156 protein-coding genes and 2 riboswitches (1 of these 158 only partly in view) are annotated in these 179,551 nt (G+C 51.3%); of the genes, 78 read left to right on the forward strand and 78 right to left on the reverse strand.

The genetic code is table 11. From position 1 onward, the window contains the following. The 6 genes in view from JOD20_RS04935 to JOD20_RS04960 are tightly spaced (at most 55 nt apart) and all read left to right on the forward strand, a layout consistent with a single transcriptional unit that may run on beyond the window. Nucleotides 1–1,371, forward strand: the 3' portion of a protein-coding gene (locus JOD20_RS04935; protein WP_204754197.1) for a helicase-associated domain-containing protein. Its footprint begins 441 nt before the window's first position; 1,371 of the gene's 1,812 nt are visible here — the last part of the coding sequence; the start codon falls outside the window, past its left edge; it ends in the stop codon at nucleotides 1,369–1,371. A gap of 11 nt (nucleotides 1,372–1,382) precedes the next feature. After that, entirely contained in the window at nucleotides 1,383–2,144 is a 762-nt protein-coding gene (gene recO / locus JOD20_RS04940; protein ID WP_204754198.1) for a DNA repair protein RecO, read from the forward strand. A gap of 55 nt (nucleotides 2,145–2,199) precedes the next feature. Further along, nucleotides 2,200–2,883, forward strand: a complete 684-nt coding sequence (locus JOD20_RS04945) for a PH domain-containing protein (protein ID WP_204754199.1) — start codon at nucleotides 2,200–2,202, stop codon at nucleotides 2,881–2,883. Between the two features lie 48 nt (nucleotides 2,884–2,931). Further along, entirely contained in the window at nucleotides 2,932–3,777 is an 846-nt protein-coding gene (locus tag JOD20_RS04950) for a purine-nucleoside phosphorylase (RefSeq protein ID WP_204754200.1), read from the forward strand. Next, nucleotides 3,767–4,459 carry a CAP domain-containing protein gene (locus tag JOD20_RS04955; RefSeq protein WP_204754201.1) on the forward strand — a complete coding sequence of 231 codons (693 nt, stop codon included), beginning with the start codon at nucleotides 3,767–3,769 and terminating at the stop codon, nucleotides 4,457–4,459. Before JOD20_RS04950 ends, JOD20_RS04955 begins: the two co-directional genes overlap by 11 nt. Before the next feature lie 9 nt (nucleotides 4,460–4,468). Next, nucleotides 4,469–5,992, forward strand: a complete 1,524-nt coding sequence (locus JOD20_RS04960; RefSeq protein WP_204754202.1) for a mechanosensitive ion channel family protein — start codon at nucleotides 4,469–4,471, stop codon at nucleotides 5,990–5,992. Here the strand turns inward: JOD20_RS04960 and JOD20_RS04965 are convergent, their stop codons facing one another. The 3 genes from JOD20_RS04965 to JOD20_RS04975 all read right to left on the reverse strand — a co-directional run bounded on the left by JOD20_RS04965 (nucleotide 5,993) and on the right by JOD20_RS04975 (nucleotide 9,521). After that, on the reverse strand, nucleotides 5,993–6,481 hold the full coding sequence (locus JOD20_RS04965; protein WP_204754203.1) for an HIT family protein: 489 nt from the start codon (nucleotides 6,479–6,481) through the stop codon (nucleotides 5,993–5,995). Between the two features lie 108 nt (nucleotides 6,482–6,589). Beyond that, complete coding sequence (locus JOD20_RS04970) at nucleotides 6,590–8,068, reverse strand: hypothetical protein (protein WP_204754204.1); 1,479 nt, start codon at nucleotides 8,066–8,068, stop codon at nucleotides 6,590–6,592. Between the two features lie 205 nt (nucleotides 8,069–8,273). Continuing rightward, complete coding sequence (locus JOD20_RS04975) at nucleotides 8,274–9,521, reverse strand: hypothetical protein (protein ID WP_204754205.1); 1,248 nt, start codon at nucleotides 9,519–9,521, stop codon at nucleotides 8,274–8,276. A 197-nt stretch (nucleotides 9,522–9,718) separates the two neighbouring features. On the opposite strand from JOD20_RS04975, the gene JOD20_RS04980 reads away from it, so the two are divergent. From JOD20_RS04980 to JOD20_RS05035, 12 genes are all read left to right on the forward strand, one after another. Then, nucleotides 9,719–10,366, forward strand: coding sequence for an ABC transporter ATP-binding protein (locus JOD20_RS04980; RefSeq protein WP_204754206.1), 648 nt, complete (start codon nucleotides 9,719–9,721; stop codon nucleotides 10,364–10,366). Then, nucleotides 10,359–11,051, forward strand: coding sequence for a heme exporter protein CcmB (locus JOD20_RS04985; protein WP_204754207.1), 693 nt, complete (start codon nucleotides 10,359–10,361; stop codon nucleotides 11,049–11,051). The genes JOD20_RS04980 and JOD20_RS04985 overlap by 8 nt, the downstream gene beginning before the upstream one ends. A 27-nt stretch (nucleotides 11,052–11,078) precedes the next feature. Then, nucleotides 11,079–12,041: a cytochrome c biogenesis protein gene (locus JOD20_RS04990; RefSeq protein WP_204754208.1), complete on the forward strand. Its 963-nt coding sequence runs from the start codon at nucleotides 11,079–11,081 to the stop codon at nucleotides 12,039–12,041. Continuing rightward, nucleotides 12,038–12,262, forward strand: a complete 225-nt coding sequence (locus tag JOD20_RS04995; protein WP_204754209.1) for a CcmD family protein — start codon at nucleotides 12,038–12,040, stop codon at nucleotides 12,260–12,262. Before JOD20_RS04990 ends, JOD20_RS04995 begins: the two co-directional genes overlap by 4 nt. Next, entirely contained in the window at nucleotides 12,255–12,659 is a 405-nt protein-coding gene (locus JOD20_RS05000) for a cytochrome c maturation protein CcmE domain-containing protein (RefSeq protein ID WP_204754210.1), read from the forward strand. The genes JOD20_RS04995 and JOD20_RS05000 overlap by 8 nt, the downstream gene beginning before the upstream one ends. Nucleotides 12,660–12,717: 58 nt before the next feature. Then, nucleotides 12,718–15,063 (forward strand): heme lyase CcmF/NrfE family subunit, encoded by a 2,346-nt coding sequence (locus JOD20_RS05005; protein ID WP_204754211.1) that lies wholly within the window; start codon nucleotides 12,718–12,720, stop codon nucleotides 15,061–15,063. A gap of 308 nt (nucleotides 15,064–15,371) precedes the next feature. Further along, complete coding sequence (locus JOD20_RS05010; protein WP_204754212.1) at nucleotides 15,372–16,142, forward strand: tetratricopeptide repeat protein; 771 nt, start codon at nucleotides 15,372–15,374, stop codon at nucleotides 16,140–16,142. Between the two features lie 8 nt (nucleotides 16,143–16,150). Beyond that, entirely contained in the window at nucleotides 16,151–16,720 is a 570-nt protein-coding gene (locus tag JOD20_RS05015; RefSeq protein ID WP_204754213.1) for a TlpA family protein disulfide reductase, read from the forward strand. A 40-nt stretch (nucleotides 16,721–16,760) separates the two neighbouring features. Then, on the forward strand, nucleotides 16,761–17,441 hold the full coding sequence (locus tag JOD20_RS05020; protein ID WP_054534225.1) for a response regulator transcription factor: 681 nt from the start codon (nucleotides 16,761–16,763) through the stop codon (nucleotides 17,439–17,441). Nucleotides 17,442–17,616: 175 nt separating this feature from the next. Next, nucleotides 17,617–19,566 carry a ribosomal protection-like ABC-F family protein gene (gene abc-f / locus JOD20_RS05025; RefSeq protein ID WP_204754214.1) on the forward strand — a complete coding sequence of 650 codons (1,950 nt, stop codon included), beginning with the start codon at nucleotides 17,617–17,619 and terminating at the stop codon, nucleotides 19,564–19,566. A 180-nt stretch (nucleotides 19,567–19,746) separates the two neighbouring features. Next, nucleotides 19,747–20,355 carry a dephospho-CoA kinase gene (gene coaE / locus JOD20_RS05030; protein ID WP_204754215.1) on the forward strand — a complete coding sequence of 203 codons (609 nt, stop codon included), beginning with the start codon at nucleotides 19,747–19,749 and terminating at the stop codon, nucleotides 20,353–20,355. A 19-nt stretch (nucleotides 20,356–20,374) separates the two neighbouring features. Next, entirely contained in the window at nucleotides 20,375–22,372 is a 1,998-nt protein-coding gene (locus tag JOD20_RS05035) for a sensor histidine kinase (protein WP_204754216.1), read from the forward strand. Nucleotides 22,373–22,558: 186 nt separating this feature from the next. On the opposite strand, the gene sugE is transcribed toward JOD20_RS05035, so the two are convergent. After that, the gene (gene sugE / locus JOD20_RS05040; RefSeq protein WP_204754217.1) at nucleotides 22,559–22,885 is read right to left on the reverse strand and encodes a quaternary ammonium compound efflux SMR transporter SugE; all 327 of its coding nucleotides are present in this window, start codon (nucleotides 22,883–22,885) and stop codon (nucleotides 22,559–22,561) included. 181 nt (nucleotides 22,886–23,066) lie between these two features. Here sugE and JOD20_RS05045 point away from each other — a divergent pair, with 181 nt between their 5' ends. From JOD20_RS05045 to JOD20_RS05100, 12 genes are all read left to right on the forward strand, one after another. Continuing rightward, complete coding sequence (locus JOD20_RS05045) at nucleotides 23,067–23,540, forward strand: Lrp/AsnC family transcriptional regulator (RefSeq protein ID WP_054534220.1); 474 nt, start codon at nucleotides 23,067–23,069, stop codon at nucleotides 23,538–23,540. A gap of 66 nt (nucleotides 23,541–23,606) precedes the next feature. Continuing rightward, nucleotides 23,607–25,049 (forward strand): VanW family protein, encoded by a 1,443-nt coding sequence (locus JOD20_RS05050; RefSeq protein ID WP_204754218.1) that lies wholly within the window; start codon nucleotides 23,607–23,609, stop codon nucleotides 25,047–25,049. Between the two features lie 77 nt (nucleotides 25,050–25,126). Then, complete coding sequence (locus JOD20_RS05055) at nucleotides 25,127–25,768, forward strand: hypothetical protein (protein WP_204754219.1); 642 nt, start codon at nucleotides 25,127–25,129, stop codon at nucleotides 25,766–25,768. Between the two features lie 95 nt (nucleotides 25,769–25,863). Continuing rightward, nucleotides 25,864–26,799 (forward strand): hypothetical protein, encoded by a 936-nt coding sequence (locus JOD20_RS05060; RefSeq protein WP_204754220.1) that lies wholly within the window; start codon nucleotides 25,864–25,866, stop codon nucleotides 26,797–26,799. A 109-nt stretch (nucleotides 26,800–26,908) separates the two neighbouring features. Beyond that, the gene (locus JOD20_RS05065; protein ID WP_204754221.1) at nucleotides 26,909–27,535 is read left to right on the forward strand and encodes a hypothetical protein; all 627 of its coding nucleotides are present in this window, start codon (nucleotides 26,909–26,911) and stop codon (nucleotides 27,533–27,535) included. A gap of 98 nt (nucleotides 27,536–27,633) precedes the next feature. Beyond that, nucleotides 27,634–28,257 carry a hypothetical protein gene (locus JOD20_RS05070; protein WP_204754222.1) on the forward strand — a complete coding sequence of 208 codons (624 nt, stop codon included), beginning with the start codon at nucleotides 27,634–27,636 and terminating at the stop codon, nucleotides 28,255–28,257. Between the two features lie 15 nt (nucleotides 28,258–28,272). Next, complete coding sequence (locus JOD20_RS05075; protein WP_204754223.1) at nucleotides 28,273–28,878, forward strand: hypothetical protein; 606 nt, start codon at nucleotides 28,273–28,275, stop codon at nucleotides 28,876–28,878. 20 nt (nucleotides 28,879–28,898) lie between these two features. After that, nucleotides 28,899–29,177, forward strand: coding sequence for a hypothetical protein (locus JOD20_RS05080; protein ID WP_204754224.1), 279 nt, complete (start codon nucleotides 28,899–28,901; stop codon nucleotides 29,175–29,177). 168 nt (nucleotides 29,178–29,345) lie between these two features. Then, the gene (locus JOD20_RS05085; protein ID WP_204754225.1) at nucleotides 29,346–29,846 is read left to right on the forward strand and encodes a hypothetical protein; all 501 of its coding nucleotides are present in this window, start codon (nucleotides 29,346–29,348) and stop codon (nucleotides 29,844–29,846) included. Nucleotides 29,847–29,903: 57 nt separating this feature from the next. Continuing rightward, complete coding sequence (locus JOD20_RS05090) at nucleotides 29,904–30,608, forward strand: hypothetical protein (protein WP_204754226.1); 705 nt, start codon at nucleotides 29,904–29,906, stop codon at nucleotides 30,606–30,608. A gap of 72 nt (nucleotides 30,609–30,680) precedes the next feature. After that, complete coding sequence (locus JOD20_RS05095; RefSeq protein WP_204754227.1) at nucleotides 30,681–31,316, forward strand: hypothetical protein; 636 nt, start codon at nucleotides 30,681–30,683, stop codon at nucleotides 31,314–31,316. Nucleotides 31,317–31,326: 10 nt separating this feature from the next. Next, nucleotides 31,327–31,998: a hypothetical protein gene (locus JOD20_RS05100; RefSeq protein ID WP_204754228.1), complete on the forward strand. Its 672-nt coding sequence runs from the start codon at nucleotides 31,327–31,329 to the stop codon at nucleotides 31,996–31,998. Here JOD20_RS05100 and JOD20_RS05105 read toward each other — a convergent pair. The 8 genes from JOD20_RS05105 to JOD20_RS05140 all read right to left on the reverse strand — a co-directional run bounded on the left by JOD20_RS05105 (nucleotide 31,995) and on the right by JOD20_RS05140 (nucleotide 38,727). Continuing rightward, the gene (locus tag JOD20_RS05105; protein ID WP_204754229.1) at nucleotides 31,995–32,918 is read right to left on the reverse strand and encodes a GAF domain-containing protein; all 924 of its coding nucleotides are present in this window, start codon (nucleotides 32,916–32,918) and stop codon (nucleotides 31,995–31,997) included. The genes JOD20_RS05100 and JOD20_RS05105 overlap by 4 nt on opposite strands. An 11-nt stretch (nucleotides 32,919–32,929) precedes the next feature. Further along, nucleotides 32,930–33,838, reverse strand: coding sequence for a GAF domain-containing protein (locus JOD20_RS05110; protein WP_204754230.1), 909 nt, complete (start codon nucleotides 33,836–33,838; stop codon nucleotides 32,930–32,932). Nucleotides 33,839–33,863: 25 nt separating this feature from the next. Beyond that, the gene (locus tag JOD20_RS05115; protein ID WP_204754231.1) at nucleotides 33,864–34,244 is read right to left on the reverse strand and encodes an ACT domain-containing protein; all 381 of its coding nucleotides are present in this window, start codon (nucleotides 34,242–34,244) and stop codon (nucleotides 33,864–33,866) included. 1 nt (nucleotide 34,245) lies between these two features. Further along, the gene (locus tag JOD20_RS05120) at nucleotides 34,246–34,836 is read right to left on the reverse strand and encodes a B-box zinc finger protein (RefSeq protein ID WP_204754232.1); all 591 of its coding nucleotides are present in this window, start codon (nucleotides 34,834–34,836) and stop codon (nucleotides 34,246–34,248) included. Nucleotides 34,837–34,840: 4 nt separating this feature from the next. Beyond that, nucleotides 34,841–35,608 (reverse strand): WecB/TagA/CpsF family glycosyltransferase, encoded by a 768-nt coding sequence (locus JOD20_RS05125; protein ID WP_204754233.1) that lies wholly within the window; start codon nucleotides 35,606–35,608, stop codon nucleotides 34,841–34,843. A 2-nt stretch (nucleotides 35,609–35,610) separates the two neighbouring features. Beyond that, a complete protein-coding gene (gene hisIE / locus JOD20_RS05130) occupies nucleotides 35,611–36,249 on the reverse strand; it encodes a bifunctional phosphoribosyl-AMP cyclohydrolase/phosphoribosyl-ATP diphosphatase HisIE (RefSeq protein ID WP_204754234.1) in 639 nt (212 codons plus the stop codon). A 72-nt stretch (nucleotides 36,250–36,321) separates the two neighbouring features. Next, entirely contained in the window at nucleotides 36,322–37,842 is a 1,521-nt protein-coding gene (purH, locus tag JOD20_RS05135; RefSeq protein WP_204754235.1) for a bifunctional phosphoribosylaminoimidazolecarboxamide formyltransferase/IMP cyclohydrolase, read from the reverse strand. A gap of 38 nt (nucleotides 37,843–37,880) precedes the next feature. After that, nucleotides 37,881–37,966: riboswitch (ZMP/ZTP riboswitch) on the reverse strand. 125 nt (nucleotides 37,967–38,091) lie between these two features. Continuing rightward, nucleotides 38,092–38,727: a TetR/AcrR family transcriptional regulator C-terminal domain-containing protein gene (locus tag JOD20_RS05140; RefSeq protein ID WP_204754236.1), complete on the reverse strand. Its 636-nt coding sequence runs from the start codon at nucleotides 38,725–38,727 to the stop codon at nucleotides 38,092–38,094. Between the two features lie 190 nt (nucleotides 38,728–38,917). On the opposite strand from JOD20_RS05140, the gene JOD20_RS05145 reads away from it, so the two are divergent. Next, nucleotides 38,918–40,063 carry an FAD-dependent oxidoreductase gene (locus tag JOD20_RS05145; protein ID WP_204754237.1) on the forward strand — a complete coding sequence of 382 codons (1,146 nt, stop codon included), beginning with the start codon at nucleotides 38,918–38,920 and terminating at the stop codon, nucleotides 40,061–40,063. Between the two features lie 100 nt (nucleotides 40,064–40,163). Here JOD20_RS05145 and gcvPB read toward each other — a convergent pair whose 3' ends face one another. The 18 genes from gcvPB to JOD20_RS05230 form a co-directional block, all read right to left on the reverse strand. Further along, nucleotides 40,164–41,633 (reverse strand): aminomethyl-transferring glycine dehydrogenase subunit GcvPB, encoded by a 1,470-nt coding sequence (gcvPB, locus tag JOD20_RS05150; protein WP_204754238.1) that lies wholly within the window; start codon nucleotides 41,631–41,633, stop codon nucleotides 40,164–40,166. 4 nt (nucleotides 41,634–41,637) lie between these two features. Continuing rightward, complete coding sequence (gene gcvPA / locus JOD20_RS05155; RefSeq protein ID WP_204754239.1) at nucleotides 41,638–42,969, reverse strand: aminomethyl-transferring glycine dehydrogenase subunit GcvPA; 1,332 nt, start codon at nucleotides 42,967–42,969, stop codon at nucleotides 41,638–41,640. Nucleotides 42,970–43,152: 183 nt separating this feature from the next. Further along, a complete protein-coding gene (gene gcvH / locus JOD20_RS05160; protein WP_204754240.1) occupies nucleotides 43,153–43,542 on the reverse strand; it encodes a glycine cleavage system protein GcvH in 390 nt (129 codons plus the stop codon). A 95-nt stretch (nucleotides 43,543–43,637) separates the two neighbouring features. Beyond that, the gene (gcvT, locus tag JOD20_RS05165; protein WP_204754241.1) at nucleotides 43,638–44,723 is read right to left on the reverse strand and encodes a glycine cleavage system aminomethyltransferase GcvT; all 1,086 of its coding nucleotides are present in this window, start codon (nucleotides 44,721–44,723) and stop codon (nucleotides 43,638–43,640) included. 20 nt (nucleotides 44,724–44,743) lie between these two features. Next, nucleotides 44,744–45,529, reverse strand: coding sequence for a lipoate--protein ligase family protein (locus JOD20_RS05170; RefSeq protein WP_204754242.1), 786 nt, complete (start codon nucleotides 45,527–45,529; stop codon nucleotides 44,744–44,746). Nucleotides 45,530–45,572: 43 nt separating this feature from the next. Next, nucleotides 45,573–45,664, reverse strand: a riboswitch (glycine riboswitch). 160 nt (nucleotides 45,665–45,824) lie between these two features. Continuing rightward, the gene (locus JOD20_RS26680; RefSeq protein WP_269083552.1) at nucleotides 45,825–45,953 is read right to left on the reverse strand and encodes a hypothetical protein; all 129 of its coding nucleotides are present in this window, start codon (nucleotides 45,951–45,953) and stop codon (nucleotides 45,825–45,827) included. A 300-nt stretch (nucleotides 45,954–46,253) separates the two neighbouring features. After that, nucleotides 46,254–46,820 carry an AMMECR1 domain-containing protein gene (locus JOD20_RS05175; protein ID WP_204754243.1) on the reverse strand — a complete coding sequence of 189 codons (567 nt, stop codon included), beginning with the start codon at nucleotides 46,818–46,820 and terminating at the stop codon, nucleotides 46,254–46,256. A 20-nt stretch (nucleotides 46,821–46,840) separates the two neighbouring features. Further along, complete coding sequence (locus tag JOD20_RS05180) at nucleotides 46,841–47,836, reverse strand: radical SAM protein (protein WP_204754244.1); 996 nt, start codon at nucleotides 47,834–47,836, stop codon at nucleotides 46,841–46,843. Between the two features lie 174 nt (nucleotides 47,837–48,010). Beyond that, nucleotides 48,011–49,102, reverse strand: a complete 1,092-nt coding sequence (locus JOD20_RS05185; RefSeq protein ID WP_204754245.1) for a sulfite oxidase — start codon at nucleotides 49,100–49,102, stop codon at nucleotides 48,011–48,013. Between the two features lie 295 nt (nucleotides 49,103–49,397). Continuing rightward, the gene (locus JOD20_RS05190) at nucleotides 49,398–50,657 is read right to left on the reverse strand and encodes a GAF domain-containing sensor histidine kinase (protein WP_204754246.1); all 1,260 of its coding nucleotides are present in this window, start codon (nucleotides 50,655–50,657) and stop codon (nucleotides 49,398–49,400) included. A 63-nt stretch (nucleotides 50,658–50,720) separates the two neighbouring features. Next, nucleotides 50,721–51,128, reverse strand: a complete 408-nt coding sequence (gene speD, locus JOD20_RS05195) for an adenosylmethionine decarboxylase (protein WP_204754247.1) — start codon at nucleotides 51,126–51,128, stop codon at nucleotides 50,721–50,723. Continuing rightward, nucleotides 51,125–51,967 (reverse strand): hypothetical protein, encoded by an 843-nt coding sequence (locus JOD20_RS05200; protein WP_204754248.1) that lies wholly within the window; start codon nucleotides 51,965–51,967, stop codon nucleotides 51,125–51,127. The genes speD and JOD20_RS05200 overlap by 4 nt, the downstream gene beginning before the upstream one ends. A gap of 1 nt (nucleotide 51,968) precedes the next feature. Beyond that, entirely contained in the window at nucleotides 51,969–52,193 is a 225-nt protein-coding gene (locus tag JOD20_RS05205) for a DUF350 domain-containing protein (protein ID WP_201783484.1), read from the reverse strand. A gap of 44 nt (nucleotides 52,194–52,237) precedes the next feature. After that, a complete protein-coding gene (locus JOD20_RS05210) occupies nucleotides 52,238–52,612 on the reverse strand; it encodes a hypothetical protein (RefSeq protein ID WP_054534191.1) in 375 nt (124 codons plus the stop codon). A 44-nt stretch (nucleotides 52,613–52,656) separates the two neighbouring features. Next, nucleotides 52,657–53,682: a lipid II:glycine glycyltransferase FemX gene (locus tag JOD20_RS05215; RefSeq protein WP_204754249.1), complete on the reverse strand. Its 1,026-nt coding sequence runs from the start codon at nucleotides 53,680–53,682 to the stop codon at nucleotides 52,657–52,659. Further along, nucleotides 53,682–56,135, reverse strand: coding sequence for a spermine/spermidine synthase domain-containing protein (locus JOD20_RS05220; protein ID WP_204754250.1), 2,454 nt, complete (start codon nucleotides 56,133–56,135; stop codon nucleotides 53,682–53,684). Before JOD20_RS05220 ends, JOD20_RS05215 begins: the two co-directional genes overlap by 1 nt. A gap of 126 nt (nucleotides 56,136–56,261) precedes the next feature. After that, nucleotides 56,262–57,866 carry a sensor histidine kinase gene (locus tag JOD20_RS05225; protein ID WP_204754251.1) on the reverse strand — a complete coding sequence of 535 codons (1,605 nt, stop codon included), beginning with the start codon at nucleotides 57,864–57,866 and terminating at the stop codon, nucleotides 56,262–56,264. Further along, complete coding sequence (locus JOD20_RS05230; RefSeq protein WP_204754252.1) at nucleotides 57,863–58,579, reverse strand: response regulator transcription factor; 717 nt, start codon at nucleotides 58,577–58,579, stop codon at nucleotides 57,863–57,865. The genes JOD20_RS05225 and JOD20_RS05230 overlap by 4 nt, the downstream gene beginning before the upstream one ends. Nucleotides 58,580–58,609: 30 nt before the next feature. Here JOD20_RS05230 and JOD20_RS05235 point away from each other — a divergent pair, with 30 nt between their 5' ends. From JOD20_RS05235 to JOD20_RS05245, 4 genes are all read left to right on the forward strand, one after another. Beyond that, complete coding sequence (locus tag JOD20_RS05235) at nucleotides 58,610–58,852, forward strand: PaaI family thioesterase (RefSeq protein ID WP_204754253.1); 243 nt, start codon at nucleotides 58,610–58,612, stop codon at nucleotides 58,850–58,852. Between the two features lie 3 nt (nucleotides 58,853–58,855). Further along, nucleotides 58,856–59,029, forward strand: a complete 174-nt coding sequence (locus tag JOD20_RS26960) for a PaaI family thioesterase (protein ID WP_420828940.1) — start codon at nucleotides 58,856–58,858, stop codon at nucleotides 59,027–59,029. 120 nt (nucleotides 59,030–59,149) lie between these two features. Further along, nucleotides 59,150–59,854, forward strand: coding sequence for an N-acyl homoserine lactonase family protein (locus tag JOD20_RS05240; RefSeq protein WP_204754254.1), 705 nt, complete (start codon nucleotides 59,150–59,152; stop codon nucleotides 59,852–59,854). A gap of 323 nt (nucleotides 59,855–60,177) precedes the next feature. Further along, complete coding sequence (locus JOD20_RS05245) at nucleotides 60,178–61,047, forward strand: MmyB family transcriptional regulator (RefSeq protein ID WP_204754255.1); 870 nt, start codon at nucleotides 60,178–60,180, stop codon at nucleotides 61,045–61,047. A gap of 43 nt (nucleotides 61,048–61,090) precedes the next feature. Here the strand turns inward: JOD20_RS05245 and JOD20_RS05250 are convergent, their stop codons facing one another. The 4 genes from JOD20_RS05250 to JOD20_RS05265 all read right to left on the reverse strand — a co-directional run bounded on the left by JOD20_RS05250 (nucleotide 61,091) and on the right by JOD20_RS05265 (nucleotide 66,654). Further along, on the reverse strand, nucleotides 61,091–61,786 hold the full coding sequence (locus tag JOD20_RS05250; protein ID WP_204754256.1) for a haloacid dehalogenase type II: 696 nt from the start codon (nucleotides 61,784–61,786) through the stop codon (nucleotides 61,091–61,093). A 67-nt stretch (nucleotides 61,787–61,853) separates the two neighbouring features. Further along, complete coding sequence (locus tag JOD20_RS05255) at nucleotides 61,854–63,569, reverse strand: FHA domain-containing protein (protein WP_204754257.1); 1,716 nt, start codon at nucleotides 63,567–63,569, stop codon at nucleotides 61,854–61,856. A gap of 48 nt (nucleotides 63,570–63,617) precedes the next feature. Next, on the reverse strand, nucleotides 63,618–65,168 hold the full coding sequence (locus JOD20_RS05260; protein ID WP_204754258.1) for a serine/threonine protein kinase: 1,551 nt from the start codon (nucleotides 65,166–65,168) through the stop codon (nucleotides 63,618–63,620). Nucleotides 65,169–65,328: 160 nt separating this feature from the next. Further along, nucleotides 65,329–66,654 carry a Stp1/IreP family PP2C-type Ser/Thr phosphatase gene (locus JOD20_RS05265; protein ID WP_054534181.1) on the reverse strand — a complete coding sequence of 442 codons (1,326 nt, stop codon included), beginning with the start codon at nucleotides 66,652–66,654 and terminating at the stop codon, nucleotides 65,329–65,331. Nucleotides 66,655–66,814: 160 nt separating this feature from the next. Between JOD20_RS05265 and JOD20_RS05270 the strand changes: the two genes are divergently transcribed. From JOD20_RS05270 to purE, 4 genes are all read left to right on the forward strand, one after another. Next, a complete protein-coding gene (locus tag JOD20_RS05270) occupies nucleotides 66,815–69,451 on the forward strand; it encodes an FHA domain-containing protein (RefSeq protein ID WP_239583728.1) in 2,637 nt (878 codons plus the stop codon). 2 nt (nucleotides 69,452–69,453) lie between these two features. Continuing rightward, the gene (locus JOD20_RS05275; RefSeq protein ID WP_204754259.1) at nucleotides 69,454–71,103 is read left to right on the forward strand and encodes an AAA family ATPase; all 1,650 of its coding nucleotides are present in this window, start codon (nucleotides 69,454–69,456) and stop codon (nucleotides 71,101–71,103) included. Between the two features lie 267 nt (nucleotides 71,104–71,370). Next, the gene (locus tag JOD20_RS05280; protein ID WP_204754260.1) at nucleotides 71,371–72,516 is read left to right on the forward strand and encodes a 5-(carboxyamino)imidazole ribonucleotide synthase; all 1,146 of its coding nucleotides are present in this window, start codon (nucleotides 71,371–71,373) and stop codon (nucleotides 72,514–72,516) included. A 98-nt stretch (nucleotides 72,517–72,614) separates the two neighbouring features. Further along, a complete protein-coding gene (gene purE, locus JOD20_RS05285; RefSeq protein ID WP_204754261.1) occupies nucleotides 72,615–73,121 on the forward strand; it encodes a 5-(carboxyamino)imidazole ribonucleotide mutase in 507 nt (168 codons plus the stop codon). A 370-nt stretch (nucleotides 73,122–73,491) separates the two neighbouring features. Here purE and lipA read toward each other — a convergent pair whose 3' ends face one another. Next, a complete protein-coding gene (lipA, locus tag JOD20_RS05290; protein WP_110519919.1) occupies nucleotides 73,492–74,388 on the reverse strand; it encodes a lipoyl synthase in 897 nt (298 codons plus the stop codon). A 416-nt stretch (nucleotides 74,389–74,804) separates the two neighbouring features. Between lipA and JOD20_RS05295 the strand changes: the two genes are divergently transcribed. From JOD20_RS05295 to JOD20_RS05335, 9 genes are all read left to right on the forward strand, one after another. Beyond that, the gene (locus JOD20_RS05295; protein ID WP_204754262.1) at nucleotides 74,805–75,845 is read left to right on the forward strand and encodes a LacI family DNA-binding transcriptional regulator; all 1,041 of its coding nucleotides are present in this window, start codon (nucleotides 74,805–74,807) and stop codon (nucleotides 75,843–75,845) included. Nucleotides 75,846–75,868: 23 nt separating this feature from the next. Continuing rightward, entirely contained in the window at nucleotides 75,869–76,867 is a 999-nt protein-coding gene (locus tag JOD20_RS05300) for a glycoside hydrolase family 130 protein (protein WP_239583729.1), read from the forward strand. A 227-nt stretch (nucleotides 76,868–77,094) separates the two neighbouring features. Beyond that, the gene (locus JOD20_RS05305; protein WP_204754263.1) at nucleotides 77,095–78,447 is read left to right on the forward strand and encodes a sugar ABC transporter substrate-binding protein; all 1,353 of its coding nucleotides are present in this window, start codon (nucleotides 77,095–77,097) and stop codon (nucleotides 78,445–78,447) included. Between the two features lie 44 nt (nucleotides 78,448–78,491). Continuing rightward, nucleotides 78,492–80,267: a DUF5060 domain-containing protein gene (locus JOD20_RS05310; protein WP_204754264.1), complete on the forward strand. Its 1,776-nt coding sequence runs from the start codon at nucleotides 78,492–78,494 to the stop codon at nucleotides 80,265–80,267. A gap of 141 nt (nucleotides 80,268–80,408) precedes the next feature. Beyond that, the gene (locus JOD20_RS05315; RefSeq protein ID WP_204754265.1) at nucleotides 80,409–81,422 is read left to right on the forward strand and encodes a glycoside hydrolase family 5 protein; all 1,014 of its coding nucleotides are present in this window, start codon (nucleotides 80,409–80,411) and stop codon (nucleotides 81,420–81,422) included. Next, on the forward strand, nucleotides 81,422–82,672 hold the full coding sequence (locus JOD20_RS05320) for an AGE family epimerase/isomerase (protein ID WP_204754266.1): 1,251 nt from the start codon (nucleotides 81,422–81,424) through the stop codon (nucleotides 82,670–82,672). The genes JOD20_RS05315 and JOD20_RS05320 overlap by 1 nt, the downstream gene beginning before the upstream one ends. Before the next feature lies 1 nt (nucleotide 82,673). After that, nucleotides 82,674–83,660: an acetylxylan esterase gene (locus tag JOD20_RS05325; protein ID WP_204754267.1), complete on the forward strand. Its 987-nt coding sequence runs from the start codon at nucleotides 82,674–82,676 to the stop codon at nucleotides 83,658–83,660. Further along, complete coding sequence (locus JOD20_RS05330) at nucleotides 83,657–84,637, forward strand: type I phosphomannose isomerase catalytic subunit (RefSeq protein ID WP_204754268.1); 981 nt, start codon at nucleotides 83,657–83,659, stop codon at nucleotides 84,635–84,637. The genes JOD20_RS05325 and JOD20_RS05330 overlap by 4 nt, the downstream gene beginning before the upstream one ends. A 271-nt stretch (nucleotides 84,638–84,908) precedes the next feature. Next, a complete protein-coding gene (locus tag JOD20_RS05335; protein WP_204754269.1) occupies nucleotides 84,909–87,389 on the forward strand; it encodes a beta-mannosidase in 2,481 nt (826 codons plus the stop codon). A 202-nt stretch (nucleotides 87,390–87,591) separates the two neighbouring features. Here JOD20_RS05335 and JOD20_RS05340 read toward each other — a convergent pair whose 3' ends face one another. The 5 genes from JOD20_RS05340 to JOD20_RS05360 form a co-directional block, all read right to left on the reverse strand. Next, entirely contained in the window at nucleotides 87,592–88,113 is a 522-nt protein-coding gene (locus JOD20_RS05340; RefSeq protein ID WP_204754270.1) for a cysteine hydrolase family protein, read from the reverse strand. Then, on the reverse strand, nucleotides 88,113–89,978 hold the full coding sequence (locus JOD20_RS05345) for an SUMF1/EgtB/PvdO family nonheme iron enzyme (protein ID WP_204754271.1): 1,866 nt from the start codon (nucleotides 89,976–89,978) through the stop codon (nucleotides 88,113–88,115). The genes JOD20_RS05340 and JOD20_RS05345 overlap by 1 nt, the downstream gene beginning before the upstream one ends. 134 nt (nucleotides 89,979–90,112) lie before the next feature. Further along, a complete protein-coding gene (locus tag JOD20_RS05350) occupies nucleotides 90,113–90,709 on the reverse strand; it encodes a LysE family translocator (protein WP_204754272.1) in 597 nt (198 codons plus the stop codon). A 15-nt stretch (nucleotides 90,710–90,724) separates the two neighbouring features. Continuing rightward, a complete protein-coding gene (locus JOD20_RS05355; protein WP_204754273.1) occupies nucleotides 90,725–91,228 on the reverse strand; it encodes a hypothetical protein in 504 nt (167 codons plus the stop codon). Nucleotides 91,229–91,236: 8 nt separating this feature from the next. Continuing rightward, nucleotides 91,237–91,950 carry a site-2 protease family protein gene (locus JOD20_RS05360; protein ID WP_204754274.1) on the reverse strand — a complete coding sequence of 238 codons (714 nt, stop codon included), beginning with the start codon at nucleotides 91,948–91,950 and terminating at the stop codon, nucleotides 91,237–91,239. A gap of 193 nt (nucleotides 91,951–92,143) precedes the next feature. On the opposite strand from JOD20_RS05360, the gene JOD20_RS05365 reads away from it, so the two are divergent. Then, nucleotides 92,144–92,923 carry an HAD-IIA family hydrolase gene (locus tag JOD20_RS05365; protein WP_204754275.1) on the forward strand — a complete coding sequence of 260 codons (780 nt, stop codon included), beginning with the start codon at nucleotides 92,144–92,146 and terminating at the stop codon, nucleotides 92,921–92,923. 372 nt (nucleotides 92,924–93,295) lie between these two features. Here the strand turns inward: JOD20_RS05365 and JOD20_RS05370 are convergent, their stop codons facing one another. From JOD20_RS05370 to JOD20_RS05395, 6 genes are all read right to left on the reverse strand, one after another. Next, complete coding sequence (locus tag JOD20_RS05370; RefSeq protein WP_110513430.1) at nucleotides 93,296–93,712, reverse strand: hotdog fold thioesterase; 417 nt, start codon at nucleotides 93,710–93,712, stop codon at nucleotides 93,296–93,298. Then, nucleotides 93,709–95,088: an ATP-binding protein gene (locus JOD20_RS05375; protein ID WP_204754276.1), complete on the reverse strand. Its 1,380-nt coding sequence runs from the start codon at nucleotides 95,086–95,088 to the stop codon at nucleotides 93,709–93,711. Before JOD20_RS05375 ends, JOD20_RS05370 begins: the two co-directional genes overlap by 4 nt. Before the next feature lie 3 nt (nucleotides 95,089–95,091). Beyond that, nucleotides 95,092–95,775 carry a response regulator transcription factor gene (locus tag JOD20_RS05380; RefSeq protein ID WP_204754277.1) on the reverse strand — a complete coding sequence of 228 codons (684 nt, stop codon included), beginning with the start codon at nucleotides 95,773–95,775 and terminating at the stop codon, nucleotides 95,092–95,094. 63 nt (nucleotides 95,776–95,838) lie between these two features. Then, nucleotides 95,839–96,261 (reverse strand): hypothetical protein, encoded by a 423-nt coding sequence (locus tag JOD20_RS05385; protein WP_204754278.1) that lies wholly within the window; start codon nucleotides 96,259–96,261, stop codon nucleotides 95,839–95,841. A 254-nt stretch (nucleotides 96,262–96,515) separates the two neighbouring features. Then, nucleotides 96,516–97,805 (reverse strand): DUF1501 domain-containing protein, encoded by a 1,290-nt coding sequence (locus JOD20_RS05390; RefSeq protein ID WP_204754279.1) that lies wholly within the window; start codon nucleotides 97,803–97,805, stop codon nucleotides 96,516–96,518. 9 nt (nucleotides 97,806–97,814) lie between these two features. After that, nucleotides 97,815–99,482 (reverse strand): DUF1800 domain-containing protein, encoded by a 1,668-nt coding sequence (locus JOD20_RS05395; protein ID WP_204754280.1) that lies wholly within the window; start codon nucleotides 99,480–99,482, stop codon nucleotides 97,815–97,817. A 242-nt stretch (nucleotides 99,483–99,724) separates the two neighbouring features. Between JOD20_RS05395 and JOD20_RS05400 the strand changes: the two genes are divergently transcribed. The 4 genes from JOD20_RS05400 to JOD20_RS05415 all read left to right on the forward strand — a co-directional run bounded on the left by JOD20_RS05400 (nucleotide 99,725) and on the right by JOD20_RS05415 (nucleotide 106,230). Next, nucleotides 99,725–100,375 carry a thiopurine S-methyltransferase gene (locus JOD20_RS05400; RefSeq protein ID WP_204754281.1) on the forward strand — a complete coding sequence of 217 codons (651 nt, stop codon included), beginning with the start codon at nucleotides 99,725–99,727 and terminating at the stop codon, nucleotides 100,373–100,375. 647 nt (nucleotides 100,376–101,022) lie between these two features. Beyond that, entirely contained in the window at nucleotides 101,023–102,837 is a 1,815-nt protein-coding gene (locus tag JOD20_RS05405; RefSeq protein ID WP_204754282.1) for an ABC transporter ATP-binding protein, read from the forward strand. Between the two features lie 474 nt (nucleotides 102,838–103,311). Beyond that, the gene (locus JOD20_RS05410; RefSeq protein ID WP_204754283.1) at nucleotides 103,312–104,682 is read left to right on the forward strand and encodes a cytochrome P450; all 1,371 of its coding nucleotides are present in this window, start codon (nucleotides 103,312–103,314) and stop codon (nucleotides 104,680–104,682) included. A 114-nt stretch (nucleotides 104,683–104,796) separates the two neighbouring features. Further along, nucleotides 104,797–106,230, forward strand: a complete 1,434-nt coding sequence (locus tag JOD20_RS05415) for a glycoside hydrolase family 13 protein (protein WP_204754284.1) — start codon at nucleotides 104,797–104,799, stop codon at nucleotides 106,228–106,230. Nucleotides 106,231–106,279: 49 nt separating this feature from the next. Here the strand turns inward: JOD20_RS05415 and JOD20_RS05420 are convergent, their stop codons facing one another. Together JOD20_RS05420 and JOD20_RS05425 are read right to left on the reverse strand one after the other, a co-directional pair. Beyond that, nucleotides 106,280–107,953, reverse strand: coding sequence for a ribonuclease H-like domain-containing protein (locus tag JOD20_RS05420; protein WP_204754285.1), 1,674 nt, complete (start codon nucleotides 107,951–107,953; stop codon nucleotides 106,280–106,282). A 290-nt stretch (nucleotides 107,954–108,243) separates the two neighbouring features. Then, nucleotides 108,244–110,547 carry a lytic transglycosylase domain-containing protein gene (locus JOD20_RS05425; RefSeq protein WP_204754286.1) on the reverse strand — a complete coding sequence of 768 codons (2,304 nt, stop codon included), beginning with the start codon at nucleotides 110,545–110,547 and terminating at the stop codon, nucleotides 108,244–108,246. Nucleotides 110,548–110,771: 224 nt separating this feature from the next. Between JOD20_RS05425 and JOD20_RS05430 the strand changes: the two genes are divergently transcribed. After that, complete coding sequence (locus JOD20_RS05430; protein ID WP_204754287.1) at nucleotides 110,772–111,152, forward strand: DUF4180 domain-containing protein; 381 nt, start codon at nucleotides 110,772–110,774, stop codon at nucleotides 111,150–111,152. Here the strand turns inward: JOD20_RS05430 and JOD20_RS05435 are convergent. After that, nucleotides 111,131–112,036 (reverse strand): ATP-grasp domain-containing protein, encoded by a 906-nt coding sequence (locus tag JOD20_RS05435; RefSeq protein WP_204754288.1) that lies wholly within the window; start codon nucleotides 112,034–112,036, stop codon nucleotides 111,131–111,133. The genes JOD20_RS05430 and JOD20_RS05435 overlap by 22 nt on opposite strands. A 671-nt stretch (nucleotides 112,037–112,707) precedes the next feature. Here JOD20_RS05435 and JOD20_RS05440 point away from each other — a divergent pair. From JOD20_RS05440 to JOD20_RS05485, 10 genes are all read left to right on the forward strand, one after another. Continuing rightward, nucleotides 112,708–113,064: an NADH-quinone oxidoreductase subunit A gene (locus JOD20_RS05440; protein ID WP_239583730.1), complete on the forward strand. Its 357-nt coding sequence runs from the start codon at nucleotides 112,708–112,710 to the stop codon at nucleotides 113,062–113,064. Next, the gene (locus JOD20_RS05445; protein ID WP_110513445.1) at nucleotides 113,055–113,594 is read left to right on the forward strand and encodes an NADH-quinone oxidoreductase subunit B; all 540 of its coding nucleotides are present in this window, start codon (nucleotides 113,055–113,057) and stop codon (nucleotides 113,592–113,594) included. Before JOD20_RS05440 ends, JOD20_RS05445 begins: the two co-directional genes overlap by 10 nt. 146 nt (nucleotides 113,595–113,740) lie before the next feature. After that, nucleotides 113,741–114,256: an NADH-quinone oxidoreductase subunit C gene (locus JOD20_RS05450; protein WP_110513446.1), complete on the forward strand. Its 516-nt coding sequence runs from the start codon at nucleotides 113,741–113,743 to the stop codon at nucleotides 114,254–114,256. Between the two features lie 6 nt (nucleotides 114,257–114,262). Continuing rightward, the gene (gene nuoD / locus JOD20_RS05455; protein ID WP_204754290.1) at nucleotides 114,263–115,531 is read left to right on the forward strand and encodes an NADH dehydrogenase (quinone) subunit D; all 1,269 of its coding nucleotides are present in this window, start codon (nucleotides 114,263–114,265) and stop codon (nucleotides 115,529–115,531) included. 14 nt (nucleotides 115,532–115,545) lie between these two features. Beyond that, the gene (locus tag JOD20_RS05460; protein ID WP_152976594.1) at nucleotides 115,546–116,070 is read left to right on the forward strand and encodes a complex I 24 kDa subunit family protein; all 525 of its coding nucleotides are present in this window, start codon (nucleotides 115,546–115,548) and stop codon (nucleotides 116,068–116,070) included. A gap of 91 nt (nucleotides 116,071–116,161) precedes the next feature. Then, nucleotides 116,162–117,430, forward strand: a complete 1,269-nt coding sequence (gene nuoF / locus JOD20_RS05465; protein ID WP_054534142.1) for an NADH-quinone oxidoreductase subunit NuoF — start codon at nucleotides 116,162–116,164, stop codon at nucleotides 117,428–117,430. A gap of 119 nt (nucleotides 117,431–117,549) precedes the next feature. Beyond that, nucleotides 117,550–117,936, forward strand: a complete 387-nt coding sequence (locus JOD20_RS05470; RefSeq protein ID WP_204754291.1) for a GxxExxY protein — start codon at nucleotides 117,550–117,552, stop codon at nucleotides 117,934–117,936. Between the two features lie 124 nt (nucleotides 117,937–118,060). Beyond that, nucleotides 118,061–120,802, forward strand: a complete 2,742-nt coding sequence (nuoG, locus tag JOD20_RS05475) for an NADH-quinone oxidoreductase subunit NuoG (RefSeq protein ID WP_204754292.1) — start codon at nucleotides 118,061–118,063, stop codon at nucleotides 120,800–120,802. A 3-nt stretch (nucleotides 120,803–120,805) separates the two neighbouring features. After that, nucleotides 120,806–121,879, forward strand: coding sequence for an NADH-quinone oxidoreductase subunit NuoH (nuoH, locus tag JOD20_RS05480; RefSeq protein WP_110513452.1), 1,074 nt, complete (start codon nucleotides 120,806–120,808; stop codon nucleotides 121,877–121,879). Nucleotides 121,880–121,998: 119 nt separating this feature from the next. Further along, nucleotides 121,999–122,547: a GNAT family N-acetyltransferase gene (locus JOD20_RS05485; protein ID WP_204754293.1), complete on the forward strand. Its 549-nt coding sequence runs from the start codon at nucleotides 121,999–122,001 to the stop codon at nucleotides 122,545–122,547. A gap of 278 nt (nucleotides 122,548–122,825) precedes the next feature. On the opposite strand, the gene JOD20_RS05490 is transcribed toward JOD20_RS05485, so the two are convergent. The 9 genes from JOD20_RS05490 to JOD20_RS05530 all read right to left on the reverse strand — a co-directional run bounded on the left by JOD20_RS05490 (nucleotide 122,826) and on the right by JOD20_RS05530 (nucleotide 131,342). Continuing rightward, nucleotides 122,826–123,716 carry an SDR family oxidoreductase gene (locus tag JOD20_RS05490; RefSeq protein WP_204754335.1) on the reverse strand — a complete coding sequence of 297 codons (891 nt, stop codon included), beginning with the start codon at nucleotides 123,714–123,716 and terminating at the stop codon, nucleotides 122,826–122,828. A gap of 96 nt (nucleotides 123,717–123,812) precedes the next feature. Further along, nucleotides 123,813–124,958: an NAD(P)/FAD-dependent oxidoreductase gene (locus tag JOD20_RS05495; protein ID WP_204754294.1), complete on the reverse strand. Its 1,146-nt coding sequence runs from the start codon at nucleotides 124,956–124,958 to the stop codon at nucleotides 123,813–123,815. Continuing rightward, on the reverse strand, nucleotides 124,955–125,341 hold the full coding sequence (locus tag JOD20_RS05500) for a response regulator (RefSeq protein ID WP_054534135.1): 387 nt from the start codon (nucleotides 125,339–125,341) through the stop codon (nucleotides 124,955–124,957). Before JOD20_RS05500 ends, JOD20_RS05495 begins: the two co-directional genes overlap by 4 nt. 125 nt (nucleotides 125,342–125,466) lie before the next feature. Next, nucleotides 125,467–125,835 carry a response regulator gene (locus JOD20_RS05505; RefSeq protein ID WP_204754295.1) on the reverse strand — a complete coding sequence of 123 codons (369 nt, stop codon included), beginning with the start codon at nucleotides 125,833–125,835 and terminating at the stop codon, nucleotides 125,467–125,469. 12 nt (nucleotides 125,836–125,847) lie between these two features. Further along, nucleotides 125,848–126,246 carry a hypothetical protein gene (locus JOD20_RS05510; protein WP_204754296.1) on the reverse strand — a complete coding sequence of 133 codons (399 nt, stop codon included), beginning with the start codon at nucleotides 126,244–126,246 and terminating at the stop codon, nucleotides 125,848–125,850. Between the two features lie 138 nt (nucleotides 126,247–126,384). Beyond that, nucleotides 126,385–127,926: a S1 RNA-binding domain-containing protein gene (locus tag JOD20_RS05515; RefSeq protein ID WP_204754297.1), complete on the reverse strand. Its 1,542-nt coding sequence runs from the start codon at nucleotides 127,924–127,926 to the stop codon at nucleotides 126,385–126,387. A 204-nt stretch (nucleotides 127,927–128,130) separates the two neighbouring features. Beyond that, nucleotides 128,131–128,928, reverse strand: coding sequence for a vWA domain-containing protein (locus tag JOD20_RS05520; RefSeq protein ID WP_204754298.1), 798 nt, complete (start codon nucleotides 128,926–128,928; stop codon nucleotides 128,131–128,133). 176 nt (nucleotides 128,929–129,104) lie between these two features. After that, the gene (locus tag JOD20_RS05525) at nucleotides 129,105–130,199 is read right to left on the reverse strand and encodes a magnesium chelatase ATPase subunit I (RefSeq protein WP_204754299.1); all 1,095 of its coding nucleotides are present in this window, start codon (nucleotides 130,197–130,199) and stop codon (nucleotides 129,105–129,107) included. A gap of 285 nt (nucleotides 130,200–130,484) precedes the next feature. Continuing rightward, nucleotides 130,485–131,342, reverse strand: coding sequence for a DUF1028 domain-containing protein (locus JOD20_RS05530; RefSeq protein ID WP_204754300.1), 858 nt, complete (start codon nucleotides 131,340–131,342; stop codon nucleotides 130,485–130,487). A gap of 118 nt (nucleotides 131,343–131,460) precedes the next feature. Between JOD20_RS05530 and JOD20_RS05535 the strand changes: the two genes are divergently transcribed. Next, a complete protein-coding gene (locus tag JOD20_RS05535; protein WP_204754301.1) occupies nucleotides 131,461–132,555 on the forward strand; it encodes a methyltransferase in 1,095 nt (364 codons plus the stop codon). A gap of 216 nt (nucleotides 132,556–132,771) precedes the next feature. After that, on the forward strand, nucleotides 132,772–133,728 hold the full coding sequence (locus JOD20_RS05540; protein ID WP_204754302.1) for a prohibitin family protein: 957 nt from the start codon (nucleotides 132,772–132,774) through the stop codon (nucleotides 133,726–133,728). Here the strand turns inward: JOD20_RS05540 and JOD20_RS05545 are convergent. Beyond that, nucleotides 133,725–134,867: a glycosyltransferase family protein gene (locus JOD20_RS05545; RefSeq protein WP_204754303.1), complete on the reverse strand. Its 1,143-nt coding sequence runs from the start codon at nucleotides 134,865–134,867 to the stop codon at nucleotides 133,725–133,727. The two genes, JOD20_RS05540 and JOD20_RS05545, sit on opposite strands and share 4 nt — an antisense overlap. Nucleotides 134,868–134,951: 84 nt before the next feature. Then, nucleotides 134,952–135,557, reverse strand: coding sequence for a sulfite oxidase-like oxidoreductase (locus tag JOD20_RS05550; protein ID WP_204754304.1), 606 nt, complete (start codon nucleotides 135,555–135,557; stop codon nucleotides 134,952–134,954). Between the two features lie 329 nt (nucleotides 135,558–135,886). On the opposite strand from JOD20_RS05550, the gene JOD20_RS05555 reads away from it, so the two are divergent. Further along, nucleotides 135,887–139,516: a GAF domain-containing protein gene (locus JOD20_RS05555; RefSeq protein WP_204754305.1), complete on the forward strand. Its 3,630-nt coding sequence runs from the start codon at nucleotides 135,887–135,889 to the stop codon at nucleotides 139,514–139,516. A gap of 314 nt (nucleotides 139,517–139,830) precedes the next feature. Here the strand turns inward: JOD20_RS05555 and secF are convergent, their stop codons facing one another. From secF to JOD20_RS05575, 4 genes are all read right to left on the reverse strand, one after another. Continuing rightward, nucleotides 139,831–140,796: a protein translocase subunit SecF gene (gene secF / locus JOD20_RS05560; RefSeq protein ID WP_204754306.1), complete on the reverse strand. Its 966-nt coding sequence runs from the start codon at nucleotides 140,794–140,796 to the stop codon at nucleotides 139,831–139,833. A gap of 44 nt (nucleotides 140,797–140,840) precedes the next feature. Then, a complete protein-coding gene (gene secD, locus JOD20_RS05565; RefSeq protein ID WP_204754307.1) occupies nucleotides 140,841–142,361 on the reverse strand; it encodes a protein translocase subunit SecD in 1,521 nt (506 codons plus the stop codon). 384 nt (nucleotides 142,362–142,745) lie between these two features. After that, nucleotides 142,746–144,635: a M14 family metallopeptidase gene (locus tag JOD20_RS05570; protein ID WP_204754308.1), complete on the reverse strand. Its 1,890-nt coding sequence runs from the start codon at nucleotides 144,633–144,635 to the stop codon at nucleotides 142,746–142,748. Nucleotides 144,636–144,826: 191 nt separating this feature from the next. Next, nucleotides 144,827–145,414, reverse strand: a complete 588-nt coding sequence (locus JOD20_RS05575) for a TetR/AcrR family transcriptional regulator (protein ID WP_204754309.1) — start codon at nucleotides 145,412–145,414, stop codon at nucleotides 144,827–144,829. 106 nt (nucleotides 145,415–145,520) lie between these two features. Between JOD20_RS05575 and JOD20_RS05580 the strand changes: the two genes are divergently transcribed. Continuing rightward, complete coding sequence (locus tag JOD20_RS05580) at nucleotides 145,521–145,943, forward strand: VOC family protein (RefSeq protein ID WP_204754310.1); 423 nt, start codon at nucleotides 145,521–145,523, stop codon at nucleotides 145,941–145,943. Between the two features lie 248 nt (nucleotides 145,944–146,191). On the opposite strand, the gene JOD20_RS05585 is transcribed toward JOD20_RS05580, so the two are convergent. Continuing rightward, nucleotides 146,192–147,238, reverse strand: coding sequence for a hypothetical protein (locus JOD20_RS05585; RefSeq protein WP_204754311.1), 1,047 nt, complete (start codon nucleotides 147,236–147,238; stop codon nucleotides 146,192–146,194). Further along, the gene (locus JOD20_RS05590; protein ID WP_204754312.1) at nucleotides 147,235–149,562 is read right to left on the reverse strand and encodes a hypothetical protein; all 2,328 of its coding nucleotides are present in this window, start codon (nucleotides 149,560–149,562) and stop codon (nucleotides 147,235–147,237) included. Before JOD20_RS05590 ends, JOD20_RS05585 begins: the two co-directional genes overlap by 4 nt. Before the next feature lie 442 nt (nucleotides 149,563–150,004). Between JOD20_RS05590 and trmD the strand changes: the two genes are divergently transcribed. Further along, nucleotides 150,005–150,754 (forward strand): tRNA (guanosine(37)-N1)-methyltransferase TrmD, encoded by a 750-nt coding sequence (trmD, locus tag JOD20_RS05595; protein WP_204754313.1) that lies wholly within the window; start codon nucleotides 150,005–150,007, stop codon nucleotides 150,752–150,754. Nucleotides 150,755–150,991: 237 nt separating this feature from the next. Here trmD and JOD20_RS05600 read toward each other — a convergent pair whose 3' ends face one another. The 7 genes from JOD20_RS05600 to pabB form a co-directional block, all read right to left on the reverse strand. Continuing rightward, nucleotides 150,992–152,062 carry a hypothetical protein gene (locus JOD20_RS05600; protein ID WP_204754314.1) on the reverse strand — a complete coding sequence of 357 codons (1,071 nt, stop codon included), beginning with the start codon at nucleotides 152,060–152,062 and terminating at the stop codon, nucleotides 150,992–150,994. Then, nucleotides 152,019–152,870, reverse strand: coding sequence for a hypothetical protein (locus JOD20_RS05605; RefSeq protein WP_204754315.1), 852 nt, complete (start codon nucleotides 152,868–152,870; stop codon nucleotides 152,019–152,021). Before JOD20_RS05605 ends, JOD20_RS05600 begins: the two co-directional genes overlap by 44 nt. A gap of 116 nt (nucleotides 152,871–152,986) precedes the next feature. Continuing rightward, nucleotides 152,987–155,551: a polynucleotide kinase-phosphatase gene (locus JOD20_RS05610; RefSeq protein WP_204754316.1), complete on the reverse strand. Its 2,565-nt coding sequence runs from the start codon at nucleotides 155,549–155,551 to the stop codon at nucleotides 152,987–152,989. Between the two features lie 12 nt (nucleotides 155,552–155,563). Beyond that, the gene (locus JOD20_RS05615; RefSeq protein WP_204754317.1) at nucleotides 155,564–156,460 is read right to left on the reverse strand and encodes a nucleotidyltransferase domain-containing protein; all 897 of its coding nucleotides are present in this window, start codon (nucleotides 156,458–156,460) and stop codon (nucleotides 155,564–155,566) included. Beyond that, nucleotides 156,450–157,844 carry a 3' terminal RNA ribose 2'-O-methyltransferase Hen1 gene (locus JOD20_RS05620; RefSeq protein WP_204754318.1) on the reverse strand — a complete coding sequence of 465 codons (1,395 nt, stop codon included), beginning with the start codon at nucleotides 157,842–157,844 and terminating at the stop codon, nucleotides 156,450–156,452. Before JOD20_RS05620 ends, JOD20_RS05615 begins: the two co-directional genes overlap by 11 nt. 226 nt (nucleotides 157,845–158,070) lie before the next feature. Further along, nucleotides 158,071–159,087 carry a terpene synthase family protein gene (locus JOD20_RS05625; protein ID WP_204754319.1) on the reverse strand — a complete coding sequence of 339 codons (1,017 nt, stop codon included), beginning with the start codon at nucleotides 159,085–159,087 and terminating at the stop codon, nucleotides 158,071–158,073. Nucleotides 159,088–159,751: 664 nt separating this feature from the next. Beyond that, complete coding sequence (gene pabB / locus JOD20_RS05630; protein WP_204754320.1) at nucleotides 159,752–161,503, reverse strand: aminodeoxychorismate synthase component I; 1,752 nt, start codon at nucleotides 161,501–161,503, stop codon at nucleotides 159,752–159,754. A gap of 99 nt (nucleotides 161,504–161,602) precedes the next feature. On the opposite strand from pabB, the gene trpC reads away from it, so the two are divergent. From trpC to JOD20_RS05645, 3 genes are all read left to right on the forward strand, one after another. Beyond that, nucleotides 161,603–162,421, forward strand: a complete 819-nt coding sequence (gene trpC / locus JOD20_RS05635) for an indole-3-glycerol phosphate synthase TrpC (RefSeq protein WP_204754321.1) — start codon at nucleotides 161,603–161,605, stop codon at nucleotides 162,419–162,421. 265 nt (nucleotides 162,422–162,686) lie between these two features. After that, nucleotides 162,687–164,366, forward strand: a complete 1,680-nt coding sequence (ettA, locus tag JOD20_RS05640; RefSeq protein WP_204754322.1) for an energy-dependent translational throttle protein EttA — start codon at nucleotides 162,687–162,689, stop codon at nucleotides 164,364–164,366. Between the two features lie 532 nt (nucleotides 164,367–164,898). Further along, on the forward strand, nucleotides 164,899–165,366 hold the full coding sequence (locus tag JOD20_RS05645) for a hypothetical protein (RefSeq protein ID WP_204754323.1): 468 nt from the start codon (nucleotides 164,899–164,901) through the stop codon (nucleotides 165,364–165,366). Nucleotides 165,367–165,418: 52 nt separating this feature from the next. On the opposite strand, the gene JOD20_RS05650 is transcribed toward JOD20_RS05645, so the two are convergent. From JOD20_RS05650 to JOD20_RS05660, 3 genes are all read right to left on the reverse strand, one after another. Beyond that, complete coding sequence (locus tag JOD20_RS05650) at nucleotides 165,419–166,483, reverse strand: saccharopine dehydrogenase family protein (protein ID WP_204754324.1); 1,065 nt, start codon at nucleotides 166,481–166,483, stop codon at nucleotides 165,419–165,421. A 66-nt stretch (nucleotides 166,484–166,549) separates the two neighbouring features. After that, complete coding sequence (locus tag JOD20_RS05655; protein WP_204754325.1) at nucleotides 166,550–166,846, reverse strand: ArsR/SmtB family transcription factor; 297 nt, start codon at nucleotides 166,844–166,846, stop codon at nucleotides 166,550–166,552. Nucleotides 166,847–167,034: 188 nt separating this feature from the next. Next, nucleotides 167,035–167,796: a DUF2249 domain-containing protein gene (locus JOD20_RS05660; RefSeq protein WP_204754326.1), complete on the reverse strand. Its 762-nt coding sequence runs from the start codon at nucleotides 167,794–167,796 to the stop codon at nucleotides 167,035–167,037. A gap of 269 nt (nucleotides 167,797–168,065) precedes the next feature. On the opposite strand from JOD20_RS05660, the gene lon reads away from it, so the two are divergent. The 4 genes from lon (at nucleotide 168,066) to mutL (ending at nucleotide 174,529) form a co-directional block, all read left to right on the forward strand. Continuing rightward, nucleotides 168,066–170,513 carry an endopeptidase La gene (gene lon / locus JOD20_RS05665; protein ID WP_204754327.1) on the forward strand — a complete coding sequence of 816 codons (2,448 nt, stop codon included), beginning with the start codon at nucleotides 168,066–168,068 and terminating at the stop codon, nucleotides 170,511–170,513. Nucleotides 170,514–170,707: 194 nt separating this feature from the next. Continuing rightward, complete coding sequence (locus JOD20_RS05670; RefSeq protein WP_110513487.1) at nucleotides 170,708–171,079, forward strand: response regulator; 372 nt, start codon at nucleotides 170,708–170,710, stop codon at nucleotides 171,077–171,079. Nucleotides 171,080–171,091: 12 nt separating this feature from the next. Further along, nucleotides 171,092–172,285, forward strand: a complete 1,194-nt coding sequence (locus tag JOD20_RS05675) for a class I SAM-dependent methyltransferase (RefSeq protein WP_204754328.1) — start codon at nucleotides 171,092–171,094, stop codon at nucleotides 172,283–172,285. A 342-nt stretch (nucleotides 172,286–172,627) separates the two neighbouring features. After that, nucleotides 172,628–174,529 (forward strand): DNA mismatch repair endonuclease MutL, encoded by a 1,902-nt coding sequence (gene mutL, locus JOD20_RS05680; protein WP_204754329.1) that lies wholly within the window; start codon nucleotides 172,628–172,630, stop codon nucleotides 174,527–174,529. 175 nt (nucleotides 174,530–174,704) lie between these two features. Here the strand turns inward: mutL and JOD20_RS05685 are convergent, their stop codons facing one another. Both JOD20_RS05685 and JOD20_RS05690 read right to left on the reverse strand, forming a co-directional pair. Beyond that, a complete protein-coding gene (locus tag JOD20_RS05685) occupies nucleotides 174,705–175,802 on the reverse strand; it encodes a hypothetical protein (RefSeq protein WP_204754330.1) in 1,098 nt (365 codons plus the stop codon). A 251-nt stretch (nucleotides 175,803–176,053) separates the two neighbouring features. Next, entirely contained in the window at nucleotides 176,054–177,139 is a 1,086-nt protein-coding gene (locus JOD20_RS05690) for a hypothetical protein (RefSeq protein ID WP_204754331.1), read from the reverse strand. 710 nt (nucleotides 177,140–177,849) lie between these two features. Here JOD20_RS05690 and JOD20_RS05695 point away from each other — a divergent pair. Together JOD20_RS05695 and JOD20_RS05700 are read left to right on the forward strand one after the other, a co-directional pair. Then, nucleotides 177,850–178,761: a pseudouridine-5'-phosphate glycosidase gene (locus JOD20_RS05695; RefSeq protein WP_338034173.1), complete on the forward strand. Its 912-nt coding sequence runs from the start codon at nucleotides 177,850–177,852 to the stop codon at nucleotides 178,759–178,761. Nucleotides 178,762–178,783: 22 nt separating this feature from the next. After that, nucleotides 178,784–179,398: a DUF3105 domain-containing protein gene (locus JOD20_RS05700; RefSeq protein ID WP_204754332.1), complete on the forward strand. Its 615-nt coding sequence runs from the start codon at nucleotides 178,784–178,786 to the stop codon at nucleotides 179,396–179,398. Nucleotides 179,399–179,551 lie beyond the last annotated feature (153 nt).

Genomic DNA, 179,551 nt, shown 5'->3' on the forward strand with positions numbered 1-179,551 from the left:
AGCACGTGGGTCGAGGCTGATCGCAGCCAAACTGAAAGCGTGCTGACTACAGTTTTGGCTGTGTGTTATCAGCAAGCGCTGAAACTGACGCGCCAATTACAGCTTGAACGGGAAGGCTTACGGCTAATCTGTCAACGCATAGCAGTTTCTACGCCAACAAGTGAACGTCAATTTGGCCAATTAGCTTGGATTCGCAGCTGTGCGCTTGAAGCTGGCTTGTTGCAAATCAATAATCAACAATTGCAACTCGCCGGAAATCCGTTGCATTGGCTTGAAGCCAGCCCCAAACAACGGCTTGAGCAGCTATTCAATGGCTGGCTTGGCAGCGATTTTGATGAATTCAGCCTCACTGAACTGCAAATCCAAGCCCAATTCGATCTGCAAAACGCTCGCCAACAGCTTTGGCAATGCTTACAAACTGCGCCAAGCGATCAATGGTTAGGCTTTGATGATTTGCTGGCACAGATGCAGGCAAGCTATCCAGAACTTTTGCGCAGCGATTTTGAGCAACCGAACATTGAAAATCAGCATGGCGAGCAGTTGAATGGTTGGCAACATTGGCACGAAGTCGAAGGCGCATGGATTACCGCCGCCTGCCAAGGGCCATTGTTCTGGCTGGGCTTGCTTGACATCGATCAAATGAAGCATCCGCAGGCCTTGCGGCTGACCCAATGGGCGAGTCATTTGCTGCATGCTGGGCATGAGCCAAGCCAATTTGCAGGCCAACTTCAGCTTGCCAGCGATGGCTTAATTCGGGTTCCGCCAAGCGTCGAGCCATTGCCACGCTTTCAAATTCAACGGATTACCGAGTGGCAATCGACTGATACGCATGGCACAATGATTGTTCGATTAACCGCCCATTCGTATAGCCAAGCCTTGCAACGTGGCATTCAGGCCAGTCAAATGCAGGCATTTTTGCAGCGCTGGTGCGATCGGCCTGTGCCGCACGATTTGCAAACGCTGTTTGAGCAATGGCAAAGCGACCGCAGCCAATTATTAGCCCGCCCAGCCTTGTTACTTGAGGCCAGCGAACCAAGTTTGCTCAGCGAGATTGCCAATTTGCCAAATTTACCGCCCTATGCTGAGCTTAATGAGCAACTCTGGGAGTTTGAATTAGCTGATGCGGCGGCGATGACGCTCACATTGCACGAGGCTGGCTATGCGCTCAATCAAGTTAGCGAGTTTGATCAACGGATTAGTGACCACGATCTTAAGCAGCTGCTCACCGCCGTTATGACGGTGCAGCGCTTGGCCCCAAGTTTGGTCAGCGAAGCCTTGATCGAGCGCGTGCTCCGGGCCTTGCCCAGCAGCGAACGCCAGCAGCTAAAAACCAACGTTAAACAATGGCTACAGATCATTAACCGAAGCTAGAAGGAGCCAGCATGCGCGACCGATTATATACCACCGAGGCGCTGATTATTCGCCGCTCCGATGTTGGCGAGGCCGATCGAATTTTGACGATCTACACGCCGCAATATGGCAAGCTCAGCGTCACCGCGCGCGGCGTGCGCAAAATGACCAGCAAGCTGGCTGGCCATTTAGAGCTATTTATTCATACCCGCTTGCAATTAGCCAAAGGCCGATCGTTCGATGTTGTGACCGAAAGTCGGGTTGTGCAGCCGTTTCGCAGCCTGCGCGAAGATCTTTCGCGCATCAGCCAAGGCTATTATGTGGCCGAATTGCTCGACCAAATGACCGCCGACGAGAGCGATAATCCGGCGCTGTTTCGGCTCACATGCGAAACCCTGGCGGCGCTTGATGTGTTGGATGAAGTTGTGCGCCGCGATGTCATTTTGCGGTATTATGAATTACACACGCTGATTCTTTCGGGCTACCGCCCACACCTATTTCACTGTGCCAACTGTGAGCGCGAGCTTAGCCCAGAGGCCGATCGCTATAGCCCAATCACTGGAGGTGTTTTATGTCAACAATGTTCCAGCAGCGAGCCACGAACATTGCCGATCAATCTCAATACCTTCAAATTCTTACGCTACTTGGCGCGCATGCCTTTAGAGACCGTCGCCAGCCTTGCGCCAGCACCAGCAACCGTGCATGAAGCGCGAGCAGTATTGAAAGCTTCATTGAACCAAGTTTTAGAGCGTGAGCTAAAATCGACCCAATTTCTCAATTTAGTGCGTGGTTGACAAGCCTATAGCTTACCACTACACTAGCCGCGATTCCCCTAAAGGAGCACAACCAATGAGCTATGTTGAGCAACTCTTAGCTGAAAACGAAGATATTAAATATGAAGCCCATCAGCATCCGTTCGTTTTCTTGGGACGCATTGGCTTTGAAGTCGTTGTGATGGCAATTATGGTTGCCGCGATTTTTTTTATTACTAGGCTTGAGAGCGACAAATGGCAAGCGATTCAACCATATGTGCAAGTGATTTTAATTGCAATTATTTTGCTCATTTTGGCGAGTGCTGTCATTGATTTTCTGCGTTGGCGCAATGAGAAGTTTTTATTAACCGATCGGCGGGTGATTCATCTCCGAGGCATTATTAATAAAGCGAGCCTCGACTCATCGCTCGATAAAATTAACGATGTGCAAATGCGCCAAACATTTATGGGTCGGATGTTTAATTATGGCGATCTTGAAGTTCAAACTGCCAATGAAAACAGTGATAACTTCTTCGCATTTATTCGTGCGCCACTTGAATTTAAACGCGCCATGTTGAATGCAAAAGAAGAACACGACCGCGAACCAGCGATGTATATGCAATCGGTCAATGCCTATAAAAATTTTGTGCCACCGTATCAACGCCCGAACGATAATGATGTTGAAGAATTGTTGCTGCGCTTAAACGATCTGCGGCAGAAAAATTTAATTACTGATGCAGATTTTGAAGCCAAAAAACGCGAAATTCTCAGTCGGATATAATGCCTGCGGCCATAGCAATGTGGCTATTGTTGCAAAGGATTTCAATTCATGACCACCAATCGCACCCAAGCAATCGATGGCGCGGTCGCTGCCATTCGTCGTTATACCGATCGTGTGCCCCAAGTGGGAATTATCCTTGGCTCTGGCTTGAGCCAACTGGTTGACCATATTCAAAATCCGGTTGTCGTCTCCTACAGCGATATTCCAGGCTTTGCGCCTTCGGCAGTGCCCGGCCATCGCGGCGAACTGGTGTTGGGCGAGCTGGGCGGGGTTTCAGTGCTGGCTATGCGCGGGCGCTTTCACTTCTACGAAGGCTATGGCATGGATGAAGTGACCTTGCCAGTGCATGTGATGCGCGCCTTGGGAGCCGATACGCTGATTGTGACCAACGCTGCTGGTGGCTTGAATGCCAATTGGCAGGTTGGCGATTTAATGCGGATTGCTGATCATATCTTTTTACCAGGCATGGCTGGTTTTCACCCGTTGCGCGGCCACAACGACGATACGCTTGGCCCACGCTTCCCAGCAATGCTCAATGCCTATGATGCAGAATTAGGTGCGATGGCCAAAGTTGCCGCCGAACGGGCTGGGGCAACCTTGCGCGAAGGCGTATATGCAATGTTGGCAGGGCCTTCGTTTGAAACTGGCGCTGAAATGAACTATCTGCGCGGAATTGGCGTTGATGCAGTTGGGATGTCGACCGCGCCGGAAGCAATTGTGGCCCGCTATCGTGGCATGCGCGTCTTGGGCATTTCGCTAATCACCAACATTGCCCACCCCGACGCGCCACCAGCCAACCACGAGGAAGTGTTGGAAGCAGGCGAAACCGCCAAGCCCATGTTTAGCGCATTAATTAGCGATGTGCTGAGCCAAATTGCGGCCTATGGCAAATAGTCTACGTGGCCTTGGCTTAGTGCTGTTTGGCCTCGTGCTTGGCGTGATCATTGGGGTGTGGTGGGTTGCACCACGCCTCAATGGAACGGTGATTCGCTTTGAGAGCGCTACCAACCCAACTGCCAGCCCGAGTGTATTACCAACTCTCGCCAGCATTACACCCGCTTCAACCGCAACCACAACCAGCTCAGAAACCACAACCCCAAGCGTCGCAGCCAGTGCCACCAGCCAAGCCAGCCCAACTACCGCGCCCACCATCCAAGTGACCGCTAGCCTTACCAGTTCTGGTGATCTCAAACTCGATGTCTTGCTGGCAGTTAATCGCGAACGCCAAAAAACCGATTGTGTGGCCTTGGTGTTTGAGCCACGCTTGCAAAGTATCGCCCAAGCCCATGCCGACGACATGGCCCAACATCAAAAGATCGATCACGTCAGCAGCGATGGCCGCACCTATAGCGAGCGGCTTGAGCAAGCAGGCTACCAATTTATTCGGCGCGGCGAAAATATTTCTGCATGGTTTGCAACGCCAGCAGAAGTAGTGGCCCAATGGATGGATGAGCCAGTGGATGGCCCGCATCGCGCTAATATTACCAATTGTGCCTATCGCCATGTTGGCATTGGCCTTGCCTACGCTGAAGATCGCCCATATTGGGTGCTTGACATGGCCGAACCAAAACCTTAAGCTATTTTTATGTTAAGTGTATTTGAGCATATTATTCAGCCAATGCTCTGGGGCGTTGGCAGCTATGCAGGGTTGCGGCTGTTAATTCGACTTGGGCGGCGGTTTGGGTTGATCAGCGGCTTGAACATGCTTGGTCAATTTTTGGCGCTCAGCGCTGCTGGCCTCGTTGGTTTATGGTCGGATCAACAGCTTGAACACTGGCCGCTGCTCACCAAAATTCTGCAAACAATCGTTACCGTTTCAATTATTGCTGTAATTTTGCATATTGGCGACCAACTGCTCGTGCGGCGTTTGGCTGCCAATGGTCGGCCCAATGCTATTCCACGCTTGATGCGCGACATTGCGCGCGGCTTTGTGCTGCTCATGACGTTGCTGATTTGTATTGGTCACTTCTTCCAAGTGCAAATTGGCACCGTGCTACTCAGCTCAACCGTTTTTACTGCCGTGGTTGGGCTAGCGCTGCAAGATTTGCTCAAAAATGTGATTGCGGGCATCGCACTGCAAATGGAACGGCCTTTTATACCTGGCGATTGGATTTTTATCGATGCTCAAACTGGTTATGGCCGCGTTTTGGAAATGAGCTGGCGGGCGATTCGGGTCAAGCCGCGTGATGGTCAAGTGGTCGTCATCCCCAACACGATTATTGCCCAACAACAAATTATCAATATGAGCGCAACTGGTTTGCCAGTCGCCATGCGGGTTGCGGTTACTGTCGATTGTATGCACCCGCCGATGATGGTGCGCGAACTGTTGAAAGAGGCAGTGCTTTCGAGCCGTGGCGTTGTTGCCCAACCAGAGCCGTTTGTGTTTGTGCGCAACTACACCGCCTTTTCGACAACTTACGAAGTTAAATGTTGGATCAGCAACTATGATGATTTTCCGCAGTTGCAAGGCGATGCGCTCAGCCGGATTTGGTATGTTTTTCAGCGTCAAGGCATTCATTTTGCCTCAAATGAAATGGTGCTGACCCGCCCAGAACAGGCTAGTCGCCAACGGCGGCTTGATTACACGCCTGAACAAATTTTCGATCGCCTGCGCCGCATCAAGCTGCTTGATGGAATGCACGAACAAGAATTACGCTTTTTAGCCGAGCATGTGGAAATTCGCTTATTTGAGCGAGGCGAAATTTTGGCCCATCAAGGCCGCCATGAACATATTTTGTATGCGATTACGCGCGGCAAAGTGCGTGTCGAAGTTGCCCACGATGATCAGCCGCCACTTGTGGTTTCGCATTTAGGGGCTGGTGATGTGTTTGGCGAACGTGGCATGTTAATGGATGAGCCACGTTCGGCCAGCGTCATTGCCGAAGAAGATACGCGCACGATTGTGATTGAACGCCACGATTTAGCGCCGTTGTATGCCAAAAATCCATCGTTAGCCGAACGCTTGGGCGTGATGGTTGCCGAGCGCCAACAAGCAACCCACAATTATCTTGAGCAGCAGCGCTCGGTTAACCAAAGCGCTACGCCCTCACCAGCCGCTCGCTCAATCACCGAGCGCATTCGCGATGTGCTCATCGATTTGAGTAAATAGTTATAACGCTTGAAAATGGCCAACTAAGGCGGCGTAGGTATCATCCATGGCTTCGGGAATCAGCTTCACGCCGCCAATTAATGGCATAAAGTTGGTATCGCCGTTCCAGCGTGGCACGATATGCATATGCAAATGTTCGTCGATGCCTGCGCCTGCTGGGCGGCCCAAATTCATGCCCAAATTGTAGCCATGTGGATTCATCACCGTGCTCAAAATTGCCGCTGAGCGCTGCGTCAAATGCATAATTTCGGCGGCAGTTGTAGCTGGTAGATTGGCAAAATCATTGGTATGGGCATAGGGCACAATCATCAAATGGCCTGGATTATAGGGATACAAATTCATCAGCACATAGCTAAATTGGCCCCGATAGAGCACATGATTTGCAGGATCATTTGATTCTTCGTGCTTGACGCACAAGACACAGCCTGCATCCTTGGGCGTTTCGCCTTTGACAAACTGCCCGCGCCATGGTGTCCATTTGATCTCCATTGCAACCTCCAAAAGCAAAGAACTGCTGCCATTGTAGCCGAGAATTGCTGCTTAAACACCAACCGATCGTCGTTATGACGATCGGTTGGGCATGCTTGAAGCAATGTTCTATTGAGTTTTGACGATCGGGATAAAGGTTTTATGGTCGAGAACCAGCACTCGTACTGTGATCGGATTGCGAGCTTGAGCGCTGCCCCATGCCCAACCGCCGCCAGCAATTGGCACTTCGCCGGTTGCCCCAGCATCAATTTCGATCGTGCCAGGAGCGATGGCGCGTAAACCAATTTTGCGGCAGTGGGTTGGATGTTCATTAAATTTACATGGCATCGTCAACGGCGGGTCGAATTGTACAGTTCCGGTTGGGCTAAGCGTGATGCCAGTATAGGGCACGCCAATATTGACATACTGAATCGTCAGACTGAAGGCCTCGCCAACATTAACCAAGTTGGGAGCACTCAAAATCAGTTCTTTAACAATCGGCGTAACCGTCGGGCTGCCACTCGCTGGTGTGTTCGTTGGCGTACCAATACATGGACTAGCACGAAGTGCCAAATTGGTTGGACATGGTGTCGCTTCTAGATCTGGCGTTCCGGTCGGCGTGAACGTCGGCGTAGGCGTACACGGCGCTTGCGTCACTTGGGGCGCGTGTTGCATTGGCAACGTTGTTGGCGTATAGCACGGATAACTTGGAAACGTTGGCGTTGCTGTGCGTGTGCCGGTTGGCGTTGGGGTTGGCGTACACGGCGCTTGCGTCACTTGGGGTGCTTGTTGCATTGGCAACGTTGTTGGCGTATAGCACGGATAACTTGGCAACGTTGGTGTTGCCGTGCGTGTGCCAGTTGGCGTTGGCGTAAACGTTGGCGTAACGCATGGGTTGCTTGGTGTTTGGGTCAACTGTGGCGCTTGGCGTTGCCCAAGATTTGGTGTTGGCGTGCTGGTTGGCGTAATACATGGATTACTTGGCGTAAAGGTTGGCGTTGCGTTCGGATCGCTAATTGTGACCACGAGCGGCGCGCGAGCCGAACCCCAGCCCCAATACCAGCCATGATTATACGATTCGCCGGTTGCTGTCGCATTAATCACTAACGTTCCAACATTCGTAGCGCGAATGGTAATGCTGCTACAGCCGGTTGGATGCTCGTTATACTTACAGGGCATGGTCAAGGCTGGATCAAACTGGGACAACGAGGAATTGTTGAATCCAATGCTGGCATAGGGCATGCCAAGATTGATATACTGGATTGATAGTGTAAAGACTTGGCCAACCACCACTTGGCTTGGGCCACTCAAAATCAGTTCAGGTTGCACAAAACAGGGATCTGCGGTTGCGGTAATCGTTGGCGTGCCACTTGGTGGCAGCGTCGGAGTTAAATTGGGAACCCGCGCTTGGCTATTCTCACCCCGTGGAAAACAGCTAGGAGTAGCTGTCGCCGTAGGAGTAACCGTCATTGACGGTACTATAGTACTACCTGATGGGGTTTGAGTTAATAAGACCTTGGCGCTTGTTAGTGCAGGTTGTTTGGCTATAGCAAAGCCAAATAATACTGCACACAAACTCATTAACAGGGCCAGCCGCCTGTTGTTCATAGGAGTCCTCCTCTATTCGGATAGTAGGTCTAGGCTTTTAGTATTGCCGATGAGAACTACACCCGCTATAGGACAAATGGCCCAAAAACTAACCTATCTAGCAATATAGATATTAAAAACGTATTAATAACACCCGAAATATAGCTTGTTAAATGCCAACCGATCGCCATAACGACGATCGATTGGCCATGCCTGAATCAACGAACTATTGGGTTTTGACCATCGGAACAAAGAGTTTATGGTCGAGAACCAGCACTCGTACTGTGATAGGATTGCGGGCGCGAGCACTACCCCATGCCCAGCCACCGCCAGCAACAGGTACTTCGCCCGTCGCCCCAGCATCAATCTCAATTGTGCCAGGCGCAACGGCGCGTAAGCCAATCGTGCGGCAGTGGGTGGGATGCTCATTGAATTTACACGGCATGATCATTGGTGGGTCAAATTGCACGGTTCCGGTTGGGCTAAGTGTGATGCCGGTATAGGGCACGCCAATATTGACATACTGGATGGTCAAGCTGAAGGCCTCGCCAACATTAACCAAGTTGGGAGCACTCAAAATCAGTTCTTTGACAATCGGCGTAACGGTTGGACTAGCACTGACTGGCGTTGGCACAGGCGTACATGGTGGTTGGGTTATTTGGGGTACGCGGCCTTGTTGATTGTCGCCTGGAGTGCTATCGCAAATATAGCCATCCACCGTTGGGGTTGGCGTGAACGTTGGGGTTGCAACACATGGCGTTGGGGTTTGGGTCAACTGTGGTGCTTGGCGACCAGCAGGTGTTGGTGTTGCAGTATAGACTGTGGGTACTGCTGTAGTTACGACACACGTTGCGGTTGGTATTGGCGTAGCATTTGGATCGACAATATTAATTGTCAAGGGAGTTTTGGCACTTGCCCCACTCCAAAACCAACCATTATTAAACGATTCGCCTCTTGCTTGCGCCTCGATTACCAAAACACCAGCACTGGTAGCACGCAGCGTAATGCTCTGACAGCGGGTTGGATGCTGATCATATTTACATGGCATGGCTAATGGTGGATCAAAGCGCGCTAAATAATCATCGTTTAATCGAATCGTTGTATGTTGCATGCCAATATTTTCATAGGCAATCGATAAGGTAAACAATTCCCCAACTTGAACTTGGCTAGGCCCACTCAGAACCAGAGCCGGATGCACATAACAAGGATAGTAATTTGGGGTTGGAACCGTCGTGCGGGTTGGGCCTAATGTCTGTGTGCTATTCGGTGCTTGTGCTTGATTAAGCGGATAGTAGCTTGGACATGGAGTAGCCGTTAAACTGGGAGTAGCCGTTTCGGATGGTACTATAGTACTATCTGATGGGGTTTGAGTTAATAGGACTTTAGCGCTTGTTAGTACAGGTTGTTTGGCCACAGCAAAGCCAAATAACACTGCACACAAACTCATTAACAGGGCCAGCCGCCTGTTGTTCATAGGGGTCCTCCTCAATTGGCTAGTAGGTCTAGGCTTTTAGTATTGCCGATGAGAACTAGACCTGCTATAGGACAAATGGCCCAAAAAACAATCTATCTAACCAGCTAGATATCAAAATTCCCTTAAAGAACCCAACCTGAAATCCTAAGCTGGAGAGCATCAAAGCGCCAATTGGCTATGATACAATAGACTCTGTGATGAATCGAACAGATGCGGCGCTACAACTGAGCTGGCAAGCCCTTGCCAAAACCTACAGCACCCGCCCGGTCTACGACCAGTTGGCGGGCGAATTGCATTGGGGCGAAGTTTTGGCGGTGCGTGGCCCAAATGGCGCAGGCAAATCGACCTTTTTGCGCCTGTTATGTGGTCTCGAACGCCCAAGTGCTGGCAAAATTGCCTATCAATGGCAAGGCCAAACCTATAGCCCAAACACCATGCGGCCATGGATTGGCTTTGTTGGGCCGGATGTGGCCTTGTATCGCGAATTGAGTGCGCTGGAACATTTGCAATTTCTCGCCAAAGCCCGTGGTTTGGCCGCCGAGCAAGCCTATTGGTGCGAGCTATTGGCACAGGTTGGGTTGGCTACGCGCGAGCATGAGCGGGTGGCACATTTTTCATCGGGCATGGCGCTACGTTTGAAATATGCAATTGCCCTGTTAGCCAAACCACCAGTGTTGCTGCTCGATGAGCCAACTGCCATGTTCGATGAGCATGGTCGCCAATTTGTGGCCCAACTGGTTGAACAACAGCGCCAGCATGGCCTAACCGTTTTGGCAACCAACGATGATCGCGATGCAACTTGGGCAGATCTTGTTTTGACTGTAGGAGCCGCTGCCCGTGGCTAAACCAGCATTTTGGCAGGCTGCATGGGCCGTTGCCTATAAAGATTTACAAATCGAGCTACGTACTCGCTATGCCTTGAATGCAATGGCATTGTTTGCAGTCACAACTGCGGTGATGGTGAGTTTTCGCTTAGGGCCGTTGGGCCTAAGTCGCGACCCGCGCTCGGCAGCAACCTTGGCAGTGCTCTTGTGGATTGCAATCTTTTTTGCGGCGATGAATGGCTTATCACGGACGTTTGTACGTGAGGAAGAGGCCCACACCGCAACCTTATTGCGCTTGAATGTACCAGCGTTGGCAGTCTATTTGGGCAAATTAGTGGTCAATTTATTGATTTTGGCCTTGCTCGAAACGCTGGTCACGTTGCTCTTTATTGGCTTATTGAATGTCACAATTGCCAAAGTTGGCTTGTTTCTGGCCACGCTCAGTTTGGGCGGTTTGGCCCTCGCTGGGGCAACGACAATTTTGGCAACCTTGGTAGCCAAAGCTGATGGCAAAGGCTCATTGTTTACGATTTTGGCTTTTCCGTTGGTACTACCATTATTGATTATCGCGGTTGAAACAACCGAATTAGCACTTAGCGGCGGCACATGGGCCTCTGCTGGCAGCGGCTTGCAATTGCTTGCGGCCTATACCATTGCTGAACATGTGGCCGCACTTTGGCTTTTTGAACGAGTTTGGGAAGCATAAACGCTCTCATGGTGGGAACAATTAAGCATGCTTGCGACAACCTTTAAGTGGTTTACTGGAATTTGGCTGGGACTGGTCGCCGTGGCCATGTTTTTGTGGGTGCCGGCTCACGAGGGCTTGGGCAACGTTGGACGAATTGTGATTATGCACGTGCCAACGGGCTGGCTGACCAGCGTCGCCTTTTTGTTTTCGGCAATTTATAGCTGGCGCTACTTGCGCCATGGCCGCGCTCGCGACGATGCCTTGGCCTTGGCTGCGGCAGAATTGGGCTTAATTTTCAGCGTTTTAGCAACCGTCACTGGGGCGATTTTTGCCAAAGTTGTGTGGGGAACCTACTGGAATTGGGACCCACGCGAAACCGCAATTGCCGCCTTGATGCTGATTTACGCTGCCTATTTTGCCTTGCGAACCTCGATTGAAGATCGCCAACGCCAACGCTATCTTGGTTCGATCTATGCCCTGCTGGCTTTTGTAGCCGTTCCATTTTTGATCTTTGTGATTCCACGGGTCACCGATGATACCTTGCACCCGAATTGTGCGATTTTGAATACGCCCAACTGCCAAGGCATTGAATTGACTGAAAATGGGCGGATTATCGGCACCGTCGAAGATTTCAAAGTTGAATTATTGGGCATCGAGCAACAAGCTGATCTGACGGTTGCCACGGTCAGCATTTTATCGAATGGCACAAATTACACCTTAAAACCGTCTTTTAATCGGGCCAGCAACAAGCCCGAAACGATTGAGCGTTTGCCCGAAACCTTGCGCGATGTCCAAATCAAACGCTTAGTGGGCGAGCCAGGCAATCAAACGGTTGAAATTGCAATCGCCAACACTGGCAATATTGGCCTGTTGACCGAGCAACGCACCTTACTGACCTTCTTTGCCAGCCTCTTTGGCTTTACGCTGCTGTTTTTCTGGCTCTGGTGGTTGCGTGCCGATGTGCTCGACATCAATGAACAATTAGTACAACAAGGAATTACGATATGAACGGATTAACCGATCCAGGCCTCGCCATGTATGTGGCGGCGGCGGTAACTTTAGTGGTTTGGCTGGGCATTTTTGCCTATTTGCTGAAAATTGACCGCCAAGCCAAAGCCCTGCGCCAAGCCTTGCAAGAACGCCAAGCCAACCCAAGCACCGAAGCAACCAACGCGCCAATTCGGCCAGAACGGGTCAACCCCGAACGAAAGGAAACCAGCAATGTCTGAAGCAACAACTCCCCGTTTTCGGCTTAAACCGTTGCACATGGTCGGAATCGCGCTGCTGGTCTTGGCTGGCTGGTTGGGCTTTACCTCGATGGGCGATTCGCTTACGCCCTATGTCAACGTGAGCGAAGCCAAAGCCAGCGGACGCAACGTCCAAGTGATGGGCTACCCCCAAAACCAAGGCACGGTTGAATCGGGTGCATTCCGCTTTACCATGCGTGATGAAATGGGCCAGCCGATTGAAGTGCTCTATCGCCAGCCCAAGCCAGGCAACTTTGATCAAGCGATTAGTGTGGTGGCGATTGGCGCATTCGATGAGAGCCAAGGCATTTTTGTCGCCGACGATTTGTTGGTCAAATGCCCATCGAAGTATCAAGAAGATACCCAAGCAGCCAAGTAGGTCGGATGGCTTGGGCCTGCTTGGTTCAAGCCAGCAAACCAAACCCTGAGGATTGTCGATGAATTTGTTTATGTTTGGCACATTGTTGCTAGTTGTCGCCTTAGTCGCCACCTTTACCGCAACTACATCCTATATTTTGCTGATTGCAGGCCAGCGCACCGCCTTGAGTTGGGGGCGTTGGGGCGTGCGGATCGCCGCAGTTGCGATCGTTGGGGCAGCGCTGTTGCTTTTGGCTTTGTTCTATTTTGGGCGCTATGAGTTTGATTATGTCTACAACTACTCATCGAACGATTTAGAGCTGCGCTACAAACTTTCGGCGCTGTGGGCTGGGCAACAAGGCTCATTTATGATTTGGGCTTTGGTTGGCTTATTGGCAGCGCCGTTGCTGCTGCGGCGTTCGCGCGAGTTCGAGCCGTTTGTGCTGATGCCCTTGATGGCGGTGCAGGTGGCGATTATCAGCTTTATGCTGATCAACAATCCATTTGCCTTGCGCTTCGATGTTGCCAAACAAATCATCTATGCAGAAGATGGGCGCGGATTGAATGAGCTGCTGCACAATCCATGGATGGTGATTCACCCGCCAATTTTGTTCTTGGGCTATGGCTTGTTGGCAATTCCTTTTGCCTATGCCATCGCTGGGCTGTGGCGGCGCGATTACGATGCCTGGGTCAAGGCTGCTTTGCCATGGACAATTACGGCGTGGGTTGTGCTGACCACGGCATTAACCCTTGGCGGCTATTGGGCCTACGAAACCCTTGGTTGGGGTGGTTATTGGGCTTGGGACCCAGTGGAAAACTCATCGCTCTTGCCATGGCTGACTGTAACGGCCTTGCTGCACGGCATGTTGGTACAACGCGCCCATGGTGGTTTGCGCCGCGCCAACATCAGCCTTGCGATTGCAACCTACGGCTTGGTGATGTATGCCTCATTCCTGACCCGTTCGGGAATTTTGGGCGATTTCTCAGTCCACTCATTTACCGAGGATGGCCTTGGCACGACCATGGCAGTGGTGTTGATTCTTGGCTTAGTAGCTTCGCTCGCCATTTTCATCAAGCGCTGGCGCGACATTCCGGTCAACAAACTTTCAGAGAACCTGTTTTCACGTGATAGTTTCTTTGTGCTAGGCATGTTTTGTTTGGTGATTGTCACGCTGATTGTGGGCATTGGCACCTCGATGCCGCTGTTTTCACAAACCCCAGTGTTGCGCGATGGCCTACGCACGACCTTTGCCAAAGCCTTTGATATTGCTGCTAGCCAAGATGGCCGCTTTAGCCTGCAACCAAGCTTCTTCCGCACCGTCACGCCGCCGTTTGGTTTGGTCGTGATTGGCTTGATGACGTTGGCTCCGTTGCTTGGCTGGCGCGGTGGCAACACGCGCAAGTTTATCTATGCCCTGCGCATGCCTGCCATTCTGGCTGTGGTTGCGACGGTGGTTGGCTTGCTGCTTGGCGTGCGCAAACCGCTTTCGCTGGCCTATCTTGGATTTGGCAGTTTAGGGCTTGGGGTCAATTTGTTGATGATCGTGCGCACAGTGCGCGGCGGCTGGATGCGCATCGGCGGCTATGCGGCGCATATTGGCGCAGCCCTGTTGGTGATTGGCTTTGTCGGCTCGTCGGCCTACAGCTCGCCCGACATCAACATGACGATTCCTTTGAACACCACCCAAACTGCCTTTGGCCACAAAATTACGTTCGAAGGCTATGCCACCCGTACCAACAACCAAGGAGCCGAAAAAGGCGTAATCGATTTGGCGGTGCAACGCGAGAATGGTGCAGTGCAGGATGCAGCGCCACAGCTGTATCTCAACCCACGCGATGGTCAATGGATCAGCAATCCAGCGATTATTCGCGAATGGTGGGGCGATTTGTATATCTCGCCAGGGAAATATTTGGCCGAGAGCAACCCCAATTTGCTAACCTTGGCCCAAGGCCAAAAAGGCAGCGTTGGCCCCTATAGCTTTGTGTTTCAAAACTTCGATTATAGCCTGCCCGAAGGCCATACTGGGGCTGAAACCAACACCGATGAAATTACGATCAAAGCGCGTTTGACCTTCTACGACGAAGCTGGCAACGCCACGACAATCGAGCCAGGCTTACGGGCAATTGCCGAGGTTGGCAACCAACCAGAGCCATATACCTTGGCCGATGGCAATCAAGTGTTGATTTCGGCGCTGAGCTTGGAAAATCGTCAAGTGCAATTGCAAATCGTTGGCTTGGATTTGCCAATCTTGCCAGAACGGGCTGATATTTTTGTTAGCACCAAACCGGCAGTTGGCTTGGTTTGGGTTGGCACTGTTGTGATGACACTTGGTGGCTCGTTGGCAGCTACGCGCCGCTTTATCGAACATGCCACCAAAAAGCGCGCCCAAGCCAGCGTGCCTGAGGCCGCAACCCAAGCCGCTTAATCGTAATGGTTTATTCAAGGATATTAAGGCTTCAAAACCAACAATTTAGTGGTTCATCAATGCATGCATGATCACCATTAATTGTCCTTGAGGGGGTGCAGGGGGATTAAAGCCCCCTGCGTTTCCCGCCTTGAGGCGGGACGGAAGGGTGGTGATCACGAATGCTGATTAACAACATATGCTTGAAAGAAGAAGCATCATGGGTGAGGGAACATAATGGTTCATTCAAAAACCATTACAACCTAATCCATAATAACCGCTACGGATGCAAGCAGCGTTTACATCCGTAGCTAGCGAGTTTAAACAGAATGTCGGAACAACCCGATGAATTAGATTATCGTCCGCTGCCACCTCGGCGCGGCAATGTACCGATTAAACCAATCGATGTTGAGCGTGCAGTCCGTTGGCGCTGGCTGAATGGTTGGCTGGTCTTGGTTGTCACAACCGCGCTGGTACTTACAGGAACTGGCGGCCTGATTTGGATTAATACCCGCCCGCCCGCCGAGAGAACCCCGCAAGAAATGCCGCTGTTTGCCTCGGCAATTCTGAGCGAAATTAGCGATCCCAATGTGCGCGACCAGCTCTTGGCGCTTGATGCCAGCACATCGCAGGCCCAAAGCGTGATCAACCAAAACCCACGTGATCCGAATGGCTGGATTATGCTTGGCCATGCCCATTATGATTTTATTCAGATGATTTATGAGCATGCACCTAACGGCCAAGCCTATGTGCAAAACCTCAGCCGTTGGATTCAAGCCAGCGATGCTTATTCGCAAGCCTTGGCCTTGGATAACTTCCAGCCCTTGATTCGTTCGGATCGGGCGGTGGCGTTGGCGCGCTATGGCATCGGCTTTGGTAATCCATTTTATAGCGAACAAGCGCTTGCCGAGGCTGAAACTGCGTTGGCCCAAGATGATCAGACCTTGCTGGTGTTGCTGAATGTCGGGCGCGTGTATGCCCTGCTGCCAGAGCCACGCATGGACGATGCCAAGCGTTTATGGCGCAAAGTGATTGAGCTTAGCCCCGACAGCATCCAGGCCCAACTAGCCCAGAGCCTGCTTGATGGAGCCAAGCCCTAGGAGCAATTATGACCAGCGAACTAGAAACAACCGTCAAGCAAGGCCTTTCGCGCAAAGAATGGCTTTGGCTGGGCGCAGGAATTGTTGTCGCAATTATCGTTATTGCGACGGTGGCAATCTTAACGAGTGGCAATAGTAATAAACCGCAAACCGTGGTTGGGATTGACCGCCCAGTGCCTGCCATGGTGCTGAAAACGGTTGATGGCGGCAGCTTTAACCCAACCGAATACCGTGGCAAGCCCTTAATTATTAATTTTTGGGCCTCGTGGTGCGAGCCATGCAAGGAAGAAATGCCAGCCTTAGTGCGCACAGCCGAGCGCTATGGTGATAAAATCGCCGTCGTGGGCATCAACCTGACCGACCAAGATAAGGATCAGGAAATTCGGCGCTTTATTCAGCGCTACGCCGTAACCTACCCGATTGCGCTTGATAATGAGCGGGTTGCCCAACAAGCATTTGGGATTTTTAATATTCCAGTGACTTTTTTTATTGATTCTGAAGGGATTATTCGGTATACTCGGATTAATGCGATTACCGAGACTGAGATGGATCATGTATTATCAGAATTATTGCCCTAAAAAATCGGGTTAGTGTTTTTTTGGAGAGGATCTCTCACGTATGGAACAACCATTAATTTTAGTTGTAGATGATGAACCCGATGTAGCCCAGTTGCTGTCGTTGCAACTCACCATGGAAAAATATCGGGTTCAAATTGCCTACGACGGGCCAACTGCCATCGAGTATGTCCGCTCGCTCACACCCGATTTAATCATTTTGGATGTGATGTTACCAGCCATGGATGGCTACGAAACCTGCCGGCGGATTCGTGAGTTCAGCAATGTGCCAATTCTGATGCTCACTGCCAACATTCAAGACCAACAAATCGTTTCGGGCTTGGATAGCGGTGCCGATGATTATATGACCAAGCCGTATAGCCCAAGCCAATTGCTGGCCCGCGTGCGTGCCTTGTTGCGGCGGATTCCACCGCAACGACCAATTATCACCGCAGGCGAAGGCTTGATGGTGCTCGATCGCCAACGCCGCGAGTTGAAAGTCAAAGATAAAGTGATTGATCTCACACCAACCGAATATCAGTTGTTGATTTTGCTGGCTGATAGCGTTGGTCAAGTTGTGCCCCACGAAAAATTGCTTGGCTCGATTTGGGGCAGTGGCAAAGAATCAGATCACGATTCGCTGAAAGTCTATATCTGGCATTTACGGCGCAAATTAGAAGACAACCCCCGTCAGCCGAAAATTCTGCTGACCGAATGGGGTGTTGGCTACCGCCTCGCCGAATAAACCAGGTTTGCTTGTAGCTTGAGGAATAAGCGGCACGATCAACGTCGATCGCGCCGCTTTGGCATTTTAGCGGCTTCTGCTCAACCGAACGCAGCAAGCAGGCGTGCGCCTCAAGACTGATAGCCAAAACTTAAAGCAATGGTATGATGAATAAAACCTTGAGGAGCATCCGCTAATGTCTGTCTTAATTGCAAATGATCTCGGCAAATGGTTTGGAGCCGATCAAATATTTGAAGCTATTTCGTTCCAAGTGGCCCGTGGCGATAAAATTGCCTTAGTTGGGGTTAACGGAGCTGGTAAATCGACGTTGATGAAAATTATTGCTGGCATCGATAGCGCCAGCGAAGGTGCGCTGCATCGCTCACGCGGTTTGCGCGTCACCTATCAAGCCCAAGAAGCAACCTTTGCCCCCGATTCGACCTTGGAGCGCGAAGCGCATGCCGCTTTTGCCGCGCTCAGCGCCATCGAAGATGAAATGCGCCAGCTCGAAGTAACCATCGCCAATCCCGATGATCCGCAGTGGGAGCAGGCAATGGAGCGCTATGGCGAGTTGCAACATCGCTATGAGCACGCTGGTGGCTACGAAAAAGAACATCGCATTACCCGCACCATCCAAGGGCTTGGCTTTACTGATGCCCAGTGGACTCAGCCAATCGCCCAGTTTAGCGGTGGTCAACGCACCCGCGCTGCGCTCGCAGTGGCACTGCTCGGCGATCCCGATATTCTCTTGCTCGACGAACCAACCAACCACCTTGATATGGCGGCCTTGGAATGGCTCGAAGGCTTTTTGCGCGAATGGGATGGCACATTAATCGTTATTTCCCACGACCGCTACTTCCTCGACCGCGTTTCAAACCGCACATGGGAAATGGAATGGGGACGCTTGCAAGATTACGCCGCCTCATATTCAAAATATCAAACAATTAAAGCTGAACGCATGGAACGTTTAGCCAAAGAGTTTGAAGCTCAACAGCAGATGATCGCCAAAACCGAAGAGTTTATTCGGCGCTTCAAGGCTGGCGTGCGTGCTCGCGAAGCCAAAGGCCGTGAACGCCGCCTCAACCGCTTCAAAGAAGGCTGGAATAGCATTCACGGCCATGTGAAGGCAATTGAAGGCCCGCAACGCCGCAAAGAACTGAAATTTGCGTTGCAGACCAATCTTCGTTCTGGCGATGTGGTGTTGGCCTTAGAGCAACTTGGCGTTGGCTACACCGAGAACGGCCAAAACACGACCTTGCTACAATTTGATGAATTGTATGTGATGCGTGGCGAACGGGTGGCCTTGCTTGGGCCAAATGGCAGCGGCAAATCAACCCTGCTCAAAACCGTGGTTGACCAACTTAAGCCGCTGGCAGGCAGCTTTGAGGTTGGAGCCAACGTGCAGCTTGGCTACTATGCCCAAGGCCACGAAGGGCTTGATTTCAACAACACGATTTTAGATGAAGTGTTGCGCCATAACCCGCAAATGGGCGAAACCCGCGCCCGTACAATGCTCGGCAACTTCTTGTTTACCAGCGATGATGTGTTTAAGCAAATTCGCGATCTTTCGGGGGGCGAGCGTTCGCGCGTCGCGTTATCGCAGTTGATGCTCAACGGCGGCAACTTTTTGATGCTCGACGAACCAACCAACCACTTGGATATTCAGGCCCGCGAAGCGCTTGAGGGTGTACTTAATGATTTTAATGGTACATTACTCTTTGTCTCGCACGACCGCTATTTTATCGATGCGGTGGCTGATACCTTGTGGTTGGTGAATGATGATGGCAGCATTACCCGCTTCCCGGGCAATTATTCGGCCTTAGCGGCGCAACGTGAAAACGAACGCCGTGCCGCTGAAGCAGCCGCCATCGAAGCCAAACGCGCCGCCGAGCGCCAAACCAAGGCCAACAAAGCCAATCCCACGCCAGTGCCAGCCAGCGCCAAACGCCAACTCCAAAATCTTGAGCGCGAAATTGCCACGTTGGAGCAACGCAAAGCTGCGCTTGATGCAGAAATTATGCAGGCCTCAACCAAGCAAGATACCCGCAAAATTGGCGAACTTGGCAGCCAATACGCTGCGCTCGAAAACCAACTCAGCGATTTTTATGCCCGCTGGGAGCAATTGGCCGAAGAAGTCGGAGCGTAACGAAATTATGAATTATGAATTATGAGGGATGAACGTAACCGTTAAGAGTGCGAAGGACGCTAAAAAGTTCAGATTTTGGCATTAAACATTGTTAATAGCAGTCTTAGTGCTCTTCGTGTCCTTCGTGGTTAAAAACTTCATCCTTCATAATTCATAATTCATCCTTGTATAAGGGCTTGTATGTATCGAATTGGATTAACTGGCAATATTGCATGTGGCAAAAGCACGGTTGTGGCGATGCTGCAAGAATTGGGCGCAGCGGTGTGTGATGCTGATGCAGTGGTGCATCAGGTACAAGCGCCTGACGGCAGCGCCTATCAGCCAATCGTTGAAGCCTTTGGGCTAGCGATTGTGCAAGACCAAACGTTGGGCCAGCCAATTAATCGCCAAGCCCTTGGCCAAATCGTATTTGCCGATCAAGCCCAATTGCGGCGCTTGGAAGCCTTGGTGCATCCAGCAGTGCGCCAACATATTCTGGCTTGGCTGGAAACCCAACAACAATTGCAAACTAAGGTCGTCGTGATCGATGCAATTAAACTGATCGAAAGTGGCTATCCGGCCATGTGTGATGCAGTTTGGGTGGTGAGCGCCGACCCAGCCATCCAATTGGCTCGTTTGATCGAACACCGTGGAATGAGCGAAGCCGAAGCATTGCTGCGGATTAATGCTCAAAATAGTCAGGCCGATAAAATCGCCCATGCTGATGTTGTAATTGATAATAGCGGTTCGCTCGCGGATACCCGCCGCCAAGTTGAACAAGCATTTTTGGCGATTCAACGCCATGATTAACCATAGTAAGGAGCCAGTTATGCGTGTTCTTGATGCCCCAACCAATCAAGCACGACCAACCCCACAACCCCGATTAACCCCAGCCATGAGCTTTGGCTTGGCAACGCTTGGCGTATTTATTGGGGTTGGCTGGCTCTGGATTGCCCCACACTGGCTGGCATTATTGATTACGCTTGGCTCGTTGAGCCTGTTGCTTGGCCAAGCATGGACGAGCATTCAACGCACCGAACGCGAACGCACGGTGCTGGCGCAAGCGCATAGCGCCCTCGATAGCGAATATAACAGCATCCAAACTGATTATGCCACGCTCGAACGGGCCTACGAAGATTTGCAACAATCGCATCAACGCTTGCAACGCCGCATCGACGAACGCACCGCTGAACGCGATCAATCGACCAATCAATTGCAAACCTTGCTCGACGATACTCGTTCATATGTAGCTCAACTAACGGCCTTGAACGAAGTTTCAGTTGCCTTGAATGCCACGCTTGATCGCGATGAAGTGTTGGCTTGTATCTTGCGCCAACTTGAACGGGTGGTTACCTTCGATAGCGCTTCGGTGCAGCAACTCGAAGATGATGAGTTACAAGTAATAGCTGCCCGTGGCATGAACAACGAAGTCTATGATTTGCGGATTTCGGTGCCCGAAAATGAGCTAGCGCGGCGGGTGGTTGGCTCGCCTGGGCCGGTGGTTTTGGGCGATGTGCGCAAAGATCCATCGTTTGTGATGCAGCCTGGGCCAATTCGTTCATGGATTGGGGTTGCATTGCGCGTCGGCGAACGCACAGTTGGAATTCTGACGATTGATAGCCATCGCGAAAATGCCTATACCGCCGATGATGGCCACTTAGTTGCCAATTTTGCCAATCAAGCAGCTTTGGCCTTGCACAATTCACATTTATTTGCAGCAGCAGAACGGCGCGCCACTGAAATGGCCTTGCTTTTGGAAATGACGCGCACGGTTGGCTCGACCTTGCACTTGCCCGAAGTGTTGCTGCGCGCCGCCGCCGCGATTGGCGAAGCCTTGCATGCAGAAGATGTCTTGGTTCTGTTGCTTGATGAACAGGGCGAGCGCTTGACTCCCCAAGCGGGCGCAATGGGCGACCACAATTATTTGCGCATGCGCTGGGCCAACCCAACCTCGCTGAGCAACGAGCCAACCTTGGCCAAAGTGATCAAGCAAGGCTGCGCGCGCGTGATTCACGCGGTTTCGCCTACAATTCCCTACCAAACCTTGTTGGCTTTGCCATTGAGCATCAAGGATCAAGTTTTAGGGGTTGTCTTGGTGGCAACGCCTGATCGCGATGCTCCATTTGGGCCACAGCAATTGGTTTTGGCCGAAGGCTTGGCGACCTCGGCGGCAATCGCGATTGAGCAAGCCCGCTTGTATGATCAAGCTCGGCGGGCGGCCCAAGCAGAAGAGCGTTCGCGTTTGGCGCGTGAATTGCATGATTCTGTCACCCAAACCCTGTTTAGCATGACCTTGACGGCGGAAGCAGCCCGTGCCCAAGTGGAGCGCAACCCAGTGCGGGCTGCCACCCAAATCGATCGCTTGAAGGCTGCGGCACATCAATCGCTTGGGGAAATGCGCGAGCTGCTGCTGCAATTGCGGCCAACGCCGTTGCAAGAACATGGCATCATCAAATCGCTGCATGAACATATTGCTAGCTTGAATGCCCAAGATGTGGCCATTAATTTGGAATGCGAAGGCGAAGATTCGGTGCTCAGCCCAGCCCATGCCGCTGGCTTATATCGAATTGCCCAAGAAGCGATTTCAAATGCGCTGCGTCATGCCCAAGCAACCAACGTGCGGGTCAGCTTTAGTTTTGCCAGCAAATCGACGACCTTGATGGTAAAAGATAATGGTTGTGGCTTTGACCCAGATTTATTGGAGCGCAGCGGGCGACATTTGGGGCTAACCAGTATGTCGGAACGCGCCGGAGAACTTGGTGGCACGCTCGATGTCGCTAGTGTGGTTGGCGAAGGGACGTGCCTAACTGTGCATTTGCATGGGTAAGTGCCGATATGTTATAGATGGTTTTGGTAAGTCTATGGATCGCCACCCTTCCGTCCCTCCCCTGGAGGGAAACGCAGGGGGTTTTCATCCCCCTGCACCCCCTAAAGGATAATTGGTGGCAATCCAGCATATTGATGATCGATTGAAATCTTGTTGTTGAGGAACATCGATAACGCTTAATTGCAATTAGGCAGGCTTGCCACCCAACAATTTAAGCCCGATAATGCCTGCAACGATCATCACCAAACATGCCAAGCGCAAAGGCTGGGCCGATTCACCAAACAGCCAAATGCCCAAAATTGCCGTGCCCGCCGTGCCAATACCCGTCCAAATTGCATAGGCTGTACCTAAGGGCAAATCGCGCAAGGCCATTGCCAACAAGGCCATACTACCAATCAACATCACACCAGTCGCAATGCTTGGGCCAAGTTTGGTCAGCCCTTCACTATATTTCAAGCCAAGCGCCCAACCAATTTCCAACATGCCTGCCACGACTAAATAAAACCAAGCCATTGTAAAACTCCTAAACATGGGTGTTAATCAAGCTCATGCAGCGTCGCATAGCCTGAATTAATCATTACATCAGTGGTATGTAATGATCCTAACAAATTTGGGAACAAAATGCTGACGAAAAACGTCATTGTGCCAAACCCCGAAGAGTGTGTTTCGTCAGTCCACATTGGAGGAATACGTTATGACAATGGACGAGCTTGATCATGCCATTTTAGAAGTCTTGCAAACCGATGCCCGCCTCCCCAATCGGGCGATTGCCAGCAAAGTTGGCAGCAGCGAGCCAACCGTGCGCCGCCGCATTGAGCGCTTGGTCGAAGACGGTTTGATTAAGATAGTGGCAGTTGCTTCGCCCTATGCTTTAGGCTATCAAGTGGTGGCAATCATCGGCATGCAAATCGATCGCGCGTATCAGCGCCAGATTGAGCAAGCCTTATGCAATTTACCAAATGTGCATTTTGTGGGCCTGACCTTGGGCAGCTATGATGTTGTTTTAGAAGCGTGGTTGCGCTCCACCGATGAGTTATTAGACCTGTTGGCCGACCATATTGCACCCTTGCCAGGAGTGCAACGGGTTGAGCCATGGCAGGTTTTGAAGCTCAGCAAATACAATTACGATTGGGGCAACCAGCCATCAATTAGCAATTCTCACCATTGACGCAAGCTTAACTGACGCGTACAATGGCCTAATACTGAATTACTAAGCAATTGGGAGAATAGAACTATGCCAGGTCAACGTTGGCGGATTGTACCGTCACTGGTCTTGGGATTGGCACTGTTTGGGCTTGCCCCAGCAGTACCAACAGCTCCAGTTAGCGCTGCCGTGCAGGCCCAACAAACGACTGCATGGGAGCCATATCGCTATTTTCCGGCAACTGGCCACAACATCTCGTTTGATGTAAAACGTTTCTACGAGCGCCAAGGCGATCTTGAAGTGTTTGGCTTGCCATTAACCGAAGTGATTTGGGAGAATGGGTTTCAGGTACAATATTTTGAGCGCGCACGCTTGGAAATTCACCCTGAAAACAAGAATACCGATTATTATATTTTGGCCACCCGCTTAGGCGCGGTTGCCGCCGAAGGTCGCGAAGCTGAAGAGCCATTTGTGTGGCGCACCGGCCCAAGCTACGAAGGCGCGACTTTCTATCCTGAGTCGGGGCACTCATTAGGCGGCGGCTTCCGCGATTATTGGACCAACCATGGTGGCTTGTACACCTTTGGCTACCCAATTAGCGAAGAGTTTTCCGAAGTTAACGCCGAAGATGGCCAAACCTATACGGTGCAATATTTTGAACGTGCCCGCATGGAATGGCATCCAGAGCACGCTGGCACCAAGTGGGAAATTCAACAAGGGTTGTTGGGCAAGCAATACATCACCCGCATGGGCATTGATCAAAATGTGCTGAAGCCAGCCCGCGAAGTGCAAAAACTCGGCGGGGCAACGACCTACTATCGCGGCTCGAACGCCGAACGGATTAACAACATCAAACGCTCGGCTGATCGCTTCAAAGGCATTACAGTCAAAGCTGGCCAGGTCTTTTCGTTCAACCAAAATGTTGGCGATGTTTCCGAAGAAGCTGGCTTTACCGATGGCTATGCCATTGTCAATGGAAAGCTCGAAAAAGTGGTTGGTGGCGGTTTATGTCAAGTTTCAACCACGATGTATCGGGCGGTCTTCAACAGCGGCTTGCCAATTGTCGAGCGCTACGGCCATAGCTACATCGTCTACTACTATGAAAATATTTTGGGCTTCGATGCAACCGTGTTCGTACCAGAGGTCGATTTCCGCTGGAAGAACGATTTAGGCACCGATATTTTCATGTGGACTGATACCGACACCAGCGCCGGACGGGTAACCTTCACGTTGTGGGGCTATGGCGATGGCCGGCGCGCCAGCATGGAAGGTCCAACCTATTCCAACGAGCAACAACCAGGCAAACCGGTTTGGCAATACGACAAAACCATGCGCCGTGGGGCAGTTGAGCAACTCGTCCATGGGCGGGCAGGCATGGATGTGACGATGTATCGCGTCATTACCAATGCCAATGGCGCAACCAATCGCGAACGTTTCTTTACTCGCTACTACCCATGGGAAGATTTCTATTTGTATGGGCCTGGAGTCAAGCCACCAGCAGGCGTGACAATTGCACAACCCCGCTATCCATAGGCACAAATCCACGTTAAGCGAACAAACCAACGAGCGTCCTGAGGGCGCTCGTTGGCATATGCAGAGGAGCTAGAGCGATGGCAGATCAGCCACTAAGCAGCCAATTAAATGCTACACATAACCCCCAACAGCTTGATAATCAAACCCCAAGCTATCAGGTTGCAAGCCAAAACGTCAATCAGCCTAAACGCTTGCGGCGCTGGTTTGGCTATAACGTACTGGCCTTCATGTTCGCTTTTGCAGTGTTCTATGGATTCGTGATTTGCATACTCATGGTCGCCGTGTATGAGCCTTTCAACCTTGACTGGATCGATAACCCAAGGCTGAACCCAATGCTTTCAATTGGGATACCAGGGGTACTGATTGGCTTGAGTGCAATGGTCGGCACTACCGCCCAACGCGATGGATTGAACAAACGAGTTTCATTCTGGCCATGGATCTTAAAAACTGGTTTGATCACAACCATCATAAGCTCGGCAAACGTAGCGATCTTTATCTTTATGCTTCAACCACAGTCATTATTTAACAAAAACACTCGTTTAATCAGTATGCTGTATTTCATTGCCTGCATTGGGCTGATTACGTTGGCAACCGCAATGGCCCAACTGTCCGAAGTTAAAAAAATTGCCCAACGACCTAATGATTGGGTAAAAATCACAGTGTTAACCTGGACAGGCATTGCCTGCATACTCGGTGGCTGCATCTATATAATCTGGTAGGTACGCTTAATTGCAATAGTGCTACAATTCCTAGGCCTTTTATTCCCAATTTAAGCTTGCGCAGCACGCTGATTGATCTATCAGGAGATGTGTTTATGTCTGATCGGATTCCCCCAACCACACCGATACATCCAGCCAATTTAGACCAACCAATTCCAACCCAAGCCCTTCAGCCTCAAGTAACGCGGGCATTTGATGGGTCAAGCCAAGAATTGCCAGCGAATCCAGCACCGTATGGTTATGGTCAGCAACAAGGCTACCAACCACAGGGCTATCAACAACCACAAGCGCCGTATGGCCAACAAAACTACGGCCAACCGCAAGCGCCCTATGGCCAACCACAGGGCTATCAACAACAAGGCTATGGCCAGCCGCAAGCGCCCTACGGCTATCAACAGCCAGTCGTCTATGGCAACCCTGGGTATATGGGGCCGCCACAATTTATTGCAGATATTAATGCACCTGATCGCGGGACGCGTTGGGTTGGCATGAATGTGCTCGGCTTTTTTATCTCATCGATGATCTTTCTGAGCCTTTTTGTTATCCTAGGTATGATCATTGCCGCCGATTACATCGATTCAAATCCAAACTTTCAAAACTTTAATGATTTAGACAATAGAGGTTTGATTGGCTACGTGCTTTATAGTTTATCGGGCGCGATTACTGCCGCAGTTGTGGCCTTAATTCAACGTGGGGCTTTGCATAGTAAAGTTTCGTTGTGGCCATGGGTTGGCAAAACAGCGCTCGCGGTTGGCATTTTACTGCCGCTAAGCACCTTTCTCAGTGTAGAGCTACTTCAGATATTGCCAATTAGCGAAGGCAATTTTTTGATTTATATGCTCATGGTAACCTTTATTTTTGCTGTGACCGCGTTTGGTACAGCCTTTGTCCAATATTTTGAAGTCCAAGAGGTTGCCAATCGGCCAATGCAATGGCTGATCACGACTGGGCTAACATGGACAATCCTTGGTGGTTTGGTAGTTGGTGGCATGGTTGGCTTCTTTGCGATGGCAATTGCAGGCGAAATCTAACCAGCCGCCAAATCTCGAACGCGATCGTTGCTGGGTTTCCTCAGCTACAGAGAGGAAACCCAGCACACCTGATTAATCAGCAACCAATAAGGAGAGAAGAGAGGTTTTTATGCTTGAACCATCGATGAATCCTCAGCAGCTAGCACATGCCGATTCGCCCCAAGGTTATCGTGTGCCAACTGCGCCGCTAACCAACCTCAATCAGCCAAATCGTTGGAAACGCTGGGTTGCAGTTAATGGCGTGGCTTGCTTTGGCGCAATCATACTCTTTCCAATTATTGTGATCATTGCTACTTTCATCCAAAACATGCACCCGTTGATATTTGACCAGCTAGACAGCGACAATCACTTATTTTTTATGCTCGGTTTGGGAATTATGGCAACATTAACTGCTATTCCCGTCGCCATGATTCAACATACAGCCTTTGGCGCTGCGATCCCACGTAGGCCTTGGGTCGCCAAATCGGCCTTGACAGCTGGGCTGCTGCTACCAACAAGTATGTTTTTGGCCCAGTTTAGCCTCCAAAGCCTCAACCAGCATTACGGTTTCATCCTGATTATTTTTTTATTGATCGTTTTTGGGATGACCGCGTTTGGTACAGCATTAATTCAAGGACTTGAAATTCAAGCTGTTGTCGAATATCCACGCGATTGGGTTTGGATCAGTAGTTTAACCTGGAGCAGCATGAGCATCCTACTTGGCAGCCTGCTCCTTGCCTTGGTGGTGCTCCTATGATGGAGCAAAACACGCTGACCAAGATGACCAAGCACACGCTTGCCTAAGCGGAATCAGGCAAGCCGCAGGAAGCGCTGGATTCGTAAGGAGTTGAGCAAATGAGTGAAGAACCGCAAGTGCCACTTAACCAAACAACACCGCTATATCACGTGCCATCGGCCCAGCTTGCAGCCCATAAGCAACCACGCCACTGGCTCGCTTGGCTGGGCATAAATTGCTTAGCATTTTTCATCAGCAGCATCATCTATCCAGTGCTCAACCTTGCGCTCATCTTCAGCATTGGAGCGACCAATGTGCAACTGCCACTGATCAACGGCCAGCGCGCGCTGCAACCCAACCTATGGGTCATCCTCATAATTCCTGTGTTTATCACGATCTTGATTGCAAGTTTGCTGCAAAGTCTGGCGATTAATCATCGTTTCAAGCGGCTATTTTGGAGCCTGAATAGTGCAACGCTGGGAACATTGAGCTTTGTTGGGATTACGTATTTCATTCTGTCCAAGCACGAGCCAACAACCCTCGCTGGCTATATCTGGGCTATTTTCTTTATTTTTGGGTTTACTTCAAGCGCAATTAGTTGGCTTCAATGGCGCGGAATCCGCCAGTTGGTTGATAATGCTTGGCAATGGGCATTAATCACCACGCTTAGCTGGACAACTCTAGGCAGCTTGATTTGGGGGGCTGGCTTGGGCTTTTGGCTCCGCAATTTAATGCGCCACTAGCCGAAGGAGTAGCCGATGAGCGAAGAACCAGAACCAATTACATCAAATAAACCTAATTATCATGTGCCAACGGCTCAGCCAGCGGATACTGTTCAACCAAATCATTGGATGCAGTGGATTGCGATCAATTGTTTTGGCTTTGGGCTAAGCTGCATCCTATTTCCAAGCTTGGTTGCTGGTTGTATGCTCATTTTTGGAACACTCAAAGATTCGGGTGCTGCTGGCCAAGCACCCATGTCGGATGGGTTAATCTTTATCATTGTCGTGGGTATTCCTACATTTATAACCATCTATCTCGTCACGCTACTTCAGTGGGCAACAATGGAAGAAGGGATTAAACGTAGTACTTGGGTTAACTACAGCACAATTATTGGCACACTTGCCTTGCTTGCTTGGCTCCATGATCAGCTGCCAATAAAATTTCCAGCGCTTGACAATTATGTCGGCTTTATGTTTCAGGGTTTTGTGCTTGCTTCCAGTATCATTAGCTGGGTACAATGGCTTGAACTACGCAAAATAGTCGATCATGCATGGCAATGGGTAGTCGTCAGCATCACCATCTGGACAGGCATCGGCACGTTCGTTCTGGGAATAGGAATTGGCTCTATAGTAGGCCGCTAGGAGCAAGCGATGAGCAAGCGATGAGCGAAGATCCAACAGCAAGCCCAACCAGCGATCAAGCGCCGCCAAATTATCGCGAGTATGGTCGCCATCCATATCCCTATAATCAGCGACCCAAACCCAACAACGATCCGCAACTCGGTTATTTTGTGCCCGCAATCCCTAATCAGCGAGGCCAGCACGTTAAACGCTGGGGCTGTGGGCTTGGCTATTTCATTTTAGCAATTATGGCCAGCTGTATCATCGTGCCAATTCTCTGTATCTTCATCCACACCCTGAGAGCATTATTCGAAGGCTAGCCGCAGGAGCATCAGATGTCTGAACCACTACCGAACCAATATGATTACACACAGCAGCAAACGCAACCAAGCTATCGTGTGCCAATCGCCGTTGATAACACGATCAATGCACCCAAGCGGTGGCGACGTTGGGTTGGCTACAACGTTTTAGCGTTTAGCATAGGTTGCATGAGTATGCTCTTAGGCACGTTTGTAATGGCGCTTATTTCAGATACAGTACGCAACGGATTACAGCAATTTGTCGAGAAGCTCTCGTTTAATGTGGCAGGCGTGCAAGCGATTGCTATATTGCTCGGTTTCCCGCTCTTTCTGAGCATCGGCGTTGCCAGTATCATTCAATGGGCAGCCTTGTATCAGCAAGTAGCGGTTAAATCATGGGTTGCAGAGAGTGCAGTAAGTGGGCTTGGCGCAGCATTTTTGGTAGTATCCGTGATTATCATATCGATTATGCAACGCTCAGACACACCTCCATCGATAAATTATCTATGGATCGTTTTTACCATGTTCCTGATAATTTCAACGGGCATTAGTTACTTTCAATGGAGGCAACTACGCACCATCCTCATCCATGCGTGGCACTGGCCACTAATCGCAATCGCAACCTGGACTGGCATGGGTACGCTCATTGTCGGGCTTGGAATGGGCATAATTATCAATAACCTTCGCTAATTAGCGAATGCCCAACATCGCCAAGCCCATGGATTTGTTGCTAGATTGGAGAATTCAATGATCATTTCCGCAGATGCATTCTGTCATGCGATTTTGTTCCAAGATTATGCAACAATTCGCTCGGCAATTGGCGCAGGATTTGACGTTAACGGCCTTCGCAGCAACGGGCGCACTTCGTTTGTGCAAGCTGCCCAACCAGCGAAAGATATGGTAGTTTTACGCATGCTTTATGAGGCTGGTGCAGTGGCAGACACTCCTTGGTTAGAAGAGCTTTTTAATGATTTTGCCAATGGCATCGAGCGCACCAAAGCTCCAAGTCCCTGCCTCGACGCGGGAACTCCCGATTTTACCGACGAATTTACAGTTACCCGCTTTGAATATCAAGCGGGAATTTTGTATTTTTCCGAGGCAAGCAGCGATATTGAAATCGAGATTAAACCATTTATTCTAAATGGTGAGTGTGTTCAAACTTCAATTCGGGCTGATGGAATCGCCCTGTCACCAACACTTGATGATCTGCCAGATCGAACATTCAACTTCCCATTTAATCCCGATGATGGGTATATCGACGCATCGATCTATCTTTGTTATGGGCATAATTCCGTCAATATTAGTTCAATTAGCTTCAAAAACCTCACACCCAATAAGCAACAGATCGATGCAGTTATTGAAATGCTTTTCGTGTTTGATGAGATAATTCCTGGCTATCCAACCGAAGCCCAAACCCTCGAAATATCCTTGGCAATTCAAACGATCGATTGATCGTCGCTTATCAACACAGGGAATTAAGGTCTAGGTTGAATTGATAAGCGAGACTATTTGAAGGGGCAGCAGATGTATGAAGAAGGTCAATCGCCAATTGGAGCAATTAAGCCCACAACAACAGAACCCAATCTACCGCAAGCCTATCAGATTCCAACCATGCGGATAGCAGCCTACAATCGGCCAGGCCGCTGGCGAGGCTGGGTTGGCATTCAATGCTTGGCATTTTGCCTTGGCTGCATGCTCTGTTTGGGATTAATGGTTGTTGGTATATTTTTATTTGGCTATCTCACTGATTCAATCATCAATAGTCCCAACCTTCAGCTATTAAATTCGGGATTGATCGGGATACTTTGTGGCGCAGTTTTTGTAACGATCTATAACATAAGCAGCGTACAAGCAGTGTTCATCAAGCATGCAGTCAAGCGGGTAACTTGGAGTTTCCATAGCGCAATTGTTGGCACGCTTACATTTACCCTTACCGCGATAAGTAGCCTTTTCTTGGGTGCAAATGATATTCTGCTCACAGGTTTGGTTTTTGGTGCAACTTCAAGTGCTATTGGCATCATTCAAGCAATGAAACTCCGTTCAAGCCTTGATAATGCATGGCATTGGGCGCTTGTCACAGTGCTTACGTGGACAACTTTAGGCACATTGATCATCGGTGTATGGCTCATGCGATGGTTACAACCATTGAACGGCTCTTAAGGAACAGCAGATGCATGAAGAACCACCAAACCTAGCCGATGAGCAGCAGCAAATGCAACCACGCTACGACGCTCAACCAAGCTATCATGTGCCAAGCGCCGTTGATAACACGATCAATGCGCCGGAGCGTTGGCGGCGTTGGGTTGGCTACAACGCGTTAGCGTTTGGCCTCAGCTGCGGCATTATGCCCTTGGGCTGTTGCCTTATGTCGATCATAGCGACGGTGCTCCGCCATGGATTGCAGGACTTCGTTAATACTCGTACCTTAGACATGGCTGAAGCAGGCGCAATCTTTCTCTTGCTTAGTTTTCCGCTCTTTTTAACCATAAGTATCGCCAGCATGATCCAACGTTCAGTATTGTATCACCAAGTGCCAGCCAGCCGCTGGATATTTGGCAGTGCCCTGAGCGGAATTGTTGCTATGTTTGGCGCAATGCTCTTAATTGGCTTGATTGCCTCGCTGCTGAACCTCGACTTCACGCTGTCTACCTATTTCTTGAGTATCGTTGGCATCTTTGCTGGCACATCAGCAGGCATTGGATTTTTTCAGTGGAGACAATTGCGCAACATTATGGTCAATGCTTGGCACTGGCCGCTCATCTCAGGCGCAACCTGGACTGGGCTTGGAACCTTGGTGCTTGGGCTGGGCTTGGGCTATATCTATGTTCGCTTAAAAGTTTAGCGAATGCCCAACATTGCCAAGCCCATGGGTAAATCGCGGGCGGTGCGAATATTTTTGAGATGAATGCCAGCCCGAATCAGACCTTCGATCAAGCTTGGGCGCAAGCCAATCAGCATGCTTTTGGCCCCAATCAGTTCAATCGCTTTGACAATCGTACTAATCGCTTGAATCGCATCGGGATCGAAGGTCAGCAGGCCGCTGCCATCAAGCAACACATGCTCACAACCACGCTCGCGCAAGGTTTCGAGAATTGTCTGGGTCAGATGTTCCCAACGCAAGCGATCAAGCACGCCAATTAACGGCACGATCAACACATCATCGGAAAGCGGGATGCGTGGAATATCAAGCTCGCTCACTTCAAGCTCTAGCTCAGCCAACACTTGGGCGTTATCGAGAGCCAATGCCACCGAGCTAGCAACCGTGGTCAGCAAAGCTTCTTCAAACTCGCCATACAAGGCCGCTTGGTAACTTTGAATATTCAAAACCCCAATAAAATCGTCGCCAATTAGCAATGGCACGCTCATCCAGGCCCGCGAGCGTTTTTCTGCTTGGCCAAAACTGCGGGTGTTTTCGATGCTGAATCGTTTGCTCAAATCTTCATGCAAATCATCAAAACGGATCAATTGGCGATTGGCAATAATCCAAGCCACCACTTTGGAGCGCCGATAATCCCAGGTATACGGCTCGGTTTTCTCAATGTCCCCATCAATCGAGTAGATCGTTTGCATGGTATCGGTTTTGGGCTGATAGTGCTCGATAAAACCAGCATCGAATTGCAAGACGTTATGCAATTGCTGAAAAATGGTGCGACAGACATCAGCCAAATCGCGCGGCAGCAAAATTGCCCGAATCAATTCGTGAATCGCCACAATCGTTTGGGCAACCGGCTGATGATGACGGCTCCCTTCATACACACTCATACACACCTCACTCAAATTTGGCGCTTGAGATAGCGCAAACTTTGCTGCACATCGCGCACAACCACCACGTTATGCTGGCTGAGAATCGGGCTAAGCACTGCGCTATTTTCAGCTTGCACCCCGCTAATAATGCAGGTTGCACCCAATAAGCGCAAAGCGCCAATCAATTTGTTGAACAGGCCCGTTGCTTGCGGGTCGAATGAGCGCATGCCAGTTAAATCGAGTACGACATAGCGAATGCGCTGGCGTTCGACATGGCCCAAAAGAATCGTTTGCAGAATGCTGAGGCGCTGCTGATCAACCCGCCCAATCACGGGCACAATCCATAAATGTTGATCAACTGGAATCGTCGGGGCGCTCAGGGCTAAACGCAAAACTTCCAATTCTTCGATGCGCTGAATTTGATTAATTGTGGTAGCAAGCATTAAACTGAGGGTTTGCAAGAGCTGCAATTCACGCTCGCCATAGGCCGCCAATTCGTGATGTTGAATCGTGACTAAGCCCAAAACTTGGCTGCCAAGGGTAATTGGTAAGCCCAGCCAACTACAACTGGCATGATGGAAATCAGCTCCCAAGGCATGCTCAAGGTTGATGTCGCTATGGCTGGCGTTATAAATATCGTCAAAGAGCAGCGGTTTTTTATGGCGCAAAATCCAAGCGCTCGGCGTATGCGGCTTGATCGTAACTGGCTCATCAGCAAAACTGCCGCGCCGATGGGCAATTACATACACATGGCGCAAGGCTTGTTGCTGATCAAAAAAGCTGATCGTACCATGATCAATTGGCACAACCTGCTCCAGCAAATGATAAAACGCTTCGTAAATTACAAAGCGATCGCGGGTGCGATGAATAACTTGGCCAAACTCTTGAATACATTCCAACTCAGCGCGTGCCCGTACCAACGCCTCAGTCGTCGGCATAGCTCAAATCCTTCAGCTCCACGGTTCAGCTAATCGTATGTCCAGCCGCCGTCAAGACTGCCACAGCTTCGCCAAATTCGTGCTCGCGAAGCAAAAGATAATCGGTATCGTAGGTTGATAGCACAAAAATACTGATCTGGGCTTGAGCTAGCGGCGTTGCTAAACTGGCCAAAATCCCGACTTGACTAAAATCTAAGCTGCCTGCCACTCGCAAACCACGCCAATTGCGCTCGGCCTGCACGGCTGCGGGCACAAACTGGCGTTCACAAACGATCGAAAGCTCGTCGCTGGTGCGGCTTATACTTACAAATGGGCTTTGCATCGCCCATTCAGGCCATGGCTCGCCAACATCCAAACGGGCGACTGCCAAGACTTCAGGATAGGTGATTAATGATAATTGATGCATGTTACTCGCGGACTCGTTGAGCAGCAAAGAGCGCTCCCAACATCACAAAAAAGCCATTCGGCAAGGTTATGCCAAGGTAACGCCGCGAAATTGATTCGCCAAGATAGAGCGTCCATTGGCTTGGGTTAATTTCGTTGCTCACGCCCAACGTCCAAAGCAGCGCGACGATTGCCGCCAGCACCACACCTGCGCCTGCAATCCACATCAGTTGCGGATTGCGCCGCTCGTTGGAGAGGCGGCCAACGACTTCGCCGCTTACAAGGCTAATTGCAAACACAAACCAAAAACTCCAATCACCCCAACCACCAACCAAGCGAAATTGGCCCCAGGCAATCCCACCAAGAATCGCCACGCCAAGCATCGCAGCAATCGTTTTCAAATATTGTTGCTTGGTAACTTGGCTGAGCAAGGTTGGCACATAATAGCCAGTGCGGCCAGCGACCGCACCAGTGCAATCGGGGCAGCGCCAACCAACGGGTGTACGCACCGCGCAACGGCCACAAATTGGGTTCAAACATTTCGAGCAACGTAAGAGCGTCGCCTCTTTGGGGTGATTAACACAAAATAACTCTTCTTCTACGGTTGTTTGCATAGATTTAGCCTCGTTTGATGCGTTGAGCTTCGCGCCAAGCCGCCCAACCAAAAAGCACCACAGCAGTAAAGATTCGCCGCCAACGCTGTGGATGCCGAATTAATCGCCATAACCATTCTAGCCCAAATTTACGCATCCATTGCGGCGCGCGCGGACGCAAGCCAGCCAGATCATCAAACGTGCCGCCAACTCCAATTCCCAATTTAATGCCCAGTGGCGCACCATAGCGCCGAATCCACAAATCTTGGGCTGGCGCGCCATAGGCCACCAACACAATCTCTGGCTGAGTGCGCCGAATTTCAGCAGCAATCGCTGCTTGATCTGGTTCGCGCGGCGAGCCAGCCCAGGTGCCGACAATTTGGCACTTGGGATAGCGTGCTTGCAACACCGCCGCTGCTTTGGAGGCAACGCCATCGGCAGCACCCAGCAAAAAGATTTTCCAGCCGCGCTCGGCGCTTTCGGCAGCCAAGCGCTCAGTCAAATCGATGCCAGTTACTTTGGCGCGCAGCTGTTTGCCTTGCCAGCGCGCCGCATGCAACAACCCTGTGCCATCGGGAACCGACAGGCTGGTTGCCGCCAAGGTCGCCCGAAAGGCCACATTGCTTTGAGCCGCCATCACAAACTCAGGGTTAACCGTGGCAATTTGATGCACGCCACCAGCAGCCAGCATTGCTGCAATCAAATCGATCGTTTCATCCATGGTTACGTCATCGACGCGCACCCCAAGAATGTCGACCGAAGCTAAATCTGCTGGACGTTGAAAACTAGGCATAGTTATTGTTTTTCCTCACGTTGGCGGCCATGACGTTCGCGCAAGGTAAACCACACATCTTCTGGCGAAACACCTTGGTTGAGCAAGAGCACAAACAAGTGATAGATCAAATCGCTCGCTTCGTTGCGCAGTTCATCTGGATTGCCATTTTTGGCCGCAATAATGACTTCGGCTGATTCCTCGCCGATTTTCTTGCCAATTTTATCAACGCCTTTTTCCAGCAAGTAGGTGGTGTATGAGCCAATCGGCCTCGTTTGCTCACGTTCACGCAAAAATTCAAACAATTGGCTGACGAAGGCCAACGGCACAGCACTACTTTCGCGTTTGGTGCCATCAAGCGTGGTATGAAAGCACGAGCGTTCGCCAGTGTGGCATGTTGGGCCGCTTGGCTCAGCCAAAATCAATAAAGCATCGTTATCGCAATCGGTACGGGCCGCGATAAATTTTAATACATTGCCGCTGGTTTCGCCCTTGGTCCATAATTCTTGACGCGAACGGCTCCAAAAGGTCACGAAGCCGCTGGTTTGGGTTTTGGCCAGCGCTTCAGCGTTCATATAGCCAACCATCAAGACCTCACCGCTACGGGCGTGTTGCACTACCGCCGGAATCAGGCCTTGGCTATCGTAGGTTAGTTCCACCATAACATCACTTTCTTTCAGCTAAAAAGAGGCCAGCGAGGCCGCAAACCGACCAGCGCTGGCCTGTCGTTAATTTTAGTGCTTGAAGTGGCGCGTCGCTGTGAAGATCATCGCAATGCCTGCGGCGTTGGCAGCAGCAATTACTTCATCATCACCTTGCGAGCCGCCAGGCTGCACAATCGCGCTCACGCCAGCCTCAATCGCTGCCTGAATGCCATCGGCTTTGGGGAAGAAGGCATCGGAAGCCAGCACGCTGCCCTTAGCGCGCTCGCCAGCTTTGCGAATCGCGGTCAACACCGAATCGACCCGCGATGGCTGACCAGCGCCCATGCCAACCAATTCTTCGCCTTGCACCAACACAATTGCATTCGATTTAACGCTGGCACAAGCCTTCCAAGCGAATTGCAAGGCGGCCAGTTGGTCGGCGCTGGGCACAGTTTCAGTGACAACTCGCCAAGCATCCCAATCGTCATTGCCAACGCGATCAACGTGCTGGGCCAAAATACCGCCGCCAATGCTGCGATATTCCCAATCGTTGCTGGCCGAACGGCTGGTATCGACGCTCAACAAGCGCAAATTGGGCTTTTCGGCCAAAATTGCCAAGGCTTCAGGGCTGAAGGCTGGGGCAATAATCACTTCGTAAAAATATTTTTTCAGCACATTCGCCAAAGCCTGATCAACCGGACGATTGACCCCGACAATGCCGCCAAAGGCCGAAATCGGATCGCCCGCCCGCGCTGCTTTATGCGCCGCCACCAAATCCTCTGCCGAAGCAAGGCCACATGGATTCGTATGCTTGATGATCGCCACGGTTGGCTGATCGAAATTCTGAATCACTTGCAACGTTGCGTCTGCATCAAGCAAATTGTTGTACGAAAGCTCTTTGCCCTGATGTTGCACCGATTGGGCCAAGGTGTTGGCGGCAGCATTCGGCGCGCGATAAAAAGCCGCTGCTTGATGCGGATTCTCGCCGTAACGCAGCGATTGAGCCAATTCCCACGCCAAAGGCAATTGTTGCGGGAAAGTTTCAGCGGTCAAGTAGGCCGCAATCGCGCTATCGTAGGCCGCTGTGTGGGCAAAAGCTTTGGCAGCCAATTGGCGACGCAGTTCGGGGGTAATTTGTTGGTTGCGCAAGGCCTCCAAGACGCGTGGATAATCAGCAGGATCGATCACGATCAGCACATGGGCATGATTTTTGGCCGAAGCGCGCACCATGGTTGGGCCGCCAATGTCAATTTGCTCGACCGCTTCTTCCAAACTCACATCTGGCTTGGCAATGGTTTGGGCAAACGGATAGAGGTTGACGACCACCAAATCGATCAGGCCGATATGGTGCTCGCCTAATTGGGCAACGTGTGATGGTTTATCGCGGCGCGCCAAAATTCCAGCGTGCACGCCAGGATGCAAGGTTTTGACCCGACCTTCCAAAATTTCGGGAAAGCCAGTCAAATCGCTGACGCTGCGCACTGGCACGCCAGCACTTACCAAGGCCGATTTTGTGCCGCCAGTTGAAAATAATTCGATGCCCAAATCGCTCAAGCCCTGAGCAAAATCCGCCAACCCCGACTTGTCTGAAACACTGACAATAGCTCGCATGAACCAAAGCTCCATTCGCGGTGTACATAGGGCGAAAAACCCTTTGCCCAGGCGAGCGGCATCTGCGCAAATCGGCTCCCCCGTGGTTACCCACGTTTGTGTGTCGCCAGTCACCGATTCAAGCGCCATTATAGCCGCGCCCCGCTTGGAGTGCAAAGCCAACCAATAAGATCCACAAAGGACACGAAGGGTACGAAGTAGGGTAATCAAAAAGCCTTTTCGTGTTTCTTCGTGTCCTTCATGGATCAGCTACACAACTGGTTTTTCTAAGCCAACGCCATTGATGATCATGCGAACGCCAGCAGAAAAATGGCTATCATTATCGCGATTCAGCCACTCGCTGAAAGCTTGGGCAAAAAGTGACGAATGTTGGCTAAGCGTCGAGAGGTCGTTGGCAGGTGCATGTGGATTTTGGGCGCTTGGCGGCGAGGTTTGTTCTTCAATCACCCAGCCAAAGGTAAAGTTAATCAGGGTCAAGGTAATATCGATGGTTTGACTTAGGGCAAAGCCTGCATTAACCAAAACCCGCACACTTAAATCCCACAGCAACACCAAGGTAGCAGCAGCATCAGGATGCGCCCCAGCAACCACCCGCGCACCTTCGCGATAAGCTAACAAACTGCGGCGTAATTGCTGCGCCAACAGATCGAGCCACTCCGCCCAGTCACGCTGATCATTCGTAAAATCCCAATCAGCAAAGCCTTGAGCGAGAATTTGGCCCGCCATTGCATCGAGCAGATGTTCTTTACTCGGAATATGGTGGTAAATCGAGGCTGCCTTTACATTCAGTTGGGTGGCAAGTCGCCGCAACGTTACGCCCTCTAGCCCAGCCTGATTAAGCATTTCGAGCGCAATAGCAACAATGTGGCTTTTTGAAATTGGCATAGGAATCGTGATTAACCTCTTGACAAACCAACACTTAACCAGTAACCTAACAGTGTTAGTCTAACACTGTTAGGTTGAGAATGTTTGTACTGACGAGTGCACTATCAATGCTTGATACCTCGGCCTTATTGTAAACCAAGCCTGCTTGGTTTGGTATTGATTGCATGCTTTGCTTGCTCAAGGAGTTGGGATGTTGCTTGCTGAAAAAACAGTAGCAATTGTTGGTGGCGGCCCAGGCGGTTTAACTTTAGCGCGTTTATTACAATTACAAGGTGTAAAGGTTCAGGTCTACGAACGTGATACCAGCAGCGCTAGTCGGGTTCAAGGCGCAACCCTCGATTTGCACGCAGAATCTGGTTTGGCGGCCTTACGCCAAGCTGGCTTGATTGAGGCTTTTTATGCTCATCATCGGCCAGAAGCAGGCAAATTACGCATCGTTGATCCACAATTGGCAATTAGCTACGATTGGGATAGTGGCTATGAGCATGAAGTACGGCCAGAAATCGATCGCGGGCCGCTCCGTACAATCTTGCTCGATTCACTGGAACCGAATACGGTGGTGTGGGATTCGCAGTTTGCAGCGCTGGAACCTGCTGGTAAAGGCTGGTTGCTTCGATTTAAAAACGGCACCACAGCTCGCGCCGATGTAGTGATTGGCGCTGATGGCGCTCGTTCGCAGATTCGACCATATCTCAGCTCAATCAAACCATGTTATTCAGGCATCACGATTGTTGAGGGCAATCTGTATGCTGCAGCGAAACATGCGCCTGCGCTTGATCAATTGGTTGGTGGCGGCAAAGTCTTTGCGCTTGGTAAGCAGCAATCGTTAATTCTCAGTGCCAAAGGCGATGGCAGTTTAGCCTTTTATACTGGCTGCAAAGTAGCCGAATCATGGGTTCAGAGCTGCGGAATCGACTTTAGCAATAAAAATTCAGTTTTAGCGTGGTTCAAACAAGCCTTTGCAGAATGGGATGCTGACTGGCAAGCGCTCTTTGCTGGTGATGAAATGACATTTGTGCCCCGCCCGCAATACTATTACCCACTTGATCAAGCATGGTCAGCCCAACCAAACCTGACGATCATCGGCGATGCCGCCCATGTGATGCCGCCCTATGCAGGCGAAGGGGTTAATATGGCCTTGCAAGATGCGCTTGAGTTAGCAGAATGCCTAACCAGTTCGCAACATCCCTCAATTCATGCAGCAATTGCCGCCTTTGAGCAAACAATGTGCAGGCGAGCTGCCGAAGTAACCCAATTGACCCTCAGCTCAACCGACATGCTGCATAGCGAGACAGCGATTGAAGAATTAGTTGCAATGTTTAACGAGGTAGCATAACGAACCGAGAAGATAGAACATAGTGGCCATGGCTCTAGGCTATCGGAACAATTTGGAGATAATCAAACAATTCCGATAGCCTAGAGCCAAATTTTGGGGTTTATTTGCTGAGCAACGCCGCGATTGCCGCTTGATCGTATTTCAGGATTGGGCGGCGGGCAGCGGTTGCTTCATCGAGCCGACGGACTGGTGCGGTCGTTGGCGCTGCGTGCAATAGCTCGGGGTTTTCGACCGCCTCAAGCGCAATTTGCTTCATTGCATCAATAAAGGCATCCAAGTTGCGCTTTGATTCGGTTTCGGTTGGCTCGATCATAATCGATTCGGCCACGCTGATTGGGAAATAGACTGTTGGTGGGTGAAAACCAAAGTCGATCAAGCGCTTGGCAATATCCAAGGTGTGCACGCTTGGCGCGCCCTTGATTTTGCCTTGCAACACTACTTCGTGCATACAAGTGCGATCGTAGGCCACCGGATAAATTTTATCCAAATTGACCCGCAGATAGTTGGCGTTCAACACGGCGTGCTCGCTGACCGAGCGCAAGCCAGCAGCGCCGAGCATGCGAATGTATGTGTAGGCGCGCACGAACATGCCGAAGTTGCCCTTGAAGGCTTTCAGGCGGCCAATGCTCTTGGCTGGCGTGTGGCGGGTATATTGACCATCTTTGAGCGCCACGATTGGGCCTGGCAGATAATCGGCCAAGAATTCTTTACAACCAACAGCACCACAGCCAGGGCCGCCGCCGCCGTGAGGCGTGGTGAAGGTTTTATGCAAGTTGTAGTGCATAAAGTCGAAGCCAACATCGCCTGGCTTGACGATACCCAAAATCGCGTTGAAATTCGCGCCGTCGCCATACATCAAGCCGCCAGCTTCATGCACAATTTTGGCAACTTCATGCACGTTTTCATCAAACAAGCCCAAGGTATTGGGGTTGGTCAACATCAAGCCAGCGGTGCGTGGGCCAACTTTGGCCCGCAGATCAGCCAAATCAACATTGCCCCGACTATCGGTAGCAATTTCGACCACTTTGAAGCCAACCATCGCGGCGGTCGCTGGATTGGTGCCGTGGGCCGAATTGGGGCACAACACTTCATCACGCTGATCGTCGCCACGGTCAAGGTGATAAGCGCGGAAGACCAAAATGCCCGCAAATTCGCCTTGCGCGCCAGCTGCTGGCTGCAAACAAACTTGATCAAAGCCCGAAATTTCGGCCAAAATATCTTGCAATTCATAGGTCAATTGCAACGCACCTTGGACGGTTTCTTCTGCTTGCAAGGGGTGAATGAAGGCAAAGCCCGGCAAGCGAGCTGCCTCTTCGTGAATTTTAGGATTGTACTTCATCGTACACGAGCCAAGCGGATACATGCCCGTGTCGATGCAGAAGTTGCGCTGTGAGATGCGAGTGAAGTGGCGCACCACCTCGGTTTCGCTAATCTCGGGCAAGCCTGCTAAATCGTCGTCGCGCAGCAAATGGGCTGGTAACTCGGTTTCGGGCACGCCAGCATCGGGCAGGGCTGCGCCAATTTTACCGGGGCTGCTCAATTCAAAAATTGGTGGTTCGTAGGTATGCATTGGCTTAACCTCCCAACACTGCGACGAGGTGGTCGATATCGTTTTTCGTATTTTGCTCGGTGACACAGATCAGCATTGCATTATCCAAGTGTGGATAATCCTTGCTTACATCGTAGCCGCCGATAATGCCTTGGGCGTGTAAGGCTTGGGTAATTTCCGCCACAGACCGAGGACAGCGCACCACAAATTCATGGAAGAATGGCCCTTGCTCAAGCACTTCGTAGCCATCAAGTTGGCCAATTGCTTTGGCGGCGTAATGAGCGCGTTGATAGCAAAGCTCAGCAACTTTGCGCAAGCCAGTTTTGCCCATCAACGAGGTGTAAATCGTGGCTGCCAGCGCCATCAAGCCTTGGTTGGTACAAATATTTGAGGTCGCTTTTTCGCGGCGAATATGTTGCTCGCGGGTTTGCAACGTTAGCACGTAGCCTAATTGGCCGTTGAGGTCGGTGGTTACGCCAACCAAACGCCCAGCCATGCGCCGCAAAAGCTTTTCGGTGCAGCTAAATACGCCAACGTATGGCCCGCCAAAGCTGAGCGGAATCCCCAACGGCTGGCCTTCCATCACCGCAATGTCTGCGCCAACCATCCCTGGAGTTTGAAACAAGCCCAAAGCAATTGGGTTGGTAACCATCAACAAGAGTGCGCCAGCAGCGTGAATTTGCTCGGCAACCGGCTTCAAATCGTGCAGCACGCCCAAGAAATCAGGCGATTGCACAATAAACACCGCAGTTTCGTTATCGACCAAGGCCGCAGCATCAGCCACGCTCGCAGCTGGATTTTCGTCGCCAGTGATCGTTACATCCAAGCCTTGGGTATAGCTGCGCAACACGCCGCGATATTGCGGATGCACCGACGGAGCCACCACAATTTTGCGTCGATTGCGAGTTGCATTAATCGCCATAATTGCGCCTTCAGCCATGGCCGTTGCTCCATCGTAGTGCGAAGCATTGGCGGCATCCATTTGCAACAAGCCACACATCAGCGATTGATATTCAAAAATCGCTTGCAAGGTGCCTTGCGAAATTTCGGGCTGGTAGGGCGTGTAGGCGGTGTAGAACTCCGAGCGACGCAACAACGAATCGACTGCGGCTGGAATAAAGTGGTTGTAGGCTCCTGCACCCAAGAAACAGCTATAGTTCAGCACATCGCTGTTTTTGCTGCTCAAGCGGCGTAATTCGCGGGCCATTTCACCTTCGGCAAGCGCGGCGGGCAGATCGAGCGTTGGAAACCGAAGATCAGCAGGAACGTCGACAAAGAGATCAGCGACATCGGCAACGCCAATCGCCTTCAGCATCTCTGCGCGTTCGCTCTCGGTAATCGAAATGTAGTGACTCATATAACCTCTGACAAGGATGAAGGATGAAGGATGAAGGATGAAACCTAAACCTTTAGCCTTGCAATCCATGGTTTACGAATTTGTTGCTATTTGGCGTGGGGTACCCCGCGCCTTGTGGGTAGGAAAAAGGGTTTGGGGGTGAGGAAGGTCAATCCCCGACCCCCGACCCCTGATCCCTAACCCCTACTTATCTGCTTCTTCTTTGATAAATTGTTCGTATTCGGCGGCGCTCAGCAGACCGCTTGGCTCGCTGGTAAATTCAAATTTAGCCAACCAGCCATCGCCATACGGATCGTCGTTGACCAACTCTGGCGCGTCGATCACGGCGTTGTTAATTTCAGCCACGCTGCCGCTAAGCGGTGCGTAAATTTCTGAAACCGCCTTGACTGATTCAACCGTGCCAAACGATTCACCGATTTCAAACGTCTTGCCAACATCGGGCAATTCCACAAATACCACATCACCAAGTTGGCTTTGGGCAAAATGGCTGATGCCAACGGTTGCTGTGTTGCCATCGATCCGCACCCATTCGTGTTCTTTGGTATACAGCAAGTCACTTGGTACATTGGACATGTGGTGGTCCTCCTTCAATAACGCCAAAACAGCACAATCAGCATAGATTGTTGGGCGCTACTATCAACCAAAGCGGCTATTTATGCAAGAGCAAGCTATTTTTTGTAGCGTGCTTTGTAGAATGGCGTTTTGACGACGCTGGCGCGCACTGGCTTATCGCGAATCAGGACATCAACTTCAGCGCCAACTTTAACGCTGCCAGCTTTGACCAAGGCATAGGCCAGATTTTTGCCTAAGCTTGGGCTGGGCATGCCCGTCGTTACCACGCCCAATTCGCTGCCATCAAGCGCCACAACTGGGTAGCCTTGGCGGGCAATCCCGCGTCCAGTCATTTCCAAGCCAATCAACGTCCGAGCAGCACCATTGGCCTTAATATCTTGCAAGGCTTCCGAGCCGATAAATGGGCCTTTATCGAGTTTTACCACCCAGCCCAATTTGGCTTCATAGGGATTAATATCGCGATCGATCTCATGGCCATACAGCGCCAAACCCGGCTCAAAACGGAGGCTATCGCGTGCGCCCAAGCCAATTGGCGTAGCGCCAGCTTCCGATAACCGATCCCAGATCCGTTCGATCTCGCTAGCAGGCAAGAACAACTCGAAGCCATCTTCGCCAGTGTAGCCAGTGCGCGAAATATAGCCAGCAACGCCATCCACTGTGGCCTTAGTGATGCCGTGGAAAGCTAAATTGATTACATCGGCATCAGTCAAACCCGCTAGCAGGCTTTCGGATTTTGGCCCTTGCAAAGCGATCATCGCCAATTCTTGTGAGCGATCAGTCAGCACCACATCGTAGCCAGCAGTATGTTGATTGAGCCAAGCCCAATCTTTTTCGGCGTTGCCAGCGTTAGCCACCACCATCCATTCGTCGGGGCCAAGGTGGTAGGTAAAAATATCGTCGACAATCCCGCCATCTTCGTAGCACATAATCCCATAATCGGATTGACCGATGGCAGTTTTGCTAATATCAAAGGTATCGATCAGTTGGATGAAGCGTTCGCTATCGGGGCCAGTAACCCAAAAGCGCGCCATATGGCTAATATCAAACAGCCCAGCACCTTCGCGGGTCGCCTTATGTTCAGCAATAATTCCGGCGTATTGGACTGGCATATCCCAGCCGCCAAACTCGACCATTCTGGCTCCAAGGGCGCGATGGCGAGCGTTGAGTGGTGTTTGTTTCATCAAAAAACCTCATAAATCACTTAGCGTCGTTGTAACCATGCAGGGTTGCTATAGCGTTCGTGGCGCAAACGCTCAGCCGTAGCCTGCTCTTGGTCGGTCAGTTGGTCTGGTTGCAATGTTATGTTGAAGGCACTCGCGAAGCCTGCAACAATCGCTTGGTGGGCCTCGTCAAAGCTAATGGGCCGTTGAGCTGCTTCGTCAAGCGCAATCAAGCGTTCGGCCAACGCTATAGGATCAAGCTCAGCTGGCAGATGTAAAACCTTGCTTAATTGCTGGTGATCGGCGTGGAGCAGCACCGTGCCATGTTGCAACATTGCGCCACGAGTGCGAGTTTGGGCGCTACCAACCAATTTGCGCCCAGCCACAATCAGCTCAAAATCGTTTGGCGTATCGAAGCAAGCGGCAGATTTTGGTGCAGCACTTGCGCCGCTAGCCCAATCGATGCTGCTCACCAATTGGCGCAAACCAACCAATAAGCCATGGCTGATTGTACGATAGGTGCTTAAAACACGACCCCCAAGCAATGGGTTGCTGTTGGGGGCGGTAATGGAATAGGTTAATTCAGCATCGTGTAAAATCGCGCGCCCGCCGGTAGGTCGGCGCACAATCTCGATTTGGGCTTGCTCGCAGGCAGCTACATTAACATCGCTATAGGGCTGAAATGCGCCGATTGAGAGGCAGGCAGGCTGCCAACGGTAGATGCGCAGGGTAGGGTAGGCCGATTGATTGGCATGCAGCGCCAACGCATGATCAATTGCCATATTGGTTGCGCCATCGGCGGCGGCTGAAACAATATAACGCCACATGAGCACATCGCTTAAATAAAAAAAGAGATCGCGACATAAAAAATGCCTGATCTCTGTCCATTGACCTGAGAGATTCCTTGCGTTGCAAGTTACTCCATCGGTGCAAGTAAATGCTTGCTCTCCAGAGCGCTGTCGAGACACGGTGTTGGAGCCTGAAAGATTCATCAACGGGTTGGCTACCCGTAATTTGCTTCGTCGGCGATCCCAGTGGGATACTCTTCCGCGTCCTTCATTCAGCGATATTGGGTTATAGCAGTAGTATACGCCGCTGTGAGTATTTGGTCAATTGACATACTTATTGGTTTGAGGCCTGATTTACGTCGAATTGCACATCGCTTGGTTCGCTAAAGTTGCGCAAGCCGATGATCACTGGAGCTATAGCACAGCAGAGCAACATAAATGCCCAGAACACGACAGTCAACATACCAAGGCGCTCCTCAAATAAAAAGTTCAAGTATCAAGTGAGTTTATGCTTTGTTTCACACAGCGTTGTGCAATGCAAGTGATATGCCATCAATCACGATTTTAGAAGTCAATTTTTCGCTAGGCGTAGTTTCAAGTATGCTGCTTGCTGCGGCTCAGCACAATAGCTGTTTCAGCATGGCCGACCCATGACCTTTGCCGAGCAAGTTGATCACCACCTGATTTAGCTGCGGCCTAGTACGATGATGGCTGCTAGATTATATGCTGCTTTGACAAATCTGCAAATTAGAGTAGTCGTTGCTTAGCTGACAGTTAGCTGATAATTACCTGATAACTCAATAATCCGCCTAACCTGAAAGCGTTCAAGGGTTGCGGGTGTATCCAATGCAAGCTGAGCACGTTGATAAGCAAGTTGGCGTTGTTGCTCAAAGGTCGTAATGCCGCTCGCGTTGGGCAACACCACACCCTGATTGCGCCCGCGTACGACGCGCAAACCAGCAACCTTTGGGTCATGGGCATCAATGTTTTTAAGCAACGCCAAATGTTCAACCACATCAACGATATAGCTCAACTGCTCAAGCTCATCAATACTGACTGGGCTAAATCGGGGGTCGTGCACAGCGGCGGCAATCGCGGTATAAATCACTTCCTTGGCCAGCGACGACTGTTTGGGGCGCACATGGCCAACACAGCCACGCAGTTTGCCAGCCTTGATCAAACTCACATAGATGCCGTATGGCTCGCGCTGCTCAACGGGCAACGGATCAGGCACCGCCACAATTTCTGCTTGGCGAATAAAGCAATTCACCGCTTGCCGAGCCAAAAGAATTAACGGGTCGTGGACGCTGACAGCTGCTTGTTTAGGCATCGGCAAGCTCCTAAGCTCGTTTAGTCATTTAATTTATTGCGTTTGAAGAGCGATGAGCGAATATAGACTTCGCTGCCACAGTTTTCGCAATGGCTATCTTCAACCCCAACTACCCGTGGCTGGCCTTCGAAACGCTCGATCACTGCCCATTCGCATTTGGGGCAGCGGGTGGTTTCGGTTGGTTGCGCGCCATAGACAAACGGCAAGTCCAAGCCTTGGGCCATTTTACGCACCGAAGTTGCAGCATTGGTATCGGCATCGCGGCTGGGAATAATCCGCCAAGGAATCAGGCCATTGAATTTGCGCTTGATCCAGCGCGCAATGCCTTCAATTTCGGCAGTGCTATCATTTACGCCCGTCACAATTGGCGTGGTTATTTCAAGATGACAACCCCAGCGTTTGACTGCATGCTCAGCTCCAGCAAAAATTCCTTGCCATTGCTCAACCCCAGTTAATGCTTTGTAACTGGCATCGCTCAAGCCATAGACTGTCAACATCAGTCCATCGATATAGGGCGCAAGCTGATCGATCGCTGGTTTCGACCAAAAACCATTGGTCACCATGCCGGTCATACGGCTGGTCGAGCGTGCCAAGCGGGCAGTTTCCAACACATGCTCAAAATTCATGGTTGGCTCGTTATAGGCCCAAACCACGCCTCTGGTCATGCGTTCTTGCGAAAAGCCCACTACTCGCTCAGGATCGATCGAGCGTTGTTTGGCGGGATCGTCGGGAATATGCGCGTGATAGGCAGCATCGTGGTGGGCAGGAAACGACGTACCCCAACCACCTATTGCAAACACGCTCGCGCCAGGAAAAAAATGGCGAAAGCCATAATCCTCAACTGGGCCAATTGTTGCTGCTGAAACTAAACCATGGTTATGGGCAATAATTGCCTGATCTTGGCGTTGGCGCACACCACAACGACCCCATTCACCATCAGCGAGTAGACAGCGCCATTGACATACCTCGCAGCGCAATCCTTGCGCCGAGCGTGACACGAGTGTTGTTTCGTGCATGAAAGATTTCCTCGTTGCCCTACGTGTCGCGTCTTCTACACAGCCGTGATGACGCTCGATTTGCTTCTGCAACTATAGTACCACGCGCTGATAGGAATTCGGTTGATTTAACCGCATTTAGAGCAGCAATTTTAGCGATCATCGCTGGCATTCGTGCGAGCGATGATCGTTGGCTTAGCGAACTGTTAGTTGGAGGCGTTGGATGGCATTGTGATGATAGCCTTTGACATTCCACGCTGGTTGATCAGGCTGTTGCTGACCAAGCGTATCGGTCGCGCGCACCCAGCACTCATACTCGCCAGAAGCCAATTCTAGTTTCGCTTGCCAGCGGCTCCAGCAGCCAAGTTGTGGCTCGTCAAGCAAGCTAGCAGTTTGCCAATGCTGGCCTTGATCTAGCGAAATTTCGACACGATCCACCAGCGCTTGACCGCCAGTAATTGCATACCCCGCAAGGGTGATGACCCCAGCAGCCAAAGCTTGTTCTGGCGCTGGTTGGCAAACCACTGCATTGACTGGCAATTCGTGCAACATCGGAGCTTCGTGCCAAGCTTCAGGCTCGCTGCTTTGGGCCAAACGATAGGCCCGTCGCTGAAAATAGTTGTGTGATGGCTCAGCGCTGAATTCAAGCGAACGCAACCATTTGATGCTCCGCGCGCCTACAATCCCAGGAATAACTAAGCGCAACGGGCCGCCATGCAGCGCTGGCAAGGCTTCGCCGTTCATGGTATAGGCCAATAAGGCATGCTCAATCATCGGCTCGTCAAGCGGAATCGAGCCACCAAAGCCAAAACTTTGGCCATGGCGCTCCACCTGATCGTAGCTCACACCCAGCAAATGCTTGGCCGCAGGCTGAATGGCGCAGCGCTCAAGCAAGGCCCGCAAGGGTGCGCCACCCCATGTCGCGGTACTAAGGCCATTCGCGCCCCACGGCAATTCGCCATAAATCGCTTTGTAGGCATGCATTTCTTGGCGGCGATTACCAGCGCACTGCAAGGTTGCAACTTGCTCAACATAGGGCAATTGCTGTTTAATTTCGCCAATGCTGATGCTCCATGGCTCGTCAATTAAGCCGTGAATTGTAATGCTCGTTGTTTCAGAATCAAGCGTTGGAACCGTGCCATGAGTGCGCACAAAAAATTGGCTATTTGGCTGAATATAGGTATCAACCAGTTCATCCAAGGGCGTTCCAGCGTTCAACGGCTCGGCCTGCACCACCTGCATTGTGGCACTTTTGGCAGCAGCAAACACAGACTGACTATCTCGCATCGAAATCACTCCTTTCTAAGGGGATGTTGATGGCAACATCCATGAACAACACTGTTCTTTGCAATTAACTAGGGCTAGATTTTCTCTGCAACGGAGGGCCGAAATCGATGCAGCGCTTGCGAGTATAGCATAAATCAGCTTCCCTCACCCCCAACCCCTCTCCCACGCGGCGGGCGCGGGGCTTTAACACCGTGGTTCTTGCGTAATTCGTCGGAAATCCACGGCAGCTCCCCCTCGCCCGCGTTTTCGTGGGAGATGGGGCTGGGGGGTGAGGGAAGCTTTTCTTTTAGGCGGCTTAGGATTGAGGAAGCTCAGCGCTGGCTTTCAACGGCAAGTAGACAGTAAAATGACTGCCAATGCCAGGGTTACTGCTGAAGGTAATATCGCCGCCAAGCAACAGCGCCAAACGCTTGCTAATGGCTAGGCTCAAGCCAGTGCTTGGTTGATTGCTAAAACTTTTGCTGGCGCGTAACGGCTCCTGAAATAAGAGCGCCTGTTGTTCGGGAGTCATGCCAATGCCCGTATCGAGCACGTGAAAGGCCAAACATGGCTGCTCGTTGCGCATTTCTTCCATCACTTCGATTCGTACCGAGCCATCGTGAGTAAATTTAGCAGCATTGCCAACCACATTGACTAAAATTTGGCGCACCAGCCGATTATCGCTCCAGAAAACACATTGGCGGGTGGCAATTTGCACATGGAACGAATTGTGGTTGCGCACCATCAGCGGCCCGACAATCACATTCAATTGATCAATCAGCGGCCCCAAACACACTTCTTCAGAATGCACCGCAAGTTGACCATGCTCAATTTTGGCCAAATCGATCATATCGTCGATTAATGCCAACAGCTGGGCACTGGTTTCTTGAATGTGATGCGCAGTTGGTTCCAACTCGGCAACCCCAGCCTCAAGCAATTGCTCAGCCAATAATTGACTATCGGTCATAATCGTCTGAATTGGCTTGTGCAATTGCTGGCTCATTTTGGCAAGCAACGGTGTTTTACTCGGCACTTGCGGATCGTTGGTGAGATTTGATTGAAAGACATCGTGGGGCAAGGTTGTTAGCTGTTGCACTTGGCGAAACAGCTCAAATTGATGGCTAAGCTGGCGCGCAATTAATTGCAAACTCTCGAGTTGTTGGGCGCTAAGCTGGCGTGCTTGATGATCGATCACCGCAATACAGCCAAGCGCAAAGCCTTGCTGAGTAATAATCGGCATACCAGCATAAAACTGAAAGCCTTGCTGAACAAGCGGATGATGGCCGAACTTATGCGCCAAACTTGCCTGATCATAGACAACGAGATCGCGCTCAATAATTGTTTGGGCACAACATGAATATTTACGCGGAATAGTTTTGAGCTGGCTGCCAAACGCCGCCTTAACATACTGATATTTATGGTCGATCAACGAGATAATTGCAATTGGCGTAGCACAAAACAATGCAGCCAAACGCACTAATTCATCAAACTCGTGGATATAGGGGCGCGCCAGCAAACCATAACTTTGCAGGGCAGCAAGCCGTTGGGCTTCATTGGTAGGATATTGAGTACGCATGACGGCTCCTCGCTAAAATCAAGATCGCTGGGCATTAAGGGATACTATGATCTTGACATAGCGTTAAGCCAGTGTCGAGGGGGCTGTTTGGGTGACTTCGCTGATAGTACGGTCTATAAGCTGAGAATGGACATTTGTCGCATGCAGCGCAGCAACGAGCACCGCTAGTGAAGCTTCAGGTTGGCATTGATCACCACAGGTAAAACAATCCCAGAAGGCCGCTCCATGCTCAGGATAGGTGTGCAACGAGGCATGGCTTTCGCCTAACACCGCCACGATGGTAACACCTTGGGGCGTGAATTGATGGCCCACAATTTCGAGCACTGTGGCGTTGGTCGCAGCTGCTGCTTGCATCACAATCGTTTGCAGCAAAGCGCGATCGTTGAGGATTGCTGCTGAGCAGCCACCTAAATTTGCAAGTAGGTGTCGCCCAGCAGCGGGATAGGTTGGATCTTGGATGAAATTGCTCATGAATTGTATTGCCAGCGCGGTGCGCCTTCAACTCCTTCAGCATTCCAGGCATTAAACCAATCATCCATCAATGCGCTCAGACAGGCCCGAAAAACCGCTTCTGCTTGCAGAATATGGCTTTGGCCACGGGCTGCAAACCAAGCTAGTTGGACAAACGCGCCTAAATCATTGACATCGGTTGGCGTTAATCCATCGGTATTTTCGTTCGACCACCAATCGCGAATCACACGATCAAGCACGACTTCGACGGCAATCTTACGAAAATTGGCTGGAGTGTTGGGCGGTAGTTGGTTCACTGCATCGTTGGCAAAGCGCACATGTTGGGTCAGCAAAATCACCGTTGACGGTGGAAGCCGGCCATAACCAGAAGCCTTGAGCACCTCGTTTTTGCGTGATGCAGCATAGATGCCAGCCCCGATTGCTGTGCCTGCGCCAGCCAAGCCAATTGCTTTGGCAAAGCTTGAATTACTGAACATCAGTGCGCCAAGCGCTCCCATCATCAACCAGGTGATGATATAGGAAACAATCGACATATCTGCATCGAAAAAAGCAATCGCGATAACATTAACGATAAAATGCGCCAAAAACCAGCCACCAATTGCTAAAAAGCTGGCAAAGCCACTCATCCAGCGCTTGATGATAAAATAGGCTGCAATACCAACAATGACCATCATAATCACAAGAAATACTGGCATGCCACCAGTAAGCACGCGACTAGAGCGGCCAAAAATGATATTGCCCAGCAACAACGATAGAAAACTGGCAATAGCCCCACCCAAGCCAAGACTAAGCGTATAGATGCCGAAGCGTTGCCAAAATGGTTGGGTTTGTGTATCCATGTTAGGTTGCCACTGCCATAATGACAATTGCGGCCAAGGCAATTGTTACCGCAGCCATTTGAATTGCTGCCGCAACATTGCCACGTTTAATCTCTTCCCGATAATCAATCGGATCAAGCAAATCGTAAAGGCGCGCGCCACCGTAAAAAATCAAAACACTGACGAGTGTCCAACCAATCGAGGCGGCAATCCGGCCTAACAGGGGCAAAATGGTTTCAGAGGACATGCATGCTCCTTAACTATCAAGAGGGCTTTATCCAGCATGAGTGCTTAGTATTTACCTGGTGGGCCTGGATCGCCTGGTGCGTTCCAATTGGCGAGCCAATCTTCCATCAATCCGGTCAAGACCGCCCGAAAAACCGGTGCGCCCTGATTTTCAAGATCGTTGCCAGCAAGGGTTGCCGCCAGCTGTACAAACGAACGTAAATCGGCCACGTCATCGGGCAATAGCCCAGAGACGTTTTCATTTTCGCGCCAGTCGCGCAACACAATCCCCAAAATGATTTCGGTTGCTGCGGCCCGCGTGCCATGGCCAGCATGGTTGGGCAACGCAGTGACAACTTGACCAGCAACGGTTTGGGCTAAGCCCGCAACCAATTGGGCGGTGTCTGGCGGAATCCGGCCAAAACGTGGCGGTTGAGTCATTAAGCCTCCTCGGAAGCACTAAAAGGCATCCTCACACCAATTAGCTATGCCAATTCGCGCACTGCCCGAATAATGACATCGGCTAATTGTTCGGTGAAATAATAATCATATGCACCAATCAAGGCGATTGCTTGGCCGCCAAAAGCCCGTTTGAAGCGCGAAAAGCCAGCAAACGGATGATGAGGATCGCCAGTTGGTTCAAATCCATAAAAATCGTAACAGCGACAGCCCAAACGCTTGCCATGTTGAATCGCAGCCCATTGCAAGGCGTAGCCCGCCATTTGCTCACGCAGTTGGTTGCTAATGCCACCATATTGATAAACCGCTCGCTGCCCATAGGTAACCAACAACATGGTTCCCAAGGTTTGGCCAGCATATTCGGCAAATAACAAATGGGCATGGCCCAACGGCGCAAGCGTCGCCAACAGATCGTTAAAATGATCAATCGGCTCAACATAGAAATCGTCGCGCTCGCCAGCCTCATCCATCAAGCGATAAAACAAGGGAATATCAGCCACATCATGCGAGATGCGGACTGTTACGCCACGCCGCGCCGCCAAGCGAATATTGTAGCGGCCTTTGGGTTTCATCGCTGCCAGCAAGCTTTGCTCGTCAGGCTGCAAATCCAAATACAGCGTTTCACGGGCCAGAATATCGACTGGCGCACGCCGCCAATCGCGCAGCAAATTGGGCGCTGGGCGTTCCAGCCGTGGCTCGATGCGCAAACCAATTGCCCCATATTCAGCAGCATGCTGTTCGGCAGCTTCGCGCAATAAGCGCAAGCCTTGGCGGGCCAACGCTTGATCGTGCCATGGCAAAATTGGTCCATCAGCAGCGATTAAATTGCTACCAACGCCGCTTTGGGCAGGAATCGTGCACAGCATGCCGCCAATTAATTGCTCAGCATCAAACAAGCCAAAATGCACAACCTGCAAGTCGCGTTGCTGTTTAAATTGGCTCCAAGCAAGGCTTTGCATCACGCCGCCAGCAGGGTTTGCTTGCACTAAAGCCTCCCACTGCTGGCCCAGCTCGCTGGCAATCGTTAATTGGGGCAGAATCGCAACCTGCATTATTTCAAGCTCTGCAAAAACTTCTTAGCTGCATTGTCTTGTTTTGGCAATGAACTAAGTTGATCGTTCAAGACCTGAATCAACTGCTCGGTGCGGGCAATATCATCGTTGGTGCGGCGCAACGCTTCGTCAACCCGAATTTCGGTTGTGCCATACTCGACAATATCGCTTGGCCCATAGCTACGTTGAATCGAGGTGTATTCGGTTTTATCCGAGTTAAGCAAGCTCAAATCGCTCTTGACGCTGGTTAAATCGGCTTCAATCCGCTGCTTGATCGCTGCATACTCAGTTGTTTGCTTGCTCAAAAACGGAATCAAAACTTTGGTGCGAAACTCATCTGGATACGGCTCACTCAGCGGTTGGGTTAAGCCGCTATCGCTGTACCAGCCAGTTTTGTTGAGATAGGCCTTGCTGCCATCGGGCTGCTCTAAGATTGCCAACGTGCCTTCAGCATTCATCCAAACGCTGGAGAATAGTTGAAAGCCACCAGCAGTTGGCGCAACCCGAATCGCTGGCTGATTAGCAGGAATCGAACCCAAGCTTTTGATTGCTTGATCAAGCGTGCCACGGGTTTGTACAATGTTGTTTAATTCGGCTTCATCATCGTTGCGCCATGGCACAAAACCCGCCCAACTGACCCAATCGATCCAATCTTGTTTGGCTTTGACGCTGCCATCAAGCCCGCGGCGCTGGCGATCAAGCTCGCGATGGGTACGCCAAACCAAGGCTTCGTCGCGTTTCAAAAACACAATTGGCAAGCCATCTTCTGCATCAACCACGGTCATTACTTGGTCGGCAAGCAAGAGATATGATTGATCGGTCAAGCTGATCACAACTTCGCCATTGGCCAAAATATCGGTTTCTGGGGTCAAGCGATAAAGTGCATCGCCTTCGTTGGGATCTTCGCTTGGGCGTTGATTGCGGTTGTAGTTGCGATACGAGCTACCACCATAATATGAGCCATAGTAGCGATAGCGGCGCGTTGGATAGGCCGAGCCATATTCGTCAATCACGCTACCGCGCCCATAGGTGCCGCTCGAAAAGCCGCGACCTTCAACCGTTGAAGGCGGCGCTTGCACCACATCGTAGGGCGAATTTGTGCGCACCATCGATTGGCTGGAGGTTGCGCCCGAACCAGCAGAAGTATCGCCTTTGGCGTAGGTTGTATCAGGGTGCAGCAAGTTGGCCAAAATAATCACCAGCGCAATCACCGAAACGATGCGTAAACCACGGCTGAGCAACAATTGCGGGTTTTCCCATGTGCGCTGAAGGTGGCGGCGCAGCAAGCGCAATTCGGCCACCAATTTGCGTGGCAACTCGCGGCTACGGCGCAGCAAGGCCTCAACCAAGCGCCGCAAATCGAGCGAATTCAGAAAGCGCAATGGGTTGGCAATAAATTCACTGACCATACTGCGGGTTTGTTCAGCGCGCAAGGCTGGCATCACCTGCACGACTTGCTCAAAAACTTGGCTTTCATCAAGCCCTTGATCGGCCTGCAAGGCTTGCTGAACCGCGTTTGGCATCAGGGTTGCGCTGGTATGTGGCTTGGGCAGCGGCGCTGGATCATGCACAAAATCAAGTGAAGTCCAATCGGTGCCACTGGCTTCATCCCAGGTTGGCGCGAATAAGCTATGCAACAGCGCATCGCTGGCCAATTTGGTTGGTTGGGCAGTGGTGCGTTTTTCGGCCAGTGCGGATGGGAAGGCAAAGGCCCGTTTAAGCTGCTCGCTATCGTGCAAAAACTCGCGTGGCTCAGCCAACGGCAAATAATCAAACTCACGCGGACGAAACGCTTTACGGCTGCCAACGAAAAAGCCCCAATCATCGCCATAGCCAGCCTCGGTAAACGAGGGCAACGAAAAGCGATAGGGCTTAGGATTCAGGTTCGCAGTCCGAATGCTGTTGTAAATCATCCAATAGGCGACTGGCGTTTGCGATGGCGAAGCTGCGTTGACCGCGATAACACCTTGAGGATGCAAAATATATGCCAATTGCTGATACCAATCGATGCTCTGCAAACGAGCACCAACCTGATCGCGGGGCACAGTAAAATCACAAATGATTAAATCGTATTCATCAGCTGCTTGTGCTGCCTGATCAACAAATTGAACCGCATCGCAGATATGGATTTTGAGGCGAGGGTTGGTCATGGCATGCTGATTCAGCTCAGGCCATTCATTTTGAGCCAAATCAAGGATGGTCGGGTCATAATCGACCAAATCGATCTGCTTGATGGCTGAGGATTTAAGCAATTCGCGGGCAACAAAGCCATCGCCACCACCACAAATCAACGCTCGGAGTTGGCGTTTGGGGCGGCGTGCTTGGGCTAATGCGAGCGCAGGCAAGGCCAAAAGCTCGTGGTACACCCCTTCATCACGGCTATCAAACTGCAAATCGCCGTCAATATAGACGGCAAGGGATTGATCGGAGCGTTGATCAAGGACAATGGTCATGGTTGTTCTCCATACAACGGGTTTGCTGGGGTTGGTACGTGGAATGCTCACTATAGGTTACAGAGTTCTCGGCAGCATGTCAATATACAACGCCGCTATTGGCCAGAACTATAGGCATATAGGAGTCTAGGAAACGCTTGCAAGCATTAGTTTCGAGGCTTTGGGAAAACGAATGCAAAAGCTGGTGCCAACGCCCAGCTGGCTTTCAACCGCCACCGAGCCACCCATGGCTTCGCTTAATTCTTTGACCAAGGCTAGGCCTAAGCCAGCGCCCTGATGCTGTTCGTTGGCATGATCGTTGGCCCGATAAAAGCGCTGCCAAATTGAATCAAGCTCGGCGGGGTCGATCCCAGCACCAGTATCGCGCACATAGATCTCAATCTGGTCGCCATGATTCAGGGCTTGCACCACCACCAAGCCACCAGGTGGGGTATAGCGCAAAGCATTATGCAACAAATTGCGCAAAATTTGCTCAAAGCGTTGGGGATCGATCAAGGCTTGATCAAGCTCGGCGGCACACTCTGCCAACACATCCACCCGCGATTGCCGCCATGCCAAAGGCTGAACGGTTTGGACAATGCGATTAATTAAAGGAGCAAGATCATGCGCTTCGCGGTTGAGGGTCAAACGGCTAACTTCGCTGGCCGAAAGCAAAAACAAATCTTCAATCAATTGTTGTAAGCGCAGCGTTTCGCGCTCCATCACCAGCAAATCGCGCTGTACTTGGGGCGCTAGTTGTTCTGCTTGCAAATTCGATTCAAGGTAGCCGCGCATGGTCGCAACTGGCGTGCGCAATTCATGCGAAACGCTGGCAACCAAGGCCCGCCGATCATCCAGCAAGCCCGCAACACGATCGCGCTCGGTTTTCAGGGCATTGACGGTCGTATCGAGTTGTTCGGCCATGGCATTGAAATTGGCTTGCAGCTGGGCAATCTCATCATTGCCATACACCACAATTCGCGAGCTATAATCGCCCTCGCGCAGTGCAGTTGTCGCCATTGCCAAGGCCTCAATCCGCCGCATAACGCGCCGAATCAGCATATACGAAAGAATCATCGCCACGGGCAAAAAGATAAACAGGCCGAGGATCATCAGCGCGCCATAGATCGAACCTAGCAACGAATATTGCACGACATTTTCAATCAAGAATGTGGTTGAATTATCGGAGTTCGCCAACTCATTGCCACGCATATAAATCGAAAGTCCGGCCACGGTAACCCCAAAAATTACCATCAAGACAAAAACAATGGTTAATTGATCGTGGGTCAATGTCCAAAGTAACGAACGTTTGCGCAAGCGATTCCACCAACGCCAAAACCACATTAAGCAACGGGTTCCCATAAATGTCACATTGTGGATGCTAAAAAAGAGCAGCATATCGGGAAACGCTATATAAAATTCATCCTGCCATGCACTCATGGGACGTGAAAGTTCATACCACGAAACAAAACTCCCAAGCAGGGTCAAGCTGATCAGCGCAAGCACAAATGCAGCAAGCTCGAGCAGTAATTTGCGCCAAAATCCACCTTCGGTGAAAGCCAAACTCAAGCCAAACACCACAGCGCTAATGCCAATAATAAAAAAGCCGCCATTCATCAAGACATATACATCAACGGGTAGCCACTCAACAAGCAACAATAGGCTACCTAAGAAGATGCTGTTGAAGAGCAGCATGTACAGCCAAGCCCGCCACAGCCCCGCTTGCGCATACCAACGCAGCCAATACTTCATCGTGGTGCTTCCGCTTGCAAGCGATAGCCAAGGCCCCAAACCGTTTCAATCGCATCGCCAAAATCAGCCAGCTTTTTGCGCAAACGCAGCATCGCATTATCGACCGAACGATCGCCGCCAACATAGCTTTGACCCCAAATTGTATCGAGCAAATAGTTGCGGCTAAATGCGCGGCCTGGATTGCGCAACAATAAATCGAGAATTGCAAACTCAGTTGGCGTAAGATCCAACTCCTGCTGGCGCAAAGCAACGGTATGCAAATGCGGGTCGAGCACTAATTCGCCATAGCGCAAAACTTCGGTCGCTGGTTGCACATCGGCCTGCAACAACTGCTGAATCCGTTGGTCGCGGCGCAACAACGCCCGCACGCGGGCGATCAGCTCGCGCATGCCAAATGGCTTGGTCAAATAATCATCAGCGCCAAGCTCCAAACCCACCACCAAATCGGTTTCTTCGCTGCGTGCCGTTAACATCAGCACAGGTGTAGATTTGGTTTGGCGAATCGTGCGCAAGACCTCTAGGCCATCAAGCTGCGGCAACATCCAATCTAAAATAACCAAATCTGGTTGATGTTGCTGGTGTAAACTTAAGCCTGTGCGGCCATCGGCGGCATGCCAAACCCGATAGCCCAAATTGTTGAGTTCGCGCACCAACACATCGGCCAAATCGACAGCATCTTCTATTACCAAAATTGTCGGCACATGCTCAGCCATCGCCAAATCCTTCTGTTATGTGAGGTTTCAATGAGTGACGATTTAACCGCCATTGGGCAACAAATTCTTGCCAGCCAACCCTTCAGCCAATTGCTCAAAGCGCAGATTAGCGAGTTTCGCCAAGGCTATGCAGAATTACGGCTGGCGATCAGCCCTGAGCTAACCCAACAATTTGGCTTTGTTCATGGCGGTGTGCTCAGCTATGCTGCCGATAACGCCCTGACCTTTGCCGGCGGCTCGGTGCTTGGCATGCAGGTCGTAACTGCTGAATAAAAAATTAATTATGTCAAACCAGCTCAAGGCCACGAATTAATTGCCAAGGCCAGTGTTTTGAGCAACGGCAGTCGCCAAGCAGTCTGTCACTGTTTGGTCTATTGTCGAGACGATCAGGCCGAACACTTAGTTGCAATCGCCCAAGGCACAATTATGACCCTCAGCAGCAAACGCTAGCCCATACTATACCGAGAATTAGGCAGCCGCGTCAATTCAAGCATTGACAAATAATAGCACATTTGGTCTAATCTTCTTTGTAATGAATAGGATTGACCACTTTTCGCGAAGGGAACTGTGATGATGAGCCAAAATACGCCACAGCGGTTATACCTGATGCAGGTTGGCGATATGCCGGAATATCAGATTCCAATCGTGTGCTATCTGGTGCAAACCAGCGCTGGCCAAAATATCCTGATCGACACTGGGTTGCCTGAGCTTATGCCTGAAGAAGCAGCAGATTTTGCGAATGGGCAAGATGTAATTGCTCAGTTGGCGAGCATTGGCCTCCAGCCAGCTGATATTGATACGATCATTTCGACTCATTATGATATTGACCATGCTGGCCGACATGCGCACTTCCCCAAGGCGCAATATATTGTGCAACGAGCGCATCACCTCGATGCCCAAAGCAATCCCCGCTTTGCGGCCAATCGCGGGCAATGGGAGCAAGCAAACGAACGAATTCAGCTGGTTGATAGCGATACCGAGCTGCTGCCCGGATTAGAACTGATTGAAACCAGCGGCCATGTGCCTGGTCATCAATCAGTGCTGGTGCGACTGCCACAAACCGGAGCAGTGCTCTTGCCAATTGATGCTGTAGCATTCAGCGCCGACTTTATTCGTGATAAAGCTGATGCAGAAAACCCCGATGCAGCAGCAATTCAAGCCAGCACGATCAAGCTGCTTGATCTGGTCGAGCAAGAGCAAATTGAGCTAGTCATTTTCGGTCACGACAATCAGCAATGGCAAAGCCTTAAAACGCTGCCAGATTTTTACGCCTAAACCACCCTCAAAGCTTGGTAGCCCAAACCAATCATCCTCAAATAGGTTAATTCAACAATCACCCGCATCCATTTTTTCTACGCTGATGGATGCGGGTAGTTCTTCCCCAACACTTATTTAAACTCAGCACAGATTTTCTATTCTCAAATCAGCATAACCAACAAATTTTTAGTGGCTTGAACAAGCCAAATTACCGTTAATCAACATAAAAACATGATATAGATAGCACCATGCAAAATACCCAAATTTGCTATAATAGCACCATTAATTTCAGGCTGTAACAGCATGAAACCGAGGGTAAGAGTCCTTGAAAAAGGAAAACTATGACCGAACAAGTAAATGTACCAAGCGCCAACGATAGCTTTATCGAGGTTGCCGAAATAATCCGCATTCGGCATAAGCGTGCTTTTGAAGATGCAATGCGCGATGGGAAAAAGCCGAAAACGAATAGCTCGCCATTTTCTCAACAAGCAATTTGGAGTGAGTTTCCAGTTTATAAGCGGTTGCTCGAAAAACGGGCCAAAATTACGGTTCCCGAGGCAATTGTGCGCGGCATCGCTGTCCTTTTAAAATGTAATATCAGCGAGCGGAATATGTTATTAGGCGCTGCTGGCTATAAATTAGATCCTGAAGTGCTGACCGGCATTGCCCTTCAACAACACCTTGATCGCTACCGAAACATTGTGCATAAACTAAATATTCCTGCATTTATTCTCAATCACGTTTGGGATATTTTAGAAGTCAATCAAGTTATGGATCGCTTATTTAAGCATTATATGGATAGTTTTAACAGTATTCTTGAATCTGATCGCAATATTCTCAATTTAATGTTTGATCCGCATTACGGGTTTAAAAAGCTATTTAAGCTTGATCTTATGCAGTGGCAATTAATAACTCAGAGTTATATTTACAATTTTAGGCATGCAACCAAGGGTTTCGAGTTTGAGGAGTGGTATCAAGCAAAAATCAACTATCTCAATCAATTTAGCGATTTTAAATTAATTTGGCAGCAGGTTGAGGATAATTTATATAAAGAATACGATCCATCATTAACCTATTTTACCAGCCAATTTTTTGGCTTTCGCTCAATTTATCTCAGCGAATCAGAAAAATTTGCCTATCCACGAATCAATGCCTATATCAGCGACGATCCAAACGTGCAATTAGTGCTCTTTTCGGTAAGAGCTCAATAAAGCAATGCCAGCACGCTTAAGCATAAACGTGCTGGCACTTTATTTAGCAACCCAAGGCATCGGCCAAGGCGGCCAAGCTTGGCACAACCAAATCGGGCTGGGCTTCGGCAACAGGCGTTGCGCCAAAACCAGGGTTGGCATGGCGGCGATTGACCCAAACCGTATTGAGACCAAGCTGGTTAGCGGGCACAATATCGTGGAACAAGCTTTGCGCCACATGCAAAATTGCGCTTTGCGGCAAGGCCAAGCGTTCAAAGGCGCGCTGAAAATTATTCAACGCAGGTTTGTACGATTGCACTTGTTGGGCGGTGATAATCCAATCGAATTTCAGGCCCAAGCGTTGCTCCGAAGCAGCAAACAAATCATCATCAACGTTGGAGATGATCGCTAATTTATAGCGTTGCTGCAAGCGCTGCAAGGCTGCTGGCGAATCGGCGAAGGCTGGCCATTGCTTAACCGACAAGCCGAATTCGCGGCATTCTTCGGCAGTTGGCGTGAAGCCCAAACGCTGGCCAAGTTGCTCGAGCACCGTTGCAACCACGGTTTTATAGGCCAAATATGGCCCTGCTTCGAGCGCACTTTCAAGCTCACCATACAATTGCAAAGCAGCTTCTTGCTCGATATTAACCCCGTAGCGAGCAAAAATTGGCTCAAGCGCTGCCCACAAGCCAGTTTCCCAATCGATCAAGGTGCCATAGCAATCAAAGGTTAACACCTGAAATTGAGCTGGGTTCACCATCAGCATCCTCCAAATACAAAAAAACCGCGCTTATCAACAGCGATAAGCGCGGGCAGTCAACGCACAATTAGTGCAAATGCAAAGTCACAACAACTTTGCCAAATTGCAGTTGGTCGCCATGGTTGACTGGGGCTGGTGCATGGGGAGCCAATTTTTGGCCATTAACTTTTGAATAGTTGGTGCTATTCAAATCTTCCAGCGTCCAATTGCCGCCAGTGTTGTGCAAGCGCGCGTGCTGCCGACTCACGCCGCCGCCTTCGCCGCCGTGGTTGGTCAAATCGACCTCAGGATAAATGCCGCTAATTGGGTCTTCGCGGCCAATCACATAGACTTGCTTATCGGTGGGCAGATTGAGCACCACGAGGCTGCCAGCGACCACTAAATGCGGCGTAACTGGCGCTGCTGGCGCGACTGGTGCTGGAGCCGACCATGCTGGCGCTGGTTCTGGCGCTGCTGGCGTTGGCGCGGCCCATGCTGGCGTAGCTTCAACCGCTGGAGCAGGCACGGCCACCGGTTCGGCTGGAGCAACTGGCGCTGGCGCTGGTTCACTAGGAGCAGCAGCTGCAACCGTTGGGGCATCGTAGGTGTTGACTGGAGCCGATGGAATTGGCGGAGCAGCAGGCGCGGCAGGCGCGCCGCCGAGCAAGGCGGCCAATTCGGCTTCGGCTTCGGCCAAGGCATGCTTGCTTTCTTCCAAGCCAGCTGCGATATGGGCGGGCAAGGCGCGGCCAGCATAGCGCGCTGACATTTGCTCGAACATCGCCAAGTTATCTTGGTGTTCAGCAATTGCTGTTTCTAAGCGCTCGACTTCTGCTGGGTCGGGCAAGGCCGCAGCTTGAGCAGCCTCGGCAGCGGCTTCAGCAGCAGCTTTGGCGGCAGCTTGGGCTTGATCGAAGGCGACAAGCGCTGCTTGGGCTTCGGCCAAACTGGTTTTGGTTTCTTCAATCCCAGCGGCAATGTGGGCAGGCAAGGCGCGGCCAGCGTAGCGCGCTGACATTTGCTCGAACATCACCAAATTATCTTCTTGTTCGATAATCGCTGCTTCAAGTGCCGTTCGCTCGGCGGCTACGGCCTCAGCGTCAACTGCCGGAGCAGCTTCGACAGCTGGCTCTTGGCTGGCTGTAACCGCAGGCTCATCTTCGTAGAGTGGTTCTTCAGGTGCGATCAGGACTGGGGCAGCCTCAGCCACCGGAGACTCGAATGGTTCTTCGGCAGCAACTGGCGCAGCTTCTGCGATAGGAGCAGCAACCGGCTCTTCGGTTGCAGCCACAACTGGCTCGGACTCGTTGCTTGGTGCTGAAAATGGTTGTTGTTCTTCAATTGGCACAGTTGGCAACTCCTCATCGGGCGCAACATTGGTTAATTCGGCTAAACTTGGCTCGGCAGCTTGCACTGCTGGCACGCCATCTGGTGGCGTAACTGCTTCGCTCGCGCTTGGCGCAGGCGTTGCAACTGGCGCAACATCGACACCGACGGCAACTGCTGGAGCATCAAGTGAAGCCCCACATTGATCGCAGTAGCGATCGCCTGGTTGATTAATATAGCCACATTCACGACAGTTGAGCGAACTTGCCGCTGGCTCCGCTTGGGCTGGTGGAGCAGGAGGAGCTTGATCGGCTGGTACAAACATCGTTGGGGCATCATAGCTTTGATCAGTATGCAAATTGGGAACAGCCCCAACTTGGGTTGCTTCTTGACTCATTGCAGGATCAAGCCGGGCACCACAATATTCACAAAAACGGTTGCTGCCATCATTCGTATGTCCACAGCTTGGACACTTCATACTTCCTCCTTCGACAAGGGAGCACACAAGAATGCAAAAATAAGAACTTTAATATTTATCTGAGATACTACCTATAATTCCCATCACCACACACGCTAAGACCATCGCCACGGTTGCAAATATTAGGCCGCGAACTGCCTGCGAACGACCTTTGCGCGAATCGCGGGTGGCTTTTAAACTCACCGCAACAATACTCACAATTAATGAGACAAAGCCAGCAAACCCGCCAAAGCCTGCCATTAACAAAGCTGTGTCATAGCCCATATCTTCATAGAAAAAGCCGCTGATCACCATAATGAGGCTTAAAAAGCCCATAACTTGGGCGGTTTGGGCAACGCCGGTGGTTTTGGCTTGCGGCACACTTGCAGCTTGCAAATGATGCGTTGCTGGATGCATCGGCGGCGCTGGCGGAATAAACGGTTGCGCATAGATTGGCGGCGCTGGCGGAGTATAGGGCTGCGCATAGGGTTGCGCCACTGGCGGCCCATATGGCTGTGAGCCAGTTTGACCATAGGGTTGCGAGCCAGTTTGACCATACGGCTGTGAGCTTGGCTGGCCATAGGGTTGCGAGCCAGTTTGACCATACGGCTGTGAGCTTGGCTGGCCATAGGGTTGCGAACCAGTATGGCCATACGGTTGCGAACCAGTTTGGCCATACGGCTGCGACACTGGCCGCGCTTGGGCTGATTGCGCATAGCCAACATTTGGCAAGGCCGAGGTGCTTGGGCGTTGGGCCACATACACATCGGCACTCTGTTGCGAAGCATTCGATAGCGCGCGGCGCAACGCAACCATTGAGGCAAAACGAGTTTGCGGATCATGGCTCATCGCCGTCATCAGCACCGAACTGATCGCCTCTGACACTGCTGGGTTGATCGTATGCGCCAGCGGTACATTGAAGGGCTGGGCAATTGGATCGTGGCCAGTCATCAATTGATGCAACAACACGCCCAAGGCATAGACATCGGAGCGGGCATCAGTTTGGCCCGTGCCATATTGCTCTGGCGCAGAATAGCCCATTGTGCCAAACGCTTGGGTATCTTGGGATTGCCCAGGCTTAAACAAACGCGCAATCCCGAAGTCAATCAATTTCACTTGACCTTCGGGAGTACGCATAATATTGGCAGGCTTCAGATCGCGAAAGACAATCGGTGGGGTGCGGCTATGCAAATAGTGCAGCACCTCGGTCAGTGGCTCGGCAAACGCCACCACATCAGCGACTGGCCATGGCGGCGGGCTATTGCGCAAAATGCTGGCCAAGGTTTCGCCAGGCACAAATTCCATCACCAAATACTCACGCCCGTGATCGCTAAAGTGATCGGTCACACGCGGCAGATTGGGATGGTTCAAACGTGCCAGCAATTTTGCTTCTTCATGAAACGATTTGCGGGCGCGCTCGCGCTCATCTTCTGTTTTGAGCAGGGCCGTACTCATCTCTTTGATCGCGCAATCAATATCAAGGCGCTGATCGTAAGCCAAATACACAGCCCCCATGCCGCCTTGGCCAAGCCGTTGTTTGAGCAAATAGCGATAGCCCAAAATCAACTCAGGGGGCAAGGCACCTGTTTTTGAGTTTTCTTCCGATAACAAATCGCTCATGGAGAAAATCCTTCGTATCAGCAACTCAGCGCGATTATAGCACGATGTTGCGCTCAAAAGCGCCCAGAATCGTGACAAAACGATCAGAATGTGATCGCTGGCGTAAGGCCGTCACAGCATACGACGCATTCTATCTTTAATTAGTTTCAGCCTCAGGCCGCTAATGCTGCTGGTTGGTACGCTCTTCGGCGGATAACAGCACCACCGTTACATTATCGCGTGCTCCGCGGCTATTGGCAATAGCAATCAAGCTGCCACAACATGCTTGCGGTGATGATGCTTCAAACACTGCATCGCGCAATTCTTCATCAGAAAGCTCGTTAATCAAGCCATCGGAGCAAAGCAACAACCAATCGCCAGCCTCAAGCGGCTGCTCAGTCATATCCGATTCGACTGTGGCTTCGACTCCAACCGAGCGGTAGAGCACATGGCGACGCGGATGGGTACGTGCTTCCTCAGGCGTTAGCTCGCCAATATCAACCAAGCGCGCCACCATCGTGTGATCGACGGTAATTTGGGCAATTTGTTGGGTCTTTTCGCTGACTCCTTTGCGGTTAATCAGGTAGACCCGCGAATCACCAACGCTGCCAATCCAGGCTTTTTCGCCAACAACCAAGGCCACCACGACCGTCGTGCCCATGCCCCGGAGTGATGATTTAACTTCTGCTTCGCGAAAGATGGTGCTATTGGCCGCAGCAATGGCCGCCCGCACCACATCGCGCCAGCCATCAAAACTGCGGTCGACATTACGGCTATAATCGCGCAGATGATTGACAATCGTTTGGCTAGCCAAGGCGCTGGCCCGTTCGCCACCTTGGGCACCGCCCATGCCATCGGCCACCAAACAGCAGATCACCGGCGTGCCATCACGCAAACGAAATTGCTCGACCAAGGCAGAATCTTGGTTGACTGAACGACGCGTACCAACATCGGAAAGCAGGCCAACAGTATAGCGAAGTGTTTGCGACATAGGCTGGACCTTTTCTGCATTGGCCACCAACGGATTACCGCAGGCAATGCAATAGCGTGCATTGACCCGATTGCCCTTGCCGCAGCGCGAGCAGCCAAGCGGAAAGCGGCGGGCTGGCGTTAATGTGGTGGTAATGCGAATTGTTTCGCGGCCTTGAGCCAACTGATGACTAACGCTCCCAAGGGCTTTGCGCAATTCTTCAATACTCGTGATGGCTTCCTCTCTGGTTGCCTCACCAGTTTGCAGGCGCATCTGCCACCATTCAACGCCAGCATGCACCATTTGTTCCAAGGCTCGCAGGCTAATCTTCTCGCCTTCAAGCTGGATTCGGCGTGGTGCTGGTAAAACAACTTCTTCATAATCCATCGGCTCGGCGGCCACGGCTGGTTCTGGCGCTGCGAGCGGCGTTGCGACTGAACGCAGCGGAAACCCGCAATGACGGCAGAAACGCGCCGTTTCATCAACCAGACGATGACAGCGTGGGCATGGAGCGCCAGTAGGCGTTGCAAGGCTCATTCGAGCAACCTCCCATTCGGCAGGAACGGTTGTGGTCTGGAGCAGTGTGCTATAATGCGCGTGTTTGAGTCTGCTCACATGCTGCGATTATAGCACAGCCTTCATCCATGCCACTAGATAGCGTTAATCGTGCTGCATGAAGCTTGGCATTTAAGGGGGAATGATGACACGCTGTATTCACTGCGGTGCTGCCATTCAGCCTAATACAAAGTTTTGCCCAAGTTGTGGGAAAGCCCAACAGGCCGCACCAAACCAAGCCAACCCAGCCTTCGGCGGTGGGGCTACCACCATCTTGCATTCCTCAATGGCCTTTTTAGAGGTGCAAGAAACTGGGCAGGCTCCCCGCCAGATTCCATTAGCCAACCAGCCAATAACCTTTGGCCGCAAGCCCGATAACGATATTATTGCGTCATCGCGGTTTGTTTCATCGCATCACGCGCGCATTGAGCCAGAAGGCCAACGCCACGTTATTGTCGATCTTGGCAGCACCAACGGGCTGCTCTTCCAAAGCCAACGTGTGCCACGCCATAGTTTTAACGATGGCGATTCGGTGCGGATTGGCGACCCCGTAACCGGCAACTTTGTTACCCTGACCTATCGCAATCAGCAGGTTGCCACGCCAACAGCAGAGGTTGGCCATGTCAGCCGCTTTGATTTGAGCAATAAGCCAGCAGTCACAATTGGCCGCGAAGGCTCGGCGCTCAATTTACCCAATCCCCAAGTCTCGCGCAACCACGCCGAAATTCGCGCCATCCAAGGCGGTCACGAGGTACGCGACCTTGGTAGCACCAACGGTACCTTTGTTAATGGTAATCGAATCACTGCAACCCGCTTGAATCGCGGCGATGTGATTCAAGTTGGGCCATTTAAATTGGTCTACGATGGCATGTCGCTTGATCAATTCGATCAACGTGGTGCTTTGCGCATCGATGCCCATTCGTTGGTGCGCTTGGTCGGCGGCAATCGGGTCATCCTGAATAATGTGTCGCTGGTGATCGAGCCACGCGAGTTTATTGCTCTGGTTGGTGGCTCGGGCGCAGGCAAATCGACCTTGATGGGCGCGCTGTCGGGCTACAATCGGGCCAACAAAGGCGCGGTTTTGGTCAATGGCGACGATTATTATGCCAACTTCGATGCCTATCGCGCTATTTTGGGCTATGTGCCACAAGACGATATTTTGCACAGCAGTTTGCCAGTTGATGTGGCCTTGCGCTATACCGCGAAGTTGCGGCTGCCCGCCGACACTGCCAGCAGCGAAATCGAAACCCGTATCGATCGGGTGCTCAAAGATGTTGAGATGAGCGCCCATCGTGGCAAGCAGGTGAATCAGCTTTCTGGTGGTCAGCGCAAACGGGTTTCAATTAGCTCCGAGCTGTTGGCCGATCCCAGCTTGTTCTTTCTCGATGAACCAACTTCGGGGCTTGACCCGGGCCTCGAAAAGAAGATGATGTATACCTTGCGCCAATTGGCCGATTCAGGGCGCACAATTGTCTTGGTAACGCACGCCACCGCCAACATCACCCAATGCGATCATGTGGTATTTATGGCCGATGGGCGCATGGTTTGGTTTGGGCCGCCCAGCGAAGCCTTGAATTTCTTTAATGTCACATCGGGCGATTTTGCCGATATTTACACCAAACTTGAGGGCGATGCCGACCCGAACCATCCGTTAATTACAACTGAACTGCGGCAGGAATTTGAAACATGGCGGCAACACAACAACCAAGTGCGCCAAGTGCCACGGCTCTCCGAGCTATGGGAAATTCGTTTCCGCAACTCAGAAGCCTATCGCAAATATATTTGGGAACGGCTGCAACGTGCGCCGCAAGTGCCAGTGATGACTCCGCCGCAAGCGCCAATTCCCCAAGCGGCAATCCCAGGTGCATACCCAAATCAAGCCAGCACGTCGATTCCAACCTCGGCGGCTCCAGCAGGCAGGCCCAAACCGCCGCCAGTTTCGGCAATGCGCCAATTTGGCATTTTGACCAAACGCTATTTGCGCTTGATTGCCGCCGATCGGCGGAATTTGGCGATTTTGCTATTGCAAGCACCAATTATTAGCTTAATTTTGCTGTTGGTTGCCAAAGCCGATGCCTTACACGACCCACGTTACGCCGATGCGCGCATGATTCCGTTCTTGCTGGGCGCGGTTGCGGTGTGGTTTGGCATTTTGAACTCAGCGCGCGAAATTACCAAAGAAGGCGCGATCTATCGGCGCGAACGCTTGGCAAACCTCAAAATCGTGCCCTATTTGGCCTCAAAAGTCGTTGTGCTTTCTGGCTTATGTCTCATCCAAAGCGTGATTTTGATGGTGATATTAAACTTCAAGGTCGATTTCGACATTGGGGTTACGCATGCGCCGTTTGGGGTTTGGGGCGGCTTTTTAATCACCACCTTCCTTACATCGCTAACGGGTTTGGGCGTTGGCTTGTTAATTTCGGCCTCGGTCAGCTCGTCGGATAAAGCTATGAGCATCATTCCATTTGCGCTAATTCCGCAAATTGTGTTTGCGCTGGCTTTGTTGCCCTTGCCTTCGGCCTTGGCTCCGCTTTCGTTCTTCGTGGGCAGTCGCTGGGCGATGCAAGCCTATGGCTCGATTGGTGGCTTAACCGAGCCATATGACACTGGCAAGTGTGTTGGCCCGCCGCTCCCGCAAAACTGCGAAGTCTTTCCGACGGTCAATTATTCCTATAACGCTGGCTTTATTTTCTTGACTTGGTTTATTTTGATTGCCTATACGCTGGCATGTTTTGCCTTAACGGCGTGGTTGCTCAAACGCCGCGATAAGGAAGCCTAGTTGTGAGCCAAAACGAGCCAATGCAATGGAATGCAGCAGCGTTGCAAAGCTTGCAAATCGAGGGCGTAAACGAGCGTTGGAACGCAGTCCAGGAGCAGTTGCATCCAATTCTCGTCGCCATCACCGAGCAACTTGCTAACGTTGCGGCGCGCCAATTTCCCAACACTTGGGGCTTGTATGAGGTCAGCGCCAAATCGGTTAGGGCGGTCAATCGGGGCCGCCAACGTGATCCAATCGAAGATTATCATCTGGTGATCGATCGGCCACCGCGTGGCTGCCATATTTACCTTGGGGTCAGCGGCAGCGAAGAACGAATTTTGGTTGGTATTCAACTCTGGAATAAGCGCAAACGCGAGTTGGCAGCGGTGTGGGATCGCGGGCGGGTGCTGTGGGAGCCATTAATCAGCAGTTTGCCCGATGTGCGCTACACCCGTGGCGAGCATGCCGAGCAGCAACTTTGGCTCGATGATTATCTGGCCAATCGCACCAGCAATTATCTGTGGGCGGGCTGGAGCTACCCATGGCAGCAAGCGCTGGATGATAGCCAGCAGTTTAATCAACAATTGATTAACCATATTTTGGCCTTGCTCCCGCTCAACGAGGCAATTATGGAAATTGCCGAAGAAGAGTGGGAATTGCCACCGAGCCATGTGCGCGAGGCACGGCCAAGTTACGCCACGGGCTTCAACAGCCCAAGCATCGAGGAAATTAGCGCCAACATTCGCCAACGTGGTTTTATCTATCCCGAGGCGGTGTTGCGCTCGTATCACATTGCGCTGCAAACCAAACCATTGGTGATTTTGCCCGGCATTTCAGGCACTGGCAAAACCCGTTTGACGCGGGTTTATGCTGATGCAGTGCATCAAATCGCGCCGCATAGCGATAATCCCTATTATTTGGCGGTGGCGGTGCAGCCCGATTGGCATAACGCCCGCGATTTATTGGGCTATTTCAATGCGCTAACCCAAACTTTTCAGCCAACGCCAACCTTGCGTTTATTGTTGCGCGCCGCCGCCGATCCTGCCTATCCCTATTTTTTATGCCTCGATGAGCTGAATTTGGCGCGGCCAGAATATTATTTAGCACCCATTTTGAGTGCGCTGGAAACCGCCGAACACCTGATCGATTTAGGAATTCCGCAGGAAGTGGCCCAAACCGTTGATGGCGAAAGCGTGCGCAACCCACTACGTTTGCCGTTGAATGTGCATATCATCGGCACAGTTAATGTTGATGAAAGCACCTTTAGCCTCAGCGATAAACTGCTTGATCGGGCGAATGTGATTGAACTCACCGAGGTGGATTTGCTGGCGTGGCGCAGTAGTTATCGTCGCCCATTTGATGCCACTGCATGGCAATTATTGCTCGAATTACAGCCAATCTTGGCAGGGCTTGGTCATCCATTTGGCTATCGGGCGGTCGAAGAAATTGGCCGCTATTTGGAAGGAGCTGAGGGCATTATGCCGCTCAACACGGCGCTTGATTTACAAATTAAGCAAAAATTATTGCCAAAATTGCGTGGCGACGATAGCCAACGCTTTCGCAATGGCTTGCAAAGTTTAGCCCAAGCGCTCGCAGCCTATCCACAATCGCAGGCTAAAATTCAATCCATGCTCGAACGCCTCGATCGCGAGGGCTTTGCTGATTTTTATTAAACGAGGGGTCGGGGGCTGGGGGTCACGGGAGAAGAACATAGAGCATAGAGCATAGAACATAGAGGCGATTGGCTATCGGAAGCTGGTTGGTAATGAGGTGCATGCCCTCACCCCTAGCCCACTGAACGCGGACGAGGGGAGCATCGGTTTCGCAGTTCCCCCTCGCCTGTTCGACGGGAGAGGGGGTGAGGGCATGCTATAGTTGAACTTAGCCCATAGCCTACTCATCCTTCGTGAATCAAATTAACTTATAGCTAATAAGGCATTATGACAAAACGTTTAGGCATTCTTGGTGGCGGGCAATTAGCTCGAATGTTGGTGCAAGCGGCGATTCCCTTGGGAATTGAAACCGTTATTTTAGCCAACCGCAACGACGAGCCAGCAGCGTTGGTGAGCAAAGCGGTGGTTGGCGATTGGAATGATCGAGCCTTGCTTGATCAATTTGCCCAAGCGGTTGATGTAGTGGTGCTTGAAAACGAGTTTATTGGCTCGGAAAAGCTGGCCTATCTCGCGAGCAAAGGGGTGCAACTGGTGCCTGATCAAGCAACCTTGGGCTTGATTGAGGATAAGGCGCAGCAGAAATTGACCTTGGCAGCAGCAGGCTTGCCCGTGCCAGCCTTGGGCTTAATCGAATCGCTGGGCGATGTTGAAGCCTTTGGAGCCGAGCATGGCTTTCCATTGATGCTTAAAACGCGACGCAACGGCTACGATGGTCGGGGTACGGCCAAAATTCGCAGCGCCGATGAGATTGCCAGCGCCTGCGCAGCCTTGGGTTTTCCGGAAAACCCAGTGTTTGTTGAGGCTTGGGTTCCCTTCGAGGCTGAGCTGGCAACCCTGATTATTCGCTCGGTCAACGGCGAGCAATGCGTCTATCCAGTGATTGAAACCTACCAGCCAAGCGGGGTCTGTCGAGTAGTGCGCGCTCCAGCGCCCTTCTCAGCAGCAATTCAGCAACAAGCCCGCGAGGTAGCCCAAGCAACCGCAGCCGCGCTCGGCGGCTTAGGCATCTTGGCGGTTGAGATGTTTCTGACCAGCAAAGGCCAGATTTTGGTCAACGAGCTTGCGCCTCGCCCGCATAACACGGGCCATTATTCAATTGAAGGCTGCTATTGTTCGCAGTTCGAAAACACCATCCGAGCAGCGCTGGGCTGGCCGTTGGGCGATCCACAGTTGCGCCAACAAAGCGCGGTAATGGTCAATGTGCTTGCGCCAACCAGCAGAGCCTTGGAAAGTAGCCTGATTCAAACCGCACTCCAACCACAAGTGCATGTGCATTGGTACGATAAACGTAGCGCCAAGCCAGGCCGTAAAATTGGCCATATTACCGCTGTGGGAGCTGATCTCAGCGAAGTTGAGGCGCGCGCCCAAGCCGCCGTCGATCAATTGGAGCAGGTGCTGGCCGAACCAGCTTAATCTGAACAAATTCACATTGTCAGGCAAAATCGGGTGCTGCAAAGGCGCGGCATCCTCGATCAAGGCTTGGCATTTTTATTGTATGCGAAAGGACAATCATGAGCGCCGTAGTTGGGATTGTGATGGGCAGCGATTCGGATTTGGCCACGATGCAAGCAGCAGCCAGCATTTGCCAAGAATTTGCGATTGAGTATGAGTTGCGGGTGGTTTCGGCCCACCGCACACCTGCATTGATGGCCGAATATGGCCAAACCGCCCACGAACGCGGCCTCAAAGTAATTATTGCTGGTGCTGGCGGCGCGGCCCATTTGCCAGGCATGCTGGCCGCCTATACCCCGTTGCCAGTGATTGGCGTGCCGGTGCCGATTGGTCATTTGCAGGGTGTTGATGCCTTGCTGTCAATTGTCCAAATGCCTGGCGGCGTGCCAGTTGCCACCGTCGCGATTGGTCAAGCCAAAAACGCTGGTTTGCTGGCAATTCAAATTTTGGCCACCGCCGATGCCGCCTTGCAAGCCAAATTGATTGAATATAAACAGACCATGGCAACAGAATCACAGGCCAAGAACGAGCGCCTGCAAGCAAGCGCTAAGAACATAGAGCAATGAACATAGAACATAGTTGTGGGGATCGGTTATTAGGGGTCGGGGATCGGTGAGGCCTAAGCAAACAATGCTTCGGGCAATTCGTGGCAAAAAATTTAACGCAGAGGCGCAGAGAATGTATGGCTATAGGCTATGGGCTTTTGGCTCTAGGAAATTAATAATCTGGGCTAATCTGTGCAATCTGTGGCTACAATAATTATTATTCGTGGAATTCGTGGCAAAAGAACAGCCTTCGCGTCCTTCGCGATCTTCGCGGTTCCGATCCTTCGTGCCCTTCGTGTCCTTCGTGGATCAAATCCTTAACGCAGAGGGCTATAAAAAAGGGATCGGGCACAAAACCCGATCCCCAACAACCATTCCCCAACCCCCACATCTACAAATCGGCGACGTGTTCGTGAGCGTGATACGACGAGCGCACCATCGGGCCTGATTCGACGTGGCGGAAACCACGGGCCAAGCCTTGCTCGCGGAACCAGGTAAAGGTTTCTGGTGGCACATAGCGATCAATCGCCCAGTGATCGCCCGATGGCGAGAGATATTGGCCAATCGTCATGACATCAACATCTGAGCGGCGCAAGGCATCCATCACGGTCAGCACTTCTTCATCGGTCTCGCCAGCGCCAACCATCAAGCCACTTTTGGTCACGATAGTTGGCTGAAGGTCGCGGGCCAAGCGCAACAATTCGAGGCTTTGATAGAAATTAGCCCGTGGTCGGAACTTGCGGAACAAGCGGGGCACAGTTTCGATGTTGTGGTTCAGCACATCGGGCTTGGCATCAAGCACAATCCGCAAGGCATCCCAGTTACCATCAAAATCGGGAATCAGCACTTCGACCTTGCAATCGGGCAATTGCTGGCGAATCAAATTGATCGATTCGGCAAAAATATGTGCGCCGCCATCAGCTTGATCATCGCGATTAACTGAGGTCAGCACAACATGCTTGAGTTTGAGGTGGGCAACCGCAGCGGCAATCCGCTGAGGTTCTTGTTCGTCGATTGGTTTAGGCTTGCCTTTGCCAATCGCGCAATAGCGACAACCGCGGGTACAGGTATCGCCGAGTAATAAAAAGGTTGCTGTGCGATGATTCCAACATTCGCCAATATTGGGGCAGTGGGCTTCTTCGCAGACCGTATGCAAATCGAGTTCGCGCATAAGGCTATGCACATCCTCGTAGTTTTCCCCTATCGGAGCGCGAGCCTTGAGCCAAGCAGGGCGGCGAGGAGCCGCTGGCGCAGCTTTGGGCGCTTCAAAGAGTGTAATTGTATCCATGAAAACCCCTTGGATAACGCAACGAGCAGCATTTGCTCTTGCTCATATTGTAACGTGCTTTTGCTGCTTGTCATGCACCCAATTTTTAAGCCTCGCTTGGCCCACCGATCTAAAACCCAGCCTTGAAATCAGCTTAAAAGCGCTATGCAAATTTGGGCATAATTACTAAAATTTAAGCTTGACATTTCAATTATGATGCGCTATATTTAGTGAAATTCTACTAAAATTTTAGATAAAGTTTATAGAATTTTCCAGCAACAGTTGGGTCATGCCCCAAACTCACTTCCCGCTGAGCCGAATCATCACCTGAATTGATTTGCTGAAACGATCTAAATTTTTCAATAAAGTCGCTTGCAACCAAAGCGGCATTTTATGGCATCATGAGAGCCTATTCAAAGGTGACTAGGAGAACATGTATGACGCAGCGGATCACGATGGAAGACATTGCGCGGCAAAGCGGTGTCTCGTTGGCAACAGTTTCATTAGTATTACGCGACAAACCTGGGATTAACGACGATACCCGTCGCCGCGTGTTGGATATTGCGCGTGATCTTGGCTATCGCAAACGCTTGAACCATGAGAAGTTGGTTTCGCAATCATTGCATAATGCTGGGGTGATCGTTAAGGCTTCGCTTGGCGATGATAGCCCGCTGACCAACCCATTTTATGCGCCGATTGTCGCAGGCATCGAGGCTGCTTGCCGCAAAATGCATATCAATTTGATGTACGCCACCGTGCCAGTTGATATGGAAAATCATCCCCAAGAAATGCCCCGCTTGCTCTCCGAAGATCATCTTGATGGGGTCTTGTTGGTCGGCGCATTTGCCGATGCAACGATTACCAAGCTCTTGCAACGTGAGGGTATTCCAGCAGTGTTGGTCGATGCCTACTCCCACGAACATGTCTACGATTCGGTTGTTTCGGATAACTTTCGTGCTGCCTACGAAGCTGTCAGCTATTTGATTAGCCATGGGCATCGGCATATCGGCATCATTGGCACGACCAAAGAGGCCTACCCAAGCATTGCCGAACGCCGCAAAGGCTATATTCAAGCCTTAACCGATCATGGCATCCATGATCAGTATTTTGGTGATTGCTTACTCACCATGCATGAAGGTAGCGATACGTCGAGCATTCTCTTGCAACGGCATCCGCAAATTACCGCGCTTTTTTGTGCCAACGATATGATGGCGATTGGCGCGACCCAAGCTGCGCGAGCTTTGCACCGCCAAATCCCCCAAGATTTATCAATTATTGGTTTCGATAATATTGATCTGGCGCAGCATCTGGCCCCAGCGCTGACCACAATGCATGTCGATAAAGTCAGCATGGGCCGCTTTGCAGTGCAACTGTTAGCCAACCGAGCTGAGTATCCGGAACAGGCTCCAGCAACAGTTTCGCTGCGACCGCGCCTGATTGAACGCCAATCAGTTCAACGCTTGCAACCACCAAAATAGGTTGCTTTGGAGGAGTATCAGCTATGGAAGCAGCGACGCTTCAATCCACCACTATGCTTGGAAGTGCGCTCCCATCAATTCCATGGGAAGACCGCCCAGTCGGTAATTCAGATGTTGTCTGGCGCTACAGCGGCAATCCAGTTATTCCCCGCGATGCCATTCCAACCTCAAACAGTATTTTCAACAGTGCTGTTGTGCCCTTCAAGGATGGCTTTGCTGGTGTGTTTCGCTGCGATGATAAACGCCGCGTGATGAACATTCACCGTGGCTTTAGCAAAGATGCAATTCATTGGGAAATTGATCCTGAGCCATTGCAATTTTCCGGCGATCCCGAAGTAACTGCATTTGAATATCGCTACGATCCACGGGTCTGTTGGATTGAAGATCGTTATTATGTCACCTGGTGTAATGGCTATCATGGCCCAACCATCGGCGTGGCCTATACCTACGATTTTGAAACCTTCCATCAATTAGAAAATGCGTTCTTGCCCTTCAATCGCAATGGCGTGCTGTTCCCGCGCAAGATCAATGGCAAATATGCCATGGTCAGCCGCCCCAGCGATAACGGCCACACGCCGTTTGGCGATATTTACTATAGCGAAAGCCCCGATATGGAACACTGGGGCAAACATCGCTTTGTGATGGGCACTAAAGGCGGTTGGCAAAGCACCAAGATTGGCGCTGGCCCAACCCCAATCGAAACTAGCGAAGGCTGGTTGCTGTTCTATCACGGCGTATTGACCTCGTGCAATGGCTTCGTCTATAGCTTTGGGGCTGCGTTGCTTGATTTGGAGCAGCCATGGAAAGTGCGCTATCGCACGGCTCCCTATCTGCTTGCACCCCAAACCTTGTACGAATGCGTTGGCGATGTGCCAAATGTGGCCTTCCCTTGTGCAGCTTTGAGCGATGCACCCACAGGCCGGATTGCAATTTACTATGGCTGCGCCGATACAGTCACTGGAATTGCCTTCGCCCAAGTTGACGAAGTGTTGAGCTTCCTCAAAGCCAATTCAGAACTCTAGCAGTTGGTTGGGCTAGGCCATTGGGTCTAGGGCGGCGTTCCATTGGGGGTAGGTAATGCCAACACGCTTACCTACCCTGCAATAGGAAGATTGTGCTTGCCCAAGCATAGCGTTGGACTTGCGATAACATATATACTTAGCATGTTTGGGCAGGGTTGTCGATGCACAGCTTGCAACATCCAAACAGCCTGCATCGATGCATGTATTGACCAAGGGAGGTCAGCGTTATGCACAAGAAGCACCCACAATCACGCCACCCGTTTCGAAGTTTTGGATTCAGCTTGATCGTGCTGCTGATCTTGGCTGCATGTGGTCAAGCAGCGACCCCACCAACCCAAGTTAACCCAACCACTTTACCCACCGATACGCCGCCGACTGCTGTTCCAGCGCTTGCTAACTCAGCCGATAAAGCCTTGGTCATTTGGTCAACTGGCTCCGATGTTGAGGCGCTTTCGATTCAAGCAGCAGCAGATGTTTTTGTGCAGAAAAATCCTGGGGTCTTGATTAAAGTGCAAGCCCTGCCTTGGAGCGATGCTCACACCCAAATTCTTGAGGCCATTGCCGCCGATCGCGGCCCCGATTTGATGGCTGGTGGCATGTCGTGGGGCATCGAGTTTGGCAAACTTGGCGGCATGATCGATTTGCAAAAACAATATCCTGCGGTCGTGACGGAAGTTAAGCAGAAGATGTTGCCCCAACTCCAAGATTCGTTATTCTTGGATACGGGCGAGGTCTATGCCTTGCAACTCGACGTTGCGCTGATGGGCATGTTCTATCGCACCGATTTGCTGCGCGATTTGGTTGGCATGCAGCAAGCTCCCCAAAACTGGACAGAACTCACCAAAGTGCTTGAAAAATCCAAAACCATCAATAAAAAAGGCTTTGCGATTGGCTGGGATAACGCTGGCTGGATCAGCTACTTTACCTTTTTATATTCAGCTGGCGGCAGTTTGTATAGCGACGATTGCAGCAAAGCAACGATCAATTCAGCTGCTGGCTTGCAAGCGCTGACCTACTTCCGCGATCTGTACACCAAATATCAGATTCCCACCGATACCAGCTTGGATATTGAGGGCGGCCTCGAAAGTGGCGATTATCTGGTGAGTTACGCTGGCACATGGACGGTAGCGGCACTTGAATTCAATCGCCCTGCCTTGGCAGGCAAATGGGCAGTAGCGCCATTGCCCAAAAGCCCCAAAGGCCAGAGCGTTTCGTTCCTTGGCGGGCGGGTCATCGGCGTAATGGAAGCATCGCAAAACAAAGATCTAGCTGCCGAGTTTATTCGCTTTTTGTATACCGACGAAGCGGTTGCCGCGCAATCGACCTATGCCCAAAGCGCCAATAACTATTATGTGCCACCAAGCTTGCCCTTGCTGAGCGCCGCCAAATTGCCAACCAACATCGAGGCAGGCTTTCGCGGCTTGTTGGAGCAATCGGCAGGCCCACCCAAGTGCGTCGGCTGGGAAGAAAGCACCAGCGATGTGCAAAAGCTCTTGCAAGAAGTCGTCTACAACAATGCTGATCCCCAAGATGCTTTAGATCAAGCAGCGGAGATCATGAATCGCAATTTGCAACCATAAGCAAATTGCGCCGCTTTGAGATTTGAAGTCGTTCAGGAGGAATTATGCATCGGATGTTCAAGCGCTCGCAGGTTTGGCTGGTTCTGCTGTTGCTGATTGCCGCGTGTAGTCAGGCCAGCGATTCTGGTGGCGACCAAACCCTGAGCTTGCGCACCTTAACTGGCAATGCTGCGGTCTTTGGCACCATCGAGTTGGTCGTCGATACAGGCATCAAAGTCGCCAATCCCTATGATCCTGACCAAATTGATCTGATGGTGAGTTTTATCTCATCAACTGGCCAAATTTATCGCGTGCCAGCCTTTTGGTACCAAGATTTTGATCAAATTACCTTGCAGCCCAAGGGCAATCCTGAGTGGCGCGTACGCTTTACACCCAGCGAGCCAGGCGCGTGGCAAGTCAAGGCCGAGCTAACCAAACCAGCACTGAGCAGCGATGTGATAACAATCGAAGTTTCGTCGAATAAACAATCGGCGGGCTTTGTGCGGATCAATAGCAGCAATCCACGCTATTTCGCCCGCCAAGATGGCTCGTTCTTTATGCCAATCGGCCTGAATTTGGGCTGGCCAACCCAGCAGGGCGCAGGCATTTTGCGCGAATACGAACACTGGTTTGATCAACTGAGCAAAAACGGTGGTAACATCGCGCGCATTTGGATGGCCTCGTGGTCGTTTGGCATCGAATGGCAAGACACCGGCTTGGGCGATTATTCCAAGCGTATGCAACAAGCATGGATGCTCGACCAAATTTTCAAATTGGCGGAACAACGCAACATCACGATTATGTTGACGTTGATCAATCATGGCGCATTCAGCACGAGCACCGATTCGGAATGGGCCAAGAATCCCTACAACGCGGCCAACGGCGGGCCAATTGCCGAGCCACAGTTGTTTGCAACCGACCTGCAAGCCCGCGAATTGTTCAAGCATCGGGTGCGCTACATCGCGGCGCGTTGGGCACACTCACCAAGTTTGTTTGCTTGGGAATGGTGGAACGAGGCCAACTGGACCCCAATCAATGATGCTTTGATGCAGCCATGGGTCAGCGAAATGACCCGCCATTTGGCCCAATTCGATCCCTATCAACATTTAGTTTCGACCAGCTATGCCAGCAACACAACCACCTCGATGTGGACCCAGCCAGAGATTAATTTCACCCAACACCACGATTATACAGGCCGCGATTTAGGCCAAGCCTTTCCATTGGTGATGCGTGAATTGAACGCTGCTGCACCGCAAAAACCAGCCTTGGTGAGCGAGCTTGGCTATGCAGCAACAGGCCGCGACGAGGTGATCAACCGCGATCTTTGGCAATTTCATCAAGGCTTGTGGGCTGCGCCATTCAGCGGCTTTGCTGGCAGCGGCATGTATTGGTGGTGGGATACCTTGGTCGATCCCGATAACTTGTGGAGCGAATATGCCAAGCTCGCTCAGTTTTTCAAAGACCAAGATTTGACCAGCTTTAGCCCAGTCAGTGCTCAAGTTTCGCCGTTGAAGGCGCGCGCGCTGGCCTTGCAAACCAAATCGCAAGCGCTGGTGTGGGTGCGTAGCAACGAATACGAGCCAGAAGCATTAACCAACGCCTACGAAGAAGCGCTCAAAAAGCGCGAATTCAACGATACGTGGGAATATGTACCGCCGACCTATGCCGATTTGACGCTCAAACTGAGCGGGCTTGAAGCAGGAACCTACCAAGCAACTTGGTACGATCCGCAAACTGGCACATGGTCGGATTCGACAACGGTTACCCTTGAAGCAGAGGCCGCAACAATTGCCGTGCCAAGTTTCAACTACGACTTAGCCTTAAAACTCGTCAAGCAATAACGCCTATTGCTTGACAATGTTTGGCCATGTAGGTCTTGGGTAGCCGCTATCACAAATTAGCAACGATTTGCCTGCGTGATAGGGGCGCTCAGCGGCCTATGTGGCTTTTTATTGGCAAAAATACCTGCCAAGGATGGTTTCATGCCTCATTACGGCTTCAATTTACAATGGATGTATCATTATGTTCAGGGCAAGTTGCCAGCAGAACCAGATCACAAGGCCTTGAACTGGATCGCCAAGCAGGGCTTTAATTTTATTCGGATTCCAACCAATTATTGGTTTTGGACGCGCGATTGGCAATATACCAACCCTGATGAGACGATCATCGGGTATATTGACCGTTACATCGCCGCATGTCGCGAATATGGCCTGCATGTGAGCCTAAACTTGCATCGAGCGCCCGGATATTGTATCAATGGGAACGATCTCGAACGGCATAATTTATGGCAAGATGCTGAAGCCCAAGATGGCTTCGTGTGGCTCTGGGAATATTTTGCCCAACGCTACAAAGGTATCCCTGCTGGCGAATTAAGCTTCGATTTGCTCAACGAACCGCCGAATATCGACCAGTATGGCTTGACGCGACGCAACCATGCGGCGATCATGCGACGGACAGTTGCTGCAATTCGCGCAGTTGACCCGCAACGGGCAATTGTGATCGATGGGCTGGGTGGTGGCCACTTGGCAATGCCCGAACTCGCTGACTTGGGCGTAACCCACAGCGGGCGCGGCTATCAGCCAATGGCGGTGAGCCACTACCAAGCTAGTTGGTGGGATGGGCACGAAGGTTTAGCGGCTCCAACGTACCCATTAGAGTGGCACAATCATTATTGGGATCGGGCTGGCTTAGTCGAGTTTTACCGTCCATGGCGCGACGTACAAGCGCGGAACGTCGCCATCCATATCGGTGAATTTGGCTGCTATAACCGTACACCCAACGATGTGGCGCTGCGCTGGTTCCGCGATATTCTCAGCGTTTATCAAGAATTTGGTTGGGGCTTCGGTCTATGGGAGTTCGAAGGCGCATTTGGAATTATCAATCATGGCCGACCACATGCCCGCTACGACGTTGTTGATGGCTACTCCGTTGACCGTGATTTACTCGATTTGCTCCTCGCTGCCCGTCTGCCCGAAGCGCCAGAAGGAATACAATAATGGCGAATCTCGTAGATGGCGGCTTTGATCATGGCGTGCGCGAAATTTGGCAAGCTCAGTTTCGCGACGAAGTGTTGGGCAATATTTTGCCATTTTGGGCAAACCACACGCTTGATCACGAGCATGGTGGCTTTTATGGCGGCTTAACCAACGATCTGACAATCCATAATGAGTTTCCTCGCTCAGCCGTATTATGTGGCCGGATTCTTTGGACGTTTGCATGTGCATATCGTACACTTGGCGACCCACGCGATTTGGCGGTGGCCGAGTATGCCTATGCCTATCTTAAACAGGCGTTTTGGGATAAAACCTACGGCGGATTATATTGGTCGATTGATGCCAACGGCCAGCCTTTGGCCGAGCATAAACAAACCTATGCCCAGTCGTTTGCTATCTACGGTTTGGCAGAATATGTGCGTGCCACTGGCGATCAGAGCGCCTTGGCCTTGGCTCAGGAAATTTTCCATTTGATCGAAAATCATGCCTTTGACCCAGCCTACGGTGGCTATATCGAGGGTTGTGATCGGGTTTGGCAGCCGCTTGGCGATAGCCGCCTGAGCAAGCTTGAGCCAGAAGCCCGCAAAACCATGAACACCATGCTACATATGATGGAAGCCTACGCCAACCTGCTGCGGGTCTGGGATGTGGCCGATGTGCGCCAGCAATTGGCTAGCCTCATCGAAGCCTGCTGCGAACACATTATCGATCCTGTGCAAGGCCGCTTTCACCTGTTTTTCGATGATCAATGGAACCACAGCGAGCATGGCATTTCGTATGGCCACGATATTGAAGGTAGTTGGTTGCTGATGGAAGCAGCCCATGTTTTGGGCGATGCTTGCCTGATTGCCAAAGCCGAAACCTTGGCAATTGGCATGGCCGAAGCAGTCTATCGCAATGGCCGTCACGCCGATGGCAGCATCATTCACGAACGCGCAGCCGATGGCTCGATCAACTTCGAGCGCCATTGGTGGCCGCAAGCAGAAGCCGTCGTTGGCTTCTACAACGCCTATCAGGCAACCGGCAATCAAGAGTTTGCCCAAGCTGCCTACGATAGCTGGGATTTTATTCAACGCTATTTTATCGACCACGATCATGGCGATTGGTTCAAGATTTTAGATGCCCAAAACCAACCATTGGGAGCGATTCCAAAAGTTGGCCCGTGGGAATGCCCCTATCACCATGCGCGAGTTTGTTTTGAAATGATCGAACGTTTAGCTGAACACAATGTAAGTGTTCAGATGCGAGGATAACATGCAATTTGACATGCCCTTAGAGCAGTTGCGCGAATATCGCCCAGAACGCACCGAGCCAGCAGATTTTGACCAGTTTTGGCAAAATACCTTAGCTGATGCCCGTCAATATCCCTTGAATGCGACCTTCGAGCCATACGATATGGGCTTGCCCTTAATCGAAGCCTACGATGTGACCTTCAATGGCTATGGCGGCCAGCCAATCAAAGGCTGGTTCTTGTTGCCACGCAACACCACCCAGCCACTGCCATGTATTGTCGAATATATTGGCTATGGCGGGGGCCGTGGCTTAGCAATCGATTGGCTGCTGTGGCCAAGCGCTGGCTATGCCGTGTTTGCGATGGATAATCGCGGCCAAGGCTCTGGCTGGCGTACTGGCGACACGCCCGACACTGAAATTGAGGGCGGCAATCCGCAAATTCCTGGCTTTATGACCCGCGGCGTGCTTAGCCCCCAAACCTATTTTTACCGCCGCTTGTTCACCGACGCAGTGCGGGCGATCGAAGCAGCCCGTTCGCATCCCTTGGTCGATGCCAGCAAAGTGGCGTTGGCTGGTGGCAGCCAAGGTGGCGGCATCGCGATTGCGGCAGCAGGCTTGCAACCAGATGTGGCCGCCGTCTTGCCCGATGTGCCATTTTTGTGCCACTATCGCCGCGCCACCACCATGGTCGATAGCTATCCCTACGCCGAAATTGCCCAATATTGCGCCCGCCATCGCACCAAAATCGAGCAAGTATTCAATACCTTGGATTATTTCGATGGCGTGCAATTTGCGGCCCGCGCCACCAGCCCAAGCTTGTTCTCAGTTGGCTTGATGGATGATGTTTGTCCACCATCGACCGTCTTTGCTGCCTACAACCATTATGCTGGGCCAAAAGACATTACGGTTTGGCAGTTCAATCGGCACGAAGGCGGTGAAAACTTCCAAACCCTTGAAAAACTCAAATTCCTAGCCAAGCTTTGGGGCAACGAGGAACGCACTGCATGAGCGTGATCGAGCTCTATCCGTTGCTGACCCAAGCGCGTTATGTCGAGCCAATTTGGGGTGGTCCCCAATTGGCTCGCTGGCTGCATTTGCCCAACCCAGAGCATAGCAAATTGGGCGAAGTTTGGCAGGTTTACGATCAAAATCTGATCGTCAATGGCTCGTTGGCTGGTCAGACCTTAGCCGAGGTCACCAGCCAATTCGGCCCAGCCTTGGTTGGCACAACCACCAACGAACGCTATGGCCATGATTTTCCGTTGTTGTTGAAATTCATTGCTGCTGCCCAACCGCTCTCAGTGCAAGTCCATCCCGACGATGCCTACGCCCACACCCACGAGGCCGCAACGGGATTTCACGGCAAAACTGAGGCTTGGTACATTCTCGAAGCCGAAACCGGAGCCGAGGTCGTCCATGGCTTTCGCGAGGCGACCACGCGCCAAGCCTGTGAAGCAGCGCTCGCCGCTGGCACGCTCCCAGAGCTTTTGCGCCAAGTGCCAGTCAGCGCTGGCGATTTGGTTTTTGTGCCAGCCAAAACGATTCATGCAATCAACCCAGGCGTGGTGTTGTTCGAGATTCAGCAAAAATCCGACCTAACCTATCGGGTCTACGATTATGATCGGCGCGATGCGACCACAGGTTTGCCACGCCAACTGCATCTTGAGCAAGCCTTCGCGGTCTTGGATTTTGTAGCAACCGAGCCAGCCTTGGTTGAGCCAATGCAGATCAATCCAAATGTACGTTTGCTGGTACGTTGCCCATTCTTCAGCTTGGAGCATTGGCAGCTCAACAGCATTCAATCGTTGAGCACCTCAGTAACCAGTTTTGATTGTTGGACGGTGCTCAACGGGAGTTGTAGCCTTGGTTGGAGCGCTGGCAGCCTTGAATTAAGCCATGGCATGTCGGTGATCGTGCCCGCCCAATTGGGCCAATATCAACTTTATCCCGAGCCAAGCGCCGAATTGTTACGGGCGTATGTGTAGTCGAGGGATCAGGATTCAGGATTCAGGGGCCAGTTTACAGGCTAGAAATACGATAGTTGATCTTTAGCTAATCACTGACCCATAGTCCCTAACCCCTAATCCCTCATCGCTCATCTAGTTTGCTCTCAGCCTATAGTAGCCGAGGGATCAGGGTTAGGATTCAGGGATCAGCTATAAGGATTAGCTTTAGATCTGATCCCTAGTCCCTAACCCCTGACCCCTACTATATAGCTTGCCACCAGCTTTTGGGGCAAAGAAAGAATTACTATTCATGCAAAAGCTCGCATTACAGCAAGCATGGCAGGCCAAACAACGTGACCCTCAACACACCGTGCTCGCTGATGCGACCAGCAGCGAGGGCTGGATTGCCGCGCCAGTTCCCGGCACGATTTACGAAGCACTACTTGCCGCCAACCAAATTCCCGATCCATTCGATGGCATGAATGAGCTTGATGTGCAGTGGGTTGGCGATGTCGATTGGCTCTATCGCTGCGATTTTGAGCTAAGCGCTGAACAAGCCAGCCAACCAGCAGCCTTGCACTGCGCAGGCTTGGATACCATCGCCACAGTTTGGCTCAATGGCCAAGAATTGCTCAGCAGCGATAATATGTTTGTGCCCCAACGCGCCGTCGTCAGCAACCAATTGCAGGCTGGCAACAATCAATTGCTGATTGAATTTCGCTCGGCACTGAAGTATGGCCATGCGTTGCAAGCAGAAATGGGCCAACTCGGCGTGTGGAATGGCGATCCCAGCCGTTTATACCTGCGCAAAGCTCAATATCACTATGGCTGGGATTGGGGTCCGGCGTTATTAACTGCTGGCCCTTGGCTGCCAGTCACGCTGGAATTGGGCGCGACCCGCCTGAGCGATCTGGCATGCCCAATCATGGTAGCCGATGATTGCTCAACTGCCGATTTTGTTGTAACTGCAACCGTTGCGGATGCGACAGCAGATACAGCGGTCTTAATCCAATTGTGGAATCCAGCAGGCGAACTGATTGCTGAAAAACACCAATTGGTTGATACTGGCCGCGTTGAGCACACAATTAGCATCGATCAGCCAAGTTTGTGGTGGCCGCATGGCTATGGCGCACAAGCTCGCTATCGCTTGATGGTCAGCGTATTTGCTGGTCAAACTCAGCTTGATCAGCGCGAATTACAGCTTGGCGTGCGCCGCGTGCGCTTGGTGCAAGAGCCATTGCGCGACGAAGCAGGGGAAACATTTCTGTTTGAAATCAATAATGTGCCCATGTTCTGTGGTGGCGCAAATTGGATTCCAGCCGATCTGCTGACCAATCGGATAAGTAACGAAACCTATCGCCGCTTGCTCCAAGCATCGGTGGATAGCCATATGATCATGATTCGAATTTGGGGCGGCGGCATTTACGAGGTTGATCATTTCTATGATCTTTGCGATGAGCTAGGCTTGCTGGTGTGGCAAGATTTTATGTTTGCCTGCGGCATGTATCCAGCCCATCCTGAATTTTTGGCCAGCGTCGAGGCTGAAGCAATCGCCCAAGTCCAGCGCTTGCGCCATCACCCATCGATTGTGCTGTGGTGTGGCAACAACGAAGATTACCAAATTGCCCAAACCTTCAATGCCTACGATCATAGTTTTCAGGGCGATTTTACCCAAACCAGCTTTCCAGCGCGCGAAATCTACGAGCGCTTGCTGCCCAAGGTATGCGCCCAATACGATCCTACGACGTTATATTGGCCCGGCAGCCCCTACGGCGGAGCCGATGTCTATGATAAAACCCGTGGCGACCGCCACACCTGGGATGTTTGGCATAGCGCGATGGCTCCCTACCAAGACTATCCCAAGTACGAAGGCCGCTTTGTCAGCGAGTTTGGCATGGAATCAAGCGCCGCCTTGCAAACCTTGTTGAGCGTGTTGCCCGCAGATCAGCGCTATCCCCAAAGCCGCGTCGTCGAGCACCACAACAAGTCCGAGGGTGGCGCACGCCGCTTGGCGGTCTATCTCAACGATACCTTGCGCTTTGAAAACACGCTTGAATCGTATGTCTATGCGACCCAATTTATGCAAGCAGAAGCTTTGGCTGCGGCCTATCGCGGCTGGCGGCGGCGCTGGGCTGGCCCAGGTCGGTATGCAGTAGCAGGAGCGTTGGTCTGGCAACTCAACGATTGTTGGCCGGTAATTAGCTGGGCAATTATCGATTCGGCTTTGCGCAATAAACCCGCTATCTATAGCATTGGCCGCGAGCTAGCGCCGATTAGCGCAGGCCTACAGCGCAGCAAAACCCAAATTGAGGCGTGGGTGATCAATGGCACGCTCAAATCAATCAATGCAAGCATTATTATTACAGGCTACGATTTGCAAGGCAGATTGCTATTTGAGCAAAACCATACTCATGAATTAGCCGCCAATCAAGCCAGCCCACTCACAAGCTTCGCATTGACTGATCCCGATCAGACGGTGGTTGGTATGCAAGTGCTGGTTGATGGTGCAGTGGTGGGGCGAGCCAGCTCGTGGCCTGAGCCATTCAAATATCTGCCAGCCTATGACCCGCAACTTAGCATCACCCGCTTAGCCGACGATTGGCTTGAAATCAGCAGCCAACGGCCAGCCAAAGGGGTTTGGTTGCAAGCAGGCGATGCGGTGCACTGGAGTGATAATCTGCTTGATCTCTTGCCCAACCAACCGCAACGCATCCAAGCTCGCGGCCTAGGCCAGCAGCCAATCGAGCTTAAGTGGTTGCATTGGGATCAGAACAGAGAGCATAGAGCATAGAACATAGAACATAGAGTCAGAGGGCAAAATTAGGAGCAGAATTTAACGCAGAGGCGCAGAGGAACCATGGCTATTGGCTATAGGCTTTTGGTGTGCGGAGCTTAACTTATCATGCCAAAAATTGTTCCGATAGCCGATAGCCTCATCTTCATGGATCAAAAAACGCCGATCGCTGATTAATACCAACGATCGGCGTTGTTGGTTAAAACTTAATATTGTAGCTTGAATAGACGCGGGCAAAGTTGCGCAACACACTATTGTGGTGGGCAATAATTTGGGCAGCTTTGAGGGTTTCGCCATCGAAGGTGCTGTGGGCATCGGCTGCAAGGCTTACTCGAAAGCCGCGCGACCACGCAGCGCGACAGGTGGTATCGATGCATAATTCGGTTTGAAACCCAGCCAACACCAGCTGTTTGATCTCGCGCTGACGCAGCATTTCGGCCAAATCGGTGTGCAAGAAGGCGTTTGGAGTTTCTTTTTGCAACACCAAATCGCCAGCTTGCAATGTGCAAACCTCGTGCAACTGCCAGCCCGGGCTGCCTGGCGCATCAGGGTCATCGGGGCCGCCATTATGTTGCACATAGACAATAGCCGCGTTATTATTGCGCGCTGCGTTAATTAATGTTTCGATTGCGGCCAACACTCGTTCACTTGCATGGACAGTTGCCTCTGGTGCGAACATATTAACCTGAACATCCAGCAACACTAAGGCAGTTTGGGTCATTACCAATCCTCGCGTACATCAGCGGCACAACGAAAACCAACCTCGAAATCGGCATCATTGGCAGCAGCTATATTACGATTCGCGCCGCGTAAGGCATCTGGCGAACACGACCATGACCCGCCCCGGGTGACTCGCAAGCCTGCACTGGTGGGGAAATCGCGGCCATCGCTTGGGTCATAAGGATAGCGCTTATAGGCCGTATCTGTCCACTCCCAAATATTGCCAGCCATTTCTGCCGCGCCACATGGGCTGTCGCCTTGCGGTGAGTAGGCTCCGATTGGCACGGTGCCGCCTGCACCGCCATCACGGGCATTGGCCCGATTTTCGTCCCACTGATCGCCCCACGGATAGACTCGCTTGTGACCGGTTGTCGCATCCCAGGTTGCAGCTTTTTCCCATTCTGCTTCGGTTGGCAGGCGCTTGCCAGCCCACTGTGCATAAGCTTTAGCTTCATCATGCGTTACTTCAACCACCGGATGATCTTCGATGATATGTGGCGGCAATGGCCCACCCCAATAGCGCGGCGGCGTTGTGCCAGTTTCTTGGGCAAACCGCGCATAATCGGCGCACGTCACTGGAAAACGGTCGATCAAAAAGGTTTTGAGATCAAGCCGATGCACCGGAACCTCATCGGGATCATTGCCTTCGCTGCCCATTGGCATTACGCCAGCCATCACCCGCACCATTTCGCGGTTATCACCTTCCCAGATCATGCCATGGGGCAGGCGTTCGGCCCGCAATTCGCTTGGAACTTGCAATGGGCGGCTTGGCTTGCCAGCGTTGGTGCTTGAACGAGGTTGCGTGCCAATGCGTGGCTGGCTAATTGCTGCTGGTTCTGCGGTTGCTTCGGCTACTGCATGCGCGGCAGCTTGTAGGCTACGGGCACTGGCAAATTGGGCAACCACGGCTGGTTGGCTAATGCTGACCGCCTGATCTTGCTCAAGCACGCGCTCGAACACCATATGTAAGGCAGCAGCGCTCGGCGGACGATGCTCTGGCTCAATTGCCATGGCGCGATCGACGGCGCGAGCCATCAAGACTGGAATATCAGGCCGAGCTTGTTCGACGGTTTGCATCGAAATGCCGCGCAAGCGATTTGGCGCTTCTGGCGGCATTTTGCCCACCAACAGATGATAAAGCGTCGCACCTAAGGCATACAAATCAGAGCGGGGATCGGTTCCTTGACCCAAATACTGTTCAATTGGCGAGTAGCCGCCGGAATAAGCTTGGGCTGCGCGATTGGTGGCTGTGCCATCACGATATTCCTTGGCAATGCCCAAATCAATCACCATCAGATCGCCATTGGGAGTTAAGCGCAAATTGGCTGGCTTGATGTCGCGGTGAATAATTGGTGGGTCTTGGGTGTGCAAATAGGTCAGCACATCACACACAATTTTGCCCCACTCGGCCACCGTGCGCCAGGCAAGCATCGTTTCTGCTTCATCCATCAATTTTTCGAGATCTTTGCCGGGCACAAATTCCATCACCAAAAACTGCGCCCCGCTGGGATCAGTAAAATAATCGGTGACTTTGGTCATGTTCGGGTGGCGCAAGCGGGCCAGCAATTGGGCCTCGGCCAAAAATTGCACATGCGCCGATTGATCAAATTCGTTATTTTCTTTGATCGCGCACGGCACTTTAAGCCGCAGATCAATTGCGCCATAGACCCTGCTGAAGCCACCAGCCCCAATAAAGGTCATAATTTTATAGCGCTCTTGAAGAATGGTTCCGCGTCGCAGTGTGCCGCTTGCTTCCCGTGGAAGGCTGGCAATCAACGGAGTTGGGGCAAGCGTCCCACAATGCGAGCAAAATCGTGCGCCTGGCGCAAGCAACATTTGGCAATTTGTACACGCTAATGCGTTCATAACACTACTCATCTATGGTTAACAGCTTTGGGTTGGTTTGATTATAGCAGTTTGTTCTAAAGCAAAGAGTGTACCAAGGTCAAGCGCACTTGCCACCTGAATGGGGGATAACGCCTACCCTCGACAATTACTCATCAGCCTAGATATTCAGCTATCAGTACTATTCCCAAGCCAATCAATAATCCACTACAGCCGCGCATAACCCAACGATAGGCCGTACCTTGCAAAAACCGCCGCGAACGAGCCACAATTTCAGACAGCAGAATTTTGCTGCCCAGCAACAAAAGATAAAACACCAGCAAAAAACTGACAGTCGCGAACCAGCCATATTGGCGTTGAATCGTGATTAGCAGTGGGCCGCCAATTGGTAACCAAAAGAGCCATGGATGGGGATTCAGCCAATTAGTGATCAGTGCGCGGCCTAAACTGCCCCAAGCTGCACCGCTGGCTTCAGCTGGTTGCTTAGCCCGCCATGCATCAATGCCCATCCAGATGAGAAATAGCCCACCAGCAAGCCCAAGCCAACGATTAATGCTTACTGGCAAGGCATTCGATACAAACAGCGCAATCAAAATAATCGGTGCATCGGTCAGTACGGGGGCGCAGGCCACCAAATAGCCTGCGCGGCGGCCATGTTCCAAGGTTTCGCGAATCACTAAGCCCAACATTGGGCCAGGTAATAAGCCAGCAGCTAACCCCAACCCCAACGCCTGTAGCCAATATTCAATCACCAGTTTGACCCTCGATTAATGTTGATCGTCGGCCCAGCGTAGGCGTGCAGCCAAGCCAGTTGGCGCATCATCGTGATAATGGCGAATTGTATCGACAATGGTTGGCGAACAGCCAGCCGCTGCTGCTAAATCGGCTCCCAACGGGCCATGGTGAGCATAGCGATAGATTGAACGACACCACCAACGTGGCTTTTGGGCTGCCCAAGCATACAATTGAGGGGCAAGCTGCTTCCAGACCACCGCAATTCCATACCACAGCAACGATACTGGCTGGCCTTGACGATCTACCTTACCAGTGTCGTGATACAAGGCCAGATGCAGCAATTCGGCATCCTGCTCGCCAGCAGCAACCAAGGTTGCATAGACATCAAGGCAATGGCGTTGATCATAGAGTGGCATGCGTTCAAATAATGGATACTCGTTGTTGGCCAGAATTTGGCGTACCAAGGCGCGTTCAGCAGGCGTTACCTTGGCGCGTAAGGCTGCCCAGAGTTGGCCTAAGCGCGTGCTCGCACTCATGAAAACTCCTAGGCTTCAGCATGCTCGTGGCTATGGCCAACCGCATGGCAACAACCAGACACCGGTAACACGATCCGTTGAAATAATTGGAAGATCGGTGCAATCATCGCATCCAAAATCCGTGGGTCAAGATTAAGCCGCGTCAGATTGAGCCGACTCAGCATCCATGGCAAGATGATCAAAATCATCAACACAATATTGGCTGGGCGGCGCAAACGCTCCATCGGCGTGGCCCAACCTTGCGGCAACAAGCCTGCAAAGGTATTAAAGCCATCGAGCGGTGGCAAGGGCAGCATATTAAAGGCTGCTAGGCCAATATTGGTCATAATCACGTAGTAGAGAAAGTTGTAAAGTTGGGGAGAAATCCACGCGCCGCCATCGATGTACAACGGAATTGCAAAGATTGAGGCCAACAATAAGTTGCTGGTTGGCCCTGCCAACGACGAAAGCGCAAAGCCTCGTCGCCCCCAGCGAATGCGAAAAACGTTGATGGGCACTGGCTTGCCCCACGCCATTGGTGCATAACCCAACATCACAAACAGCATCATAAATGCGCCCAACGGGTCGAAGTGCACCACCGGATTAAGCGTAACTCGGCCTTCTTGGGCTGCGGTTGGGTCGCCCAACCGCAATGCCACAAACGCATGCGAAAATTCATGCACCGTTACGCCTAAAACAATCGCCACCAAGCGCATCACAAAATCATTCATATCCATTTGCATACACGGCTCTCCCCACGAGCAACAGCATTATCAGGCTGTATCCTACCACGAATTAGCCACGCCTAAATTGCAATCAAACTGGCCAAAATCAATTGGGGTTCGGTTGGTGGGGCTTGGGGATTGGAACTATGCGAATCCAAAGCATAAACTGGTACAATTGCTGCCAGCTGTCTTTGAATTGAAGGAATGCGCAATGCCAATCCGTGGATGTTTGATTGATCTTGATGGCACGATTTATAGCGCTGGCACGATTATCGAGGGAGCGGTGGCGGCAATCGAGCAATTACGGGCTGCTGGCTATCAATTGCTCTTTCTGACCAACACCGATTCACAATTGCCCGCAACTTTGGCTGCCAAACTGCAAGCCCGCCAGATTCCAATTCAAGCTCATGAAATTATGAATCCCTTGCAAGCGATTGCTGAATATTTGAGCAATCGCGAGCCAAATCTCTATATTCTGGCTCCTCAAGCTGTCAAAACGTGGTTTGAGCAACAATACCCGCCGCAGCCAGATCAGCCAATTAGCCATGTTGTTTTAGCGCATTGTGGCGAAGTTGATGGCTATAACAGTCTCAATCTAGCGTTTCGGCAGCTGTTGCAGGGCGCAGAATTCCTGGTGAGCCAGCCAGGCCGCAATTATCTCAGCAGCACGGGCCTGAATCTTGATACCGGAGCGTTTGCGGCGTTGCTGGAATATGCCAGCCAAACCAAGCCGACGATTCTTGGCAAACCAACCAAAGCCTTTTTTGAACAGGCGCTGCATGCGTTGCAACTCTCAGCTGAGGAAGTTGTGGTGGTCGGCGACGATTTGACGACCGATATGGTGGGCGCGGCCAATAGTGGCATGGCCAGCGTTTGGTTGCGCACTGGCAAGGGCCAACAGCAACAACTAACCGCTGATCTGCCCCAACCAACCTGGACACTGGCGAGTATTGCCGAATTACCAGCCCTTTTGGCCGAGGTTAATGGTTGAGTTGATGTGGGTTTGCATTCCCTCACCCCCCAAGCCCCCTCATTTCAAGGGTAGGGTTTGAGCGATTGGTCGGCGGTGGAGCGTTCCCTCACCCCCCAGCCCCCTCTCCCACGAAAACGAGGGAGAGGGGGAGCACCAATGTTCACCACCAATCATGCCAAACCTACACAACCAAAAGCCCCTCGCCCGCCGTGTGGGAGAGGGGTTGGGGTGAGGGGATCTTAAAACCTACCCTTGTAAGCCAACCCCCTCTCCCACGAAAACGCGGGCGAGGAGGAGCACCAATGTTCACCACCAATCATGCCAAACTTACACAACCAAAAGCCCCTCGCCCGTTCGACGGGAGAGGGGTTAGGGTGAGGGGATCTTCTATTACTCAGCGTCGACGACTGCCACGGTACAGCGCGAAACACAGATCAAACGATCTTGGTCGTCGCTGATGCGAACTTCCCAGACTTGGGTGCGGCGACCGCGATGCAATGGCGTGGCTACGCCAGTGACTACGCCGCTGCGCACTGAACGCAGGTGATTGGCGTTGATTTCGACTCCAACCACCAGTTGGTTGTTGTGCATCACGTTGGCCCAGCCAGCCACCGAGGCCAGCGATTCGGCCAAAACCACTGATGCGCCGCCATGCAGCAAGCCAAATGGCTGATGGACTTTGCGCTCAACTGGCATCGTCGCCACAACCCGATCCAAACTGACTTCGGTAAAACTGATGCCGAGTGTGTCAGCAAGCGTGCCCCGTTGAAACTCGTTCATTGCGCTTACATCAGGCAAATCGGTCATACACCCTCCTTGGTGCTGATTGCTCGTAAAGCAACATAGAAACTTGAACCTTGGTTTGGCACACTGGTTGCCCAAACCCTACCACCCATTGCGGTCACGAGGCCTTTGACGATTGCTAAGCCCAAACCTGTGCCGCCAGTCTCGCGGGCGCGAGCTTTATCGGTGCGATAAAAGCGCTCGAAAATGGTTGCTGCCTCGCTTGGGTCAAAGCCCGCGCCAGTGTCGTGAACCCCCAAAATAACTTCACCAGCACTTTGGCGAGCAGTCACGCGAATTTTACCACCTTGCGGGGTGTAGCGAACCGCATTTTGCAAGAGATTGACCAACACTTGCTGTAAGCGTGATGGATCCGCTTGGACGTAATCAAGCTGCTCGGCGCTCTCATTCGCCAGCTCTAATTGTTTTTCGCGCGCGGCCAATTGCATGCGATTAACCGCCCGATTGACCACCTCGTGCGGCTCTAGCTCAACGGGGTTGAGGCTCAATTGGCCTGCATCGGCCAACGAAAGGGTGCGCAAATCTTCAATCAGATGATTAAGCTGTTGCACTTCCTCGCCCAATGAGCTAATCACCGCAGGCGTGGGCTTGCTCACGCCATCCTCGATGCTCTCAAGCTCAATTTGCAGCACGCTCAAGGGTGTGCGCAATTCGTGGGCGATGTCGGCAACCATTTGGCGGCGCACCAGTTCAGAGCGCTGTAGCTCATTGCTCATCGAATTAAAGGCTTGGCTTAATTCGGCAATCTCATCGTTGCCCGAATCGTCAACTTGCACCGAGCGCTCGCCTTGGGCCAATTGATGCACGGCATTGGTTAAGCCGCGCAAGGGAGCTGCCAAGGTGCGCGCCAAGCGAAAGCCAATCGCCAAGGCCAAAAGCGCGGTAATTGCCCCAGCCAGCCAGATATTGCGCCGTACCATGCTCAAAAAATAATCTTCATCTGCGCCAAATTGGCCTTCGTTTGGCCGCACAATCACCGTGCCAATCACCGTGCCATCGTCGGCGCTAATCGGCTCGCCGCGCTCAATATCGCGTTGGGTCACGTTGGCGAGCTGCTTGTTGGCCTTGGGGCCGCGGCCACGGCTATCAAACACTACCTCGCCTGTGGTATCGACGACAATCACATGGCGCATTTGCGGCAGCATGAAGGGTCGCGGGCCAAGCTTCATACAGCGCTGGCCATTAAAATTCCAGCTGCCAATAATCTCGTAGCAATCGGCTAGAGCGGGGGCAAACTCTTGGGCTGCTTGCTTGGCCTGTTTTGTAGCAAGATCATTAAAATAGCGATTGACGGTGAAATTGGCCACCGCCGTGATCAGCAAAATTGCAACGAGCGCAACTGCAATGTGGGTCAATAATAATTTTCGTTGCAGTTTCATGGCTTATTCCGCAAATTTGTAGCCAATGCCAAAGACGGTCACAATGTAGCGTGGCACGCTGGGATTGGGTTCGATTTTACGCCGCACGTTTTTGATATGGGCATCGACGGTGCGATCGTAGGCTTCGCCTTCTTCGCCCTGCACTGCATCAAGCAATTGGCTGCGGGTCAAGGGGCGGCCAGCTGAGCGCACCAAGGTCACCAATAAATCAAATTCGGTCGGAGTTAGGCTGGTAATTGGCGTTTGCTCAATCATCACCGTGCGGCGTTGCAGATCAATTTCAATCCCATTTTTGCGCAGGATCATTGGTGGTTCTAGCTCGCCATTAACCCGACGGAGCACTGCTTTGATGCGGGCCACAACTTGGCGCGGCGAAAACGGCTTGGTTATATAATCGTCAGCGCCCAACTCCAAGCCAGCCAACGAATCAACTTCTTCGACCCGTGCAGTGAGCATAATAATCGGAACGCTCGATTCGGCGCGCAGCGTGCGACAGACCGTAAAGCCATCAACGACAGGTAACATCAAATCAAGCAAAATCAAATCGGGCTGCTCACGACGGGCCATATCAAGCCCAATTTGGCCATCGCTGGCGGTGAGCGTGCTATAGCCTACGCCTTCTAAATAATTTTGTAGGCCGATGGCAATTTTGCGCTCGTCTTCAATAATTAAAATTTTTGCGCTCATACAAGCCTCCACTGGTGATGCTGGTATTGTAGCCTGAACCCGTGAAGAACCTGCGAAGAAGGCCTATTTGCGCGCGAAAACCAGCCGTTTGCGTTGCTTGTTGCTCAACACATTGTAGATAAAAACCCCAAAATCAAAATGCTCCTCGTCGAGGCTGGCATTATCGTTAGGAATCAAGGGCGCAATCCAGGCTGGCGGCGTGTAATTCCAGCGCAAACGCTCATAGACATGTTCATAGACAATCAGGGTATTGGTTTCGCCGCGAATCACATCGGCGCTGGTTGCATCGCTAATTTGCAATTCGCGCCGATTCAAGCGCAAAAAAAGCCCGCGCGGGGTGCGATAAAACACCACGGCACTGCCCGGCCCCATCGAAATCAGGCCGTCAATCGCGCGGGGATTGGAAATTTTCAACGGGGCTAAGATCGCGTCATCGGGATCAAAAAAATAATGTGAGTGGTAGCGAGCAAACTCTTGCAAAATCATAGGCTATCTCGTCCATAGCAGCTGGCACAATCAGCGCAGGTTAGCCCAAGCCTTACAGCCTAACGCAACCTTATAATGCGCACATAAAACCCAGTATCTGCCCTACTAAATCCTGTCGTAATTGTAAAGCAAATGCTGGTTTGCGAACAATCGACACAATTAAGTGGATGAACCTAGCATGGATTAGCAGCCCCCAAAGCTTGGATGGCTGCTAAAGCAACGAAGTATTGAGCTTATGAAATGTAACGAATCAGCTAGCGGCGTGCCATCGGCAAGTACGAACGGAAGCCCGACGACCAATCGATCGCCATATCCGTGCCGCGCACTAAGCCGAGTGGTTGATATTGGCTAATTTGTGGAAAGACCAAGCCCAAGCGATTGTTGCGCAAGCGCCGCACCACAATCTCGCTCAAAATCGTGCGGTAATCGGTGGTGATTGCTAGGTCAACGCCATGGTCGAGATCAACATTGGCTAAGCCTGGCCAGCGCCCGAAAATTCGCCCGCCATTGACGTTTCCACCCAAAACCATCGCCAAATTGCCGTGGCCATGGTCGGTGCCAGCGCTACGGTTGGCCTTCAAACGGCGGCCAAATTCGCTCATTACCACGATGGTCAGTTTGCTGTGATAATCGACCAAATCGTTGTAGAAGGCATGCAGCGAACGGGTCAAAACATCAAGTTGATTGCCCAAAATTGGCACTTGCGATTCGTGAGTGTCCCAGCCGCCAAAATCGAGGGTGGCAACTTGCAAGCCAACGTCGAGCTTGATCATTTGGGCAATTGCTTTGAGCGAATCCGATAGCCCGCCAGCAGGATAGGTTGTAATTGGCACATAAGGATTGGCTGGGTTGCGGGCCTTGACCGCAGCAATTGAGCTAAGCAAGCGGGTTGCTGGGGCATCGAGCATACTGCCAGTTTTGGTATAAATTTCGTTTAATGCTGCTTGTTGCTGCGCGCCATACGTGCCATAGCCTTGCATGGCGTAGCGCTGCACATTCGAGATTGTCACGGCATTGGGGCTGCCAAGCAACGACGCTGGCAACGCTGAACCGGTCGACATAATTGGCACAACCCCGTCGGGGCTGGTCGCAGCCATGTGGCGAGTCAGCCACCCAGTGCTGGTCGATTTATTGTCGGGCGTGCCACGTTCCATAAAATCCATGGCATCGAAGTGGCTGCGCGTGCCGTTGGTCAAGCCGCTGGCGTGAATAAAAGCCAAATCTTGGCTATCGAATAATTCTTTGAAGGCGGCAGCCTTGGGGTGCAGCCAAAACGGCACACTGCCCATTTGGCCTAGCTCTAGGCCTGCGCCAGTGCCAGTGTTTGGAAAGGTGATTGTGTTGCGGGCTGCTTGAAAATTGGCATCATCAAGCGGCGAAACAATGCCTAAGCCATCACAGCCACCGCGCAAAAACACCACCACCATAATATCGCGTTGAATATCGCCTGGCTCGGCAAACGCCAAACCACCCAACCGACCACCAGCCATGGCTGCAATCGCAGTGCTACAGCCAACCACAAATTGACGACGAGTTATTTCCATTGCAGCCTCCTAGCGGGTATAAAATTCAGGGAGCATGCCAATCATGTGCACAAGGCTGCTCAGGCGTAATTTCACATCGTTTGCACTGCCAACGGGCACGGCATCGAGATTGCCAGCTTGGCCCATCAGGTTGAGCAATTTGGTTTTGACCAAGGCCGAAGGCTGATAGCCCAACATGCGCATAACCCAGTAATCAACAATCTGGCGCACGGTGGTAACGCTGCTTGGCATTTGGCCCTGCAAATCGAAGGTTGCCGGCGGGAAGTAGGCTTGCTGCAAGTGGAATAAGAGGTTCCATGTGTTCAACAAGGCGTTACTGCTGCTCCAATAACCACTTTCGTCGGGGTGGCCGGTTGGGGTTGCCCAGTTGAACATCCGATAGCCACAGATCGTAATCCAGCTAAATAATTCAGCAGTTGGCTTGACTTCTGCGCCAGTTGAGCGCAAATAGGCGGCTACAACCTCGTTTGGGCGGCGAATCTTGCCACCCCAAGTTGCTAAAAATTCAGGGGCTAGCAAAATTGCCCGAATGGTTTTCTTAATTTGGTCGGGAGCATCGTAGTTGGCCGTCCATACGGCGACAGCTTTATCGACCAATGATTTTGGTGGATTATCGCTGACCAAACGGCGGCAGAGTTTGGTGCAAATATTGCGAATCGTGGCCGGATGTTTGGCGACGAGATCCAAAACTGCTTTGCCATGGACTTGCGGGCCGGCATTGGCATTTAAGAAGTTGGCCAGCACAATTTTTTGGGCGTTATCATTCCATGTATCAACATAATGAAACACGCCAGTATTGGGAATACCGCCAACGCCGTCGGCAACGGTCCAGCCGGTAAAGGCCCGCGCTGCCTCGTATACATCTTGGTCGATATAACCAATTGGGCGGCCTTGGTTGTCGCGTGGCACTTCTTGCCAATTGTCATAAATATTATTGAGATAGTTTTGCGAGCCAAACGTGTGCAATTCAAACAGTTCACGAGCAAAATTCTCGTTGGCTGGGCCGTCGCGGCTGGTCGAATTATCGAGGTAATAGAGCATGGCTGGGCTGGTTGCAACCGATTCCAAGAAATCACGGAAGTTACCAAAACAATTGGCGCGAATCACGGTTTTATCGTAGTGCGGCCAAAGCGCCGAGATGCGGGTATCGCTATAGGCCCAAACATTAAAGTGATTGTGCCAAAAATCGGTCATAATTTCGAACAATTGCCATTTGCTGTAGATGGCGCGAATCCAATTGGCAGCCACGACTTCATCAACCGGACGAATGCGTTCGGTATTAGAAGGATGTACTCGTAGCTCCCACAACTCGGGCTGGGTTTTGTTCAGCGTGTCTAAGCCGCGCATTTCATCGACTGCTGGAAAGCCCGTGCCTGCTGCATAGACAATCCGCAGTTTTGCGTTGGCGATGCGGGTGTTGCAATCGGTATCGGCGGCGAAATTGGGGTTGAGTTGCTCATCGACATAGGCGGTGAGGCCCATCGTGCGCACGCGGGCATAATCGCCTGATAGTGCACCGTAGGCCATGCGCGAGAGCGCAATGACCTCGAATGGTGGCTTTGCCATGGCTTCAGTTGCCGAGGGTTGCAGCGGCGCTGCATCAACATCCTCATGAACGACTGCGCCTGTGGCCCCTACCGCAGCGCCCAACAATAACTGGCGACGCGAAAGCGACATACAGACTCCTTAAAAGAGCTAAAAAAAATAAACCTAGGCCAAATGATAGGCGTTAGTCTAACCAGCTTTAAGTAAACTTATATTAACGAGATGTTAATTTATTATGAGGATTTAAGAGATCTCGTAAGTGTGAGAAGCACGTGCTACAATCACCTTTGTGTTGCGGCTGCCATGCGCCCTTTTTCGCCAGCAATCTGTCTGGGGCATCGGTTGCAAAATCGTGTGAGAATAAGGAGCCTGCAATGGAAGCAACGTTTTGGATCAACTCTTGGCAACAAGGTGGAAGCGCAACTAGCTTTCATCGGCGCGATATTCACCCCTATCTTGAGCATTTTGCCACGCCCGAATTTTTGCAGGGCAAGCGCGTGCTCGTGCCGTTATGTGGCAAAACCAACGATTTGCGCTGGTTTAGCCAATATGCTGCCGAAGTGATTGGGGTGGAACTAGTGACCACGGCAATTGAGCAATTTTTTGCCGAGCAAGAGCTTGATTACGTGCAGCCAAACCCAACCACCTATGTTTCGGGCAATATCACCATTCTCAATCGCGATGTCTTGAGTTTAACCACTGCCGATGTTGGCAAAATTGATTTGGTTTATGATCGGGCAGCGCTGGTAGCCTTGCCGCACGAGATGCGCACCAACTATCGCGCCACGATCGATCAAATCTTGCCAGTTGGCGGCCAGCAAATGATTATTACTTTGGAATATGCGCCGACGATGGCAACGCCGCCGTTTAGCATCACCCCAACCGAGATTGAATTTTATTATGGCGAACGCTATTTTATTAGCCATTTTGCCGCTCCTAGCCAACCAGAGCATCGCATGGTTGCAAAATTCAACTTGCAATTTCTCAAAGAACATGGCTTTTTGATTACGCGCTTTCAGCAGTAGATTTGGGGATCGGGTGTCGGGGATCAGGGATCAGGAATTGGTTTTTTAACGCAGAGGCGCAGAGGAATAGGCTATTGGGTTTGGGCTATTGGATTAATTGATTCTGTTAATACCAATAGGATTTCGATAGCCAATAAGGATTATTCCCTCACCCCCAGCCCCTCTCCCACTGAACCGCGGGCGAGGGGAGCAGCCGTTTTTACCAACGCATTGCCGAAGAACCATGGCGTTAAAGCCCCTCGCCCACGAAAACGCGGGCGAGGGGGAGCCGACCATTTTTCGCCAAGGAATTGCGGGAGAACCAGCGCGTTAAAGCCCCTCGCCCATCGGATGGGAGAGGGGTTGGGGTGAGGGGATATTAACAACCGACCCTTGAAAGCTAACCCCCTCGCCCGCGTTCAGTGGGCGAGGGGGAGTAGCCGTTTTTACCAACGCATTGCCGAAGAACCATGGCGTTAAAGCCCCTGATCCCTGACCCCTGACCCCTGATCACTTTTTGCCTTCTGCTTTCATCCCTCATAATTCATCCTTCATCCTTGCTTAGGATTGGTAGGTTATATCCGACTTTGGGCGGTAGTGAGCGGAGCGAAAATCAACGATACTACCAAGGTCTTAACCAGCAAATCTGAGCTACCTGGGGTGAATTTATGGGTTTTATTATGGATGGGCTTGATGCAGAAGCCTATGACCGTACCTATAGCGACGGTCAACTTTTGCGCCGCATCATGCACTATTTCACGCCTCAACGCCGTGCCATGGCAATTGCGGCGGGGGCGATTTTTTTGAATGCAGTGCTCGATACAGCATTGCCAATTTTTGTTTCAATCAGCCTCGATCAGCTGCAAGAAAATCGCAGCATGAGCACGTTTATCTACTTGGCAATTGGCTTAACGCTGATTGCGACGTTGGCTTGGGTGTTTAATGCAGTGCGCCAGCAACTTTCCAGCCGCGCGGTTGGCGATGTGGTTCTGGCCTTGCGCGAAGATGCTTGCGATGCTGTGCTTGAGCGCGATATGTCGTTCTACGATACCTTTCAATCGGGCAAAGTCGTTAGTCGGGTCAACTCCGATACCCAAGCTTTTTCACAAGTGATGACGCTGACGCTTGATTTGCTCAGTCGTTTATTGCTGGTCAGTTTGTTGATTGGCTATTTATTTACGATCAATGTGACGTTGACCTTCACCATGCTTGGCTTTGCGCCGATTATCTTTTTCTTTGCCTTGGCTTTTCGTAAAATTGCGCGCACGACCATCACGCAATCACGGCGCATGACAGCGACCGTCAGCAGCCACATTCAAGAAACGGTCAGCGGGATTGGCGTGGCCAAAACTTTTCGCCAAGAGCCAGTCATTTATCGCGAATTTCACGAAGTCAACGAGAAATCGCGCAGCGTCAACCAAAAAACCCGCTTTGTGTTTAGCAGTATTTTCCCCTTGATGAATGGCTTGGCTGGGATTGGTACGGCCTTGCTGGTGTACTGGGGCGCGGTGACGGTTGATGCAGGCAGTTTATCGGTTGGCGATTGGTTCTTGTTTGTCCAAGGCCTGACCATGTTCTGGTTTCCTTTGACCAGCATTGCTTCGTTCTGGAGCCAATTTCAATTGGGCTTGGCTGCTGGCGAGCGGGTTTTTGCTTTAATCGATGCTGAATCGAATGTGGTGCAAAATAATAATCTCAAAATTACCCCAGTTCGGGGCCGCATCAACTTCAAAAATGTAAATTTCAGCTATACCCCCGAAGAGCCAGTGTTGCGCAATTTCTCGCTCGAAATTCAGCCAGGCGAGACGATTGCCTTGGTTGGGCATACTGGTTCGGGCAAATCGAGTATTGCCAAGTTGATTGCCCGCTTCTATGAGTTTCAGGGTGGCAGCATCGAGATCGATGACGTAGATATTCGCGATCTCGACCTCGGCGATTATCGCAGCCAATTGGGGATTGTGACCCAAACCCCGTTTTTGTTTGATGGCAATGTGCGTGAGAACATTCGCTATGGCAAGCCCGATGCCTCTGATGACGAAGTGCAAACCGTAGCGCGGCTCGTTGGTGGCGGCGATTGGCTTGGTAGCTTGCCAAGCGGTTTGGATACCGATGTTGGCGAGCGTGGCGGCAATCTCTCGCTTGGGCAACGCCAGTTGGTGGCGCTAGCGCGGGTACTATTGCAAAATCCGGCAATTGTGATTCTCGATGAAGCGACTGCCAGCATCGATCCGCTGACCGAAGCCTTGATTCAAGAAGGGCTTGACGTGATTTTGCAGAATCGTTCGGCGATTGTGATTGCCCACCGACTTTCGACCGTGCGCCACGCCGACCGGATTATTGTGCTGCGCAAAGGCGAAATTATTGAGACTGGCACGCACGAAGGCTTGCTCGACCAAGATGGCCATTATGCCGAACTGTATAACACCTACTTCCGCCACCAAAGCCTTGAGTATATCGAGTCGGGGGCAAAGGATGAGGGATAGAGCATAGCTGTACTAGTTCATCACATTAACCACCGCCTGATCCCCTCACCCCCAACCCCTCTCCCACGTGGCGGGCGAGGGGCTTTAATCGCGTGGTTCTGCCGCACTGCGTTGTGAAAACGCGTACTCCCCTCGCCCGCGTTTTCGTGGGCGAGGAGGCTGGCTTCCAAGGGTCGGTTGTTAAGATCCCTCACCCCAACCCCTCTCCCGTCCAACGGGCGAGGGGCTTTAACGCCGTGGTTCTTGCAAAAATCCTTGGTAAAAATGGGTGCTCCCCTCGCCCGCGTTTTCGTGGGAGAGGGGCTGGGGGTGAGGGCATGCTCCTCGTTGTCAATCCAATGAACCAGTACATAGAGCCGAGAGCCAATTCTCCTTCGTAGTCCTTCGTGGATCACTATACTAGTCAATGCCAATTAGTTCGTGTTATAGTGATGAAAGGTTTGCTGAACCTTTTTAAGGATTTGCGGAGGTGTTATGACTGTCCAACAGATGCTCTGGAAGAGTGGCCCAACTGATGCGCCATTACCGCCTCTTGCCGATGGCTCATTTTTGGTCGGCAGCATGCAGGCAATGCTCAGCGATCCAACCGATTTTATGGTTAAGCAGTATCAAAAATTTGGCCCAATTTTCCGAATTAAGGCCTTAAATAATAAATTTACTGTGATTGCTGGCCCTGAGGCGTGCTTGTTTCTGGCCCGCGAAGCTACAAAACACTTTAGCTCGTGGGATACATGGCACTCGCTCGATGCTGAAATGGGCGCATCACAATCATTAATTAGTGTTGATGGTGAGCAACATTCACGCCTGCGGGCCTTGGAAAAACGTGGCTACAGCCGCCAAACCATCGAAACTCAGTTTCCCGCAGTGCTGAATGTCATCAACGGCTTTTTGGATCAATGGCCGGTTGGTACATCGCAGGTAACTGTCCCCCAACTCCAGCGCTTGATTACCGACGAATTAGGTATGTTGATCGCAGGCCAAGGCCCAGGCGAGTATATCGACGATGTGCGGACGTTCGTGCGCATCGCCTTGATGACCCACATTACCCGCCAACGCCCCGGCTTTCTGCGGTTGCTGCCCCAATATCGCCGCGCCCGCGACCGGAGCCTTGAATTAAGCCAGAACGTACTCGATGCCCATCGCAATGGCAAACGTGATCCCAATCGTCCGCCAAGCCTCATCGACGATATTATTGCCGCAACCAACGATCCAACCCTGATGCCCGAAGGCGATTTGGTGATGACAGCCTTGGGGCCATACATCGCCGGCTTGGACACAGTGGCCAATACGATGTCGTTCTTGATGTATGTGTTGACCACCAAGCCCGAACTCTACGAACAAGTTGAGGCCGAGGCCGATGCGCTGTTTGCCAATGGCGTGCCACAGCCAGCAGATTTGCGCAAAATGGATGTGCTGCATCGGGTCGTGCTCGAAAACTTCCGTATGTATCCGATTGCGCCAGCAGTGCCGCGCACGGTCAAAGCGCCATTTGAATTTGGCGGCTATCGGGTCGATACGGGAACGCGGATGCTGGTTGGCACATCGATTGGCCATTTCTTGCCACATTTGCACCCTGAGCCAGAAAAATTCGATATTGATCGCTATCTTGCGCCGCGCAACGAGCATCGAATTCCCGGGGCCTTTGCGCCATTCAGCACTGGCTCGCATACATGCTTAGGCGCTGGCTTGGCCGAAGTGCAAATTATGTTGACCACCGCTGCCTTGCTGCACTACGCCAAGTTTGAAGCCGACCCAATTGATTACAAGCTCAAAAAGGTTTTTGCCCCAACGCCTGCCCCCGACAACAGCTTCAAATTGCGCTTCGTCAAACGCCGCAACCGCTAAGTTAATCAAAAACAACGTTATTAATCGGCATGGATGCGATCCATGCCGATTTTTAGAATGACCTGCTTGCTTGTGGTACCATACGCTGCGAAGCCACAACCAACAGGAGCACTTATGACAACCAGCGCTTGGCAAACGCCCGAATGGGTCAAACATGCCGTTTTTTATCAGATTTTCCCCGAGCGCTTTGCCAATGGCGATCACAGCAATGATCCGGCCAATGTGCAACCGTGGGGAACCAGCCCAACCCTCTATAACTACATGGGCGGCGATTTGCAAGGAATTATCGATCAGCTTGATTATTTGGTTGATTTAGGCATTAATGCCTTGTATCTTAACCCAATTTTTCAAGCCACAACCTCGCATAAATATAATACCTTCGATTATTTCAAGATTGACCCGCATTTTGGCACGCTCGAAACATTTAAAATCCTGTTGAACGAAGCCCATCAGCGTGGAATTAAAGTTATTCTCGATGCAGTGTTTAATCATTGTGGTCGTGGCTTTTTCGCCTTCCACGATTTGATTGAAAATGGCGTGCATTCGCCGTATACTAACTGGTTTCATGTCACGCGCTTTCCAATTCATCCCTATGAATCGCGCTATCCTGCCAATTATCGCACATGGTGGGATTTTCGCGAGCTGCCAAAATTCAACACCGATAATCCTGCGGTGCGCAAATATTTGCTCGATGTAGCGCGCTATTGGATTGAATTGGGCATCGATGGTTGGCGCTTGGATGTGCCAAACGAAATTGATGATCATAATTTTTGGCGTGAGTTTCGCACAATCGTCAAATCAATCAATCCTGAAGCCTATATTGTGGGCGAAATTTGGACTGATGGCTCAGCATGGCTGCAAGGTGATCAATTTGATGCAGTGATGAATTATCTCTTTCGTGATTTATGTACTGATTTCTTTGCCAGCTATAGTATGCGCGCTGCTGATTTTGCTGCTGGGATCGATCATTTAATTGTGCGTTATCAGCCACAAGTAACGTATGTGCAATTTAATTTGCTTGGTTCGCACGATACTGCGCGCTTTTTGAGCGTTGCTGAGGGCGCAGGCAAATGGGCTTTGGAACGCATGAAACTTGCGGTGCTCTTCAAATTAATTTTCCCAGGTGCGCCATGTATTTATTATGGCGATGAAATTGGCTTGCATGGCGGCAAAGATCCCGATTGTCGCCGCTGTTTTCCGTGGGATCAACCCCAAACCTGGCAAACCGAGCTACAAACTTGGACGAAGCAGTGGGTCAAGTTTCGCCATGAATACACCGCCTTGCGTACTGGCCATTATGCAACCCTGTTCGCCGACAACGATATGAATATTTTTGCCTGCGCGCGTTGGGATGAACAAAGCCAATTTGTGATTGTGCTGAACAACAATCAAACGCCGTGGGCACTCGATTTGCCACTGCATGGCCAATTGCCAAGCGTAACCCAGTACCGCGATGTGAATACTGGCGAGTTGTATAGCGTTGCTGAAGGCAAAATTCGCGAGGTAGCGCTGGCTCCATGGAAGCATTTGATGTTGCAAGCTGTTTAATTGGGTTTGGGCTGCATGCATTCGTGCAGCCCAAACTTGCTCATTCTGCTCAACGAGCAGGATCGTCGGCGCGCAGCCAAGCCAAAATTTTCCATGTGGCACGGCAATCGGCCTCTAAATAGCGGCTAAGCAGTTGCATTTCGGCGCTGGCCCGTGGCTCAGCTTGGCGATAGGCATACCAGCCAACCAACTGCGCTTGTGCGCCATCAGCCAAATCGGTTGGCCACGCTGGGTCATATTGCGCATCAAGCGCCGCCAAGGCCTTGGCAATGCTCTTGAGCGAATAATCCCACGCGCCAGGCACAGCACACGCATTATTAACCAGCACATTTTTCAAATCGAACCATGGCAAATTGAGCAAAATATGATCGTTGGGCAATTGATGGCGCGCAGCAGCATGGCGACATTCCACCGGCTCTGCATTATGCCAATGGTACAGCACTGCTTGGTCGAGTTGATTATTGGTTTGGGCCTGTAAAATTGCAATAAATTCGGCTAAAAGTGCTTGTTCAGCAGCATGATCTTCGCGCTCGGCAATACATTCGCGATAGTGCCATTGCCCATCAGCCAGCCAACCAATCCCAATCATAAAGATCATGGGCGTACCTTTGAGCTGAGGCCATTGCTGCTCGAAATCAACATTGAGATTGCTAAAAAACTCGAAATCAACAAAAAATTCCCATTGTTTGGCGGCTGGGGCAATGCCTGGCGTACGCAACGCAACGCCTGTGTGATTGGCCTGCATAATCGCCTTCATCGGGTCGGGAAATTTCATAATGCCCTTGGGAATGCTCTGGCTGGCGGCATTCATCAGGCCCAACAGGGTGGTAATACCAGCGTTGACTAATTTTTGTTGCGCGGTTGGCCCAATATTCCACAGCCGCAACATCTCGCCGCCTGGTTGGCGTTGGCGAATTTGGGCGCGGGCTTTGCTCCAGCGTTCATCGCTCACGTTGGGGTTCAGCTGCACAATTGGATCATTCCACGGCACATATTGGCCACCAACCCGCACAATTTCAAAATAGCGCTCGCAATTTTGGCGAATATCTACATCAAGTGGCTGGCCAAGCTGCACTTCAATAGGAATTGGAATCGGATTATGTAAACGATCGCGAGTAATTAAGAAGGCATGCTGGGGCATAATGCCCTGAATCTGGCCCAACATATAGCTGTACATGCGGGTTTGAGCGCTGTAGCAACTCAAATCGGCAGCCTTTTCGCGCTTATCGAGATTGCTGGAAAACTTCAAATCGAGCACCAAATAATGCTCAGTCTCGCCGACCAAATGCGCTTGTTCAGGGTAGCGCTCGCGAAACCACGAACTCAGCACAATCAAATCGGGCGTGCCAAAAATCCGCTCGGCAGGCCACCACAAGGCTGGTTGGGCAATCACGGGTACGCCAGCTTGAATCAGATCAAGCGTTTGCAACACCCGCTGAGCTTCGCGACCCTCGTAGGGCTGATCACACACCTGCACTGCTTCGGGCGCGTTGCGTTTAAGCCAAGCTTGCTCAAATTGCTGGCCTTTTTCGGCCAAAAAATCCAAAAAGGCATAGCTGAGGGTTTCGGGGGCAAAACCATGGGCCGCGCCATGATGCTCAAGCCAAATCGCTGCGGGATCATTCAGGTAGAGCGCCCGAATTTTGGTTGGCGGCAACCAATCGTCGCCAACAATGGCTTGGGTTTCTAACAATACCCGCAGATCGTTCGATACGTGGAGCATACAACATCCCTCTGGTACGGCTGGCAAATACTGTAAGCATACCATAAGAAAAGGATGAAGGATGAATTATGAGGGATGAACGTAACATCAAAAGGCAGAAGTCAAAAGTCAAAAGAGGGATAGAAGGCTATTGGCTTTTGGCTCTCGGTGCGCGGAGCTTGGCGTATCATGCCAAAAATCGTTCCGATAGCCTATTGCCTATAGCCCATAGCCTCATCTTCGTGTCCTTCGTGGATCAAATACAAGCCAGTCCCCGATCCCCAACAACCGATCCCCAAATCCTATGCTCTTTACGGTTGCTGATATAAGCGCCGATAGGCTCCATAGTTGGCGTAGACAATCTCAACATAATGGCGAGTTTCAGCATAATCGATAATTTCAATAAAGCGGTCGGGGTCGGCCACAATTCGGCCATCAGCCCAACGCTCTGCATTGCCGGGGCCGCCGTTGTAGGCAGCAAACGCGCCGGGCAAACTGCCATTCATATATTCAATTTGGGCATCGATGTAATAAGCACCAAAGCGAATCGAGGTCACTGGATTATACAAATCATCAACGCTAAAGCCTTGGATGCCCAAATTTTGGGCAATCCCCTCGCCGGTGGTTGGCATTACTTGGGCTAAGCCACGCGCCCCAACCCACGAAGTTGCATTCGGGTTGAAAGTACTCTCTTGGCGCATCAAGGCATACAGCACCCGTGGATCAAGCCCAAATTCTTGGCTTTTGGTGATCATGGCGCTGGGGTAGGGCGTTGGATAGAGCAATTGGCGAATTGCCACGCTTGGCTCGCCAGCCTCAATTGGCGCAAGCTGCACCAACCGCTGAGCCGTAGTTACCGCCGCATACGGCTTATCGCTGCGCATCGCTGCCAAGGCTACCCGATAGATGCTAAATGGATTATCCAAAGCTGCATCGCGGGCGGCAATCCACTCTGCTTGGGCTTCGCTATGCAAATCTGTCCAGCTTAATTCTTCGGCGCGCAAGCTATATGGCTCGGTATCCAAGGTATCGCTGGTTGGCGCGGTCGACCAGGTGGCGATCCATTGCCAGCCTGCTTGCTCGGCCTCGGGGCTAATCGGCGCACCAATCGGCAATTGGTCGCCATCGTTAATATTGAGTGCATCGGCAACCCGCGCCGCATAATACGAATTGGGATCAGCAGCCTGAGCCGAGCGCAACAATTGCTCGCCTTTTTCGCGATTGCCACGGCTAATTTCCAAGCGGCCAAGCCAATAATAGCCTTCGGCGCGCGGTGGGCCAATGTTGCTATCGCCCAGCAATTGCCAGACAGCCGCCGCCTGCTCAACTTGACCAGTATCCCACGCATAGCGCCCAGCAGCATGCAAGGCTTGTTGGCCCTCGCGGCTCCATGGGTAGCGCTGGCCAAGCATAATTTGGGCATTAGCAGTGGCAGCAGGATCGCCGCTCCACGAGGTAATTTCGACCACGCGGCGCAAAGCTTCGGGCGCTAACGGATCATCGGGATAGCTTTCGACAAAGGCCAAATATGCTAAACGCGAGCCTTCGCGATCGCCTGCTTGGCCTTGGGTCTGAATCGCATCTAGCCGCGCTTGGCGGCCAATCGGCAAGCTAGCAAAGCGTTCGGCAATGCTATTGAAGCCTGCTTGTGCGCCAGCAAAATCGTTGAGTTGGCGCAACGCCAAAGCTCGTTTGCGCTCGATTTCAGCGCCTTCCTCGCCACTCAGGCCATTGGCAAGCACTTGGTCAAACAAACTCACCGCATCAAGATACTCGCCATGGCTGTAGGCAATGCCTGCGGCAGCCAGCACAGGCGTTGATTCACCCAACGCTGCCAATTCATCAAGCGCAATTGGTGCTTCGCTCATGGTTGGGTGCTGGTTGATGATTTCGCGTAGCCATGCTTTGGCTTGTTCCGTATTACCCAAGTTTTGTGCTCTACGGGCTGCATCCAGCAAGGTCGTTGCGCGAAAACTCGGCGTGCGGGCAAAACTCAAAATTACTTCGAGCTGAGCAAGGGCTTGGGCTGGCTGACCAGCTTGATCATAAAATTCGAGCGCTTTGTTTAAGCTAGCGACCCGTTCAGGCCCAGCCATATCATAGCGACCGCTGGCAGCGTAGGCCGCAATTGCTTGGTCGGTTTGGTTGGTTGCTTGGAGTTGGGCGGCGCGGCGCTGGGCTGCATAGCCACTCAACAAGCCTTTAAGATCTTCATATTGTTGATAGGCTTGGATGGCCACCGTATGATCGCCTTGAATTTCGGCAACCCGACCCAGCAAAAACAAAGCCCGCAAATGCCATTGATCATGAATTTGCTCGTTAATGAACGAGCTTAATTGCGACCAAGCTGCGGGCCAATCGTGGCGCAAAAAGGCACTATAGCCAATGCCAAACTTGGCAACCCGCGCTTCGGGCGCATCGGGATATTGCAACAACACCTGTTGATAATCGCTCAAGGCCTGATCAACTTGATCGGCCTGTTGATGTTGCTCTGCTTGTTGCAACAATTGGCCAGGCGACGGCAGCGGCGTAGGCGTTGGTTGGCCGACAACATCGCGGCTACAACTCGCTAACAGCAGGACTATTAATGCCACTTGAGGAAATTTTTTCAGCATAAGAATCTCATCGCGCTTCATAGCAGCCATTGTAGCATAGCGAGCTTGCAAACTTCGTGCCAACTAGCTAAGAACTTGGTGAGATTTTGGAGTATTTCGCTTAACAATCAGTAAATCCATCTTCAAGCCCAGCGCAAATGCACCCAATGGCCTAGGCCTGTTGTGCATATGTATGGTTCAATAGCCCAGTTGATATGTTACTTGTAGAATAAGGAGAATTGTGCATGGAGCTTCTGCTTATCGAAAAGCCAACCCTGCGCTACCTGATTGGGCCACAACAGCAACCAGTGTTGCAAAAACTGAGTGATATTAGCCTGATTATAGAATATAGCTTGGGCGAAAGTTGCGAGAATTTAGTATTGTATCCTGAAAATTTAACCCTAGGCTTTTTTGATTTAAGTAGCCGTGAGGCTGGTGAAATTTTAACCAAGCTGCGCCAATATGGTATTCATGCAGCAATTATTGTGGATTTAACCACTTATCCCCATAGCCAATATTTTGCCGAAATGGCCTACGAAGAAAATAAACGAGGCTTTTGCTATTTCTGCGCCACCGTGGCCGAAGCTGAAGTTTGGTTTGCCCGTCACGATGCAGCCAAGCGTTGAGCCAAAGCCTGCAAAAATTCGTGGGCGCTGGCATGGTCGGGTAAGCCTGAAACTTGACCATCGCCAAGCTCAATAATCAGCCAATCACCGGTTTTGGTTAGCGCTAAATCCAAGGTCCAAAAACGGCTTTGCACCTGTTGGGCAAGCTCGGCGTAGCGTGCCCAATCAGGGGTTGGCTGGCTTGGCTGATGATCCCAATACGGCGTGGCCCAGAGCAAACTACCATCCAGCCAAAAGCTCCGATATTCGTAGGCCAAGGCCATGCCGCTTTGCTGGTGGGTTTGCCAAATTTCTAGCGCATGCCAAGCCCGCAACACCACACCGCCAACCAAATCGGCCCCTTGGCGCTCGATAAAGGTTTGAATCACCGTGGCGCTCTGGGCTTGGTCGCTGGCATTGGGAATAAAACAGGCTTCATGCCATTCGTGCTTACGCGATTTTACGTAATCTTTGATGATCAGCGCTTGCTGGCCAAAAGAGCCTGCTGCCTGCTGGGCAATGCTGGCTGCATCCAACCCTTGCGCTTGGGGAAACACAAGGCTGGCGGGTGTTTGAGAGCCAAGCAACGGCAACACATTCGGTAAATGATGGCAATAGGCATAGCTGGCAGGGTCGTTAATTAATTGATAATTTCGCGCTGCCAAGCCTTGGGCGAAATTCTGATACTGCTCAAGGCTCAGCATCCAACCGCGATAGACGGCCACGGTTGGGCTAGCGGCAACCGGCAGGCGGCGCAAGGCCTGTTTAATCGCGCCATCGAGTAAGGCCTCAAGATCGATCACTGCCCACGCTAGGCCAAGCTGCTCGGCAGCCGCCACTTCCGTAGCATAAACCGGCTCAACATGGGGCAGATTAAATGGTTCAGCAGGAAAAAGTACTAGCATAATCCAACATTATACATGCTCCTCAAAGAACCCAAAGAGCCAGAAACCGCGAACATCGCGAAGGATGTTTTTAGCCACAGATTAGTTTGATTATTGTTCCAATAGACCATAGCTGTAATGCTTCATTGGATTGGCAACACGTGGCATTCCCTCACCCCCCAACCCCCGCTCCACTGAACGCGGGCGAGGGGGAGCACCAATGTTCACCACAATCATGCAAAAACCATGGCGGTACAGCCCCTCGCCCATCGCATGGGAGATGGGTTGGGGTGAGGGGATCAAGCCGAGGTTAACCTCATGAACCAGTACAGCTAGCCGCTGACCTCTGCTCCCTAAACCTATTCTTGCCTTTCGCCTTCTGCCTTCTCCTATTCATCCCTCATCCCTCATCCCTCATCCTTCAATCTGCCTTCTAGTATTCATCCCTCATCCTTCATCCCTCATCCTTCAATCTGCCTTCTGGTATTCATCCCTCATCCCTCATCCTTCATCCTTTTATCGGCTACTCAAAATTGGCTGAATCGAGTATGATAGGGGCTAGAACGCAAAGTCAATTTAGCCGCGTCAGATTGCCGCAAAACGCGGGTGAGCCTACTTTGTCCTTTTTGACACAATCATCAATAGGGATATAATTCTTTATGCCGATTGTGTCCGTGCCGGAGGAGCAGCTTATGCTACGGCCATTTTTGCCGATCTTCATTATCTTTGTTGTAGGGGTGGTCATTCCAATTGCAGCCTTGGTGCTGTCAGCCATCCTTGGCCCCAAAAAGGCAACAAAGCGCAAACTCATCCCTTACGAATCGGGGATGACCCCGCTAGGCGAAGCAATGCAACGGATGCCAGTCCGTTTCTATGTGGTTGCCATGCTGTTCATCTTGTTCGATATTGAAATTATCTTTTTAATGCCCTATGCACTCTATTTCCGTCAAATGGGCCTATTTGGGCTAGCCGAAATGGGCGCGTTTATGGGCATTCTGCTAGTTGGCTTTATCTACATCTGGCGGAAGGGAGCGCTCCGATGGGATTAGAAGAAAAAGCTGGCGACTTGGGGATTGTTACCACAACCCTCGAAGGGGTCGTCAACTGGGGTCGCACCAAGGCCATGTGGCCAATGTTGTTTGGTTTGGCATGCTGCGCAATCGAAATGATGGCGGGCCAAGCCTCAAATTACGACATGTCACGCTTTGGGCTTGAATTGATGCGCGCCTCACCGCGCCAAGCAGATTTGATGATTGTGGCTGGGCGGGTGAGCCGTAAAATGGCCCCAGTCTTGCGCCGCCTCTACGACCAAATGCCAGAACCCAAGTGGGTTGTGGCCATGGGCGATTGCGCCTCGTGTGGTGGGGTCTACAACAACTATGCCATCGTGCAGGGTGTTGATGAAATTGTGCCAGTCGATGTCTATGTTGCTGGCTGCCCACCCCGCCCAGAAGCCTTGATCGACGGAATTTTGCAATTGCACGAAAAGATCAAGCGCGACAAAATTACCGATCATGCCGATGGTAAGCCAGTTCGGATCGAACAAGCAGAACGTGGCGCACTTAAGCCACTTGGCTAAATGTCGCCAATTGAGCGTGGGGCAAGCGGCCTTGATCACCGGCGATCAAGCGCCTTGCCCTACGCCGTATTTGGGGCAATCATTACGCTGTCTTCTCAATGGAGCAGCGTTTCGCCGTGGCTACGTCACTCTTCATTGAGGAAGCTATGATAGATAGAGCAACCTTGGAGCAGCGCGTCTCTGCCCAATTCCCGACCGTTCGCATTGGCGATGAAGCAGGCGATCTGTGCTTCACAGTCGAACGTGAGCTGTTGCCAGCAGTCGCTGGTTGGCTGCGCGATGAGCCAGACCTCAGCTTTACCTTCTTAAATCAACTCTGCGGGGTCGATTACCTTGGGCGTGAGCCACGCTTCGAGGTCGTTGTGCATTTAACCTCGTTCCAAAATAAAATGCGGGTCACCTTACATATCGAAGTGCCCGAAGCTGACCCAACCATCCCAACCTTGGCTTTGCTATTTCCAACCGCCAACTTCCAAGAGCGCGAAACCTACGATATGTTTGGCATTATCTTCACTGGGCATCCTGGCCTCGAACGCATTTTGATGCCCGAAGATTGGTTAGGCCATCCACAGCGCAAAGATCATCCATTGGGCTATGAGGAAGTGGCCTTCACCCATAACGAAGATTGGATTTACGCCAATAAGCCCTTCGCGAAGGAGTAATGCGCTATGGTGATGCACGCACATGCGTACCCCAATATTGAAATTCCAACCCCGTCGCAAATTGCGGCGGTGGCCTTAGATAACGAGCCTGATGAAAACGGCGAGCAATCCATGATTTTGAGCATGGGTCCCCAACACCCTTCAACCCACGGGGTGTTGCGCCTAGCCGTTGAATTGAATGGCGAAAACGTGGTGCAACTTGCGCCCGACGTAGGCTTTTTGCACACGGGCATCGAAAAAACGATCGAAACCAAAACCTACACCAAATCGATTGTGCTGACCGACCGCATGGATTACCTTGCGCCAATGTCAAACAATATGGTCTATGTGGCAGCGATCGAAAAGTTGATGAAGCAAGATGTGCCAGAACGCGCCCAAACCTTGCGGGTGTTGTTGCTGGAAATTACCCGCATCAATTCGCACCTGGTTTGGTTGGGCACGCACGCGCTCGACTTGGCCGCGATGAGTGTCTTCTTCTATGCAATGCGCGAACGCGAATACATTCTCGATATTTTCGAAATGCTGACTGGCGCACGCATGATGACCAGCTATTTCCGCGTTGGTGGTTTGGCGTGGGATATTCCCGCCGACTTCATTCCAACCGTCGAAGATTTCTTGACCCACTTTTTGCCCAAGGTCGATGAATACGAAGATTTGTTGACCAACAACTTGCTGTGGAAGCAACGCACCCTCGGCGTAGGCGTGGTCAATGCAGCCGATGCAATTGCCCTCGGCTTGTCGGGCGCAAACCTGCGCGCCAGCGGAGTCGATTGGGACTTGCGCAAAACTATGCCCTACAGCGGCTATGAAACCTACCAATTTGATGTGCCAGTTGGCCATAATGGCGATATTTACGACCGCTATCGTTGCCGCGTGCAAGAAATGCGCGAAAGCGTCAAGATTGCCCGCCAAGCGATCGAGCGGCTGAAGCAAATGCATGGCCAGCCCTACATCACCGATAACCGGAAAGTTGCGCCACCACCAAAGAGCGAAATTACCTACAGCATGGAATCGCTCATTCACCACTTTAAGCTGTGGACGGAAGGCTTCCGCCCACCGCGTGGTTCCGCCTATATGGCAATCGAATCACCACGGGGTGAAATTGGCTGTTATGTGGTGAGCGATGGCACTCCCCAACCATGGCGTGTCCACTTCCGCGCACCTTCATTTATTAATTTGCAAGCCTTGCCCCACATCGCCAAAGGCAAATTGATGGCCGACTTGGTGGCATTGATTGCGAGCATCGATCCGGTGCTTGGGGAAGTGGATCGTTAAGTAAGGAGCCTCTGGTGCTGTACGAACAACACAAGGCTGAAATTGATGGAATTTTGGCCCGTTACCCTGTCGATCGCAAACGCTCGGCCTTGTTGCCGTTGTTATATTTGGCCCAAGATGTCTATGGTCGCTTGAATCGCGATTCAATTCGCGAAGTGGCCGAGATTCTCGATTTGCCCTATACCGATGTTTTTGAGGTCGTAGGTTTTTATACACTCTTTTATAACGAAGACGTTGGCAAGATTGTGCTCGATGTCTGCGACGACGTGCCATGCTGCTTCTGTGGCGCTGAAGAGCTGGTCGCCGACTTAGAAAATCGGCTTGGGATCAAAGCAGGCGAAACGACCAAGGATAAGGTCTTTACCCTGCGCCGCGTGAAATGTATTGCCGCTTGCGATCAAGCCCCTGTGCTGCAAGCCAACTTAGAGTTTCACAATCGCGTCTTGCCTGATAAAGTCGAAGCTATGCTCACCAAGCTGCGCAACGATGTCGAAGCTGGCAAGCCCGTGAGCATCTCTGGCCGCCTTGCAGAACGCTAGTCTAAGGATGAAGGATGAGGGCTGAAGGATGAAATGGCTTCGGTTATATTCATACTTCATCATTCATACTTCATAATTCGTGAGGGTGCTTATGCCTAAGACAGAAATCAAAGAACATATTGTGATGCGCAATCGCGATATTGAAAATATTCGCGATCTCGATGTGTATCTGGCAAATGGTGGGTATGCAATGGCCAAGCAAGCCTTGACCAGCATGACTCCCGCCGCAATTATCGACGAAGTTAAAAAATCGGGCTTGCGCGGTCGTGGCGGCGCTGGCTTCCCCACCGGGGTTAAATGGAGCTTTGTTCCCAAGGAATTAAACCCCAAATATTTGGTGGTTAACGCCGATGAGAGCGAGCCAGGCACGTTCAACAACCACGAAATTATCGACGAAAATCCGCATCAATTGCTCGAAGGGATTGTGATCAGTGCCTTTGCAATTGGCGCAAACGTCGCTTATATCTACATTCGCGGCGAGTTTGCCTATGGCGCACGCTTCCTTGAGCAAAAAATTGCTGAAGCTCGCGAACGTGGCTTAATTGGCAAGAATTTGTTTGGCTCAGGCTACGATGTGGAAATATATGTCCATCGCGGCGCTGGAGCCTACATTTGTGGCGAAGAAACCGCCTTGCTCGAATCGCTCGAAGGCAAGATTGGCCAGCCACGTTTGAAGCCACCCTTCCCAGCAGTCGCAGGCTTGTATGCCAAGCCAACCGTGGTCAACAACGTCGAAACCTTGACCAACGTGCCACGAATTATCGAAAAAGGCGCTGATTGGTTCCGCTCGTTCGGTACCGAAAAATCGCCTGGCACCAAGGCAGTTTCAATTAGCGGCCACGTCAAAAACCCTGGCAACTATGAAATTCCCTTGGGCATCACGATTCGCGAGTTCATTTTCGATTGGGCTGGCGGCATGCGCGACCCAAATCTACCCTTGAAGTTCATCATTCCAGGCGGCGCTTCATCCAACTGGCTCACCGAGGAACACCTCGATTTGCCAATGACATGGGATGATATGGCCGCTGCTGGCACGATGCTTGGCTCAGGCGCGATGGTCGTGCTCGATACCTCGGTTCCGGTGGTGCGGGCGGCATTGAAGGTCGACGAATTCTTCAAACACGAATCGTGTGGCAAGTGTTCGCCCTGCCGCGAAGGCACGCACTTCTTGGTCAAGGTTTGGGAGCGGATCGACGAAGGCCACGGGCGAGTTGGCGATATTGAGTTGCTGGCTGATGTTGGCAAGCAGATGCTTGGCAAGTGTTTCTGCCCACTGGGCGATTCATCAGTCTCAGCGGTCAATAGCGCAATCAAATTCTTCCGGCCTGAGCTTGATGCAGCGATCGATGCACAGCACTAAGATTTATTGATCGTTTCAATTGCTCTAGCCACGAATTGCACGAATTACACGAATAATTATTGCCACCATTGTAGTTTACGAATGTAGCCATGGCATCTGACCAGATACTGGAGTAAGCAATGGCCAATATTGTTCACGGCGAATTATCATATCAAGTTATTGGTTCGGCAATGGAAGTTCACCGAACGCTAGGCCCAGGCTTTTTAGAGTCAGTCTATCAAAAAGCGCTCGCTCATGAGCTTTTGCTGCGCCAAGTAGCATTTGCAGAACAAGTTCCGCTGATAGTTCGCTATAAAGAAGCAGTTGTTAAAGAAGCAGTTGTTGGAGATTTCATTGCGGATTTTGTGATTGATACATGCATTATTATCGAAATAAAAGCAATATCAACCTTACATCCAAAACATGAAGCTCAAACGCTGAATTATATAACCTTGACTGGTTTTCGCTTAGGTTTGTTGATAAATTTTGGTGCACATTCACTTCAATATAAACGAATTGTAAAATAGCGCTTATGTTGAATGATAATGAACATCCAACACGCTGGCAAAGCAAGAACCTAATCTGTGAAATTCGTGTAATTCGTGGCTAAAAAGTAATTGAAACGTACTTTATACAAGAAAGGGCAGCCTCATGCCTGATATGGTTACGTTGACGATTGATGGGCAGACGGTCTCGGTGCCAAAAGGCACCTTGGTCGTCGAAGCTGCCCGTCAGGTCGAAAATCTGATTCCGGTGTTCTGCTATCACCCCAAAATGGCTCCCGTCGGCATGTGCCGGATGTGTGTGGTCAAGGTGGGAACGCCCAAGATGGACCCAGCCACCCGCCAGCCCGTCGTTGATGCCGATGGCAAATCGGTAATTGCGATGATGCCGCGCTTGCAAACCGCCTGTACCACGCCGGTCAGCGAAGGTATGGTGGTAGTAACCCAAGATTCCGAAGTTGAGCACGCTCAGCGCGGTGTGTTGGAAGCCTTGCTCACCAGCCACCCACTCGATTGCCCAGTTTGTGATAAGGGCGGCGAATGCCCATTGCAAAACTTGACCATGGGTTGGGGGCCGGGCAAAACTCGCTTCGACTACAACGATAAAGTGCACTTTGAAAAACCAGTGCCACTTGGCGATTTAATTTATCTCGACCGCGAACGCTGTATCTTGTGCGCCCGCTGTGTGCGCTTCCAAGACGAAATTGCAGGCGATCCAGTGCTAGGTTTCTACAATCGTGGCCGCGCTTGGCACATCATCTCGCAATCCGACCCAGAATTTGATAGCAAGTTCTCGGGCAACACCACCGACATCTGTCCGGTGGGCGCGTTGACCTCAGCCGACTTCCGCTTCAAAGCTCGGGTTTGGGAATTGCAGCCAATTCCAACGGTCTGTAATCACTGCTCAGTTGGCTGTAACATGACCTTCGATACCCGCTCGAACGACATCAAACGGGTCATGCCACGCGAAAACGATGCAGTCAATGAAATTTGGCTGTGTGATCGTGGGCGCTTCGGCCATCACTTCAATACCAGCAAGCAACGCCTGACCACGCCATTGGTGCGCAAGGCTGGCAAACTGCAAGAAGCAACGTGGGAAGAAGCCTTGAGCATCGTTGCCCAACAACTTGATGGCATTCGCAGCACCACGGGCGGCAAAGCCATCGGTGGTTTGGCAGGCACATCGTTGGCCAACGAAGATCTCTACGCCTTCCAACGCTTCTTCCGCGAAACGCTTGGCTCGGCCAATATCGATCATCGCTCAGGCTCGGCCTTGGACTTGCCGCTTGATGACGCTGGTGCGCAATATGGCATTCGCAGCGGCACCGATCTTTCGACCCTTGGCAAAGGCACGGTTGTGCTGGTGTTTGGCGCAGATCCCGAAGAAGAAGCGCCAGTGCACTTGCTACGGATTCGTGGCATCAACACCCGTGGCGGCAGTGTAATTACGCTCAATGGCCGCCCAACCAAGCTCGATAGCATTGCCAAGCACGCCTTGCGCTACAAATATGGCAGCGAAAGCGCCATTTTGGCCGCCTTGCTCAAGCCATTGCTCGATAGCACGCCAGCCGATGGCAAACGCGCAACCTTGCGTGGTTTCAACGATTTGGTGGCCGCGCTCAAAGGCTTCAATCTCGATGAACAAGCAAGCGGCATTAGCGCCGATAAGCTCAATACAGTTGCAGAGCTGATCAACAGCGCCGAAAACTTGGTGATCTTCTATGGTCGCGATGCCTTGACCGCTGGCGCAAGCGTGCCTGCTGGCTTGGCCAACCTTTTGGTAATGACCCGCAAAGCTGGCGCTACCAATAGCGGCTTGATTAGCTTGCTCAAAGGCGCAAATGCTCGTGGCGCGCTTGATTTGGGCGTGCGGCCTGACCGTGGGCCAAATTATGCAGCGTTGAGCAATGCAGGCCTTGATGCCAAGCAAATGCTGAGCGCCGCCCGCGAAGGCAAACTCAAAGCCCTGTATGTCGCTGGGGTTGATCCCGTTGGCGATAATCCTGCTGCTGCCGAAAGCTTGAAGAAACTTGGTTTGTTGGTTGTGCAAGAGCTGTTCTTGACCGAAACCGCCAAATTGGCCGATGTGGTCTTACCAGTCTTGAGCGTTGCCGAGCGCGAAGGAACATACACCAACGCCGAACGCCGCGTTCAGCGCTTCCGCCAAGCAATTCGCCCAACGATCAATGCTCGGCCCGACTGGCAAATTTTGCAAGCCTTGGCCAACCAATTGGTTTCCGAAGCCGTCTTGAGCGCTGCTGGTGGCGATAAGAGCCGCAAGCAAACCCGCCGCGAAGAAGATAAAGCCCGGGTACGCAGCGAATGGACGTATGCTTCGCCAGCAGAAATTCTGATGGATATTCAAGCCAATGTTGCTGGCTACAAAGGCGTGAGCTATGCCAGCTTGCAAGGCCCAACTGGCCAATGGGGCCGCCAAGCCAACGAAAACTACTACTTCGATGGCACTTCCTACCAAAATACTGGTGGCTTGGGTGTGCAATTGCCAGCAGCGGTCGAAACCAGCTCAATCCAAACCTTGCAGCCATTCAGCGTTAGCACGCCAGCCAGCGTTGCCGACCGCCCATGGACTTTGGTTGGCGCAACCTTCTTGTATGATGATGGCGCGTTGCTGACCGACACCGACTTGCTGAATAACCGCAAAGCCAAAGCTGTGGTCGCACTCAACCCAGTTGATGCCGATAAACTTGGGGTCAAAAATGGCGAGCGCGTGACCGTTAGCTCTGGTCGTGGCAGCCTTAGTTTGCCAGTTCACCGTACCAAACTTGCGCCCGAAGGCGTAGTCGTCGTACCTGTTGGGGTTAATAATGTGGGCTTGGTCAGCGTCGTCGAAGGTGGCGCAACGCCAGTAGCCATTCGTCGGGAGGCCTAGGCCATGCAAGATCGCTCACTATGGGTGATGATTATCCACGCTGTGGTATTGGCATTTGCTGCATTGACCAGCTTTGCCTACCTCACGCTGATGGAACGCAAGGTATTGGCGCGCTTGCAACATCGGGTCGGCCCTAATCAGGCTGGCCCCAATGGCTATTTGCAACCGCTGGCCGATGCAGTCAAGTTGATGTTCAAAGAAGATATTATGCCATCGACCGCCGATAAATGGGTCTTTACGATTGCTCCCATTTTGGCGACGATTCCAGCAATTGTAATCTTTGCGGTCATTCCGCTCGGCCCCGATTTGGTCGTGTTCGGCGAGCGCATTCCCTTGGCATTCGCCAGTTTGAACATTGGCTTGCTCTATTTCTTGGCCGTAACCTCAATCGGCGTGTATGGGATTACGCTTGCTGGTTGGGCCTCGAATAACAAGTATTCAATGCTTGGCGGCGTGCGTTCGGCAGCGCAAATGATCAGCTATGAATTGGCCTTTGGGCTTTCGGTGCTGGTTCCAGTGATGCTAACGGCCTCGCGCTCAGCAGATGGCTTTGGCTCGCTTGATTTGGTGCAGATGGTCAACGCGCAGGCTGGCACATGGCTGGGCTTTATTCCCAAGTGGTTTGTCTTTACGCCAACTGGCTTTGTCGCCTTCTTCTTGTTCTTGATTGCGGCCACTGCTGAAGTGACCCGCGCACCCTTCGACTTGGTTGAAGCTGAACAAGAGTTGGTCGGTGGCTATGCTACCGAATATAGCTCGATGAAGTTTGCGCTGTTCTTCATGGCCGAATATATGAAACTGATCGCCATGAGTGGCTTTGCAGCAACCATGTTCCTTGGTGGCTGGCGCTTCCCATACCTCGAAGACATTGCAGGCAACTGGGGCGCGTTGGTTGGCTTTGTCGTCATCGCCGCCAAAATCTTCTTCTTCTTGTTCTTGTCGATTTGGGTGCGCGCAAGCTTACCACGGATTCGCTACGACAAGCTGATGGACTTTGGTTGGAAACGCTTGTTACCCGTTTCTTTGGCAACCGTCGTGGCAACCGCTGTGATCGTCGTCTTGACCAACCCACTCTAAACCAAAGCTTTGGTTGCAAGCACTGGTGGAGTAATTCCACCAGTGCTTTTTTGTCCCTGCAAGATTTTAGCCTACTCAAGGCTCATTCTTGCTAGCATGTTCGATTTAGGAGAATGGCGATGCTTTTACGTCAAACTGAGCGACTGCAACTGCATGTGCTCGAAGAATTTGATGCTCCGCGTGTACTTGAGTTTTATCAGGCCAATGCCGAATTTCGCCGTGATTGGTCGCCGACAATGGATGCCAGTTTTCTGACGCTTGAAGGCCAGCGCGAACGCTTGCGCAGCGATCGCATTGGGCGTGATCGCGAGCAGGGCTTAGCCCTTTGGATCACCGAAATCGATCAGCCAGCAATTATTGGCATGGTGGCCTTGCGCAACATTGTACGTGGTGCCTTTTGGTCGTGCCATCTGGGCTACGAAATTCATCAAGCCTACGCCAAGCGCGGCTATATTAGCGAAGCCTTGCAGGCAGTGATTGAATATGCGTTTGTCGATTTGCGCCTACATCGGATCGAAGCCAACATTATGCCGCGCAATCAACGCTCGATTCGGGTGGTCGAAAAGCTAGGCTTTGAGCACGAAGGCCTGGCGCGTAAATATCTCAAAATCAATGGCATCTGGGAAGATCATATTCATTATGTGCGCTTGAATGCCGCCGTTGAATAAAGGATGAAGGATGAGGGATGAATAAGGATGAAGGATGAGGGATGAATTATGAAGAAAAATTTTCATTCCTCATGACTCTTCCCTCAAACGTTACCTTATTTAGCCACGAATTGTCCGAATTACACAAATCATATTCCGATAGACAATCGCCAAAAGACTTCAGCCATTTTCCTTCGTGCTCTTCGTGCTCTTCGTGGTTAAATTTCATCCCTCATCCCTCATAATTCATCCTTACCTCATGTTCTATATTCTCAACTTCATCCCTCATCCTTCATAGTTCATCCTTGGGCAGCTTGTTCTAGCACGTTGGCGTAATACGCACCCCAATGGGGCTGGCGGCCATCAACATCGAAGAAGCCATATTCTTCCATCAACGTCCACGAAGCCCACGTTTTGCCAGCTTTTTGCGCCACATTGGGGTCGCTGGCCAAGGCCACAATTCCCCGTCCAAGATAATAAGGTGTTTCGGATTCGCTATAATGTGGCTCTTTGGCAATCGCATCGCGCCAATTTTCCTCAGCCACCCCAAAGTGATCAAGCATTTGCTCGGAGCGCAAAAAGCCAGGGGTTACAGTTAATGCAGTTACGCCATGGTCTTTCAAATCTTCGTGCATGCCAACAGCGATGCGCATCACGCTGGTTTTGATCAAATCGTAGATACTATGGCCACGATAGTTGAGCGTATCGCCATCGGTTACTTCAATAATCAAGCCTTGGCCACGAGCAACCAGCAATGGCGCTGCATAAAATGAGGTAATTAAGTGGGTATCAATAGAATTGTGCAAGAGGTTCAGATTTTTGTGAATATCACCTTCCCAGAACTTTTGGCCCCAGACTACTGCCGTCTCGCCGCCCCAAATATCGTTGACCACAATATCAAGCTGGCCTGATTGTTCAGCGTCAATCCGTTGAATGAGTGCTTGCACTTGGGCCGAATCACTATGATCAACTTGGACTGCAATGCCCTGACCACCAGCCGCCGTCACCATTTCAGCAGTATCCTCGATCGTTTCAGCGCGATTGATTGGCGAACGTTGATTGCGCGTGGTGCGGCCTGTACAATAGACGGTTGCGCCAGCCTCGCCCAAGCTGACCGCAATTCCGCGCCCACAGCCACGGGTTGCCCCAGCTACCAATGCTACTTTGCCTGCTAAAGCTTTAGTTGTCATCCGCATGATCCTCCTAAAACAACAATCGCACGAACGCAGAGTGTAATGCACAAAGCACCTTCACTCAACGGTCATGCGACCGATGTTTGAGCCTGATCAGATGAACAGGTGGCTAGTTTCACTAAAACGGCGAGCGCTAAACAGCGTCGCTGGTGTGCCAGCCAATTCGGCCAGCAGCTCATCGGCGGCAACCAAGCCTAAACCAAGCCCATGGCCGCTAAAACCTACCGCGAAGCCAATTCGCTCGTCGCGACACAAACGTCCCACCAAAGGCCGATGATCGGGCGCAAAGCCCATCGTGCCCGCCCAACGCCGTTCAATCGGCACATTCGCAGCCTCAGGAAAGTGGCGCTGCAAAAAGCCATCAAGCAATTCTTGAATTACGGGCGTGGTGCAATCAGCAAACGTTTGTTCTTCGGCAATGGCGCGATTGCGAAACCCGCCAATGACCAAGTTGCCAGCAGGCGTTTGCTGAAAATAGGTAAAGCCATAATCGCAGTAACAGGCTTGGGCTAAAATTGGCTCGATTGGGGCAGTTGCCAACAATTGGCCACGAGCTGGAATGACCAACGAGCTAAATTCTGGCAGCAGCAAGCCTGTCCAAGCGTTGGTTGCCACCAAAACCTGTTGGGCTAGCCAATTGCCAGTTCGGGCGCGCACCAACACGCCATCGGCAGTTGATTCGAGCGCATAGACTTCGCTGGCTTCATACAATGCAGCGCCGCTTTCGCGTAGCAGCGCTTCGGTCAACAGCGCTGCCTGAATCGCACCATCGTCGGGATTGTGCAACGCGCCCCAAAAGCCGCGCTTGGTTGGGTCTTCGGCGTGCCACTCGGTGGCAAAGCCATCCTCGTGCATCATGCTTGCTGCCTGAGCTAGCTCGGCATGTTCTTGCTCGCTATAGGCAAAAATCAACGAGCCACAGCGGCGCACTGGTGAGCCAAGTCTGGTTGCCCATTCGATCATCAGTTCGCGATTGCGAATTGTGGTGCGCCACAAGGCCTGAGCCAAATCGCGACCATATTCAGCGCAGGCCGCCTGATATGAATTGGCAATCCCTGTCAGCAAAAGGCCGCCGTTGCGCCCTGAAGCGCCGCCAGCAACGTGACGCGCATCGAGCACAACCTCGGCCTTGCTTTGTAAGGCTAAGTACGAGCCAATTAAGCCCGCGCCAATCACCAAGGTCTTAACAAGCGTGGGCTGGGCTGTTGGCTCAGGAGTTTGCCACAGCCCAACACTCATACTTTGCCCAGCACTTCCTTGATAATTTGCTCCAAGCGATCAAGCGAGAACGGCTTGGTCAAGAAGTAATCTACGCCAGCGGTACGGGCGGTGCGCTCGACTTCTGGGGTAGCATAAGCAGTAATAATAATCACCTTCGTATCGGCATAATCTTGCTTGACCACTTGGGTGAGTTGGGTGCCGGTCATGCCAGGCATGTTATGGTCGGTGATCAACAAAGGGCATGAGCGTTCGGTCAGCACCCCTAACGCATCTTGCGCGCTGTTGACCGTGACGATATCGTAACCGCCGGTCAAGTCGCGCATAATCCGATGCAAAATGATCAAGATATCAGGTTCGTCCTCAACCAAAATAATAGCAGGGTTGCGAACAGCATTTGTCATTGTCGCCTCCACAAAGGTACCTCTAAGCGAGCGTCATTAACCCATTTCGGGTGCAAACGTGTAGCCATAAAAACAGATGCAGTATAACGGATAGCGCCATCTTAGGCAATGCACGCTAGCAGTACTTAGCCTGCACTCTGAGGCCGCACAAGGGTAGCAATGAGGTTGGGTAGATCACTACTAAATTTCGAGTTAGCCACCACCCGATCACAACCAGCGGCCCGCGCAGCTTTTTGGCGCTCAACATCAACGTGTGAACCAAAGGCCAGCACTGGCAATTGCGGGTCAAGCGCTTTGGCGGCCTGCACCAAGGCGCTTGTCGCTTCGCTCTCGCTGCGCAAATCAACAATCAACAAGCCCAGATCGGCGGCTAAAGCTTGTTGGGCAGCGGCTAAACTATCGGCCACAATTGCTTGATAGCCGAGCTGTTGCAGCACATCGCGCACGCGAATCCCAAACATCAAATCTGGCACATAGGCCACAATTGTTTGCATAGCTAAAAATCCTTATTCTAGCGAGCTTTTTTGCAAGGTGCGTTTGGCAATATAGTTTGCCATCAAGGCCGCCCCGATGGTTGCCACACATTGGGTAATTAGCATCGCCAAGCTATAGTTATTTTGCTCCAATGGGGTATCGAACAACATCAGCAAGCCCCAACCACCAACTAATGCCCCAGCCGGGGTTGGGTTCTCCAGCGATAAACGGCCTGCAACCCCACCACCAATCATGGTCATTAATGCGGGCAAGATCAACGCCACAACAATGTGCAGCGGATTGGTCAATTGAATATCGTTGGGCGTATCAATCCTGAGAGCTGCATACCCAAGTGGCACGATTAACATCGTCAGAAAATAATCGAGCATCCAACCAGCAGCGCTAGCCCAAATCATGCGAAATGTCCGCATGGCATCCAATCCTCACAGCATAAAATCCACTAGCTATCAAACGTCGCTACGGTTTAATAGCTTGCACTAAGTATACGCTTAAATGCCAACAGGGACGAGCCAAAAGCTCATCCCTGTTGATTTAAGCAGCAGAACGAATTAGTCTTCTTGTGAATCGCGCAAGGTGCGGCGAATTGCATCGCGGCGAGCACGTGATTCACGGTTTTCGAAGCCGTCTTCTTCTTGTTCTTCAGGCTTTTCGTAGCGGCGGCGAGCTGAGCGACGATCGTCGTGGCCCGAACCAAACTTCGACAACAAGTCGTCGAGGGTTGCGTTACCACCAAAATCTTCTTCTTCAGTGACACCAACGCTATAAATTTCTGGTTCGCGGGCTGGGCGATCGCGGCGTTCGTTGCGGCGGCCACCACCAGCATTGCCGCCAGCGTTACCACCAGCATTGCCACCACCACGACGGTCTTCACGCGCAGCTGGGTTGGTCCAGTCGCGATCCAAGCGTGATGAGCCACTGGTTGAGATTGGGGTGGTTGGGGCTTCTTCAACCCGCATGGTTAAGCTGATCCGTTTTGAATCGGGATCGACTTCCAAGACGCGAACCTTGACCGGATCGCCAACTTTAACCACATCGTCAACTTTGCCAACCCGACCTTCGGAAAGCTCTGAGATGTGGACCAAACCATCGCGGCCAACACCAAGGTCAACGAATGCGCCGAAAGGAGCAATCCCGCTGACTTTGCCATCAAGCACGGTACCTGGGGCGATCACATCCAAGTTTACTTCGCGGCGGCGTGGGGTTTTTGGCCGTTCTTGGAAATCTTCCTTGGCGCGGCGCAAGCTCAAGCTAATGCGTTGAGCGCCAGTGTCCACTTCCAACACGCGGAAGGTGTAGCTTTGGCCAACGGTGACTGCATCTTCGGCTTTTTCCACGCGGCTTTCTGAAAGCTCTGAGATATGGACCAAACCGTCTTTGCCAACACCGATGTCAACGAACACGCCGAATGGCGCGATGCCATTAACCGTGCCATCAACCAAATCGCCTGGCTTCAATTCGCCCAATTTGTCGTTGTTGACTTCTGGGCGCTTGGGAGCGCGGCGGCGGCCTTCTGAACGAGGCGAGCGCATTGTCAAGCTAATGCGGCGAGCATCAGGATCAACACTCTTGACCCGAACTTTGACCATATCACCAATTTGTACAACATCGGTTGGCGATTCGATGCGTTGGTCACTCATTTCTGAGATGTGAACCAAACCATCGCGGCCAACGCCGATGTCAACAAACACGCCATACAAAGCGGTGCTGGTGACGCGGCCTTCAAGTTCCATGCCAGCGTGCAAATCGGCCAAACGACGTGGCGTGGTGCCATCTTCGTCGCCGCTTGGTTCAAAGGTTGCGCCAGCTTCGTCGGTGGTTTCTTGCGTCGTTGCTTCAGTAGCAGCTTCAGTAGCTACTTCGCTCGTTTCGTCGCCACCACCTAAGCCAACCCGCTCTTTGACATCAGCCAAGACTTCGCTTGCTTTTTCGCGCGCTTCAGCCAATGCTTCGCCAAGATCTTCCTTCACTTCAGCCAGTTCTTCCTTCACTTCGGCGACTACTTCGCGAGCCTTGTCGGCCAGCTTTTGCAATACGCCCTCTTTTTCCTCTTCGCCGTTAGTTGCGCTGACATTTTGCGCTTCGTCCGTCATTCGAGCAGCCTCCATAGCAGATCATTGCGTTTCCAACCCAATACCGCATTCGCGATCTAGATATTGCCATGTTGGGTGGCATACCAATTCCTAGACCGTGCCATCAAATCCAACTCATGGTGCTTCAGCTCAATGCTTGTGGGGAAACGCTACATTCACAAGCATCAGAGCAAAGACCAAAATGTATCGGCGAGCTACACAGATTTAGATTTTAATCTGTGATAATTCTTGGTGTGAGCGTACCAATTCGGCAAGGCCAACACTCAGTTCTTCCAGTTGATAATACGAGCCATTCAAGCGATCAGCCAATTCTTTGGCCAAGCCGCGATAGAAATTTGGCAATTCAGTATCAATCACCACCGTCGGAATCTGTTGGCTGGCGATAAATTCGGCCAGTTGGTAGGCTTCTTGTTGTGGTGGCTGGCCAGTCATCGAGACATTGGCATGACCATCAGTCAACAACACCATCAAGGGTAAAATTTCGCGATCACGCAATTTGGCGCGGGCAAGCAATTCAAAGCCTGCCATCATGCCACGGCTCAACGGGGTTTTGCCCCCGGTTGGCATGGTGCGCAAACGTTGTTGCGCCATTTCCACGCTGTTAGTCAACGGCAAAAGCACCGTCGCCCGATCGCGGGCAAAACTCACCAATCCAACCAAGTCGCGCCGTTGATAGGCATCGCGCAGCAGCGAAAGTACCGCAGCTTTGGTTGCTTGCATCCGCGTTTCTGCTGCCATCGACCAGCTTGCATCGACTACAAAACACACTGCGTTGCGCGTCCGCCGAACGCGGACTTTTTCGCGTAAATCGCTACGATGCAACACCACCGCCCGTTTGATATGCGGCTGGCGGCGTTGACGCTGAAATGGTGCTGCCGCCCGCAAGGTTGCATCAAAGGCCACATCGGTTAATTGGCCGCGTGGCACGCGACTGGTAATATAGCGACCTTGCTTGCGCTCAGTTCTGGTGCGCGTGCGGCGACCACCGGCCTTGCGGCGCATCGAGTCTGCTTGGCTTTCCAAACGCTTGGGGCGATATTCTTGGGCAATGTTGAAAACTTTGCCATCGCCTTTTTCTGCTTGGCTACTGCTTTGGGGTGGCGAGCCTTTCGGAGCCCCAGTCGGTGGTTCTTCATCGCCCGCTTCTTCGCTATCGCTGGACGCTTCCTCCGACGGGGCTAAGCTTTTTTTAGCTCGTCTTGCCCCGCAGTTTCTTCATTGCCGCGTTGGCGCTCTTGGGCTGCTTTGTTCAGCACATCGCTAAGCTGCTGCTCATCGAGCCGAACTTCGGCAAATGGTTGGCGACGCATACGGTGCGGTAACGCCAATTGGGCTGCAACCCGAATATCTTCGAGCGAAATCGTGGTGCGGCCTTCAAGCGCAGCGTGGGTACGAGCAGTTTCCAGAATTGCCAAGTCTGCGCGGTGACCATCAACGCCCAATTCGAGCGAGAGCATCGCCACCGCCGCCATATCTTGCTCAGAAATTTGCACTTGGGGCAAGAGTTTTTTGGCAGCAGCAATTTCTTCAGTCAAAGTGTGCTCGTTGCTGCTCCAGCGTTGCACAAATTGCTCAGGGTCTGCATCGTATTCCATCCGGCGTTGAATTACGTCAACCCGTTCGCGCACATTTTTCAGGCCACCAATTTCCACTACCAAGCCAAAGCGATCCAGCAATTGAGGCCGAAGTTCGCCTTCTTCTGGGTTCATGGTGCCAACCAAAATGAAGCGCGCTGGGTGCGAAACTGAAATGCCTTCGCGTTCGACCGTGTTAATGCCCATTGCCGCAGCATCAAGCAAAATATCAACCAAGTGATCATCCAAAAGATTCACTTCATCGACATAGAGCAAACCACGATTAACTTGGGCCAACAGGCCTGGCTCAAAGCGACGCTGACCTTCGACCAAGGCATGTTCGAGGTCAAGCGAGCCAACCAAGCGATCTTCTGAGGCGCTAACAGGCAATTCGACCAAGCGGGTTGGGCGTTGAGCCAATGGCAAATCTTCGCCAGCTTGCAAACGACTACGACATGAACTACACATCCGATCAAGCTGATCTGGTGGGCAGCTATAAGGGCAATCCGCCACAACCGTGATTAATGGCAGCAAATGTGCCAAGGCCCGAACAGCCGTCGATTTGGCAGTGCCTTTTTCGCCACGAATCAACACGCCGCCAATTCGCGGATTAACTGCATTCAGCACCAGTGCTTGTTTCAAGCGAGGCTGACCAACAAGCGCACTAAATGGGTAGGTTGGTCGAATATATGGTTGCATAGTCGTCTTTCGTTACCACAAGCGGTTACACAAAAATAAGCCCGCATCACAGGGCTGCCAATTGGAGGATTCCAAATAGTGAGGGAATGTGTTTAAGCTTTTGAGGCAGAGGATGAATCCCGTCAATGTTCACGATCCCAACGCATGTCCCTACTGTCTGGCCCTTCCAGACACCGCACGCGCCATTATCGCACACACCTGTGCCTGAGTCAACTGCTTGAAGCCCGTTTTTAGGGCCAATTTGGCGCTTTTTTTAACCAATTTTGGCCCTTGCAGTTTATGCAATCAGCGCACAAAGTGCTTACGCAAATAATTCAATACCTGCCGATCGATATGCGTAGCGCTGACCAAGCGTTCTTCGAGGTTTTCAACCCCGCCATAGGCTTGTAACGCTGCGTGCGTTGCAGCATCATAATCGCCAGAAAGTTCGCCCTGATAATAGCCAAATTGCTGCAACATGGTCTGAATCTCCAGCGCCAACGCTGCATCAATTGGCAATAAATCTTCGGGCTTGGGCGGCGTAAGATAAAAACGATGCAAACCAAGCAAACGCCCAAGCTCAGGCACTGGGTTGTGATGATCGTCAACTCGTAGATCAATATAGCGATCGAGCACCCCGCCATATGCGCCACACTTGCGCGCCACATACAACGCCGCCGATTGCCGCCCACGCTGATCGCCGCCAGCTTGATCGCCAGCTAAAAGCGCCGCCAACAAGCGTTCAGCCAATTCGCCGTGGGTTTGCTCGAAGGCGGTCGCCATCGCCTCGACCACATCGGCTCCAGTTAAGATGTTACCTTGGGCCGCATAACCTGCGCCGGTTCGGCCACCAGCCCAGCCATGGCAAGCGTTGCCAGTCCAGGTTGCAGCATTGCCCTGAAAATCAACCACGCCAACTTGGCGTTGCTCACGGCCCTCATCAGCAGCCAACAATTGATCAAGCGTCGCTTGCGCCGATTGGCCTTGAGCCAACAACGCCAAGCCATTCGGGCCAAAACTCATGTTGGCATACGATTGAGTCGCAATCGCGCCAGCCTCGGCCTGCGCCCAACTTACCACCGAGCCAACCGCCAAAAATTTAGAAGCGACCGCCACCCCGAGATCGCCAGTGGTTTGGTCGTAGCCAACAATTGAAAATGTCATTGCAGCCTGCCTCAAAACTATCGATAGCGCAACCAGCCAATCACGATTAAAATGATGCAGCTATTCTACCAAAATCACACGTGCGTCGGTTGGCGCACAGTATAAGGATGTTATGCCTATGAATGCTTGGTTGTTGCCAGTGCCCTTCGATAGCGAACGCGATGATTGGGGGGCTACGTTGTTGGCCGAATGGGGAGCAAGCGTCGTCACGCCTGGCCAACATGCCTTGGTGATCGGCGCTGGCACTGGCCGCATTGGCTTAGCGCTTGCTCGGGCAGGCGCGCATGTGAGCTTTGCCGATGATTCGATTGTGGCCTTGGCCGCTGCCCGCCAAAGCTTCGCCCAAGCCAAATTACCAGCCCAATTCTTTAGCACCACCGATTTAAAGCCCAGCAAACCATTCGATCTGGTGTTGATTAACATTTTGTGGTGGAGCGATAACCAGCGTGGTGCAGAACTGATTAATTTGGCGGCTCAACACACCAACGCTGGCGGAATTGTGGCCATCGGCGGCGGCAAGCAAGCTGGTTTAAGCGGAGCCACAACGCTTTTAGAAAGTATTGTTGGGCCAAGCGTCAAAACCTTGTATAAAAAAGGCCATCATGTGGTGATGGCGTTTCGTAGCCTGAATTGGCAAGCGCAACCAAGCCAAGCAAGCCAACACACCCTTACGCATGGCGACAATGAACTCACCATTGAAGCAACAGCAGGCGTGTTTGCCCAAGGCCAGCTTGATCCTGCCAGCGCCATGTTGCTCGATGCAGTCCACGTTCAGCCCAATCAACGGGTACTTGATCTTGGTTGTGGTGCAGGCATTTTGGGAATGTTTCTGCAACGGCGCGAAGCAACGCTTGATTTAACCTATATCGATAGTACCATGGTAGCAATCGAAGCAACCAAACGCAATCTACAAACCAACCAATTAGCTGGCCGGGTGCTAGCCTCTGATGGCACGCAGGCAATCAGTGATGAGCAATTTGATTTGGTGGTGTCGAATCCACCGTTTCACGTTGGGCGGGTGCAAAGCCCGCAATTGGCCGAAAATCTCTTGAAACAGGCCGCCCAAGTGCTTGCTCCAAACGGCCAATTGGTGATTGTAGCCAATCGTTTTTTACGCTATGAGCCATTGCTCGAAGCTGCTTTGGGCAACGTTCGTGAGCTAGCTGGCGATCAACGCTACAAAGTGTTGCTTGCTGAGCGCAAAATCGGCTAAATTACTTGCAACTCTGGCGCATGAGCCACGTAGTAGATGCTGTGAGTGCTACTACCTCACAGGAGGCTGTTATGAGTAGAACATTAGGCGAGCTCGCTATTGCTATCGTTGTCCTCGTCTTATGCTACCGTTTAGGGCTTGAACTAGCTCCCATGATTATGGATTGGTGGCGTGGGTTACGCTCCGCTGGCCAAGATGATATTGAAAGGAATGACCATGAGCAACGCTAGCAAGCGCCCATCGGGCCGTCGCATTGGCACAATTGCCATTGCGATCGTTGTCGCCGTGATTGGTTTGGTGCTGTTAACAGCATCATGGAAGACGATTCCACCAGGCTATGTTGGGATTGCTTTCAACAAAGCCAATAATAATGTAACGACCACAATCGAACCAGGCTGGACGTTGATTAATCCGTTTACCACGGCGATCCAAGAATATCCATTCACGCTGCAAACCTATATTATGGTGCAAAGTGGCGATGAAGGTCGCACTGGTGGCGATGATTCAGTCAAAGTACAATCGAGCGAAGCCCAGCAACTGAACCTCGACATTGCAGTGCAATATCGGGTCAAGAAAGAAGAAGCTGCTGCGCTCTACACCGATTGGGGCGGCCAAGATCTTGATGTGATTGAACTTCAAGTTGTGCGCCAACAAAGCCGTTCGATTTTGACCACGATTGCTGGTCTCTACACCTGGGAAAGCATCAGTGGCGACAAACGGGCTGAATTGGCTGATAAAGTCAAAGAACAGCTGATTGTTGAATTTGAACGTCGGCACTTGATTTTGGAAGATTTTGTGATTCGCGAAGTGCACTTGCCCGATAATTTGAAGCAAGCCTTGGAAAACAAAATCACCGCCCAACAAGCTGCTGAACGCCAAAAATATGAGCTTGAACAAGCTCAAATCAAGGCCGAGCAAGATAAAGTTGAGGCTCAAGGCCGCGCCGAAGCTCAACGCGCTACCGCCAAAGGCGATGCCGACTCGATTTTGATTCGCGCTGAAGCCCAAGCCGATGCCAACCGTCTGCTGGCTGAAAGCGTCACCGATGCCTTGATTCGCTATCAAATGGCCTTACGCTGGGATGGCAAGTTGCCAGTCTTTAGCGGCGAGGGCGCAACACCGTTGGTCGATGTCAGTGAATTGGTCAATCCAACCCAAACAATCACTCCCTAACTAGCATCACTTGAATTCAATGGCGTTGAAGGAATTCTTTCAACGCCATTCGTTTGTCGATAACGGCTCAGCACAATCATCGGCACAATAATCAAGCAGATACAAACGAAGAGTTGCGAATCTAAAACCGACATCCGATCAATCAATAAGACTTGAATTGGGGTAATACACCACGTAAGCAAACTTAAGCCTAAACACCACGGTGATGCTGCCCAACTCAGCAAGAGCGAGCTATTAGAATAAATCCATGTGTAGGGTACGAGCGCTAATTGACTGACCGTTAGGCAAGCAAGATAATCGCGTTGTCGCCAAAAAATAAATACAAACAAGAGCAACCACCACGGCGTAAAGCGTTCCTCAAATGATTGATTATAGACCTGCAACGCCTGCAACCATTCCAAGGGCCAGTTCCAATCGACAATGGTTGGCAATCCCCAAATCAGGCCATAACTTATTAATAGAGGCCACCACTGCCGCTGATAGAGCAAATAGCCCAAAATAGCCAAGCCTGTTACCAAGCCATGAGAGGGTTTTAGTAGCATCAATGCAGATGCAAAAGCCAGGATCAGCGCTCGGCGACGATGCGTTTGCGGCAAGTTCCAAGCACCTAAGGCAATAATTTGCATTAATACAATAAAGATTGTGAATTGCTCCATCCGTAACCCATCGAGCACCGGAAAGCTCAGCATAATCCATGGTGGGAGTTTTGCCCAACGTAAGGCCACCAAACAGCTGGCAAATAAGCCAATAACCCAAATAATCGAGTGCATTCGCGGTGTTAAGAAACTTAAAGGAATAAACAACCAATTAGCCGGCAACGGATAGCCATTGCCTGCTTGATGCATGCCGCCCGCAAACGGCGTTTCAAACACACCTTGCTTGGTGTAGTAGCCAAATGTCGTGGGATCTACCGCAGGATCGAGGTTGTAGGCATTGCCATTAGCAAGCCATGCTTTTGCGCCAAAGTATAGAGGGTAAGTATCAAAGAGTGGATACGATTTTTCAAGCCGATACCATGCAAATAGGCTCGTTGCCCCAATAAAAAAAATAAGCCATAACCACCATGGGCTAGGCTGGGTAAGTCGCCGCACAAGCATGCTCAATCCGGTTGGGCGAGGCTGATCAGCAGAGTCTAACATACAATCCTCAAGCTAAAAGGCATGTATTACTGGCACAAAAAAGCGAGCACGCATAACTAAGATTATGCGCGCTCGCTCAGAAACCTAATCGGCGTGCCGTTCTTCTTGCCATGGGTCAGCGTTGTTATGGTAGCCGTAGCGTTCCCAAAAGCCTAAGCGATCGGCGCTCATAAATTCGATGCCGCGCAGCCATTTGGCGCTCTTCCAAAAGTATTTTTTGGGCACAAACAAGCGCAATGGGAAGCCATGGTCGGGCGCTAGCTCCTCGCCTTCGTACAAATAGGCCAGCAACACATCGTCATCGTACATAATTTCCAAGGGCATATTGGCGGTATAGCCGCCCTCAGAGTGGGCCAGCACATATTTGGCGCTTGGCTTGAGCGCAGGAATATGCTGGATAAAGTCACGGAAGCGCACGCCTGTCCAAGTGGTAGCTAATTTGCTCCAGCGGGTCACGCAGTGAATATCGATATTTTCGATTGTGACAGTTGGCAAAGCACGAAATTCGCTATATGAAAAGGTTTTTGGGGCTTCAAGCTCGCCAAAAACCCGTAAATCCCAGCTTTGTTCAAGCTCTTTATAAACCGGAGTCTCGCCGTAGTGCAAGACTGGAAATTTTTGGGTTACGTACTGGCCTGGTGGCACGCGTTCTTCCATTCCTTCGGGGATGTCGTACTTATTCGAGAACATTGGCTAGCTCCTTCTTGCACAATACTGCTATTGTAGCACTGCTTATGCCAGCAACCAAGCCAAAGCTAGCCATTTTTAATCCGATCTGATTCGCCACCCTTCCGTCCCGCCACCGGCGGGAAACGCAGGGGGTTTTCAGCCCCCTGCACCCCCAAATATTTATGCGGTGGAATATTCTGCTTCTTCAACCTCCTCAACTACAAATTCTTCATGATTTCCATATTTTTGTTCATTCTGCCAATGCTTATAGCCGAAAATCGCTTCACAAGCTTTGTCAAAAAGCCTAAGATTTGGTAAGATAGGCCAGTCACATGTGAGGCGTGATGTGTATGCAACCCCAAGAACAGGCATTTGAAGATTCACCTGCACGCTTAATGATTGAGTGGCTTCCCCGTTTGGCTACTGCCACCACTATCAATGGGTTGCACACGACGTTAAGCGCCGCCCTCAAGCAATTTCGCCACAATCCGCACTATCATCTGGTTTGGCTTGATTTAGCCGAAACGCAGCCTGAAATTCCCTTGGATTTAATGCTTTCAAGCAGCCAACAAGAGCAGCTTGAGCAAGGCATTATTCTGACGATCACAACCGCCGATAAACTGCGCTGGACGATGCTGCCCCTCTTGCACATTACCTTGCGCGGTTGGCTGGCCTTGCCCGAAGCTCAACCAAGCGATCAACAGCTGTTGGCGTTGGCGTTCCAAGCGGCTGCCAGCATGTGCACCATCACCAATAATCAACAATTGGTCGCCGAACTGCGCGAATTGACCCAGTTTAACTTGATTAGCCAACGTTTGAATAGCTCGCTTGAACTTGGGCCGTTGATCGAGGCGGTCAATCGCGGTATTCAACAGATGTTTGGGCCGCAAAATCTGTTTGTGACCTTGTATGATACCGATTCGCAGTTGTTTCAAGTGGCGGCGCATTTCTACGCCGATGGCCACAGCACTACCCCAAATTCGCAATGGACGGTGGCGCATGGCTTAACTGGGGTGATTATTCGGCGCAACGAGCCAATTATCACCGATCGCTATCTCGAAACCTGTGCTCAATATCACGTTACGCCATTGTTTATTGATGATGATACGCCGCCGCTGTTTTGGGCTGGCGTGCCATTGCGTTTTGGCGAGCGGGTTTTGGGCACGTTGGTGATTTATACCCGCGAACCAGAGGTGCGCTACAACGCCGATACCTTGCGCAAATTGGAGATGTTGGCACATCGCGCTGCCGATAATTTTGAGCAAGCCCGTCTCTACGAACGCACAACCCGCCAAGCCCGCCAACTTGAATTGTTGAATGAGCTTGGCCGCACCATCACCTCAACCCTCGATTTTGAGGCTGTGCCATCGTTGATTATGGGTCGGGTGCAGGAGCTGCTGAATGTTGAAGAAGGCTCGTTGCTGTTGCTCGATGAAGCCACCAACGAACTGGTGTTTCGCTATAGCTTGAGTCCAGTTGGCCAGCAATTGCTTGGCAATCGCATTCCTTCAAATGTTGGCATCGCAGGCCTCGTATTGCGCACTGGCGAATCGTTAATTGCCAATCGTGCAGGCGATCATCCGGCGTTTTACACGGGCATTGATATGTTGGTGGGCCACGAAACCCGCGATTTGCTGTGTGTGCCCTTGTTGGGGGCTGGCGGAGTCAAGGGCGTGATTGAAATTCTCAATCATCGCAGTGGCTTGCCATTTACCGCCGCCGACCGCGCCTTGCTCGAAGCCGTGGCCGACCAAGCAGTCATCGCGATTGAAAACGCTAATCTCTACACCCAAACCGATCAAGCTTTGACCCGCCGCATAAGTGAGCTTGACCAGCGCAACAAGCAATTTCAAGAGATTGTGCAAATTGGCAATGCGCTCAAGGCGGCATCGAATCTTGGCGCAGTCTTGCCAGATTTGGCTGAAGCGGTGCAAAGCGCAACTGGCTTTAATCAAGTGACGATTAGCTTGGTACAAATCACGCCTGGCCACAAAGCAATTATCAAACGCGTTGCCAGCGCAGGCATTGATAGCCAAATTTTCGCCGCCCAAGCCAGCATTACGATTGAGCCTGCGCGGGTTGAAGCCTTGCTCAAACCACAATATCGCCGCGGCGAATCGACCTATTACATCGATCATCGGCGCAATGGCGATGCTCGTTTGTGGCCCGACCCGCCAAATGCGGTCGAAGTGCCCGAGTTGCGCACTGGTATGTGGCATCCCAACGATAGCTTGTTTGCGGTGTTACGCAGCACCAATGGCGATCTCTTGGGCTTGTTGACGGTCTTTGCACCCAAAAATGGGCTGCAACCAACCACCGATCAAATTCAGATGCTGGAGATTTTCGCTACTCAATTGGCGGTTGCGCTCGAAAACAATCGGCTTTATGACCGCCAGCGCCAAACAGTCGAAGGCCTGACCGCCTTGAGCGCACTAGGCATGGCGATTAACAGCACCTTCAGCGATGCCCAAGCAATTTGGCAATTTACGGTTGGCGGGATGGTCGATTGGACGGGAGCGCTTGGCGCTGGCGTGTTGCTCAGCGATCCCAACGATCCTACAACCTTGCAACCAATTGTTGGCTTGGGGATTGAGCACACACCTGATGAGGCGATTATTCAATTTGCCCATAAAGTGCTCGAACGCGACAAGCCCTTGTTGCTTGGCGATAGCGCGCAATTGCCCAGCGTGCTGCGCGAGTTGGGCGGCCAAGCCTTGGTGATGTTGCCCTTGCTGGCGACGCACCAAACCTTGGGCGTGATTTACTTGTGGTATCCCGAAACTTTGCCCAACCGCGAAGCCCAAGATTTGCTTTCGCTGTTTGTTGGCCAAGCAGCTGTGGCGGTCGAAACCCGCCGTTTGGCCGAAGAAGTCAGCAATGGCCGCGACCGTTTGGCCTCGATTTTGGCCTCGACTGAAGAAGGCATTATTTTGCTTAGCTCCGAGCTGCGGGTCGTCGAAGTTAATGCTGCTGCTCAAACCATGATCGGCAGCAGCGAAGTCGCCGAATTGCTGGGCGAGCCAGTCGATTTGCTGCTGACGCATTGGTGCGCGCAATGGAACAAATCTGAAGAAGCCTGGAGCGAATTGACCTTGGCGATTTACAAGGTCAGCCGCGGGCGCTTGGCTGAAGGTCGCGGCCAATTGGAATTGGGCGGCTTGCGCAGCCAATGGCTCGAATGGACGACCCTGCCGGTGCAAAGCGCTGCCAATCAAAGCCCGCACCCCATTATTATTGTGCTGCGCGATATTACGACCGAGATCGAGGCCGAAAACCTGCGCCACGACCTGACCTATATGATGATTCACGACTTGCGCGGGCCACTAAGTTCGGTTATGACCTCGCTGGATATGCTGGCCAAAAAGATGGTTGGCGACCTCAGCGAAGGCCAAGATAAGATTGTCAAAATTGCGCTCCGTAGCAGTGCGCGCCTGCTGGATATGGTCAATTTGCTGATGGATATTAGCAAGTTGGAAGCAGGCCAAATGCCAATTACGCCAATCACGGTGGCGGTCGATGATGTGATTCGTTCTGTCATGCAAAATTATGAGCCATTGCTCAACGAGCGCAAAGTGCATGTGGCGCTGAATATTGCCGAAAACACCCCCAAAGCATCGGTTGATGTACAGACATTGGAGCGGGTTGTGCAAAACCTGCTGGATAATGCAATTAAGTTCAGCCCAGCTTCATCAACTATCACAATTGATGTACATAAAGCCCAAGCAGGCCAATTGCCCAACGATCACCCCAATGGCCAATGGATTTTGCTGGGCGTGCGCGACGCTGGGCCTGGCATTCCAGCCCAATACCGCGAACGGGTTTTTGAAAAATTTGCCCAAGTTAAGCAAACTGGCATCAAAGGCACGGGGCTGGGCTTGACCTACTGCCGTTTGGCAGTCGAAACCCATGGTGGGCGAATTTGGGTCGCGAATGATGATGGCCCAGGCGCACTCTTCCTGCTAACCATTCCAATTGCGTGAGTTTCCCTCACCCCCCAACCTCCTCTCCTTCAAGGGTAGGTTTTGCGCGATTGGTCGGCGGTGGAGCGTTCCCTCACCCTCCAACCCCCGCTCCCACTGAACGCGGGCGAGGGGGAGCCGACCATTTTTCGCCAAGGAATTGAGGGAGAACCAAAGTGTGAAAGCCCGCCGCGTGGGCGAGGGGTTGGGGTGAGGGAAACTCACGCAGTGGTTAACTTGATGAACCAGTATCTTTAGTCCATATTTACTAAAACAGAAAACCCCGCTCGTAGCTACGAGCGGGGCATTTTTGGATCTGCGATGGGCAGGATCAATTAGGCAGCGGCTGGTTTGGCTTTATCTTTGCCACGACCAAACCAGTTGCGCCATTCGCGATTTTCCCACACCACCAACAATTGGGCAGCGTTGAAGATCGATGAATAGGTACCGCTGATCAAGCCAAGCAACAGAATCAAGACAAACGAGCGAATGCTTTCGCCACCAAACAGCAACAAGGCTGTCAAGGTAAAGAACGAGGTAAATTGGGTGTTGATCGAACGAGTCAAGGTTTGGACGATCGAGCGATTGACCACCCGTTCGTAATCGTCGCTTGAGCGGCGCAAGTTTTCGCGCACGCGGTCGAACACCACAATTGTATCGTGAACCGAGAAGCTAATCACGGTCAAAACGGCGGTCATAAACAGCGCATCAACTTCGAGGCCAATTAACCAGCCCAAAATTGAAGCCATGCCGATCACGACCAACACGTCGTGCAACATTGCGATGATGGCACAAACGCCGTAGCGAATTGGGTTGGGTGTGCCACGGAAGGCGGCCCACAAGTAGCCCATAATCGCCAACGAAGCAATAAAGAGTGCCACAATCGCGTTGCGAATCGAACGCCCACGCACCGTTTCACCAACGGTTTGCAAGGTTTCGATGCGGGTATCAGCGCCAAACTTGCTGATCAAGCCAGTTTCAACTGCTTTACGTTCAGCTGAATCGCTCTGCACCAACTTCGAACGCACAAAGGCAATCACAAATTGTTGATTGTTGGTTGTGCCTTGTGACAACTGGGTGCGCGCACCCTCGATACCGCTCGCGGTGAAAACGTCATTAATCTCGTTTTCCAAGCCATCACGGGTTTGGCTAATGCTTGGAATATGAATTTCCCAGCGCGCGCCGCCAGAGAAGTCAACCCCAAGGTTCATGCCAAATACCAGAATGCTAATCAAGCCTGGAATAATGGTCAGGATCGAAATCGCAAACCACAAATAGCGCCGACGCACTAAATCTAACATAGCCCAATCCTTTATCGATGATATATATAGCTGAAAATCAGCTATTAAGCTTGCTCTGACGACAAGGCTGCAACTTCGGCAGCATCTTCTTCGGGGTTGACCCCGAACCAACGTGCATTCGAAACCCCAAGATCAATAGTCAAGCGCAACAACATGCGCGAAACCGTGATTGCCGTAAACAAGCTGATGATAATCCCCAAGGCCAAGGTTAATGCAAAGCCTTGAATGATACTTACACCCAGCCCGTTACCCAAAACATACAAGATAAAGCTTGTAATCAAGGTCGAGGCGTTGGAGTCGCGGATTGATGGCCATGCGTGGTTGAAGCCATCTTCAACTGCCCGTTCCAATGAGCGGCCACGGTGCAGTTCTTCTTTGATCCGTGCGAAAATCAACACGTTTGCGTCAACAGCCAAGCTAATCGACAAAATGAAACCGGCGATCCCTGGCAAGGTCAAGGTGACCGGAACCAAGTTATAGACCGCAAATGAGAGCACAGTGTAGATAAGGAGCGCGATGTTGGCGATTAAGCCAGGCAAACGATAGTACATCAGCATAAACAACATAACCGCGATCAAGCCAACCGCACCAGCAACTTTACTGGCTTCGATTGAATCGTTGCCAAGGGTTGCGCTAATGCTGCGGTTACTATCCTCGATCAAGGTTACGGGCAATGCGCCATATTTGAGTTGGTTTTGCAGCGCTTGGGCTTGCGAATTTTGCTCAGCAACGGTTGTGCCCGTCGAACCCATGGTAATGATCCCTTCGCCAGGCAAGGAACCATTGACTTGAGGACTCGAAATAACCCGGTTATCAACCACAATCGACATTGGCCGACCAACATTTTGGCTGGTAAAGCTAGAGATTTGGTTAGCCGAGTCTGAGCCGGTTTGGAAGCGGAAGAACACCGCTGGACGGCCAGCTTGATCAGTTGTCAAAGCAACCTGGCTGGTGTCGAGATCCGTCCCACGAGCAATCGTGGTATATGGCTGTTCACAAGGCCGCTCAGTCTGAGTTACTGGGGTCGTTGGAGCCAAATTGCTGGTTGGCGACAACGGATTGGTGTTGCTCAAGCTATCGGTGGTGGTTACGCCACTGGTGCCAGTTACGCTGCTTGGCAACTGAACCGTGATTGGATAGCGCGGCGTAGCCGTGGTACATACTTCGGTCCCTTCGGGCAAATATTGACCTTGAGGATCAATAAATTCGAGGTTACCAGCACCTTTGAGTGCTTCCGAAGCTGCCGCAGGATCTTTGACCCCTGGCAATTCGACGACAATGCTATCGCCGTTCACAACTTGAACAACTGATTCGCTCACGCCAAGCCCGTTGACGCGACGTTCAATTACGCCAGCGGCATTTTCGAGTTTAGCGGTCAAATCTGCTTCGTTGGGGTCGGCGGGACGTAAAAAGATTTGCGAGCCGCCTTGTAGGTCGAGACCTAGGTGGGTTGAAACATCGCGACCGGTCAGGCTTTGAAACGACTTGGGAAAGAAAACAATCCAAGATGCCAAAGCAACTACCACAATCGTCACGACGAGGGCACTAATTACTTGCTTACGCACGACGAACGCTGCCTCCGTGTTTGGTGAGGGATGGGCGTGGCGAGGAATACAGCCCACCCAGAGATACCTAAAGAAACTCCCATCGCAACAGCGCATTATAGGCGCGATACCCAGTCGCGTCAAACGCCCTACCACATTATGACGAGTTAAATCAATCTCGTCTGCACCCAAAGAGCACAGACGAGATTAAGCCCAAAATACATTCGGCTAGCTGGAATGGTTGATTACGTTAATCACGGCTTGATGCCCTCACCCACTAGCCCCCTATCCCATTCGATGGCCGAGGGGAAACCACGCAACCCGTGCTCCCCTCGCCCGCGTTCAGTGGGCGAGGGGCTGGGGGTGAGGGCATGTACGCATTGCCAATCCCATGAACTGTTACACTTAGCGTTGGGTAACGCTGACGTTATCCACGGCGGCTTCTACCAAACTGGCGCTGCTTGCATCGGAAGCCTCGAACACAAGCCGGACTGATTGGCCAGCATAGCTATTCAAGCTCACGTTGGCGATCGTCCAAGCTGCATCAACATCGCTGGCACTGCCCAATTTTTCAAAGACTTTGACCGTGCCTGAGTTAGTTACAACCGAGACGCGGAAGTAATCGGCGCTGCTGGCGTTCGAACCATGAGCCAAGTAGTAGCTGAAACTCAGGCTCAAATTACCAGAGCTTGGCAGGGTGAAGGCTGGCGAACGCACCGACGAAGCACCACCATCAAGGTCGTAGGCTCCTGCTGAGCTACCAGCCAAACGGCCAGTTACCAAGTCGTTGCTGCCATTGACGGTTGTGCCAAGTTGTTTGGCTCCGCTGCTATCGGTTGCTTCTGGATCGCCGCGTTCCCATGCGCCAGTTGTTGCCGTATCGGTGCTATTTGGGTTAACTGTCCAACCTTTGTTGGTTTCAAAATCGTCGCTAAACACAGTAACCACTGGGCCAGGTGTTGCGGTTGGGCCAGGTGTTGCGGTTGGGTCGGGGGTTGCGGTTGGCGTGCCACCACCGCAATATTGGGTTTCTTTGCCAATCGCGCGGTAGGGACAATCGGTTTGTTCCAACAGATATAAGACCGATTCGCGGTTGCGGCTGGTTTCACGAGTAATCACTTCATCAGGTGGGTAAAAACCTGGGCTGGCGCTGGTTGGATACATTTCAAAGGTGTAGGCAAAAATCCGATGCACACCATAAGCCCAATCTTCATACGTACCATCGGCAACATACAAATCGCTTGCTTGCTGAGGCGTATAGCCATTGCTCGAAGCCATCGTGCGGCCAAGCGCAGCCATGGCATCATAATCATCGCGCACCATATCGCTAGGATACGAATCGTAGGTGTAGCCATAGGGCCACAGCACCAACTCGCTATAGGTGTGGAATGAAATCGAGGTTTTAATTTGTTGCTTGCCACCAACCACCCGACTCGCCACAAAGTTGCGAATTGCTTGGGTTTCTGGCGCAGAGAAGGCACTGGCCCCGCGATAAGTATCGCTCGAGGTTGAGCCACTCGAGCCGCCACAGCAGCCCCATTTGTAGCTATAGTTGCGGTTGAGGTCGATGCCTACATATGACGAGCCGCTGTTTGGTTGGCGATTTTTGCGCCAGCTACGATAGCTGCCACTTGCCACGTCGTATTCGCTGCCATCAGGATTCAAGCTGAAAACAATGTAAATTTCGCGATTATTGACGATATTGGTAATGCGATTGTCGAGGCCATAGTTATCGACCAATAAGTGCAGCAGATACAAGGTCATTTCGACGGTCAAGTGCTCGCGGGCGTGGTGTTGTCCAATGAACAAGGCTTCTGGCTCGTTCTCGTCGGTGCCAACATTATCGCTAATTTTTACCGCAATCAAATCGCGATTTTCATATGAGCGGCCAATGCTAAAGCGGCTCACGATGTTTGGCTTGCTGGCAACTACCGCTGCAACGTTGGTGGTCATCTCAGCATAGTTGTGGTAGGCCGCATCAGCCCCTGGAAAATCCTTCAATTCAGGCAGTTCGACCAACTTAAAGCCCAAACGCTCAATCGCAGCAGCTTCTTCGGCGTTCGCCGTAATATCCAACACCTTGCCATGAACTGCATCAATGGAAGCACCGGTTGCGGCAATCGCATTGCGATCTTCGCGGGTGGTAACGCCTTCAAGATGATAGGCCCGCGCTTGATCAAGCGGCTCCGTTTGCTGAACTGGCTGCCGCGTTTGGCCTAAAGCACTGAGCGGAGCCATAAGACCTACCGTTAAAGCGAGTGAACCAACCAACCGAACGATGCGTGACGGCTTCATGAACCCTCCTAGACAGATAGGGATTGAACCAACCACACGAACAACCTTGTTCGCTCGATAGTGTCTGAACGCCACTAATTCGACACAGGTGTTGTTGTCACTAGGGAGTGGTGTCGCTTGATGGTTTGGGGTGGATAGGAAATATATTAAATGATCTTAATAAAAATGTCAAAAAAGTATTAATAAAAGTATTAATCTTGGCGCAAGCCGCTGAGCAATTGTTCAAGCACAGCGATCGTTGCATCGAGCGCCTGTTGTGGTTCGGCTGCCTGGGCAATCCACAACACGGCCTCGTTCATTGCTCCCGAGAGTAAATGCGTAGCAGCAGATACCGAAGCAGGCGCAATAATCCCGCTATCAGCTAATTGCTGAATTGACGACTCCAGCAGGCGCATTGAGTTTTCTGCATCAAGCTTGCGCCAGGCCTCCCAACCAAGAATTGCCGGGCCATCGAGCAAGCCAATCCGTTGAATATCGCGATCAAGGCTGGCGCTTAAAAATGCGCGACAGCCAACCAACAATTGCTGCCATGGATCGCTAATTGACGCGGTGGCGCTGATAATTCGTTGAGCCAAATCACGTTGAATTTCGGCCACCACTGCGCGAAACAAGCCCTCTTTGGAATCGAAATAGTGATACAGTGCGCCTCTGGTTACGCCCGCTACCTGCACAATTTGCTCGGTTGCAGCGTGGGCATAGCCATGTTCAGCAAATTGCGCCCGCGCCACCGCAATCAGTTTTGCCATCGTGGCCGCTCGTTGTTCCTGCTTGGTCGGCATTAGCAAGCTCCTGCTATTGACAAACATACAGCATGTATGTATAGTGCTTACAAAGAAACATACAGATTGTATGTTTCTTGCAAAGTATAGTGGATTAGGAGTGAGTATGCAACTTAGCAGCATGTATCCAGTGATAGCGACCGATCGAATTGCCGAAACCGCAGCTTTCTATATCCAGCACTTTGGCTTTACATCAGCCTTTGAATCGGATTGGTATGTGAGTTTGCGCCACGCTACTGCCCAGCACTACGAGCTTGCAGTGCTCGACTATAGCCATGCCAGTGTACCCGTGGCTGGCCAACGCCCAACAACAGGCTTGCTGCTAAATTTCGAGGTTGAGAATGTAGATGAGCTGTATGCACAATTAATCACCGGCGCAGGCCTGCCAGTGCTGCTTGATCTACGCAGCGAGGAATGGGGCCAACGCCATTTTATTACTGCCGACCCCAATGGAGTGCTGATTGATGTGATTACGAATATTCCAGCCTCTGAAGCTTATGCAGCCCAATATACTGGCGAGCATGAATAATAAGCCCCTCACCCCAACCCCTCTCCCACTGAACGCGGGCGAGGGGCTTTTTCATCCATCATCCATCATCCATCATCCATCATCCATCATCCATCATCCATCATCCATCATCCATCATCCATCATCCATCATCCATCATCCTTCATCCTTCATCCATCATCCTTCATCCTTATGTTCTATGCTCTCTGTTCTTATTTTGATTTTTGCCTTCTGACTTTTGCCTTCATCCCTCATAATTCATCCTTGTACTATGGTTTACATGGCAGAAACTCGATGCCACCATAGATTTGAGTTTGGGCCGATTGGCCATCGCTGCCTTGGGCCAAAATATAATACTCAAAACCACCATAGCGTTGGCCCGACATCTCACGTGCCCCGCGAATTGTGCGGTTCCAGTTACCGCGCCCATCGGGCTGCATCACTGTTGATTGCCAGCGGCTGGGGCCAGCGTGATAGTACAAGCTGACATCACCAGCGGGAAAATTCTCGACCGAAACGCTTATCGAAACGCTATCAGGATAGGTACAATCAGCAACGTTGGTAAACTCATTGGTCGAAGCTGATGGTTCGCCAAATACTGGCGGCAAAATTGGCACTGGCGTGTCGGTCGCCGTTGGCGGCGCTGGCGTATCAGTTGCCGTTGGTGGCGCTGGCGTGTCGGTTGCCGTTGGTGGCGCTGGCGTATCAGTCGCCGTTGGTGGAATCAGTGTTTCGGTCGGCGGGATGACAGGCACATCCGTTGGCCGAACAGGCGTATTTGAAGGACGCACACGCGTTGGCGATGGCCGCACTGTGGCGCTGGCAATTGGACGGGTTGGAGTAGCCGTCAAGGTTGGTGAACTGGTTGGCGTTGCCGTGGGCGTAATTGTGGCCGTTGGCAGGCTAGTAGCACTGGGCAAGGCCGCGATACTAACAGCATTGCCTTGGCCAACCACAACCTCAGCAATCGCGACATCGCTCCATTGACCTTGGCTACTTTGGGCGCGAACCGCCAAACGATAGGCCGAGGCCTCACTTGCTTGCCAGTTGAAGGTTGCATAGCCAAATTGCGAGCCACGCATTGTTGGCTGTTGACTGCCCACAACTGCGCCGTTAACGCTTAATTCAATGGTGCTCAAGCCCAATGGATGATAGCCATGAGCCAACACCTGAATTGCACCAAGCTCCAACGAGCTTCCGGTTAAAGGTGCGTCAATCCAAACTTGGGGCACAATTTGGGCTGGACTGGGCGCAGACGCTTGTTGTTGGCACGCGGCCAAGATACCAATGAGCAATAGTCCAAGCAATCGTTTCATGGTTGCACCGTTAGTTTCAGTGAAAAATCGCTCAGCTCGCTGCTACAACGCTGGTTCAGGTTGGCAAGTTGGCGCTCAGCTTGCAGCATAAAGCTTAATTTCGGGGCGCTTGCTTGGCCAAGTTGATCAAGCAACGCCTGATCAAGCGTGAGCTTAATCTCGCCACTCGCTGGCAAGCTTTGCCAAGCAATGGTTTGGGTTGCGCTGCCAAGCTGTAGGCTTGCGTTGGCGTTGCACGGCGCTGCATCTACTGGCTCACGCTCGCTGGTGCGATTAAAGGTTAATTCTAAGCTCGTCACTGTTTGATCAAGCCGTGGCAAAACAAAGCTCACAGTACCATCAAACCAGCTGGCAGTGTAGCGGCGGCAGCTCGTTTCAGCGACACTATAGCGTTGCAGCAACAACAAACTGCTGGCATACGGATAGGTTTGCGTGGTTTGTTGGCTTTGATTAATCGGCAACGCAGGGCAGTCAGCACCAACGGTTTCTTGGGCTAGGCCAGCGCCAAATTGAAATTGGCTTGGCAGCAGTTGATAGCTTCCAGCCGCCAATTTAAATGCTGGTAAACAAACCACTTCGCTATCCAGCGAAATCGCCAACCCACGATAGGCGCGCACACTCAAACATTCATCGGTTGCGCTTGGCGTAGTGCGCGGAGCCAAAAACAGCAAGCGTTGAGCAGCCGCAACTCTGGTTAATTCGAGCGGCGTTCCAGCCAAACGATCGCTCACTTGAAAGCCTTCAAGGTTGGCGTTAGCGCTACAATCTTGGCCCTCAGCAGTTGGAAAACAGGCTTGCTCGTTCCAATCCCAAATTAATACCGTCGCGCCTGCCACCAGATTGGTGCTACAGGCAGTACGCCAAAAATCATCATTCTGCGGTGCAGCTTGCAGACATTCATCAAGCGTGGTGGTTAGGCGTAGGTTGGTTGGCGGAGCAATTGAACTCAGGGTTGGCAGCTGCTGAGTCGTGGTTGCTGTTTGCAATTGGCCTTGCACGCTGAATAAATCAGCATCAAGCGCGATGGCTTGGGTTTGGCCCAAATTTAACGTTGTGCTGGTAGCGCCCAATAATTGCGGTTGGCTGCCATTCCAGCCCCAACATTCCAAATTCCAGCTTTGGCTGGCGCTAATTGCGCTCAGTGGCAAGGCACTAGCTAAATCGTAGCCGCCTGCAAGCGGCGCTAAAAAGCCTTGATTTGGCACGCGTTGCCAGGGGCCATTGGCTAGCGAACTATAGCAATAGACCTCGCTGGCCGCAGTTTTTGGGGTAAGAATCAGGCTCGCAAAGTGCGGCACTTGCAAACTTGAGCAGGTAGAATCAGCATTATTCAAGGCAACGACTGGGCTGGTTGCAGCGCCGGCTGGATTAAAAGCCACCACATAATAGAGCGTTTGGCCAAATGCTGCTGGCTCTTGCCAACGCTGAGGGCCAGAACCATTGGCGGCAACTGTTGCTACCAGATTAAATTGGCTTTGATCTGGCCCGGCGCGATAGATAAAAAAGCCATCGGCAGCGTCGGATTTGGGCGTAAAAACCAATTCGGTTGTGCAATTGCTGCTGCCAACCAAGGCCTCAGGCGCTAACGGCAAGCTAGCAGTGCCAAACCGCCGCTGCAAATCAAACCAGATTGTATTGGGATCGTAGGGCGTGGCAAGCGGCAGGCTGGCCAAATCTGCTGGCAAACTGGCTTGGTTTGGGCTTAGGCTGGTCGTATTGCTGATTGGCGTGAACTGGCCAGCAAGCTGAACGGTGATCAATTGGTCACGACCCAAAGGCTGATTGACTGGCAAATCGCCAAGCTGTGGGTTGAGCTTCAAGAGGGTTTGGGGTTCGATGCCAAAGGCTTTGCCAAGGCTTTCGAGGCTTTCGCCCGCCGATTGTTGTACTTGAAAGGTAACGACTGGTTCGTAGGGCAACACCGCATTCAGGCGTACAATTGCCGAGGTTGAGGGAATTTTGGTTGCATCGTTGGTGCGCGCCACCAAACTATGGTCGCCTAAACTGCGCGATTGCCAAGCAAAAAGGCCTTCATATAAGGTCGCATTATTGGCAGCTTGCAGATCCCACGGCTGGCCATCGGCCCATAATTCGACATTCTCGATTGGCTCGCTGCCCCAAGAGCGCGAATGCACGGTGAGCACTTCGCCAACCGGAATCAGGCTCGCATTAAACGGATACTGAAGTTGGGTAAAGAGCGTTGGGGAGCTTGGCGCTAATTGATCAACCACTGGCCGTACCGCCAGCGCATAAGCGGTTAAGCCTAGCATCATCGCCAAACTAACCAGCGCAATAATTAAAATTCCAGCACGTCGGCTCATCATTCATACCTCCCGTTGTAGTCCAACAAATGCTGCACTAGCAACGGTTATGTGTAAAGACGCTGGTCTGGTCGCGAGGTTCAATAGCGCCGAATCACCAACTGGCAATCCAGCGCGTGGCCTTTACGGTGCATTGCTCAATCTGGCTGTTAAAGGTCGTTAATTAAGCATGCCTATGTCACTTTAAGCTATTGACGAATCGTTGCTGCTGGTTATTTCCCACTCAAGCCGCCAAATAAACGCCCTTTCAGTCCGACCGCCAATCGAGGATTGATAATAGTTATGGTAAAGTTTTGCTGGCATTGTACCAATACTCTTGCAGGCGTGGAAGATCAGATTCATGCCAATTTCCTCACTGTTTTGCACCAGCCCCAAGCCATCGAGTATCATATTTGGGTAATCAACGACAACCAATGCTCACTCTTGGCACGATAGGATTTTTGCAATGCGCTTTGATATTTTGACCTTGTTTCCGGCCATGTTTACTGGCCCGCTGACTGAAAGCATTTTAAAACGAGCAGCCCAAGCAGAATTATTGCAATTTCAGCTGCACGATATTCGCGATTATGCCACCGACAAACACAAGATGGTCGACGATTCGCCAACTGGCGGCGGCGCAGGCATGGTGATGAAGCCAGGCCCGTTGGCGCTCTGCACCGAAGCGGTTTTGGCCGCCGATCCAAATCCTGCACCAGTGGTCTTGATGACTCCCAGTGGGCGGGTATTTAACCAAAATATGGCGCGCGAATGGGCCAAATTGCCACGCTTGGTGCTCGTTTGTGGCCATTACGAAGGCATCGACGAACGCTATATCGAACGCTATGTGACCGATCAAGTGTCGCTTGGCGATTTTGTGTTAACTGGCGGCGAGCTAGCAGCGATGACGATTGTTGATGCAGTTGGCAGGCTCGTGCCCGAAGTGCTCGACCCTGAGTCGCTGGCCCACGAAAGCCACGACGATGGGCTTTTGGAGTATCCGCACTATACCAAGCCTGCCGATTGGAATGGTGTAGCAGTGCCGCCGATTTTGCTCAGCGGGCATCACGCCAATATTGCCAAATGGCGACACGAGCAACGCTTGCGCCGCACGCTGGAGCGCCGCCCCGATATGCTGCGCCATGCCACGCTCTCCAAAAAAGACCGCCAATTGCTCAAAGAGTGGGGGTGGCAAGAAAAGGCAGAAGGCAGAAAATAAACAGCAGAAGTCTAGAGAATCTAGGTTCTGTATAATAATTCAATATGATACAACATCGCAAAAAATCGTTGATATACATATGGCATTATTAGTGACAATTTTCCTGTCTACTATGCTAATTTCTGAGATATGCTCTAGTATAATAAAACAGAACCTAGATTTGCAAATAAATGTAAATCAATAATCCAACAAGCTTGGATAATTAATATCTTTGATACTATATAATGTATTAATAATTTATAGTATTAATTGCAAACACATTTTTACATAATTTTTATAGTTTATATATTCGATATATTCTACTGATTGATTATTAATTGATTCACTACTTGGGTGTGATATATTATTTGTGTTTCTACGATCAAAAAGATTTTTAATGTTGATAATTATATCAAAATCAATATTCATCGACTTAAGAAAATCACCAACATTTTTAGCATTATAGTCCTTATCTTTTTTGAAATTAGGGTCAATATTTTTACAAATCGCATGAATTTCATTTAATAAATGATTTAATGCTACATTATAACTTTTCTTTTTTTCGTTAATTGTACGTAATATTGCTTGTTCAATAATATCTCTTTTTGATATCTTCTTTATTTGATTTTCTTCTAAATCGTAATAGCCTAAATAGCATTTTTCTGGATTTTGATACCAATAGATAATATTTTTCATATATTCATTAAAATTTAGTTTATCAATTAAATCATTATCCTTGAATTCATATTGACACAGTAAATTAATTATCATTTCAATATCCATTGTAGTCATATTTAATTTATCAATTAAACTTTGACGAAATCTTTTTATAGTCTCAGGGTCTTTTTCCATAACAATAATAATTTCCATAGAACTCATTTTCACTAATTCAAAATCAAAATCCAAAAAGATATCATTAATTATTATTTTATTTTCAGGTTTCTGCATAAAGTTTTCAAGATTTCTATCAAAAACTTCTTTCATAGTTTCTTCAAAAGTATCATAATCGTTCCTAAATGCAATATCATAAATAGAATATTTCAATTTGAATAACATTTCCTGTATTTCATTAAACTTATCTTGTGGTTGTGTTTTATTTTCATCATCATTATCATAATATTGAGATGATATTCTTTTTAGATTTTTTAACAGTGAAATTTTATCTTCTTCTTTATTCATCATGAAAAGCTTAGATTTATTATTAAATCTAAGCCCTATTTCTCCATATATTTTATCGATAATTCTTTCAGTCAAGTTATTAATCAAGTTTTCTTCTTGTTTGGTATCAATATTCTGTTTTTTTGTAATACATATATATATCATCAACATATCTAATTATTTTAAAACTTTCAATTAGGTCTTTTGTTTTCTCAATTTCTTCTGCAATATATATGTCTGCAAACTTCAAATATAGATTCCCAATACAACTAGATATAACATCATTATCACATTGAGGTATACCACTATTTAATATAAAATTAAAAAATAGCTCCATTTCTTTAATAGTTAATGAATTGAAGTTATATTTTAATTTTATATTAGATTTCAGATATCTATCTAATTTATCTAAAAATATGTATATATCTATCTCATCAAAAAAATCTTTTATGTCTAATCTTATAACGATAGTATTATCATCTGAATTATTAACCTCATTTCTCATCATTTTTCTAAACTTCTTGTAATGTTTTCTATAAGTGATTGTCTCATTTTTTATGACTAACTTAGCATCTTGATATCTTATATCTCCTCCATAAAAAGAATATATATTAGGATTCATATCCTTTAAATCTTTTAAAAAATCTTGGGTTATCTCAGCAATATATAATCCTATAGTATAATAAATAATCCTCATTGAATAAGAAAGAAATCTATATCTCCTAATTTCCAATCCCTTTTTTGGTTTTAAGTAATCTAGTGCAAAAAATTCATTTTCTAAAATATAAAACATATTGTTTAATATACGACTATCAAAATATTCTTTTTTATCAACCATAGTATGAAGATGATTACATCGCTCATAGAAAAACATACTTAAAGAATTAAAATGTCTATCATGCTTTCGAGAATTCATTTGAGACTTAAGTAAGTTTACTGCCTCTAGCCATCTATCAAAGTTAATAAATGTCCCTATCATATAACTCCTATTAGTTTATCTATAGACTACTAAAATTCAATAAATGGTAACATAGAGCAGTATAATTTTGACCTAAAATATACGTATGATTTTAGGTCAAAATATAAACTAAATCCCTACAAACGCGGGTCGACTGGCTCACTTTCGAGGGCGAGCACACCAAAAACACATTCGTGCACCCGCCGCAATGGCTCGCGATTGACAAACCGATCAAGGGCTTCGAGGCCCAAGGCCAATTCGCGCAAGGCCAGCGAACGCTTAGCGCTCAGGCCACGCTTACGCAGACGGGCGAGGTTTTCGGGCAAATCGTATTCTGGGCCATAGATAATGCGCAAATATTCAGGGCCGCGACATTTGATTGCCGGCTGCACAAGGCCGCGCGCATTCTGGACAACCCATTGCTTGGGCTTGACAACCATGCCTTCGCCGCCAGCCGCGGTCAGGCTTTGCCACCATTCGATTGCTTGCTCAACGTTGGCTTGATCGTGCAAATCGACCACGCGATACTCGGTGGCAAGCAACAAACGTGGCTCAGCTTCGGCCAACGCCGCCAAGGTTTGCATATGCCATTCGTGATCGCGGTCGTAGAATGGGCGTTGCTCGCAGGCCAACAGATGAAACGGCGCGAGACACAAATCATCAAGGCTTTGCACGGGCCAGCAGTATTGTTGATAGGCATCAACATAGCCTTGAACCGCCTGTTGACGCAATTGGGTATGTGCCAGCAAGGCTTGCAATTCGACCGATTCGGGCAAACGAGTGACGGTTTGCTGCAAAGCTGTTTGGGCCGCGCTCATGCTGGCGGTCGCGGCAACGCCAACCGGCGCATATTGATTGCGAATCAAATCTTGGGCCTTGGCTGACCATGGCAATAGTTCGCAATCCAAGGCAAACCAGCCCGAATCGAAGGTTTCCCACCAATTCAGCTTGCTAATTGCCTGCTGCACCCGTTGCAAAAAGGCGGTTTCTAGCTCAGGATCGCTAAAGAAGCGCCGCCCAGTTCTGGTATAGCAAACCCCGATCTGCTCGCCAACCACACCAAATCGGGCTTGGGCCACAGCGCTATCGCGGCAAATCACCACGATGGCGCGCGAACCCATATGCTTGGCTTCGCAGACAACCTCATTAACTCCCGCTCGCCGATAGTAATCGAGCGCTTCGGCGGGATGCTCCAAGAACCCATCAAGTTGACTAGTTTCCGAGGGCGACATGGTTGGTGGCAAATACATCAGCCATTGCGGCTCGATGGCAAAGCGGCTGATCACTTCCAAGGCGGCAGCGGTTTGTTCTTCGCGCAGGCTGATTTGGCTCATTAGACTGGTGCTAATTTTGAGTTTGCCTTGAAAATCGCTCAAATTGAGCACGTGGTCGTTTTCCTGTTGCGCCGCAAGTTGGCTTGCATTGTATTCCAAGGGTCGTCTTGGAACCGCATATTGGGCAAATGCTGGCACTTGCACAAACTCACGTTCTGGGTAGCGCAAGGCGGTCAAGGCTCCACCAAAGGCACAACCAGTATCAATATCAACTGTATTATTGAGCCATTCAGGCTGCGGAATCGGCGTATGGCCATAGACCACCAAGCCCTCGCCGCGATATTCCTTGGCCCACGGGTAGCGCACGGGCAAGCCAAATTCATCGGTTTCGCCGGTCGTTTCGCCATACAAGGCAAATTCGCGCACCTGCTTTGACATGCGGCCTTGCAATTCTTGCTTCATGCCAGCGTGAGCCACAACCAATTTACCATCATCAAAAATCATGTGGCTGACCATACCTTCAATAAACTGGCGCACTACTTGGTGAAAAGGTTCGTCGGTTTCTGCCAAGGCTTGCATGGTTTCAGCTAAGCCATGGGTTTGCTTGACTTTACGCCCAGCCAAAGCGCGGGCCAATTTATCGTCGTGATTGCCGGGCACGCACAAGGCCGCACCCGTTTCGACCATGCTCATCACCAAGCGCAGCACAGCGACTGAATCCGGCCCACGATCAACTAAATCGCCAACAAACACAGCGCGACGGTCAGCAGGTGGCGTGACCGTAAAGCCATAGTTGTGGCCTGGCGTGAGATTAATGCTATAGCCCAATTCCAACAACAAACGCTCTAGTTCGGGGTAACAACCATGGACATCGCCAATAATATCGAACGGGCCATGCTCGGTTTTGCGGTTGCTCCACGCTCGTTGGCGCACAATTTCAATTGCATCAACCTGCTCTGGCGTGACATTATGTACCACCCGAAACCCTTCATCGCGCAGGTTGCGCAACGAACGCCGCAGATTATCGACTTGGCGCTTGACCACAAAATCGCCAAAGTTGCGATTGGCCCGGCCTACGTTGCGCTCCAAACAAACCTTTTCAGGCGTTTGCAGCACAATCGCCACCGGCCAAACGTGATAATGGCGCGCCAAGGCCAGCAACGGTTGGCGGGCTGCCGCTTGTACATTCGTCGCGTCGATCACGGTCAAACGGCCCAAGGCTAGCCGTTTGGCAGCAATCGTATACACCAAATCAAAGGCCTCTGATGAAACTGCTTGATCAGTTTCGTCATCGCAAAGCATGGCCCGACAGGTATCGGAAGAAATAATTTCGGTTGGCTTGAAATGGCGCTGGGCGAAGGTCGATTTACCCGCCCCAGAAGCACCAATCAAAACTACCAAACAAAATTCGGGTATTCCTAGTTCCATCAATATCTCTCCTTAGGCCACTTGAGCGCGACGCACAGCTAAGAGCCAGGCATTTGCCGCCGCAAGATCGGGCAAAATTGACAATTTGGTGGTGGCATAGGCTTGTTCAAATTCGGCATGCAAGGCAATCCGCCAGCGGTTAATCGCTTCCCATGGCATTTCGCCAGCCCGAATCGCCATCAGTTGCTCGCGATGTTCAGCATGGCGCAAGCGTAATTCGCCATGGCGCAAGCCATGAATCCCGCTCAGCAACAGCCGAATCAGGTGCATCACATGTTTCCAGCGCAGGCTGCCGTTGGTGCGTAAATCGCGTTCGAGCAGGCGAAATTGTGCCAGCACATAGCTATTATGGCTTTGATAAATGCGGCTGGTCAGCAAGCTATGGCGCATCGCCCGCAGCTCAAGCGCCAAGGGCGAGGCATGCTCAACCAAATCGCTATACAAACATTCCAAAGCACTTGGATTGGCCCGCAACAGCAAAGTCAAAAATTTTTGCACTTCCCAATAATGCTCCTGCGTTTCGCTCAATTCATATTGCTCAGGAATGCCAGCAAGCCCCCAATGCACATTGGCTGGCGGCACAAAAAAGCCACGCCAATCGGTATCCGATTCGGGTGTATCGAGGCCATAGGCGCGCGAGCCAATCACGCAGCGATACTGAATCCAGTCGCGCTGTTCGGCCAAATTTGGTTGCTCTAAGCCCGCTAATGGGTCGTTGAATTGCTTGCGCAAGCCAAAATCTTGGCGGGTTAATTGCAAGATTGTGCCATCAACACAGCGCACCGTGTAGCGTTCGCTATGCTCGCAGGGCGTTGCAACCACTTGGGCCACGCTATGTTTGCTTTGGTTTTCGATTGCGCGCAACAAAACCACATGGGTTCCGAGCGCCAAATGAAGTTTAGGTTGCATCTTCAAACACCCCCAATTGCGAAGGCGCGCCATGGTTAGCATCTTCTGGGCCTAATGGCTCGATTGTCACGCGATAGTTGTAGGTTGCGGCCACGCGCTCGGCCCAAGCTGCAAACTCAGCCCGCGTCCATTCAAAACGATGGTCGCGGTGGCGCAACTGATCAGCGGGCAAGCTGGGAAACAATTGGTTGTACTCACGGTTAGGCGTTGTCACCAGCACCAATTTCGGGTGCGCAAAGCCAAAAATCGTTTGCTCAAAAGCTGGCAAATGGCCAAGCTCAAGGTGCTCCAGCACTTCGACAATCGCCGCAGCGTCGAAGCCCTTTAATCGTTGATCGCGATAGAGCAATGAGCCGTGTAATAAGCTGAGGCGTTGGCGTTGGTGGCTGGGCAAGCGCTCAGCTCGTTGCTGCAAAATCGCCAACGAGCGGGTGCTCAATTCCATGCCAACCACCGTGCTAAATTGCACATCGTTGAGCAACTCGCGCAAGAGTTTGCCCTCGCCACAGCCCAAATCCAAAATTCGTTGTGCGCCTGCGGCCTTCAAGCGTTGCACAATCCCGATGTGGCGCTGGGTGTGCAAGCTTGGTTGGCGAATTTCGGGCGTTGCTGCTTCTTCAGCTGCTTCGGTTTGCTCAACTATCTCTGGCGCGGTCGCTTGCAGCAATTGCTCAAGCGCAGTGCTGGCCAGGCTTTTTTGATAGCGCAAATAGCGCAATGTAATTAATTCGCGTTCAGGGTGTTGCGCCAACCAACCATCACCTTTGCGTAACAATTTGCTCACCTCATCTTGGCCAATCCAATAGTGCTTGCTATTATCCAACACAGGGATGAGCACATATATGTGCGTGAGCAATTGTTTTACGGTCAAATTGGCACTTAATCGAATTGATAGATACGCATATTGGCTCACAGTTTGGCTAGGATCAAGCTCGATTGACGTTGCTTCGACGCTATAGCCCAATGGCTCAAATAAACTTTTAACCAAGCCCAAACCAGCTTTGGCGCGTACCGCCACAACTGGCAGCTCGACGGTTAACGGCATATGTTGCTCGACCAATTCTGGCCGTTTTTTACAAACCCCAGCAATTGCGCTCGAAAATACTGCACCTAAGGCGACGCTCAGCAACGACGATGCCACATACGGGCGATCGTTCACATACTGGCTGAGCATACCTTGGCCGCCAGGATTGCCGCGCACCAAGGCCACCGGATCAACCTCAAGTAGCAAGGCCACGCGACAAAGCTCTGGGCTGGCTTCTGGATAAAAAACGTGGGCTGAGCCAAATGGCAATTCAAACTGCTGCACCCGATCAGGATGCTTATGTAAAATAAAACCCAAATCGGTGGCGGGCGTGTGGGTTGTGGATAACGTCATCAGCATATGCAGCTCCCTCTAAATTCAGCTCGGCGGTATCGCTATTTAACCACAAAAAATGCGCTTGCAATCCATCGCAAGAGGGAAGCAGCGATTCATCATTCGGCTGATGGGATTGACAGCCACTGCGCTGGAAACGCTCAACAATTCTAGCAGCTTAAAAAGAAAAGAACTGCATCTCTCACAATACAGTTCCTTCATCCAACACACCACTTCAACAACCAATCAAGCGCTACGCACAATATTGCGAGCCATGTAAACCTTCGGTCGAGGTTTGATAGCGCGAGGTCATGGTTGACCAATCGTGATTGGCGCGCATCCATGTTGCCAAGCCATCAACAAAACGATACAGCGTTGGCGAACAAATTTCAGGAGCCAGCTTATCGAGCATCATTCGTTCGCGCGTAAATTGATTAATCGTATCGTTATGCAAACGCGCAACGTAATTTAATGCTTCGCCAATTGGTAATTGATGTTGCGCATGAATCAAATAGACCAAATTTTGCCAATCGCCAGCTAATAATTCTTTGCGCAATGAAATAATATCATTCGAGTAGAACACCACTCGATTGACATACTCGCACAAACGCCGCACCATTGGATGCAACCGCACTTGAGGATGCAAAAATTCGTTATTGCCAAATTCAATCAAGGCTAAGCACAAATAGGTGCCACTCGTATACAAACGCTGCATAGCATAGGTTTTTTGGGTTGGAATATAACCCTGAGCACGATTGTTGGCTTCCCATTGCACCGCAGCAAACGATTTGCGCAACGAATCAAAGAAGAAATGTTGCCATGCTTCTGGCGAACCCTGCACGAGGCGGTTGGTAACATCGCCCATGGCGCGAACAATTGGCAAATCGTGGCGTTTAGCTGGCGAGCCTTTGAGCACTTTCATCAAGTGTTGTAAAAGCGTCGCCATGGCGCTGGCATCGTGATCGCGACCAAAACGATCTAATTGATCATCAAGCAGAAAGAGGCTGGTGCTCCAATCGGCGATGGTTGGCATGCGCTCGGCCAAGGCATTGGGGTAGGCGCGGGCCATCAACGTGCCATAGCCGCGTTGATTGAATGAGATGCGCGTTTCCAAATCGTCGAGCAAGCCAAAGTTATCAGCCCAGGCTTGGGTTGAGGCCTGAATCGCCAGTGCATCGGGGTGGATAGCTGCTGGAAATGGACAATAGAGCACAGGAAGATCGCGGGGCATAAGCGTCGCTAAGTGATGCAATGTAGTACGGGTTGGCATTGAGTCAATCTCCTAAATGCTTGACAAACCTAACTCTGCGTTGGTTGCTTCTCAAGCAAATAATTCATCTCTACTTGTCAGGCAACATGCGCCAATTGGCCCAAGCAACAGGGTTGCCGAGGCATGGCAATTGGAGAATGCTTGCTGATGTGCCACACGCCAAAGCTTTCGTTGAGTTTGCATAACTTGTGCATCAAGCCGCGACTTGGGGGCTGTTTGACTCAATAAAATCAGTTTCGGAGCTACGATAGTTGTGGGTTGCCAAACGGAATCAAGCGAATCCCGTTCAGCGGCAGCCGACGCTTCCAGCTTGGGAATTGGCGCTGGAACCGTTCTCGCTGCTGGTTGTAGGTGTGTTGTGGTTGGCATAACATACCTCATCTACACGTTCTACACGGCCTGCCATCTGTGCTTTCTCAGGGCAACATATGGCGATTAAGCTAATTACCTGAGTACTACCTTAATCTATCCAACTAGCCTATGTCTATCACCCAAAGCGCATTCTTTAGTCCTCTCTTTGATCACCGCTAAAGGTGAACCAGTTAATAGCTAGTTAGCTATGCAAATGCGCGCGTATATCATAATTATATGAATATAAAGTGGTATAACATCGGGCGTTATACCACTTTTTGCTATACCTTTAGTCCTAGTACCGCTGGGGTTATTAATCAGAATTGGTAACGTCTGTAGTATTGAGTTCAACTAAAACCCAGCCGCGGATACTATTAATCAGCCAAATTCTGCTCGCCGCTTGTAGATCGGCTAGGACTAAAGTACGCTCGTGGATGGCTTGTTGTTGCAACAATTCGGCGCGATATGTGCCAGCCAATAATCCTACGCTGACTGGGGGAGTCCAACGCTGGCCATCAAGCTCAAGCACCAGATTGCCTCTGGTAAATTCGGTCAACTGACCATGCTCATTCCACAGCAAGACATCAAAATATGCGGGGGATTCTTGGGTGAAGGCGGCATACACCATGCGGTTGGTCGTTTTGTGGTAGAGGAAGCGATTTTGCGAGTTAACCGCTGTGGGAGCCAGCATCACCTTTTGGCCATCGGCGGTCGGCGTTAATGGCGTGCTGACAATTACGATCTCACCCGCAGGGGTGAGGTTCAAGCGCACTCTTAAGGGTGTTTCGCACGCTTGGCTATGCTGGTTGAGCGCTGCAATCAGCGCCGTTCGATCATACACAAAGCCAAAATAGGCCGCCGAAGCCTGCAAGCGCTGCAAGTGATGCTCCAACAACCAATAGGCTTGGCCATCCCAGCGCAAGGTCTCAATTAAATCAAATTGCGGCCAGCGCTCGGTCAATAGTTGAGCTTTAAGCTGGGCCTCTGCATATTCGTCATCTGCTTGCGAATCCCACGTGATGCCGCCGCCAACGCCATATTCTGCCTGCTGCTGACGCTGATCGATCCAAACGGTGCGAATTGCCACATTAAAGGTTGCGCTACCATCAGGCCGCAGGATGCCAAGCGCGCCACAATACACGGCGCGTGGCTCAGCCTCAAACTGGCGAATTAATTCCATGGTTTTAACTTTGGGCGCACCAGTAATCGAGCCACACGGAAACAGCGCTTGCAGAATGTCGATCAAGCTGGTGGTGGGCTTGGTTTTGGCGGACACGGTTGAAGTCAGTTGCCACAGCGTGCGATAGCGCTCTAGCTCAAACAAACGTGGCACGCCAACGCTGCCAATTGCTGCAACTCGACCCAAATCGTTGCGCAACAGATCAACAATCATCAAATTCTCGGCGCGATTTTTCTCCGAGCTCTGTAATTGACGGGCCAAGCGTTCATCTTCTTCGAGCCAACGCCCGCGTGGCGCAGTGCCCTTCATGGGCTTGGTGATCAGCCGCTGCTCGCGCCAATCGAAAAAGAGTTCAGGCGAAGCCGAAAGTATTTGATACTCGCCAAGGTCGAGGTAGGCGCAATAATTAGCCGCTTGAGCAGCCCGTAAATCGTGGTAGAACGCCAACGGATCGCCGCTAAAATCGGCCCGCAAGCGCAAGGTATAGTTGACTTGGTAGGTTTCGCCGCGGGCAATTGCCGCATGAATTGCGCTGATCGCCTGCCGATACTGCTCTAGGCCCATGCTTGGTTGCCAGGCCGAAAGCTGGTAGGGTTGGGTTGCTGGCTCGACAACCTGCGGTGCAGCAAAAGCTGCAAACCATACCAAGGGCAATGCGGCTGGTGGATGGCAATCCAAAGCAACATCAAACGCCGCTGCCGCCTCGTAGCTCAGATAGCCAACCACATAGGCTCCAGCTTGGGCCGCAGCCTGCGCAGCTTGAATCGTCGGAAGCACCTCGGCGCTGGTCGTCGCCTGATAGACCGCCAACGGTTGGCGAAACTCCAACGCTTGGGGTTGCCCAATCGCATCGGCAAAATCAAAACGCCCATAAATCGCACTCACGAATTGTTGCCTCCCAACAATAAAGCCAATTGGCATAGCGCTAAACCATATGCTACTCTAGCGCCATGCACCGCTGTTTCTAGCCCACGAGGTTTCCCAATGAATGCGACAATTTTAGATCAGATTTTTGCCCATAAACGCACCGAGGTCGAACGCCAAAAATTGAAGGTTCCCCAAGCCAAACTTGACCAACAATTGGGAACCTCACCTGCGCCACGCAGTTTGCGCCAAGCCTTGCGCCAACCAGATCGAATTAGTTTGATCGCCGAAGTCAAGAAGGCCAGTCCATCCAAAGGGGTCTTTTTGGAGCATTTCAACCCCACCGAACTTGCAGAAACCTATGCAACCAACGGGGCGGCAGCAATTTCGGTGTTAACTGATGTGCGTTTTTTTCAAGGCAGCCTGATCTATTTGCGCACCATTCATGAGCATCTCGACAAATTAGGCTATGCTACGCCGTTATTGCGCAAAGATTTCATCTACGATCCCTACCAAATTTACGAAGCACGGGTCTATGGCGCTGATGCAATTTTGCTGATCGTTGGCATGCTCGATGATCAAACGTTGCAGGAATTATATAAACTGACCTATGGCTTAGGCATGGAAGCCTTGGTCGAAGTGCATACTGAAGCTGAAATGGCGCGTGCGCAGGCGCTGCAAGCCCAAATTATTGGCATCAACAACCGCGATTTGCATAGTTTTAGCGTCGATATTGCCACCACCCAACGCGTTGGAGCCAGCTTGCCAGCCATCGGCGATCCACAACGGCCTGTGTTGGTGGCCGAAAGCGGCATCCATGGCCCCGACGTGTTGCCAACCCTGCGCGATTGGGGCGTTGATGCAATTCTCGTCGGCGAATCGATTGTGCTGGCCCCCGACCATGCCGCTCACGTCCGCGCCTTGAGCCAAACCGAGTAAAGAGCATAGAGCATAGAACATAAAGTTAGGCGCGAGGCTATGGGCTTTTCAATATCAGCGATTGATTTAATGTAAAAAAACATTCCATTAGCCTAGTGCCTTCAGCCGAGAGCCATGCCCTCTTCGTGGCTCAAAACTTCTGAGGTGCAACTCCTATGTTCTATGTTCTATGTTCTATGTTCTATGTTCTTTGCTCTATGTTCTACTCCCCCCAAATTCAAGTACAATAAGGCCGAATGAAATCTGGCCTAGATGTGAGGTGTTTGTGGATAACAAAGTTATCTACTCGATGGTGCGGGTGAGCAAAATTCATCCGCCCAATAAGCAAGTATTGAAGGATATTTCGTTATCCTATTTTTTGGGTGCAAAAATTGGCGTACTTGGGACGAACGGTTCCGGTAAATCGAGCCTCTTGCGCATTTTGGCGGGCGTTGACCAAGAGTTTCAAGGCGAAACGGTGCTCGCGCCAGGCTATACCATTGGCTACCTTGAGCAAGAACCACAATTAGCCGCCGGCAAAACTGTGCGCCAAATTGTCGAAGAAGCGGTTAAACCAGTCGTCGATGCCCTCCGCGAATACGACGAAATTAACGCCAAATTCGGCGAATCGATGAGCGACGACGAAATGGACGCGCTGATCCAACGCCAAGGCGAAGTTCAAGATAAACTTGATCAAATGAATGCCTGGGATTTGGATAGCCGCCTCGATTTTGCTATGGATGCATTGCGCTGCCCGCCATCGGATACACCAGTCGAGGTGCTTTCTGGCGGTGAACGTCGGCGGGTTGCGCTGTGTCGCTTGTTGCTCGAAGAGCCGAGCATTTTGCTGCTCGACGAACCAACCAACCACCTTGACGCTGAATCGGTGGCTTGGCTCGAAAAGCACTTACAAGACTATCCGGGCACAGTCATCGCCGTAACCCACGACCGCCACTTTTTAAATAATGTGGCTGGCTGGATTCTGGAACTAGATCGAGGCCAAGGTATTCCGTGGAAGGGCAATTATTCATCGTGGCTTGAGCAAAAACAAAATCGCCTTGCCAACGAAGAAAAAGCCGAATCACAACGCCAAAAAACCCTCCAACGCGAGTTGGATTGGATTAATATGGCTCCCAAGGCTCGTCAAACCAAAAGCAAAGCGCGGATCAATGCCTACGAGCAATTGCTGAGCCAAAATACTGAAAAAGCCCAAGGTGAATTGGAAATTTTCATTCCACCAGGGCCACGTTTGGGCGATATTGTGATTCGCTCCAACGATGTAAGCAAATCATTTGGCGACAAATTGCTCTATGACAACCTAACCCTCGATTTGCCTGCTGGCGGGATTGTGGGCATCATCGGGCCAAACGGCGCAGGTAAAACCACCTTGTTCCGCATGATCACCGGCCAAGAACAGCCAGACAGTGGGGTGTTTGAGGTTGGCTCAACCGTCAAGTTGGCTTATGTCGACCAAAGCCGCGAAACGCTCGACCCAGAAAAAACCGTCTGGGAAGAAATTTCCGAGGGTGCTGAACAAATTCAGTTGGGGCCACGCACGGTCAACTCACGCGCTTATGTCGCCCGCTTCAACTTCTCTGGCTCAGACCAACAAAAGAAGGTCGGCAGCCTCTCGGGTGGCGAGCGCAACCGCGTGCATTTGGCCAAAATGCTCAAATCGGGTGCAAATGTTATCCTGCTTGACGAACCAACCAACGACTTAGACGTGCATACCTTGCGCGCCTTGGAAGAAGCCTTGGAAAATTTTGGCGGCTGTGCCGTTATCATTTCCCACGATCGCTGGTTCCTCGATCGGGTTGCCACCCACATGCTGGCCTTTGAAGGCGATAGCCAAGTGGTTTGGTATCCTGGCACCTACAGCGAATACGAGGCTGATCGCCGCAAACGCCTAGGCAGCGCCGCCGATCATCCCCATCGCATTACCTATCGCAAGCTGCGCCGCGATTAATTTCGAGCGTTCTCACTCCTAAATAATCCAAAACTCCATGCTCAAAGCCCCTCTCCCATTCGACGGGAGAGGGGCTTTCTTACAAGGGCAGGTAGTTAAGATCCCCTCACCCCAACCCCTCTCCCGTGGCGCGGGCGAGGGGCTTAACATGGTGGATTTAGCATGGGAAGCTCCCCCTCGCCCGCCTTTTGGTGGGCGAGGGGGTTGGGGGTGAGGGAACGCTCCACCGCCGACCAATCGCTCAAAATCTACCCTTGTAAGAGAGGTGCTTTGGGTGAGGCAATCACAAATCCCATTGACAAGCCAAATTGGCTTTGCTATGATCATCCCCGAGATTAAGAGTCGCTCCATCGCAATAAACCTCATTCGTTCTTCCTGCACTTAATTTCAGCACGCTTTAGTCGATCAACTCACCAAATAAGCGTGATGGTTATGCCTAAATCCATAAACAAGTTACAATTCAGTATTTTGCGCAACAAATTAGAAAATAATTTAACTCTCAATTTAAATCTACTTTTGAGTGTGAGGTTTTATGCTTTTCTATCTATGGCTGCTTGGAACAATCCTGATTGCATGGATCAGTTTGTGTTATGGCTATGCATTTTTCAAAACAAAAATTCGCTGGTTTCTGCTGCATAGTTTACGTTGGCTGAGTATTGGCCAATATTTTGCGCTATTTTGCTATTTGATTCAGCGCGGAGCATTACCACTGCCATATGCTGAATTAATTATCGTTGGTATAATTGGCTTAATCATAGGCCGAAAATATGTGCCAATGCTGCGCAATGCCTACACCGAGGGGCCATATCGAAGCAGTGATCTGCTGCTGTTGCGGGTGCAAGCACCTGCCCAAGCTGCTGCCCAAGGGGTTTTTGTGCCATTTAATGGTGCTGTTGATGTTGGCTCACAACGCACATTACGCAACGGCTTAATCGTGCATAGTGCAATCGTTATGATTAATTTTCTAATTCTGTATGGGGCCTTCGTGATGGCACAATAAGCATAGAAAAATCAGCAGCGGCTTGCTATTTCGCAAGCCGCTGCTGATCCAATTAATTCAATTCCACCCCAAGCTGCTGCATGCGTTCCAAGGCATAGGCCAATTTTGGCGCAGTTTCAGGAAAGTAGATGCCTGCATCCAAGGCGGGGCTGCCATCCAACCCCACCATGGTTTCAAGCTGAATCACCGCGCCCACGGCGGTCAAATGGGTTTGGCCTTGCGGATCAACAATCGTTTTGGTCAGTTGTTGAGGGTTGCCAGCAGCATCACGCCCGCTAATCTGCCAAACTAATTCATGGGCTGCACCCTTACCTGGATTGTAGAGCAACGAATGGCGCAAGCGATCAAAGCGCCGATGCATCAACAATTTCCACACGCCCGAGCGCGCCAAGCCCAACAACAAACCCATCGTCAAACGATCATCAAAGGTAATGCGGGCCGAAACACTTGCTGCCTTGGTGCTTTGCGGCAACGTCCACTGATCGGGCGTATCGAAGCGATAGGTTTTAGCGCGGTAGCCATTGGGAAACGTAATGGTTTGTGGCTCGGTATAGGGATAAACCTCGCGCGGCTGATGCTTTTCAGTAATCGTAAATGGCGTAGTAAGATGTTGCATATATTCAATCGAATTTGGCCCAGCCTTATCCTTGAGCGAAAACAGCACATGCAAATCGAGCTGTTCGGTATGGGCTAATTGCTGAGTCGCCGCAACCGCTACCACACTCGCCAAGCCCGCCATCCAATGCGAAGCAAAGACCAACGGAGCCTTGAGCGCAGCCCGATCAAGCCCATTCAAGGTGTGTTGGAGGCGCGCTGTCCAGCGCGTAATATCGACCAATGGAATTCCCCGCGCCACGGCTTCGTGCAACACATAATCATGCGGATCGTTGACTGCATTGATGATTGCGCGCGGTTGCAAACCCGCCAACGGATTCGGTTTGAGCACATCAACCGCCGCCGCGCTGGTGTGTGCGCCAAGTTCGGCCAGCAAAGCTTGAGCCTGATTTGGATTACGCCCCGCCAAAATCAAGGGTAAATCGCCATGGCTCTGGCGTAAGATTTGGGCAATTTGCGCACCAACTACTCCATAGCCACCAACAATTACGATTGCTTGCATTCGGTTGCTCCTTAGCTAACATATCGTCATTTCGGAATATAACGATATGTTGAATAAAAAAAAGAATTATTCGTAGGTACAAGTTTTTAAGTAGGCCAATAATTCCTCGGCATAGGCCACCATTTGTTGGTTATCTGCTTGGTAAATGACCTCTTTGCCTTGGCGGGTTGAAATCAACAAGCCTGCGCGTTTGAGCATGGTCAAGTGTTCCGAGGCGGTCGATTGCCCAATCTGGGCTAGCTCGGCAATTTCGCCAACCGTTAGTTGTTGGTGGCTGGCAAACAGAAATAAGATCGTTTGGCGGGTTTCGTTGCCCAACGCCCGCAAAAAAGCTTGAATTTCATGGGGCAGTGCCGATGTCATAACCAACCCTCATTTCGGTAATCTCCGATATGATAACCGAGCTTTGGCCAAATGTAAAGCCATATTTTGAAGATATTGAGGATTCATGGTGCAACTAGACGCGGGCGAGCATTCCACGGATCATGCGAAAACCATCAGATTAAAGCCCCTCGCCCGTCGGACGGGAGAGGGGTTGGGCTGAGGAAATGCTAATTAACCGAAATCAATGGCCGACTAATTGTGGTGATATAGCCATAATCAATTGCGCGACTGGTGCTATAGATAAAACCACGTTCGTTGAGCATTGGAAACAAATAGGTTGGCTGGAGATCGGTCAAACTCAACAACTGCTGGCCTGGCTCCAGGCTGGTCAAAGCTTCCAAGGTATTGACCAAGGGCAACGGCGTTTTGAGGCCACGATTATCGATCACTGTGTATTGCTGCGGCTCGGGGCGAGCAGCAAACCATTGCTCTTCACCAGGCAGTTTGCGATACAGATAACAATCCCAAAATGCTTGATTAGCCCGTTGCCAACTCACAAAACCTTGATGCTCTAAGCTGGCGCTGAGCTGGCTAGGATCAAACGAATTAACCAATAATAAGACCGTTCCGGCGGGCACAGCTTTGGCGCTGCGCAAAATCAATTGCACCGGGTCATCAACTTCGTTGCTGATCTGATCGACATGGATTGTTTGATGAATTGGGCGTTCTTGCAGCCAAGCTGGAGGTTCAATCAGTGACCTAACTGGTTGTTTGGTCGTATTCAAGGCTTGATTGACCGCCATCAGCAGCTGATCAACATCCAAGTGCATCATTTGGGCGAGCTGGCTCAAGGTTAACCAGCGGCTTAACATCCGGCGCAAATGGGGATTCGAAAGCCGAGCCAGCCTTGGCAAATTCAACACCAGCCAATCTTCCAACTCTGGGTAGCGCCCCAGTAATTCTCCAACACGCATCGTTGCGGTAATCATCGCAGCCTCCCCCAGACCTTCAGAGCCTGTTGCCGTTGCGTGGCCATACCATCCTCCTTTGTGGTGCTTCAAGTGTAATCAGCCAAGCCCAAGCGCTAAAGTGCGATTTTGCTTACCATATGTAACAATTTCTTCACGCGGCCACTAAAGGCCGATCTGGATGGTCGCGTAGCGGGCCAGCAACCGTTGATCGCAAGAAGGCTGTGCTATAATGCCCCGTATGTTTCTGCAAGCAACTCAATCTGGACTTGTGACAAAAGGTGTAACCCATGGCAGATGATGGACAGTTGGTGGATGATGTGCAGGTAGCAGCCAGGGTTGAATTACCTGTGCTCCCGCTGATTAATACCGTGCTTTTCCCGACAATGGTCACCCCGCTCTTTGTAGCCCGTGATCTTTCGATGGCCGCAATTGAAGCAGCAATGAGCGCTGATCGGCGGATTGTTGCCGTAGCCCAGCGCGCAATTGAAATCGAGGAGCACGATACCAGCCAACTGTATCAGGTCGGGGTCATCGCCCATATCGAACGGGTGCTGAAATTGCCCGATGGCACAACCTCGGTTTTGGTTCAAGGCCAACAGCGGGTGCAAATTGTCGATTGGCTGGCAACCGAACCCTACATCAACGCCCAAGTGCAGATTATCGAACCCGACCAAGAATCGAGTTTGGCGGTCGAAGCCATGATGCGTGGCGTGTTGGCCTCGTATGAAAAAGTGGTTAAACTCAGCCGCACCATGCCCGATGATGCCTATGTGGCCGCACTTAATCTTGAGGATGGCAGCGCCCTCGCCGATTTGATCGCCTCAACCTTGCCACTTGATATTGGCCGCCGCCAGCAATTGCTCGAACTATTCGAGGTCGAGGAACGCTTGCGCCGCTTGAGCGTTGTGCTTTCGCAAGAGCTTGATGTGCTTGAGCTTGAACACCACATTCAAAATCAAGTGCAAAAAGAGGTCGATAAATCGCAACGCGATTTCTTCCTGCGCGAACAACTCAAGGCCATCCAAACCGAGCTTGGCCAGGACGATCCGCTAACCCGCGAATTAAATGAATTGCATGATCGGATTGTGGCTGCTGATCTGCCTGCCAAGGCCCAAGCCAAAGCCCTCGAAGAGCTTGGCCGCTTGGAAATGATGCCGCCCGCCGCACCAGAATATAGCGTTATTCGGACCTATTTGGATTGGCTCTTAGAATTGCCTTGGTCGAAAACCAGCACTGATGTCAACGATCTTCAGGTGGCAGCCCAAGTGCTCGATAACAACCACTATGGCTTGAAAAAGGTCAAAGATCGGATTCTGGAATTTATTGCGGTGCGCATGTTGGCTGGCGATAGCACCAAATCGCCAATTTTGTGCTTTGTTGGCCCGCCAGGCGTTGGCAAAACCAGCCTTGGCCGTTCGGTTGCCGAAGCCTTGGGCCGCGAGTTTGTGCGGCTTTCGCTCGGCGGCGTGCACGACGAGGCCGAAATTCGCGGCCATCGCCGCACCTATATTGGCGCAATGCCAGGCCGCATCATCCAAACCATGAAAGATGCTGGCACAATTAACCCCGTCTTTATGCTTGATGAGATTGATAAGCTGGGCAATGATTTTCGCGGCGATCCAGCGGCAGCCTTGCTCGAGGTGCTTGATCCTGAGCAAAATAATACCTTTGCCGATCACTACCTTGATTTGCCATACGATCTCTCGAAGATTATGTTTATTACCACCGCCAACATGCTTGATCCGATCGACGAGCCATTGCTGGATCGGATGGAGATTGTGGAGCTGCCAGGCTATATCGAAGAAGAAAAAGTGCAAATTGCGCGCAAATTCTTGATTCCCAAGCAGATCGAAGCCAATGGCTTGAAGCAACATCCCATCAGCATTAGCGATGAAGCGTTGCGCCAAATCATTCGCACCTACACCTGGGAAGCAGGCGTGCGCAATCTTGAGCGCGAGATTGGCGGCATTTGTCGCAAAATCGCCCGCCGTGTGGCCGAGAAAAAGCGCTATCCACACCGAATTACGCCAACCATGCTCACCGATTTTCTTGGCCAGCCACCGTTCGACTATAGCCGCGCCAACGACCGCGATGAAATTGGCGTAGCAACCGGCATGGTTTGGTCGAGCAATGGAGGCGATGTGGTCGCCATCGAAACCGCAATCGTCGATGGTAAAGGCACAACCACCTTGACCGGCCAGCTTGGCGATGTGATGCAGGAATCGGCGCAAGCTGCGCTCTCGTATGCGCGGGCTTCCTCGCGACGCTTGGGCATTGATGGCAAGCGCTTCGAGAAAATCGATATTCATATTCACGTCCCAGAAGGCGGTGTGCCCAAGGATGGGCCATCGGCAGGCATTACCTTAGCCTGTTCGGTCATCTCGGCCTTGACCCATCGGCCATTGCGCCGCGATGTAGCCATGACTGGCGAAATTACCTTGCGCGGGCGGGTGCTGCCAATTGGCGGCCTGCGCGACAAAATCTTGGGCGCATTTCGGGCGGGCATCACGACCATGTTGATTCCCAAAAAGAATCTGCGTGATCTCGAAGAAGTGCCCAACAACGTGCGCCGCCAAATTACCGTTATTGCAGTAGAACATATGGATGAAGTTTTACCAATTGCCTTTGTTTCGAATCCGCTTGAGCGTGGCAGCCAACACACAAGCGCTAGCGATCAGACCAGTTTAGTGCTGCCAACAATCACCCAACCGCAACTTGGCTCAGTCGAATTGTGATTTATTGCGCAATTTGGTAAGCTTAGAAGTAAAGTCACCCTCGTAAGCTAGGACTAAAGTCCTCCATTGAATCATTACAACGCGGTAATCTTGACAGTGGCTATGGTTGCTAACATCGATTACCAGTTTGGATGAAGTAAGCGTGACCTTTGCGAGGTTTTATATCGATCTACATTACGGGGGTATAGAAAATTATGCAACATATCGTAGTTGTTGATGATACACCATCACTTGCCGACCTGGTTATGCGCATGTTGACCCGCTACGGCTACAACGTGCGCACCCTGAATGGCGGGCTGCAACTCATTGAATATATGCGCCAACATCGCCCGGCGCTTGTACTACTTGATGTAGGACTGCCGGTCAAAGATGGCTGGACACTGATTCGCGAAATTCGGATGCAGCCCGATTTGGCCCATATTCCGGTGATTGCGGTTACGGCCCATGCTGCCGAGGAAGATCGCCAACGCGCCTTTAGTGCTGGCTATACCAACTACATTTCCAAGCCGTTTGATGTGCAAGATTTATTGCAGATGGTGCGTGGTTACGTGCCATCGGCAGTCTAAGAGGAGTCGTGTGTGGCCGCCCGTTCAATGCCAACTATCAATTTGCCAACGCAGCTTAAGGCCCATTTACAGGCAGGCCATCCATGGGTTTATCGCGACCATGTGCCGCCTAGTACCCGCTTAGCCAGCGGCACATGGGTTCGACTGCATTGTGGCAATTGGCAAGGTTTTGGTTTGTGGGATGCGCGCTCGCCGATTGCGCTGCGCATCTTCTCCAGCCGCATGCAACCCGATGCCAACTGGATCAAAACGATGGTTCAGCAGGCATGGCAAGCGCGCGAACCATTGCGCCAAACTGCCACAACTGCCTATCGCTTGTTGTTTGGCGAAGGCGATGGAATGCCAGGCATCACCATCGATCTCTACAACCAATACGCAGTGATTGCGACCTATGCAGATTGTGTCGAGGTGTTGATTGCTGATGTGGTCAAGGCCTTGCAAGCAAGCGTGCCGCAACTGCGTGGCGTGGTGCGTCGCCGCCGCGACGATAGCGAAAACGACGATGAAACAGGCAAGATAGAGTTGTTGTGGGGCGAATTGCCGCCAGCCAATTTGGTGGTGCAAGAGCATGGCCTCAAGTTGATTGCCAATTTGTTTGAGGGCCAGAAAACCGGTTTATTTCTCGATCATCGTGAGAATCGCCACACCATCGAGCAATGGAGCAAAGGCAAAACGGTGCTCAATTGTTTCTCCTACACCGGAGCATTTTCGTTATATGCAGCCCGAGGCGGGGCCAGCGCAACCACCAGCGTCGATATTGCGCCAGCTGCTGCCCGCGATGCAGAGCAGAATTTTGTGCTCAACGATTTGATGGGCGAGCAGCATACGTTCTTAGCCCGCGATTGCTTTGATTTTCTGCATCGCACGATTCAGCGCGGCGAAACCTACGATTTGGTGATCTTAGATCCGCCCTCATTTGCCCGTTCAAAGAAGAACATTCATGCCGCCACCCGTGCTTATGTCAAACTCAATGCCTTGGCGATTCAGTGTGTGGCAACTGGTGGGCTTTTGGCTTCGGCCAGCTGCACCAGCCAATTATCGCCAGCTAATTTTCGCTTGATGCTTGGCGAGGCGGCGGCCCAAACCGACCAACAACTGCGAATTATTCATGAAGCTGGCCAAGCGCTCGATCATCCGGTGCCTGCGCATTTTAACGAGGGACGCTACCTCAAATTTGTGCTTGCCCGCGTTGATGAGCGCATGTAAGGTCAAAAGTCAAAAGTCAAAAATCAGAAGAACATAGAGCATAGAACATAGAACATATGGCTATTGGCTATGGGATTTCGGACATTGGTTGTAACCAACAGCATTAAAGCCAATAGCCCAAAGCCTATAGCCTAGCCAGAACATAATCCTAAAAATCTGTGTCAATCTGTGGCTAAAAAATAATTATCCTTCGTGTCCTTCGTGTTCTTCGCGGTTTCTGCTTTTCCGATCCCCAGCCCCCAACACCCGACCCCCAGTTTCAGACTAGCTCATTTATGCTAAAAAGCCCAAATTATGCTACAATGGCAGGGTAAAAATGTGCATCTACGAGGAGCCAGAGCAATGCCAATTCGTGTTTTAGACCCAACTTTAGCCGCCCAAATCGCCGCTGGCGAGGTGGTTGAACGCCCTGCTTCGGTGGTCAAAGAATTAATTGAAAATTCGGTTGATGCTGGCGCTACTGAGATTCGGGTCGAAGCACGCGAAGGCGGCAAACGCGAGTTGCGCATCCAAGATAATGGCTCTGGGATTCCAAGTGACGAGGTTGAAACGGCATTTTTGCGCCATGCGACCAGCAAAGTTACCGAGATTGAGGATTTGTTCTCGATTCGCACGCTTGGCTTTCGTGGCGAAGCCTTGCCATCAATCGCCTCGGTCGCCCAAGTAACCTGCCTCACGCGTACCGCTGATGACGAGGTTGGCACCGAATTACGGATTGCTGGCGGCGAGATTCAGGCCAAAACTCACCGTGGCTGCTCGGTTGGCACGACCTTCACGATTCGCAATTTGTTCTATAACACGCCAGCGCGACTCAAATTTATGCGCTCCGATGCCACCGAAATGAGCCAGATTAGCACCATCGTGACCCAATATGCCTTGGCCTACCCCAATATTCGCTGGACGTTGCTGCTTGATGGCAAGCTTGCGCTGCAAACACCAGGCAATGGTCGCTTACTCGATGCATTAATCGAATTGTATGGCATCGATGTTGGCCGCGAGATGATTAGCGTCGATCGCACCTCGGAAGCAGAAGATGAGACGGTGCGCGTGCATGGCTTTGTTAGCCAGCCCTCAACCTTCCGCGCCGCTCGTTCCTATATGCACTTGTTCGTCAATCAACGCTGGATCAAGCCTCAAGGCAATTTGGTTTATATGATCGAAGAGGCGTATCATACCTTGTTGATGAAAGGTCGCCACCCAATTGTGGCCCTGAATATTGAGCTTGAGCCAGAAGCGGTTGATGTGAATGTGCACCCAACCAAGAGCGAGGTCAAGTTCCGCAATCAATCGCATGTCTATGGGGCGTTGACCAAGGCTGTGCGCGAAGCCTTAGCAGCGCAAAGCACCATTCGCGCTTGGACAGGCTTTGGGGCCAACGAAAGCGTCAATCGGCGGGTTGAATTGCGCTCGCCGAATGGTGAACGGCGTGGTGCAAGCAACGATGCGCCGTTATTTGATGATGCACCAGTTGCGCCGCGTCCACAGGTCAATAACTATCCCGATGATGATTTTGATTCGACTGTAGCGTTGCCGCCAATTGCCAAACAGGCACGTTTTGATACGCCACCAACCAGCCAAAGCCAGCCAAGTGCCTTTTTGCCACCTCAACAACAAGCCTTCGATCCGGCATATGCGCCGAGCATGCCTGAGCCAGGCGAGGCCAAATTGCCAATGCTACGGGTGGTTGGCCAAGTAAACGAAACCTACATTGTGGCGGAAAGTAGCGATGGCATGTACTTGGTCGATCAACATGCTGCCCACGAACGAGTGGTCTATGAGCGCTTGATGGCTGAGCACCAAGATGTGCCAATTGAGCGCCAAACCCTGATGCTAGCCCAGCCAATTGAATTGCCACCAGCAGTGACGCGCTTGCTCAGCGCGCATTTGGCCGATTTGGAGCAATGGGGCTTTGAAGCAGAGGAATTTGGCGAAGGCACATTGATGTTGCGGGCGGTGCCAAGCAATCTCCACGTTGGCCAAATTGCCACCGCATTAATGGAAATAGCTGATCATCTGAGCTACGAAGGTGGCGCTACCAGCGACGATCGGCGCGAAAAAATGTTAACGACGATCGCCTGCCATAGCTCAATTCGGGCTGGCAAAACCCTGACCCACGAAGAAATGCGCCAACTGCTGCAACAACTTGAACGCTGCGAAATGCCGCGCACCTGCCCCCATGGCCGCCCAACTATGCTCCAAATTACTCAAGGCCAAATCGAACGCCAATTTGGGCGCAAAGGCTAGCCAAAGAGCATAGAACATAGAGCATAGAACATAAAATTTAATGCTTAGAAATCGAAATTTAACGCAGTGGCGCAGAGATGATTTGGCTATGGGCTATGGGCTAGCGGAACATGTAGTGGTGTTTTAAAAGCCTATAGCCTATAGCCTATAGTCCATCGTTCCTATCCTTCGTGGATCAAAGCTCCTGATCTGTGTTCGCTTCAATTGTTCTTGCATAGGGTGGAATCGCGATTAAGCTCAGGCAAAAGCCCAAAATCGCTACTTCAAACACCATACCTGTCCACATATGAGTAATCCAATTGAGGCCGCTACTGGCCATAATCAGCAGATAGTAGCCAAGGAAGAAACCAGCAGGCAGCAAACTGCACAGTAGGCGAACGCGCAATGGGCGTTGTTGATTAATCTTGAAGCCATGCATAGCCAGATCGGCAAGCAAACCTACGATTACAGCCCAAACTACGACTGGCCAATAGGCTTTCGATGTTTGATTGTGCACAAACCAAATCAAGCCTGTACTCCCGCCGATTAATAGGGTCATTGCGCCAAATGGCAAGGGCCAGAAGCGTAGCGAGAGCAGCAACACCCCAATTAACACCAGCGTGGTGATGATGCCTGTGCTAATGCCACGGAGATCAATATCCGACATGGTTGCTTCAATATATGGCTCTGAGAGCAATGGCGCATTGACGATTGGGCTAGCATATTGGGTAAAAAAGCTCACGGCAGCCATCAGAAAAAACAGCGACATCACCATTGGGCCTAAATCACGCCAGCCCTGCAAGCGTACTCCAGCTTGGGTTTGAATCCAGGCGGTGCGTAATGGCGCGGTGCCAAATAACATCGCCCCGCTAATAATCATCAAATGTGGTGGGCTAAATAACGCATCGATGCGCAATTCAAAGCCAAACCATTCGTGCCACATAAAATCCAGCGGCGCAGCAAGCGAAAACAGCAGAATGCCCAACAACGCAGGGAAATAGCCGCGGGGCAAGGCTTTGGTCAGCGGATAGTGGCGATACATATTGCGCAGTTGCACGGTGCCAATCAAGCAGGTAATGCCTAAAAAGCCCGAATAGAGTACCGCATGCCACGGCGAGAAAAACGTATCGACCCGTTGCTCTTTATGCGCCAAACCATCAATAAAAAGCCCAATAATTAACCAGATACTAAAGAAAATACACAATCCATCAAGCCGTTTGCTGAATGGTGGATAGCCTACAGGCGCAGGATTCAGCCGTGCTGCGGTAGTTTTGGTTGGGCCGACCGTTGCCATGCTGGGCCTCCTTGCATGTGATAGGGCTATGGCGATAAAGAGCAAGTAGAGTGGAGTGCTAAGCAAAAATGGCTCGACCGCCTTGTCATAAGTATGGCCATAGTAGCATAGATTCCAGCGGCGACGATAGCCAAAAGGTAAATACTTAGCACACCAAAAGGTGCTATCCAGCCTAGTTTCCCTACACTTCTTAAAAACTAAACGCACTTCATCGGCAATGAAGTGCGTTTGCAAAGGGCGAAACTGCGTTTTTAGTCAGCTTTAGGCAGGGTTTCGTAGGGCGGAGCCACCAAGAAACTCAACATCAAGCCAACAATTGCTACTTCAAAAATCATGCCTGTCCACATATGGGTAATCCAGGTCAGGCCAGGCCCAGCCATAATAATCAGGTAGTAGCCCAAAAAGAAGCCAGCGGGCAGCAAACTACACAGCAAGCGAATGCCCAAACGGTTATGGCGATCGATCTTCCAATAGTGCATAGCGCAATCGGCAGCCAAGCCAATAACTACTGCCCAGACCAAAACCGGCCAATAGTTCATAACTTTCGAGGCCCGCATAACCCAGAGCATAAACATACTGCCGCCGACCAAGAGCGTGATTGAGCCAAATGGCAAGGGCCAGAAGCGCAGCGAAAGCAACAAAATGCTAATCAAGACGAAGGTGCTGATATGGGCTGAAGCAATCCCCCACAAGTCAGTCCGATACATCTCGATTTCGACGCTATAAGGCGAGGAAAGCCATCTGGGCGAAGCCAAAGGATGGGCATATTGGGTCATAAAGGCGGTTGTGACCATAAAGAAAAACAGCGACAAGACCATCGGAGCAAGCCCACCCCGCCAGCCAACCAGTTTCTCGCCTTGTTGCAAGCGAATCCACGCAGTGCGTAAAGGAGCGGTTCCAAACAGCATCGCGCCAGTAATCAGCATCAAGTGCGGCGGGCTAAGCAAGGCATCAAGCCGCAATTCAAAACCAAAAACGTCGTGCCAAATAAAATCCAGCGGCGCAGCAATCGCAAACAAAATAATGCCAACCAAGGCCAGCAAATAGCCGCGGGGCAAGGCCCGCCAGATGCTGTAGCCTTTGTACATATTGCGCAGTTGCAACCCGCCAATCCATAATGCTACCGCCAAAAAGCCAGAGTAGAGAATAAGATGCCATGGTGTAAAGAAGGTATCAACTGCATTGCGCGCATGGGCTGCACCATCGGCGAACAAACCAACCAACCACCATGCCGCAAAAACCATGGACATGAAATCAAAGGTGATGCTCGACGGTGGATACTCATCTGGGCGTGGCAAACTCGAAACATTCCGACCAATTCGTCCGATTGAGGCCATGGGAAACCCCCTATTCTGATGTTGCTGGACAGGTGTAGACGCGCTGGGTGGTAGCCTTTCCACAAGCATGGGGGAAATGCCATTCTGGTTGATGCGAGGACGTTGCTCAAACATGGAGTGGCCCTATTATGCCATAAAATCATAGTCTAGTGGTAGGGTATCGAGAACATTGAACATAGAAGATTGAGCATTGAACAAATTGGGGATTGGTTTTGATCCATGAAGGACACGAAGAAACACGAAGAGCCGGAACCGCGAAGCGCGCGAAGGACGCGAAGATGGGTCTATTGGCTTTTGGCTATGGGCTTTTGACCCCCATTTCAACTTTTGCCTTTTGATTGTGCATTTCATCCCTCATCCCTCATCCCTCATCCTTCATCCCTAGATACTCTGCGCCTCTGCGTTAAACTACTAATCCATGAATAGTTTTTTAGCCACGAATTGCCCGAATTGCCCAAAGCATGTTCCGATAGCCAATAGACAAGAGCCTGATCCCGAACCCCAACTCCTATGTTCTATGCTCTATGCTCTTTTTGCCTTTTGCCTTCTGCCTTTTGATTTGCTCTCTCTTGTTCTTGAGTAACTTGCGTTAGAATATTAATTTAGGACTATTGGCACGCATGCAGAAGATGTAGTTATGGTATAGTTTTGTTTCGATTGAAGTGATCGAGGCTGACCTACTTATTTAATCGCCACAGAAGGAATAGATTGTGACCAACTTAATTCTCGCACCTGAGGTGCAAGCAGCGTTTGCCAATGGCCAACCAGTGGTGGCCTTGGAATCAACAGTCATTAGCCATGGTCTGCCCTACCCGCATAACCGTGAAATTGCCTTGCAACTTGAGGCAACGGTGCGGGCGGCAGGAGCCGTGCCAGCCACGATTGCCGTGATTCAGGGCGCGGTGCATGTTGGGCTAACCAACGAGCAAATTGAGCATTTTGCAACCGCCAAAGATGTGCTGAAACTGAGCCGCCGCGATATTGGCTACGCCGTCGCGACTGGCCGCGATGGCGCAACAACCGTTGCCGCAACCATGGCCATTGCTGGCTTGGCTGGCATTCAAGTCTTTGCAACAGGCGGCATTGGCGGCGTGCATCGTGGTGCGCGCGAAAGCTGGGATGTTTCTGCCGACCTTGGCGAATTGGGCAAAACCCCAGTTTTAGTGGTTTGCGCAGGCGCAAAATCGATTCTCGATTTGCCAGCAAGCTTAGAAGTGCTCGAAACTTATGGCGTGCCCGTGGTGGGCTATACCACCGAAGAGTTGCCAGCTTTCTATAGCGCCCATAGCGGCTTGCAACTAGGCCGCAAGGTTGATGATCCAGCGCAAGCGGCAGCAACTTGGGCCGCGCATCGAGTCTATGGTGGCGGCAGCGGTATGGTCTTGGCAGTGCCACCACCAGTCGAAAAAGCGCTTGATCCTCAATTTGTTGAAGCAGCCATTGGGCGGGCAATTGCGCAGGCCGACGCAGCAGGCATTCGGGGCGCAGCAGTTACCCCATTCTTGCTCAGCGCCATGGCGCGCGAAACCGAAGGCGAAAGCATCGCCACCAACACCGCGTTACTTAATAATAATGCTCAAATTGCTGCTCAAGTAGCAGTTGCTTTGTTCCAATCAGTTTAATCTATTTCAAGGAGTTCTTCGCATGTCTCAACCTCGTCGTGGTCGTCGCCAAGTGAGCCAAAAATCAAGTTTGCCATTGGTTTTCGGCATTGGGGCTGTAATTTTGGTGCTTGTGGTGGTTGGCGTTATCTTGCTAAATCGTGGCAATGGTGAAGTTGAAAAAGTGACGGTTGCTGAAGGAACCACAGCGCCCTCAACGACTGGGGTTGTTCAAGAATTGCCCGACGAAGGCCAGCAACACGTTGCCGATGGTACAAAAGTCGAATACAAGCAGAACCCACCAACCTCTGGCAGCCACTGGGCAGGCCCAGCCCAATGGGGGCTTTACCAAACCAATCCGCCAGAAGATGAGCGGATTGTGCATAACATGGAGCATGGCGGGGTGATTATTTGGTTCAAGCCAAGCACCACCAGTGCTGCCGAAAACGAACAATTGGTCAAATTGTTTACCGCCTTGAGCGCCGAACAATATCGCACCATTTTGGTCAGCCGCGAAAATATGGATACCAAAATCGCCTTGACCGCTTGGAACCATCGCCAATTGTTGGATAGCGTTGATGAAACTGCAATTCGGGCCTTCTTTGATGAGTATATTCTCAAAGGCCCCGAATGTGTCAACATGCGCTGTCCTCAATAAGCTTGGTTAAATTGACGCGCCCACTTCGTTATGTGAAGTTGGCGCGTTTTGATTTAATCTGTAATGGTCAAATACCCTCTGCACTACCCATGGGGTTGAGCAGCCGCTGCGTATAGACGGTGGGCGAGAGGCCATCAAGGCCACGCCCTTGGT

It is taken from the genome of Herpetosiphon giganteus, assembly GCF_016907925.1.
Classification (GTDB): Bacteria; Chloroflexota; Chloroflexia; order Chloroflexales; family Herpetosiphonaceae; genus Herpetosiphon; species Herpetosiphon giganteus.

Coding starts and splice junctions, on each gene's coding strand:
- recO (WP_204754198.1), top strand. CDS start 1,383: ATGCGCGACCGATTATATACCACCGAGGCGCTGATTATTCGCCGCTCC.
- JOD20_RS04945 (WP_204754199.1), top strand. CDS start 2,200: ATGAGCTATGTTGAGCAACTCTTAGCTGAAAACGAAGATATTAAATAT.
- JOD20_RS04950 (WP_204754200.1), top strand. CDS start 2,932: ATGACCACCAATCGCACCCAAGCAATCGATGGCGCGGTCGCTGCCATT.
- JOD20_RS04955 (WP_204754201.1), top strand. CDS start 3,767: ATGGCAAATAGTCTACGTGGCCTTGGCTTAGTGCTGTTTGGCCTCGTG.
- JOD20_RS04960 (WP_204754202.1), top strand. CDS start 4,469: ATGTTAAGTGTATTTGAGCATATTATTCAGCCAATGCTCTGGGGCGTT.
- JOD20_RS04965 (WP_204754203.1), bottom strand. CDS start 6,481: ATGGAGATCAAATGGACACCATGGCGCGGGCAGTTTGTCAAAGGCGAA.
- JOD20_RS04970 (WP_204754204.1), bottom strand. CDS start 8,068: ATGAACAACAGGCGGCTGGCCCTGTTAATGAGTTTGTGTGCAGTATTA.
- JOD20_RS04975 (WP_204754205.1), bottom strand. CDS start 9,521: ATGAACAACAGGCGGCTGGCCCTGTTAATGAGTTTGTGTGCAGTGTTA.
- JOD20_RS04980 (WP_204754206.1), top strand. CDS start 9,719: ATGAATCGAACAGATGCGGCGCTACAACTGAGCTGGCAAGCCCTTGCC.
- JOD20_RS04990 (WP_204754208.1), top strand. CDS start 11,079: ATGCTTGCGACAACCTTTAAGTGGTTTACTGGAATTTGGCTGGGACTG.
- JOD20_RS04995 (WP_204754209.1), top strand. CDS start 12,038: ATGAACGGATTAACCGATCCAGGCCTCGCCATGTATGTGGCGGCGGCG.
- JOD20_RS05000 (WP_204754210.1), top strand. CDS start 12,255: ATGTCTGAAGCAACAACTCCCCGTTTTCGGCTTAAACCGTTGCACATG.
- JOD20_RS05005 (WP_204754211.1), top strand. CDS start 12,718: ATGAATTTGTTTATGTTTGGCACATTGTTGCTAGTTGTCGCCTTAGTC.
- JOD20_RS05010 (WP_204754212.1), top strand. CDS start 15,372: ATGTCGGAACAACCCGATGAATTAGATTATCGTCCGCTGCCACCTCGG.
- JOD20_RS05015 (WP_204754213.1), top strand. CDS start 16,151: ATGACCAGCGAACTAGAAACAACCGTCAAGCAAGGCCTTTCGCGCAAA.
- JOD20_RS05020 (WP_054534225.1), top strand. CDS start 16,761: ATGGAACAACCATTAATTTTAGTTGTAGATGATGAACCCGATGTAGCC.
- abc-f (WP_204754214.1), top strand. CDS start 17,617: ATGTCTGTCTTAATTGCAAATGATCTCGGCAAATGGTTTGGAGCCGAT.
- coaE (WP_204754215.1), top strand. CDS start 19,747: ATGTATCGAATTGGATTAACTGGCAATATTGCATGTGGCAAAAGCACG.
- JOD20_RS05035 (WP_204754216.1), top strand. CDS start 20,375: ATGCGTGTTCTTGATGCCCCAACCAATCAAGCACGACCAACCCCACAA.
- sugE (WP_204754217.1), bottom strand. CDS start 22,885: ATGGCTTGGTTTTATTTAGTCGTGGCAGGCATGTTGGAAATTGGTTGG.
- JOD20_RS05045 (WP_054534220.1), top strand. CDS start 23,067: ATGACAATGGACGAGCTTGATCATGCCATTTTAGAAGTCTTGCAAACC.
- JOD20_RS05050 (WP_204754218.1), top strand. CDS start 23,607: ATGCCAGGTCAACGTTGGCGGATTGTACCGTCACTGGTCTTGGGATTG.
- JOD20_RS05055 (WP_204754219.1), top strand. CDS start 25,127: ATGGCAGATCAGCCACTAAGCAGCCAATTAAATGCTACACATAACCCC.
- JOD20_RS05060 (WP_204754220.1), top strand. CDS start 25,864: ATGTCTGATCGGATTCCCCCAACCACACCGATACATCCAGCCAATTTA.
- JOD20_RS05065 (WP_204754221.1), top strand. CDS start 26,909: ATGCTTGAACCATCGATGAATCCTCAGCAGCTAGCACATGCCGATTCG.
- JOD20_RS05070 (WP_204754222.1), top strand. CDS start 27,634: ATGAGTGAAGAACCGCAAGTGCCACTTAACCAAACAACACCGCTATAT.
- JOD20_RS05075 (WP_204754223.1), top strand. CDS start 28,273: ATGAGCGAAGAACCAGAACCAATTACATCAAATAAACCTAATTATCAT.
- JOD20_RS05080 (WP_204754224.1), top strand. CDS start 28,899: ATGAGCGAAGATCCAACAGCAAGCCCAACCAGCGATCAAGCGCCGCCA.
- JOD20_RS05085 (WP_204754225.1), top strand. CDS start 29,346: ATGAGTATGCTCTTAGGCACGTTTGTAATGGCGCTTATTTCAGATACA.
- JOD20_RS05090 (WP_204754226.1), top strand. CDS start 29,904: ATGATCATTTCCGCAGATGCATTCTGTCATGCGATTTTGTTCCAAGAT.
- JOD20_RS05095 (WP_204754227.1), top strand. CDS start 30,681: ATGTATGAAGAAGGTCAATCGCCAATTGGAGCAATTAAGCCCACAACA.
- JOD20_RS05100 (WP_204754228.1), top strand. CDS start 31,327: ATGCATGAAGAACCACCAAACCTAGCCGATGAGCAGCAGCAAATGCAA.
- JOD20_RS05105 (WP_204754229.1), bottom strand. CDS start 32,918: ATGAGTGTGTATGAAGGGAGCCGTCATCATCAGCCGGTTGCCCAAACG.
- JOD20_RS05110 (WP_204754230.1), bottom strand. CDS start 33,838: ATGCCGACGACTGAGGCGTTGGTACGGGCACGCGCTGAGTTGGAATGT.
- JOD20_RS05115 (WP_204754231.1), bottom strand. CDS start 34,244: ATGCATCAATTATCATTAATCACCTATCCTGAAGTCTTGGCAGTCGCC.
- JOD20_RS05120 (WP_204754232.1), bottom strand. CDS start 34,836: ATGCAAACAACCGTAGAAGAAGAGTTATTTTGTGTTAATCACCCCAAA.
- JOD20_RS05125 (WP_204754233.1), bottom strand. CDS start 35,608: ATGCCTAGTTTTCAACGTCCAGCAGATTTAGCTTCGGTCGACATTCTT.
- hisIE (WP_204754234.1), bottom strand. CDS start 36,249: ATGGTGGAACTAACCTACGATAGCCAAGGCCTGATTCCGGCGGTAGTG.
- purH (WP_204754235.1), bottom strand. CDS start 37,842: ATGCGAGCTATTGTCAGTGTTTCAGACAAGTCGGGGTTGGCGGATTTT.
- JOD20_RS05140 (WP_204754236.1), bottom strand. CDS start 38,727: ATGCCAATTTCAAAAAGCCACATTGTTGCTATTGCGCTCGAAATGCTT.
- JOD20_RS05145 (WP_204754237.1), top strand. CDS start 38,918: ATGTTGCTTGCTGAAAAAACAGTAGCAATTGTTGGTGGCGGCCCAGGC.
- gcvPB (WP_204754238.1), bottom strand. CDS start 41,633: ATGCATACCTACGAACCACCAATTTTTGAATTGAGCAGCCCCGGTAAA.
- gcvPA (WP_204754239.1), bottom strand. CDS start 42,969: ATGAGTCACTACATTTCGATTACCGAGAGCGAACGCGCAGAGATGCTG.
- gcvH (WP_204754240.1), bottom strand. CDS start 43,542: ATGTCCAATGTACCAAGTGACTTGCTGTATACCAAAGAACACGAATGG.
- gcvT (WP_204754241.1), bottom strand. CDS start 44,723: ATGAAACAAACACCACTCAACGCTCGCCATCGCGCCCTTGGAGCCAGA.
- JOD20_RS05170 (WP_204754242.1), bottom strand. CDS start 45,529: ATGTGGCGTTATATTGTTTCAGCCGCCGCCGATGGCGCAACCAATATG.
- JOD20_RS26680 (WP_269083552.1), bottom strand. CDS start 45,953: ATGTTGACTGTCGTGTTCTGGGCATTTATGTTGCTCTGCTGTGCTATA.
- JOD20_RS05175 (WP_204754243.1), bottom strand. CDS start 46,820: ATGCCTAAACAAGCAGCTGTCAGCGTCCACGACCCGTTAATTCTTTTG.
- JOD20_RS05180 (WP_204754244.1), bottom strand. CDS start 47,836: ATGCACGAAACAACACTCGTGTCACGCTCGGCGCAAGGATTGCGCTGC.
- JOD20_RS05185 (WP_204754245.1), bottom strand. CDS start 49,102: ATGCGAGATAGTCAGTCTGTGTTTGCTGCTGCCAAAAGTGCCACAATG.
- JOD20_RS05190 (WP_204754246.1), bottom strand. CDS start 50,657: ATGCGTACTCAATATCCTACCAATGAAGCCCAACGGCTTGCTGCCCTG.
- speD (WP_204754247.1), bottom strand. CDS start 51,128: ATGAGCAATTTCATCCAAGATCCAACCTATCCCGCTGCTGGGCGACAC.
- JOD20_RS05200 (WP_204754248.1), bottom strand. CDS start 51,967: ATGGATACACAAACCCAACCATTTTGGCAACGCTTCGGCATCTATACG.
- JOD20_RS05205 (WP_201783484.1), bottom strand. CDS start 52,193: ATGTCCTCTGAAACCATTTTGCCCCTGTTAGGCCGGATTGCCGCCTCG.
- JOD20_RS05210 (WP_054534191.1), bottom strand. CDS start 52,612: ATGACTCAACCGCCACGTTTTGGCCGGATTCCGCCAGACACCGCCCAA.
- JOD20_RS05215 (WP_204754249.1), bottom strand. CDS start 53,682: ATGCAGGTTGCGATTCTGCCCCAATTAACGATTGCCAGCGAGCTGGGC.
- JOD20_RS05220 (WP_204754250.1), bottom strand. CDS start 56,135: ATGACCATTGTCCTTGATCAACGCTCCGATCAATCCCTTGCCGTCTAT.
- JOD20_RS05225 (WP_204754251.1), bottom strand. CDS start 57,866: ATGAAGTATTGGCTGCGTTGGTATGCGCAAGCGGGGCTGTGGCGGGCT.
- JOD20_RS05230 (WP_204754252.1), bottom strand. CDS start 58,579: ATGGCTGAGCATGTGCCGACAATTTTGGTAATAGAAGATGCTGTCGAT.
- JOD20_RS05235 (WP_204754253.1), top strand. CDS start 58,610: ATGAGTGACGATTTAACCGCCATTGGGCAACAAATTCTTGCCAGCCAA.
- JOD20_RS05240 (WP_204754254.1), top strand. CDS start 59,150: ATGATGAGCCAAAATACGCCACAGCGGTTATACCTGATGCAGGTTGGC.
- JOD20_RS05245 (WP_204754255.1), top strand. CDS start 60,178: ATGACCGAACAAGTAAATGTACCAAGCGCCAACGATAGCTTTATCGAG.
- JOD20_RS05250 (WP_204754256.1), bottom strand. CDS start 61,786: ATGGTGAACCCAGCTCAATTTCAGGTGTTAACCTTTGATTGCTATGGC.
- JOD20_RS05255 (WP_204754257.1), bottom strand. CDS start 63,569: ATGAAGTGTCCAAGCTGTGGACATACGAATGATGGCAGCAACCGTTTT.
- JOD20_RS05260 (WP_204754258.1), bottom strand. CDS start 65,168: ATGAGCGATTTGTTATCGGAAGAAAACTCAAAAACAGGTGCCTTGCCC.
- JOD20_RS05265 (WP_054534181.1), bottom strand. CDS start 66,654: ATGAGCCTTGCAACGCCTACTGGCGCTCCATGCCCACGCTGTCATCGT.
- JOD20_RS05270 (WP_239583728.1), top strand. CDS start 66,815: ATGATGACACGCTGTATTCACTGCGGTGCTGCCATTCAGCCTAATACA.
- JOD20_RS05280 (WP_204754260.1), top strand. CDS start 71,371: ATGACAAAACGTTTAGGCATTCTTGGTGGCGGGCAATTAGCTCGAATG.
- purE (WP_204754261.1), top strand. CDS start 72,615: ATGAGCGCCGTAGTTGGGATTGTGATGGGCAGCGATTCGGATTTGGCC.
- lipA (WP_110519919.1), bottom strand. CDS start 74,388: ATGGATACAATTACACTCTTTGAAGCGCCCAAAGCTGCGCCAGCGGCT.
- JOD20_RS05295 (WP_204754262.1), top strand. CDS start 74,805: ATGACGCAGCGGATCACGATGGAAGACATTGCGCGGCAAAGCGGTGTC.
- JOD20_RS05300 (WP_239583729.1), top strand. CDS start 75,869: ATGGAAGCAGCGACGCTTCAATCCACCACTATGCTTGGAAGTGCGCTC.
- JOD20_RS05305 (WP_204754263.1), top strand. CDS start 77,095: ATGCACAAGAAGCACCCACAATCACGCCACCCGTTTCGAAGTTTTGGA.
- JOD20_RS05310 (WP_204754264.1), top strand. CDS start 78,492: ATGCATCGGATGTTCAAGCGCTCGCAGGTTTGGCTGGTTCTGCTGTTG.
- JOD20_RS05315 (WP_204754265.1), top strand. CDS start 80,409: ATGCCTCATTACGGCTTCAATTTACAATGGATGTATCATTATGTTCAG.
- JOD20_RS05320 (WP_204754266.1), top strand. CDS start 81,422: ATGGCGAATCTCGTAGATGGCGGCTTTGATCATGGCGTGCGCGAAATT.
- JOD20_RS05325 (WP_204754267.1), top strand. CDS start 82,674: ATGCAATTTGACATGCCCTTAGAGCAGTTGCGCGAATATCGCCCAGAA.
- JOD20_RS05330 (WP_204754268.1), top strand. CDS start 83,657: ATGAGCGTGATCGAGCTCTATCCGTTGCTGACCCAAGCGCGTTATGTC.
- JOD20_RS05335 (WP_204754269.1), top strand. CDS start 84,909: ATGCAAAAGCTCGCATTACAGCAAGCATGGCAGGCCAAACAACGTGAC.
- JOD20_RS05340 (WP_204754270.1), bottom strand. CDS start 88,113: ATGACCCAAACTGCCTTAGTGTTGCTGGATGTTCAGGTTAATATGTTC.
- JOD20_RS05345 (WP_204754271.1), bottom strand. CDS start 89,978: ATGAACGCATTAGCGTGTACAAATTGCCAAATGTTGCTTGCGCCAGGC.
- JOD20_RS05355 (WP_204754273.1), bottom strand. CDS start 91,228: ATGAGTGCGAGCACGCGCTTAGGCCAACTCTGGGCAGCCTTACGCGCC.
- JOD20_RS05360 (WP_204754274.1), bottom strand. CDS start 91,950: ATGCAAATGGATATGAATGATTTTGTGATGCGCTTGGTGGCGATTGTT.
- JOD20_RS05365 (WP_204754275.1), top strand. CDS start 92,144: ATGCCAATCCGTGGATGTTTGATTGATCTTGATGGCACGATTTATAGC.
- JOD20_RS05370 (WP_110513430.1), bottom strand. CDS start 93,712: ATGACCGATTTGCCTGATGTAAGCGCAATGAACGAGTTTCAACGGGGC.
- JOD20_RS05375 (WP_204754276.1), bottom strand. CDS start 95,088: ATGAAACTGCAACGAAAATTATTATTGACCCACATTGCAGTTGCGCTC.
- JOD20_RS05380 (WP_204754277.1), bottom strand. CDS start 95,775: ATGAGCGCAAAAATTTTAATTATTGAAGACGAGCGCAAAATTGCCATC.
- JOD20_RS05385 (WP_204754278.1), bottom strand. CDS start 96,261: ATGATTTTGCAAGAGTTTGCTCGCTACCACTCACATTATTTTTTTGAT.
- JOD20_RS05390 (WP_204754279.1), bottom strand. CDS start 97,805: ATGGAAATAACTCGTCGTCAATTTGTGGTTGGCTGTAGCACTGCGATT.
- JOD20_RS05395 (WP_204754280.1), bottom strand. CDS start 99,482: ATGTCGCTTTCGCGTCGCCAGTTATTGTTGGGCGCTGCGGTAGGGGCC.
- JOD20_RS05400 (WP_204754281.1), top strand. CDS start 99,725: ATGGAAGCAACGTTTTGGATCAACTCTTGGCAACAAGGTGGAAGCGCA.
- JOD20_RS05405 (WP_204754282.1), top strand. CDS start 101,023: ATGGGTTTTATTATGGATGGGCTTGATGCAGAAGCCTATGACCGTACC.
- JOD20_RS05410 (WP_204754283.1), top strand. CDS start 103,312: ATGACTGTCCAACAGATGCTCTGGAAGAGTGGCCCAACTGATGCGCCA.
- JOD20_RS05415 (WP_204754284.1), top strand. CDS start 104,797: ATGACAACCAGCGCTTGGCAAACGCCCGAATGGGTCAAACATGCCGTT.
- JOD20_RS05420 (WP_204754285.1), bottom strand. CDS start 107,953: ATGCTCCACGTATCGAACGATCTGCGGGTATTGTTAGAAACCCAAGCC.
- JOD20_RS05425 (WP_204754286.1), bottom strand. CDS start 110,547: ATGCTGAAAAAATTTCCTCAAGTGGCATTAATAGTCCTGCTGTTAGCG.
- JOD20_RS05430 (WP_204754287.1), top strand. CDS start 110,772: ATGGAGCTTCTGCTTATCGAAAAGCCAACCCTGCGCTACCTGATTGGG.
- JOD20_RS05435 (WP_204754288.1), bottom strand. CDS start 112,036: ATGCTAGTACTTTTTCCTGCTGAACCATTTAATCTGCCCCATGTTGAG.
- JOD20_RS05440 (WP_239583730.1), top strand. CDS start 112,708: ATGCTACGGCCATTTTTGCCGATCTTCATTATCTTTGTTGTAGGGGTG.
- JOD20_RS05445 (WP_110513445.1), top strand. CDS start 113,055: ATGGGATTAGAAGAAAAAGCTGGCGACTTGGGGATTGTTACCACAACC.
- JOD20_RS05450 (WP_110513446.1), top strand. CDS start 113,741: ATGATAGATAGAGCAACCTTGGAGCAGCGCGTCTCTGCCCAATTCCCG.
- nuoD (WP_204754290.1), top strand. CDS start 114,263: ATGGTGATGCACGCACATGCGTACCCCAATATTGAAATTCCAACCCCG.
- nuoF (WP_054534142.1), top strand. CDS start 116,162: ATGCCTAAGACAGAAATCAAAGAACATATTGTGATGCGCAATCGCGAT.
- JOD20_RS05470 (WP_204754291.1), top strand. CDS start 117,550: ATGGCCAATATTGTTCACGGCGAATTATCATATCAAGTTATTGGTTCG.
- nuoG (WP_204754292.1), top strand. CDS start 118,061: ATGCCTGATATGGTTACGTTGACGATTGATGGGCAGACGGTCTCGGTG.
- nuoH (WP_110513452.1), top strand. CDS start 120,806: ATGCAAGATCGCTCACTATGGGTGATGATTATCCACGCTGTGGTATTG.
- JOD20_RS05485 (WP_204754293.1), top strand. CDS start 121,999: ATGCTTTTACGTCAAACTGAGCGACTGCAACTGCATGTGCTCGAAGAA.
- JOD20_RS05490 (WP_204754335.1), bottom strand. CDS start 123,716: ATGACAACTAAAGCTTTAGCAGGCAAAGTAGCATTGGTAGCTGGGGCA.
- JOD20_RS05495 (WP_204754294.1), bottom strand. CDS start 124,958: ATGAGTGTTGGGCTGTGGCAAACTCCTGAGCCAACAGCCCAGCCCACG.
- JOD20_RS05500 (WP_054534135.1), bottom strand. CDS start 125,341: ATGACAAATGCTGTTCGCAACCCTGCTATTATTTTGGTTGAGGACGAA.
- JOD20_RS05505 (WP_204754295.1), bottom strand. CDS start 125,835: ATGCAAACAATTGTGGCCTATGTGCCAGATTTGATGTTTGGGATTCGC.
- JOD20_RS05510 (WP_204754296.1), bottom strand. CDS start 126,246: ATGCGGACATTTCGCATGATTTGGGCTAGCGCTGCTGGTTGGATGCTC.
- JOD20_RS05515 (WP_204754297.1), bottom strand. CDS start 127,926: ATGACGGACGAAGCGCAAAATGTCAGCGCAACTAACGGCGAAGAGGAA.
- JOD20_RS05520 (WP_204754298.1), bottom strand. CDS start 128,928: ATGCGCCGCAAGGCCGGTGGTCGCCGCACGCGCACCAGAACTGAGCGC.
- JOD20_RS05525 (WP_204754299.1), bottom strand. CDS start 130,199: ATGCAACCATATATTCGACCAACCTACCCATTTAGTGCGCTTGTTGGT.
- JOD20_RS05530 (WP_204754300.1), bottom strand. CDS start 131,342: ATGACATTTTCAATTGTTGGCTACGACCAAACCACTGGCGATCTCGGG.
- JOD20_RS05535 (WP_204754301.1), top strand. CDS start 131,461: ATGAATGCTTGGTTGTTGCCAGTGCCCTTCGATAGCGAACGCGATGAT.
- JOD20_RS05540 (WP_204754302.1), top strand. CDS start 132,772: ATGAGCAACGCTAGCAAGCGCCCATCGGGCCGTCGCATTGGCACAATT.
- JOD20_RS05545 (WP_204754303.1), bottom strand. CDS start 134,867: ATGTTAGACTCTGCTGATCAGCCTCGCCCAACCGGATTGAGCATGCTT.
- JOD20_RS05550 (WP_204754304.1), bottom strand. CDS start 135,557: ATGTTCTCGAATAAGTACGACATCCCCGAAGGAATGGAAGAACGCGTG.
- JOD20_RS05555 (WP_204754305.1), top strand. CDS start 135,887: ATGCAACCCCAAGAACAGGCATTTGAAGATTCACCTGCACGCTTAATG.
- secF (WP_204754306.1), bottom strand. CDS start 140,796: ATGTTAGATTTAGTGCGTCGGCGCTATTTGTGGTTTGCGATTTCGATC.
- JOD20_RS05570 (WP_204754308.1), bottom strand. CDS start 144,635: ATGAAGCCGTCACGCATCGTTCGGTTGGTTGGTTCACTCGCTTTAACG.
- JOD20_RS05575 (WP_204754309.1), bottom strand. CDS start 145,414: ATGCCGACCAAGCAGGAACAACGAGCGGCCACGATGGCAAAACTGATT.
- JOD20_RS05580 (WP_204754310.1), top strand. CDS start 145,521: ATGCAACTTAGCAGCATGTATCCAGTGATAGCGACCGATCGAATTGCC.
- JOD20_RS05585 (WP_204754311.1), bottom strand. CDS start 147,238: ATGAAACGATTGCTTGGACTATTGCTCATTGGTATCTTGGCCGCGTGC.
- JOD20_RS05590 (WP_204754312.1), bottom strand. CDS start 149,562: ATGATGAGCCGACGTGCTGGAATTTTAATTATTGCGCTGGTTAGTTTG.
- trmD (WP_204754313.1), top strand. CDS start 150,005: ATGCGCTTTGATATTTTGACCTTGTTTCCGGCCATGTTTACTGGCCCG.
- JOD20_RS05600 (WP_204754314.1), bottom strand. CDS start 152,062: ATGTTGATGATATATATATGTATTACAAAAAAACAGAATATTGATACC.
- JOD20_RS05605 (WP_204754315.1), bottom strand. CDS start 152,870: ATGATAGGGACATTTATTAACTTTGATAGATGGCTAGAGGCAGTAAAC.
- JOD20_RS05610 (WP_204754316.1), bottom strand. CDS start 155,551: ATGGAACTAGGAATACCCGAATTTTGTTTGGTAGTTTTGATTGGTGCT.
- JOD20_RS05615 (WP_204754317.1), bottom strand. CDS start 156,460: ATGCAACCTAAACTTCATTTGGCGCTCGGAACCCATGTGGTTTTGTTG.
- JOD20_RS05620 (WP_204754318.1), bottom strand. CDS start 157,844: ATGCTGATGACGTTATCCACAACCCACACGCCCGCCACCGATTTGGGT.
- JOD20_RS05625 (WP_204754319.1), bottom strand. CDS start 159,087: ATGCCAACCCGTACTACATTGCATCACTTAGCGACGCTTATGCCCCGC.
- trpC (WP_204754321.1), top strand. CDS start 161,603: ATGAATGCGACAATTTTAGATCAGATTTTTGCCCATAAACGCACCGAG.
- JOD20_RS05645 (WP_204754323.1), top strand. CDS start 164,899: ATGCTTTTCTATCTATGGCTGCTTGGAACAATCCTGATTGCATGGATC.
- JOD20_RS05650 (WP_204754324.1), bottom strand. CDS start 166,483: ATGCAAGCAATCGTAATTGTTGGTGGCTATGGAGTAGTTGGTGCGCAA.
- JOD20_RS05655 (WP_204754325.1), bottom strand. CDS start 166,846: ATGACATCGGCACTGCCCCATGAAATTCAAGCTTTTTTGCGGGCGTTG.
- JOD20_RS05660 (WP_204754326.1), bottom strand. CDS start 167,796: ATGATTACCGCAACGATGCGTGTTGGAGAATTACTGGGGCGCTACCCA.
- lon (WP_204754327.1), top strand. CDS start 168,066: ATGGCAGATGATGGACAGTTGGTGGATGATGTGCAGGTAGCAGCCAGG.
- JOD20_RS05670 (WP_110513487.1), top strand. CDS start 170,708: ATGCAACATATCGTAGTTGTTGATGATACACCATCACTTGCCGACCTG.
- mutL (WP_204754329.1), top strand. CDS start 172,628: ATGCCAATTCGTGTTTTAGACCCAACTTTAGCCGCCCAAATCGCCGCT.
- JOD20_RS05685 (WP_204754330.1), bottom strand. CDS start 175,802: ATGGCAACGGTCGGCCCAACCAAAACTACCGCAGCACGGCTGAATCCT.
- JOD20_RS05690 (WP_204754331.1), bottom strand. CDS start 177,139: ATGGCCTCAATCGGACGAATTGGTCGGAATGTTTCGAGTTTGCCACGC.
- JOD20_RS05700 (WP_204754332.1), top strand. CDS start 178,784: ATGTCTCAACCTCGTCGTGGTCGTCGCCAAGTGAGCCAAAAATCAAGT.